General features: G+C 54.0%; 183 protein-coding genes, 4 tRNA genes, 1 other RNA gene and 6 pseudogenes (2 of these 194 running past the window's edge). 120 read left to right on the top strand and 74 right to left on the bottom strand.

The window, feature by feature from the left end; translation table 11 throughout:
* Positions 1-2,978, top strand: the 3' portion of a protein-coding gene (locus tag ETA_RS16610; RefSeq protein ID WP_012442779.1) for a two-partner secretion domain-containing protein. The gene continues 1,462 nt to the left of window position 1, outside the view; the window shows 2,978 of its 4,440 coding nt (coding positions 1,463-4,440); its start codon lies beyond the left edge, outside the window; it ends in the stop codon at positions 2,976-2,978.
* Between the two features lie 234 nt (positions 2,979-3,212).
* On the top strand, positions 3,213-3,656 hold the full coding sequence (locus ETA_RS16605; RefSeq protein WP_012442778.1) for a DUF3828 domain-containing protein: 444 nt from the start codon (positions 3,213-3,215) through the stop codon (positions 3,654-3,656).
* A gap of 6 nt (positions 3,657-3,662) precedes the next feature.
* Here ETA_RS16605 and ETA_RS16600 read toward each other — a convergent pair whose 3' ends face one another.
* The 3 genes from ETA_RS16600 to soxS all read right to left on the bottom strand — a co-directional run bounded on the left by ETA_RS16600 (position 3,663) and on the right by soxS (position 7,690).
* Positions 3,663-4,595, bottom strand: coding sequence for a VirK/YbjX family protein (locus ETA_RS16600; protein WP_012442777.1), 933 nt, complete (start codon positions 4,593-4,595; stop codon positions 3,663-3,665).
* A gap of 855 nt (positions 4,596-5,450) precedes the next feature.
* Positions 5,451-5,843, bottom strand: coding sequence for a transposase (locus tag ETA_RS16595; protein WP_042959177.1), 393 nt, complete (start codon positions 5,841-5,843; stop codon positions 5,451-5,453).
* Positions 5,844-7,264: 1,421 nt separating this feature from the next.
* Positions 7,265-7,690, bottom strand: coding sequence for a superoxide response transcriptional regulator SoxS (soxS, locus tag ETA_RS16590; protein WP_012442776.1), 426 nt, complete (start codon positions 7,688-7,690; stop codon positions 7,265-7,267).
* A 99-nt stretch (positions 7,691-7,789) separates the two neighbouring features.
* Between soxS and soxR the strand changes: the two genes are divergently transcribed.
* The 4 genes from soxR (at position 7,790) to ETA_RS16570 (ending at position 12,621) form a co-directional block, all read left to right on the top strand.
* Positions 7,790-8,257, top strand: coding sequence for a redox-sensitive transcriptional activator SoxR (soxR, locus tag ETA_RS16585; protein ID WP_012442775.1), 468 nt, complete (start codon positions 7,790-7,792; stop codon positions 8,255-8,257).
* A 43-nt stretch (positions 8,258-8,300) separates the two neighbouring features.
* Complete coding sequence (locus tag ETA_RS16580) at positions 8,301-8,963, top strand: glutathione S-transferase family protein (protein WP_012442774.1); 663 nt, start codon at positions 8,301-8,303, stop codon at positions 8,961-8,963.
* A 484-nt stretch (positions 8,964-9,447) separates the two neighbouring features.
* A complete protein-coding gene (locus tag ETA_RS16575; RefSeq protein ID WP_012442773.1) occupies positions 9,448-10,797 on the top strand; it encodes an NCS2 family permease in 1,350 nt (449 codons plus the stop codon).
* A 174-nt stretch (positions 10,798-10,971) separates the two neighbouring features.
* Positions 10,972-12,621 (top strand): Na+/H+ antiporter, encoded by a 1,650-nt coding sequence (locus ETA_RS16570; RefSeq protein WP_012442772.1) that lies wholly within the window; start codon positions 10,972-10,974, stop codon positions 12,619-12,621.
* 70 nt (positions 12,622-12,691) lie between these two features.
* Here ETA_RS16570 and ETA_RS16565 read toward each other — a convergent pair whose 3' ends face one another.
* Positions 12,692-13,594 (bottom strand): LysR family transcriptional regulator, encoded by a 903-nt coding sequence (locus tag ETA_RS16565; RefSeq protein WP_012442771.1) that lies wholly within the window; start codon positions 13,592-13,594, stop codon positions 12,692-12,694.
* 108 nt (positions 13,595-13,702) lie between these two features.
* Here ETA_RS16565 and ETA_RS16560 point away from each other — a divergent pair, with 108 nt between their 5' ends.
* The 3 genes from ETA_RS16560 (at position 13,703) to ETA_RS16550 (ending at position 15,508) form a co-directional block, all read left to right on the top strand.
* Complete coding sequence (locus ETA_RS16560) at positions 13,703-14,131, top strand: CidA/LrgA family protein (protein WP_012442770.1); 429 nt, start codon at positions 13,703-13,705, stop codon at positions 14,129-14,131.
* The gene (locus ETA_RS16555; RefSeq protein ID WP_012442769.1) at positions 14,124-14,822 is read left to right on the top strand and encodes an LrgB family protein; all 699 of its coding nucleotides are present in this window, start codon (positions 14,124-14,126) and stop codon (positions 14,820-14,822) included. The genes ETA_RS16560 and ETA_RS16555 overlap by 8 nt, the downstream gene beginning before the upstream one ends.
* A gap of 140 nt (positions 14,823-14,962) precedes the next feature.
* Positions 14,963-15,508, top strand: coding sequence for a YfaZ family outer membrane protein (locus ETA_RS16550; RefSeq protein WP_012442768.1), 546 nt, complete (start codon positions 14,963-14,965; stop codon positions 15,506-15,508).
* 60 nt (positions 15,509-15,568) lie between these two features.
* Here ETA_RS16550 and ETA_RS16545 read toward each other — a convergent pair whose 3' ends face one another.
* The 3 genes from ETA_RS16545 to acs all read right to left on the bottom strand — a co-directional run bounded on the left by ETA_RS16545 (position 15,569) and on the right by acs (position 19,675).
* Entirely contained in the window at positions 15,569-17,227 is a 1,659-nt protein-coding gene (locus ETA_RS16545; RefSeq protein ID WP_012442767.1) for a cation acetate symporter, read from the bottom strand.
* On the bottom strand, positions 17,224-17,535 hold the full coding sequence (locus tag ETA_RS16540; protein WP_012442766.1) for a DUF485 domain-containing protein: 312 nt from the start codon (positions 17,533-17,535) through the stop codon (positions 17,224-17,226). Before ETA_RS16540 ends, ETA_RS16545 begins: the two co-directional genes overlap by 4 nt.
* Positions 17,536-17,719: 184 nt before the next feature.
* Positions 17,720-19,675 carry an acetate--CoA ligase gene (gene acs, locus ETA_RS16535; protein WP_012442765.1) on the bottom strand — a complete coding sequence of 652 codons (1,956 nt, stop codon included), beginning with the start codon at positions 19,673-19,675 and terminating at the stop codon, positions 17,720-17,722.
* Between the two features lie 505 nt (positions 19,676-20,180).
* Between acs and gltP the strand changes: the two genes are divergently transcribed.
* The 3 genes from gltP (at position 20,181) to ETA_RS16520 (ending at position 28,926) form a co-directional block, all read left to right on the top strand.
* Positions 20,181-21,470 carry a glutamate/aspartate:proton symporter GltP gene (gltP, locus tag ETA_RS16530; RefSeq protein WP_012442764.1) on the top strand — a complete coding sequence of 430 codons (1,290 nt, stop codon included), beginning with the start codon at positions 20,181-20,183 and terminating at the stop codon, positions 21,468-21,470.
* Between the two features lie 365 nt (positions 21,471-21,835).
* Complete coding sequence (locus ETA_RS16525; RefSeq protein ID WP_012442763.1) at positions 21,836-23,380, top strand: methyl-accepting chemotaxis protein; 1,545 nt, start codon at positions 21,836-21,838, stop codon at positions 23,378-23,380.
* Positions 23,381-24,117: 737 nt separating this feature from the next.
* Positions 24,118-28,926, top strand: a complete 4,809-nt coding sequence (locus ETA_RS16520; RefSeq protein WP_049778767.1) for a hypothetical protein — start codon at positions 24,118-24,120, stop codon at positions 28,924-28,926.
* Between the two features lie 165 nt (positions 28,927-29,091).
* On the opposite strand, the gene ETA_RS16515 is transcribed toward ETA_RS16520, so the two are convergent.
* The 3 genes from ETA_RS16515 to sbmA all read right to left on the bottom strand — a co-directional run bounded on the left by ETA_RS16515 (position 29,092) and on the right by sbmA (position 31,256).
* Positions 29,092-29,631 carry a hypothetical protein gene (locus ETA_RS16515; protein WP_012442761.1) on the bottom strand — a complete coding sequence of 180 codons (540 nt, stop codon included), beginning with the start codon at positions 29,629-29,631 and terminating at the stop codon, positions 29,092-29,094.
* Positions 29,632-29,653: 22 nt separating this feature from the next.
* Positions 29,654-29,884 carry a hypothetical protein gene (locus ETA_RS20490; protein WP_071819197.1) on the bottom strand — a complete coding sequence of 77 codons (231 nt, stop codon included), beginning with the start codon at positions 29,882-29,884 and terminating at the stop codon, positions 29,654-29,656.
* 145 nt (positions 29,885-30,029) lie between these two features.
* The gene (sbmA, locus tag ETA_RS16510; RefSeq protein WP_012442760.1) at positions 30,030-31,256 is read right to left on the bottom strand and encodes a peptide antibiotic transporter SbmA; all 1,227 of its coding nucleotides are present in this window, start codon (positions 31,254-31,256) and stop codon (positions 30,030-30,032) included.
* Positions 31,257-31,698: 442 nt separating this feature from the next.
* On the opposite strand from sbmA, the gene ETA_RS16505 reads away from it, so the two are divergent.
* The 6 genes from ETA_RS16505 (at position 31,699) to ETA_RS16480 (ending at position 39,820) form a co-directional block, all read left to right on the top strand.
* A complete protein-coding gene (locus tag ETA_RS16505; RefSeq protein ID WP_012442759.1) occupies positions 31,699-34,161 on the top strand; it encodes a sensor domain-containing protein in 2,463 nt (820 codons plus the stop codon).
* Between the two features lie 256 nt (positions 34,162-34,417).
* Positions 34,418-35,155: a gluconate 2-dehydrogenase subunit 3 family protein gene (locus ETA_RS16500; protein ID WP_012442758.1), complete on the top strand. Its 738-nt coding sequence runs from the start codon at positions 34,418-34,420 to the stop codon at positions 35,153-35,155.
* Positions 35,156-35,157: 2 nt separating this feature from the next.
* Positions 35,158-36,942: a GMC family oxidoreductase gene (locus ETA_RS16495; protein WP_012442757.1), complete on the top strand. Its 1,785-nt coding sequence runs from the start codon at positions 35,158-35,160 to the stop codon at positions 36,940-36,942.
* A 10-nt stretch (positions 36,943-36,952) separates the two neighbouring features.
* Entirely contained in the window at positions 36,953-38,269 is a 1,317-nt protein-coding gene (locus tag ETA_RS16490; protein ID WP_012442756.1) for a c-type cytochrome, read from the top strand.
* 251 nt (positions 38,270-38,520) lie between these two features.
* Positions 38,521-39,366, top strand: a complete 846-nt coding sequence (locus ETA_RS16485; protein WP_012442755.1) for a YPO3983 family protein — start codon at positions 38,521-38,523, stop codon at positions 39,364-39,366.
* Entirely contained in the window at positions 39,356-39,820 is a 465-nt protein-coding gene (locus ETA_RS16480) for a DUF943 family protein (RefSeq protein WP_012442754.1), read from the top strand. The genes ETA_RS16485 and ETA_RS16480 overlap by 11 nt, the downstream gene beginning before the upstream one ends.
* A 114-nt stretch (positions 39,821-39,934) precedes the next feature.
* Here ETA_RS16480 and ETA_RS16475 read toward each other — a convergent pair whose 3' ends face one another.
* Positions 39,935-40,843, bottom strand: a complete 909-nt coding sequence (locus ETA_RS16475; protein ID WP_012442753.1) for a LysR family transcriptional regulator — start codon at positions 40,841-40,843, stop codon at positions 39,935-39,937.
* A 96-nt stretch (positions 40,844-40,939) separates the two neighbouring features.
* On the opposite strand from ETA_RS16475, the gene ETA_RS16470 reads away from it, so the two are divergent.
* Both ETA_RS16470 and ETA_RS16465 read left to right on the top strand, forming a co-directional pair.
* On the top strand, positions 40,940-42,010 hold the full coding sequence (locus tag ETA_RS16470) for an SDR family oxidoreductase (RefSeq protein ID WP_012442752.1): 1,071 nt from the start codon (positions 40,940-40,942) through the stop codon (positions 42,008-42,010).
* Positions 42,011-42,143: 133 nt separating this feature from the next.
* Entirely contained in the window at positions 42,144-42,923 is a 780-nt protein-coding gene (locus ETA_RS16465) for an L-threonylcarbamoyladenylate synthase (RefSeq protein ID WP_012442751.1), read from the top strand.
* Between the two features lie 83 nt (positions 42,924-43,006).
* Here the strand turns inward: ETA_RS16465 and ETA_RS16460 are convergent, their stop codons facing one another.
* On the bottom strand, positions 43,007-43,915 hold the full coding sequence (locus tag ETA_RS16460; protein ID WP_012442750.1) for a LysR family transcriptional regulator: 909 nt from the start codon (positions 43,913-43,915) through the stop codon (positions 43,007-43,009).
* Positions 43,916-44,052: 137 nt separating this feature from the next.
* Between ETA_RS16460 and ETA_RS16455 the strand changes: the two genes are divergently transcribed.
* The gene (locus tag ETA_RS16455) at positions 44,053-45,363 is read left to right on the top strand and encodes a 3-isopropylmalate dehydratase large subunit (protein ID WP_012442749.1); all 1,311 of its coding nucleotides are present in this window, start codon (positions 44,053-44,055) and stop codon (positions 45,361-45,363) included.
* A complete protein-coding gene (locus tag ETA_RS16450) occupies positions 45,360-45,908 on the top strand; it encodes a LeuD/DmdB family oxidoreductase small subunit (RefSeq protein WP_012442748.1) in 549 nt (182 codons plus the stop codon). Before ETA_RS16455 ends, ETA_RS16450 begins: the two co-directional genes overlap by 4 nt.
* On the opposite strand, the gene ETA_RS16445 is transcribed toward ETA_RS16450, so the two are convergent.
* Positions 45,909-46,535, bottom strand: a complete 627-nt coding sequence (locus ETA_RS16445; protein ID WP_012442747.1) for a LysE family translocator — start codon at positions 46,533-46,535, stop codon at positions 45,909-45,911.
* 74 nt (positions 46,536-46,609) lie between these two features.
* Between ETA_RS16445 and ETA_RS16440 the strand changes: the two genes are divergently transcribed.
* The 3 genes from ETA_RS16440 to hglS all read left to right on the top strand — a co-directional run bounded on the left by ETA_RS16440 (position 46,610) and on the right by hglS (position 50,880).
* Positions 46,610-46,834, top strand: coding sequence for a hypothetical protein (locus ETA_RS16440; protein ID WP_157861821.1), 225 nt, complete (start codon positions 46,610-46,612; stop codon positions 46,832-46,834).
* Between the two features lie 307 nt (positions 46,835-47,141).
* On the top strand, positions 47,142-48,806 hold the full coding sequence (locus tag ETA_RS16435; RefSeq protein WP_012442745.1) for an alpha,alpha-trehalase: 1,665 nt from the start codon (positions 47,142-47,144) through the stop codon (positions 48,804-48,806).
* A gap of 730 nt (positions 48,807-49,536) precedes the next feature.
* Positions 49,537-50,880 (top strand): 2-oxoadipate dioxygenase/decarboxylase HglS, encoded by a 1,344-nt coding sequence (gene hglS / locus ETA_RS16425; protein WP_012442743.1) that lies wholly within the window; start codon positions 49,537-49,539, stop codon positions 50,878-50,880.
* Here hglS and ETA_RS16420 read toward each other — a convergent pair.
* A complete protein-coding gene (locus ETA_RS16420) occupies positions 50,877-51,689 on the bottom strand; it encodes a Cof-type HAD-IIB family hydrolase (RefSeq protein ID WP_012442742.1) in 813 nt (270 codons plus the stop codon). The two genes, hglS and ETA_RS16420, sit on opposite strands and share 4 nt — an antisense overlap.
* Positions 51,690-51,904: 215 nt before the next feature.
* Between ETA_RS16420 and hchA the strand changes: the two genes are divergently transcribed.
* The 3 genes from hchA to ETA_RS16405 all read left to right on the top strand — a co-directional run bounded on the left by hchA (position 51,905) and on the right by ETA_RS16405 (position 54,478).
* Positions 51,905-52,753, top strand: coding sequence for a glyoxalase III HchA (hchA, locus tag ETA_RS16415; RefSeq protein WP_012442741.1), 849 nt, complete (start codon positions 51,905-51,907; stop codon positions 52,751-52,753).
* Positions 52,754-53,023: 270 nt separating this feature from the next.
* Positions 53,024-54,148, top strand: coding sequence for an alkene reductase (locus tag ETA_RS16410; RefSeq protein WP_012442740.1), 1,125 nt, complete (start codon positions 53,024-53,026; stop codon positions 54,146-54,148).
* A 15-nt stretch (positions 54,149-54,163) separates the two neighbouring features.
* Positions 54,164-54,478 (top strand): ArsR/SmtB family transcription factor, encoded by a 315-nt coding sequence (locus ETA_RS16405; RefSeq protein ID WP_012442739.1) that lies wholly within the window; start codon positions 54,164-54,166, stop codon positions 54,476-54,478.
* 69 nt (positions 54,479-54,547) lie between these two features.
* Here the strand turns inward: ETA_RS16405 and ETA_RS16400 are convergent, their stop codons facing one another.
* From ETA_RS16400 to fecI, 9 genes are all read right to left on the bottom strand, one after another.
* The gene (locus ETA_RS16400) at positions 54,548-55,336 is read right to left on the bottom strand and encodes a glucose 1-dehydrogenase (RefSeq protein WP_012442738.1); all 789 of its coding nucleotides are present in this window, start codon (positions 55,334-55,336) and stop codon (positions 54,548-54,550) included.
* A gap of 367 nt (positions 55,337-55,703) precedes the next feature.
* The gene (locus ETA_RS16395; RefSeq protein WP_042959174.1) at positions 55,704-56,084 is read right to left on the bottom strand and encodes a DUF4354 family protein; all 381 of its coding nucleotides are present in this window, start codon (positions 56,082-56,084) and stop codon (positions 55,704-55,706) included.
* 169 nt (positions 56,085-56,253) lie between these two features.
* A complete protein-coding gene (fecE, locus tag ETA_RS16390) occupies positions 56,254-57,021 on the bottom strand; it encodes a Fe(3+) dicitrate ABC transporter ATP-binding protein FecE (protein WP_012442736.1) in 768 nt (255 codons plus the stop codon).
* Between the two features lie 2 nt (positions 57,022-57,023).
* The gene (gene fecD / locus ETA_RS16385) at positions 57,024-57,986 is read right to left on the bottom strand and encodes a Fe(3+) dicitrate ABC transporter permease subunit FecD (protein ID WP_012442735.1); all 963 of its coding nucleotides are present in this window, start codon (positions 57,984-57,986) and stop codon (positions 57,024-57,026) included.
* On the bottom strand, positions 57,983-58,972 hold the full coding sequence (gene fecC / locus ETA_RS16380; RefSeq protein ID WP_012442734.1) for an iron-dicitrate ABC transporter permease FecC: 990 nt from the start codon (positions 58,970-58,972) through the stop codon (positions 57,983-57,985). The genes fecD and fecC overlap by 4 nt, the downstream gene beginning before the upstream one ends.
* Positions 58,972-59,874 carry a Fe(3+) dicitrate ABC transporter substrate-binding protein FecB gene (locus tag ETA_RS16375; protein WP_157861853.1) on the bottom strand — a complete coding sequence of 301 codons (903 nt, stop codon included), beginning with the start codon at positions 59,872-59,874 and terminating at the stop codon, positions 58,972-58,974. The genes fecC and ETA_RS16375 overlap by 1 nt, the downstream gene beginning before the upstream one ends.
* Before the next feature lie 68 nt (positions 59,875-59,942).
* Entirely contained in the window at positions 59,943-62,306 is a 2,364-nt protein-coding gene (fecA, locus tag ETA_RS16370) for a TonB-dependent Fe(3+) dicitrate receptor FecA (RefSeq protein ID WP_042959173.1), read from the bottom strand.
* A gap of 94 nt (positions 62,307-62,400) precedes the next feature.
* A complete protein-coding gene (gene fecR, locus ETA_RS16365) occupies positions 62,401-63,372 on the bottom strand; it encodes a ferric citrate uptake sigma factor regulator FecR (protein ID WP_012442731.1) in 972 nt (323 codons plus the stop codon).
* Positions 63,372-63,896, bottom strand: a complete 525-nt coding sequence (gene fecI / locus ETA_RS16360) for a ferric citrate uptake sigma factor FecI (protein WP_012442730.1) — start codon at positions 63,894-63,896, stop codon at positions 63,372-63,374. The genes fecR and fecI overlap by 1 nt, the downstream gene beginning before the upstream one ends.
* A 160-nt stretch (positions 63,897-64,056) precedes the next feature.
* Between fecI and ETA_RS16355 the strand changes: the two genes are divergently transcribed.
* Together ETA_RS16355 and ETA_RS16350 are read left to right on the top strand one after the other, a co-directional pair.
* Positions 64,057-64,512, top strand: a complete 456-nt coding sequence (locus tag ETA_RS16355; RefSeq protein WP_012442729.1) for a hypothetical protein — start codon at positions 64,057-64,059, stop codon at positions 64,510-64,512.
* 285 nt (positions 64,513-64,797) lie between these two features.
* Positions 64,798-66,915 (top strand): TonB-dependent siderophore receptor, encoded by a 2,118-nt coding sequence (locus ETA_RS16350; RefSeq protein ID WP_012442728.1) that lies wholly within the window; start codon positions 64,798-64,800, stop codon positions 66,913-66,915.
* Between the two features lie 75 nt (positions 66,916-66,990).
* On the opposite strand, the gene ETA_RS16345 is transcribed toward ETA_RS16350, so the two are convergent.
* Genes ETA_RS16345 through ETA_RS16335 form a run of 3 tightly spaced genes read right to left on the bottom strand, consistent with a single transcriptional unit; the run spans position 66,991 to position 72,202 of the window.
* On the bottom strand, positions 66,991-69,345 hold the full coding sequence (locus ETA_RS16345) for a GNAT family N-acetyltransferase (protein WP_012442727.1): 2,355 nt from the start codon (positions 69,343-69,345) through the stop codon (positions 66,991-66,993).
* A gap of 1 nt (position 69,346) precedes the next feature.
* The gene (locus ETA_RS16340; protein WP_012442726.1) at positions 69,347-70,639 is read right to left on the bottom strand and encodes a lysine N(6)-hydroxylase/L-ornithine N(5)-oxygenase family protein; all 1,293 of its coding nucleotides are present in this window, start codon (positions 70,637-70,639) and stop codon (positions 69,347-69,349) included.
* A 9-nt stretch (positions 70,640-70,648) separates the two neighbouring features.
* Positions 70,649-72,202, bottom strand: coding sequence for a pyridoxal phosphate-dependent decarboxylase family protein (locus ETA_RS16335; RefSeq protein ID WP_012442725.1), 1,554 nt, complete (start codon positions 72,200-72,202; stop codon positions 70,649-70,651).
* Between the two features lie 915 nt (positions 72,203-73,117).
* Here ETA_RS16335 and ETA_RS16330 point away from each other — a divergent pair.
* The 22 genes from ETA_RS16330 (at position 73,118) to ETA_RS16225 (ending at position 101,440) form a co-directional block, all read left to right on the top strand.
* Positions 73,118-74,725: a TULIP family P47-like protein gene (locus tag ETA_RS16330; RefSeq protein WP_042959172.1), complete on the top strand. Its 1,608-nt coding sequence runs from the start codon at positions 73,118-73,120 to the stop codon at positions 74,723-74,725.
* 10 nt (positions 74,726-74,735) lie between these two features.
* On the top strand, positions 74,736-75,941 hold the full coding sequence (locus tag ETA_RS16325; protein WP_012442723.1) for a TULIP family P47-like protein: 1,206 nt from the start codon (positions 74,736-74,738) through the stop codon (positions 75,939-75,941).
* Positions 75,942-75,943: 2 nt separating this feature from the next.
* The gene (locus tag ETA_RS16320; RefSeq protein WP_012442722.1) at positions 75,944-76,399 is read left to right on the top strand and encodes a hypothetical protein; all 456 of its coding nucleotides are present in this window, start codon (positions 75,944-75,946) and stop codon (positions 76,397-76,399) included.
* Positions 76,400-76,507: 108 nt separating this feature from the next.
* On the top strand, positions 76,508-77,614 hold the full coding sequence (locus ETA_RS16315) for a hypothetical protein (RefSeq protein ID WP_042959170.1): 1,107 nt from the start codon (positions 76,508-76,510) through the stop codon (positions 77,612-77,614).
* A 64-nt stretch (positions 77,615-77,678) separates the two neighbouring features.
* Entirely contained in the window at positions 77,679-82,643 is a 4,965-nt protein-coding gene (locus ETA_RS16310) for an RHS repeat domain-containing protein (protein ID WP_012442720.1), read from the top strand.
* Between the two features lie 839 nt (positions 82,644-83,482).
* A complete protein-coding gene (locus ETA_RS16305) occupies positions 83,483-84,013 on the top strand; it encodes a fimbrial protein (RefSeq protein ID WP_012442718.1) in 531 nt (176 codons plus the stop codon).
* 284 nt (positions 84,014-84,297) lie between these two features.
* Positions 84,298-86,772 carry a fimbria/pilus outer membrane usher protein gene (locus ETA_RS16300; protein WP_012442717.1) on the top strand — a complete coding sequence of 825 codons (2,475 nt, stop codon included), beginning with the start codon at positions 84,298-84,300 and terminating at the stop codon, positions 86,770-86,772.
* A 31-nt stretch (positions 86,773-86,803) separates the two neighbouring features.
* Positions 86,804-87,550 carry a fimbrial biogenesis chaperone gene (locus ETA_RS16295; protein WP_012442716.1) on the top strand — a complete coding sequence of 249 codons (747 nt, stop codon included), beginning with the start codon at positions 86,804-86,806 and terminating at the stop codon, positions 87,548-87,550.
* A gap of 15 nt (positions 87,551-87,565) precedes the next feature.
* A complete protein-coding gene (locus ETA_RS16290; RefSeq protein ID WP_012442715.1) occupies positions 87,566-88,606 on the top strand; it encodes a fimbrial protein in 1,041 nt (346 codons plus the stop codon).
* Between the two features lie 9 nt (positions 88,607-88,615).
* Positions 88,616-89,164 carry a fimbrial protein gene (locus tag ETA_RS16285; RefSeq protein ID WP_012442714.1) on the top strand — a complete coding sequence of 183 codons (549 nt, stop codon included), beginning with the start codon at positions 88,616-88,618 and terminating at the stop codon, positions 89,162-89,164.
* Positions 89,165-89,187: 23 nt separating this feature from the next.
* A complete protein-coding gene (locus tag ETA_RS16280) occupies positions 89,188-89,847 on the top strand; it encodes a transcriptional regulator (RefSeq protein ID WP_042959169.1) in 660 nt (219 codons plus the stop codon).
* Positions 89,848-89,944: 97 nt separating this feature from the next.
* A complete protein-coding gene (locus ETA_RS16275) occupies positions 89,945-90,139 on the top strand; it encodes a DUF4762 family protein (RefSeq protein WP_042959168.1) in 195 nt (64 codons plus the stop codon).
* A gap of 76 nt (positions 90,140-90,215) precedes the next feature.
* Complete coding sequence (locus ETA_RS16270) at positions 90,216-90,881, top strand: DsbA family protein (protein ID WP_042959167.1); 666 nt, start codon at positions 90,216-90,218, stop codon at positions 90,879-90,881.
* Positions 90,882-90,886: 5 nt separating this feature from the next.
* Positions 90,887-91,837, top strand: a complete 951-nt coding sequence (locus ETA_RS16265; RefSeq protein ID WP_012442710.1) for a lysophospholipid acyltransferase family protein — start codon at positions 90,887-90,889, stop codon at positions 91,835-91,837.
* 8 nt (positions 91,838-91,845) lie between these two features.
* Positions 91,846-93,954 carry a peptidase domain-containing ABC transporter gene (locus tag ETA_RS16260; RefSeq protein WP_012442709.1) on the top strand — a complete coding sequence of 703 codons (2,109 nt, stop codon included), beginning with the start codon at positions 91,846-91,848 and terminating at the stop codon, positions 93,952-93,954.
* Positions 93,951-95,105, top strand: a complete 1,155-nt coding sequence (locus ETA_RS16255; RefSeq protein WP_012442708.1) for an efflux RND transporter periplasmic adaptor subunit — start codon at positions 93,951-93,953, stop codon at positions 95,103-95,105. The genes ETA_RS16260 and ETA_RS16255 overlap by 4 nt, the downstream gene beginning before the upstream one ends.
* Positions 95,105-97,036 (top strand): ABC transporter permease, encoded by a 1,932-nt coding sequence (locus ETA_RS16250; protein WP_012442707.1) that lies wholly within the window; start codon positions 95,105-95,107, stop codon positions 97,034-97,036. The genes ETA_RS16255 and ETA_RS16250 overlap by 1 nt, the downstream gene beginning before the upstream one ends.
* Entirely contained in the window at positions 97,033-98,424 is a 1,392-nt protein-coding gene (locus ETA_RS16245; RefSeq protein ID WP_012442706.1) for a TolC family protein, read from the top strand. The genes ETA_RS16250 and ETA_RS16245 overlap by 4 nt, the downstream gene beginning before the upstream one ends.
* A complete protein-coding gene (locus ETA_RS16240; RefSeq protein ID WP_012442705.1) occupies positions 98,408-99,664 on the top strand; it encodes a beta-ketoacyl-[acyl-carrier-protein] synthase family protein in 1,257 nt (418 codons plus the stop codon). Before ETA_RS16245 ends, ETA_RS16240 begins: the two co-directional genes overlap by 17 nt.
* Entirely contained in the window at positions 99,661-100,446 is a 786-nt protein-coding gene (locus ETA_RS16235) for a hotdog family protein (protein ID WP_012442704.1), read from the top strand. The genes ETA_RS16240 and ETA_RS16235 overlap by 4 nt, the downstream gene beginning before the upstream one ends.
* A 3-nt stretch (positions 100,447-100,449) precedes the next feature.
* Positions 100,450-100,701 carry an acyl carrier protein gene (locus ETA_RS16230; protein ID WP_012442703.1) on the top strand — a complete coding sequence of 84 codons (252 nt, stop codon included), beginning with the start codon at positions 100,450-100,452 and terminating at the stop codon, positions 100,699-100,701.
* Between the two features lies 1 nt (position 100,702).
* Positions 100,703-101,440, top strand: coding sequence for an SDR family NAD(P)-dependent oxidoreductase (locus ETA_RS16225; protein ID WP_012442702.1), 738 nt, complete (start codon positions 100,703-100,705; stop codon positions 101,438-101,440).
* 7 nt (positions 101,441-101,447) lie between these two features.
* On the opposite strand, the gene ETA_RS16220 is transcribed toward ETA_RS16225, so the two are convergent.
* Together ETA_RS16220 and ETA_RS16215 are read right to left on the bottom strand one after the other, a co-directional pair.
* On the bottom strand, positions 101,448-101,942 hold the full coding sequence (locus ETA_RS16220) for a FidL-like protein (RefSeq protein WP_012442701.1): 495 nt from the start codon (positions 101,940-101,942) through the stop codon (positions 101,448-101,450).
* Entirely contained in the window at positions 101,935-102,669 is a 735-nt protein-coding gene (locus ETA_RS16215) for a winged helix-turn-helix domain-containing protein (RefSeq protein WP_012442700.1), read from the bottom strand. The genes ETA_RS16220 and ETA_RS16215 overlap by 8 nt, the downstream gene beginning before the upstream one ends.
* 173 nt (positions 102,670-102,842) lie before the next feature.
* On the opposite strand from ETA_RS16215, the gene ETA_RS19450 reads away from it, so the two are divergent.
* The 5 genes from ETA_RS19450 (at position 102,843) to ETA_RS16200 (ending at position 109,221) form a co-directional block, all read left to right on the top strand.
* Entirely contained in the window at positions 102,843-103,169 is a 327-nt protein-coding gene (locus tag ETA_RS19450) for a FaeA/PapI family transcriptional regulator (RefSeq protein WP_071819196.1), read from the top strand.
* Between the two features lie 674 nt (positions 103,170-103,843).
* On the top strand, positions 103,844-104,050 hold the full coding sequence (locus ETA_RS20080) for a hypothetical protein (protein WP_157861820.1): 207 nt from the start codon (positions 103,844-103,846) through the stop codon (positions 104,048-104,050).
* Between the two features lie 54 nt (positions 104,051-104,104).
* Positions 104,105-104,554, top strand: a complete 450-nt coding sequence (locus ETA_RS16210; protein WP_012440613.1) for a DcrB-related protein — start codon at positions 104,105-104,107, stop codon at positions 104,552-104,554.
* A gap of 12 nt (positions 104,555-104,566) precedes the next feature.
* On the top strand, positions 104,567-108,820 hold the full coding sequence (locus tag ETA_RS16205) for an RHS repeat-associated core domain-containing protein (protein WP_012442698.1): 4,254 nt from the start codon (positions 104,567-104,569) through the stop codon (positions 108,818-108,820).
* Between the two features lie 11 nt (positions 108,821-108,831).
* Entirely contained in the window at positions 108,832-109,221 is a 390-nt protein-coding gene (locus ETA_RS16200) for an Imm50 family immunity protein (protein ID WP_012442697.1), read from the top strand.
* Between the two features lie 58 nt (positions 109,222-109,279).
* On the opposite strand, the gene ETA_RS16195 is transcribed toward ETA_RS16200, so the two are convergent.
* A complete protein-coding gene (locus ETA_RS16195) occupies positions 109,280-109,525 on the bottom strand; it encodes a SymE family type I addiction module toxin (RefSeq protein ID WP_042959164.1) in 246 nt (81 codons plus the stop codon).
* A 71-nt stretch (positions 109,526-109,596) separates the two neighbouring features.
* Here ETA_RS16195 and ETA_RS18905 point away from each other — a divergent pair.
* Both ETA_RS18905 and ETA_RS16185 read left to right on the top strand, forming a co-directional pair.
* Positions 109,597-110,130 (top strand): annotated as a pseudogene (locus tag ETA_RS18905) (RHS repeat-associated core domain-containing protein); the annotation flags it as partial.
* A 320-nt stretch (positions 110,131-110,450) separates the two neighbouring features.
* Positions 110,451-110,747 carry a hypothetical protein gene (locus ETA_RS16185; protein WP_042959162.1) on the top strand — a complete coding sequence of 99 codons (297 nt, stop codon included), beginning with the start codon at positions 110,451-110,453 and terminating at the stop codon, positions 110,745-110,747.
* 55 nt (positions 110,748-110,802) lie between these two features.
* Here the strand turns inward: ETA_RS16185 and ETA_RS16180 are convergent, their stop codons facing one another.
* On the bottom strand, positions 110,803-111,072 hold the full coding sequence (locus tag ETA_RS16180; protein ID WP_231853285.1) for a SymE family type I addiction module toxin: 270 nt from the start codon (positions 111,070-111,072) through the stop codon (positions 110,803-110,805).
* A 59-nt stretch (positions 111,073-111,131) separates the two neighbouring features.
* On the opposite strand from ETA_RS16180, the pseudogene ETA_RS16175 reads away from it, so the two are divergent.
* Positions 111,132-111,482 (top strand): annotated as a pseudogene (locus ETA_RS16175) (RHS domain-containing protein); the annotation flags it as partial.
* 144 nt (positions 111,483-111,626) lie between these two features.
* Here the strand turns inward: ETA_RS16175 and ETA_RS16170 are convergent.
* The 9 genes and pseudogenes from ETA_RS16170 to aspA all read right to left on the bottom strand — a co-directional run bounded on the left by ETA_RS16170 (position 111,627) and on the right by aspA (position 123,809).
* Positions 111,627-113,615: a hypothetical protein gene (locus tag ETA_RS16170; RefSeq protein WP_012442691.1), complete on the bottom strand. Its 1,989-nt coding sequence runs from the start codon at positions 113,613-113,615 to the stop codon at positions 111,627-111,629.
* A 121-nt stretch (positions 113,616-113,736) separates the two neighbouring features.
* Complete coding sequence (locus ETA_RS16165; protein ID WP_012442690.1) at positions 113,737-116,613, bottom strand: hypothetical protein; 2,877 nt, start codon at positions 116,611-116,613, stop codon at positions 113,737-113,739.
* A 120-nt stretch (positions 116,614-116,733) separates the two neighbouring features.
* Positions 116,734-117,247: pseudogene (locus ETA_RS20485) on the bottom strand (IS66 family transposase); the annotation flags it as partial.
* Positions 117,248-117,318: 71 nt separating this feature from the next.
* Positions 117,319-117,567: pseudogene (gene tnpB, locus ETA_RS19445) on the bottom strand (IS66 family insertion sequence element accessory protein TnpB); the annotation flags it as partial.
* A gap of 550 nt (positions 117,568-118,117) precedes the next feature.
* Positions 118,118-118,193 (bottom strand) — tRNA-Phe (locus tag ETA_RS16150).
* Positions 118,194-118,303: 110 nt separating this feature from the next.
* Entirely contained in the window at positions 118,304-118,882 is a 579-nt protein-coding gene (locus ETA_RS16145; RefSeq protein WP_012442687.1) for a transcriptional regulator, read from the bottom strand.
* A gap of 38 nt (positions 118,883-118,920) precedes the next feature.
* Positions 118,921-120,636 carry a protein-disulfide reductase DsbD gene (locus ETA_RS16140; protein WP_012442686.1) on the bottom strand — a complete coding sequence of 572 codons (1,716 nt, stop codon included), beginning with the start codon at positions 120,634-120,636 and terminating at the stop codon, positions 118,921-118,923.
* 215 nt (positions 120,637-120,851) lie between these two features.
* A complete protein-coding gene (locus tag ETA_RS16135; protein ID WP_012442685.1) occupies positions 120,852-122,153 on the bottom strand; it encodes an anaerobic C4-dicarboxylate transporter in 1,302 nt (433 codons plus the stop codon).
* 219 nt (positions 122,154-122,372) lie between these two features.
* Positions 122,373-123,809, bottom strand: a complete 1,437-nt coding sequence (gene aspA / locus ETA_RS16130; protein ID WP_012442684.1) for an aspartate ammonia-lyase — start codon at positions 123,807-123,809, stop codon at positions 122,373-122,375.
* Positions 123,810-124,179: 370 nt separating this feature from the next.
* Here aspA and ETA_RS16125 point away from each other — a divergent pair, with 370 nt between their 5' ends.
* From ETA_RS16125 to ETA_RS16110, 4 genes are all read left to right on the top strand, one after another.
* On the top strand, positions 124,180-124,644 hold the full coding sequence (locus tag ETA_RS16125; RefSeq protein ID WP_012442683.1) for an FxsA family protein: 465 nt from the start codon (positions 124,180-124,182) through the stop codon (positions 124,642-124,644).
* 213 nt (positions 124,645-124,857) lie between these two features.
* Positions 124,858-125,151, top strand: a complete 294-nt coding sequence (locus ETA_RS16120; protein WP_012442682.1) for a co-chaperone GroES — start codon at positions 124,858-124,860, stop codon at positions 125,149-125,151.
* 47 nt (positions 125,152-125,198) lie between these two features.
* Positions 125,199-126,845 (top strand): chaperonin GroEL, encoded by a 1,647-nt coding sequence (gene groL, locus ETA_RS16115; protein WP_012442681.1) that lies wholly within the window; start codon positions 125,199-125,201, stop codon positions 126,843-126,845.
* A 191-nt stretch (positions 126,846-127,036) separates the two neighbouring features.
* A complete protein-coding gene (locus tag ETA_RS16110; RefSeq protein WP_042959365.1) occupies positions 127,037-127,381 on the top strand; it encodes a DUF4156 domain-containing protein in 345 nt (114 codons plus the stop codon).
* 62 nt (positions 127,382-127,443) lie between these two features.
* Here ETA_RS16110 and epmB read toward each other — a convergent pair whose 3' ends face one another.
* Complete coding sequence (gene epmB, locus ETA_RS16105) at positions 127,444-128,472, bottom strand: EF-P beta-lysylation protein EpmB (RefSeq protein ID WP_012442679.1); 1,029 nt, start codon at positions 128,470-128,472, stop codon at positions 127,444-127,446.
* 41 nt (positions 128,473-128,513) lie between these two features.
* Between epmB and efp the strand changes: the two genes are divergently transcribed.
* Together efp and ETA_RS16095 are read left to right on the top strand one after the other, a co-directional pair.
* Positions 128,514-129,080 (top strand): elongation factor P, encoded by a 567-nt coding sequence (gene efp, locus ETA_RS16100; RefSeq protein WP_012442678.1) that lies wholly within the window; start codon positions 128,514-128,516, stop codon positions 129,078-129,080.
* Positions 129,081-129,274: 194 nt separating this feature from the next.
* Positions 129,275-129,406 carry an entericidin A/B family lipoprotein gene (locus ETA_RS16095; RefSeq protein ID WP_012442677.1) on the top strand — a complete coding sequence of 44 codons (132 nt, stop codon included), beginning with the start codon at positions 129,275-129,277 and terminating at the stop codon, positions 129,404-129,406.
* A gap of 52 nt (positions 129,407-129,458) precedes the next feature.
* Here ETA_RS16095 and ETA_RS16090 read toward each other — a convergent pair whose 3' ends face one another.
* Positions 129,459-129,983: a lipocalin family protein gene (locus ETA_RS16090; RefSeq protein WP_012442676.1), complete on the bottom strand. Its 525-nt coding sequence runs from the start codon at positions 129,981-129,983 to the stop codon at positions 129,459-129,461.
* 170 nt (positions 129,984-130,153) lie between these two features.
* Here ETA_RS16090 and epmA point away from each other — a divergent pair, with 170 nt between their 5' ends.
* Complete coding sequence (epmA, locus tag ETA_RS16085) at positions 130,154-131,131, top strand: elongation factor P--(R)-beta-lysine ligase (RefSeq protein WP_012442675.1); 978 nt, start codon at positions 130,154-130,156, stop codon at positions 131,129-131,131.
* A gap of 82 nt (positions 131,132-131,213) precedes the next feature.
* Here the strand turns inward: epmA and mscM are convergent, their stop codons facing one another.
* From mscM to rsgA, 3 genes are all read right to left on the bottom strand, one after another.
* Entirely contained in the window at positions 131,214-134,549 is a 3,336-nt protein-coding gene (gene mscM / locus ETA_RS16080; RefSeq protein ID WP_012442674.1) for a miniconductance mechanosensitive channel MscM, read from the bottom strand.
* A 10-nt stretch (positions 134,550-134,559) separates the two neighbouring features.
* The gene (gene asd, locus ETA_RS16075; protein ID WP_012442673.1) at positions 134,560-135,459 is read right to left on the bottom strand and encodes an archaetidylserine decarboxylase; all 900 of its coding nucleotides are present in this window, start codon (positions 135,457-135,459) and stop codon (positions 134,560-134,562) included.
* A 95-nt stretch (positions 135,460-135,554) separates the two neighbouring features.
* The gene (rsgA, locus tag ETA_RS16070) at positions 135,555-136,616 is read right to left on the bottom strand and encodes a small ribosomal subunit biogenesis GTPase RsgA (RefSeq protein WP_012442672.1); all 1,062 of its coding nucleotides are present in this window, start codon (positions 136,614-136,616) and stop codon (positions 135,555-135,557) included.
* A 91-nt stretch (positions 136,617-136,707) separates the two neighbouring features.
* On the opposite strand from rsgA, the gene orn reads away from it, so the two are divergent.
* The 18 genes from orn (at position 136,708) to rlmB (ending at position 155,046) form a co-directional block, all read left to right on the top strand.
* Positions 136,708-137,271: an oligoribonuclease gene (gene orn, locus ETA_RS16065; protein ID WP_012442671.1), complete on the top strand. Its 564-nt coding sequence runs from the start codon at positions 136,708-136,710 to the stop codon at positions 137,269-137,271.
* Between the two features lie 179 nt (positions 137,272-137,450).
* Positions 137,451-137,526: transfer RNA gene (locus ETA_RS16060), tRNA-Gly, on the top strand.
* Positions 137,527-137,552: 26 nt separating this feature from the next.
* A tRNA-Gly gene (locus ETA_RS16055) sits at positions 137,553-137,628 on the top strand.
* Between the two features lie 404 nt (positions 137,629-138,032).
* Positions 138,033-138,108, top strand: a tRNA-Gly gene (locus ETA_RS16050).
* 576 nt (positions 138,109-138,684) lie between these two features.
* Positions 138,685-140,205: a bifunctional ADP-dependent NAD(P)H-hydrate dehydratase/NAD(P)H-hydrate epimerase gene (nnr, locus tag ETA_RS16045; protein ID WP_012442670.1), complete on the top strand. Its 1,521-nt coding sequence runs from the start codon at positions 138,685-138,687 to the stop codon at positions 140,203-140,205.
* Positions 140,202-140,678 carry a tRNA (adenosine(37)-N6)-threonylcarbamoyltransferase complex ATPase subunit type 1 TsaE gene (gene tsaE / locus ETA_RS16040; RefSeq protein ID WP_012442669.1) on the top strand — a complete coding sequence of 159 codons (477 nt, stop codon included), beginning with the start codon at positions 140,202-140,204 and terminating at the stop codon, positions 140,676-140,678. Before nnr ends, tsaE begins: the two co-directional genes overlap by 4 nt.
* Positions 140,675-142,339: an N-acetylmuramoyl-L-alanine amidase AmiB gene (gene amiB, locus ETA_RS16035; protein ID WP_012442668.1), complete on the top strand. Its 1,665-nt coding sequence runs from the start codon at positions 140,675-140,677 to the stop codon at positions 142,337-142,339. Before tsaE ends, amiB begins: the two co-directional genes overlap by 4 nt.
* A 14-nt stretch (positions 142,340-142,353) precedes the next feature.
* Positions 142,354-144,189, top strand: coding sequence for a DNA mismatch repair endonuclease MutL (gene mutL, locus ETA_RS16030; protein ID WP_012442667.1), 1,836 nt, complete (start codon positions 142,354-142,356; stop codon positions 144,187-144,189).
* Complete coding sequence (gene miaA, locus ETA_RS16025; protein WP_012442666.1) at positions 144,182-145,132, top strand: tRNA (adenosine(37)-N6)-dimethylallyltransferase MiaA; 951 nt, start codon at positions 144,182-144,184, stop codon at positions 145,130-145,132. Before mutL ends, miaA begins: the two co-directional genes overlap by 8 nt.
* A 102-nt stretch (positions 145,133-145,234) precedes the next feature.
* Positions 145,235-145,543: an RNA chaperone Hfq gene (hfq, locus tag ETA_RS16020; RefSeq protein WP_012442665.1), complete on the top strand. Its 309-nt coding sequence runs from the start codon at positions 145,235-145,237 to the stop codon at positions 145,541-145,543.
* A gap of 229 nt (positions 145,544-145,772) precedes the next feature.
* Entirely contained in the window at positions 145,773-147,053 is a 1,281-nt protein-coding gene (gene hflX / locus ETA_RS16015; RefSeq protein ID WP_012442664.1) for a ribosome rescue GTPase HflX, read from the top strand.
* Positions 147,054-147,170: 117 nt separating this feature from the next.
* Positions 147,171-148,424 (top strand): FtsH protease activity modulator HflK, encoded by a 1,254-nt coding sequence (hflK, locus tag ETA_RS16010; RefSeq protein ID WP_012442663.1) that lies wholly within the window; start codon positions 147,171-147,173, stop codon positions 148,422-148,424.
* Positions 148,425-148,427: 3 nt separating this feature from the next.
* Entirely contained in the window at positions 148,428-149,432 is a 1,005-nt protein-coding gene (hflC, locus tag ETA_RS16005) for a protease modulator HflC (RefSeq protein WP_012442662.1), read from the top strand.
* Positions 149,433-149,505: 73 nt separating this feature from the next.
* A complete protein-coding gene (locus ETA_RS16000; RefSeq protein WP_042959157.1) occupies positions 149,506-149,706 on the top strand; it encodes a DUF2065 domain-containing protein in 201 nt (66 codons plus the stop codon).
* A 127-nt stretch (positions 149,707-149,833) separates the two neighbouring features.
* Complete coding sequence (locus tag ETA_RS15995; protein ID WP_012442660.1) at positions 149,834-151,132, top strand: adenylosuccinate synthase; 1,299 nt, start codon at positions 149,834-149,836, stop codon at positions 151,130-151,132.
* Positions 151,133-151,329: 197 nt separating this feature from the next.
* Positions 151,330-151,755, top strand: coding sequence for a nitric oxide-sensing transcriptional repressor NsrR (gene nsrR / locus ETA_RS15990; RefSeq protein ID WP_012442659.1), 426 nt, complete (start codon positions 151,330-151,332; stop codon positions 151,753-151,755).
* 34 nt (positions 151,756-151,789) lie between these two features.
* Positions 151,790-154,231: a ribonuclease R gene (gene rnr / locus ETA_RS15985; RefSeq protein WP_042959153.1), complete on the top strand. Its 2,442-nt coding sequence runs from the start codon at positions 151,790-151,792 to the stop codon at positions 154,229-154,231.
* A gap of 77 nt (positions 154,232-154,308) precedes the next feature.
* Positions 154,309-155,046 (top strand): 23S rRNA (guanosine(2251)-2'-O)-methyltransferase RlmB, encoded by a 738-nt coding sequence (rlmB, locus tag ETA_RS15980; protein ID WP_012442657.1) that lies wholly within the window; start codon positions 154,309-154,311, stop codon positions 155,044-155,046.
* Positions 155,047-155,111: 65 nt separating this feature from the next.
* Here the strand turns inward: rlmB and bsmA are convergent, their stop codons facing one another.
* Both bsmA and ETA_RS15970 read right to left on the bottom strand, forming a co-directional pair.
* Positions 155,112-155,480 carry a biofilm peroxide resistance protein BsmA gene (bsmA, locus tag ETA_RS15975; RefSeq protein ID WP_012442656.1) on the bottom strand — a complete coding sequence of 123 codons (369 nt, stop codon included), beginning with the start codon at positions 155,478-155,480 and terminating at the stop codon, positions 155,112-155,114.
* Position 155,481: 1 nt separating this feature from the next.
* On the bottom strand, positions 155,482-157,416 hold the full coding sequence (locus ETA_RS15970) for a methyl-accepting chemotaxis protein (RefSeq protein ID WP_012442655.1): 1,935 nt from the start codon (positions 157,414-157,416) through the stop codon (positions 155,482-155,484).
* Between the two features lie 155 nt (positions 157,417-157,571).
* On the opposite strand from ETA_RS15970, the gene yjfP reads away from it, so the two are divergent.
* The 7 genes from yjfP to ETA_RS15935 all read left to right on the top strand — a co-directional run bounded on the left by yjfP (position 157,572) and on the right by ETA_RS15935 (position 161,532).
* Positions 157,572-158,396 (top strand): esterase, encoded by an 825-nt coding sequence (gene yjfP, locus ETA_RS15965; protein ID WP_012442654.1) that lies wholly within the window; start codon positions 157,572-157,574, stop codon positions 158,394-158,396.
* 181 nt (positions 158,397-158,577) lie between these two features.
* On the top strand, positions 158,578-158,973 hold the full coding sequence (rpsF, locus tag ETA_RS15960) for a 30S ribosomal protein S6 (protein WP_004160104.1): 396 nt from the start codon (positions 158,578-158,580) through the stop codon (positions 158,971-158,973).
* Between the two features lie 5 nt (positions 158,974-158,978).
* Complete coding sequence (gene priB, locus ETA_RS15955; protein ID WP_012442653.1) at positions 158,979-159,296, top strand: primosomal replication protein N; 318 nt, start codon at positions 158,979-158,981, stop codon at positions 159,294-159,296.
* A 4-nt stretch (positions 159,297-159,300) separates the two neighbouring features.
* Positions 159,301-159,528 (top strand): 30S ribosomal protein S18, encoded by a 228-nt coding sequence (rpsR, locus tag ETA_RS15950; RefSeq protein ID WP_000135199.1) that lies wholly within the window; start codon positions 159,301-159,303, stop codon positions 159,526-159,528.
* Between the two features lie 38 nt (positions 159,529-159,566).
* Positions 159,567-160,019 (top strand): 50S ribosomal protein L9, encoded by a 453-nt coding sequence (gene rplI / locus ETA_RS15945; RefSeq protein ID WP_012442652.1) that lies wholly within the window; start codon positions 159,567-159,569, stop codon positions 160,017-160,019.
* Between the two features lie 326 nt (positions 160,020-160,345).
* On the top strand, positions 160,346-160,759 hold the full coding sequence (locus ETA_RS15940) for a hypothetical protein (protein ID WP_071819192.1): 414 nt from the start codon (positions 160,346-160,348) through the stop codon (positions 160,757-160,759).
* A complete protein-coding gene (locus ETA_RS15935; RefSeq protein WP_012442650.1) occupies positions 160,744-161,532 on the top strand; it encodes a hypothetical protein in 789 nt (262 codons plus the stop codon). The genes ETA_RS15940 and ETA_RS15935 overlap by 16 nt, the downstream gene beginning before the upstream one ends.
* Positions 161,533-161,563: 31 nt before the next feature.
* Here the strand turns inward: ETA_RS15935 and ETA_RS15930 are convergent, their stop codons facing one another.
* Complete coding sequence (locus ETA_RS15930) at positions 161,564-162,112, bottom strand: LysM-like peptidoglycan-binding domain-containing protein (RefSeq protein WP_042959362.1); 549 nt, start codon at positions 162,110-162,112, stop codon at positions 161,564-161,566.
* Between the two features lie 304 nt (positions 162,113-162,416).
* On the opposite strand from ETA_RS15930, the gene fklB reads away from it, so the two are divergent.
* Complete coding sequence (gene fklB / locus ETA_RS15925) at positions 162,417-163,037, top strand: FKBP-type peptidyl-prolyl cis-trans isomerase (RefSeq protein WP_042959152.1); 621 nt, start codon at positions 162,417-162,419, stop codon at positions 163,035-163,037.
* 50 nt (positions 163,038-163,087) lie between these two features.
* Here fklB and ETA_RS15920 read toward each other — a convergent pair whose 3' ends face one another.
* Positions 163,088-165,022, bottom strand: a complete 1,935-nt coding sequence (locus tag ETA_RS15920; protein WP_012442647.1) for a bifunctional 2',3'-cyclic-nucleotide 2'-phosphodiesterase/3'-nucleotidase — start codon at positions 165,020-165,022, stop codon at positions 163,088-163,090.
* Between the two features lie 236 nt (positions 165,023-165,258).
* On the opposite strand from ETA_RS15920, the gene cysQ reads away from it, so the two are divergent.
* From cysQ to ETA_RS15905, 3 genes are all read left to right on the top strand, one after another.
* Positions 165,259-165,999 carry a 3'(2'),5'-bisphosphate nucleotidase CysQ gene (gene cysQ / locus ETA_RS15915; protein ID WP_012442646.1) on the top strand — a complete coding sequence of 247 codons (741 nt, stop codon included), beginning with the start codon at positions 165,259-165,261 and terminating at the stop codon, positions 165,997-165,999.
* A 338-nt stretch (positions 166,000-166,337) separates the two neighbouring features.
* The gene (locus ETA_RS18715; protein WP_012442645.1) at positions 166,338-169,388 is read left to right on the top strand and encodes a hypothetical protein; all 3,051 of its coding nucleotides are present in this window, start codon (positions 166,338-166,340) and stop codon (positions 169,386-169,388) included.
* A 440-nt stretch (positions 169,389-169,828) separates the two neighbouring features.
* Positions 169,829-170,035: a DUF1107 domain-containing protein gene (locus ETA_RS15905; RefSeq protein ID WP_012442644.1), complete on the top strand. Its 207-nt coding sequence runs from the start codon at positions 169,829-169,831 to the stop codon at positions 170,033-170,035.
* A 47-nt stretch (positions 170,036-170,082) separates the two neighbouring features.
* On the opposite strand, the gene ETA_RS15900 is transcribed toward ETA_RS15905, so the two are convergent.
* Entirely contained in the window at positions 170,083-171,411 is a 1,329-nt protein-coding gene (locus ETA_RS15900) for a hemolysin family protein (protein WP_012442643.1), read from the bottom strand.
* A 632-nt stretch (positions 171,412-172,043) separates the two neighbouring features.
* On the opposite strand from ETA_RS15900, the gene tamA reads away from it, so the two are divergent.
* The 3 genes from tamA to ETA_RS15880 are packed head-to-tail and all read left to right on the top strand — an operon-like array spanning position 172,044 to position 177,906.
* The gene (gene tamA, locus ETA_RS15890; protein WP_042959360.1) at positions 172,044-173,783 is read left to right on the top strand and encodes an autotransporter assembly complex protein TamA; all 1,740 of its coding nucleotides are present in this window, start codon (positions 172,044-172,046) and stop codon (positions 173,781-173,783) included.
* The gene (gene tamB / locus ETA_RS15885) at positions 173,780-177,553 is read left to right on the top strand and encodes an autotransporter assembly complex protein TamB (protein WP_012442641.1); all 3,774 of its coding nucleotides are present in this window, start codon (positions 173,780-173,782) and stop codon (positions 177,551-177,553) included. The genes tamA and tamB overlap by 4 nt, the downstream gene beginning before the upstream one ends.
* 2 nt (positions 177,554-177,555) lie before the next feature.
* Entirely contained in the window at positions 177,556-177,906 is a 351-nt protein-coding gene (locus ETA_RS15880) for a gamma-glutamylcyclotransferase family protein (RefSeq protein ID WP_012442640.1), read from the top strand.
* A 114-nt stretch (positions 177,907-178,020) separates the two neighbouring features.
* Here the strand turns inward: ETA_RS15880 and ppa are convergent, their stop codons facing one another.
* Positions 178,021-178,557, bottom strand: a complete 537-nt coding sequence (ppa, locus tag ETA_RS15875; protein ID WP_012442639.1) for an inorganic diphosphatase — start codon at positions 178,555-178,557, stop codon at positions 178,021-178,023.
* Between the two features lie 466 nt (positions 178,558-179,023).
* On the opposite strand from ppa, the gene ETA_RS15870 reads away from it, so the two are divergent.
* A complete protein-coding gene (locus ETA_RS15870; RefSeq protein ID WP_012442638.1) occupies positions 179,024-180,589 on the top strand; it encodes a methyl-accepting chemotaxis protein in 1,566 nt (521 codons plus the stop codon).
* A 94-nt stretch (positions 180,590-180,683) separates the two neighbouring features.
* On the opposite strand, the gene fbp is transcribed toward ETA_RS15870, so the two are convergent.
* Positions 180,684-181,682, bottom strand: coding sequence for a class 1 fructose-bisphosphatase (gene fbp / locus ETA_RS15865; protein ID WP_012442637.1), 999 nt, complete (start codon positions 181,680-181,682; stop codon positions 180,684-180,686).
* A 172-nt stretch (positions 181,683-181,854) separates the two neighbouring features.
* On the opposite strand from fbp, the gene mpl reads away from it, so the two are divergent.
* Positions 181,855-183,207, top strand: coding sequence for a UDP-N-acetylmuramate:L-alanyl-gamma-D-glutamyl-meso-diaminopimelate ligase (gene mpl / locus ETA_RS15860; protein ID WP_012442636.1), 1,353 nt, complete (start codon positions 181,855-181,857; stop codon positions 183,205-183,207).
* A gap of 101 nt (positions 183,208-183,308) precedes the next feature.
* On the opposite strand, the gene yjgA is transcribed toward mpl, so the two are convergent.
* Complete coding sequence (gene yjgA / locus ETA_RS15855) at positions 183,309-183,848, bottom strand: ribosome biogenesis factor YjgA (RefSeq protein WP_012442635.1); 540 nt, start codon at positions 183,846-183,848, stop codon at positions 183,309-183,311.
* Between the two features lie 163 nt (positions 183,849-184,011).
* On the opposite strand from yjgA, the gene pmbA reads away from it, so the two are divergent.
* Entirely contained in the window at positions 184,012-185,352 is a 1,341-nt protein-coding gene (gene pmbA / locus ETA_RS15850; protein ID WP_012442634.1) for a metalloprotease PmbA, read from the top strand.
* A 99-nt stretch (positions 185,353-185,451) separates the two neighbouring features.
* Here pmbA and ETA_RS15845 read toward each other — a convergent pair whose 3' ends face one another.
* Positions 185,452-186,177, bottom strand: coding sequence for a hypothetical protein (locus ETA_RS15845; protein ID WP_012442633.1), 726 nt, complete (start codon positions 186,175-186,177; stop codon positions 185,452-185,454).
* A gap of 394 nt (positions 186,178-186,571) precedes the next feature.
* Between ETA_RS15845 and ETA_RS20110 the strand changes: the two are divergent.
* The 9 genes and pseudogenes from ETA_RS20110 to ETA_RS15805 all read left to right on the top strand — a co-directional run.
* Positions 186,572-186,907 (top strand): annotated as a pseudogene (locus tag ETA_RS20110) (glycine dehydrogenase); the annotation flags it as partial.
* Between the two features lie 18 nt (positions 186,908-186,925).
* On the top strand, positions 186,926-187,288 hold the full coding sequence (locus tag ETA_RS20105; RefSeq protein ID WP_012442632.1) for an SFCGS family glycine-rich protein: 363 nt from the start codon (positions 186,926-186,928) through the stop codon (positions 187,286-187,288).
* Positions 187,285-187,584: a DUF4312 family protein gene (locus ETA_RS15835; RefSeq protein ID WP_012442631.1), complete on the top strand. Its 300-nt coding sequence runs from the start codon at positions 187,285-187,287 to the stop codon at positions 187,582-187,584. The genes ETA_RS20105 and ETA_RS15835 overlap by 4 nt, the downstream gene beginning before the upstream one ends.
* A 32-nt stretch (positions 187,585-187,616) precedes the next feature.
* Positions 187,617-188,394: pseudogene (locus tag ETA_RS15830) on the top strand (DUF4311 domain-containing protein).
* Positions 188,395-188,407: 13 nt separating this feature from the next.
* The gene (locus tag ETA_RS15825; protein ID WP_012442628.1) at positions 188,408-189,052 is read left to right on the top strand and encodes a DUF4310 family protein; all 645 of its coding nucleotides are present in this window, start codon (positions 188,408-188,410) and stop codon (positions 189,050-189,052) included.
* A 45-nt stretch (positions 189,053-189,097) separates the two neighbouring features.
* The gene (locus tag ETA_RS15820; RefSeq protein WP_012442627.1) at positions 189,098-190,231 is read left to right on the top strand and encodes an amidohydrolase/deacetylase family metallohydrolase; all 1,134 of its coding nucleotides are present in this window, start codon (positions 189,098-189,100) and stop codon (positions 190,229-190,231) included.
* Complete coding sequence (locus tag ETA_RS15815; RefSeq protein ID WP_012442626.1) at positions 190,215-191,336, top strand: DgaE family pyridoxal phosphate-dependent ammonia lyase; 1,122 nt, start codon at positions 190,215-190,217, stop codon at positions 191,334-191,336. Before ETA_RS15820 ends, ETA_RS15815 begins: the two co-directional genes overlap by 17 nt.
* The gene (dagF, locus tag ETA_RS15810; protein WP_012442625.1) at positions 191,333-192,073 is read left to right on the top strand and encodes a 2-dehydro-3-deoxy-phosphogluconate aldolase; all 741 of its coding nucleotides are present in this window, start codon (positions 191,333-191,335) and stop codon (positions 192,071-192,073) included. Before ETA_RS15815 ends, dagF begins: the two co-directional genes overlap by 4 nt.
* A gap of 108 nt (positions 192,074-192,181) precedes the next feature.
* On the top strand, positions 192,182-194,116 hold the full coding sequence (locus ETA_RS15805; protein WP_042959359.1) for a BglG family transcription antiterminator: 1,935 nt from the start codon (positions 192,182-192,184) through the stop codon (positions 194,114-194,116).
* Between the two features lie 38 nt (positions 194,117-194,154).
* Here the strand turns inward: ETA_RS15805 and dolP are convergent, their stop codons facing one another.
* Genes dolP through ETA_RS15785 form a run of 4 tightly spaced genes read right to left on the bottom strand, consistent with a single transcriptional unit; the run spans position 194,155 to position 197,722 of the window.
* On the bottom strand, positions 194,155-194,727 hold the full coding sequence (dolP, locus tag ETA_RS15800; RefSeq protein ID WP_012442623.1) for a division/outer membrane stress-associated lipid-binding lipoprotein: 573 nt from the start codon (positions 194,725-194,727) through the stop codon (positions 194,155-194,157).
* A gap of 11 nt (positions 194,728-194,738) precedes the next feature.
* A complete protein-coding gene (gene diaA, locus ETA_RS15795) occupies positions 194,739-195,329 on the bottom strand; it encodes a DnaA initiator-associating protein DiaA (RefSeq protein WP_012442622.1) in 591 nt (196 codons plus the stop codon).
* Between the two features lie 30 nt (positions 195,330-195,359).
* Positions 195,360-195,752: a YraN family protein gene (locus ETA_RS15790; RefSeq protein ID WP_042959146.1), complete on the bottom strand. Its 393-nt coding sequence runs from the start codon at positions 195,750-195,752 to the stop codon at positions 195,360-195,362.
* On the bottom strand, positions 195,710-197,722 hold the full coding sequence (locus ETA_RS15785) for a penicillin-binding protein activator (RefSeq protein ID WP_012442620.1): 2,013 nt from the start codon (positions 197,720-197,722) through the stop codon (positions 195,710-195,712). Before ETA_RS15785 ends, ETA_RS15790 begins: the two co-directional genes overlap by 43 nt.
* A 62-nt stretch (positions 197,723-197,784) precedes the next feature.
* Between ETA_RS15785 and rsmI the strand changes: the two genes are divergently transcribed.
* Together rsmI and rnpB are read left to right on the top strand one after the other, a co-directional pair.
* Complete coding sequence (gene rsmI, locus ETA_RS15780) at positions 197,785-198,648, top strand: 16S rRNA (cytidine(1402)-2'-O)-methyltransferase (protein ID WP_012442619.1); 864 nt, start codon at positions 197,785-197,787, stop codon at positions 198,646-198,648.
* A gap of 32 nt (positions 198,649-198,680) precedes the next feature.
* An RNA gene (gene rnpB, locus ETA_RS18735) (RNase P RNA component class A) lies at positions 198,681-199,060 on the top strand.
* A gap of 153 nt (positions 199,061-199,213) precedes the next feature.
* Here rnpB and ETA_RS15775 read toward each other — a convergent pair.
* The 4 genes from ETA_RS15775 to ETA_RS15765 all read right to left on the bottom strand — a co-directional run bounded on the left by ETA_RS15775 (position 199,214) and on the right by ETA_RS15765 (position 212,034).
* Positions 199,214-199,900: a 4'-phosphopantetheinyl transferase family protein gene (locus ETA_RS15775; RefSeq protein WP_012442618.1), complete on the bottom strand. Its 687-nt coding sequence runs from the start codon at positions 199,898-199,900 to the stop codon at positions 199,214-199,216.
* A gap of 64 nt (positions 199,901-199,964) precedes the next feature.
* The gene (locus ETA_RS15770; protein WP_012442617.1) at positions 199,965-210,020 is read right to left on the bottom strand and encodes a non-ribosomal peptide synthetase; all 10,056 of its coding nucleotides are present in this window, start codon (positions 210,018-210,020) and stop codon (positions 199,965-199,967) included.
* A 370-nt stretch (positions 210,021-210,390) separates the two neighbouring features.
* Positions 210,391-210,633 carry a hypothetical protein gene (locus tag ETA_RS20070; protein WP_157861818.1) on the bottom strand — a complete coding sequence of 81 codons (243 nt, stop codon included), beginning with the start codon at positions 210,631-210,633 and terminating at the stop codon, positions 210,391-210,393.
* 696 nt (positions 210,634-211,329) lie between these two features.
* The gene (locus ETA_RS15765; protein WP_012442615.1) at positions 211,330-212,034 is read right to left on the bottom strand and encodes a pirin family protein; all 705 of its coding nucleotides are present in this window, start codon (positions 212,032-212,034) and stop codon (positions 211,330-211,332) included.
* Between the two features lie 123 nt (positions 212,035-212,157).
* Between ETA_RS15765 and ETA_RS15760 the strand changes: the two genes are divergently transcribed.
* Positions 212,158-213,060, top strand: coding sequence for a LysR family transcriptional regulator (locus tag ETA_RS15760; protein WP_012442614.1), 903 nt, complete (start codon positions 212,158-212,160; stop codon positions 213,058-213,060).
* A gap of 18 nt (positions 213,061-213,078) precedes the next feature.
* Here the strand turns inward: ETA_RS15760 and ETA_RS20195 are convergent, their stop codons facing one another.
* From ETA_RS20195 to ETA_RS15710, 11 genes are all read right to left on the bottom strand, one after another.
* A complete protein-coding gene (locus tag ETA_RS20195; RefSeq protein WP_167310307.1) occupies positions 213,079-213,222 on the bottom strand; it encodes a hypothetical protein in 144 nt (47 codons plus the stop codon).
* A 152-nt stretch (positions 213,223-213,374) separates the two neighbouring features.
* On the bottom strand, positions 213,375-214,379 hold the full coding sequence (locus ETA_RS15755; protein ID WP_012442613.1) for a glutathione S-transferase family protein: 1,005 nt from the start codon (positions 214,377-214,379) through the stop codon (positions 213,375-213,377).
* A gap of 192 nt (positions 214,380-214,571) precedes the next feature.
* A complete protein-coding gene (locus tag ETA_RS15750) occupies positions 214,572-214,964 on the bottom strand; it encodes a DoxX family protein (protein WP_042959143.1) in 393 nt (130 codons plus the stop codon).
* Between the two features lie 209 nt (positions 214,965-215,173).
* Positions 215,174-215,455, bottom strand: a complete 282-nt coding sequence (locus ETA_RS15745) for a YqjK-like family protein (protein ID WP_012442611.1) — start codon at positions 215,453-215,455, stop codon at positions 215,174-215,176.
* Positions 215,455-215,847, bottom strand: a complete 393-nt coding sequence (locus ETA_RS15740; RefSeq protein ID WP_012442610.1) for a phage holin family protein — start codon at positions 215,845-215,847, stop codon at positions 215,455-215,457. The genes ETA_RS15745 and ETA_RS15740 overlap by 1 nt, the downstream gene beginning before the upstream one ends.
* A gap of 1 nt (position 215,848) precedes the next feature.
* Entirely contained in the window at positions 215,849-216,154 is a 306-nt protein-coding gene (locus ETA_RS15735; protein WP_012442609.1) for a DUF883 family protein, read from the bottom strand.
* Between the two features lie 45 nt (positions 216,155-216,199).
* Positions 216,200-216,574, bottom strand: coding sequence for a DUF1090 domain-containing protein (locus ETA_RS15730; RefSeq protein WP_012442608.1), 375 nt, complete (start codon positions 216,572-216,574; stop codon positions 216,200-216,202).
* Positions 216,575-216,740: 166 nt separating this feature from the next.
* On the bottom strand, positions 216,741-217,133 hold the full coding sequence (gene mzrA / locus ETA_RS15725; RefSeq protein ID WP_012442607.1) for an EnvZ/OmpR regulon moderator MzrA: 393 nt from the start codon (positions 217,131-217,133) through the stop codon (positions 216,741-216,743).
* Positions 217,130-217,804, bottom strand: coding sequence for a DedA family protein (locus tag ETA_RS15720; RefSeq protein ID WP_012442606.1), 675 nt, complete (start codon positions 217,802-217,804; stop codon positions 217,130-217,132). The genes mzrA and ETA_RS15720 overlap by 4 nt, the downstream gene beginning before the upstream one ends.
* Positions 217,805-218,385: 581 nt before the next feature.
* A complete protein-coding gene (sstT, locus tag ETA_RS15715) occupies positions 218,386-219,618 on the bottom strand; it encodes a serine/threonine transporter SstT (protein WP_012442605.1) in 1,233 nt (410 codons plus the stop codon).
* 243 nt (positions 219,619-219,861) lie between these two features.
* Positions 219,862-220,842, bottom strand: a complete 981-nt coding sequence (locus ETA_RS15710; protein WP_012442603.1) for a TerC family protein — start codon at positions 220,840-220,842, stop codon at positions 219,862-219,864.
* A gap of 411 nt (positions 220,843-221,253) precedes the next feature.
* Here ETA_RS15710 and ETA_RS15705 point away from each other — a divergent pair, with 411 nt between their 5' ends.
* From ETA_RS15705 to ETA_RS15685, 5 genes are all read left to right on the top strand, one after another.
* Positions 221,254-222,945, top strand: a complete 1,692-nt coding sequence (locus ETA_RS15705; protein ID WP_012442602.1) for a chloride channel protein — start codon at positions 221,254-221,256, stop codon at positions 222,943-222,945.
* A 997-nt stretch (positions 222,946-223,942) separates the two neighbouring features.
* A complete protein-coding gene (locus ETA_RS15700; RefSeq protein ID WP_012442601.1) occupies positions 223,943-225,187 on the top strand; it encodes a class-III pyridoxal-phosphate-dependent aminotransferase in 1,245 nt (414 codons plus the stop codon).
* The gene (locus ETA_RS15695; RefSeq protein ID WP_012442600.1) at positions 225,187-226,248 is read left to right on the top strand and encodes a zinc-dependent alcohol dehydrogenase; all 1,062 of its coding nucleotides are present in this window, start codon (positions 225,187-225,189) and stop codon (positions 226,246-226,248) included. Before ETA_RS15700 ends, ETA_RS15695 begins: the two co-directional genes overlap by 1 nt.
* 10 nt (positions 226,249-226,258) lie before the next feature.
* On the top strand, positions 226,259-226,885 hold the full coding sequence (locus ETA_RS15690) for an HAD family hydrolase (RefSeq protein ID WP_012442599.1): 627 nt from the start codon (positions 226,259-226,261) through the stop codon (positions 226,883-226,885).
* Positions 226,886-226,931: 46 nt separating this feature from the next.
* Positions 226,932-228,086 (top strand): MFS transporter, encoded by a 1,155-nt coding sequence (locus ETA_RS15685; RefSeq protein ID WP_012442598.1) that lies wholly within the window; start codon positions 226,932-226,934, stop codon positions 228,084-228,086.
* Positions 228,087-228,140: 54 nt separating this feature from the next.
* Here ETA_RS15685 and ETA_RS15680 read toward each other — a convergent pair whose 3' ends face one another.
* Positions 228,141-228,644 (bottom strand): M48 metallopeptidase family protein, encoded by a 504-nt coding sequence (locus ETA_RS15680; protein ID WP_012442597.1) that lies wholly within the window; start codon positions 228,642-228,644, stop codon positions 228,141-228,143.
* An 82-nt stretch (positions 228,645-228,726) separates the two neighbouring features.
* On the opposite strand from ETA_RS15680, the gene rlmG reads away from it, so the two are divergent.
* A complete protein-coding gene (gene rlmG, locus ETA_RS15675; protein WP_012442596.1) occupies positions 228,727-229,854 on the top strand; it encodes a 23S rRNA (guanine(1835)-N(2))-methyltransferase RlmG in 1,128 nt (375 codons plus the stop codon).
* 196 nt (positions 229,855-230,050) lie between these two features.
* On the opposite strand, the gene ETA_RS15670 is transcribed toward rlmG, so the two are convergent.
* On the bottom strand, positions 230,051-230,686 hold the 3' end of the coding sequence (locus tag ETA_RS15670) for an NADPH-dependent 2,4-dienoyl-CoA reductase (RefSeq protein ID WP_012442595.1). Its footprint extends 1,374 nt past the window's final position; 636 of the gene's 2,010 nt are visible here — the last part of the coding sequence; its start codon lies beyond the right edge, outside the window — the gene reads right to left on this strand; the stop codon is at positions 230,051-230,053.

Raw genomic sequence — 230,686 nt, 5'->3', positions numbered from 1 at the left:
ATATCAGTGCTACCAGTCTATTTAACCAGCAGGCCATCTGGTTTCATAACGGTGATGGAAAGAGCCGTTTCACCCTGAACGGCGCGTTAGATAATCGTAGCGCGGCGATCGGCAGCAACGGCGACATGGTGCTAGACGTTGGCAGTCTGAATAACCGGAATGGCAGCATTAGCGGTCGGTCAGCGCTGGATCTCACCGTTGGCGGCGATATTCATAACGCTCGCGGAGCGCTGCTGTCGGGAGATCGGTTGACAATAAACGCCGTGGGCGCCGTTGATAACGGCTCTGGCGTCATCAACGGCGGGCAGCTGCAAATCGTTACCCGGCGGCTCAATAATACGCAGGGAGAGCTGACGGGGCAGGGCGACCTGAACCTCTCCGCCCGTCAGAGGCTGGATAATACGCAAGGGCTGCTGGCTGCCGGTGAGGCCATGAGTATTCGCACCGAGGGCCAAGTCAATAATCGTGGCGGCACGATACAGGGAGGAAGGGTAGCGACGATAATCGCGCGGGCCGTAGATAATGAAGAAGGCAGGCTGCTGTCCGGCGAGCGGCTGATGCTGCAAGCCTCCGGGCCGGCAGATAATCATAGCGGCGCAATCAGTGGCGAAAGGCTGGAGCTAACCGCAAAGCGGCTGGATAATATGCTGGGCAAAATCATTGCGCTGCGAGGGCTGAATCTGTCATTGAAACAGGCGCTGGATAACACGAAGGGGCTGCTTGAGGCGGGTGAGGCGCTAGTGGTACGTACCGATGGTGACTGGGATAACCGTGGCGGAGCCGCGCAGGGCGGCAGGTGGGTCAATGCGGTTATCCGTCGCTTCAACAATGCCGGTGGCAGGCTGCAATCTGGTGGCGAACTTACCCTGAACAGTATGGGTGATGTCAGTAACCAGGGCGGGCGGATTGGCGCATTGCAGGATCTGAACTGGCAGGGCAGCACGGCCAGCAGGCTGGATAATGATGGCGGCTCGCTGCAAAGCGCAGGCGATCTCTCCTTACAGGGCGGGGGGATAAGCAACCGCCAGAGCGGCGTGGTGTTAAGCCAGCAGGCGCTTTCGCTGCGGTTGGCCGGCGACTGGGATAATCGGGGGGGAACGCTGAGCGGGAATGGACGTACCCGCGTGCGGGCCGCGGATCTGCATAACGCACAGGGCATCGTTAACGCGCTCGACAGCCTGGATATGGACTTCACCGGGAAGCTGGATAACGGCGGCGGCCGCATCTTCAGCAAACGCTCACAGAGCCTGCATGCGCAGCATATTTTTAATCCACGGGGACGCATTGGCAGTCAGGGGAGCTGGACCGCCGTCAGTGACGATTTCAACAATCGCGAGGGCCGCATCCAGAGCCAGCGCGATGCGGCGATCGCTGCAACCGTACTGGATAACGCCAACGGCGTCGTGCAGTCTGCTGGCGCTCTGCATCTTCGCATCATGTCAGACGCCGATAATCGCGGCGGAAAACTGAGCGCCACGGGACCGCTGAACCTGCAAGGCGCAACCGGGGAGAGCTTCAGCGGCAATCTCAATAACCGGGGTGGTCAGCTACTGTCCGGCGACAGGCTCACCGTGGCGGCCCAAGGGGCGGATAACCAGCAGGGCGGCCTGTTGTATAGCCAGAAGGCGATGCGGCTGGATTTTAAGCAGGAGCTGGACAATCGCCACGGCAGAGTGCAAAGCGGGGAAGGATTACAGCTTGACGCGCGGTCGTTGCACAACACCGCTGGTGTCCTGGACGGTCGACAGCAACTCAAGCTGAGCATTATTGAGTTGCTGAATAACGACGGTGGCGCGGTACGCAGCAACGGCGATCAGCAGATTGCCGCAGGGCAGGTGGCTAATCGTTTGGGCGTCTTCAGCAGCCACCGCGGGCTGAGCCTGGCGGCGGCACGGCTCGACAACGCTTTCGGCACGCTGAACAGCCAGGGTAGCGGTATTTATCGCGCCGGATGGCTAAATAATCATCAGGGTAAGGTACACAGCGGCGATACGCTGACGTTCGATGCGCCCTGGCTGAATAACCGGGCAGGCCAGCTGGTTTCTACCAGGATGCTCGCGCTCAACGCGGCACGGTTCGATAACCGCGGGCAGGGAACCCTCAGTAGTCAGGCCGGATTCGATATTCAGGCCGATCGGCTCGACAATGGTGACGGTGGCATCCTGTTTGGCACCACGCAGGGAGTCGTGACCGCGCGCGAAGTCGACAATAGCGCAGGCCGCCTGCAAAGCGCAGGTTCCCTGGCCCTCTCAGGGCTGACCACTCTCGATAACCGGCGGGGGCGCATTCTGGCCAACGATAATTTACGCATTAATACTGACACTTTGCGCGCCGTCCCAGCGCTGGTGGTGCTGAATCAGGCGGGGCTGGTGCAGAGTGGCGAAACGTTGAGCCTGAACACCCGCACGTTGGATAGCTCTGGCGGCACGTTGCACGGCCAGCACGCGTTGGATCTCGTCGTGCAGCAGGACACTCTGCACCGCGGCAGTGATAGGACGCTGGAAGCCCGCCGTCTGAAGAGACTGCCTGACGAATGGGATAGTGCCCATGACGTTGAAAAAAATAAAGATAAGTGGCAGCGCTACGACAACTATCTGCTTTCATGGGGATCGGTGGCCCGTGCCGGGATCAGTCACGGGGAGCCGACCACTCGCCAACTGACCTTGCGCGATAACGCCGCTGCGCAAAACGATCGCGATAGCACCCTGCTGGCGATCGATACCCGCGGCAGGCGTGTTCAGGTGCGGGTAAAGGATAGCAGCGGGGAGCTAAGGGATCTGTGGATCCATTATCTGGCGCTGAAGCCCGGTAAAAATGGGGATTACGCCATGACGTTCTATGAAACGCGCGGCTGGAAACAGAACGTCCCTACGCCGTATTACTCTACTTTCGGAGCGGAAACCATCGGCGTCACGCACGGTATTCAGGAAACGCGCAAGAGAGGAAAAGCGACCGGCCGCGGGCCTGAAGATGAGTAGGATTAAATCCTGTTGATTTCAGGGAGAGGCGGCGCTTTACGCGGGATGCAGGAGCGTGGCGGTGGATGCGGCCTGAACGGGTTATCGGCGCACATTACGGTAAACGGTTACGAAAAAAAGTCACAAAGTGAAGGGTGAGGGTAGATTAGCCGGCTAAATTCAATACAATCACAGGCGCACAGGAAAGCACGATTGATAAAGGAATGAAGACGTGAGTTATCCGGAGTGGTTTGCATGAAAAAGTGGTTGCTGATGCTGGTGACAGCGATCGTTGCCTTTGGGGCGACGGCGGCTGAGCATAATAACGATCCCCAGAGCACCAGCCTGGCCTTTTACAACTGGTATCTGACGGCGCTAAGTAAAGAAGAAAGTCCGATCGATGAACACGATCCGCTGTTAAATGAGTATGTCACGCAGCGGTTGCTGCAAAAAATTAACCTGCTGATTAAAAGCCCGGACGGCATGGACGACGACTACTTCCTGCAGGATCAGGACTACAGTGACGGATGGGTCAATAACGTCAGCGTCAGCCGTTTTACCTATAACGGTAAGCGGGCGGCAGGCGATGTCACGCTCGGTCGTGATCCCAGCGACAGGCAGCATCTGCTGGTTACGCTGGTTCACGAGCGCGATGGCTGGAAAATCGATGAAGTCCAGCCAGAATCCTCTGAGCGATAGCGGCCTTTAAACTAAACGCGTGAACTGCTGGCGCAAAACCTCCAGCAGTTCATAGCGGCGGCGATATTCTGCACGTTTTTTACTGGGGATCTCTTCGATTGTCTTCTGAGGGAACTCCAGCGGCAGTTGCCAAAGCTGGCGTGACACCTTTTCAGCGCTCAGCGACTGCCAGAATTCATCATAGCTGGCGAGAAATACGGCGCGCTTTTTGTAGCGGTAGCGGAGGCTGTAATAAGTGTGTCCGCAATTACTGACTGCCTGAATAGCCCCGATCCCCGACGCACGCGCCAGCAGTGAGATAACCTCCAGCAGCACTCGCTTAGGAAACAGCCCGTAGCAGGAACGGGTTGCCGTGCGGATCGTCTCGTGAGGCGTTTCGCTGTGTGCCCCCTGTATTCCACCGATAAGCAGCACCCGACGTCCGTCGCGCTCAAGAACCGAAAACGTCACGATTGCCAGCAGCGTGCCATCGCAACTGAGGGACATATTGACCTCACCTTCGCGTTCACATCGACCGTTACAGGCAAGAGTCACCTTGAAATGCTTATCGTCCTTAGCGCAAAAACTGACCAGCTCAGTTTGCTGCGGCGTCAGCATAGCCTTGCGTAGTGCGTTGCAGGAAAGCTGCTGCAAAAATGCGTAATGCTGTTGTAAAGCCTGCGCACGCTGGCGAGAGGATAACCCCAGATAAAGATAAGGCCGGTGTATTTTACCGGGCAGCGTGGCCTGAATATTCAGCGCATGACGCATTTCAGGCAGTACGGCCAGCTGATGAAGATGGCTTATGCTGGCACGAGGGAACGCCAGCGAGCGCAGCAAAAATTTGGCCCGATAAGTGGGGGAGCGCCATAGAGTGTCGGGAGTTATTCTTCCGGTAACCAGAGCTAAAAACAGCGTAAATCCGTTTTCGCCACAAGGGCTAATCAGTGTTTCTGACATGATATTTATTAAATTATTAAACTTTATAGAGGGGGAGGACTTTATTAGAACAGGGTCTTAATAAATGGTACCGCAATGTCCTTTAATCACCGCCCACCGCATGGGGTTCGTTGGCTTTTTGTTTAGTTTTGATATTTCGTGCTAGTTCTGGTGCCTGGAAATCGTTCGTTGTGCGTTGACCGTGTACTCAACCCTCGCGATCTTGTGGCGCGCAGCCTCTGCCTATGTCACCGGGCGCTATTTCCTCCCTGTTCTTTTCATCCACATGAGCTGATTTCTCATGCCACGTTGAAGGGGGGAAGATCTCTGCTTGTGCCCAACTCCCTGCGCAAATGCCATCTGTAAATCAAATTTGCGATGTAAATAGCGTCTTAAGAGATGGATACCGGTATCATCACCCCCGGCAATCAATAAGTGACATGACCATCAACATGCGCTCATGACAGGATTATCGACCTGAATAATAAGGATAGTTAATACGTATTTGGGCGCGATGGGGCTTATTGGTCACCAGGATCTTTGTGGCGTGCGGTATCAGCGGCGCATGGATTAACGGTCGAGGGGTGGCTTAATAACCATCTAGAAAAAATCCTCATGAGTGGGTGAAAACGCTCGCATTGTCATCGAACGATGGGTTGAGGCGAGGCAGCTGGCTGCACGTTTATCCCAATCAAAAAGATAAACGCGCACTGAAGCTGTTGATTTCTAGGAGGTGCAGTCAGGTCACGGAGACGGGTGATAAACCGTTCATTGGAAATTTTCCGCTACGAAGGGCGATCGTCAATGTTTAATCAGCCATAAGAATATTTTTATTTGATCCCTTTACATACCCACTTGTTGACATTGATACCACAATCAGTTTTCACCATTGTTAGGATAGTGATAAACACTGCGGCTGATATCCAGCAGGCGACAGCTGCGGCGCGTACCAATCTGATAGATATTCTGGAGAAAATTAACGGCCTGCCGTTTATCTTTAGTGGTGAAAAAGTGCCTAAGCACGCTTTGTAGCATCTCTTTGTCAGAGGAGAGAACACGTAGCTCACGTTCAATACTGTGCAGCTTCTCCTCCAGGTCCTTCATTTTTCGTCCATTTTCTGAAGAAAGTCCCGCATACTTTTTTTTCCAGCTATACAAAGTCGCCGCAGAAATTCCTAATGTGTCACAAATTTCTTTTACACTGCCGCCATTTTCCGAAGCTTTAATGGCGTTGGTGATTTGCTCTTCGGTATATCGTGACTTTCTCATAAATGTTATTACCTTTCTTAACAATGCGTGGGTAAGAATGACTATATTATTAAGTGGATCTGTTTTTTAAGATATTATCCAGACCTGAATAATCAGCTGATTAGGTCGTTACGCCTTACGTTAGGGGATTATGAGTAAAATAACATTATGGGATTCATCCTAAATTTTAAGAAATAGTTTTTAGGGGTTTTGATATTGTTGTCTTTTGCTATAACTTTCTCTCATATCCGCTCCTAAAGGAGGAATGATTAGGATAACTCCGGCAGGGGAGCTAAAAAAATGAGCTAATTTCAATGTTTGACTTACGGCTTATGTGAAAACTCTAAGTGACTATCATCACACGGGATTACCGCTGTTGATGAACATGAAATAATTATCGGTTCAAAAACAGTCTTCTTGGCGCTAAGTGGACGTTCCGTAAAATTTGTCTATCGGAATAAGAAAAGCTTTATTTAATCACTGTTCGTAAGAGCATCAGCCCCGTTAGTGATTACGTTGTTGGACCGGGAAGTTACGATGAGGCTTTAAAAAAAGACAATCTTCTTCAATAAAATACGGCACGATGCTGCATGGCGCGTGGGCGATAAGCAATTAAGTAGAACCCGATGCCGGCGCGATATTTCTAATCGATTTTTGGGTAGGCTTGTCGGCCCTGATATATTTAGGTTAGTCTCTGTTAGCGTGTTATTTTTCTCCTTCACACTGCCGCTGCCGTTATTTTAGGTGCTGACACGCTTCCCTGTAAAATAATGGGCGCGTCGTGAAAATGAGGAGCACTCTCAGTGATTGCCATCAGCTTATTGCCCTACCTGGTCCCGTGAAGGTAGGTTTATCAGATCTTCCGTCTGCTGCGCAGACCGTTACGTTCTGGCCTACCTCTGGCGATTTCCAGCATATTTTTTCTCTTTCCAGCGGAAAAGGGTACGGTTCTTTCTGACAGGGTCAGTTACGGCTTACGAACGGGAACGTCTTACCGCCGCGTGCACATTGGCTGCTTCGTAGATATTTATGACGTTGGGGGCACTGGATTGGCTATTAAAGACAAAAATGCCATAGGGTAAGGCCATACTGCATTTCAAGCGGGAAAAGATCGGGCATATCTGTGCGCGAAGATACCTTTTTTTACCTGGTTAGATCATTTATTTAAAAATGTTAGAAAATAGCCAATACGTACGCGGCTGGAAAAAGACGCCTCTCACTATTCACCTGAAATCTATTTCCGCGATAGCAAACCGCGAATGTCGGAATAACGTCATGTCGGTGGCGAGATGCCTGCCGCGGTGTCGGGAAATTTCGTTTTTTTTTCAACATATAGCGGTGTTTGGGCACGCACGACAGGTCATCTTTATAGCGATGAACAGGCGCGCAGCGGGAGTCTGAAGTCATGACAGCGCCGCGCTGCCGTACCGGTGCGCGTAGGTTCAGTTACAGGTCGGACTGGCTTTGCGATGCGGCTGCCGGGTGAGGCTGCTGACAGCGTAGTCACTACAGTCAAAATTCCAGCTGCTGCGCTGCAACCTCTGGCGACGCATGGTGTTACGGTAATCTGTTGGCGTTTGCGAAAATTGACGACGAAATACCCGTGAGAAGGTCTGCTGCGAATCGTAGCCATACTGCATGGCGATATCAAATACCGGACGGTGGCTCTGGCGCAGCGCTTCGGCGGCCAGGGTCAAACGGCGCTCGCGTATATATCCGCCCAGCGTCTGTTTTGTGACGGTGCGGAACATGCGCTGCAGATGCCATTTCGAGTAGCCCGATTTTGCCGCCACTTCATCAATCGACAGGTTTTTACCCAGATTGTTGTCGATCCAGTGGGTCAGGGTATTAATGATGTCGTCATGCATGCACTTTTCTCCCAGTCTGGTGAAAACGGACCGATCCTTCTCGCGGTCTCAATGGTCGGTGAGTATAATTCCTCAAGTTAACTTGAGGTAAAGTGCTAAATGAAAAAAAATATCCATAACCCCAATAAGCGCGAACTAACTCCGGGCGATGTAGCGCAGCGCTGTGGCGTGGCGGTTTCGGCGCTGCATTTCTATGAAAGCAAAGGACTAATTAGCAGCTATCGCAATGCGGGTAACCAGCGGCGCTACACTCGTGACGTACTGCGTCGCGTTGCGGTGATTAAAATTGCCCAGCGCATTGGCATTCCACTCGCCACCATCGGCGATAGCCTGATGCAGTATTCTCCCGGTAAACGGATGACCACCAGGGAGTGGGCGGTGCTGTCACAACAGTGGCGTGATGAGCTGGACAGGCGCATCGAAACGCTGACCCACCTTCGGGACGATCTCGACGGCTGCATCGGCTGCGGCTGCCTGTCGATGGAGGATTGCCCGCTGCGTAATCCTGACGACCGCCTGAGTGAACAGGGCACGGGGGCAATACTGCTGGATGTGAAAAGCGTCTGAACTCCTATACTGATGGTTTGATTACCGCGAGTAAGGAGTGATGATGATCACCGTGCACCATTTGAACAATTCACGTTCGCAGCGCGTGCTTTGGCTGCTGGAAGAGCTGGAAGTGCCGTATCAGATCAAGCGCTATCAGCGTGAGGCCAGCATGTTGGCCCCCGAAGCGCTAAAAAAAGTGCATCCGTTGGGAAAATCTCCCGTTATTACCGATGATCATCGCGTTGTTGCGGAGTCCGGGGCGATTCTGGAGTATCTGGAAGCACAATATGATCCTGAACATCGGCTAAAACTTTTTGACGACGAAGAGATCCTGCAATCACGTTACTGGCTGCACTATGCTGAAGGGTCATTAATGCCGCTGCTGGTGATGAAGCTGATCTTTAGCCGGATGGGCAAAGCGCCGGTACCGTGGCTGCTGCGGCCGATAGGCAGCGCCTTCGGTAAAGGGGTGCAGAAGGGCTATATCGATCCCCAGTTGGCTAACCATCGCCAGTTTATCGAGCAGCATTTGGCCAGCCATGAGTGGTTTGCCGGCAGTCGATTCAGCATTGCCGATGTGCAAATGAGCTTTCCCCTGCAGGCGTTTTCCGCCCGTGGCGGTGCCGCTGATAGCCCGGCGATCCAGGCCTGGCTGGAGAAAGTGCAGCAGCGTGCGGCCTGGCAGCGCGCGCTGGAGAAAGGGGGAGAGATTACTCTCTCGTGACAATCTTTTCCCCTGTTAACAGAGAACGTTTCACCTCCTCCCTTACCGGATAGCGGCCATAAGAAAATCCTTGCAGAGTACCGGGGCCTTTCCCGGTACTCTGTTCACGCTGACGGCAGGTATAGTGCATTTTCAGAGAATGCCATTTAAGCGCGAACAGGTGTTGAAAGTACGGCATAAAACACTGGATAATCGTTTGCCTGCAAAAAAACTGTCATCTTGAAAACCTCAGTACTGTTGGCGGCTCATCAGCCTCAGCCTCAGCCACAGTTCTGGGCGGGTGTATACCTGCGGCAACAATGATGCGTAATATCAAATACGCGTTTTTATGCGTGAATTAGAAAACGTTTGCCTTTAATCCGGTGACGCCTCGCCATGAGGCACTTTTACCGCGAATATTGCACCAGGGATGCAAACGTCGATCGCTGCGGGGCCGCCGCGATACCACGCCGCTATAACTCATAAGAAAGCTCAGAGGATTACTATGTCTACTCCTTCTCAACCCGCCAGCGGCTCTTTAGACGCCTGGTTCAAAATTTCGGCACGCGGCAGTAGCGTGCGCCAGGAAGTGATTGCTGGCCTGACGACCTTCCTGGCAATGGTTTACTCTGTGATCGTCGTACCGTCGATGTTGGGAAAAGCAGGCTTTCCGCCGGCCGCCGTCTTTGTCGCGACCTGCCTGGTGGCCGGGTTTGGCTCGTTGTTGATGGGGCTGTGGGCCAATCTGCCGATGGCCATTGGCTGTGCGCTGTCACTGACGGCGTTTACCGCCTTCAGTCTGGTTCTGGGCCAGCATATTAGTTTGCCGGTGGCGCTGGGCGCCGTGTTCCTGATGGGGGTGCTGTTTACCCTGATCTCTGCGACCGGTATTCGTGCCTGGATTTTGCGTAATTTACCGATGGGTGTCGCACACGGCACCGGCGTTGGCATCGGGCTTTTTCTCCTGCTGATCGCGGCAGACGGTGTTGGCCTGGTGATAAAAAATCCGGGACCAGGACTGCCGGTGGCGTTAGGCCACTTTCCCTCTTTCCCCATCGTGATGACGTTGCTGGGCCTGGCGGTGATTTTTGGCCTGGAAAAGCTGCGCGTTCCCGGCGGTATATTGCTGACCATTATTGCGATTTCAATCATCGGGCTGATCTTTGATCCCGCCGTGCGCTATCAGGGGCTGTTTTCGATGCCAAGTCTGAGCGACGCGCAGGGCAACTCCCTGGTGTTTAGCCTGGATATTCTCGGCGCGCTGAAGCCCGCGGTGCTGCCAAGCGTACTGGCCCTGGTGATGACGGCGGTGTTTGATGCCACCGGGACTATTCGCGCCGTGGCGGGCCAGGCCAATTTGTTGGACAAAAACAACCAAATTATTAGCGGCGGAAAGGCGCTGACCAGCGACTCACTGAGCAGTATTTTCTCCGGTCTCGTGGGGGCGGCTCCGGCGGCGGTCTATATTGAGTCGGCGGCGGGTACGGCAGCGGGCGGTAAAACCGGCCTGACGGCGGTGGTGGTCGGCGTGTTGTTCCTGCTTATTCTGTTCCTGTCACCTTTGGCCTACCTGGTGCCGGGCTATGCTACCGCACCCGCACTGATGTATGTCGGGCTGCTGATGCTCAGCAACGTGTCTAAAATTGATTTCAACGATTTTGTCGATGCGATGTCTGGCCTGCTGGCGGCGGTATTTATTGTGCTGACCTGCAATATCGTGACCGGAATTATGCTTGGCTTCGGATCGCTGATCGTTGGGCGCATTGTCGCCGGTGAGTGGCGCAAGTTGAATGGCGGCACCCTGATCATTGGTATCGCCCTGGTGGCATTTTATGCCGGTGGATGGGCTATCTGATGCAGTTTGGGGTCGCAGCTTGCGGCCCCGGCTTCAGATGCTGCTGAATTTTCCCTCTTAACGCACTTCCTGTTTTTCAATGCCCGATGAATTTGCTTTACTATCGAGTGGGCATGTTCATCGCCATGTCCGTATTGCCTGAATCCCACAGGAAGACGTATAAGAAAGGAAAACATGGAAATCTTCTTTACCATCCTCATTCTGACACTGGTTGTCTCGTTGTCAGGCGTGGCCGCACGAATCATTCCATTTCAAATTCCCCTGCCGCTGGTGCAAATTGCCATGGGGGCGCTGCTTGCCTGGCCAACGTTCGGCCTGCATGTTGACTTTGATCCGGAGCTGTTTTTAGTTCTGTTTATTCCGCCGTTGCTGTTTGCCGACGGCTGGAAAACCCCAACCAGCGAATTTTTGCACCACGGTCGCGAGATCCTCGGGCTGGCGCTGGTGCTGGTACTGATCACCGTGGTCGGAATTGGCTATCTGATTTACTGGCTGGTGCCGGGTATTCCGCTGCTGCCTGCCTTTGCCCTGGCCGCCGTGCTCTCTCCGACCGATGCCGTGGCGCTTTCCGGCATTGTGGGGGAGGGGCGCATCCCGAAAAAAATCATGGGTATTTTGCAGGGCGAAGCGCTGATGAACGACGCTTCCGGCCTGGTATCCATGAAGTTTGCCGTGGCCGTGACGATGGGAACCATGGTGTTTACCGTTTCCGGCGCTACGCTGGAATTTCTGAAGGTGGCAATCGGCGGCCTGCTGGCGGGTATCGCCATCTGCTGGCTGTATGGTAAATCACTGCGCCTGTTCAGCCGCTGGAGCGGTGACGACCCGGCCACGCAGACGGTGCTGCTGCTGCTGCTGCCTTTTGCATCCTACCTGATCGCCGAACATATTGGCGTTTCCGGTATCCTCGCGGCGGTGGCGGCAGGGATGACCATCTCGCGTTCCGGTATTATTCGCCAGGCTCCGCTGGCAATGCGGCTGCGCGCTAACAGCGTCTGGCAGATGCTGGAATTTGTCTTCAACGGCATGGTGTTCCTGATGCTGGGCCTGCAGCTGCCGGGCATTCTCGAAGTGTCGTTAAATCAGGCGAATGCCGATCCTAACGTGGAGCTGTGGGCGCTGTTCGCCTCGGTGGTGCTGATCTACGTGGCGTTAATGATTGTGCGCTTTGGCTGGCTGTGGACGATGCGCCTGATCAGCCGCAGAATGCTGAAAAAACGGCCGATGGAGTTTTCTAGCTATTCAACGCGCGAGCTGCTGATCGCCTCCTTCGCCGGCGTGCGCGGAGCCATCACGCTGGCCGGTGTGCTGTCTATCCCTCTGCTGTTGACTAATGGTAATGACTTCCCGGCACGTTATGAGCTGGTCTTCCTGGCAACGGGGGTGATCCTGTTCTCGCTGCTGGTGGGGGTGATGGTGCTACCCGTGCTGCTACGCGGCGTGGAAGGAATAGATAAATCTATGCATCGTCGCGAAGTACAAAGCGCGCGCGCGACGATGGCGGCTACCGCCATTGAGAGCCTGCATCAGATGGAAGAGCGGCTGGCTGCCGATACCGACGAGAACATCGACAGTGAGCTGTTGAAAGAGGTCAGTCTACGCGTATCGGGGAATCTGCGCCGTCGGGTTGATGGCAAAGACGATATGGAGCGTTCGCTGTATGCGGAAAATCTCGAACGCCGTTTCCGCCTCAACGCGCTGCGGGCTGAACGTGGGGAACTGTATCATCTGCGCGCCACGCAGAAAATCAGCAATGAAACCATGCGCAAACTGCAGCACGATCTTGATTTGCTGGAAGCGCTGCTGGTAGACAAAGAGGAATAGCGGCTGCGCATCATTGTGCAACGGACCGTTGCTTTTCAGCGATCGTCCGTTGCCATGATACCGCCGCCGTTTATATCGACAGGCGTGGCGTTTCACCGGGCCAGAACTCGCGGCAACAGCCGATCCACGCCTGCGCACTGCGTGACAAATAACTGCCTTCGCGCCAGATCAGCCCCAGTTTCCATACCAGGTCAGATTCCAGCGGCAGCCACAGCAGCTGGCTCCTGTCCAAACGCTGGCAGATTGGCTCCGGCAGAATGGCGATGCCCATGCCCGCTTGTACCATGGCGGCCAGAAAGTCCCACTGCCCGCTACGCACCGCAATTTGCGGCGTGAAGCCGCTGGACTGGAAGGCGCGCATCAGCTGGCGATTGAGCGAAAACTCTTCGTTATAGATCAGTATCGGATGCCCGGCCAGTTCACCGATCGGCATATGGCTGCGGCGCAACCACTCTTCGGTACGCGGTACCAGGACACAAAGGGGATGGCTCATCAGCGCCAGCGAATTTAGCGGCAAATCGTCCGCTACCGGCAGGGCGGTCATGGCAATATCCAGACTGCCGGACAGCACCGCCTGCTGTACCGTCAGGCCACCAAATTCGGCGATCTTCAGCTCCACGCCGGGGTAGCGTTGGCGAAATGCCGAGATTGACCCCGCGATCTGCATGCCAACCATCGGCGGAATGCCCAGGCGCAACTCGCCGGTCTTCAGCTGGTTAATATCACCAATCTCTGCCTCCAGCTGTTTAAACTCCTGAAGAATAGTCAGCCCGCGCTGGTACACCGCCTGGCCCGTATCGGACAGGTGCAGCTTGCGGCCTTCGCGGATCAGCAGGGTACAACCCAGCTCATCTTCCAGCTGCCGTAACATCTTGCTGATAGTGGGCTGAGTGACGTACAGCTGCTCGGCAGCCCGGGTGAAACTCTGCTGGCGAACCACTTCCACAAAATAGCGCAGGGCGCGAACGTCCATAATTATTCCCATTTGGCATAGTTTGGATAATATTAAGTCATTTTTTTCACCCTTTGTGAACGCTTTATACTCTCTGGCAGGACATCATTCCCCGAGAGTAAAGACAATATGGCATTGGCAACGCATCAGCAGACTGCGGTATGGCTACACCGCATACAAATTCCGCTTCAGGTGGCGCTGTATATTGGCATTTTTATGATTTCTGAGCGGCTGGTCGTCTGGCTGCATTTACCGCTGCCGGCCAATATCGTTGGTATGCTGCTGCTGCTGGCGATGATTATGCTGCGCGTATTGCCGCTCGGCTGGGTAAAAGCGGGAGCCAGCTGGCTGCTGGCTGAAATGCTGCTGTTTTTTATTCCGGCGGTGGTGGCCGTGGTCAACTACGCCGATCTGCTGCGGGTAGAAGGGTGGCGTATTCTGCTGGTGATTGCCGTCAGTACTCTGTTAGTGCTGGCCGCAACCTCTCTGGTGGTGGATCGTGTTTATCGTTTTGAAATCTGGCTGGCGGCGCGTAAAGAGGGGCAGCGCAATGAGTGATTTTGTTATCAGCATGCTGTGCCTGCTGGCGACGCTGGCGGTGTATTTCTGCAATAAGCGCCTGTACCGCCGCTGGCGTCGTCTGATGCTAATGCCGCTGGTCATGACGCCCATGGTGTTGGTGGCGCTGCTGCTATTTACCCATATCTCCTGGCAAAACTATATCGGCGAAAGCCGCTGGCTGCTGTGGCTGCTGGGCCCGGCAACGCTGGCATTCGCCGTACCCGTCTATGAAAATATGGCGATCGTTCGACGCCACTGGCTGTCGCTCAGCGCCGGAGTCTTCACCGCGACCGTTGTGGCCGTCTGTAGTTCCGTGTGGCTGGCGCGCCTGCTGACACTGCCGGAGGCGATTCAGCGCAGCCTTGCGGTACGTTCCATTACCACGCCGTTTGCACTGGCAGCGGCGAAGCAGATTGGAGGACAGCCCGACCTGGTGGCGCTCTTCGTCGTGGTAACCGGGGTGTTTGGTATGGCAACGGGTGACCTGCTGTTTCTGCGGTTGGCGATCAAACAAGGGGTGGCGAAAGGGGCTGGATTAGGGGCCGCGTCACACGGTGCCGGCACGGCGCGTGCCTATGAAATCGGTCAGCAGGAGGGCGTGGTGTCCAGTCTGGTGATGATGCTTTCCGGGGTGGTGACCGTGGTTATCGCCCCTGCCATTGGCCATATTATGTGGGCGATAAGTTGAAATATTTGCTTGCATGCCGTTTTGTATTGTTACTGAAAGACAATATTTTGCTCCGATTTCTCATGTTATTTCTTGTACGCCTGGTTTACTCTTCACAGCCGCCGCATCAATGCGTAAGCGAAATTAATTAGGAGAACATAATGAAAAGAGTGGCAATGACAACGGGCGCTCTGGCGCTGTTGGCGCTGGTGGGATCTGCTCAAGCTATTGAAGGTAGCGTGAACGTAGGCAAAGACTATACCGACGTGCATGCTGGCCTGGGCACCACAACGCCCGGTTTTGCACTCACCGGTGACTGGCTGCGCAGCGACCATGACGGTAATGTTTCCAGCCTCGGCCTTGGCTACAACGTGGCGATAGGTGATGTGTTCCTGTCTCCGACGGTTAAAGCCATGTCGACTAACCCGAAAGACAGCAAAGATGGCTATGCCATTGCGGTAGGCGGCGGTGTGCGCGTGCCCGTGACCAAAATGGTTAACCTGTATGGTGAGTATTTCTATTCACCGGATGCGTTCTCCAGCCACATCAACAGCTATCAGGAAGCATCGGCGGGCGTGAGCTTCCAGCCGATTTCGCTGGTTGACGTTAGCGTGGGCTACAAATATATGGCTCTGAACGGTAAAGACGGCCGCAAAGACAACGTGGTGGCCGATGGTCCATACGTAGGTGCTTCGCTGCACTTCTGATAGTGGCATGGGGCGGCCATTAATGGCCGCCCCGGCAGGCACAGATTAGCCCCGTCAGCATTAATGCCCTTTTCCGCCCTCTATCCCCACGCCGGTTTGTGAACGCACAAACTGCGCCCGGAAACGCAGCCTTTCTTCGGCTCCTTGCGTGGAGTTATCGGTGACAGAGAACAGCCATGTGCCGATAAATGCGACCAGCATGGAGAACAGCGCAGGATACTCATAGGGGAATATCGGCCGCGCATGACCCAGCACCTGTACCCATATGGTCGGCCCGAGGATCATCAGGATCACCGCCGTCAGCAGGCCCAGCCAGCCGCCCGTCATCGCGCCACGCGTGGTCAGCCTCGACCAGTACATCGACAGCAGAATAATCGGGAAGTTACAGCTTGCCGCGATGGAGAACGCCAGCCCGACCATAAAGGCGATGTTCTGCTTTTCGAACAGAATACCGAGCAGGATCGCCACCACGCCGAGCGCCACCACGGTGATTTTCGACACCCGCAGTTCCTCACGCTCGCTGGCCTGGCCCTTGCGCACCACGCTGGCATACAAATCGTGTGAAACCGCAGAAGCCCCTGCCAGCGTCAGACCGGCAACTACCGCAAGGATGGTGGCAAAGGCCACGGCGGAGATAAAGCCTAAGAACAAACTGCCGCCCACCGCATCGGCCAAATGAACCGCCGCCATATTGTTACCGCCGAGCAGCGCTCCGGTGGCATCTTTAAACGCCGGGTTGGCTCCGACCAGCAAAATGGCACCAAATCCGATGATAAAGGTGAGGAAGTAAAAATAGCCCATCAGGCCCGTAGCGTAGAACACGCTCTTACGCGCTTCACGCGCATCGCTGACGGTAAAGAAGCGCATCAGAATGTGTGGCAAGCCAGCAGTACCAAACATCAGGCCCAGGCCAAGCGAGAGCGCGGAGATCGGATCGTTGACCAGTCCGCCGGGGCGCATTATGGCAACCCCCTTCGGATGGATTTTCATCGCTTCGCTAAACAGCGTATCAAAGCTGAATCCAACGTTTTTCATGACCATAATCGCCATAAAACTGGCTCCGAACAGCAGCAGCACGGCCTTGATAATCTGTACCCAGGTTGTGGCCAGCATGCCGCCGAACAGCACGTACATCACCATCAGTATGCCAACCAGCACCACGGCAACATGGTAATCCAGGCCAAACAGCAGCTGGATCAGCTTACCCGCCCCCACCATCTGCGCAATCAGGTACAGGGCCACCACCACCAGCGAACCGCAGGCTGACAGAGTGCGGATCGGCATCTGCTTCAGGCGGTACGAGGCCACATCGGCGAAGGTGTAGCGGCCAAGATTACGCAATCGCTCGGCAATCAGAAACAGAATAATCGGCCAGCCGACCAGGAAACCGAGCGAGTAGATAAGCCCATCAAAGCCGGAGGTATACACCAGTGCGGAAATACCAAGAAACGAGGCGGCAGACATAAAATCACCGGCCATCGCCAGCCCGTTCTGAAAACCGGTGATATTGCCGCCCGCCGTGTAGTAATCGCTGCGTGAACGGGTACGCCGGGAGGCCCAGTATGTAATGCCCAGCGTCATGGCGACAAAAATCAGGAACATCACGATCGCTTCCATATTGACCGGCTGGCGTTCAACCGTACCGGCAATGGCATCGGCAGCCACTACTGGCCCCGACAGCAGCAATGCGAGTACCGCTAAGAGATAATTTTTGCTCATCCTTTTACCTCATTCAGCAGTTCGCGCGTCAGGCGGTCAAACTCGCCGTTGGCGCGCCAGACATAAATACCGGTCAGCAGGAATGAAATAACGATCAGCCCAATCCCAATGGGAATACCGCGTGTCACGCTGGTGCCGTGATAAAGCGGTGCACCAAGCCAGCCGGGCGCGAAGGCGATCAGCAGAATAAAGCCGACATAGAGGACTAACATAACGATCGATAGCAGGGTGGCAAAATGTTGTCGTTTATTTACCAGCACCTTAAAGCGTGCGCTTTTCTCAATTCTTTGGTAGAGGACATCGTTCATCACAGCATCTCCAGAGGTTATCTCCCTCACGATTGAGCTGCTGCCTGTTCCGCGGCAAGGCAATGATGGGAGAGACAGATTATTGTTATGACTTTCTAACGCTGAAAATTAAGACGTAATATAAGACGTAATTAAGACGTAATAAGGCAGGTTATTAACAGGGCCGAGAAGGCCCCTGTTGCGGTTATGGCATTTTGATCGACTGTTTCTCTTCAAGTAATTTTTCTACCACGCCCGGATCGGCCAGCGTAGAAGTATCACCGAGGTTGCTGGTATCACCCGTGGCAATTTTACGCAGAATACGACGCATAATTTTTCCCGAGCGGGTTTTCGGTAATGAGTCGGTCCAGTGCAGCACGTCCGGTGTGGCAATAGGGCCAATCTCTTTACGCACCCAGCTACGTACTTCGCTATACAGCTCCGGTGACGGTTCCTCACCGCTATTTAGCGTAATATAGGCGTAGATCGCCTGGCCTTTCAGGGCGTGTGGTATGCCCACTACCGCTGCCTCAGCAATTTTCGGATGCGAGACCAGCGCGGATTCTATCTCCGCCGTACCCAGACGATGGCCGGAAACATTCAGTACGTCATCGACGCGTCCGGTTATCCAGTAATAGCCGTCCTCATCGCGGCGAGCGCCGTCACCGCTGAAATAGCAGTTTCTGAAGGTGGAGAAGTAAGTTTGCTCAAAGCGCTGGTGATCGCCGAATAACGTGCGTGCCTGGCCTGGCCAGGAGTCAACGATGACCAGATTCCCCTCGCAGGCACCTTCTTGCAAATTGCCTTCGTTATCGACCAGCGCCGGCCGGACGCCAAAAAATGGATGGGTTGCCGAACCGGGTTTCAGCGCCGTTGCTCCGGGCAGTGGGGCGATCATAAATCCGCCCGTTTCCGTCTGCCACCAGGTATCTGAAATGGGGCATTTGCCGTTACCGATTTTTTGATGGAACCACTCCCAGGCTTCCGGATTAATCGGTTCACCCACCGAACCCAGAATGCGCAGGGTGGAGCGATCGGTGCCTTCAATCGCTTTATCCCCTTCGGCCATCAGTGCACGCACCGCCGTGGGGGCGGTATACAGGATGGTAACCCTATGTTTATCAACGACTTCACCCATACGGCTCGGCTTTGGCCAGTTTGGCACCCCTTCAAACATCAGGGTGGTGGCACCGCAGGCCAGCGGGCCATACAGCAGATAGCTGTGACCGGTGACCCAACCGACGTCGGCGGTACACCAGTAGATATCTTGTGGTTGATAATCAAAAACATATTTAAAGGTGGACGCGGCATACACCAGGTAACCGCCCGTGGTATGCAGCACGCCCTTCGGCTTACCGGTAGAGCCGGAGGTATACAGGATAAATAACGGGTCTTCCGCGTTCATCTCTTCAGGCTGATGCTGCTCGCTGGCCACGCTCACCAGTTCGTGCCACCACAGATCGCGGTCGTGGTGCCAGGCTGTCTCTGTGCCGGTACGCCTGAGAACAACCACCTTGTCCACGCTGGTCACGCCAGGATTATTGAGCGCGTCATCAACGTTTTTCTTTAACGGAATGGTGCGCCCGGCGCGCACGCCTTCGTCGGCGGTGATCACCAGGCGGGCATGACAGTCGATAATACGCCCGGCGACCGCTTCCGGTGAAAAGCCGCCAAAAATAACCGAATGTACGGCGCCGATGCGCGCGCAGGCCAGCATCGCCACGGCAGCTTCAGGCACCATGGGCATATAAATCGCCACCACATCCCCTTTATGAATGCCCAGCGTTTTTAGCGTATTGGCAAAGCGGCATACGTCGCGATGCAGTTCACGGTAGGTAAGGGTTTTGCTTTCGCTGGCATCATCACCTTCCCAGATAATCGCCGGATGGTCGCCCCGGCTTGCCAGATGCCGGTCCAGGCAGTTAGCCGCAAGGTTTAAGGTGCCGTCTTCATACCAACGAATGGAGATATTGCCGGGGGAAAAAGAGGTGTTCTTAACCGTAACGTAAGGTTTTATCCAGTCAAGTATCTTGCCTTGCTCTCCCCAAAATGCGTCGGGATCCTGTATAGACTTCTGGTACATTGACTGATACTGCTGGGGATTAATCAGCGTATTTTGCGCAATGTTGGCTGGTATCGGGTAAATATGTGACTGGCTCATGGCTGCCCTCCTTGAAGAGTGTTGATGATATGTCAACCAAAGGTTAAGGAAAGGTTTATAGGCGGCTTTGTTTTCTTTTTGCGCGGTAGATCACGGGGATGATGTGCGTAAAGGCCGTAGTTAAAAGCAGGACGCTACGACAAAATCCCGAAAATGTTCTATTTGTGTTGTCTAAAAAATAGGCGGATAAACCATTTGGTTTCTGCGGGAAAAGGGTGTGTTTTGCATAGCTATGCTATTTTCAGTGGGAATATTACTTTTCAGAACAAAGGGTTATTTTCACGTGGCGTCATTAAATCTCGGTCAGTATCCATTTTAACAAAGAAGCCACATACCGTGTAGGGTTGCATTCACATGGTCGGAAATGGTACTGATTACGCGCCTGTAAATAGGTCCACCCATCAATTACCTGTGAATTGCCGGATATCGGTCAGCCTCCTTTGAGTGTCATTCACTCCGTAGACATCACGCGGAAAGCAGGTTTTGTTAAGGAAAAAGACAAGTTATGAAAGCAGTAAAATTCAGCCTTGCCTGGCAGATACTGATTGCGTTAGTACTGGGGATTGCCGTTGGTGCCGTGCTGCATAATCAGCCGGAAAATCGTGAATGGCTAGTCACTAATATTCTGAGTCCGGCAGGTGATATCTTTATTCATCTGATTAAAATGATCGTCGTACCGATCGTGATTTCCACGCTGATTGTCGGTATTGCCGGCGTTGGTGATGCGAAAAAACTCGGTCGCATCGGCGTGAAAACCATTCTTTACTTTGAAGTGATTACCACCATTGCCATTGTGGCAGGAATTACGCTGGCGAACGTGTTCCAACCCGGCTCAGGCATTGATATGTCTACGCTGGCAACGGTGGACATCTCTAAATATGAAGCTACTACGGCACAGGTACAGGGACAGCCACATAGTCTGGTTGCCACTATCCTGTCGCTGATCCCGCAAAATATTTTTGCGGCGATAGCTAAGGGAGAAATGCTGCCTATCATCTTCTTCTCTGTGCTGTTTGGCCTCGGTCTCTCTTCGCTGCCGTCAGAACATCGCGAGCCGCTGGTGAAAGTGTTCCGCTCCACCTCGGAAACCATGTTTAAAGTCACCAATATGATCATGCGCTACGCGCCGGTAGGGGTATTCGCACTGATCTCGGTCACTGTCGCTAACTTTGGTTTTGCTTCATTGTGGCCGTTAGCGAAGCTGGTGCTGCTGGTGTACTTCGCGATCCTGCTCTTCGGGTTAGTGATATTGGGTGCCGTTGCACGCTTCTGTAAGCTGCGTATCACCACCCTGATACGTATTCTTAAAGATGAGCTGATCCTGTCCTACTCAACCGCCAGTTCAGAAACCGTTCTGCCACGCATTATGGAAAAGATGGAGGCTTACGGTGCGCCAAAGTCGATTACCAGCTTCGTGGTACCAACCGGGTACTCGTTTAACCTTGATGGCTCGACACTTTATCAAAGTATCGCGGCAATCTTTATTGCCCAACTGTATGGCATCGATCTGTCTATTGGACAGGAGATCGTACTGGTACTGACGCTGATGGTGACCTCGAAAGGCATCGCCGGTGTACCTGGCGTTTCCTTCGTGGTGTTACTGGCAACCCTCGGCAGCGTAGGAATCCCGTTGGAAGGACTGGCGTTTATCGCCGGCGTTGACCGTATCCTTGATATGGCGCGTACCGCGCTTAACGTGGTGGGTAATGCGCTGGCGGTGCTGGTTATTGCCAAATGGGAAAACCAGTTCGATGCCGAAAAGGCAGCAGCCTATGAGGCAAAACTAAAGGCCTGACCTTCGGCCTGATAAACGAATGGGCAGGGGAGCTTCCCCTGCCCATTTTGCTTTCTACAGCACGCTATGGCGACTTAGCTTTCTGCTTGTCGCCTTTATTTATGTTACCCCCCCTATTCCGCCCCGTAACGAATCGACTATAAATTACGCTGAAGGATCCTGACCTACAGGCGTACGCGCCACAGCTGCCAGCCAGACGTTTTCCTGTCTTCAAACCACCATAACGTATGATACTTCTCACTTTATCCGCTCACTAAAGTTCTACAAATCCGCTAAAGATTTCATTTTTGTTGCCGAAAACATAAAAAAAAATTACCGATAATCTTCCCCATATCTACCGTGCTGCCATTCAAAGGATGTGACTCATGCGCAACAATCTTCCCGTTACACAGCAAGAATATGCCTTTGACGATGATGCTACATTGATGTCAACAACCGACATTAACAGCGTTATCACTTACGCTAACGATGCCTTTATTGAAGCCAGTGGCTTCTCTCCTGAAGAGATAAGCGGTCAGCCACATAATCTGGTACGACATCCGGATATGCCGCCGGAGGCTTTTGCCGATATGTGGTCTACGCTGAAAAAGGGCGAGCCGTGGACCGCTCTGGTCAAAAATCGGCGTAAAAATGGCGATCATTACTGGGTGCGTGCCAATGCTATCCCGGTGGTGCGCGAGGGAAATGTGCAGGGCTATATGTCGGTACGAACTAAACCCAGTCAGCAGGAAATTCGTGTTACCGAGCGCGTGTATCAGAAATTCCGTAACGGGAAAGCCAAAGGTTTACGTTTCAACAAAGGCGTAATTGTACGCAGTGGCCTGATGAGCTGGCGTTCTGTCTTCAAAACGCTGCCGCTGCGTTGGCGCATTCGCAGTGCGCTAATCATGCTAATGCCGCTGGCAACGCTGGGCGTCTGGGGGCTGGGGTTGAGCCACGGCGCACTGGCCATATTTGCCGCGGGGATGGCACTGCTGCTGCTGCTGGTCTGCGCCTGGCTGGAAATGCAGATATCTCGGCCGATTGAGCGCATTTGCCAGCAGGCACTACGTGTTGCTACCGGGGCTGACCACAGGGTAGAGCAGATGGACAGGGTTGATGAGGTGGGGACCACGCTGCGAGCCATCGGCCAGCTTGGACTGATGTTTCGCTGGCTGGTGGATGATGTCAGCGGGCAGGCGGTTAACGTGTTGAGCGCCAGTGATGCTATCGCGCAAAGCAACAACGAACTGAGCCGCCGCACCGGTCAGACCGCCGCCAACGTCCAGCAAACGGCTGCCACCATGAATCAGATGACCGCGACGGTGAAAAGCAATACGGAAACCGCGGCCAAAGTGAACAGCCTGTCGGCCAATACCAGCAATGCAGCCAGCCAGGGCGGAAACGCTATGGTGGATATGGTCAAAATGATGGCGGAAATTACCGAGAGCTCACGGAAAATTACCAGTATTACCAGCGTGATCGACGGTATCGCTTTCCAGACCAATATTCTGGCGCTCAATGCAGCCGTAGAAGCGGCCCGTGCGGGTGAACAGGGAAAAGGTTTTGCGGTAGTCGCTGGGGAGGTGCGCAGCCTTGCCCAGCGCAGTGCTAAGGCTGCCAGCGAAATCAAAATGCTGTTGGAGAATAGCGCAGAAAAGGTGAAGTCAGGCACATTGCACGTCAATGAAACCGGTAAAACGATGGAAAATATTGTTTCCCAGGTGCAGAACGTGTCGTCATTGATTGCCCAGATCAGCGCAGCCAGTGCCGAGCAGGAGACCGCGATTAGCGAGATCGGCAAGGCGGTTGAAGAGCTGGATAACATTACGCATCAAAACGCGGTGAGGGTAGAAGAAGGGGCCCAGGCTTCGGGACGTATGACGCGCCAGGCAACGCGTCTGGTAGACGCCATCGGCGTATTCCGTTGATGAATCTTTCGGTTTAAACGGCATGCGGTTTTCCTGGCCAACGTAGTCTACTCGTTTATTTCATTCTTCAGCCACGCCAGAGTTTTCTCTGGCGCTGGCTGCTTCCTTTACTCCAATCTTAAAATTTTTTCCCGCCGCGAGGTGGACCTGTTTGCTGGCAGGAAAAATATGGCCATCGTGTACGGCATGGCAATATCGTAAGAAAAAGAGCCGAAGGCTATTTATGCTCTGGCTGCTCTGACAGCGGTATGGAATTATCCTCGTTATAAGATAAAAGTATTTACGAGGTCACAGTACGGCCGAAATTACGATGGTTTTATTTATTTCTTTTCCGATGGGTGGGGTTTTTATTGTTCGCTCGTTAAGTAAAAGTGATATAATTTCTGAATAGTCATTCATTTTAACTGACTATTTATTGTGGTTTTTTTGTTATAATGTTTTTTTATACTTCGCGATGCATTTATATAAAACGGTCTAAAATGAGCAATGATTTTTATATTCTTGCCTGTTGATTTCATATCATTATATTCTTCTTTTTTGATGAAGTGGCCGCAGGAAAATATCATCAGGATATAAATAGAGGTGTAAAAATTAATCTTGAAAAATAATGTCCGTGGATAGGTTGGGTAAGGATGTTTACGTCATAAATGCTGTGCCCTGTAGGGCGGATAGAAATCCCGTGTTGGTTTTTATGGACGTTTCTATTTGAGGCAGGCTTTAAATCAGGGAGTGACATAATGCCAGATAACATCACGGCAACCGCATATTCATATCCATTACCCGCCAGATCATTTAATCACCACAGGGCTTCAGGTGATGAAGAGCATGATGTCTGGTTCGATGCCCTCGATCGATTAGATATGGAGGACGCCTGGTTTGATGCGAACAGTGAATTTCCTGCCGAAGATATATCCGCAGAGAAATATGCAGACTCCCGGGTGCCGATCACGGAAGATCTCCTCCGCAGCATTAAACAACTTACCGTTATACTGGGCGGAGTTAAGCGGAACGAACTGTTTTCCCAGCTGTTTGCCAATATATTTCCCGGCGTTCCGGTCAATATCATGATGGCCGTGAACAGCCTCTATACCACCATTGCCGAAAAAAGAGAGGTCGACAGCGCCGTGCTGCACACCCTTTCTCTGGCATCCTGCTATCTTCCTGACGAAATTAATATTATTGCGAGGCTGGCGGCCTTCATCAGGGAGACAATAATCAGCTGGACGGGGGCTTCTTTTTTGCGCGACGGCCCCGGCGAAGGCGAGCGCTATCAGGAACATCTGTATACGGCTCTGGCCGTGGCGACCGTCGTCGCCAGCCACTTCATCACCAATGCGCCCGCCCCACAGCGCGTTTTATTCCGGGTGCCGACCTTCGCAGCCAATCTGCTGCTTCGCGCCCAATATTACTGGAGTGCGCTTGGCGGAATGGTGCAGAACGGCACGCTAACGGGCGACCCCCCCCGTCCGCCGGCTTTCGAGGTGGACAGCAGCATTGAAACGGTCTCATACATCAGGCCGTCCGCTGGTTCCGGCATCGCTGGCGACTCCTCCAGACCCGTCATCACCGCCTTTACGTCGAACTCCACGACGAACCCTGAAGCGTATACCAGGGCAACGGTGGAAAACCGCAGCACGGGAACGCGTGAAGCCACCTACAGCGCCGCGGAGACATTACACGCGCTGGTAACAGAGAGGCTGAAGAGGGAAAGCGGGCTGTCGGGCCTGCAGTACTGCGCAACCCGTCAAACGGAAACGCGGCAGTGGCAGCACGGGATGGAAACCACCCACACCCATCTCAATACGCAATGTGACGCCACGCCACACCCGGCTGCCCTGCCCGGGTCCGCCGCGGTTTCTCTGCCGCGGGCCGGTGAACCGGCGGCGCAGACCCGCTCGGCGGCAGAACGGCCCTATGTCTATACCGTCATCCCGATGACGGCCGCCGCCGCCGTGGTGCCGCATGGAAATACCTGGAACCAGGCACTGAAAAGTAACGTATTGAGGTCTGCCGGTGCCGTCACCGTACTCGGTGGCCTTGCGCTAGGCGTCAGGACGTTGTGGGACGCATGCGCTTCGCGACTGGTGGGAGAGAAGGTTGCGGTATCGGCGGAAGCGCACGCTGGCGGCCCGCATCATCAGCGAACAAAAGCGCAGGAAGTAAATATCAGACTGGCCAGGATAATGCGGTCGGCCGGCATTCTTGATGAAACGAAACGGCCCGCCGACTTGAGCAGGGAGGGCATTATTGCCGCCGTCGGCATCGCGCTGTTTGCCCCCAATCCGGATTTTACGTATGACCTCACCCAGCCTGATAAAAGGCTGGAAGCGGTGGCGAAAATGATCCTGAAAGCAGAAGAGCGTGATGAGGGCGGGGCAGACGAAAAAATCAGCGCCACGCGGGCCGGGATGGTGGTGCGCGGCTGGCTGTTTGATAACGTGCTGGGGATGCCCGTCGAGTCCTGGCTCGCCGGGAAGCTGGCCGCCCTGAAGCATCCCAAACAGTTTACCGCCTCCGTCATGGCAACCCTGCTGAAGTCAGACACGCTGCGCGCGTCCGGGACAGTCAATACGGGGGCGCTCAGCGACGGAGAAATCCTGCATTTTGACAATTTCTGGCGCTATGCGCTGGACAACACGCTGCCCTTCACGAACTTCCTTATTGATGACGGGGTGAAATCCCTGGCGGCGACGGACGAAAATTTTGTCTGGTTACATACCGGTTCGCTCTGGCTGCAAGACGCGGGGATGAAGCCGGGCGACTTCAGCGTAAAGGAGCGTCAGACGGTCGGGAGGGCGCTCTGGCGGGGGGCAGAGGCCGGCGATATGGATATCGGCTATCTGAGATACTTCACCCTGCCCGCCCTGCTGTTCGAGGCGGAGAGCCGGCCTGAAAAGGTTTCCGGCCGGAAGAAGCACGGTTTCACTCACCGCCTGAAGGCGGTTGAACGCTATGCTGAATACCGCGGAGTCGTTGCACCGGCCAGCGCCGACCTGCGCACAAAGATGGATGCGTTAAACGCAGCCACAAAAAGCTGGAAATCCCGTGGAGCAATAGCGGATAAATACGTCGAGCGGTGCCCTGAAGATAAGCTGATGCAAATGGGACACAGAGTGGGGACCGTGGGGAGGGTTCCAGTCATGAATAATCCTCGTGAGACGCCTGATAAAATTCTCATAAGGGGCAAAGATCTTGCAAAGAATAGATATCTTAATGACATAACTCCTTCAGGATGCCCCGACGTCAGCGTGACCGCGGAGTACGAGCGTGAGACCCGGGGGCTGGCGGATGCCTTTACTGCGGTGGATCATTATTCGCTGGCTGCGGCAATGGGCGGGCTTGCGGAAGAGGACATTCGCTTTATTCATTCAGACCGTGCCGTTATCAGGCAGGTTTCACCCTATCTCAGGGAGACGGAGCCCCACAGTCGGGCGAGAAAATACCTGAAAGATACGGACCTTTTTTCAGTGGTTGCCGGGGGAACGGAACGGATTTATGCCTTCGTCAGGAAGAAAGGAGGTGACTATGTCATCAGGCGCGTCGACAGAAATATCGAGAAGTATGCCAGGTTTGGCCTTTTTGACATTCTAAAATACGTGAAGTTGAAAAAAGATGATGACGGCAGCGTGATGCTGCCTGAGTACAGCGGCGGGCCCCGGGTGAAGTTCCAGCTGTTTTTTCCGGAAATTTCAGAGGGTATTGACGGCGCGGGGGAGGCAGCGGACAGAATCGTTAATCATTTTAAGGAAAAGCGCCATTCGGGGTTTTATGACGGGATGTGGTCGGCAGGCTATGATGCAACGGCTGAGCAAAAATTAACTGATTTCTTTAAGAGATTGATTCCCTTTTATGACTGTAGCAAAGGCAATATAGCTTCCTGTGTTTTTGACGTCATTTCCGTTATTCCCCTGTTTGGCAAGTCTGTCAGTCTGGCGGGGAAGTTCGGACAGAGTCTTTTTAAGGCGATGTCGGTGGGCGTAAAGTTCTTGCCTTTAGGAGCCTTAACCGTAAACGCGGTAAAAACGGCCGGAAGTCAGGCGCTGGGGCAAATCAGTTTGCCCACCATTTCAGAACTGGCCTCATTGGGTAAAACCGCCATCCTGACGCAGGATCCGGGCTTTGAGCTGTTGGCCCACACGGGTAAATACAGCTTTTCTACCCTGGAGGCGATTTTCAGCAAGTTCAGGGGGGATAAGCGTCTAAACAATGTCGCTGACCTGGATAACATCCTTGAAAAGATGAAGAGATCTGGTGTGATAAAACCGGAAACGAAGCCTGTGGGATTATCAATTAAAATGGCATGCCTTCCGGGTACAAAGATGAAGGTTCCGGTCAGGTTTATGGGTACCGTCGACAATGAGAAAGTGTATGCGATCGTTAACCCTGAAACCGGTGAAACGGCGGCGTGGGCTTATTCCATTAAGGAAGGAGAGTTGAAGTTAGTGACCAGGCACCCGGGCGAAATAACGCCCGCATCCGGGGCCAGCAAGACAGAAAGCGTCGCTTCACAGCGCGGAAAAGAGAAACTCGCTCCTGCCGAAGGCCCTTCTAAGAAAGAGGTGATGGATTCACTGTGCCCCACGGGCGGTCGCGTTAAACGCACCCTCGACGAACTGTGCCGGGCGAGACCTTTTGCAGATAAAGGTTGGAACACGGTTTTTGATATGAAACATGGTCGTGAAATTATACCGTCGGCTTATAAAGTATCCCTTTTAAGGACCGTTAATCCTGTTCGGTATGAAATACTGCAAATTTGCTTAAATAACGTATTCGACATAGGGCGCGAGGCTGAAAGAGTCATAACGGGTATGCATCCAGCGGAAATAATAAAATCGTTCAAAGGGATGACAAACATTTCACTCGAAACCTTTAAGCAAGCCGAGATTTTAAGAGTAAATGTATTAAAAACAATAAAAGCGTTTGATTTCTTTTGGGCTAATGACGCGACTCATATAGTTTTAGCCTCTTTCCCAAAAGGTTCCGCTGCATACGAAGTAAACGCTGGCGCCTATTATCTGCAAGGCACCAAAGCGATGGTTATAGGTGACGCTGCTTTTACCGACAAGAATCAAGGGGGCCTTGAAATGGTTCTCCTGCATGAAGCTTCGCACGTAGATAGAGGCTTCGATTATTTTTATTATCCTAGGTATCTATCCTCTGACACAGGTCGAAAATCAATAATACAAATCAGTCATGAGCAAAAAATAGATGTGACGAACTATAACAGTTTTTATACGTGGAACATTATGAAAAAATATGGTCTTGAAAGCCTTGATGTAGCGAATGATTTAAAAAGAAAACTGGGGTTTGACGTAAATCTACCCCTGGCAGCTTCGGATCCTCGTGTTATGGACGGAATGTATCGTCTCGGTCTTACGTACGCTGATTTGATGGTTGAAAATGCCGACTCCATAGCGCTCTTTATCCTGCATCTCGGGCATAAACCCAATACGTTTAACTGGAAGAGCGCTGACGAACTTTTCAAAAAAGCGGAAAGTGAGATTAGTTTCTCTGATTCAGTCGCCGCGAGCGGGTCGCAAGGTTAAGCGTGTTGGCACACGGTAAACAACACTATCGCAGCTTGAGTTCGTTATACCCGCCGTACGCTACGCACAGGCCTCTGTAGCGATGATTAATGCGCCACTGGATAACTAATATACGCCTATCGTGAATTCTGTGTTTGAAAGTGTTGCGATGTGCTCAGCAGCCCGCTAATCCGCATGGTCTGGGGTAAGGGCGCGGCAGAAGTGCTGAACCTGCTGGCCGTTAGCGTTGCGCAGCTGTAATGCCAGGTTGATCTCCTCCAGCGTGCGTGCATTCTCTGCCAGCGGTGCGGCAATTTTCCCGTGTCGCTGTAACCAGGCCGCCACGCTTGCCCAGCTCCACAGCGGCGAGTTGCCGTTAATACGCTGCACTGGCGAGGGGAAATCACCCGTGCCACGACTGCCGTCTTTGAGCATGGCAATGGACTGACGGGTAAGTTGACTGAGTTGGGCAATATCGCTTAGCCCGACCAGGCTGGCATCTACCGCTGTCACCGTGGCGGCAAGTGGTGAGGATTCAATTGCCCGGACGGCGCTCATGATTGCGTTGGCGAAGCTGTCGCTTTCACGGTCAAATTCCAGGTAAACCGCCTTACCGTAAAAACACACCAGCGCATCGTTACAGCCGCTGGCGTAAAGATGGTCTTCAAGTCCAGGCGTTTCTGAACTGACGTCTTTCAACAGCAGAGTAAAGTGAAAAAGTGGCATAAATATCTCCCTGTCCTTTTCTTTAGTGGATAAGAATGCTGTTTTGGCAGCTATCGACTTTACGGCGGATTTGAGCGGCATGGTGCTCCGGTACGCGCGGTGTTGACCAAACGCTCATCTGGTGCTGTTGGTGTTCTGCAGTGCCACATAAAAGCCTTCCGAAAGCGTGCCCGCTGGCCGGGCGAAAACGCCAGCCCCGGTCGATTGCATAGTCTATTGCGGCCTGGATATGTTTATTGGGATGTTCCTTCATCGTTGCTCTTAATTATTTTCACAGAATAAAATCGATGTTGACGAATGTCAACGCCATGTTCACGTTTTATCCTGTGAAATTTACCCCGCGATGACCAGAGGGTCTCATCAGCTTTTCGCGCTTCCTCGCAAAGAGATTTCATCCTCTACGTGAGGGGATGTGTATTCTCCGGCACATTATCCAATGTCTGCTCAAAGCTGCGTAGGCGCTTATAGATAGACATCAGTTCCACCAAGGTGGTCCATGAATTGATAAGGTACTGGAACGAGCTACGCACCTGGTCGAAGACGTTAGAGATCTGCGTCATCAGACCGAGGGTGATTGCCCCTGAAATAATGGAAGGGAACAGCACAAATATGCTGAATAGTGCATCCAGCTGCTGATAAAAAACACGCGCTACGTTGAAGTAGAGATAGTGGAAATAAAGCCGGAAATAGTTTTTCCGCACGTTGGCGAACAGTTCGCGTACCGTGGCTGGCGAAGCGCGCTGCATGTTATCTTCCCCATAAACCAGCTCTTTACGGTAAGCGGCTTCTACCCGCTGATTACGGAACGATAATCCAGGCAGTTTAATGCCGACAATCGCCAGCAGCGCGGTGCCGAACGCCGACCACATGACCGCCGCAATAACCAATGCGTAGGGGATCTGCCCCAGGATCGGCACGGTTTTCACATGTACAGACAGCGCTACCAGCACCGGCAAAAAGGCAATCAGCGTCATAATGGCATTAATGAAACTGACGCCCATGTCCTCCAGCGTGGAGGCAAAGCGCATCGTGTCTTCCTGAACCCGCTGTGCTGCCCCTTCAATGTGCCGCAGTTGCTGCCAGTGCGCCATATAGTAATCGTTCATCGCGGTGCGCCAGCGAAACACATAATGGCTGATAAAAAACAGGTTCGTCACGTTGATCACGACTGCTATTAGCACAATGCTGAGGATATCGTTAATCATATGATAAAACGCTTCGATCCGGATGGTGTTGGGATGCGCCATCGCCTTTTGTATCAGATCGTAAAATGGTTCATACCAGCTGTTTATCGCCACGCCAACCTGCACCGAAAACCAGGTGACGAAGATGATAAGCGCACTGCCGAGGATGGACCAGCGTTGCCAGGGGTGTGGACTGAATACAAACCAGAATGCCGCAAACAGCAGCGTAGCCAGCAGATAATAGCTGTAAAAGCCCAGAGCGGAGGGGGCGATAAAACGCAACGCGTTCTCCGGCAATGGGCCTGATGACAGCCAGGAAAACTGCATCAAGCGGGTAAATTCAGTCTCTGCACCTGCAAACCACAGGGCAATGGCCAGCAGGCTCCAGATAACTACGCTACTGAAAAACAGCGCAGGTTTGGCAAAAAAAGAGCTAAACATAGGTACTCCTTAGTCAATTTCTGAAGTTATACCGCGATTAACTGTGATTTTTCTCTCTGCTGTTGTATCGATAAATTTCCGCCACCAGACATTTTCCATTGGCAAAATTTAATTCTCAAATAAGCCAAATAAATACTGTTTAATTTCATAATTAAATGCATTTAATTTGCTTGCTCTGAATATTTCAGGCCTGAATTTAAATTTACGCTTAATTTTTGCGAAAAAAAGTCGATAACAATGGATGAGCTTCGGTGAATTAACCTGGCTTATGTGTATTAGCTCAATTTTTCAGCTAATTACCCGATATTTTAAACCCGTAGAACGAGAATAATCCCGACACCCAACGGGCGCGGATCGTAAACTTTTCGCCAATAACTGGCGCATTTGCGTTGAGCTGATTTCCCGCACCAGGGATATTGCGCCAACGCCAGGCGAATGAATAATGATTGAAAACTCAGATGTCATGTACCAGATGTCGGTACAAAACGTGGTCGGCTGCGCGGTTTACATGCTGACGCCAGATGGGAACGTTGCCAGCTGGAGCCGTGGGGCGCAGCATGCCAAAGGCTATCTGCCTGCCGAGATCGTGGGCAGGCATTTTAGCTGTTTCTACAGTCAGCAGGATCAGTCACTGGGTCAACCTCAAATCGGTTTAAAGGTTGCCCGCGAGTCCGGTCGTTATGCGACAGAAGGCTGGCGTTATCGCAAAGATGGCAGTGCTTTCTGGGCGCAGGTGGTGATTGATGCGATATATGATGATGACGGAAAACTGTTGGGCTACGCGAAAATTACCCGTGACTGTACCGAGCAGAAACGAGTGCAGCGTGACCAGCAGCGTCGTGACCAGACCTTCCGCCTGCTGGTTGAAAGCGTGAATGATTACGCTATTTATATGCTCGATTTACAGGGGCTGGTAGTGAGTTGGAATGCCGGGGCCTGCCGGGCGAAAGGCTATTCCGCCAGCGAGATTATTGGTCAACATTTCTCCTGCTTTTACAGCGCACAGGACAGGCTGAAAAACTTACCGGATACAAACCTGCATCGTGCCACCTTGACCGGCCGCTTCGAGGACGAAGGATGGCGATATCGTAAGAGTGGCAGTGCCTTCTGGGCACATGTGGTGATTGATGCTATTCGAAATGATGACGGGGAGCTGATTGGTTTTGCCAAAATTACCCGCGACTGTACTAAAGTGCGAGAGTACGAGCAGCAGATCATCCACGCCAGAGATTTGGCCGAGCGGAACAGCGAGAAAATGAAATCGCTATCGCAATTTCTTGATTCTATCGTGGCCCATATCCCCTCATGTGTGATTGTCGAGGATGCCGTATCGGGCGAGATCCTTCTGGTTAACAGCCAGGCTGAACGGCTGCTGGGCGGTAAGCCGCATGAGTTTATTGGTAAAACGTCGCTGAACTCTATGAGCGCTGAGATGAGCGCGTACTTCATGCAGCTTTCCGATGCGACGCAGCGAAAAGGAGGCGTTCAGCGCAACGAACGGCGGCTGAAAACCTCTGGCGGCGACCGCATTATCAGCTGCAGCGCGTCTATAGTGCGTGGTAAAGACGCACGCCACAGCTATATTTTGCTGATCGCCGATGATGTGACTGACCAGCGAGCCGCGGATGAACGTATCCACCATATGGCACATCACGATAACCTGACCAGCCTTCCCAACAGGGTGCTATTCAACCAGTATCTGACGCGTGCGCTGCGTGAAGATAGCGCTGCCCAACGACTCACGGCAGTATTGGGCCTTGATCTGGATAACTTTAAAAACGTGAACGATGCGCTCGGCCACCAGATCGGCGATGTTTTGCTCTGTTCAGTGGCGGTGCGCCTGCGTGGTGTCCTGCGCGATCGTGATACGCTGGCACGTAATGGCGGCGACGAGTTCTCTATCGTACTGCCCGCATTATCCCATTCTGCAGAAGCTGAAACGGTGGCCCGCACCCTGATCGAAACCATTCGCCCTCCCTTTATCGTTGAGGGGCACAGCCTTTCTATCGGGCTGAGCGTGGGAATTACCATTGCACAAGACGATACGAGTTCGCCGGACTATTTGCTGCGTTGCGCCGATATGGCCCTGTATGCGGCAAAACGTAACGGGCGCAATCGTTTTGAACACTTTACCAAAGAGATGGGCGAGATGGCGCAGAGGCGGCGCATCGTTGAGAACGATTTGCGTGAGGCGATCACCACCGGGCAGCTCAGGCTCTATTACCAGCCGATCACCAACAATCAGCACTGTGAGATCGTCGGTTACGAGGCGTTAATGCGCTGGCATCACCCGGAAAAAGGCGTGATTATGCCGTTAGACTTTATTCCCATCGCTGAGGAGACCGGGTTAATTCACAATCTGGGGGCCTATGCGTTATATGAAGCCTGCCGTGAAGCGGCAAGCTGGCCTGGTGAGCAGATGGTGGCGGTTAATCTGTCGCCGTTACAATTCAAAAGCAGCGCGCTGATAGCGGTCGTGGAGGGGGCTCTTAAAGAGTCGGGGCTGGCTCCGCATCGCCTGGAGGTGGAAATTACGGAATCGGTTCTTCTGGATAACACCATGAAAAATATCGATGTTCTTCGAGATCTCAAGGCGCTGGGCGTCCACATTGCGTTAGACGATTTTGGTACGGGATACTCGTCGCTTAGCTATCTGCGTTCATTCCCCTTTGACAAGATCAAAATCGATAAGTCGTTTATTAATGATATGCAGGACAGCCGTGAGGCGCTGGCGATTATACGGGCAATCACAGGTATGAGCCGGAGCCTGGATATCCAAATCACTGCAGAAGGTGTGGAGAGCATCGAGCAGTTTCAGCGCCTGAAAGACGAAGGCTGTACCCTGTTCCAGGGCTATTATTTTGGTCGCCCACAGCCGTCGGAAAATCGTCTTAAGACATTTTAATTTATCGGGAGTTAGCGGGCCGCTCATGACTTGAGGCTGGCCCGCCATTACACTTGTTAAAATATTTGTGCCATTTTGTTTCAATCCCTTCTCGCTTTACGCCCCTGACTGTTACAATACGTCAATCTGTTACCGGTAACAGTGATTTTGGTAAATATTTCAGGCAGTGACTATATTTCCCCTACACTTTATATTACTAAAATAATCCGCCCCCATTTTAGCCAGCGCTACGCTGCTGGTGTGAGAAGGCAATGTCATGTCAGAGCAAAAAACTGGAAGTACCCGCAGGGACTTCCTGCTGAAAACCATCACCCTTGCACCTGCAATGGCGATAGGTTCAGCAGGACTGGGAGGTCTGGCTGCGGCGGCACCTGCCGTGGCGAAAGAAGCCGCGGCAACAGGCCCAGAAACCGCGCGTGAATATCAGCCGACCTGGTTTACCCCGGAAGAATTCGCCTTTATTCAGGCAGCCGTAGCGCGGCTTATTCCCTTCGACGAGCGTGGGCCCGGCGCACTGGAAGCGGGCGTGCCGGAGTATATCGACCGCCAGATGAACACACCCTACGCCACCGGCGCGAACTGGTATATGCAGGGGCCTTTTCACCCGGATGCCGATAAGGCGCTGGGCTATCAGCTGCCGTTAACACCGCGTGATATCTACAGACTTGGCCTGGCAGACGCCGATGCGCTGGCAAAACAGCAGCATGGCAAGGTGTTTGCCCAGCTTAACGGCGAACAGCAGGACGTGCTGTTGCAGGGGCTGGAAGCGGGCAGCACAGAACTGCACCAGCTACCGGCTAAAACCTTTTTTTCCCTCCTGTTGCAGAATACCCGTGAAGGCTTTTTCAGCGACCCCATACATGGTGGTAACCAGGGGCTGGTCGGCTGGAAGCTAATCAACTTCCCCGGCGCACGCGCTGATTTTATGGACTGGGTAGAACGCGGAGAGCGCTACACGCTGCCGCCGGTATCAATTCGCGGGGAAAGGGATTAAGCATGGCAAACGTACAAAAAAAAGTAGATGCGGTGATTGTGGGGTTCGGCTGGGCCGGTGCGATTATGGCGAAAGAGCTGACCGAGGCGGGTCTGAACGTGGTGGCGCTGGAACGCGGTCCGCATCGTGATACTTATCCTGACGGCGCTTATCCGCAGGTCATCGATGAACTGACCTATAACGTGCGCAAAAAGCTTTTCCAGGATCTGTCGAAAAGCACCGTCACCATCCGTCATAACGCGGCGCAGACTGCGCAACCGTATCGCCAGCTGGCGGCGTTTCTGCCCGGCACCGGCACCGGCGGCGCGGGTCTGCACTGGTCCGGCGTTCATTTCCGTGTCGATCCTATCGAGCTGCGTATGCGCAGCCACTATGAGGAGCGCTACGGAAAAAACTTTATTCCGCAGGGCATGACTATTCAGGATTTCGGCGTCAGCTACGCCGAGCTGGAACCGTTCTTCGACCAGGCGGAGAGAGTGTTCGGCACTTCCGGGTCGGCGTGGAGCATTAAGGGCAAAGTGGTCGGCCAGGGCGGTAAAGGCAATCCGTTTGCCGCCGATCGTTCCAGCGACTTCCCGCTCCCGGCACAGAAACGCACCTATTCGGCGCAGCTGTTTGCCCAGGCAGCAGAAAGTATTGGCTATCATCCTTACGATTTGCCCTCTGCCAATACCTCCGGCCCGTATACCAATACCTACGGCGCGCAGATGGGGCCGTGTAACTTCTGCGGCTACTGCAGCGGCTATGCCTGCTACATGTATTCCAAGGCGTCGCCGAACGTCAATGTTCTGCCAGCATTGCGCCAGGAGCCGAAGTTTGAACTGCGCAATGATGCTTACGTGCTGCGCGTTAATCTCACCAATGATAAGAAACGCGCCACCGGCGTGACCTATGTTGACGCGCTGGGACGTGAAAACGAACAGCCGGCGGATCTGGTGATCCTCTCTGCTTTCCAGTTCCACAATGTGCACCTGATGCTGCTGTCCGGCATCGGCAAACCTTACGATCCGGTGACGAATGAAGGCACCGTAGGGCGTAACTTCGCCTACCAGAATATCTCCACCATCAAGGCATTTTTCGATAAGGACGTCTTCACCAATAACTTTATTGGCGCAGGCGGGGCCGGGGTGGGCGTGGACGATTTTAACGCCGATAACTTCGACCATGCCAAATATGGTTTCGTTGGCGGCTCGCCGATGTGGGTGAATCAGGCCGGCGTGAAACCGATCTCCGGCCTGCCGACCCCGCCGGGAACGCCTAACTGGGGCAGTAAATGGAAAGCGGCAGTGGCGGATCACTACACGCACCATGTGTCGATGGATGCCCACGGCGCGCACCAATCGTACCGCAATAACTACCTGGACCTCGATCCTAACTACAAGGATATCCACGGGCAGCCGCTGTTGCGCATGACCTTCGACTGGCAGGATAACGACATCAAAATGTCGCAGTTTATGCACGATCGCATGCACAAAATCGCCGAAGCGATGAACCCCAAGCTGATTAGCGGTTCACCGAAAATGCCGGGCACACACTTTGATACCACCGTCTATCAAACCACGCATATGAACGGCGGCGCGATCATGGGTGAAGACCCGAAAACCAGCGCCATCAACCGCTATTTACAAAGCTGGGATGTTTCGAACGTGTTTGTGCCCGGCGCTTCTGCCTTCCCGCAGGGACTGGGGTACAACCCGACCGGCATGGTCGCTGCGCTGACCTACTGGTCAGCGAAGGCAATCCGTGAACAGTATCTGAAAAACCCCGGCCCACTGGTGCAGGCATAAGGATCAGCAGATGAAAAAGATCACACTCTCTGCCCTGTTGCTGGGCATGATGGCGTTCAACGCTGCCGCAGACGATGCCGCAGTAGAGCAGATCAAACGCGGTGAATATCTGGCGCGCGCCGGAGACTGCGTGGCCTGCCATACCAAAGCCGGAGGGGCCGAGTTCGCCGGCGGGTTACCCATGGTGACGCCAATCGGCACCATTTACTCCACCAACATTACGCCAGATAAGCAAAACGGCATCGGCGACTACAGCTACGACGACTTCCAGAAAGCGGTGCGTCACGGCGTGGCGAAGAATGGTGATACGCTCTACCCGGCCATGCCGTACCCCTCTTACGCGGTGGTGAGCGACGAGGATATGCAGGCGCTGTACGCCTACTTTATGCACGGCGTGCAGCCGGTGGCGCAGGCTAACCAAGAAAGCGATATCCCCTGGCCGCTATCCATGCGCTGGCCGCTGGCTATCTGGCGCGGCATTTTTGCACCGGATGTAAAAGCCTTCCAGCCGATAAAAGGCCAGGATGCCGTACTGGCACGCGGTCAATATTTGGTAGAAGGCCTGGGGCACTGCGGGGCTTGCCATACGCCGCGCAGTATCACCATGCAGGAAAAAGCGCTGAATGACGGTGAAGGCAGCGATTACCTGTCAGGCAGCAGCGCGCCGATTGACGGCTGGACCGCCAGTAATCTGCGTGGTGACAGCGGCGACGGGCTTGGCCGCTGGAGCGAAGACCAGCTGGTACAGTTCCTGCGCACGGGGCGTAACGATCATACCGCCGTGTTTGGCGGGATGACTGATGTGGTACAGCACAGTCTGCAACACCTGACGCCGGAAGATGCCACCGCTATTGCCCGCTACCTGAAGTCACTCGGGGCGAAAGACCCGAATCAGGTGGGGTTCACGCCGGATGATACGGTGGCAAAAGCGCTGTGGAAAGGCGATGACAGTAAAACGGGCGCATCGGTGTATGTCGACAGCTGTGCAGCCTGTCATAAGACCGACGGCAGCGGCTATAAACGCTTCTTCCCGGAGCTGCGCGGCAATTCAGTGGTACTGGCATCCGATCCAACGTCACTCATTCATATTGTATTAAGCGGCGCTCAGCTGCCGGGTATGAAGGGTGCGCCAACGACCATCACCATGCCGGCCTTTGGTTGGCGACTGAACGACCAGCAGGTCGCAGACGTGGTGAACTTTATCCGCACCAGCTGGGGTAACAGCGCGGCCTCCACGGTCTCTGCCAGCGATGTGGCAAAAGTACGTAAAGACGAAGCGGTGGTTAATCACCAGGGCAATGTGGATGTTGAGAAATTAACGCCGTAAGGCGAAAGCACGGCTTTAAATGTTGCAGGGGCGACCGTTAAAGGTCGCCCTTTTTTTGATCGTTGGGCAGAGGGCAAACTCTGCTCAATAGCGGTTGCAGCCGCGCCGGCGGCCCGGCGGTTAAATCCATTCTTTGCCGCGAATCTGAAAAAAAACGTCCGGGGAGATGAGGCGTATACAATCTCGGCAGTCACCGCGTATTATTTCCCGCTAAAGGCGATAATAAACGTGAACACAAGGAGCGTATTACGATGGATATATTGCCGTTTCCCTGCACGATATTCAAAACCCAAAAAAGGATGGACGACTACAGCGCCAGCGATATGCGCTGCGGAGATCTGACGGAAGCACAATTAAAAACGCATTATCATTTGATGGATATCTCCACCAGAGCCAACCCTTATACTTTGACGAAAATTACCCCGTTTAACCAACCACATTCAATGTTTTATGGTTCCCGTGGCGAGGGAGAGAAAATCACCCGGCAGCAGTGCGCCAGCATCCTGTTTGATGAGTTGCGGCACCTCTCTCAGACTTTTGCTTTGTATAGCCCGTACAAGTATTTGATTGAGAAAATGATCGGCCATATGCAGAGCGGCAACGGTACCCCTTTCCGGGATATAGCGCTGGACAGGGCGTTGAGAGAGCAGATACTGCATGACAGATCGCCGGATAACAGTACGCGTCTGCGGCTGGAAAACGCTTTTACCGACAACATTGACTGGGAAAATATGTCTTTTCCGCTGCAAAACAAGGATAGATTAAAAGACGCGATGACTCGTGGCAGGCTGCCAAAATTCGACAGATTTCAGGATAAATTTAACGGTATGGGGATCGCTGTTCATGATACCTGGGCCACGCACATCACCATTAAATCGCTGCATATTGATCACGATCGCTATCGTGCAGTGGTTCATTACAAGATACAGGATCACTTCGGCCTGGACAGTGACGATATTTCAACCTTTACATACAACCAGTTTCGTTTTTTCCGTATCTGGTTTGTTCTCCAGCGATACAATCAGTTTGGTTTCAAACCCTTTATGACCAATATGGAAGCAGTCGTTGAGATTAGCGGAGGCCGCTATGCAGGCTAAGAGCAAAAAAATATTTGTCGCACTCTTACTGCTGGGATGTGCCCTGGTTGGCTATTTTGTCTGGCTGTCGCAGCGGCAGGTAGAAATTATCGCTGTTCATCAGCGAAATAACTACAGTGATATTTTAGTCAAAAACTTTCCTTCTACCGACAAAGGGAAAATTAGCTGGTGGGAAGAAAATAAAGAGATTTTAAAAGATAAATACAAAACTCCAGAGCAAGCTTCAGATGGGTTCTTCACTATCACCTTTTGGCTTTTTGGCGATGGCTATAAGGAGCAAGGCAAGTATGACAGGCTGTGTTTTGATGATATGAAAACAACCGTGAATTGCATTGACAAGGACGCCGTTTTTTCCGTCAGCAGCAGTAAAAACAGGGGCACCCGTTTCACCGTCCACGATGGGATATATCGCATAACGCAGCAGGGTGAAATCATCAACGTTGAGCGCAGATAAGCCAGCGGCTCCGTGTAATGACGGTAAGGAAAATGCCCCTACTGACTTGTGTGGGCTACAGGGGCAGTGACATTACCTTATACCCGCGTGATGAACCTATTGACCCGGCTGCGGTTATTCAATCTTCAGCTTAGCCAGGGTGTTCAGCAGGGCATCCACCTTCGGCATCAGCTGTTTACGCCGTGGCCACACCACGTACAGCGGCAGCCCCGGCACCGCCCGCTGCGGTAAAAGCGTCACCAGCTCACCCCGCGCCAGCGGTTCTTTTATCAGCCAGGTTGCCATCTGCGCCACCCCCAGCCCTGCCACGACAGCCGAGCGCTGGGCTTCTCCATCCGCCAGCGCCATGCGGTGCGCCACGGTACGCGTGGTAATAAGGCCATCCGGTGAGACCACATGCCATGGGCTGGTACTGCCATCGATACGGTCGTAAACGATCGCCTGGTGCCGTTCCAGCTGCGTCAGCGTCTGCGGCGTGCCGTGCTGCGCCAGATAGTCCGGCGCGGCGCAGAAGATCAGCCGTTCGCTGCCGAGATAACGCACGCCAAGAGAGGGGGGATAGTTGCCCCGGCCGCCGATACGCACCGCGACATCCACCCCTTCTTCAAACAGGTCAACAAAGCGGTCGGAAAAAGACAGATTCAGCTGCATCTCCGGGTGCTGTCGACAGAAGTCATTGAGCAGCGGCATTACGTGCAGGCGGCCAAAGGTATGCGGCACGGCGACGCGCAGACGCCCAGCCGGAATGCTGCGCTGTGCGGCCAGCACCGATTCCGCCTCTGCCAGTTCGCTCAGCACGCGGGCGCAGGTATCATAAAATGCCTGTCCCGCATCGGTCAGCACCAGGCTGCGCGTGGTGCGCTCAAACAGGCGTGAGCCAAGACGCGCCTCCAGCCGGGCGATGCTTTTACTGACCGCCGAGCTGGTGAGATGCAGACGCCCGGCGGCGGCGGTAAAGCTGCCGCTCTCCACGCTGGCGACGAAGGGCGCAATCCCCTTAAGACGTTCTTCCGATGTCGGCATTTATTCCTCCAGTTCACTAATGCTGTGAATTTATACCGCAGATGAGAATTTAATTCTCTATTAAGCTGATGTTATCAACAGAACAGGAGAAACATCATGCAGCAACAGGCTTTGATTGTCGGCGTCAGCGGCGTTACTGGAAGTGCACTGGCCGAGCGTCTGCTGGCACAGGGCTGGCAGGTTTATGGTTTGTCGCGCGGGCGCTCGGCGGTCACCGCGGGCGTCACCTCGCTGGCTGCCGATCTGACCGATAAGGCTTCGGTAAAAAGTGCCTTACAGGGGATAAGCGTCGATAAGGTGTTTTTCAGCGCCTGGGCGCGTCAGGAAAATGAGAAAGAGAATATCCGCGTTAATGGGGCAATGGTACGCAACGTGCTGGATGCGCTTGGCAACAGGCTAAAAGGCGGTCATGTGGCGCTGATCACCGGGCTTAAACACTATCTCGGCCCCTTTGATGCGTATGGCAAAGGGTCGGTTCCGGTCACGCCTTTTCGCGAAGAGCAGGGCCGCCAGCCGGTGGAAAACTTCTATTATGCCCAGGAAGATGAACTGTTCGCCGCCGCCGACAGGTACGGTTTCAGCTGGAGCGTGCATCGTCCACATACGGTAATCGGTTTTGCCGTGGGTAACGCGATGAATATGGGGCAGACGCTGGCGGTGTATGCCAGCCTGTGTAAGCAGAGCGGGCAGCCGTTTATTTTCCCCGGCTCCCTGGCGCAGTGGGAAGGGGTGACCGATATGACCGATGCGCACCTGCTGGCCGATCAGCTGATTTGGGCAGCCACCACGCCCTCGGCACAGGATCAGGACTACAACGTGGTTAACGGCGATGTATTTCGCTGGAAGTGGATGTGGGGCGAAATTGCCCGCTACTTTGGTATTGAGCCGCAGCCTTTCCCCGACACTATGCAGCCGCTGGAAGGGCGAATGGATGCCGCGCCGCAGCAGTGGCGAGATATCGCCCGGCGCTTTGACCTGCATCAGGACGATGTTTCGAAGCTGGCTTCCTGGTGGCACACCGACGCCGATCTCGGACGGCCAATGGAGGTGTTTACCGATATCAGCAAAAGCCGCAAGGCGGGCTTTACCGGCTACCAGGCCACCCGCGATGCTTTCTTTACGCTGTTCGACAGGCTGAAAGCAGAGAGGCTGATACCTGACGCATAGTGCAACGGTTGTTTCCTGAAGGAAACAATAGTGGGGATATCGCGTTTATTGTTGCGATAAAAACTGTCTGTGGCAGGATGATTGCAACGGGTGATAACCCACACAAATTAAAGCGAATGCGAAGGACAGGGCGATGAACGATAAAGTGGTTAACTGGAATGGTGGCTTACAGCCGGAAGCGGTTGAGATCCTCTCGGCGAACGGCGGTATGATCGTCTGCCCAACGAAAGTGGGCTATATCATCATGACCTCCGATGCCAAAGGCCTGGAGCGCAAATTTGATGCCAAGCAGCGCAACCGTAACAAGCCGGGCGTGGTGCTGTGTGGTTCTCTGGAGCAGCTGAAAGAGCTGGCGCAGCTGAATCCGGAAATCGAAGCGCTGTATCAGCAGCACTGGGACAAAGACGTGCTGCTGGGCTGCATTCTGCCGTGGAAAGAAGAAGCCGTGGCGCGCATTCCTGATGACGGCTCGAAAGAGCTGATGATGGATCGCCGCCAGACCAGCTGCTTTGTTATCAAGTTCGGCGTGCCGGGAGAAAATCTGGCGAAAGAGCTGTGGGAAAATCACGGCAAATTCTCCTTCGCCAGCTCGGCCAACCCGTCAGGCAAGGGCAACCGTGGCTTGGTGGAAGGCATCGGCGAGCGCATTGAGCAGCATGCCGATCTGATCATCGCGGCGAATGACTATGTTAAGTCTATCCAGCCGAACGAGTCGGAAAAAACCCGTTACGAGCAGGGCGTGATGGTGGCGATGGTGGATGAAAACGGCCGGCTGGTGCCTGAGCAGAAGGGTGAGCGTAACATCTCTCCTTGCCCGGTGCTGATCCGTAAAGGACTGGACGTGGATAAAATCATGTCAATCATGTCCGATGTTTTCACCACTTGGGATTATCGTCACGGTAACTACTATTAATCCCGATAAAGAGTAATCGGCCGTGAGAAAACCCCCCGCCTTTATTCAATGCGGGGGTTTTTATTTTCAAACAATGTAAAGAATTAGCCTGTAGCTGTGCCCGGCACCAGTGCACGCTGTAATTCCTCAATAAATAAACGTACGCGCGGAGAAATAAAGCTGTCGCTTTTCATCAGCACATACGATTTGTAGATATCCATTTCCCAATCCGGTAACAGCTGCACCAGTTTCCCCACTTCCACCGCCTCCCTGGCGATATAATTGGGTAAATAGGCAATACCGGTTTGTGCCACCGCTGAATTCAGCAGGGCGATACTGTTATTGGCGCGAAAACGACTGCGTACCTCAATATCTTTTTTCTGTTTCTCTTTGCGAAACGGCAATGAAATGGTATGGGCCGGGCCACGGAAAAGAATAAATTCATGGCGTGCTAAATCATCCGGGCTGGTCACCGCCGGACGGTTAAGCAGGTAGTCCGGCGCGGCATACAGCCCCCAGGCGATATCCATCAGCGGGCGATAGTGGCGGTGATCGGGAAGATCGCGGGTGATGGCAATGGCGAGATCGATATGATCGTCTGCAAAGTTCACCGGTCGATCGGTCAGATCAAGATCGACGCTGACGTGGATATTGCCGGCGACGAAGCGGTTAAGGGCGGGAACAATGCACTGGCAGCCAAAGGTAACCGGGGCGGCCACGCGCAGGCTGCCGGTCGGCTCCTCATGGAACTGGCGGATAAACAGGTCGGCGCTTTTCACCTCGTTCAGAATGCGATAGCAATAGTGATAATAGGTCATGCCGACTTCGGTAACCTGAATGCGCCGGGTGGTGCGCTGTAGCAATTTTGCCCCGAGGCGTACTTCCAGCGCCGAGATCTCTTTACTGACCGACGATTTTGCCAGTCCGAGCGTTTTCGCCGCTTCGGTATAGCTGAGCGTTTCCACCACTTTGGCAAAAATAATCATCCCGTGCAGATTTTCAAAATCGCTCATTATTATCCCGGATTGTTTTTAGAGAGAAACAATGCGCGATATTAGCATATTTGTCGTTTGCCGCGCAGTGAAAAACAGTAAGGTTATTACATTGGATTCATTCTTAACGGTCGCTTTATTACGCAGAGATAATATTAATGGGTCAGACAATCAGTCAAAAAATACTTGCCCGTGCCAGCGGGCGAAAATGTGTTACGCCGGGGGAAATCGTTTGGGCAAAAGTTGATATATTAATGTCGCACGACCCCTGTACGCCGGGCGTTGCCAGCGTGTTTAAGAAAGAGTTCGGCGCACGGGCAAAAGTCTGGGATGCTGAACGCTTTATTATGATCCCCGATCACTTTGTTTATTCCGCCGACCCACAGGCGAATCAGAATATTCGCGTGATGCGTGAATTTGCCCGCGAACAGCAGATTAAATACTTCTACGATGTCGGTACGCCGGACTATAAGGGCGTTTGTCATATTGGCCTGGCGGAAGGCGGGCACACGAGGCCGGGAGAAGTTCTGCTGGGAACGGATTCGCATACCGTCACCGCAGGGGCATTTGGCTGCTTCGCCATTGGCCTGGGGATCACCGATGCCGCCTACGCGTTAGGGAGTGGAGAGATCCCGCTGAAAGTCCCCACCACGATCCGCGTGAACTACCACGGCGTGATGCCCGCGTATTTACAGGCTAAAGATCTGATCCTCGGCCTGCTGGCCAGGCTAACGGTGGATGGGGCCACCTATGAAGCCATTGAATTTGGCGGCAGCGTCATTGATGCCATGTCGGTTGAGGAGCGCATGACGATATGCAATATGGTGGTGGAGTGCGGGGCGAAAAACGGCATCATGGTGCCGAATCAGGCCACGCTGGACTATCTTGCCACGCGCACCGATATCCCGTTTAGCGTGGTGGAACCTGACGCGGACGCCCGTTACAGCCAGGTGCTGGACATTAATGTGACGGAGATGCAGCCGCTGGTGGCTAAACCGCATTCGCCGGATAACGTGGTGGCCATCGATACGCTGAAGAACGTGGCGATTTCACAGGCGTATATCGGTTCCTGTACCGGCGGTAAGCTGGCTGATTTTATTGCCGCTGCCCGCGTAATCAAAGGGCGCAAAGTCGTGGTTCCGACCTTCGCCGTACCCGCGACAAAAGAGGTCTTTCACGGTTTAATCAGCACCGATATTGACGGTCAGTCGGTGTACCGCATCCTGTGTGATGCGGGCGTGCAGCTGTCGTCCGAATCCGGCTGCGCGGCGTGCTGCGGCGGCCCGGCCGATACTTTTGGCCGCGTCAACCAGCCGATCTCGGTGATCTCCACCACCAACCGCAACTTTGTCGGGCGTATGGGCCACAAACGGGCCAACATCTATCTTGCTTCCCCTTATGCCGTGGCCGCTGCGGCGGTAACCGGCGAGATAACCCATCCCGGCGCACTGTGCGGAGACGACAAATGAAAGCGATGATCAGCGGGGCGGTGTACGTCCTCGGCGATAATATTGATACCGACCAGATCCTGTCGGCGGAATATCTGAAGGTCAACCCCTCGACGCCGGAGGGCTATGCGCAGCTTGCGCGGCTGGCCATGTGCGGTCTGCCGGAGGGGGCGCTGCCGTTTATCGATCCACAAACCGGACGTTCGGCCTACCCGATTATCGTGGCGGGGAAAAACTTTGGCTGCGGCTCTTCGCGCGAGCATGCGGTTGTGGCGCTGGGGGCGGCCGGGGTTCAGGCGGTCATCGCGCAGTCGTATGCGCGCATCTTTTTCCGCAACTGTGTTGCCACCGGGGAGCTGCTGCCGGTCGCTGCCGCTGAACCCTTATGTCAGCGTCTGCGTACCGGCGATCGGGTCAGCATTGATATCGGCAAGCAGACGATCACGCTGCTGGAAAGCGGCGAGCGGCTGATGACCGACCCGCTGGGGGAGCTGGCGAATATGGTTGCCGCCGGCGGACTGTTCGCCTGGGCCCGCGCCAGCGGGCGTATCAACGTTAGCGCGTAACTATTTTGCCGAAACTGCCAGTGCGCCCCCGGCAAAAACGAACAGGCTGCCGGTAGAGCGGTTAAGGATGCGCAGACGGCGAGCGTCAGAAAAGACGCCCGACAGCCGACGGCCCGCGCAGGCGTAGCTGAACATAATGCCGCCATCCAGCACCGCCCAGGTCACAGCCAGCGTGGCAAACTGCGCGGCGTGCGGATGGCTGGCATCGATAAAGTTCGGGAACAGCGCGGCAAAGAACAGCAGATCTTTCGGGTTACTGATGCCCACCGTGAAACCTTTGCGGAACAGGCGCATGGCTCCCGGCGCATCTTCAAGTTCAGACGCGTTAATCTGAGCCGGTTCGCTGTTGTCGCGCCATGCGGCGATGCCCAGCCAAATCAGATAGGCGGCACCCACGATTTTCAACACCATAAAGGCGGTGGTTGAAGCGGCAAGAATAGCCCCCAGACCCAGCGCCGAGGCGGTCATCAGTATCATGGCGGCCAGCACGCCGCCGCCGACGGTTGCCAGCGCCTGCTTACGACCGTAACGCAGACCGTGCGTCATATTGATCAGCGCTGAGGGGCCGGGAATGGCGATCAGCGCGGCGATCACGCCGGTATAGGCCAGCCAAAGTTCAAGCGTCATTAATATCATCCTTTCAGGTTACGTGCCTATGCCTGGGCGTGGTAGAGGGGGTCTGTCCTGTTCACGAAGTGACCGTGGCGCGCCAGTGTATTTTCCCGGCACTGAGAAGTAAATCACAGTCAGAAAATATTCCCGCTGAAGGCGGGTTAGGGCGGGCGTACAGGAGTGATTTTACGCCATCCCCGGCCTGGCGTCGCCGCTTTTCCCTGGAAGAAGAAGCGGCAAAGATCCGCATTACCGGCCGTGACATTGCCGCTGGCACGCGCCACCACGGAAAAAGGCAGGTGTCACCGCGCTAATTCACGATTAGCCTTAAGAAATAGCGACAAGAACGCGGAAAAAGTTGTTTTCGTTATGTGCCAGCGATGCAGGGATAAATGGTGGTATTAACGCCCTTAACGAATAACGTCAGGCGAATAGATTAAATAGATTTCTTAATATGCGCGCTGATGAATAAATATTTCATTGTTGAATGTAATAGTAAAATTCAGATTTATTTCTGACGGTGTAAAATATCTTTTACTGGGAATTATCCTGGTGTCTGGTTGCATCATCTAATGACGGGACTATAATTAGTAGCATCAATTTTTTATTCACCAGACAAATTTGCCGCAGGCTGGGCATCAGGAGGTTTTTATCACTTTCAACCAAAATGAAGCGATGATTAACACTAACCCTGTTGAATTTGAAGCCTGGCATGATGATTATATCACAGGGCCTGAAGACGTGGGTGAGCCTCACCCGGAGCGGATCCACGGGCTGCCGGCTTCAGACATTCTCACCCCCTCCGAACGCTATCAGGAGCTGTTTACTGCGGTGCAGATGTCGCGCATTTTTAGCGACAGCAAAACCTTTGCCGACTGCGCGCCAAAAACGGACCCGGAACCTATTCTGTTTCGCTACTATTTGAAGCGTGAACAGGAAGATTTTAACCTGCTGGAATTCGTTCTGGAAAATTTCGATCTGCCAGACGTGCATGACAGCCGCTATGTTGCCGATCCAAATCATACCATGGCAGAACATATCGATGGCCTGTGGCCGGTGCTGACTCGCCAGCCGGAAAAACATCGTAAGTTCTCCTCACTGCTGCCGCTGCCGAAGCCTTACGTCGTGCCCGGCGGGCGTTTTAGCGAAGTCTATTATTGGGACTCTTATTTTAGCATGCTCGGCTTCGCCGCCGCGGGGCGTTGCGATCTGATGCGCAGCATGGCGGATAATTTCGCGTGGATGATCGATAAATATGGTCATATCCCGAACGGCAACCGCACCTACTACCTCAGCCGTTCGCAGCCCCCGGTATTTGCCATGATGGTAGAGCTGTTTGAAAAGAATGACGTACATGAAGCGCAACACTATCTGCCGCAGCTGAAAAGCGAATACGCTTTCTGGATGGACGGACAGGAAACCCTGGCGCCAAACCGCGCGCATCGTCATGTGGTTATGCTGAGCGATGGGTCGGTGCTAAACCGCTACTGGGACGATCGCGACACGCCGCGCGACGAGTCATATCGTGAGGATGTGGAAACGGCAGGTCAATCTTCGCGCCCGTCGAGCGAGGTCTACCGCGATCTGCGCGCCGGAGCGGCATCGGGCTGGGACTATACCTCGCGCTGGTTAAGTGAGCCTGGCCGTCTGGAAAGTATTCAAACCACCAGCATTGTGCCCGTTGACCTTAATGCGCTTCTCTACAAGCTGGAAACCACGATTGCTCGTCTTTCGGCCAGCAGGGGAGAGCAGGCAACGGCCGAACGTTTTCAGCAGCTGGCGCTGCGGCGTCGTGAGGCCGTTGATCGCTATTTGTGGGATGTGCAGGCGGGTCTGTATCGTGACTACAACTGGCGCGAAGGCGAGCAGGCAACCTTCTCCGCCGCCGCCGTCACGCCGGTGTATGTCGGCATGGCCAGTCTCGACCAGGCCAACCGTACGGCCAAAGCGGTGCGCGACCATCTGTTGGCCCCGGGCGGCATACTGTGCAGCATGAGTGTGACCGGCGAGCAGTGGGACAGTCCGAACGGTTGGGCTCCCGTGCAGTGGATGGCAATCAAAGGTTTCCACAGCTACGGCGACGAGCTGCTGGCGCAGGAGATTGCCTCCCGCTGGCTGCATACCGTCAATAGCACCTGGCAGCAGCACCACAAGATGGTAGAGAAGTATAATATCAGCGGAGAGGCTGCGCTGCTGGGCGGCGGCGGGGAATATCCGTTACAGGATGGCTTCGGCTGGACCAACGGCGTTACGCGCCGCCTGCTGGAGATGTACCCCCAGCTATAATCCCGCCGGGGCGGCCTTAGACTATTTCTGCCGTATCAACGACACACAAAAAAAGAATCTGGCGGCAAAGCCAGATTCTTTTTTTTGTTCTCGCCGTAGCGGGTAACAACCGCGAGAACGTCATCACAAGCACCTTCCAGCAGTCGTGATAGTAGTCTGTTATGTGAGCAGGGTCAAGATAAGACCGGTAATGAATTATCACGAAAGGTATTATAATGGCGCGATTGTTGGAATGGGGCGTCCTTCTCCGGGTGGGCAGGGTCAGGTTTTACTCCCGGCGGGAAACAGGTGGTGCTGTCCGGTTTGCCTCCACCTGAGGAGTGGCACAAGCACCTTCCAGCAGTCGGTGCATCGTCGCAAGGGGAAATGGAAAGGCACTTGCAGCGCTGTGCATACTCGCTCACAAGGAGCGTGCCGAGTGATAATCGCAGAAGCTGTTCTGCTGGCGCTGAATATCTTTCTCGCTTGCCTGCACATTATCGTTGCCTTACGGCAACTGACCGGTAACCGCTAAGGATGCTGGGACTCTGAACGAAGGCGAAGCAACCACTTCGCCTTTTTTCTTGCCGCTACTGCGGGATTGGTTTATTTCTTTGTCTCGCCAAACTTAAGGCCTGTAATAAGATCCCGTTTCCCTCTCTGCAATCTGTGACGAATCTAACACTTAGCCGCCACGCGCGTGGCTATTCTCCCTGTGGCAGTCTTTCGAGATCATTTCAGGAGAGCAGCAATGAGCAACGGCTTTATCAGCGCGGATCATATTCGCGACCGCTTTTCCAAAGCGATGTCGGCAATGTATCAGGCGGAAGTTCCTCAATATGGCACCTTGTTACGGCTGGTGCGTGAGGTCAACGAGCGGGTATTGCCGGAGAGCGGTAGCGGGCAGCCTGCGGCAGAACACTGGCAGCAGGAGGTTAACCGCCAGAGCGTGGAACGTCACGGCGCTATCCGGGTGGGAACGGCACGAGAGCTGGCGACATTACGTCAGCTGTTTGCGGTGATGGGCATGTCTCCGGTGGGCTATTACGATCTTTCGGCCGCCGGCGTGCCGGTACACTCAACCGCTTTTCGCCCGGTGACGGAGCGCGCTTTGCACATCAATCCGTTTCGCATCTTTACCTCATTACTGCGCCTGGAGTTGATTGACGATACCGTTCTGCGCCAGCGGGCAGGTGAGATACTGGATCAACGCGATATTTTCACGCCCCGTCTGCGGGAACTGCTGGTGATTTGGCAGCAGCAGGGGGGGCTGAAAGAGGAGGAAGCCGATGATTTTGTGCGCCAGGCGCTGGAAACTTTTCGCTGGCACCGGCAGGCTTCAGTCGATCTTGAAACCTATCACGCGCTGCTGGCACAGCATCGTCTGATTGCCGACGTGGTCTGTTTTCGCGGGCCGCACATTAACCATCTGACGCCGCGCACGCTGGACATCGACCGCGTTCAGCAGCTGATGCCTGCGTATGGCATTACGCCGAAAGAGACGATTGAAGGCCCGCCCGCCCGCCGTTGCCCGATCCTGCTGCGCCAGACCAGCTTTAAGGCGCTGAACGAGGCCATAGATTTCACTGACCGGCTTCAGGGCATGCACAGCGCCCGCTTCGGTGAAATTGAACAGCGCGGCGTGGCACTGACGCGCAAAGGGCGTGAGCTGTACGATCGCCTGCTGCGTCAGGCGTCGGAGAAAAAGTTTGCCGACAACGCCAGCTATCAGCAGCATCTGGGCAAGATATTTGCCGACTTCCCGGACGACGCGGACGAACTGCGCCGTCAGCAGCTTGCCTGGTATCGCTACCGACGCAATCCGCTGGTGGCCGCCGCGCCGGGGCAGGATCTGGAAAGTCTGATTGCCAGCGGGGCGGTAGTGGCAGAGCCAGTTATCTATGAAGATTTTCTCCCGGTCAGCGCCGCCGGCATTTTCCAGTCTAATCTTGGTGATGACCGGCGTCATGCCACCAGTGGTCATGCCAGCCAGGCCGAATTTGAACGGGCGCTGGGCGCGCCGGTGATGGACGAATTCAGCCTGTACCAGCAGTGCCAGCAGGGATCGCTTGACCGCCTGCAGCTTGACGTCTAAAGATGAAAGGGGGCGCTTTGTGTCAGCACCCGCTCGATCACATTGAGCGCTCCTTCATGATTATTACTCTCGGTATGATAGCGAGCCACCTGCTTTACCGCCGGCTGCGCATTGGCCATGGCGAATCCATAGCCTGCATGCGCCAGCATTTCGATATCGTTGCCGCTGTCGCCCGTTGCCACCACTTCATGGTTGGCAATCTGCCATTTTTTTTGCAGCAGCGACAGGCCGTGCGCCTTGTGCATACCGGGGATAATCAAATCCACAAAGCCAGATCCACTGGAAACCGGCGTCACGATGCCGTCCAGCGCGTGACCAATGTGCTCCATCAGTTCGGGGATTTTTTCATCGGCCAGATTCAGGGAGAATTTAAAGATGCAGTCATCTAAGCGCGCAAAATTCGGGTGCAGTTCCAGCCGGTGATAGTGTTTTGACATCAGCGCCAGCAGCGTATCCGGGGTATCGTTGAGCATATAGGCGCTACGCGGGCCGCAGACGACCGCATGAATATAGGGAATACGTTGCAGAACCGTCAGTACCTGGGCCAGGTGTTCATCGCTTAACCGCGCGCAAAACAGCGTGCTGCCATTATCGACGATGTTTGCCCCATTTTCGGCAACAAAGGCTATTTCTCCGCTTATTTCAGGGAAAAAGCTCAGCAGCTGATAATACTGGTTACCGCTGGCGACCACAAATTTGATATCGCGCTGTTTCATCTGCTGGTACAGCGATAAAAACCGCGCCTTGTTATAGTTCTTATTATCGTCGAGGAAGGTGCCGTCCATATCGACGGCAATCATTCTGATCATTAATGCGGCCCTGAGTCACAAGTAAAAACGATCGCTATCATCGCCCTAACCGTCGGCGCTAAAAAGGGGCTGCTTTCATCGTTGAGTTCCCCTTTTCCCGGCGTGACATGTTACGCGGGTTGCGATCACCGTCGGTGGACGTAGCGGGTTTTTCGCTAAATTCAGCATCATCGGTTACGCTTTACGTTCTGGATATCGACGCAACGGAGCCTTTCATGAGCACTGAATTAAGTAAAAAACCACAGCCCGATGCCGCAGAGCATAATGCTTTCTTCCCCTCGGCTTATTCACTGGATCAGTTCACCAGCCGCGTATCCGACCTGGCAGGGGCGGATTATCCCAACCCATACCGTGGCAACAAAAAGATTCTGGTGATAGCCGCAGACGAACGCTATCTCCCGGTCAGCGGCGACAAGCTGTTCTCAACCGGCAATCATCCGGTTGAAACGTTGCTGCCGATGTACCATCTGCATAAAGCCGGATTTCAGTTTGATATCGCCACGCTTTCCGGCGAAATGGTCAAATTTGAACACTGGGCGATGCCGGTTGATGACAAAGCGATTACCGGATTATTTGATGACTACCTGGCGAGCTTCCGTCAGCCGCTGAAACTGTCTGACGTGGTGAAAAATCTCGGCGCGGACGGTGACTATGCCGGCGTATTTATTCCGGGTGGGCATGGCGCTTTAATCGGCCTGCCGGAAAGTGAAGATGTTGCCGCCGCGATCCGCTGGACCCTGGATCAGGATAAATACCTTATTTCACTCTGTCACGGACCAGCCGCCTTCCTGTCCGTCAGCAAGGGGGAAAACCCGTTAAAAGGCTACGCCGTGTGCGCCTTCCCTGACAGCGCGGATAAGCAGACGCCGGATATCGGCTACATGCCCGGCCACCTTACCTGGTTCTTCGGTGAGCGGCTGAAAGAGATGGGCCTTACCTTGGTCAATAATGATATATCCGGTGCCGTCCATCAGGACCGCAAAGTGTTAACCGGAGACAGTCCGTTTGCCGCCAACGCGCTGGGCAAACTGGCAGCGAATGCCCTTTTGAAAGAGTTCAGCTAGCCGCTAAAGGTTTCGGCCGATCCTGAAGCCGAAAATGACCCGCGCCTGCCAGCGGAGAGACAGCCGATAAACGGGCCGTTTCCTCGCTGGCCGGGGTCGTGTTTAAGATAATGATTTGAAAAGAATTCAGAGGAGTAATTTACCTCCTTCTGCCCTGTGCGACCTATGAATATTCGCTTGGGAATACTCCACGGGCAAATAATCACATTTACATATTTAAATTTATAAATATAATGTCAGCCACATTTTGACCTTAAGAGAAGCGCTTTTATGAAACACAATACTCTTTTTAGTCCGCTGAACATTGGCGATCTGGCCTTGCGTAACCGGATTGCTCTTCCTCCCCTCACGCGTTGCCGCAGCGAACAGCCGGGCAATATTCCGGGTGAGATGATGGTCGAGTATTACCGTCAGCGTACCGGCGCGGGATTTATGGTAACCGAAGGGACCCAAATCGAACCCCGTGGCCAGGGCTATGCCTGGACGCCGGGCATTCACAGTGAGGAGCAGCTCTCCGGCTGGAATAAAGTGACCGATGCCGTACACCAGGAAGGCGGGGTGATATTCTGCCAGTTGTGGCATGTCGGGCGGGTTTCACACAGCGAGCTCCAGCCGGAGAAACGGCCGCCGGTCGCACCCTCCGCGGTAGCCGCAACCGGCGTGCGGGTCTTTATCGAAACCGGACCGGGTGAGGGCATCCTTACCGCCCCGGAAACCCCACGCGCCCTTTCCACGGCAGAAGTGAAAGAGATCGTCGGGCTTTATCGCCAGGCCGCCGTCAATGCGAAAGCAGCGGGTTTTGATGGCGTGGAGCTGCACGCGGCAAATGGCTATCTGATCAACCAGTTTATTTCTCAACATACCAATTTCCGCAGCGACGAATACGGCGGTTCGCTGGCGAACCGGCTGCGCTTTCTGCGGGAAATTGTTGCTGCGGTCAGCGCCGTTTTCGGCAGCCAGCGGGTTGGGGTGCGTTTTGCTCCGCTGTTTACCAGCACCGATGAAGAACGCGTCTATCTCGGCCTGGTGGAAGACGATCCGCATACGACCTACATCGCGGCGGCGAACATGCTCGATGAGATGGCAATCGGCTACCTTTCTATTGCTGAAGCCGACTGGGATAACAGCCCCGATCTGCCCGACGATTTTCGTCGCGAGCTGCGCGCCGCATTTCAGGCGCCGATTATGTATTCCGGCCGCTATACCCGTGAAAAAGCGGAGCATGTTTTCCTGAAGGGCTGGGGGGATTTGTTTGGCTTTGGCAGAACCTTTATCGCCAACCCGGATCTGCCGACCCGGTTACAGCAGGGATTGCCGCTCAATGCTGTTGACGCCTCGTCGCTGTATGGCGGAACGGCTAAAGGGTATACTGACTACCCGGTTTATCGTTCCTGACGTTTGTGAGGCGGCATGTCACCAGAAAACGCCATAAAAATACTGGCTAATCCAACGAGGATGGCGGTACTGAAGTGGCTTAAAAACCCGGCAGAATCCTTTGCCGGATACAGTCAGCTGTATGATTTTGAGCGTTATGGCGTGTGTGCCAGCCTGATCCAGGACAAGGCTGGGTTATCCCAGCCCGCCACGTCACTTTGTCTTAAGGTGCTTTATGAGGCGGGGCTGCTGGAAGCCAGCAAGGTCGGCAAATGGACTTATTATCGTCGCAGCGAGCCGCGCATCCGTGAGATCACCTCGACGGTCACCAGGTGCCTGGACGATCTGTGACCGCTCATGCGCCGGCATACCGTGGCTGAAGAAGTGAAGTGGCCGGTCTCTGGCCACTTCAGTCAGGAATTAGCCCTTTCCGCCCTGGAATGAGGGATACAGCGTCATTCCGCCATCAACGAAAATGGTTTGCCCGGTAATGTATGCAGACTGATCGGAGGCCAGCCAGGCGGCAACATTGGCAACGATCTCTGGTTCAGCGACATATTTCATCGGGATAAGCTCTTCCAGCTCCAGGCGCAGCGCCTCATCGCCCATTTTCTCCTGGTTCATCGGCGTATTGATAGCGCCCGGCCCGATAGCATTAACCCGGATGCCTTTTTCAGCATATTCCAGGGCAAGAGATTGAGTCAGCATGCGCACACCGCCTTTGCTGGCGGCATAGCTGACGAAAGTCGGCCAGGGAATAATCTCGTGTACGGACGAGACGTTAATAATGTTGCCCTTGATGTCGTTTTCTAAAAAGTAGTTAAGCGCGGAGCGGGCGGTGAGAAAATAGCTGGTTAGATTGACGTCAATCACCTTGCGCCAGTCATCCAGGGTTATTTTGTGCGCCGGGCTTTGAATTTCAATTCCGGCATTATTAATCAGCAAATCCAGCTTGCCGAAACGATCTATGGCAGTATGAACGAAGTTATGGGCGATGTTTTCGTCACTGATATCACCACCAAATATGATGGCTTTGCCTGATTTCAGGCCGTTCAACTTATCGGCTAATTCCTGCGCTTCTTCTTTGTTTGAATGGTAATTAATGACGACATTCATCCCTTCTTCAACTAAGCGGGTAACCAGTGCTGCGCCTATTCCTCTGGAGGAGCCCGTTACCGCTGCCACTTTTCCCTGAAGATCTGTAAACATATTTTTTCCCCGAGTGCATTTTTAACTAAAATGAAGCATCACCGTTCTAACAGCCGCTTCATTTGTTATTATCCGATAACGCAACATTCGTCACTGGCAGGCGAAAACGTACGCTTTTTGGCCACCAGAATGACGATGACGCCCGCAATTGTTGCTTCCTGCAAGACAAGGAATGCCCTTAAAAAACTAGCAACAGATCTTTGTATGCGCAAGTTCGTGGCCGCGCTGTGGTGAGATATATCTTAAAACGTATCGGCAGGAGGCTTGGCCTGGCGGGGATCTGAAAGGATGTATCGTGGTCAGGGAACGGCCCGCTAAGAGCCTGTTTCCTGACCACCAAAGCCTGACGTGACGCTGGCTGAATCTGTTATTTGCAGTCGTCCGTTAATTTAACTAGTGCAGTCTGCTGAACGGCCGCGTTATCTGAAGCGAATACAGCAATACCTTTGACCGATTGACCTTTTTTCACCTTGCCCGTGGTGAGCTTTTCATCAACCGTATCCAGCTTAAACTCCTGGTGATCCGGGGCAACCGCTTTCAGACAGAGGGTTGATAAATCGAACTCTTTATCAGCCAGGTTGGCCACCATCACTTCAAAGGTTTTTGTGTAGACATCTTTGCCGGCAATTGACATTGATCCCTTAGAGTGTTCTGTCGCATACACGGCTGCATTATCAGGCACGGCCGCATGCGCGACACTGCAGAAACCCGCTACGGTAACAGACGCCGCCATAATAAAACGCTTCATATTTATTCCCTTTTCTGGTTTGAGATTTTACTTAATGTTCCCGACAGAAACAGCCTGGCGAAATAATACTGTCTTTGCAAACTCAACCCCGATCAGTATAGCCAGTGTTTATCATTTCACAGAAAAGCGCAGCGTGGTTCAGGTGCCGGGGAAACGGCAGGCGTCGTGCCTACAGCACCACGCACATCGGGCGTCCTGAAACCGGGTCCGGGTGGATCTCTGCTCTGATTGAGAAAACCTGTTGCAGCAGCGCGGGAGTCATCACCTGCTCAGGCGTGCCGCTGGCCACCACCTGCCCTGCGGACATCAGAACCAGATAGTCGCAGTAACGGCTGGCCTGATTCAGATCGTGTAACACCGCAACCACGGTTTTTCCCTGCTGCTGTCGTATACGCAGCAGCGACATCAGCTCGATTTGATGATTGATGTCCAGCCAGGTGGTTGGCTCATCAAGCAGCAGCAGCGGCGTGTCCTGCGCCAGCGCCATGGCAAGAAAGGCCCGCTGCCGCTGGCCGCCGGAGAGTTCGCACACCCGTCGGTTAGCCAGCTGGGCGATCTGCGTTTCTTCCATCGCGGACTGAACCAGCTGGCGATCCCGCGTGCCCATGCGGCCAAACAGATTCAGCCACGGACTGCGGCCATAGCCTACCAGCTCCTGCACACTGACGCCTTCCGGTGCTAAATGCTGCTGCGGCAGTAGCGCCAGGCGCTGGCCCAGCTGGCGGGCTGACAACGCGGCCAGATCCTTATCTCCCGACATGACTTTTCCGTGCTGCGGGGTCAGCAGCCGGGCGCAGCAGCGCAGCAGCGTCGATTTACCGCAGCCGTTGGGGCCGAGCAACGCGGTGATACGCCCTGCTGGCAGCGCCAGGGAGAGAGAGTGCAGAACGGATTTATTCGCATATCCGGCGCTCAACTCTTTCAGGATCAGTGGCATCATTAGCGGGTTCTCATTAAAAGCCAGAAAAAGTAGGGCGCACCGATACAGGCCGTCAGTATCCCGGCGGGAAGCTCCAGCGGGGGATGCAGGGTACGCGCCAGCAGGTCGGCCAGCAGCAGCAGCAGGGCGCCCACCAGCATCGCGCCGGGGATCAGCCAGTGATGGCGACCGCCCACCAGGCGGCGGGTAAGATGCGGTGCCAGCAGGCCAATAAAGCTTAGCGGGCCACAGACCGCGACGCTGCCGGCCGCCAGCGCCAGCGCCAGCAGCAGGGTAAGCCGCTGGGTTCTGCGCACGTTAACGCCGAGAGTGGCGGCCTGCTCTTCTCCCAGCACCAGCAGATCCAGCCGACGGCAGAGTAACATACCGAGTGGTAACAGCAGTAACAGCCACGGCAGGGCGACATAAACAAATGCCCAGCCACGGCCCCAAAGACTGCCGGTGAGCCACATCAGCGCCTGATTGATCTCCAGCGGATGTGACAACATTAAATAATCGGTAACGCTGGCATATAACGCGGTTAAGGCCACGCCGAGTAGCGCCAGGCGCAGGGGGGTGCTGCTGCCCGCCGCCAGCCGTAGCACGGCAAACGCCAGCACCGCGCCGATAAAGGCCAGCAGCGGTAGCCACATGACCGGCAGCGCGGGGAACAGCATCAGGGTACCGATCGACATCAGCCCGGCGGCATGATTAACGCCGAGGATCTCCGGTGAAGCCAGCGGATTACGCACCACTCCCTGTACCAGCACGCCGGAGAGCGCCAGCGCGGCCCCGACCAACAGTGCCAGCAGGATGCGCGGCAGGCGGTACTCCATCAGAGCGAAATAGTGACTGTCACCAGGCCGTAACGCCCGCTGAAGGTCGGCGAAGCTCAGCGTTTCACTGCCGTAGCGTACCGAAAGCAGCATCACTATCATTACCAGCGCCAGCAGGATGGTCAGCGTCAGGGCAGGTTTCTTCACGTACGCCTCCTGACCAGCCAGATAAAGCAGGGCGCGCCGATCAGCGCCAGCAGTGCTCCGGCGGGCAGGTCGGCTGGAAAGGCGACCGCGCGCGCCAGCAGGTCGGCCAGCAGCATCAGCAGGGCACCAAACAGCATGGCGATCGGCAGCGCGAGACGCAGATCGTTACCGATCCAGGCGCGAGCCATATGCGGCACCAGCAGGCCAAGAAAGGCCACCGGCCCGGCCACGCTGACACAGCTGCCCACCAGCAGCACCACCAGCAGGTTGACCAGCAGGCGCAGCTGCCCCAGGCGAATACCGAGGGTGCGGGCGCTGTCGTCACTGAGCTGTAACAGATTCAGACGGCTGGCGAACAGCCAGGCCAGCGGGAGCAGCAGGGCGCTGAAGGGCAGCAGCTGCCAGAATTCACGCCAGCGGACATGCGAGACTCCCCCGGCCAGCCAGTGAAGTATGCCCCAGGCATGATCTTCCGCCAGCAGCAGAATGGCGCGCGTCAGCGCCGCGCACAGGGCTGACACCGCCACTCCGCCGAGAATAAGGCGGCTGCGGTCGCCGGCATCCCACCCCCTGCCGAGCAGCATCACAATACCCCAGCTCAGGCCGCCACCCAGCGCCGCCAGCAGCGCGATGCTGTACCCGGACACCCAGCTGGGGTTGAAGGCGCTGGCGATAACCATCGCCAGTGACGCTCCGGCATTGATGCCCAGCAGAGAGGGGGAAGCCAGCGGATTGCGGGTCAGCGTTTGCAGCAGACAGCCCGCTACCGCCAGGCTGGCGCCCAGCAGCATCGCCACCAGGCTACGCGGCAGGCGCAAATTGACCACCAGCGCCTGCGGCAGATCGTTCACTTTGCCCGGCAGCATGGCTGATAGTGCCTGCCAGGGCGCTATCGGCACCTGCGACCAGCTGAACAGTGACAGCCAGAATACCCCGGCCAGCAGGACCAGCGGCAAACTCCAGGCGATAAGCGGTCGGCCGGACATCATTGTGCGGGCGTCAGAGGCCGATGATGAATGATGGCCACCAGGTCTGATGCAATCTGCTCGGCGGCAAATATCCCGCGCATCCGCGCCCAGCTGTTGCTGTCAACCGCCGCCACCTGGTTATGCTGCGCCGCCGTCAGCATCTGCCAAAGTGGGTCCTGCTGCCAGTCGCGTATGATGCTTTGCTGCCGGTAGTGGGCCACGATCAGCCAGTCAGGGTTGATCGCCAGCAGCTGCTCAAGGCTGATATTGGAGAGTTCTGCCTGATTGATCGGCGCAGACACCGCCATGCCCAGCGCCGTCAGCACGCTGCCGGTATAGGATGCGCTGCTGTGCAGGTTGAACTGCTGTTCGCGCGAGGTGCCAAACACCACCTTCACCCCCTTGGGCAGCTGGCTGGAAAATTGCTCCATCCGCTGGTGGTGCAGGGCCAGGCGCTGCTGCATTTCCGTGTCTTTTCCCAGCACTTTGCCTATTATCGCCGCCGATTGCAGGTTTTCTGCGTAAGTTTCATTGCGTGATTTCAGCATCAGGGTCGGAGCAATGCTGGACAGCTGGCGATAAATGCCCTGGTGGCGTGCGCTGTCGGCAATAATCAGATCCGGTTTTAACGCGGCAATCGTTTCCAGTGAGGGCTGGGCGCGGGTGCCGACCGATTGCCACGGCTTAAGATGTTCGCGTACGGCAGGCAGAACGCGTTTCGGGTCATTGTCGTCCGCTACGCCCGTCGGACTGACGCCGACGGCGGCCAGCGCATCGACAAAGGAGAGTTCCAGCACCACAACGCGGGCCGGTGGATGTTCGAGAGTAAAGCTTCCGTTACTGTCCTGAACGGTCACCGCCTGCGCGATGGAAAGCCCCGGCAGCAGAACGCTAAGCAGGACGAGGATAAAACGTGTCAACATGATCCCTCCAGGTGATAAAAACAGCAAAGCGGGCCGCCAGAGGCAGCCCGCAAGCACGTAAGATATCAGAACTTCAGTGAGCCTTGCAGGTAAACCGTGCGCGGCTGCCCGGCATAGATCCCTTTGTTGTTGTCGTCGTAGGCGCGGGTGAAGTACTCATGGTCGAAGAGGTTTTTCACGCCAACGGCCATATTCAGGTTGGCATACTGCGGCCCGAAATCGTAGTTAGCGCGTGCGCCCCACAGCATAAAGCCCGGAATGCGGCCGGTACTGCCATCGGCGCTTTCCTTAACGGTATTGGCGTTGTCGGCGAACTGCGACGACTGGTATTCACCGTTAAGATTAAGGGTCCAGCTGCCGGTGCGATAATCCATGCCCACCGTGCCTTTGTGTTTCGGTGAGAACGGCACCTGGTTGCCGTGGTAGTCGCCCTGTTCGCGGATAACCGCATTGACGTAGGCATAGCTGGCTGAAACCGACAGGTTCTCAAGCGCTGGGGAGAAATCTCCAAGATCGTAGCGCACCTTGCTCTCCAGCCCGGTATGACGGGTTTTTCCGCGTGCCGTCACGCTGTCGGTGACCTGATTGGAGTCATACTGGTTGCTGAAGTTGATTAAGAACAGCCCGGCTTCGGCCTGAAGTACCTGATTATCAAATCGGGTACCCAGTTCCCAGGTACGTGCTTTTTCCGGCTCCACGCTGCCGCTGCTGACCGCTTTACCTATCTGGCTGTACTGCACGGTGCCGAAGGAGCCTTCGGTATTGGCATACAGATTCCATTCGTCATTCAGATGGTAGAGCACGTTGAGCGCGGGCAGCGGGGCGTTGTAGCCAATTTCCTGCTTTTCACCCTTAATAAAGTTGTTCTGGTAAGACTGAATATGCTCATAGCGCATGCCTGGCGTCAGCGTCCAGTTGCCCACGTCGATACGGTCGTCAATGTACCAGGCGTGAGCCTCGGTGCCGGACTGCGTATCACGATCGTACGGGCTGTTGCCGGTTGGCAATCTGCCGCTGCTGGCCTTACTGGTATAGCGCAGCTCGTGGGTAGACTCACTGACATAGCGGTAACCGACGCCGACCTCGTGAGCGGTTTCTCCCCAGGTGAAGCTCTGACTGTAGCGCGGTTCGACGCCACGCACCCAGTATTCGCGCGGTGAAAGGGTCAGGTTTTTGCCCTGATCCAGATACCCGCTGCGTAACGTGTTGGTGTAGAAAGTCAGAATATTGAATTTGTGCTGGGTATCAGGCTGGAACTGATAGCCAAAACTGGCCAGCTGGCGACGGCCCCAGAACTCATCATAAGGGCGGGTTGACTGGAAGCGGTCGGCATCATATTTCGCCCGCGACAGGCCACCCGGCATCTGCGCACGACCTTCATAATACTGCAGTAAGCTGCTGAAGGTGTGCACCTCGTTCGGCGCGTAGCGGGTTTTCAGCATCACATCATCGATTTTTGTCGAGCTGTGTTCGCGCCAGTCGCTGCCGCGTGTGCCGGAGTAAAGCAGCGCAGCGCCGAGACCGTTGTCAGCGGTGCCACCAATCAGCAGGTTGCCGCTGCCTTTGGGATCGTTCTGGCTGGAAGGAGGGGACAGTAACCCCTCCATCCCCGCCTCAATCGCAAAATCCTTCGGGATGGCGCGGGTGACAAAATTGACCACGCCGCCAACGCTTTGCGGCCCATAGCGTACCGCGCCGCCGCCGCGCACCACGTCTATCGCTTCCATATTGCCTAATGACACCGGGGCAAGGGACAGCTGTGGCTGGCCGTATGGCGCAAACGGCACCGGAATACCGTCCATCAGAACGGTAGAGCGGCTGGCAAGACGCGGGTTCAGGCCGCGAATACCAAAGTTCATTGCCATATCATGGCTGCCGGTACCGTTATTTTCCGGCGCGTTTACGCCGGGAATGCGGTTTAGCGCCTCACGCGCGTTAGTGGCACCGGTTTTGATAAAATCTTCCCGGCGCAGCACGTCGCGTGCACCGGCATGCTCGAAGACATCGTTTTCCCGCGCATCGGCCAGCCAGTCGCCCACTACCGTCAGCGTATCAGTATCGGTGGCGGCCGGCAGCTTCTCCAGCGTAAACGCATTGTTTCCCAGTGATTTCGCCTGTAGCCCACTGCCACTAAGCAGGGCGTTCAGTCCCTGGTCGATCGGGTAGTTACCGTTCAAGCCTGGGCTGGTTTTGCCCTGGGTGACAGAGGCATCGACCGAAAGGGCGATGCCGGAGGCGGTGGCAAACTGATTGAGCGCACTGTCCAGATCGCCGGGCGCGATCCGGTAGTTGGCCACCGCGTTCTGGCTCACCGCCGCCGCCAGGGCCGGGGTAAACAGGACGGGCAGTACAAATGTGCAGTGCATAGCCAAAGCCAAAGGTGCTGTTTTGTTAAAAACGCGCGGCAGACGTGCGCGGGAATCAGACATGACGATCTCCATTTACAGGATGTTTATGTTCTCTGTCTAAGAAGTCGAATGAGGAGGTGAAAAGGGATAATCGCAATGAGAACTTTTATCATTTTTATTTATTTTTTTTGCTGACGCGAACCCAGTAACGACTAAAGGTGTGGATTTGGATAGGTAACGTCTGGGCTAAAACCGCCAGCAGGCGGTCGGTATCCTGCAACGGCCAGGTTCCGCTAACGCGCAGGTCAGCCGCATCATCAGCACAATCCAACCGTCCGGGACGATAGCGGCCCACCTCGTCGAGTACCTCGGCCAGCCGACGGTTGCTGACGCTCAGTACCCCCTGGGTCCAGCTAAAGCTGGTGTCATTCAGCGGCTTTACCGGTTCGAAATGATGCTGGCTAAAGCGCAGCATCTGCCCCTGATCCACCCTGTATGGTTCGCTGGGGCGGTCGTTTAACGTCACTTCCACCGCGTGCTGTTGCACCGCCAGCCCGCTCATTTCTTCCCACTGACGCACGCTAAACTCGGTACCCAGCGCGCGCAGCATGCCCTGGCCGGTGGCGACCAGAAATGGCCGGGCCTGTGCATCGGGGGCGGTGGTAATGGCAATTTCGCCCTGCATTAAACGGATCAGCCGCTGGCTGTTGCTGTAACTCACCTGCACGGCGCTGGCGGTGTTGAGCATCAGCGTTGACCCGTCCTGTAGCGTCAGGCGCAGCGTTTCACCGGTCGTGGTGTGATAGTCAGCGCGCAGGCCAACCGCGGTTGGGGAACGCCACAGCTGCCAGCTGCCGCCGACGCCCAGCAGTAGCAGCATGCTTTTCAGCACACGCCGCCGGGTCTGCTGAGCGTGCAGATGCGCCTGATTCAATGCGCGGTAACCTATATCTTCCGGCATTTTTTGCAGCTGGCTTTGCAGAGATTCTACCCGCTGCCAGGCCCAGCGATGCACTTCATGCTGCTGATGCCACTGCTGCCAGCGGGCATGCTGCTGTGACGTGGCGTCACCGGCGCACAGGGTGGCAAACCAGCTGGCCGCCATTTTCAGCGCCTGACGCTGCTGTTCAGTGATCCTGGCGCTCATTATTCCAGCTCTTGCAGCAGACGGAACAGCAGGCAGTGTTCCGTCGCTTTCGCCATATATTTTTTCACCGAACTCACCGACACGCCCAGCTGCACGGCTATCTGCGCGTAGGTCAGCCCCTCCAGCTGGGAGAGTAAAAAGGCGCAGCGTACCTTGTCACCCAACCCGTTGAGCATGGCGTCAATCTGTTGCAGGGTTTCCAGCAGCAGGTGCTGTATTTCCGGTGACGGCAGCTGCTGTTCCGGCAGCTTCTCCAGAACGTCTTTCCACGCCTGCTCCAACGCATTGCGGCGCCAGAAGTCCACCATCACCCGCCGGGCCAGGGTGCAGAGAAACGATTTAGGTTCACGGATCTCCGTGGCGCTGCCGCCAAGCAGCACGCGCATAAAGGTATCCTGTGCCAGGTCTTCCGCGTCCGATGTCGAGCCGAGCTTATGCTGTAGCCATGACTTCAGCCAGCGGTGGTGCGTCTGGTAGAGTGTGGAAAAGCTGTCTACAGGGGGCTGCATCACACTGGTTGACATAGGAGGTTACACTTTATGGCGGAAAATTTACCAACCGAGGATAAATGATAATGGTTTTCATTTCAATTGGGTTGGAGAGCCACTTTCCAGCGTTGTCCGATGCCGGGCATGCCCGGTATGATTGGCTTAAAATCCTTAATCAATAATGGAATGATTTGCAATGCACGAAGCTCACTCTTGGCTTTCAAATCTGCTGGCAATCTTGATGGCCCCCCTGACGATCTGGTTTCTTTATTATTGGTGTCGCGGCGATAAGGCGTCCGATCTTGAAAATGAAGGCATGAAAAAAATATCCACCAGGCCATTTTTCTTCAGTAGCCTGGGTATTTACAGCGACGATTATTTTTTCGATGACGAATCTCTCATTCAGGTACGAAAAAAAAAGGAAATTCTTAAGGTTGCACTGTTCGATATCGTCAGAGTCAGGCCGGAAAACACCAGAATAAACAATCGAAGAGTGTGGTCAGTACGTTACCGCCTACAGGGGGCAGAAAAAGAGATAAGGCTGATTCATAACCTGACGTTTTTTAATCGTCACTTCCTTGATTTCCTTGCCGCCGTGAAAAAGGCGAGTCCGGGCGTTGAAGTCAAAGATACCGGTCTTTTCCGCTTTTGATTATGGCTAAACGGCGCATGTGTCGAGGCGTGAAAACCACCGTCCCCTTTATTTTCCCGGCTTCACGTCGGCGCTGAATGCAGAAAACCGCTGATTACCCTTGGTTTTTACATCCCTATTATTATTTAAGATAAATAATCTTATCGCTTGAAAAACGATACAAAAAAAGATAATAATTCTCATTTACATAGCGAAATTGGTTACATTCCGATTGCGCGTGCCTTTCTGCTCTGGATCCATCCGCGAAACAAGAGTAACGAGTCCAATTTTTGTAAGGGAATTGAAATGAGAATGCCTTTCAGCCTCAAGCGTTCTGTGCTGCTCTGCGGCATAGCACTTGCTACGCCGGGTATCAGCTATGCTGCAGACACGCTGGTGGTTACCGCGAAACCTGAAGAAACCTCCAGCACACCGACTGAAGGCTATACGGCGAAGGTCAGCAATGGCGCGACCAAGACGGATCGCCCGCTGATCACGACCGGGCAGTCAATTTCCGTGGTCACTCGTCAGCAGATGGAAGATCAGGGGGCGATGGACGTCAACCAGGCGCTGAACTATACCGCCGGAGCCTTCACCAATTTCGCCGGCGCGGCCACGCGTTATGATACGGTTTCGCTGCGCGGGTTCCACGGCGGTGACGTCGACAACATATTCCTCGATGGCCTGCGCCTGATGAGCGATCCGGGCAGCTACAATGTGTTGCAGGTCGATCCCTGGTTCCTCGACCGGATCGACGTGATCAAAGGCCCTTCGTCCGCTTTGTATGGTCAGACCGTACCGGGTGGGCTGGTAATGGAAACCTCTAAACGTCCGCAGTTTACCCCGGAAGGCCATTTCCGCCTCACGGGCGGCAGCAATAACACCAGCGGTGCCGCGTTTGATTATACCAATGCGATTAACGATCAATGGGCGTTTCGCCTGACGGGTATTACGCGTAACAGTGATACCCAGTACGATCATACCCGCGAAGAGAAATACGCGATTTCCCCGTCTCTGCTGTGGCAGCCGGACGAGGATACGTCACTGCTGCTGCGAGCCTACCTGCAAAAAGATCCTTCCGGCGGTTACCACAGTGCGGTGCCGGGTGAGGGCAGCATTACCGCGCACGACGGCAGAAAGCTGAGTACCGGCTTTTATGACGGCGACAGCTCGCTGGATCAATTCAAGCGCCGGGAGCAAATTTATAGCGCTCAATTCTCCCATCGCTTTAACGAGACCTGGGCGGTTCGCTCCAACGCCAGCTATTCGCACTCTAACGTCGATCTTGATCAGGTGTATCAGATTGGCTGGGACAAAAAGAACCCCGATCTGTTGAATCGTTACTATTCAGGATCGCGATCGTCGCTGGATACCTTTGCTATCGATAACCAGCTGGAGGCCGATTTCGCCACCGCTGAAGTGGGTCACAAAGTGGTGCTGGGGGCCGAATATCACCAGTACAAAAACGACCTGAGTGATGCCAGTGGTATTGCCAGCCAGCTCAATGCCCTCACCGGCCAGGCGGTTGGCAATAATGGCAATTATACCTTCGAAAGGTCGCAGCGCCGTTACTACCAGACCGGGGTTTATCTACAGGACGAAATGACGTGGGATAAATGGCACCTGGATCTCTCCGGGCGCTACGATCGCATCGTTTCCCAGACCGATAACATTGATGCAGGGACCAAATTCCGTCGTCAGGACGATCACATCGGCGGCCGCGCGGCCCTGCTGTATGCGTTTGACAACGGTATTTCCCCTTATGCCAGCTACAGCCAGGCGATTACGCCGCAGTCTCTTCCAGGACAGGATGGCAATGTGCTGAAACCGACCACCTCTGAGCAGTACGAGGCCGGGGTGAAATATCAGCCTGTCGGCACTTCAGACCTGTATTCCGTCGCCGTCTACGATCTGACGCAGAAAGATGTCGGTAACCGTGTTGTTGTCGGTTCTTATTATGATCCTGCCGGAAAAGTACATTCACAGGGTATTGAGCTGGAAGCGCATAATCAGCTGACGCCACGGCTTAGCACTATTGCGAACTACACGCTGAACCGCGTGCGCTATAAGGATGCCATTGACGGTAACGATGGCCATACGCCTTACGTGACGCCAAACTCGATGGCCTCAGTCTGGGCGAAATACCAGTTTGACTATGGCCTTAGCGTAGGGACCGGGGTGCGTTACATCGGTAAGCAGTGGGCGGATAATGCCAACACCACGCGGCTGGCGTCGGTGACGCTACTGGACGCTTCGGTGCGCGCCGATCTGGGCGCATGGAACAGCAGCCTGAAAGGGGCCTTTGTGCAGGTGAATGCCAATAACCTGACCGGCCGTGACTACGTTGCTGCCTGCTATGGCACCGGGTACTGCTACTGGGGTGCTGAACGTACGGTGATGGCTACCGTCGGTTACGATTTCTAACCCGCGCTTTCTACGCGCAAAAAAGCACGAGCGTTTAAGCGGTCGTGCTTTTTTTTATCCTGAAGAAGGAGGGCGTTAGCGCCAGCGGGCGATCGGGTTAACCAGGGTTCCTGCAAATTTCAGGTTTTCAGCCGGATCGGACAGGTTGATCATCTGCTGGTTGTTGGCCAATTGCAGGCGGTTAAGGCAGGAGCGGGTGAACTCTGGCGTGAACATATCGTAACGGGAAAACTTGCTGGCCAGATGTGGATGAGCCTGCTGATATTCCTTCACGCAGCGCGTGACCGCCTGCCAGAACTGCTCTTCAGGCAGCGTGCCGGACTGGTGCAGAATGGCGCTGATAAAGCGGAAAATGCAGTCAAAGACGTCGGTAAAGATCGACAGCAGCTTGAGGTTTTCCGGCACGTCCACCGCCAGGCGCTGCACTTTTTCCGGCAGCACCGCATCCGGGTTCATTACCGCAATTTCTTCGCCGATGTCTTTCATATAGACGCTGACCGGCACGTTGTTCTCCAGCAGCAGGATCAGGTTTTCACCGTGCGGCATAAACACCAGGTCGTGCTGATAGAAGCAGTGCAGCAGCGGGCTGAGGTAACAGGTCAGATAGCGATCCACCCACTTTTCAGCGGCAAGCCCGGAGTCGGCAATCAGCGCCGGCAGCAGGGCTTTCTGATGATGATCGACGTGCAGGAATGAGGCCATGGTCATCAGGCGCTGGCCGGACTTCAGCTCGGCAACCGGATTGTCACGCCACAGCGCGGCAAACATTTTCTTGTAAGCGGAATCACCCTTGATAGCTTTTTCATAGTGGCGGTTATGGTAACCCACCGCCGCCACCTCGCGCAGAATGCGGAAGTCGCAGCGCTGTAGCCACTCATCCCCGGCAACCAGCTCTTGCAGCCATTCGTTAATCGCCGGTGTGGTCGCCATATAGTAGGGAGAAAGACCGCGCATAAAGCCCATATTCAGCACCGACAGCGCGGTTTTAACATAGCGTTTACCGGGATGGCTGCGGTTGAAGAAGGTGCGAATAGACTGCTGTGCCTGATAGTTATCGTCACCGACGCCGAGCCAGACAATATCGTTATTAGCGATATCCGCCGCAAAGACCGTCAGCAGTTTGTTCTGCCACTGCCAGGGGTGAACCGGCATAAAAATGTAATCGCCGCTGATAAGCCCTTTCTCTGTCAGCTGCGCAGTAAACTGCTCAACCGTAGACTGCCCCAGCTCTTCACGCATCAGGCGCTCGTACTGGAGATCGCTTAGGCTGGAGAAATGCGCATTGCGCCGGTGCACGGCAACCCAGATCAGGTTAACCGGCGTGGCGGCCTCCGGCGCATAGGCCAGATAGTCACGGGCGTCGAAGCCAATACGACCATTGTTTGCCACAAAGCACGGGTGGCCCTCGGTCATTGAGGATTCAACGGTTTGAAAATCTGCGTTCACCAGCGCCTGGCTGTCCGGGTTATCCTTCTGTAGCTTAAATACGCTGCTGCACAGCGTGCTGCTGATCTCTTCCATATAGGTCGCCAGCAGCGTCTGTGGAATACCGATGACCTCATTGAATTCAGAGATAAATTGTAAGGCGTCCAGCGGCTGGGGATGACCGTTTTCATGTTTGGCCAGCGAATCCGCGTCGATCTCCCAGTGATCCAGCGCCAGGCGAGCGGCGCTAAACTGGTATTCAGTCTCCGTGCCCGGCACGGCAAGCGAGCAGCGGCCGTTGCCCAATTCAGCTGGCGTTACGATCATCTCATGCGCAAATTCGGCGATGGCTTTGCGGATCAGCAGGCGATTGGCCCGATCCCAGCGATCGCCGCTCAGATGTGCACCCGTCAGCAGCAAATTGGTCTCATTCATATTCAGCGATTCCTTCAGTAAGGCCTGTTGATAATCTTCACGCTGGCAAAAGGCCAGCCAGGCGGTTTTATGCCCCATATCGATGGTGTGCTGGTAGCGAAAGCCAGCGCGCTTGTTCAGTCGATGAATTTTTGTATTACGTTGGTCCGGTTCAACCACCACCCGCTTCACTTCCGGCCGGCTGAACATAAAGTCCATGACCACGGAGAAAACCTGCCAGCTGAACTGTTTCACCGGTTTTGTGGCCGGCGCGATCAGTAGATGCATGCCGTAGTCGTCCGGCCGTGCGGCATAGAACTTGCCGATGTCATCCTCGCTGGCCTTATAACACTCCATCAGGAACACAGGCTGGTCATTACAGCAGCCAATCAGTGCGGCGTTGGCATTATCCGCCGTCAGTTGCTGATAAAAGGTGGCGACCTGTTCAAGGCTGTCGTTCTGCATTCCCCAGAAACGGGCATACTCTTGGGTGACCCAGCGGTGAACGACTGCGGCGTCATCCTGGCGCATGGGGCGGAGAGTGAACTGGCCTGCCGGGCGGGCCGTACGGTAAAGAGATGAGTTTGGCATATCAGATTTCCGATTGTGCTGGGAAGGTCTGGAAAGCGATCTGTCGTTCGACGGGGTACACCTCTCGTCCCGTTATTTCGCGCAGTAACACAGAGTTGCGGTAGCAGGCCATGCCCAAATCGGGCGTCACAAAGCCGTGCGTATGCAGTTCGGCATTTTGCACAAAAACCTGATTATGGCGATCGATGCTGTAGTTGCGCTGCACGTCGTAACGGCCTTTTTCATCCCACTGAATTCGCTGCTGGATACCTTCAATAAACATCGGTGGACGATACTGATAGCCCGTGGCCATCACCAGTCCCTCCGTTCGACGCGTAAAGGCGTGGTCCTGTTCCTGCTGATGTAGCATCAGCTCAAATTCACCCTGCGGCAGCCAACGCATATCGGTCAGCTCCGAATGGGTAAAGAGGTTGACGTCGAGCTTTCCATCCAGCTGCTTAACGTACATCAGATCGTAAATCTCATTGATCAGGCTGCTGTTAATCCCTTTATAGAGATTTTTCTGGCTCGCGTTCAGCGCATCGCGCTTCGGCGCGGGCAGGCTGTGGAAATAGTCGATCCATTCTGGCGAGGTCATTTCCAGCGTCAGTTTGGTGTACTCAAGCGGGTAAAAACGGGGAGCGCGGGTGACCCAGTTCAGCTGATAGCCGCAGCGATCGATATCCGTCAGCAGGTCGTAATAGATTTCAGCCGCGCTCTGACCGCTGCCAAGCACGGTGATGGAGCGTTTCTGCTGCAATTGCGCTTTGTTAACCAGATATTCGCTGGAATGAACGAAATGTTTGCGATGTGGCTCGCTACAGGCGGGGCTCCAGGCGCTGGGGCCGGTGCCCAGTATCAGATGATGCGCCAGCCATTCCTGCTGCTTTCCGCTAACGGTATCCGTTGAGCGAACGCGATAACATTGCAGGCTGTCGTCGTAGCTGACGTATTCTACCCGGGTATTCCAGCGCAGGTTACCGAGTTGGGAAGCGGCCCACTGGCAATACTGGTTGTACTCTTTGCGCATCAGGAAAAAATCTTCACGGATGTAGAATGAGTACAGTTTTCCCTTCTGCTTCATATAATTGAGCAGGCTGTAGGGGCTGGTCGGGTCGGCCAGCGTGACTAAATCGGCCATAAAGGGCGTTTGTAAATGTGCGCTTTCCAGCATCATGCCGGTGTGCCAGTCGAAACCGGGGTTCTGATCGAGAAAAACGCCGTTCAGCCCTTCAACCGGTTCGCTCAGACAGGCAAGGCCCAGATTAAACGGACCAATGCCAATACCAATAAAATCATAGATGTCGTTATTCATAGCGGGTTCTCACAGATGAGCCGTTGTGACCGTCGGGCCGCACGCCTGTTCACGGCCGTAATGCACAATCAGGGCAATCACGTCTTCAATATCAGCCACGGTGGTGTTGGGGTTCAAAAGGGTGAATTTCAGATACTGACGACCGTTGACTTTGGTGCCGGCAATCACCGCATTCCCGGATCGAAACACGGCTTTACGGATATTGGCGTTGATGTCATCTATTTGCTCATCGTTCAGGCCTGGGCGGGGCACATAACGGAAAATCTGGGTGGTCAGTTCTGGCGCATGCAGTACTTCTATCGTCGGATGAGCATTCAGCAACTGATGGGTAGTTTGCGTCAGCGCCAGAATGTCATCAAAGGCATTACCCAGCGCCGTTGGCCCGGAGATGCGCAGCGTCAGCCACATTTTTAGCGCGTCAAAACGCCGCGTTGTCTGGATACTTTTATTGACCAGGTTAGGCGTCCCTTCCTGCTGCGCGCTAAGCGGGTTGAGATAATCGGCGTGATGAGTGACATGGCTCAGGTTGTGCTTGTCGCGTACAAAGAACGCCCCGCAGCTGACGGTCTGGAAGAACGACTTGTGATAATCCACGGTAACCGAATCCGCCTTTTCAATACCGGCAAGGCGCTGGCGGTGATTTTCCGACACCAGCAGCCCGCAGCCGTAGGCGGCATCCACGTGCATCCACATGCCGTGCTGGTTGCACAAATCGGAGATCGCCCCCAGCGGATCGATACTGCCAAAATCCGTGGTGCCGCTGGTGGCGACGACCGCTATCGGGATCAGACCCTGTTGATGGCAGCGCTGAATTTCCTGCTCCAGGCAGGCTGCGTCCATGCGGTAATGCTCATCGAAGTCGACCGGGATAACGGCATCGTAGCCCAGGCCCAGTATGGCCATCGACTTCTGGATGCTGAAGTGGCTGAGCTTTGAGGTAAAGACGCGCCATTTCGCCGCATCCTGAGGTAGTCCCTGATGTTTGATCATATGGCCTTGATGATGCGCCGCGCACCAGCTGTCACGGGCCAGCAGCATTGCCATCAGGTTGGACTGCGTACCACCGCTGGTAAAGATGCCATCAGCCCCGGCGGGCAAACCAATACGACCGAGCGTCCAGTCGATCACCTTCTGTTCAATCAACGTACCGCCGGCGCTCTGATCCCAGGTATCTACCGAGCTGTTGACCGTTGCCATAATCTGTTCTGCCAACAGGGAAGGGAGCACGACCGGACAGTTCAGATGCGCCACGTATTTGGGATGGTGAAACCAGACGGCATCACGCAGATAGAGCTTTTTCAGCTCCTCTAGCGCGGCTTCATTGCTCCCCAGCGGCTGGTCGAGATTGACGCCGCTGAATTCCCTGGCCAGCTCATGAGGAAGAATACCGCTAAAGGGCTTTTCAACGCCTTTCACCGTTTCCGTTATCAGCGCCAGCACCTGTTCTGACTGCTGAACCCATGCAGGCAGCTGGTGGTCATTGAAGATGAAATCATGAGGATCGCCAGCGCGATAACCCGGATGCCGTTCGGTGACCTGCGAAGTGTGTGAACCTAAGACCATAACCTGTTCCTTTATTGAAGGCGCAATGAGCCCTGCTGTCAGGTGATAGCGACAGCATCGTGCGCAGACGGCGTGACGTCAGTTTAATATTGCTAATATTCTGCTTTTACAAAATCTTCGGGGTGATGCAGGAATGCGCTTTTATCTGCCAAAATCCCAAAAATACCGACATTAACTGTGGTTCTATAACATCGTTTTTACAGAACTTAATGTAAATGAGATTCTAAATGAATTTGATTATCATTCAATGAATTTTTTTGTGACAAATTGTCATAAGCATTGCTACTGAATTGAGCCAGAGGAACGAGGCTATCGCCTCTGCATGACGGAGAGATGATATCGGGGGGGGGTAATATGGCGTTCACCCAGCATTACCGGGCCTGTTCGCAGGTTTTTCACAGATGTCAGGTGCACACGTCGTCTGTTAATGTGAGATCCGTTTCGTCAGATAGGGTCAATACACCTGTGGAAAGCAAGGTTATCTCGCCATGAAGAGCGTGACCACAAACAGTACAATTTTCACCCTAAAATCCAGAGGCGGCACGCCAGATTTTTGCAGAAAATATTTTCTGCAAAGCGCTACTTTTACGACTTAATCATACCAGGTAAAAAAAAATGGCCCTTATCTTATTGAGTAGAAATAAAAGGCATGCCACCGATTATATCAACTTATTCAACAGATTTATTCGGTGTCAATAAGGTATTGGTTGATAATAATAATCATCTAATTGAGGGGTGAAGGTAATATATTATTTTCCCGGAGGGTTTTTCGCTTTTTAACTTATTGCTCACTAAAAAAACGAAAAAAAATGACCGGGATTGACTCCCAAGACGAGACGTTAAAGAATGGAGTTTAACGGCGATAAGTATTTACACTCAGGTCTAAAACACACTATTTATAGTGAGGAGGTATCCGTGGATGATATATCTGCCGGTGGGTGGGACGTGGTCAGTATCACTGATCTTGATACCATAAATAAAATTACCAGTAATGAAAAAAATTATCCTAAAGAGTTTTCTGTAAGCGATACGATCCTGGGAGTAATCATAAATATAAATGGCAGGTGGGGGGAGTGGCGGCTGACCAAAAATGCCAGTGGCGGGAAAATGAATGTAAGATGTGAAATATCAGAAGGTGCGGTGAATTATGAGGGGCGATTTCTGGATATTAACAGCGGAGAAAATAATTCGTATGTTGAAATTGAGCTGACGCTCAAAGGAGAACACGCAGAACCCAACGACTGGACGTCAGGTAATGATATTGTTGAGGAAAATACATGCTGTTATCAATTAGTCGCAGATCCCGATAACAAGGTCATCGTTTCCGGCTGCGAGTTCACCGGCTCGGAGATTGGCAATGATAATCTTGATCTGATTTTGCCCGCATTGTTCAGCGGCTGGTTTAAAAAAAACCTGAGCACCTTTGATCGAATTTTTGCGGTTATCCTGATTGGATTGCGCGCTAAAAACGGTGATTTTCAGTGGCTTTATCCTTCCGCATATAGCTATGCCGCCAACAGTTCACTCGATAACCAGACGACGGGATTTGGCATTTTGACGCTTATCGATGGAAGAACGGATACCGGAAAGCTACAGCAGTCTGTTGATATTTCAGCGCTTAGATTGGTAAAAAAGTTTGGTGCCAACCTGGCGTTGGTGATCAGCAAAGAGATGTTTGTGAAACACATTTTATCGAAAGCCGCAGTCGGCCTGATAAAAAATTCTCAAGAAAGCGATTTCCGCATTAGCGATAGCGGATTATCACTGACCAACGCCCGCGAAATGATATGGCAGGACTTCGATGCTGGCGAGGGTAAAACGGTCTCACCTGTCCTTCCCAAACACGGATTTATTTTGACGTTGCAGTCAGATTACATTCATATCACTCTTCAGGGTGCTCATTACCGGCCGCAGGAAGGCGTCACTGTCTACATGGGACTGGAGCAGAACTTCAGGTATAAGGTGGGGAAAAACGCCAGGGGGGAACCTGTATTTGTACCCGATGAGAAGGGTTTGGGGGATGCGCAGGTATCCTGTTCTGTTAAATTTGACAGGTGGATGCAGGTGATGGAAATCACAATGGGCGTGATTGCATCGATAGCGGCCGTTATTTCATTGGGGACGGTTACCTATGGTGCGATCACTGCCAGGGCGGCGACCACGCTTATTGCAGCAGAGAGGGAAAGTGCGGTGATGTTCTCCGTTAATGCTGCTGAGGCCGAGATCGTGACCGCAGAGGCGATGGCGGTAGCACGCAGTATCGCTAACGGTGCGGTATCAAATCCGACAATTTTTAATATTGTGAAAATGGCCTCGGCGATTACAGCGGCGATTGCCGGCACGGCGGCTGGCGCTATCGCAATATCTGAAGCCATTTATAAATCAAATTATGACGACGTTCCTTCGTTTTATCACTTTGCCTCAATTATAACCGGCACCAGCGTATGGCCTCATATGGAAAATATGACGCTGAAATCGGCATCCCTTGCCGACAGCTTTGTTATAGGACTTGAATTAAAATAAGGATCGCGGCATGGATATGTATCACTGGGATGTGGTCTGCGCAATGTCATGCCGGGAGATAAATAAAAAACTTCCGTCGGCGGTATGCAATGCGCTTAGCCATTTTAGCTGGTCTGATGGGGCGGGTAATCATATTTCTGGCGAATTTTCCGGTTGGGAAATAGTGGCCGGAGGTGATGCACAGCGGCTTAATCTCATTGTGCCACTGATCGCGGGCAAGATGAAGGGCTCCATACTTGGCAAAAACATCGATGTTGCTGTTGATGGCCTTTGCCCTAAACTCCAGATCGAGTTGGCGTTGATCGGCGGAGAAGGTCGTATTGTTGTGCAGGATAGCGACATGAATAACCTTTTCTCCGGCGCAGAGGCCATTATTCCCGTGCTGTTTTGCCGATTGATGGTGAAGATGCTCGCCGCCCGGCATGAAGAAATAGCCGCTATCTTTGCGAATATCCTGGTCATTCCGGAAAAAAGCGACGTTGCGTGGATGAAGATGCAGCTTTTTCAATATGCCTACAATGAAAAATTAAACGGTAAGCTGGGCTGTCTGGCCATTTTAGGACTATTAGACAGCAATGCTTATCCTCCTCCATCGAATGAACTTCAGAGGGTCTATGACTCATCGCTGATCGGTGAACGGGGGAGTATCGGATTTATGATATCCCGGCAGGTATTTATGAAAAATGTTGTGCTTCCGGTATTACCTGAGGTGTTTAAGGGGGCAGCCGCCGGTCAGTTTTTTCTTGCAAATCATGATGTGATTAGAAACAACGGTGATATCTCATTAAATAAAATAAATGGCTACACGCCTTACTTTAATCATTTCGCACTGGAGGTGGTCGATCGCAGGATCCATATTTATAACCTCCGGGGCCGCTGTGATGTCGTATTTAACAGCAGTTACGTCAGTTTCAACCTGTCTGCCGCCTATATTCCCCAGCTGTCTTTCGTTGCCGGCAGATACAGAGTGGATTTTGTTAGCGTTACGCGGCCGGTCTTTAGCTGTCAGGGTCATGATACGTTAGCCCAGATTTTCTGGATTTTTGGTGGTTGGGTAGTCGACGCCCTGATCCAGGGGATCCGTAGCCAGATGGAACACCTTCTCTCTAAGTTCGGTAACGGTGGGATAAGTCTTGATATTTGTCCGATAAAGTTTAATACGGCCTCAAATTATACGGAGTGTGGTCTGGCAAGGAACTTCTTTATGCGCAATTAATGATGGACTATCCGGGAGATGATATGAGCTTTATTGAAACGGTAAAATATGTGCGTCAGCTAAGTGTTATCGATGAATTCGGTGGGAGAGGGAGTGCCGAAAAAATTAAGAAATTTTATATTATTTTCAGGGCGGTCGACCAAAATGGTACGGAAGTCGAAGTGAGTCGAAAGGAAATAGAAGAAGCCGTGTTAAAAAAATATCTTATTATTTCAAATTATATAGGCGATGAGGAGTATACGTTGGGGTTGCTGGAGAATAACCAAAATAGCGATCATTTTACCGTCAGTAAAGTCGATTACATGTTTAATTCAAATGTTATCACGTTAGCCGTTCGAGAGTTTAAGGGAAACTCCAGCGTCAGCGTGAAATTTAAAATAGATAGTGAGATTATTGCTTCCACCTGTTATCTGTCAGGTAATTCGTCCTGCTTTTTTCTTTCCAGAGACACGTTATAATTTAACATGTTCTTCCTTCGGGCAACATTAACGCCTGACGATTTATCCATTCTGCACTAAATTTCAACACCCGATTTATGCCCGGTGCTTAATAAAAAGGAACGTCAGATGAACAGCATATTATATGATTCACCGGAAGATATCACCAGCGTTGATCTGACTATACGGGCCGTATCCGGTAATATTGCTCCTGCTATTTATGCCAACGGTCGTAACCAGTTGCCTTTAGAGATTATTGTTAAGGCTTCAAAAGAAAATGCGGATCATACTGAGTCAGTACTGCAGTTCTCGAAGAATATATGGATCCACCTGTTGAACCTCCGCCATGCCGAGTCTGATACCCCACTCACCCGGCAGGGAACTTCCGGATGGTGTTTTAGCGCGACCGAGAATGATTACAGTCTGGAAGTGATTGCCAGAGAGTATTCCGCTGAACCCTGTCACAGGCAGCCCGGCGATACTCTGATTACACTGTATGTTTACACGGACGAGATAAGCACCATGCGCATTGCCGCCAGTATTGACACCGATGGAGGAAAACATTTTAGCACTGCAGATAATTCCAATGTGGTTGAGAGAAGCTCCGTTGCGGTACGTGCCTTTCAGCCCGTTAGCTATTCAAAAGGGGATATAATACAGGACAGAGTGACTAATCAGGGTAAAACCCAGGCCGTTATGCATTACAGCGGCGACAACGCCACCTGGTCAAAAAGTTTTGATGCGCATTATGACAATCTCTATTTCTCCATAAAGAATAAAATATGTCACTACGCCGTCTATAACTACGGTGCAGATGGTCAGAAAGATATGAATTACCCTGCAAAGATTGCCCAATACTGGGTTTTCAATAACGATCAGCATATGCTGATTGCTAATTCATCGGATCTCCCGGAGGGGGAAGGTAACAACGGTTTTTATGGCAGGGCCAGCTGGCCTGAAACGTTGTCTGCGCAACAGTCTACCGCAGTTTACGATCTTTTCCTCGATTATAAATATAACGATCGTCCTAATACACTTTGCTGGACTCATTTGTCTTTTTCTGCTTCCGCTGAGTGGATATTACCTAAAGATATGGCGCTGCACGTTAACGATACTGAACTGCACCAATATAACCTCAACCCCTGGTTTGATCTTTACGACCTGTACGGTAATTACGCAAGTTTCGCTATTCGCTATAACCCCGACAGTCATGAGATTGAAATTGATAAAAAATAGTGCTTACCGTTATGACTTACCGCATCCGATGGATGTCGATCCTATTCGCTAACGGAGCTAAATTATGAAATCACCTTCTTTTTATTCCCAGGCGAGTAACTTTATCAGTGCCGTACAGGGAGGTGTCGATCCGCGCACCGGCCTTTTTAATTTTAATTTATCGTTGGTGAACCTGCACTCTGGCAAGCTGGCCGGCCCGGCACTGTCGCTATCGCTGCAATACTCGCCGTTATCATCGGATAACGAGGGATTTGGCCAGGGTTTTTCCCTCAACCTGACACGCTATAATATCGCGACCCGTAAGCTGGTGCTTTCCACTGGCGAGGAGTACTGCATCAGCAGCAGCGGAAAGACCGTTAAACAAAAAAAACTTAAAAACTTTATTTTTGAAAATACCGATAACGAAAGCTACCGGGTCATTTACAAATCCGGACTTATCGAAAGCCTCTCCCCATTCGGCGTAATGTTTCTTCCAACCCGTATCACGGCGCCTGATGGGCGAAGCCTTAGCCTGGTGTGGCGCTCATCGCACTCCCCGCCCCGGCTGGAGCAGATAACGGATGATGATGGCACGGTGCTGTGCGCCATATCCCATGCCGATGAGAGGCTTGCCACGCTAGCGTTCAAGGTGCTTCCAGACCATGCCGAATCGGGCTATCAGACCGTATTCAAATTTACCAATGCGTATCTGACCCGCGTAACCAGCAGCGCCGATACCGTTCCGCTTATATGGACATTTCATTACGATGATATCGGTCCTGGAAATGATTATCGGGCGATCACCAGCGTGACCTCGCCGACAGGGCTGAGGGAGCAGGTGACCTATTATCCTGACAGAGCAATGGCTTTCCCTGATATTGCAGGCCGTCACGCGCTGCCCTGCGTACACGTACATAAAATATTTCCGGGCGGCGGGCAGCCACGGACGGTCACGCTGTGGGACTGGACGGAGCATAACTATCTTGGCAGAGAGGCAGGGCAGAATCAGTGGCAGCCGGATACTGACGAAATGCTGATGATATTGCTCAACGACTACCGGTATGGCTCCACGGAAAAGGTGATGGGGATGGATGGCAGCACCGTGCTGAGCACGGTGACGCGCAGCTACAACAGCTATCATCTTCAGGTGTCAGAAAGCACGTTTCGCGACGGAAAAACGTTCCTTCACGCCACGCAATACCATGCCGTTCCGGGTGCGACTTTCGACGAACAGCCCGCCCAGTATGCTCTGCCCGCGCAGCAGACCGCATCCTGGGATGATGGCAGCGGCGCAACTTCGCGTACGCTTATGACCCGCTGGCAATTTGATGAAGCGGGTAATCCGCTGCGACAGGATGAACCAAACGGCAGCGTCACCGAGTATGTCTATTACCCGGCAGAAGGTGAGGGTGAGGCCTGCCCGGCCGATCCGCATGGTTTTACCCGTTATCTGAAAAGTAAAACGCTTACCCCGCTTCGCATTAAGGGAGATGAACCCCTCTCACGAATGGTCAATACCTGGAAGCAGCAGGATGTCATCAACGGCAAAGGCTATGCCGTTGTGGACGATACAATAACGCGAACCGTGGGCAGCGCACGCCTATTTATCAGCCGTGACTACTACCGTGATGTGACTGACGACCTGACGTTTGGTCGTGAAAAGGCGCGGATTATCACCCTGACACCCTGTCTGGAGGCCAGCGAAACCTACACCCGCCGGCAGTCTTTCACCTATCGATCCACGCCGCAGGGGCTGCGTCAGTCAGAGTCTTTTACCTCGCATGATGGCCTGACGGCCTATCACACTACATTGCGCCACCCCAGCCTCGGACATCTTCTGTCTGAAACGGATGCACAAGGCGTCACGGCAGTCCGCACTTACGATAAGGTTGGTCGGGTGTTAACCCACAGCGTGATGCCGGGGATGCTACACGAAAGGAAAACGACATGGTCATATTCCATCGGGGACAAAGGCCCGGTCACCCTCGAAATGGATGCGGCAGGTAATCAGACAAAAACCTTTTTTGACGGTGCCGGCCGGGAATCAAGCTGCCGACGTCTTGATAGAGATGCCTCGCAGAAGTGGTTTGAGATCTCGTCACGGACATGGGGGCCGCTGGGGGAGATGGTTGCTGGCTCCTGCAACGACTGGTTGACCGATTCATCAGTACCGCAGCGCCTCGGCACCTTCGTTTCATATGATGGCTGGGGCTGGATCGGTGAGCAAGGTTTTACGGACGGCACGAAGCTTGTGCAGGCCAACGACCCCATGCTGCTCACGCAAACGTTATCACTGCACGGTAGCGCGGACGGTGAAGATCTCAACTCGGGGTCATTTACCACCGTACTGGAAGAACGTAGCCGCCTGCCGCTCTCGGAGGTCCGCAAAAATGCCGTCGGTCAGGCGCAGAGTGAACGATCCCATGAGTGGGATGGGCTTGGGCGCCTGCGGCTGGACACGGATGAACTTAATCATAAAACTGCCCTAAGTTACGACGCCTTCGGACGCGTGCTGACACACATCCTACCGGACAGCACTACGGTAACACGAACCTATGCCGCTCACCTGACGGGCAATCAGGTCACCACCCTTAGCGTGACAGGCAAAGACTCTGACGGCAATCCGCGCACCTGGCTGCTCGGAACGCAGGAGTTTGACGGTTTCGCCAGAGTCACTCAGCGTTCAAGCGGTGGGCGGGCCACCTTATACGCCTACGAAGCCGCCGCACCGCATCCCTCTTCAGTTACCCTGCCGTCAGGGAAAATCGTGAAGTGTACGCACGTCCCCGAGTTGGGTAACGTGCTGAGCAGTATGACGGTTGACGGAGTGGCGCAGGTGTTCGGCTATGACCCGGCGACGGGCCACCCGATCACGGCAGAGGAAGGGGATACCAGGATAGAGTATTCTCTGAACCCTTCCGGTAGCCTGAAGGCTGAACGCTTCACCCAGTGGAGCCTTTCGCGAGAAGCTGGCTATACCCGTACGCTGGCAGGAAAAATGGTGGCGTACAGGGATATAGCCGGTAAAAAAACCACCTGTGTACGGGATGCGACTGGACGATTAATCACGATGAAAGACGTGGATCTGACGGTCGACCTGGAGTATGACGCGCTGGGGCGACTGAACTGGCAGTTGGTCACGAATATTGCCACGCAGGCTACGCTCATCACCCGGCTGACATTTAACGATTTTGGTTGGGAAACTGCCCGCATCATTTCTGACAGCAGTGGTGGCGAGCTGAAGGTGACGCAGAGCTGGCTGGCAAACGGCCTGATGGCGAGTCGGACGACTCTGCGGGATAAGGGCGTGTTACGAGAGGAGCGCTTCGCGTACGATGCCCGTAATCGTCTTGTCAGCTATACGGTGAGCGGTACCAGCCTGCCGCAGGATGCATATGGACATCAGATTACTGCACAGGCCTACCGATATGATGCGCTGAATAACCTGACGATGATCACCACCCCGTTGATTTACGGCAGCATTGATGTTGCGACCTATTATTACGGAAACATCGCCGACCCCACCCAGTTGACCGCAATAATACACTCCAGTATTGGCTATCCCAGGGTCATTCAGCTTGAGTATGATGCCGGTGGGCGCTTGATTCGGGATGAGGCAGGGCGCGTGCTCTCCTATGACGCGATTGGCAGATTGACCGACATCAATGGCGAAAGCAGCTATGGCTATGATGCGCTCAACCGCATGATTAGCCAGAACATCAGGGGCAAGGATGGGCGACAGCTATACTACCGTGGTGCAGAGCTGGTGAATGAGGCTTTGGTAGAGCAGGGAGAGGTATCCCGTCTGATTAAGAATGGGCACAGCTGCCTGGGAATACGCGATGGCAGCAGTGTGACGTTGATGGCTGGCGATCGGCACGGCAGTCCGGTCTGGTCGCATGACGGCGGTCAGAAAGAAGGAAAACAGCACTTTTGGTCACCCTACGGTACAGGAGAAGCGACCGACCTGCTGCCGGGTTTCAACGGTGAGCGGGTCGACCCGGTCAGCGGGTGCTACCACTTGGGTAATGGCTGTCGTACTTACAATCCTGTGCTGATGCGGTTTAATTCTCCGGACAGTCTTAGCCCGTTTGGCGGGGGCGGCATGAATGCTTATGCCTACTGCGCGGGAGATCCGTTAAATAACACTGACCCGTCTGGACACATGAGTTGGCAGGGGATAATGGGGATCGTGACGGGAGCGCTGGGGCTGGCCTTCTCAGCGTTCACTGCCGGGGCATCGATAGCGGCTGCGGGGAGCGTGATGGCGGCTTTAGGCGCGGCATCGACAACCTCACTGGTCGCAGGAGGGTTAGGCCTGCTAGCCGATGCGACGGCCATCGCCAGCGGTGCGTCGCAAGACAATCATCCGCGCGCATCGGCCGTACTGGGCTGGGTATCAATGGCGACGGGGATTGCCGGCGTGGTGGCTGGGCTGACGCATATGGCGACGGCCCTTAGGGAAAATAAAACTAATCTGCATTTGTCACGGTTCGAAGAGATGGGGATCAGGTCACCCAAGGTGATAGGCATTCATGATTTTGGCGGTTACAACTCTGACCCCTATACACCTTCAGTGCCCGTTCATGCCACCTACACGGCCATTGAATGGGATAGCGGCCTTCCCCGCCTAAATATCGTGGCGCATGGTCTTCCAGGACGCATACTTGTCGATCGTAACATATGGCTAGATGCCGATGCGCTTTATCACCTGTTGTACGAGCATGGCGTAATCGACTATCACTATTATGAAATCAGAATGCTGGTTTGTCATAGCGCTGACCCTTCGTCTGAGGGAATAAGTGTGGCGCAACGTTTAGCGCAGTTAACGAATAAGCCGGTTGAAGGTTTCCATGGCATTATGACCATGCATGAAACGCTGAATATTACCGGTGTGCCCATTTCATCAGTAAGGATGGTTAATGACGCCTATATGAGAGGGGGGGAGTTTGCCGCGACTGAGTTTATGCACCGAAACCGCGATTTCATCACCATTGGACCACACCCCTTCGCGATAATGCCTAATATCCCGAAAACATTTTTTCCGTGAGGAAAAGGAAAACCGCGGTTGCCGCTGTCGCCTCTTGCAGGTCTTTAAGAAGGCCCGATCCTTCGGTTCGGCACTGACTGTGACGCCGTACATTATTCTGAAATGCCAGATGGGGAAAGCAGGATCGTCTAACGGTATCGCTAACCATTAACGATGATGTCACCGGCAAAAGATCCTGCATCGACCGCAAAAATGACAGATTTCCGTACGGACAGCTCAGACCTTGTCTGCATGTAGTGCGGAAAGTCTTGCCACTTCCGTCCTGTCCGGCGCGGAATCAATCAGCTCCCCAATATAGGTGCCAGCTCCCGGTAGACCGTTATCCCTGTACGGGTGGCACCGTGTCGATTTCAGTGTACCGGGCGCATTGTTTTTTGTTAGTTATCAGATATTCCACCGGATGAAACCGCACTTTTCGTTAAAATATTTTATTTATCACACCGCAAACATCGTCCTATTCAGAATTTATGTGCCATACTCAAATTATCCCATCAGATTACCTTAAGTTATATCTCCTTTTAAAATTCGTCATTGATTGTGTATTTAGGATTAATCTCACTATCTCGCGAGATATAAGGCGAGGAATTTACTGCCTGCAAACAATTATTGCGTATCTAACACAAATAAAGCGAAGCCCTTTAATAAAATTTCTTTGTTTGATAGGATTTAATCCGTTCAGGTAGAGGCTGGTTAATTAAACCGTGGTGGTTGTGGGTTTAATGATAAAAGTATTTCCTGCCTGGATTAAATTAAGGGTTTTAACATTGTGGCGTATTGTTTATTGTTCGCGAAGTTATGGCTCTTTATTCTAAGGATATAAGTACAAACAGGATATTGTGATGAAAACGAATAAAGTCGTTATTGCTGCTGCTTTCACTGCTGCTTTGGGATCTGCGTCAGTTTTGGCTGACACCACAAATGGCCAGATTGAGTTTCAGGGTGAACTGGTCAATACCGCATGTGGTCTGTCAACAAACTCCAGCCCGGTAAGCGTTGATTTTGGTCAGGTCCCTGTTTCAGCCTTGACTCAGGGCGGCCGCGCTGGCAGCACAACGAAGAACATTGAGTTACAGCACTGCGACACCACCGTTGCTACCAGCGCCGTGGTCTCTTACAACCCAACCAGCCCGAATCCGAAAGATAACACTCTGGCTGCATTCACCTCTGGATCGGCATCTGGTGCGGGTATCGGCCTGCGTGACAGCGCTAACCAGGACGTGGTATGGGGACAGGGCACCGCAGCCGTTCGTCTGGTTAATGGCACCACAACCATTCCCTTTGTCGCTTATCTTAAAGCGGATAATAAGGAAAAAACCGTCACAGCCGGTGCATTCCAGTCGACAATTAATTTCCAGATTGCTTATCAGTAATCCACGATAAGTCCAAAGTGTGGGAAGTCTTCCCGCACTTTCTTAAATACCAGGTCAGCACCAGGGTGGGGGCAAAATGCGTATCTGCAAGCCCTTTCAGGCCAGTATTAAGTCGTGATATTTACGCCTGAAATTGACGGAATCGCTAAGACTGATTCATTAATAGATTAACTCTGGCGAGTTAAAAGGACTTGTTTTTTCATGGAACACCGCGAAGAACAGATATAACCAGACGGTGGCGGAATACGGGACGTTTTCCATGAATGCATTAGGGACGATAAGCCATGTTGGTAATAATAAAAACAAAAATAAAAAGCCTTACCCTAAAGCTAATCTGTGTCTGCTACGCGGCAACGGCGTATGCAGACGATCGTATTGATTTTAATACCGACGTGCTTGATGCGGCAGATCGTACCCATATCGATCTATCGCGTTTTTCAACCGATAATTATATTCCCCCCGGATATTACCTGCTGGATATTCATGTTAATGGTCAGCCCATTGGCCAGGAGCGAATTCGTTACGTAGAAACATCTGAAGGAAAGATGTCTCAAGCGTGTATCAGTAGCGAGCTGGTGGATAAATTGGCGTTAAAAGAGGAGGCGCGGATGAAAGTGACGCAACTCCACGAAAACTGTTATTCCCTGCAAAGTTTACCCGGGGCTAAATTGAGGAACTACGCTGGCGTGCTGGAAATCAACGTGCCGCAGGCGTGGATGAAATATAACGATGCCAACTGGACCCCGCCAGAGCGCTGGGACAACGGTATCGCGGGGCTGCTTTTCGACTATAGCCTGAATGGACAGATAACCCGACAATTCGACGGAAGCCGCAACTACAGCTCGGTATCGGGCTATGGGCAGACGGGTGCCAATATTGGCTCCTGGCGTCTGCGCGGTGAATATCAGACCAGTTATTACAGTAACAATCATCAGGTAAGTTTCGACTGGAACCAGATTTACGCCTACCGGCCGCTGCCGATGATGGCAGCCAAATTAACCCTGGGAGAGATCTATCTCAACTCGCAGGTCTTCGACACGCTGCGCTTTACCGGGATCAACCTCGCCAGCGATGAACGGATGCTGCCTCCCGCACTGCAAGGCTATGCGCCGGAAGTGCACGGTATTGCGCGCAGTAATGCCAAAGTCACGGTAAGCCAGAACGGACGCGTGGTTTATGAAACCACCGTGCCTGCCGGTCCGTTCAATATTCAGGATCTGCGCAGTTCGGTGCGCGGTACGCTTGATGTGCGCGTAGAAGAGCAGGATGGTTCAACCTCTACCTTCCAGGTAAACACCGCCAATATTCCGTATCTCACTCGGCCGGGCTACGTGCGTTACAATTTTTCCGCCGGCACCCCCTCGGTCTATAACCATAAGCTGCAGGGGCCATCGTTTATCTCCGGTGATTTTTCCTGGGGGGTCAGCAACGCCTGGTCGCTTTATGGCGGTGGACAGAGCTCCGGCGAGGAATACTCCGCTGCATCGATCGGTATTGGGCGCGATTTAAGCTTGCTGGGGGCTATTTCTGTCGACGCCACTGAATCTTTGAGCCGACAGCCCGACGGTGAACGGCTTCACGGCACCTCCTACAAGCTGAGCTATGCGAAAACGTTCGACGAATATAACAGCTCAATCACCTTCGCGGGTTACCGCTTCTCGCAGGAAGATTTTCGCTCCATGGCGCAGTACCTCGAACGACGCTATCGCAATGACAGCCATCTGGGGCGCGAAAAAGAGATGTATACCATCACGGCGAACAAAACCTTCTGGGCTGACGAAGCGGCTAAGGCCACCAGCGTCTTTCTGACCTATACGCACCAGAACTACTGGAACAGGCTTAGCCGCGATCGCTACGGCATGTCCGTTAGCCGTACCTTCCGCGTGGGGGATATCAGCGGTATTAGCGCCGGCCTCTCGGCATACCGTTCCGATTACCTGGGGCGTACGGATGATTCGATCTCATTTTCTCTGTCACTGCCAATGGGTGATAGCAAATGGGCGGGGCTGGATATCCAGTCCAGTAACGGCAAAAGCAGCCCGATGGCGTCTTACACCAATAACAGTGACTACAACAACCTGTGGCGCATTCGTGCCGGTGCCAGCCAGCACGGAAATGCCAGCGCTGATGGTTACTATCAGCGCCGTTCACAGCTGGCGGAGATCAATACCAACGCCAGCTATCAGCAAAACCGCTATATGGCGCTTGGCACTACGCTGCGCGGCGGCTTTACCGCCACGCGGCATGGTGCGGCGATGCATAACAGCAGCGCAACGACGAGCACGGCACGCATGATGGTGGATACCAACGGCATCGGCGGCGTGCCGCTGAACGGCATGAAGTCGAGGACCAACCGCTTTGGCATCGCCGTGGTACCGGACGTGGTCAGCTACAACAGCTTCGATACTCGTGTTGATGTTGACGCTCTGGACAACGATATCGAGCCGTCAAAAGCCATCAGCACCACCACGCTCACCGAAGGGGCGATTGGTTACCAAATCTTCGGCATGGCGAAGGGCATGAAGATGATGGCAACGTTGCGTCTTGCGGATAACAGCGTGCCGCCATTTGGCGCAGAAGTTTATAACGCGGACGGCGTTAGCGTGGCAATGGTACTGGAAGACGGAAAAGCATGGCTCGCCGGAGTCAATCCGGACGAAACCCTGAACGTCACCTGGGGTGGCAAGCAGCGGTGCCAGGTGACGCTACCGCCAGGCTCCAGCGAACAACGCCCGGACACGTTGCTGCCGTGCCGCTGAGTACACTGAAAATCTGTAATTAAGGGAAAAAATGAGCGACAAAAAACACAAAGGATTCTGGATTGCGGCCGCCGCCCTAAGCGTATTCAGCAGCGGCGTCCAGGCCGGAATTTCACTGGACCGTACGCGGGTGGTGATCACCGAAACAGAGGCGTCATCAAGCGCCAATCTGTCTAATTCCAGTGCGGATATTCCTTTTCTTGCGCAGTCGTGGGTAGAGGATGAAAAAGGGAACAAAATCACTGCACCGCTGATCGTTTTGCCGCCATTGCAGCGTATTAACGGCGGGCAGAAGGGGATTGCCCGCGTGTCGAAAACGGCGGGCATCGAAAAGCTGCCAAAGGACAGAGAGAGCCTCTTCTATCTCAACGTGCGCGAGATACCGCCGAAACCGGATAAACCGAACACGCTACAGCTGGCGATGCAGTCGCGCATCAAGCTGTTTTATCGGCCAGCTGCGGTGATCCCGAAAAGCAAAAGCGCGATTTGGCAGGACCAGGTGATATTTAACAAAAGTGGTGGTCAGATGACGGCGCAGAACCCAACGCCGTATTACATCACCATTATTGAGCTATCGGGAAAGGAGGGGAAAAAGATGACCCGTTTCCCTGGTCTGATGATCGCGCCCAAATCCAGCCAGCAGTTTGACATTACTGAAGCGGACGTTCGCGAGTTTTCCATGATGTATGTGAACGATTACGGCGGTCATCCCCAGCTGAAATACCGCTGCGAGGGCAATACCTGTAAAGCGTTGTCGCCTGCACAGCAGAATCAATAATCAGGGAACCAGACAATGCGCAACCCATTTTCCTACATTGCACTTATGGCGTTTGGCCTGATGCTTCCCAGCCTTGTATCGGCTGAGGTAGAGGGTGAAATTGTTCCGGTCGGCGGAACTCATCAATACACGATCAAAGTGGATAACACGGACATCACCTCTAACCAGGCTGGTGCGACCATTTCTAACGTATTTGATCTGGCGGGTTCATTTCCTGGGCGGGCTTATTGCTCCCATCCCCTGACCAACCAGCCGGTCTACTTTACATCGCAGGCTGCGTTAACCAAACCGGGGTCAAGTCCTGGCTATCTTTATCTCAACGAATTTATGGATGTCAAAATTGAGATTTTTATCGGCGGTAATCTGCAACAGTACAGGACAGTCCCGTTCGACAACGTCTCTAACGGAAGAAATCAGAACCAGTGCACGCCACCCAGCTCGCAACTGGAAAATGAGTTTGCCTCTGGTGCAAAAGGGCGGGTGACTTTTATGATCACCAAGCCAATTATCAATGGGGTGGATTTAACCGGTACTGAAATTGCCCAGCTTTTTGGTCGGCTAGGGTCGGGGCCGATCGGCAGTACTCCGCTCTCACTTATCTCCATTGCTTCTGGCGTTATCACCGTTCCGGACAAATGCAGGATCAACGAGGGCAGGCCGGTCGTTGTGGATTTCGGCTCTATCCCCGGTAGCGGAAGCAAACTCGACGGCACTCGCTACAGTCAAAACGTACCGATTCGTGTCAAATGTGAAGGGGGGAGTTTTTCGCAGGGGGCATTAAACATCAAACTAAAAATACATCAGGATAATCCGGCGTTCAGCGACGGGAAATACCTGAGCACCAGCGGGCCAGGCGATCGCTCTGAACTGGCGATCTCGCTGAAGGATGCGATGGGGAATCCCGTTGTGCCAAACACCCTTTACAACGTGCCGGGCTTTACGAATAACGAAGGGAGCTGGGATCTTGTGGCGGCTCCTCTTGCTAAAACCCCTACCTCCGCGATCCCGGAAGGTGCCTTCAGCGCGTCGGCCACAATAGTGGCTGAATTCCAGTAAGGAGGAAGGATGAATTCCATCATCATCGCCGCCGCACTCCTGTTCGCAGTGTTGTCTTCTGCTCCGGCCATGGCGAAAGCGGTATTAATCGGCGGCGATCTGAGGTTTGAAGGTGAGGTTGTGGCGTATCCCTGTAGCGTTGCCCCGGAGTCTGAACGCGTACCGGTAAACTTTGGCGAGATTTCCACGAAATCCCTCTATATCAATGGGAAAAGCATACCGGTTCCGTTTTCCATCAGGCTACAGGACTGTAACCCAGGGCTGCTAAACACCGTGAGCGTGACGTTTAGCGGGGATGAAAATCCGAATCTGGCAAATCATCTGGCTATCAAGGCCACGGCAGGGGGAAATGCCAGTGGGGTGGGAATTGGTCTGCTGGAGGCCGACAATACGCCCGTCAGTCTGGGGGTGCCGACGACGCCGGTCACGATCGGCGACAGCGTCATGCAGCTTGACCTACAGGCATTTGTCGAAGCAGAACCCGATGCCTTATCTAAGGGAACGCTAACCGCCGGGCCTTTTAGCGCAACGGCGTACTATTTGCTGAATTATCAGTAACGTCATCAACAGGGATGTGAGGCATGATGTATCAGTGTTTACTTTTCGATAAAAATATCTATTTTTCGCAAGGGATAAAAACAGCACTTTTAAATTCCTTTGAAGAAGGAAAAGACGTTTTTTATTCCGCAACGGACGACTATGGCTATTTTCTCGAAAATTTAAAGAAAAAAGTGAAAGATGATTGTCGTATGTGGGTGTTTTGCGACCTTGACAGCTTGCCGCAGGAGCGTTTTCGTGCGCTGAACGTAATAAAAGACGTTTATCAGCATGAGAACAAAAAGCTGATTATCGTATTAAGTAAACATAATATGCCTCTTTTTTCTACGCTGTACACTTTGCTACCTGATGCTCATTGGTTGCTCAAAAGCGAGGAGGTTAAACATATAAAATCCTTCTTTCTTGGGCTGTTTGAAAAAAAAGGGAATGAGAGTCGATTCAGTTTTTCACTGGTTAACGACACCCGAAATAAATTACGAAGCGGTGATGTGAATTATACGATTTCATCCCATGAGTGGTGGCTAATAGAAGAGCTGCTTAAAGGTAAGTCACTTTCTGAAATTTCTGATGAAGTGGGCGTAAATATACGCCGCTTGAGCTATGTTAAGCGCCTGCTGATGAAAAGATTAAATATCAAAAACAATATTGCCTTGTTTGAAGTCGTTAAAGAAATCATTCCTTAACTTAACAATATATTTAAAAAATTATCGGTGAAATGATTTGCCGATATTTCGCCGCGTGCTATTGCACGTGGTTTTACTCAACGTATGGAGAACTGAAATGAAAAAAATGACTGCTGTCGAAGCTGCAACCGTTGTTGGTGGGACCTGTAAGACCTGTGAAATCAAATATCAGAACGTGACCTCAGGCGGCGTAACCGCGTGTAAAATGATCACCACCTGCACAGACAAACACGGTACGACGACCAGCATGAAAGATGTAAACGCAAGCAACTGCGGCGGCATTTTAAACTAAGTCGTTAATTAACTAATGCCCGGATGAAATATGCCCTCCGGGCATTTCTTTCTGCAGAGATGAGAAAATTATGTCTATGAAGTTCAAACCGATTGCTATTGTCGGCTATTCGCTATTTCTGGTCGTTACGTCTTCACTGATAACGGTGCTGTACTATCACCTTTTTGTCTTTAATACCTTTGCGGGTGACAATAGCCAAACCCAGTCATTGCGTGAGGTGAGTAGAGAACAGGTTGTCAGTAGCCCGATAAAAGAAGATCACAGCATTATCGAAGTCATGTCCTACGGCTGCCATTACTGCGCTGCTAATGAAGAAGATCTCGCCAAGTTTTCTCGCTCACTCCCTGCGGGCAGCGTATTTAAAACGATCCATATTGCCGGCGGCGGCAGCGGTCTTGCTGCCTACGCGCCGATATTTGCCACGCTCACGGAAATGGGGGTTGAGGAGCAATATCGCGACAGCGCCTACAACGCCATTATTGCACGTAATATCGATCTTAATAATGAAAATGCACTGGTGTCATGGCTGAAAAAGAATGATATCGACGTGGAAAAATATCAGTCCGTGCGCCAAAGCGATGCTGTTAAACAGCGTATTGATGATATGGCTGACATAACGCGTCATTACGCGATTAACGCTACGCCGATGTTTATTATTAATAAGCGCTATGTTGTCGCTCAGGATCGTGATTTCCCTGAGTTTGCCCAGCGTATGCAGAAGCTGCTCAAAAAGGATAACTAATCCCCGTGATCAGGTTTTTTATTGTCTGGAGCGTCTTCAGTTTTAAAAATGCTATCGGAACGCTCTACGCGCTGCGCCGCTATGTTTCGCGTGCGGCGATCGGCGTTTTGCGCAAGGTGCTGCGCTACGGGCATATTCCGGGGGTGCTCGCCGTTGCGCGCCTGCTCTGCGCAATGCGCATCACCGGGCGTGCTTTCCGTTTGCAAAATGCGGTGGCGACTGAGAATTTTCGTTGCCTGACGGGCCAGTCTGGACGGATTAATGCGGCATGGATAGCGGTGCGCCGCCGCCTGCTGGAGGAAGCCGCAACCTGGGGGCAAAACAGGGGCTTACTGCGTCAAATCCAGGCCTGTGCCACAGAACTGGATGCGGTGGTAGCGCCGCTGCATCGTGAGAAGACGCCGGTTATCCTTGCTCCTCTGCATGCCGTGTCAGATGTTCTCGCCGCGATGGTAGCAGCCAGCGTCACTCCGGGAAAAGCCAGCGTGGTGGTCTCCTCAAGCGCAGAGATCTATAACCAACGCGCCCGCGCAATGGGCGGGATCTCGCTCTCTTACTGTTCGATTCATCAGGAAAATAAAGCGCTGGCCAGTAACCTGATGTCGCTGATCGCCGATGTGGCCGCTGGCCAGCAAAACATGATTATTTTTCCCGATATCTCGCCAGACTACACCGTGCATGCGCAGGGTGCGCCGGCGGCTAAACTTCCCTGCCGCCTGTTTGGCCGCGCCGCGAAACTACACAACGGCGTAGTACGCCTTTCCGGGGTTATCTCCGCACCGGTGGTGTTTTATCACCTCTATTATGACCGTGGTCTGAAAATCCATATTTATCCCCCGGTTGCCGCGAAAACCGTTGCGAACGCCCTGCCCTGCATCATTGAACAGACTTTACGGCAACACCCGCAGGAGTGGCTGCTCTGGCACAGCCACTCCCTCTATTTTATCAATCACTGAACCTGATAATGAAAACAACGATCCCCCATCTAATCTTCCAGGAAGAGACCAACGAATGCGGTCTGGCCTGCGCGGCGATGCTGGCACACACTCAGGGACACAGCGTATCGCTCGAAACCCTGCGCGAGGTTTTTCCGGCTTCCGATCACGGCACTTCCCTCAACACGCTGATGAATATCCTGACCCGGCTGGGGATCGCTACCACGCCAGTGATGTTTGAACATCAGGAGCTGAGCGATCTGCCGCTACCCGCCATTTTGCATTACGGAGCCAGCCACTATGTTTTGCTGGCCTGGCGCAAGGGTAATCACGCCTGCGTAATGAACCCGGCGGTAGGAGAGCAATGGCTGCCTTTTGCGGCGCTCAAGCAGGAGATCAGCGGTTATGCGCTGATTGTCGAACCCGAACAGGATCTCTCGCCTGACCCTGAATTATCCCAGGTGGCAGAACACAAAAGCGCGCGGCAAGCCATGAGCCTCAAGGAAACCGCCGCCGTGCCCGGTATCTACCGGCTGATGCTGCTAACGTTTCTCGTTGCGCTCACCCTGTTTCTGATGCCCACGATGGTCAGCAACACCATTAATCAGGCTTTTTCCAACGAGGATAACGGCGCTTTCCCCTATGGTTGGTTTATCGTCGCGTTTATTGCCTCCACCCTGATGGCGCTGGGCGTCAGGGTCATCAGCGAACGGTTTATAAAGCGTTTTGTGTTAATCAACAGCGGGCTGGGGTTCTCTCGCCTGCTTAGTAACCCCCTGCGTTTCTTTGAGAAACGTGCGCCGGGGGAGATATTCAGTCGTTTCACGGCCTGGCAGAGCGGCCTGTTGCAAAAAATTGAGCTGGATAACGGGCTGCGCTGCGACTGGGTCATCTGCGCTATCGCCCTCGCCATCATGTTCTGGATTGCGCCGGTGCTGGCGGCCATTTCCGTGGCCGGGGTGACGATAATGGGGCTGATCAGCGTGTGGGCGGTGATACGCGATCGTTGGTATACCCAGCAGCTACAGCTGAAGAGTGCCGCTCTCAACGACTTTTTCATGGAAACGCTACAGGGCATTCTGACGGTGAAAACCGCCGGGATGGAAAGCCAGCGTCAGGCGCAGTTTGCCTGGTTCAGTCGCGACCTGTTCTCCAGCCTCCAGCGTCAGAAAATTTACCAGCAGGTAAAAGAGGGGCTTTATCAGCTGACGGGAAGCCTGGAGATGGTGGTGTTTATGCTGATGGTGCTGCCGATGGTGCACGGTAAACTTATCTCACTGGGTGACTTTTTCGCCTACAGCTTTTTGCGCCAGATATTTACCTCGTACGTCACGAGGATCTTTTTCTCTATTATCCAGAAATCGCAGCTGCATATCATTGATACGCGAGCGCACAGCCTGTTCCCTCAACGGGACAATGCCGGTGAACCGCTGCTGCCGGGTCAACAGCCGATCGACAGCGTTCCCGATCTTCATTTTGAAGGCATTGACTATGGCTACGACCCGGAGAAAACCATTCTGGATTCCATTTCTCTCACCCTGACCGCCGGTGAGCAGATTGCCATTGTCGGCGAATCCGGTTCAGGCAAGAGCACCTTACTGCGCCTGATGGCCGGGCTATTTTCTCCACAGGCAGGCACGTGCTATGCCGGGAACACGCCGTTACCCCGCCAGCATCTGGCACAGTTTGTCTGCCTGCAAAGTCAGGAAGATATTTTGTTCAACGCCTCGGTGCGCGAGAACATCACCCTGTTTGATGCCGGTTACCGCGACCGCGACCGTAGCCTGATTGAGGCACTGTTGGAATCGCTCGCCCTCGGCGACGTGGTGAAGGGATTACCCGGCGGTATTGATGCGCTGGTGCGTGAAAACAACGCCGCATTGTCTCTTGGTCAGCGTCAGCGTTTGCTGCTGGCGCGGGCGATGTACAGCTCACGACCGGTTTTACTGCTGGACGAGCCTACCGCGAACCTGGACGACGAAACCACCGTTATCGTGATGGACGCTATCCGTTCACATTGTCAAAAATATGGAAAATCGCTGATCGTCGTCACTCATAGCGACGCGGTTCTCTCGCAGTTCCAGCAGGTTTATCAGCTGGTTGACGGCAAACTCACCCGCACAGGAGCCTGCACATGAGGCGTAAATCTCGTTGGATGCTGGCAGTCTGCGGCGTGGCGATAGTGGCCCTGGCCGTCGCAGGAGTCACCGTCCTGCTCTCCTCTGCACCCCATGACAGTTTGCAGCTTGAGACCATTGACACCGGCAATATTGAAAAAGAGGTACTGGTTACGGGAATGCTGAAACCGGCGATGCAGGTCAACGTGGGCGCGCAGGTGAATGGCCAGCTGCGTAAGCTCTATGTCCGTCAGGGCGACAGGGTGAAAAAAGGGCAGCTTCTGGCAGAAATCGACCCGACAATCCAGGAGTCAGAACTGAATAATGCCCAGGCGCAGCTGGCCAGCGCCAAAGCACAGAAGCTCTCCGCCCGGACAACCCTACTGCGCTATCGCCAGGAGTATCAGCGGCAAAGCATGATGATGCGCGATGGTTCCGGCGTGCGCAGCGATTTTGAACAGGCCAAGGCGCAGTACGATGCGCAGATACAGCAAATTGAGGTGAGCCAGGCGCAGATCGTGCAGGCCGAAATGGCGGTAAAAACCGCTAATGCAAATCTTGGCTATACGCGGATCGTCGCACCGATCGATGGGGAAGTGCTGGGCATTGTCACCCGTGAAGGGCAAACCATTGTGTCTTCTCAAACGGCACCGACCATTCTGGTGCTCGCCGATCTGGATAATATGCTGGTGCAAACGCGTATTTCCGAAGCCGATATCCAGAAAATTCACCCCGGCCAACCGCTGCACTTTTACGTTATCGCCAACCCTGATAAAGGTTACAACAGCCACATGGGGTTTGTGCAAACCGCGCCGCAGGAGGCGCTTGAGGAGCGGGATGGCAGAGCAAACGGCGCTAATCAACAGGCGAGCGCGGTCTATTACTCCGGTACATTTTCCGTTCCCAACGCCTCTCGTGAGCTGAAAACGTCGATGACGGCACAGGTTTTTATTCGTATTGCCGAAGCGAAAGACGTACTGCGCATCCCGGTTGCTGCCCTCGGACAGTCGCTGGATAAAGATCGCTACCTTGTGACCCTTTTTAAAGGCGGAAAATTGCAGTCTCGCACCATCCGCATCGGCATAAACAACCGCCGGTACGCGCAGGTTATTGAGGGGGTGCAGGCCGGTGATACGGTGGTGGTGGCGCAGGACGGGGGCGCAGATAAATAATGGAACCGATTATCAGCCTACGCCACCTGTACCGGGAGTTTAACGCCGGAATGGAAACCGTGCCGGTACTGACCGATATTTCACTGACGATCGCGGCAGGCGAGATGGTTGCCATCGTTGGCGCATCCGGCTCCGGCAAATCCACGTTGATGAACATTATAGGCTGTCTGGATAAACCGACCTCTGGTGAGGTGTTTATTAACGGTACGCCGGTACATGAGGCCGACAGTCAGCATCTGGCCGAGCTGCGCAGCCGTCATCTCGGGTTTATTTTTCAACGCTATCATCTGATGCCATATCTGACGGCGGAAGAAAATATCGCTATTCCTGCACTGTATACCGCAATGCCGGAAAAGGAGCGCAACAGACGTACACAAATGCTGGCGCGTAAGCTGGGTCTGGAAAGCCGTCTCCATCATCGTCCGGCGCAACTCTCAGGCGGTCAGCAGCAGCGCGTTAGTATTTGCAGAGCGTTAATCAACGGCGCGCATATTATCCTGGCCGATGAGCCTACCGGCGCGCTGGACAGCGTCAGCGGGCAGGCGTTGATGGACGTGTTGCACCAGCTTCACGCTGCGGGTCATACGGTGATTATCGTGACGCACGATCGCCATATTGCCCGCCAGGCCCAGCGCACGGTGGAAATCAGCGACGGCAGGATAATAAGTGATGTCCGTCATCGCGCGCTGCGCAGTCAGCTTACGCTGCCCGAACAGGATAATGGTCGAGCCTCGCCGGGGCGCAGCGTTCACCAGTCCGTGCGTATGGCCTGGCGATCGCTGCTCGGCCACCGCATGCGCGCCTTTCTTTCCATGCTGGGGATTATCATCGGCATCTCTTCCGTGGTCTCGTCAATGGCCGTGGGTGAAGGGGCGCGTCAGGCGATCATGAGCGAGATCGGCAAGCTCGGGAACACCACGCTGGAAATTCGACCGGGAACCGGGTGGAACAGTCAGCGTCCTGACATGGAGCGGGCGCTGTCGATGGATGATGTCAGCAGCTTGCAGAAGCTGCCGTGGGTGTCTGGCGTTTCTCCCGTGGTCAGCAGCATGAGCCTTGCAGTACGAAAAGGGGGGGATTCCTCAATGATGATCTCCGGCGTGTCGCAGGATTATTTTGCCTTACAGGGGCTGCGCTTCGTGCAGGGTAATGGATTTACCGCGCGCGACGTCGATGACGGAGAGCCGGTTCTGATCCTCGACGAGACCGGGCGCGACACGCTTTTCCCCGGCGGTGAAGACCCGCTGGGAAAAATTGTGCAGATTGCCGGCGCTCCGTGGCGCGTGATTGGCGTTGCTTCGAAACCCGGACCGAAAGTGGTGGCAGGCTTTATGGCCGCGTGGATGCCCTATACCTCGTTACAGCAGCGGATCACCGGGGAAAAACCGCTGGAAGCGATCACCTTGCGCTTTTCGGCGGCGCTAACCCCCGCAGAGGCAACGCGTAAAGCCGTACGCCATCTGATACGCGAGCACGGCAAGCAGGATTTCTTTACCCAGACTGACGACAGGCTGGCAAATGCTCTACAGAAAACCTCTGACTCTATGTCACTGCTGATCACGGCGATGGCGGCGATTTCGCTGCTGGTGGGGGGCGTCGGGGTGATGAACATCATGCTGGTCTCGGTGACGGAACGCACGCATGAGATTGGGATACGCCTCTCTGTCGGCGCCCGGCCGTCGGATATCATGAATCAGTTTCTGATCGAAGCGGTCACTATCTGCACGTGCGGTGGCGTGATCGGCATACTGGGATCGTGGATTTTTGGCTCCGTTTTCTCCCTGATAAGCAATGCGTTTTCGATGGTGTTTACCCCCTTACCGCTGTTGCTGGCGTGCGGCTTTTCCGCGTTAATCGGACTGACGTTTGGCTATTTTCCGGCGCGCAGCGCAGCCCGCCTCAATCCGACGGAGGCACTGGCACGCGAATGAAAATATCCGTTTTTCTTCCCGCTCTATTACTGCTGGCTGGCTGTGGTCACCTGACTCGCAGTGAATATCAGCGTCCGCTTCTTTCATTACCCGTTCAGTGGCAACCCGAAACCTCTGGGGATACCGGCCAGCAGTACGCAAACTGGTGGGAGAAGTTTGGCGATCCCCGACTCTCACGGGTGATTTCGCAGGTGTTGACGAGTAATAACGACCTGGCGGCGGCGGCGATGACGCTCCAACAGGCGCGCCTGGCCGCCGGTTTAACGGCGACGAATTTGACGCCGGAGATATCGGCGCGAGGGGCTGCCAGCAACAGCAAAAATCTGCGTCACGGCTCCGCGCCTGAGGAACGCTACAGCAGCGATATCACCGTCGGCTACGAGCTGGATTTATGGGGGAAACTGGCGCGAACCCGTGAGCAAAGTGAATGGGAGGCGGTGGCAAGTGCCGAAGACTACAAGGCTACGGTGCTCTCGAACATCGGCACCACCGCGCAGCTTTACTGGAGCATCGCCCTGTTTAACCAGAAAATTGCCAACCAGCAGCGTGGCCTTGCTCTTTCAGAGCAAACCGTGCGGCTGGTGCAATCCTGGTTTAATGCGGGCAAGGTCGGTCGGCTTGATCTCCTGCAATCGCAGCAAAAGCTGCTCGATCGCCAGAACCAGCTGCGAACGTTTCAGCAACAGCGTGAAAACGCGCGCAACGCGCTGGCGCTGTTACTCAACCGTCCGGCGGAGCAGCATGCCGATGAGGCCACCGTTCTCGATGCGAACCAGGCTGTGCCGATCGTGCAAAAAACACCGCTGCATGTCATTGCCCAACGCCCCGATATTCAGGCGGCGGAGTCGCGTCTGCGCGCCTCGCTGGCGGGCTACGACGCGGCACGCCTGAACTTCTATCCCTCACTTTCGCTGGACGCGTCGCTCAATGCGGGCAGCCAGATTTTCAGCCAGTGGTTCAGCAATCCCATTCGTGTTGTAGGAGGCTCGCTGGCGCTACCGTTCATTCAGTGGAACGTCACGCAGCTGACCATCAGGCAGGCAGATTTACGGGTTAAGCAGGCCGCGCTGGCCTTTCGCTCGACCGCCTATACCGCCCTTGCCGAAGTGGATAACGCCATGGAAAAACGTCTGAGTGCAACGGAACAACGCAGCCGACTACAGCAATCCCTGAAGCTCAGCCAGCGCCGCTTAGCGCTCACCGACAGCCGTTACCGGGCCGGGGCAACCGACTTTACCTCTCTACTCGATGCGCAGGATGACCTGATGACGCTGGAGAACAGCCTTGCACAAACGCAATACGACTACCTCTATGCCACGCTGCAGCTCTGGCTGGCGCAAGGGGGAGGCGAAACGCAATACAGGATAACCAATGAAGAAGCTGAATAACGAACTTAAACGCGTTGTCGTGACCGGGTACGGTGCCGTGACGCCGCTGGGCGCAACGGCTGCCGAAAGCTGGCAGGCGATCATGGATAACCGGCTCGGTTACCGCTACGTTGATAAAAAGGCGCTCAATATAAACACCCATTTTCTCGGGCTAATCGATGACGAGCCGAGCCAGAAAGGGATACCTGCCGTTATCCGCCGTCGCCTGCCGCGCTTTGCGCGCTTGACGCTGGGTGCCGCGCGGCAGGCGATGACGATGGCCTTTGGCGATACGCCGCCGCAGGTGTTTTATCACTCGCTAAACTGTGGCGCGATCATGGGAACCGGCTGGGCAGGGCTTGATGAAAGCTACGGTGCGCAGGCCGAATTTGCCGCCACCGGAGTGACTTCGCCATTTAACTGTTTCTTCGCGATGCCCAGCGTAACCACTGCCGCCTGTAGCCAGTTCTGGGGGTTGAATGGCTATCAGAATACCGTTATCGCCGCCTGCGCTACCGGTACGATGGTGATCGGCGATGCTTATGAAGTGATCCGCAGCGGCAGAGCACAAATGATGTTGGCAGGTGCCGGCGAATCGCTGACCAGCCACTGTGCGGTATGGAACATTGACGTGCTGGGCGCGCTGAGCAAGGAGACATCGGATCCGCAGCGAGCCAGCTGCCCGTTCAGCGCGCATCGCAGCGGATTTGTGCTCTCTGAAGGCGCGGCGGTGCTCTGCCTGGAAGAGCGGGAAGGTGCGCTGGCGCGCGGGGCAACCATTCTTGGTGAAATCACCGGATACGCCAACTTCTCTGATGCCTGGGACTTTACCTCGCCGGCGGATAATTGCCTGGCCCGCGTTCAGACCATCACCCAGGCTTTGCGCCGGGCGGACCTGGAGCCACAGCAGCTGGACTATATCAATGCTCATGGCACCTCGACGCCGCTTAACGATCTTAACGAAACTCAGTCGCTGAAAATGGCGCTGGGCGAGGCGGCGTACGCGATCCCCGTCTCCAGCACCAAGTCGTATTCTGGTCACCTGATCTCGGCGGCAGGTGCCTTTGAAAGTATTGTCTGCCTGCAGGCGATCGGTCATGGGACGATGCCCGCCACGGCAAACTACCAGCAGCCTGACGAACGGTGCGATCTTGATTATATCGTCGAAGGGCACCGTGCCAGCGACGTCAGGCGTACGCTCAACCTGAGCTTCGGTTTCGGCGGTGCCAATGCGGCGTTGGTTCTGGAGAAGCACTCATGACCCCTCTGCACTACGAGCTAAGCGATGCCCGGCGCTGGGCCGCGTTCTCCGGAGACTACAATCCGGTACATTTTGATGAGCGTTGGGTCAGGGCGCAGGGAGGAGAAGGACTTAGCGTCCACGGTATGCGCGCATTGCTGGACGTGAAGCGTTTTATCAGTCCAGCGGAGGCCCCTTCTCCGTGGCTGAAATGCACCGTACGACTGCGTCGGCCGTTACGCTGTAATACCACCTATAGCCTGATGCGTGATGCCGGCCGCCGCGTTGCGGCAACGGTTGCCGAGCTGCCTGCCGGGCAACCCTGCATTTCCTGCCAGATTATGCCGGAAACTGTGTTTCCGACATCAGCCAATGCCAGTCAGAGCACGTTGGACAGCACTGCGTTTATGCGGCTGCAACAGGCATTTACACCGCTGCTCCCCGATGCACAACGCTGGCATTTCCTGGATGCGCTACTGTTTCGTCATTTGATTCAGGATGATGCCCTGCTACGTCAGGAGGCCATTGCGGCCCTGCTGCCACAGCGCATTAACATGGAAACGCTGTTTGTCCGTTTTCCGGTAGTACAGACTCATCAGGAGGTCGTTTTTGACCGCGGCCTGCTGGCAAACTGGAGCCCGCACGCTCCCGCTGAATCGCTGATCGTTGAAACGCTGCCCGCGCTGGTGGTGGGCGATCTGCGGCAGGGTGCGATCGTACGCATCGCCAGCCGAACCCGCTATCAAAACCACGCTATCAGCAATGCGGTGACCCTTAAAATTGGCCCAACCACCGCGCAATAACACATGGAGAATATCGTGCCTATTTACGACAAAATTAGCGAAATGATTTGTGATGCAAAAGACCTGGAGGCGGACGCGATTACGCCAGATACCACCCTGCCGGAACTTGAACTGGACAGTCTGGACTATGTCGAGCTGATGGTGCTGGCGAAGCGGCAGTATGACGTCACCCTGACGGCTGAGATGTTTGTCAATCGACCGTTTATGACGCTGCGTGAGCTCTGCCAACTTATTGACCATGAGAGGGTGCGTTGATATGGCCGAAGAATGGATACTGATCACCGGTGGAAGCCGTGGGATTGGTCAGGAACTGGTGACTCATCTGCTGCCAGAATGGAACATCGTCTTTACCGGACGTAGTGAAAAAGACATCATCCGCACGCAGAGCAGCGCGCAGAGCATGGGCACCTCAACGTGGGTCAAAGGGATTCGCTGTGATGGCAAGGATGAAGCCTGCGTAGAACGCACGGCACGGTGGCTAATCGATGAGTTTGGCGCACCTGCGGCCGTGATCCATAACGCGGGAATGACGAACGACGCGCTGCATATTCATCAAACTGCGCAGGACTGGCGCGATATTCTCGATAACAACCTCATTTCCGTGCTGAACTGGAACCGGCAGCTATTGCCGGCGATGATGACGCGCGGTAAAGGCTCCGTGGTATTGATGTCTTCAGTCACCGCGCTGAAGGGGAACAGTGGACAGACGGCTTATGCTGCCAGTAAGGCTGCGATGATGGGGCTGTCACGCTCCCTGGCGCGGGAGGTGGGGCGCTTTGGCATCCGGGTAAATTGCCTTGCGCCGGGGCTGATTGCGGGCGATATGGTGCAGGCTATTGCAGAACCAAAACTGAAAGCGCTACGAAAAAATATTCCGCTGCGTCGGCTGGGGCAGGCGAATGATGTTGCCCAGGCGACGGCGTTTCTAATTGGAGAGGGAAGCAGCTATCTTACCGGGCAGACGCTGGTACTGGATGGCGGTTTATCCGCCTGATAGCTATCTACCGCGAGAACGGGCGTTTCTCGCGGTACGCTCCGCAGGCATACTGCGGAAAGCTACCATTACCTAACAGCAGCAGGTTATCGCCCGATCTTTTAATAAAAATGATGTTTTTACCCGGTTTTTTATCAAAAAGTAAATTATTTGAAATCTCATCATCGGCATCGTCGACTGCGTCACGAAAGGTGTCGACGCTTATTATTTTATACAGGTTCGCACCTTTATTATAAACTTCATACTTCAGCATTAGTGTACGAGAGATAATGGATTTTTTATCTTTATGATTAAGCAGGCCGTCAATTCGGATAAGAATATTTTTGTCAGTCATATTGGCATAAATAATTCCGTTGGAACGAATTATGTCACTATTGATGCTCTGTAAAATAGAAAAGGGTGACTCACAGGAAAATGCTGGCTTTATAGTGAGGTGTAATATCGATGCTGCCAGAATGACTACAGAGCAGAAGGCAACGAAAAATATGGCCAGTCTAGACATTTTTAATATCTCTAATATAAACGCTGGTGCAGATATCTTTTTTTTTGTCACATTCCGTTATTAGCAGCTGGGTGATATTACCCAGCTCGCTGTCGATTTTTTTATTATAAAGATAAATGTCCTTTGGTGTTGAACAATTCAGCTGCCTGCCGATTAAATCAAAACTATTTTTGATCTCTTGCAGAGAAGATGATGAAAATCCATAAAAAACGCATTTTCCCTGAACCCGCGTTGTTACGCCAGCAGACGTATTCTTTTTATCAGGTGACGCGGTGAGAAGCGCAAGGATTATGGCCAGCATGATTGCACCAGCTAAAAAAAAATAGGCTTTTGGGTGATGAACGACGGAGGGGCCCGCTGGCAACGCCCTATCTACGACTGAGTTTACCTGATCTTCCGCATGAACGACCGTGGCCTTTTTAGATATTTTAAATCCGACGCGCGGTACGGTAACGATAATTTCTTTCTCAACACCTAAATCATTCAGCGTTCTGCGTAATATAGAAATATATTGGTTCAGATTGCTGTTTGACGCGCGCGCACCGAATTTATCGAAAACCGACTGGAAGATTTCATTCCTTGATAGTATATCCCCGTGATGATTAAGCAAAACGTTAAGCAGGCGTGACGATGTCTGGGATAGATCGACCCGATCTCCGGTAAGCCGGTTAACCAGGTACGCATTTTCGCTGTCAAAAGTAATAAATCCCTCAATATCGAACCTCATGTTCTTCTCCACGCCAGACCGTGCTCCCTGCTTTCAAACAGACTGTTTAAGTTAAAAAGTAGTAAATATTAGATAAAAAAACTAATTTTACGTTCATTATAAGCTAATGTTGCTATCAGATGTCCGAAATCCCATACTGCCGTCTTACTTTTAAGTCCATGGGATGAGGCCAAATGAAATTCTCACGGTGTTGTTACGGCTCAGGTGCGTTACACAAAAATCACACTAATTCTCTAGACAATCTGCTGGCATTAGCTGCGGGAATGGGTATAAGCAACTTCGCAACGGTTAACGCACCGGAGCAAATATCTATTCTCGAATTATTAAGAGAGCATCGTCCTGAAGGACTGTCTACAAGGGATCTTGCTAACATGTGCGGCATTTCAATCTATAAAGTCAGGCATTTACTTCTTCCATTAGAACGATATGGCCGCGTCAGCAGAGATAAGATGCAAAAACATCATCGATGGTTTTTATCTAAGGAACCGACAGGAATGTAGAGGTACGTTAACAATTTATGTTATCGTTTGCAGCAATAACCGTCAAGTCAATAACGTGGCTTCTAAATGTAAAAAAATAAGCGTGAAGTTATACAAACATTAGAGCCTTCCTAATGCTTGTTTTTGATTTATTTACAATATTTATAAAATAACGTTATTAGCTGGAGGTTTTTTTGTTTTTGGATGTATTTACTTTTCATCACATTTGCGCTTAGCATTTTTAGTTATTGATGGTCGAGATGGTTACTGTCTTATTAAATTTTTCTAACGTGTTTTAGCCTTTTATCTGAATGAGAAAGTATATTAACCCTCATCCCGTGCAGATAATCCTCTGCATGCTGACGAGTACGATTGATGTCGGGCAGAGTGGTAATCGACAATAATTGAAAACCGTATGTTTTTTTGAAAAATTTGTCACTTATCAGGTGACATCCCGTCATTGTATTGGCTCTGGCCGTTCATAAACGGCAAGTAGACGGGGGGCGATAGCGCCGGGTGTTTCTCTGGCGTTGAAGACGATTAGAAAAGTGAAAAAGTTACAGCGTGCGTCCTGATGATACGCTAATGCCCTCTGCTCGGCGCTTGTCAGGCCGTCACGATCGACCGGGGCCTCCGTTGTTTTTTTTCTTCGCAAGCTTTGTTAACTATTTGTGCGCACACATTCAGGTTAATTAATGCAAACCCATGTTGTACTGCCGATGTTGCGATTGTCGCGTGTTTTTTTCATTCTTCCATTGTTTCTTCACTGGCAACTCTTTCCCCGTGCAGGTCTTTTCAGACTGAACCTGCAAAAACCGTCCGCTGATCATTGTTCGCAACCCCTGGCCGCAGCGCTGCTGCCGTTTGAAAGATTGTATTTACAGGACAGTGAAAAGATTTAATTTCCCTTTTCCTTATGCGATGCTTAAGCCCCGTTTATCAAAAGGACTCAGGTCATGCCCGACGACTCCCGTTGTACCTTTACGGAAGGCAGCGTCACGCTGCCGGAAGGCTACAGCGACCGTACCGTTAACGTGCTGCTGGCCGGTGACGATGCGTCTCCCTCTCTGAATATCTCGCGCGACACGCTCCGGCCCGACGAAACGCCGGCGGACTACATTACCCGCCAGCTCGAAACGCTGTCCGGCAGCCTGAAGGGCTGGGTGCTGAAGGGGCGCGAGGCGGCGCAACTCGGTGAAGAACGGCTGCCCGGCGAGTGCGTGTCTGCCAGCTATCTGCGCGACGGCCGGCGTATCTGGCAGCGCCAGGCGGTGTTTACGCCGGGCGAAGGGCGCGTGCTGGTGTTTACCCTGGCGCAGCCGCATAAGCTTTCATCACGGGATGACGCCCTGCTGCAACGGGTGCTGGCAAGCTATCGCGCACCCATGGAAACCGGTCAGGAATAAAAGGAACTTATTATGAGTGAAGCCGCACGCGTCGGCGACGCCATCGGCCATTCCGCCGCGCTGGCCGGGATGATTAGCGGTACGCTGGTCGGCGGGCTGATTGCCGCCGCGGGGTCCGTGGCCGCCGGCGCGCTGTTCGTCGCCGGGCTGGCCTCGTCCTGTCTTGGTATCGGCGTGCTGCTGATTGGCGCGAGCCTGGCGCTGGGGTATCTCGCCGGGGAGGCGGGCACGGCGGCGCGCGACGGCATTGCCGCGGCCGGGGCGGGCAGCGTGTCGGCCTCGGGGCAGATACTGACCGGCTCGCCGGACGTGTTTATCAACGGCAAGCCGGCGGCCATCGCCACGGTCAGCCAGGCGGGCTGCGATAAGGACGGGCCGTCGATGCAGATGGCCCAGGGCTCCGACCGGGTGTTTATCAACGGCCGGCCCGCCGCGCGCGTCGGCGATAAAACCAACTGTGACGCCACGGTGATGGCCGGCTCGCCCAGCGTGCGCATCGGCGGCGGCACCGTCACCACGCTGGCGATAAAGCCCGAGGTGCCGGAGTGGGCCTACAAGGCCTCCGACCTGACGCTGCTGCTGACCGGGCTGCTCGGCGGCGCGGGCGGCGCGCTCAGCAAGGTGGGTAAGGTGGGCAAACTGCTGGGCAGGCTGCCCGGCATCAACAGGCTGGGGCAGATTGCCTGCCGCTTTGGCACGCTGATGACCGCCGGCGCGGCGGCGGGCATTATCGCCCGCCCGGTGGATATCATCAGCGGGCAGAAGTTTCTCTCCGGCGACGACGAGCTGGACTTCGTGCTGCCGTCGCGCCTGCCGGTCGAATGGCAGCGCTACTGGCGCAGCGGCAACCCGGCAGAGGGCGTGCTGGGGCGCGGCTGGAGCCTGTTCTGGGAAAGCAGCCTGCAGCGTCACGGCGACGGGCTGGCGTGGCGCGCGCCGTCCGGCGACCTCGTCTCATTCCCGATGGTGCCGTGCGGCCATAAAACCTACTGCGAGGCGGAAAAGTGCTGGCTGATGCACAACGCCGACGGCAGCTGGCGGCTGTACGACGTCGGCGAACAGTCCTGGCACTATCCGCTGCTGGACGGGGAGCATCCCGCCCGGCTGAACATGCTGACGGACGCCGCCGGCAACGCCACCTCGCTGTTTTATGACGAGCAGGGACGGCTGGGCGAACTGGTGGACGGCGCGGGCCAGCGCCTGGGCTGCCGCTATCTGACCACCGCGGCCGGGCGGTCACGCCTGAGCGCGGTGCTGCTGCACACCCCGGACGGGGAGCGCACGCTGGTCAGCTACGCGTATGACGACGAAGGGCAGCTTGTCACCGTGCGCAACCGCGCGGGCGAGGTCACGCGCCGCTTCACCTGGCGCGACGGGCTGATGGCCAGCCACCAGGACGCCAACGGGCTGCTGAACGAATATCAGTGGCGGGAAATTGACGGCCTGCCGCGCGTCACCGCCTGGCGACACAGCGCCGGGGAAGAGCTGGCGCTGCACTACGACTTTAACGGCGGCACGCGCCGGGCGGTGCGCGACGACGGCATGCAGGCCAGCTGGCAGCTGGACGACGACGACAGCGTGGCGCAGTTCACCGACTTCGACGGCAGCCGGCTGGCGTTCGTCTACGCGCGCGGCGAGCTGTGCGGCGTGCTGCTGCCGGGCGGCGGCCAGCGCCGGAGCGAGTGGGACCGCTACGGGCGGCTGCTGAGCGAGACCGACCCGACCGGGCGCAAAACCCTTTACCAGTACGACCGTAACGGCGACCGCCTGGTCTGCGTCACCCACCCGGACGGCGGCCGCGAGTATCAGCAGTGGGATGACCGGGGCCGCCTGGTTAAACAGACCGACGCGGCGGAAAACAGCACGCTTTATCACTATCCGGATGAAGAAGAGAGCCTGCCGACGCGCATCACCGACGCCCTCGGCGGCGTGGCCCGGCCTGAGTGGAACGGCCGGGGGCTGCTGACGCGCTATACCGACTGCTCCGGCAGCGTCACCGCGTACGGCTATGACGTTTTTGGCCAGCTCACCGACCGCACCGATGCGGAAGGCAACGTGACCCGGTATCTCTGGGACGCCGCCGGGCGTCTGCAAACCCTGCGCCACGCGGACGGCAGCGAGGAGCACTTCGCCTGGAACGAACGCGGGCAGCTGGCGCGCCATCAGGACCCGCTCGGCGGCGAGACGCGCTGGCGCTACAACCTGCTGGGCCAGCCGCTCAGCGTCACCGACCGCATCGACCGCACGCGCAGCTGGCACTACAGCCCGCGCGGCTGGCTGACGCGGCTGGAGAACGGCAACGGCGGCGAGTACCGGTTCAGCTACGACGCCGCCGGGCGCCTGACCGGCGAACGCCGCCCGGACAACACCGACCGCCTGTACCGCTACGGCCCGGACGGCCAGCTTGCCGAACGCCGGGAAACCAGCCCGCAGGACGGCCTTACGCCGCCGCCTCACCGCCTGCACCGCTTCCGCTATGACGAGGCGGGGCGGCTGGAATGGCGCGGCAACGACAGCGCCGAATGGCGGTATCACTACGACGCGGCGGGCAGGCTGAACGCGCTGGCGCGTACGCCGACCGCCGCCGGGGCGGCGCTGGGGATTGAGGCGGACCGCGTTGAGCTGAAGTACGACGGGGCGGGCAACCTGCCGTGCGAGCGCGGCGTGAACGGCGAGCTGGGCTACCGGTGGGACGCGCTGGCCAACCTGCAGGCATTGACGCTGCCGCAGGGCGACGGCCTGCAGTGGCTGCACTACGGCTCCGGCCACGTCAGCGCGGTGAAATTTAACCGGCAGCTGGTCAGCGAATTTACCCGCGACCGCCTGCACCGCGAAACCGGGCGCAGCCAGGGCGCGCTGCACCAGCAGCGCCGCTACGACGCGCTGGGCAGGCGCAGCTGGCAGAGCAGCGCCTTCAGTGACGGCAGGATAACCCGGCCGGAAGAGGGCATCCTGTGGCGGGCGTTCCGCTATACCGGGCGTGGCGAGCTGGCGGGCGTCAGCGACGCGCTGCGCGGCGAGGTGCACTACGGCTACGACGCCGAAGGCCGCCTGTTGCAGCACCGCGAGCTGAAGTCCGGCAGGGTGGGGGGCAGGCTGCTGTATGACGCCGCCGACAACCTGCTGGGCGAGCAGGCCCCGCACGACGACCCGGAACAGCACCCGCCGCCGCGGCCGCTGGGCGACAACCGCCTGGCGCACTGGCGGCGGCTGTTCTACCGCTACGACGCCTGGGGCAACCTGGTCAGCCGCCGCCACGGCGTCAGCGAGCAACATTACACCTATGACGCCGACAACCGCCTGATACGGGCCCGGGGCTTCGGCCCGCAGGGGGAGTTCAGCGCGCGGTATCACTACGACGCGCTGGGCAGGCGCACCCGCAAGGAGGTGACGTACGCAGGAAAATCCGCGCAGACCACGCGCTTCCTGTGGCAGGGCTACCGCTTATTGCAGGAGCAGCGGGCCAACGGCACGCGCCGCACCTGGAGCTACGACCCGGAAAGCCCGTGGACGCCGCTGGCGGCCATCGAACAGGCGGGAGAGGGGCCGGAGGCGGACATTTACTGGCTGAACAGCGACCTGAACGGCGCGCCGCTGGAGGTCACTGACGCCGAAGGTAATCTGCGCTGGTCGGGTCAGTACGACACCTTCGGCAGGCTGCTGGGCCAGACGGTGGCGGGTTCAGCACAACGCACGGGGCCGGTGTACGACCAGCCGCTGCGTTATGCGGGGCAGTACCAGGACAACGAGAGCGGACTGCACTATAATCTGTTCCGTTACTACGAGCCGGAGGTGGGCAGGTTTACCACCCAGGACCCGGTGGGGCTGGCGGGGGGGATGAACCTGTATGCGTATGCGCCGAATCCGCTTAGCTGGATCGATCCTCTTGGTTTAACGAAATGTTCGCCGAACAAGAAAACGACTTATGAAGGTGTCAGCCGCAGAGATGCGCTCAGGCAGGCTAAACGTGATGCTGGCATACCAAATAATCAACATCCCAAATCAATAAATCGTCCTGACTTGATGGATGGTTATGGTAAAAGATTTTTGGATGATAATGGAAAAGTAGTAAGAACAAGAGAATATGAGTTTACCAATATTGACGGCAAGGCTGTTTATATTCAGGAACATAGCTTAGGTCATGCTAAAGCAACACCTTTACATGGGGCTGAACCTCACTTTAATGTGAGGCCAATAGATGATTTAAGTGGCGAAGTATTAAATACTGGTAGTGTTCTTGGTACTCATGGTCACTATAATTTTTAAGGGTGAAATATATGTGGTTTGAACATGCTATGGGGAGTGAGAAAATTAAGTTCATGTTTAATAATGAATTTTCTCTGGAGTCTATTCAGTTGGAAAGTTTTAAATTACATTATCATTCTACTTTGCAGTTGCATTTTTTATGTAAGTTAATTCCTGGTGTTTTTCCTGCAAAATGGAAGAAAGAAAAATTTAATGCTATAAGCCTGGTTTTAAGTCTTGGAGATATATTATCTTTTGAAGTTAAAGGTAATGAAGTAGGTTTTATATGTAGTCCAGATGTTATAACAAGCAAAGAAAAATCATCGATAAATATAGTTAATAATGATTTTCATCTGCAATGTGAATCGAGGTTCTTAACAATAGAAGGTATAACCCCTTATATTGATGAAAGATGGGACTAAGCAAATAAGCCGGAAGCGATCCCTCAGATCCTTCCGGCCCTTTACCTTCAGCCGCCCTTCACACCAGCATGGCTATCATCCGCTGCTTAGCCTGCTCCAGCTCCAGCTGCTGCTCCATTGCCCGCAACCGCATCTCCTCGCGGCTGTCGGGGATCGGCAGCAGACAGCCGTCCAGCACCGTCAGACTTACGCCGGTTCCCACCGCAAAACCCGCCTCCGCCAGCCACTTGCCAGCAATACTGACCTGTGGCGTGTCGCGTTCGCCGCCCTTCGGGCGGTAGCCGACGGTAACGCGCCGCTGCATTTTGGAAATTCCCACGTTCTTACAGGGTTAATCACTCTGATGAGTATTTATGACGAGGGGGGGGCTGAACCCGCCGCAGCCGTAAAGAGGTGACGTACGCGGACAAAGCGCCGCAGACCACGCGCTTCCTGTGGCAGGGCTACCGGCTGCTGCAGGAGCAGCGGGCCAACGGCACGCGCCGCACCTGGAGCTACGACCCGGAAAGCCCGTGGACGCCGCTGGCGGCCATCGAACAGGCGGGAGAGGGGCCGGAGGCGGACATTTACTGGCTGAACAGCGACCTGAACGGCGCGCCGCTGGAGGTCACTGACGCCGACGGCCAGCTGCGCTGGTCGGGACGGTACGACACCTTCGGCAGGCTGCTGGGCCAGACGGTGGCGGGTTCAGCACAGCGCACGGGGCCGGTGTACGAGCAGCCGCTGCGCTACGCCGGGCAGTACCAGGACAACGAGAGCGGACTGCACTATAATCTGTTCCGTTACTACGAGCCGGAGGTGGGCAGGTTTACCACCCAGGACCCTGTGGGGCTGGCGGGCGGGATGAACCTGTATGCTTATGCGCCAAATCCGCTTAGCTGGATCGATCCGCTGGGGTTGAGCAAATGCCCACAAGATAAAGAGCCAAACTGGACACCCCACGGTTACAAGCATGTCGCACCTAAAAATGCTTCATGGAAAGATACTATTAATTCAACAAAATCAGGCCCGGCTAAATATAAACTAGGAACTGACATAGAATCACTGGAACGCTCTGTATATAAAAATGGCCAACCTGTAACGAATGGAAAACCTTGGAAAGTTCAGGATATGGGTGAAACAATTGGTGCCAGTGAAGGTAAAACTAGTCAATGGATGAGGGTAGAAGAGAGTGGTGGGACAATCCATGGTCACCCTATTTCTCTCAAAGAATATTTAAGGTTAACTAAATGATTGATATAAATTTTTCACTTAAGGGTGGAGTTGTAACCTTTGATGATTTTCCTATTAAAGAAGGACAGTCATTGGAAGTTTACATTGATGATTTGAAGGAGGATATGCTGCAAGTTGCATTCCCTGAAGGGTATATATTAGATGTCGGTTGGAGGCCCTCTTTTGAAATCGATGGTAAGTTCCACGTCGTATTGATTAAAGATTATGACTGGAGTTCACCAATATATTCTGGGAGTGCTGAAAATTTAGTTGAATTAAAAGAAAATATAAATAAAGCATTAGTGGTTTTATAAATAAAGCCGGAAGCGATCCCACAGATCCTTCCGGCCTTTTACCTTCAGCTGTCCTTCACGCCAGCATGGCGATCATCCGCTGCTTAGCCAGCTCCAGCTCCTGCTGCTGCGCCTTAAGCTGCTGTTCCATTGCCCGCAGCCGCATCTCTTCGCGGCTGTCGGGGATCTGCAGCAGACAGCCGTCCAGCACCGTCAGGCTTACGCCGGTTCCCACCGCAAATCCCGTCTCCGCCAGCCACTTGCCCGTGATGCTGACCTGTGGCGTGTCGCGTTCGCCGCCTTTCGGGCGGTAGCCGACGATAACGCGCCGCTGCGTTTTGGACATTCCCCGTTCTGACATGATTAATCACTTTGATGAGTATTTAGGGTCGGTGGTTCTGAACCCGCCGCAGCCGCAAGGAGGTGACATACGCGGATAAAGCGCCGCAGACCACGCGTTTTCTGTGGCAGGGCTACCGGCTGCTGCAAGAGCAGCGCGCCAACGGCACGCGCCGCACATGTAGTTACGACCCGGAAAGCCCGTGGACGCCGCTGGCGGCCATCGAACAGGCGGGAGAGGGGCCGGAGGCGGACATTTACTGGCTGAACAGCGACCTGACCGGCGCGCCGCTGGAGGTGACCGACGCGGAGGGTAATCTGCGCTGGTCGGGACAGTACGATACCTTCGGCAGGCTGCTGGGCCAGACGGTGGCGGGTTCAGCACAGCGCACGGGGCCGGTGTACGACCAGCCGCTGAACTTGTAACCTAAGGCCCGCGTGGCTGACTGCTAAATTCCGCGTTCTTCCCACTGGTTTCGCGAATAATTGCATTACTGGTAGCTGCACATCATAGTACGCCAGCAGTGATTGCCCGGAATTAATTACAGGGTGAACCCCTCCTTATTTGTACCAACTCGGCCGCTGTAATAGTGTTCCATTTGGTACGGTGAGTTGAGGATTAATATAATTCATGCTGAATGGAGATGTACTTATTCCCCTACTGAGTGGTGCCATTTTTACCAGAAGCCTTGGCTTTTCTTTCATATTCTGTTGCCACTGGTAAATCCAGCTATCTTTTGTAGTAATAATAGGACCAGAAAAACCATATTGCTCAAACTGGCCTGCCGTTAAATCGACTGAAATTTCTATCCCATACTTTTTTGCCGTCACAACATAATGATTGGTAGGAAAGGTATCTACACCACCATTTGGCCAGATGCCCAATTCAATTATTTTTACATCAGTATATCTGCTGTCCCTCAGTTCTTTAGCTACTTCGATCGCCGCGTTGGCACAGTTTTCATGCGGGTTTGATACGTATTTATTATATCTATGTCCCAGGTTTTTTTTTAAAAGTGTTGATGTTTCTTTAATTAGCCAGTTTTCTATCAAAGATAAATCTTTATAATTGTATCTTTCAAGAGTGGGTTCAATTGACCGTTCAGGACTGTTTGGAGGTAGAGGTTCCCATGTAGGTGATGAGGCACGATGTTCATTAATATCGGCCTTACTTTTAATCCAATCAATAAGCCGTCTTCCTCCTCCGGAGTTCTGTAGCCTGAATGCTAACAAGTGAAGTTTGCTCCCCTTGTTCCAGGTGGCTCCTTTATCCCTTGATATCTCGATTTCTCCATTATTGATTTTACCGAGCATTTCTGTCGAGCCAATGATGAATTTCCGTTCTGGCATTGTCGAGCTTAAAGAGGACTCTGGGATATTATTATGGATGGCATCAAGCTCCTCCAGCGCCGCACTTTCCTCCATCGTTTTTCCGAGTTTTAGCGCCGATGACATATGCTTTGCCATATCATATGCGTTCTTAACACTCATACCGCTGGCCAGCAATGCCTGATAAATAGCAAGTGGCTCACCCGTGCCTACCGCTGTTTTAATGCTTTCCGCTACGATGGACAGATCGACCGCTTTATTTCCAAGCATCATCCCGTATTTAACAGCCTTACCGCCAATGCGGGTGAACTTTCCTACTTTTGCTGCGATGCGATCGCCAGGAATGCACCCTACAACCAGACCCGCAACCGCCAAGGGGTCAGGCTCTTTTCCCTCTGTCAAATCAGCAGCAATGTCAGCGGCCGATTGCGCGGTATTGAGAACCCATCCTGCCGGCGTAAATGAGGTGATTGCCCCGATGGTGGCATCAACCCAGCTTCCTATATATTCAGCCTGATGTGCATGCAGCTCTGTTTCTTGTACCGTTTCCCCTTTAATGGAGCTGGACACTAGCTGCATTTCCCCACTGAGGGTAGAGAAGGGGCTTGTAAATGACCTCAGATATTCTGCGGGGGTCATATTATGCCAGGTGAATCCATGGTGATATTCTGCTTCCGTTGCGGTGACCCCCAGGTCAGGAATGTGTGCGCCTGCAATCGCTCTGGAAATTAATAACCGGTTTGTTATGGCATGCCCCTTAAGCTTATAATCGGCCTCCATCGTATCAGCGAGATTTGCAGAAAGACTGGCTATATCCATCGGGTCCGGATTATTAAAATTAAAGTTTTCTTCAAAACTTAACGTCCCATCTATGATATTGAAAAGTATATCAACCCCACTAGGGGTGATGTAGAATATATTGAACCATGTGAAATAGTTCATAACCCCCTCACGCTTCCGCTCATCAGCCTTGTAAGGCAGAGCCCATCTAATATTCTCTGAAAGGTCTTTCCCTTCGTCAACATAGTAATATGGGATTTCAGAATCCAGACGAATAATAACGCCAGTTTTTGAGCCGCGACTGTCAGGAAGAAATAGTGTGTTATTAAGCCTGTATCCTTTTATATCAACGGGAACGAGGAGCCTGGCACCTATTCTGGCAAGGTAGGCATTATTCCTGATTCGCTGTGGAAAACGCTCGTCATTTTGTATCTGAAGCAATACAAATTGAATGCCATTTAAGTATGTTTGCTTTTTCTGCTCAATCGAGAAGCCCTGATAACGTATGTCACGATCAAAATCAAAATGACCTGTCTGTAACGTCGCGTCAGCTGGAATGTTATTATGCCATTGAGAGGATGGAGAGGATGGGGGGGGGGGCTCTATGCGTTACTGCCCTTTTATGTCTGATGCGGGGCTGATCGGAACCCGGCTCACGATCATCAGAGAACGGCTTAATATTTTTTTGTTGCTGTAATGGCGATGAGTGACTCACCGGCACGGCTTCTCTCTCATTTGCTGCGGCATGCCCCCACGTTGGGTTATCCTTTTCGGTAATCATTTCGCTCCGCTGAGCTTGTGGGTGTCTTTCCTCATTTTTTTCAACATCATGTTCGCTAGCGAACGCATTATCGGAAATAGCGCTGTTTACACTTCTCCCTGATTGCCAGGCTCTTCGCGCCCCTTTAAAAGTAGTCATAGTGGCGGTATCGAGCACTGAATCAAAAATCATCCCCCCCACTGAGTCCATTTTTATTTTTTCACTCTGTTTCCCTTCCGCCACGTGTTGATAAACCGCGCTGAACGTTTTCTCTCCTTTCCCAGCACGTAAATTATGTAAGGTCGCGCCTGCGGTTACCGCGGCACCGGCCACAAGTTTGATCACGCCGGGTACGGGCGCAGTCAGCAAATTAAAGCCAAGTTGCTTGAGCTTTTTTCCCAGCAAGCCATAAATCGCCTTATAGGGCTTATCGTGGCCGGGCATAGTATAATTATTTACCTTATTAACATTGTAAGGTAATTTTATTGAGGTTTTCAGGACCTTATAGGGTAGCCGAAAGAGGCTCGATGCGTTGAACGATACCGTATTCAGAGCCTGCTCAAAGGACAGTTCAATAACGATACGGGCTACCTCGTGAGAGGTCCTCTTTTGGCCCCATTTCACAATATACTCAATAAGACCCTTCTCTAAGGCGGTATATTGCTCCGGACTCATCGGTATTATCAATTCATCATCATTGGCATTTTCAAGCTCACCGGCAAGCCGGGTGGCGAATAGATACCCGGCCGGATCTCCGGTTGAAAGGGTTCCCGCTAATAGCCCCTGTTCTTGCAGGGAGAAAAGCACCTGTTCTGCATCAGGCGGCGGATAATTGCCCATGTTTTGTTCTTTGGCGAGGTTGGCCCAATGTTTGGCAAGGCGGGAGCCCCGTGAATGTTCATCCAGTGACCTTCCGGTAAGCCGTGCAGACTCTGCCGAGAGACTTTCCTTAACCTTTGTCGCCAGCAATTGTGCATAGCCGGCCTGCTTTTTCACTTCGGCAAAGTCACGGGTGGGGGATTCGGCTAACAGCAGGGCTTTATCCAGGGCGGTAATGCTCTTAGTGAGATCCCTCGCTATGTCCGGCAGTAATTTACCCACCGCCCGTAGAGAGGAAGTAACCACAGGGGAGCGTTCAACACGCATTTTAAGGACAGCGAACCGCTGCCGCCTTAGCATATTCTTAGCACTTTCCTCCGTTATCCCCAGACGCTTCACCAGGTTGCGGGCAGTGGCGATATCGCACCGCAGCAACCGCTCCAGCGTCGCCACTTTTGCAGCCAGCTGGCTTTCGGGTTTTTCCTGCTCAATGCTGTCGCTCACCCATTTCCTGACCTGTGCATCCAGGTCATCTTCGCCCGGATGGTTGACCGTGGTATTGCGGCTCTCCTGTTCGCTTCCCCAGCCATCCGCCGCTGCGTAGGATGCAAGTATCCCTTCAATTTTTTTAAGCTCACCCACTTTTGACAGCAGCTTAGCGCTAGCGTGCTGAATTTTGACTGCCGGCTGCTGCTGCTGCCAAAAAATACTTCTGATGATGGAATCGGCAATGATGTGTTCTGGTTCTTTTAATGGGGTTTTAGTGAGATGACCATGCTGTGCGATGCGAGCTCCCCTGTACGCAATCCCTTTCGCTACCGCCAGTACAACTTGCCCTTGCTCTTTTTTCTTCGTGAGGTTCGCTTTTATTCTTTGCGGGAAAGTATTTGAGCGTGACAAAGGCACTGTCGGCCCATCATTATTTGCATACGCAATAATGGGGGAAGATGCGCTCTGATTCGCTTTAATCAACGCTTTTTCCCAATCGTGGGACAGGCTCTGGAGGTATGCGGCAATATCACTAAAGAATGCCTGAGAAGCCCCTCGCAGTTCTCGGGCTTTTTTATTCGCTTTTTCCGCTTCGCGCTGCGTGGTTGCGATCATCTCGCCGAAGATGGTCGGCTTATCGGCCTCGTACGCCGCTGCCCGGATCTGCATAAGGGAAGCCCAGGCGGCATGACCTGAAGCTTCCGCCGTTATTCTCTCCAGAGCCCGTATCACCGTATTACCATCACCGGAGGCGAACGAGTTGGTAAGCTCCGCGACAAGCATGTCATTCCATTTTTCTGGAGTGCTGTAGTCATCAATAGCGCGGAGGGTATGGACAACTCGTATCAGCGTCTGCAGCGTTGACTCCAGCCGTCTTACCATAGACTGAGCTGTATGCCGGCTCCCAAATGCAGCCTCCTCTGACCCCCCAATGCTTTTGCGCGGCAGTACTTGCTCAACCCAGCCCTGTATGAGGTTATCCGAAAGATGGCCGGTCAGACGCTCGATTTTGACTATCTGGTCCAGAAGCCACCGGGAGCTCAGCGGCACCATCACGTTTGCCTGGAGGCACAGGCGAGATTTGGCAGCGGCCAAGTCGTCAAGCAGCTGCGTCAGTAACCTTGCGTCAACCTCAGGTACCTGGCTGTTATACCCTTTGCACCTGAATTCCTGGGCTTCTTGCCAGCGCACTTCAGTAATAAAAGTAAACAAACGGCCATTGTCACTTCGGGTCGACAGGCCTCCCCCCTTATCATGCGGTGAGACACCAGGGCTTCCCTGGCTGACCTGTTGAAACACCGGGTCAGTGTCATCTCTTTCGATTTCTTTTAAGTATGTTTCTTTTTGCTTCGACGCATTGCAGTAAGGCATAAAATCGTCCCTGAGATTTGATCAATATCCTCCGGCATAGCCTGAGGTGTTTCATAATTCCCCAGCCTGACAGAAGAGAACGGCTAAGCATCCCCTCTGACGCGCGTAAATTTCCGATTACCGGTTCAGCGGCGAGTGCTCCGCGTACTTTGACGTCTGTACGTGAGCCGGCTTTTCTGACCCTGCGATCTCGTGCTCAATGAGACGCAACGGTGCCGGAGCCAGTATCATGCTATCGCACATTTTTTACGAGCGAGCTTTGCCCGCACGGTGCGGATAACCCGGAACGCGCTGCCCCGCAGAGGCCTTACCCTGGGTACGGCAGCGCGCAGCTGGGGGAACAGCTTTCTGCTGGTTTCAGGCGTTTTTCATCTAGCGGGGGTGATTCAGAGAACGGTTTACCGCAGTGGTCTTGGTACCGGCGGGTCGTCAACGCGGCCAGCGCGCAGCACGTTGTTGCATGGCGTTCGATTTGCGCAATGCGGCGGGTGACTTTTTTAGAGCGACTGGCGAAGTTCATACGGCGCAGCTTGTTCAGTGGTGCTTGCAGGTCGTCAACCTCGCGCTCGTGCGCGTCCAGTTTTGCCTCAAGGGTGAGGATCGGTGCATCCTGTTCAGCAAGGTGCCGTTTAAGGAAGGGGTGTTTTCTGGGAGATTATCGTGCATGGCGGATATGCTACCAGGCTGCCTGGCAGGGCGCCAGGATTACAGCATGGTCAGTGAGGTGACCAGCCGCTTTGGCTGCCGCCAGTCGATGCCTTCCAGCAGCATGGCAAACTGGGCGGGCGTGAGTAACTCTTTGCCGTCGCGGGTCGACGGCCGGGCGAAGTGGCTCTGCTCCAGCCTTTTGGTCAGCAGGCACAGGCCGTTGCCGGTAGACCAGAGCAGTTTTACCTGATTGCCACTGCGGCCGCGGAAGATGAAGGCGTGGCCGGACGTCAGGTCGTCTTTCAGCGCTCATATGAAATAATTATGTATGACATCAAAAGAAGGAAGATCGTGAAGACATATTCGGTGATTGCATTAAAGCCATACCGGAAAGGGAAAAAAAGTTTTTACCGGTAGTGGAGGGGCTCAAAAATCGGACAGAACAGGTTAGATATCCGACCGGAACCTCAAGATGGCGTAGGATCTGTTAGGGCACTCCACACCGGCCGTTACGCTGCAATATGTCGAGAGTGATAATGAAAAGGTGAGGTTGGTGCAGGAACGGCTCGATACGTCCTAAGGAAAAACTTAAGTCAGGTCTAAGCGTTTGTTTATAAGGATGGAAAAAGAGGAGGAAAGCTTTACAAAAAATAGACGTGAAAGAATGAGAGGATAAATACGTTCATGAAAGTTTTTTAATGTATGTAAAAAACCCGAATGATGCGCGAACATCATTCGGGTTCTTAATTCCCAAATCATCAGGCGAAGAACGAATCTACTTCATCCTGCACGATAACGATCCGGGTTACTGTCATGCCCGTTAGGAATACACTTCTTAACGAACAGGCTCTGAAGATGGTGCCCGGACTCGGAATCGAACCAAGGACACGGGGATTTTCAATCCCCTGCTCTACCGACTGAGCTATCCGGGCAACGGGGCGCATTAAACCGTAAAGGCCGTTCTGCGTCAACGGGTTTGTCATAAAAAATCACTAAAACCCGCTCGGTTGCCTGCTTTTTATTCGCATGGAATAAAAGCTGTTCAGCTCAGCGCACCGTTCTTACGGCACAGCGCAATGCTCAATACATCTTCAGCCAGGCTGCGCGCGGTCTCTACCTCCTGCACTTTACGTTTTACCAGCAGGCGTGACAGGCAACCTTCCAGTATCAGCTCCATCTGATGCGCAACCAGCGGTGGGTTATCGGTTTCCAGCTCGCTGAGCAGGGCGTGGGTAAATTGCCATGACGCCTGCTTTTGCAGCTCCGCTATCTCGTGAATGGGATGATCTGGCTGTGGGTAAAAGCTACAGGCGGCAATAAACAGACAGCCTGGGTAGCGCTGGTTATTGACCGCTTCCGCCAGGACCTGGTATCGAGCCAGCAGTTTCTGCTCGGCGCCCTTGCTGTCATCCAGCAGCAGCTTGCGCCGCCAGGCGTCAATTTGCTGGCCGTGATAGCGCAATGCGTCATAAAGCAGCGCATCGCGATCCGGCCAGAAACGTTGCAGTTGCTGTTCGCTGTACCCCAGTTCACCCGCCACCATAGCCAGAGAAGTGATAGCGGCGAGCCCACGTTGCTCCAGAATACTCAGAGCCTGTTCAAGTACTTGTTCGCGCTGCACACGGTTCTCCTCATTGATCGATCGAACCTTAGTGTCGTTTATCGAGCCAGTTTCTGCAAATGGATGCGGAAGTCCTGGGGGGTCATAAAACCCGTCACGCGTGATCCGGGTATTTCGTGTCCGTCGGCTGCAAAAAACAGAATGGTCGGCAGGCCCAAAACGTGCAGATGCTGGAGCAGGGCGCTGTCACTGGCGTTATTGGCGGTAACATTTGCCTGTAATAGCTGCATATTATCGAGCGCGGCGCGTACCTGGGCATCACGAAACGTGTACTTATCAAACTCTTTGCAGGCTACGCACCAGTCGGCGTAGAGGTCGAGCATGGTTATTTTGCCCGTGCTGTTTTGTAGCTGCTGGTTGAGTTCCTCAATATGCGTGATGGGTTTAAAGCTAACCGGAGCACCCGACTGTGCAGCAGGAGCATGGCCAAAAGCCCAGTCCTGTAAGGGACGGGCAGCGATTAATATGGCTCCTAACAGCAGAATTTGCAGCACGCGCAGCCAGCCGCGGCTGCTCTTCAGGCTACTGATAAAGGCCCAGCCGAAGAACGCAACGCCCAGCCCGCTCCACATCCGCAGGCCCCAGCTCTCACCGACCACGCGCTCCAACAGGAATACCGGCAGCGCGAGAATGACAAAGCCGAATCCTTCTTTAACCGTCTGCATCCAGGGGCCATTTTTCGGTAGAAGACGGTTGCCGAAAAGGGTAATGGCGATCAGCGGCAGGCCCATGCCCAGCGCATACAGATACAGGGTTCCGGCACCGGCCAGCATATTTCCACTCTGGGCGATATACAACAGGATGGCGCTAAGCGGCGCGGTGGTGCAGGGCGAGCAAATCAGACCGGCCAGCGCCCCCATGAGAAACACGCCCGGCAACGATCCGCCCTGTTGGCGGTTGCTCCACTGCGTCAGGCGGGTTTGCAGCGCGGAGGGCAGCTGCAGGTTGAACAGGCCAAACATCGACAGCGCCAGCAGGATAAACAGCACCGAGAGCACGATCAGCACGGCAGGTGCCTGCAATGCTGCCTGGAAGCGCAGCCCGGCAGCCGCAACCACCACGCCCATCAGCGTATAGGTCAGGGCCATACCCTGAACGTAAAGCATGGCGAGGGCGAACAGGCGGCCCAGACTATATTGACGATTACCGCCGAGAATAATAGCGGAAATGAGCGGGTACATCGGCAGCACGCAGGGAGTGAAAGCAACGCCAATGCCGATCAGCAGCGCCCAGAGTGCGGAAAACGGCAGAGCATGCTCATCGCCAGCCTGTTCCGGGCTAACTGGCATGGGGACGTTGTCCGGTGAAACCCGCGCGGTCACAGCGTTCAGGGGCACGTTACGCGTTTCCGGCGGATAGCAAAATCCGGCTGCGGCGCACCCCTGATAGCTCACCGTGAGCTGCGCGCCATCAGAGGCCTGAATAAGAGTGAGCGGCAGCGTCAGGTTGTCGGTGTAAACCGCCGTTTTACCATAGAATTCATCTTCATGCGGTTGACCTGCGGGCAGGTTCCATTCAGCAAGCGTCGCCCCCCGCAGGCTAATTTTGACCTGCTGACGATACAGGTAATAGCCGGGTTTAACCTGCCAGCTAAGGGTAAGACGTTCATTTTTCTGGGCGAAGTCAAATGCAAAAGCCTGGTTCACCGTCACAAACTGGCTGGTATTGTTCTGCCCGAACGGCGCTGCGCCCGCATTCAGGTTGAGCAGGACGGTTAGTAGCAGAAAAATAAAAGGCGTGATGCGCTGTGCCATGACGTTTATGTACTCTCTCCATGTGAATCGGACAATGGCGAATATCAGGATTCTGGCCATTCCTTATACTGCGAGCGCAGATAATAGCACGACAGCCTGGGGCAGAATTTTTCCAGATGTTGCCCCCAGGCCGGAGCGGGTCATACATTATCAGTTTGACGAGATACGTGAAAAAAAGGGCCGACTACCGTTTAGGGGCGGCCCGTTTTGCACCGTTATAACAGGAGTCCTCCCAGCAGGAAACCAAAGGCTACCGACAGGACGATCGCCAGCGTGCCGGGCACCAGGAATGGGTGATTAAAGACAAAGCGTCCGATACGGGTGGAGCCGGTGTCATCCATCTCCACCGCCGCCAGTAGTGTCGGGTAGGTTGGCAGCACAAACAGGGCGGAAACGGCGGCAAACGATGCCACTGCGGTCACCGGTGAAACGCCCAGCATCAGCGCCGCGGGCATCAGGGCTTTGGTGGTCGCCGCCTGTGAATAGAGCAGGGTGGAGGCAAAAAACAGAATAAGCGCCAGCATCCACGGATAATCATGCAGCAGACTGCCCGCGACCTGTTGGATATCGCCGATATGTGCTTTGACAAAAGTATCCCCCAGCCATGCCACGCCCAGCACGCAGACGCAGGCGCTCATGCCGGACTTAAAGGTGCTGGCGTTAAGGATCTCTGCGCTATCAATTTTACAGGTAAAGCAGATAAGCATCGCCACCGTCAGCATAAACACCACAATGGCTTCGTTACGCGGCAGTACCGGATTTTCGATCAGCCCCACCGTACTGCTGATAGCGGTGGCGTAAAGCACCACGGCAATAATGCCAGCCAGCAAGAGCAGGACCGAGCGTTTCGCCCCCGGCTTCGCCTCAAAGCGGTTTGCTCCACGTAAGGTCACTTCCCCTTTTGCCAGACGCGCCTGAAAAACCGCATCATCTTTCAGCTCTTTGCCGAGGAAATTAGTGATTACTGCGGCGATAAAGATGGCAGCCATCGTGGCCGGAATGGCGACCGCCAATAGCATCAGATAACTGATCCCTTTGGGTTCAAGGATCCCGGCCATAAACACCACCGCTGCTGATATCGGTGAGGCGGTGATCGCAATTTGTGACGCGATCACGGCAATTGACAGCGGACGGGAAGGGCGCACACCCTGCTCCTTCGCCACTTCGGCAATCACCGGCAGGGTGGAAAATGCCGTATGTCCGGTTCCCGCCAGCAGAGTCATCAGATACGTGACCAGTGGAGCAAGCAGGGTGATGTACCGCGGATGCCTGCGCAGCAGGCGCTCGGCCAGACTCACCAGATAGTCCATGCCGCCAGCCACCTGCATAGCGGCGATGGCGGCGATCACCGCCATAATTATTTCAATCACGTCGAATGGAATCGCTCCCGGCTTGACTTGAAACCCCAGGGTTAATACCAGCACCCCGAGACCGCCAGCGAAACCGATGCCGATCCCTCCCAGGCGGCTACCTAAATAGATAGCGGCAAAGACGACAATAAGCTCTGGTACTAACATGTTGCATTCCTCAAATTTTTGCTAACGGGCTGTTAATAATGTGTGCGCTGTAAAAAGCAAAAAGGCACGTCGTTGTGGAAACCGACGTGCCATCAATATCTGTGATATTTCAATCCGCAGATGCGCGGGCGTTGTCCGCTCATCCCAGTCCGTTCATCATTGTTGTCTGGAACTTACCAGTCTGCTGCATGAATCATGCAACACATTGTTTATGATGTTTTATTTTTCATTCTCATCGGTGTAGCGCCTGGCCTTGTACGCCGGGAACATCAGATTTTGCGTTGAGAATATATCGTCCAGTTCGCTTTCGGTCAGCAGACCGCGTTCCAGTACCACTTCGCGCACGCTCTTACCCGTTTCGGCGCAGATTTTACCGACAATATCGCCATTGTGGTGGCCAATATAGGGGTTGAGATAGGTCACAATGCCGATAGAGTTAAACACGTAGGCTTCACACACCGCTTTGTTAGCGGTAATACCGTCGACGCATTTTTCCAGCAGGTTGTAGCAGGCGTTCGTCAGAATATGAATCGATTCAAACAGCGCCTGGCCAATCACTGGCTCCATCACGTTTAGCTGAAGCTGACCGGCTTCAGACGCCATCGTGACGGTGATATCGTTGCCGATCACCTTGAAGCACACCTGATTGACCACTTCGGGCACCACCGGATTCACTTTGGCCGGCATGATCGAAGAGCCCGCCTGCAGCTCGGGCAGATTGATTTCATTCAGCCCCGCACGCGGGCCGGAGGAGAGCAGGCGCAGGTCGTTACAGATTTTCGACAGCTTGACCGCCAGACGCTTCAGCGAGCTGTGCACCATGACATAGGCGCCGCAGTCGGATGTGGCTTCGATTAAGTCTTCGGCCGGAACGCAGGCCAGCCCACTGACTTCCGCCAGTTTTTCCACCGCCAGCTGCTGATAGCCGTCCGGGGTGTTGAGGCGTGTACCGATTGCCGTTGCGCCGAGGTTGACCTCCAGCAGCAGTTCGGCGGTGCGCAAAATGCTACGGATCTCCTCGTTTAACAAAACGTTAAAGGCGTGAAATTCCTGGCCGAGCGTCATTGGCACTGCGTCCTGTAACTGGGTGCGACCCATTTTCAGGATGGTATTAAATTCCACCGCTTTACGCTGGAAACCTTCGCTTAGCTGCGCGATAGCGTCGAGGAGTTTCAGAATGGAGCTGTAAACCGCGATGCGGAAACCGGTGGGATAGGCATCATTAGTTGACTGGCATTTGTTGACGTGATCGTTCGGGTTAAGGAACTGGTACTCCCCTTTCTGGTGCCCCATGATCTCCAGGCCGATATTCGCCAACACTTCATTAGTATTCATATTGACGGAAGTGCCCGCGCCGCCCTGATAAACATCGATCGGGAACTGATCCATGCACTTACCGTTATTCAGCACTTCGTCGCAGGCGCTGATAATGGCATTTGCCACGTGACGCGGGATCGTTTGTAGCTCTTTATTCGCCAGCGCGGCCGCTTTTTTCACCATTACCATGCCGCGAACGAATTCAGGAATATCGCTAATCTTGCTGTTACTGATATAGAAGTTTTCAATCGCACGCAGAGTATGAACACCGTAGTACGCATCCGCGGGAACTTCGCGCATGCCCAGCAGGTCTTCTTCGATACGAATGTTATTAGCCATGAGAACCTTCTTTAAGGGGGATACCGGAAAAAATCACCACAATGTCATCGTCTGTTTCAGCAGGCACCATCCCGTCAACGTAAGGGCATAAAACGCCTGCTGTGATATGTTATCTGTTTGTGTCGGGGCGAGCACCATCATATTCGGATCGGGCGCAAAAGCCTGAAGCTGGATCACTCAAACCTACTGTCATATCAAACAGTTTCAATGATATGTGATACTGGTCACAAAGGAAGTTCCCAAATCAATTTCAACAGGATCGGTTGAAAAACGGGGTTAATGCTCCCACGTTATACGACATGCGTCATGACAAACGCCATTTTCTGCCGCTGTGCATGCTGCACGGTGGCCACTGATACAGGAGAACACGGTGCGCTGGTTACCGTTCTTAATTATTTTTGCCCTGGTGTGGATCGAGATCTCTCTCTTCATCCAGGTTGCCCACGTTATCGGGGTACTACTGACCATGTTGCTGGTGATTTTCACCTCCTGCATCGGCATCTCGCTGGTCAAAAACCAGGGAATGAAGAACTTTATGCTGATGCAGCAGAAGCTCAATGCGGGCGAAAGTCCGGCGGCCGAGATGATCAAAAGCGTGTCTTTGGTGCTGGCCGGTTTTCTGCTGCTGTTGCCGGGCTTCTTTACCGACTTCATTGGCCTGCTGCTGCTGTTGCCACCGGTACAGAAGCATCTGACGCTCCGGTTAATGCCGCATCTTAAAGTGTGGCGCGGCCCGGGTGCAGGCCCCGATAGCGGGTTTACCGTTGACGGGGAGTTTGAGCGTAAAGAGGTCAAACGGATCGAGCGCGACGACGGTAATCCCCCCCAGCAATAATCGCCACGGCGCGCATATCAACGGGCGCGCCGTTTTGCTATTGGCATCCACCGTCGGCTAAAAAAGCGGCAAACACCACGGTTAATAAAAAAATTCACCTCTTGCCCTTGAAAGGCGATCGCTACGGCCGCATCTCATCCGTCACGAGGTCGGTAGCCAATGCAGCCCGGCTTTCATCCCAAACTGATTGGACTTCTCAAAGGAGAGCTAACAATGAAAATTCGTCCATTGCACGATCGTGTTATCGTCAAGCGTAAAGAAGTTGAATCCAAATCTGCTGGCGGCATCGTGCTGACCGGTTCTGCGGCGGGCAAATCCACCCGTGGCGAAGTATTGGCAGTCGGCAACGGCCGTATCCTTGAAAGTGGTGATGTGAAGCCGCTGGACGTGAAAGTGGGTGACGTGGTCATCTTCAGCGAAGGCTACGGCGCGAAAACCGAAAAAATCGACAATCAAGAAGTCCTGATCATTTCAGAAAGCGACATCCTGGCGATTGTTGAAGCGTAATCAACGCGTAATTCACTGAACGTAACGAATTTAAGGAAAAAGATAAAATGGCAGCTAAAGACGTAAAATTCGGTAATGACGCGCGCGTAAAAATGCTGCGCGGTGTGAACGTACTGGCCGATGCGGTAAAAGTGACCCTGGGCCCGAAAGGCCGTAACGTGGTTCTGGATAAATCTTTTGGTGCACCGACCATTACTAAAGACGGTGTTTCCGTCGCGCGTGAAATCGAACTGGAAGACAAGTTTGAAAACATGGGCGCACAGATGGTGAAAGAAGTTGCTTCTAAAGCCAATGATGCAGCGGGTGACGGCACCACTACCGCCACCGTACTGGCTCAGTCTATCGTTAATGAAGGCCTGAAAGCCGTTGCTGCGGGCATGAACCCAATGGACCTGAAACGCGGCATCGACAAAGCGGTTATCGCTGCGGTTGAAGAGCTGAAAAAACTGTCCGTTCCTTGCTCTGACTCTAAAGCTATCGCTCAGGTTGGGACTATCTCTGCCAACTCCGATGAGACCGTGGGCGAACTGATTGCTCTGGCGATGGAAAAAGTGGGCAAAGAAGGCGTGATCACCGTTGAAGAAGGCACCGGCCTGCAGGACGAGCTGGACGTGGTTGAAGGTATGCAGTTCGATCGCGGCTACCTGTCTCCTTACTTCATCAACAAGCCAGAGACTGGTGCGGTAGAGCTGGAATCTCCGTTTATCCTGCTGGCTGATAAAAAAATCTCCAACATCCGCGAACTGCTGCCGGTGCTGGAAGCGGTTGCTAAAGCCGGTAAACCACTGCTGATCGTGGCGGAAGATGTTGAAGGCGAAGCGCTGGCGACCCTGGTTGTGAACACCATGCGTGGCATCGTGAAAGTGGCTGCGGTTAAAGCACCTGGCTTCGGCGACCGTCGTAAAGCGATGCTGCAGGATATCGCGGTGCTGACCGGTGGTACCGTGATCTCTGAAGAGATCGGTATGGAGCTGGAAAAAGCAGGTCTGGAAGATATGGGTCAGGCTAAACGTGTTGTAATCAGCAAAGACACCACTACCATCATCGACGGTACTGGCGAAGAAGTGGCTATTTCTGGCCGTGTGACCCAGATCCGTCAGCAGATCGAAGATGCGACCTCTGATTATGACCGTGAAAAACTGCAGGAGCGCGTGGCGAAACTGGCAGGCGGCGTAGCCGTACTGAAAGTGGGCGCAGCAACTGAAGTTGAAATGAAAGAGAAGAAAGCACGCGTTGAAGATGCCCTGCACGCGACCCGTGCTGCGGTTGAAGAAGGTGTGGTTGCGGGTGGTGGCGTGGCGCTGGTACGCGTTGCGGCCATGCTGACCGAGCTGCGCGGTCAGAACGAAGATCAGAACGTGGGTATCAAAGTGGCCCTGCGTGCGATGGAATCTCCACTGCGTCAGATCGTTTCTAACGCCGGTGAAGAGCCATCTGTCGTGACCAACGCCGTTAAAGCGGGTGAAGGTAACTACGGTTATAACGCACAGACCGAAGAGTACGGCAACATGATCGATTTCGGTATCCTCGACCCAACTAAGGTGACCCGTTCTGCTCTGCAGTACGCGGCCTCTGTTGCTGGCCTGATGATCACCACCGAATGTATGGTGACCGACCTGCCTAAAGGCGATGCGCCTGACTTAGGTGCTGGCGGCGGCATGGGTGGTATGGGCGGCATGGGCGGAATGATGTAATTCCCCCCGGCACCTGACCGAATAAACCCTCTGTCTTTGACAGGGGGTTTTTCTTTTTGGGGGGAAAATAGTATAAGTAGTGGCGCAAAGCTAGCCTGATAGGCGGGTTAGGGGGAAAGGAGAGATCGGAAGTCTTAATGATTTCAGCGATGCCCTGGCCTGACACTGATGATAATAATATGGGGATCAATATGCGGATTAACTTGCTGGGACTCTCTGTGGCGGCCCTGCTGCTGGCAGGCTGTAGTTCTTCTCACACGCTGAGTTCTGCGGGCGAGCGCGTCACCTTTACTGACCAACAGCCAGCCAGCGGCTGCCAGCTGTTAGGTAACGTGACCGGCGCACAAAGTAACTGGCTGTCTGGCTCCGGCGGTGAAGGCAGTTCACTGCGCGGTGCGGCTAACGATTTGCGCAACCGTGCAGCGCAGATGGGCGGCAACATTATTTATGGTGCGACCAGTCCAACCCAGAACTTCTGGTCCAGCTTTGCACCGCTGGATAGCAAAATGAGCGGCCAGGTGTATAAGTGCCCTTAACGGGGCAGATTTAACAGCCACCTGCCAGCCCTGGGCGGATTGTCGTTCCGCCCACGCGGTATCTATTCCTGACGCAGCTGGAGATCCAGCGGCGTTTTACTCGGCTCCCCGCCAATTTCACGCGCCAGTTTCGGCACCATATAGCCTGATACATTCGTCAGCAGCTCCCGCACGATGGCGCGGGCGCGTTCATCACTGACGTAGAAATGCGCCGCGCCCTGCACTTTATCCAGCACGTGCAGATAGTAGGGCAGGATGCCGGCATCAAACAGCGCGTTGCTCAGGGCGGCAAGCGTCACCGCATCGTCATTGATATCGCGCAGCAGTACGCTTTGATTGAGCAGGGTTACCCCGGCACGTTTCAGCATGCGCATGCCGTGACGCAGCTCGTCGTCGATCTCCTGGGCATGGTTGATATGGGTCACCATCAGCGTTTGCAGGCGCGACTGTGCCAGACGCTGGCACAGGGCTTCGGTTATGCGTTTGGGGATCACCACCGGCAGGCGACTGTGGATGCGCAGCCGCTTAATATGCGGGATGTGTTCGAGCTGCGCGATCAGCCAGTCCAGCTCATGATCTTTTGCCATTAAAGGATCGCCGCCGGAAAAAATAATCTCATCCAGTTCTGGCTGTTGTCGGATATACTCCAGGGCTTGCTGCCAGTTGCGCTTGTTTCCCTGATTTTCCTGGTAAGGAAAATGGCGACGAAAACAGTAGCGGCAATTGACGGCGCAGCCGCCTTTGACCAGCAACAGCGCACGATTACGATATTTATGTAACAGACCCGGCACCACGCTGCTCTGCTCATCGAGCGGATCGGCACTGTAACCCGGTGCATCGACAAACTCCTGTCGTGAGGTGATCACCTGCAGCAGCAGCGGATCTTGCGGATCGCCTTTACGCATACGCGCAGCAAACGCCCTGGGCACGCGCAGGGCGAAAAGACGCCGTGCGTCATGGCCTGAAACCAGTTCAGGATGGTGTTGCAACGCTAAAAGTTGCAGTAATTCATCAGGATCAGTGATTACATCAGCAAGTTGATGTAACCATTCTTCTCGCTCAGGGGTATTTAGGGTTACAATGTGTGCCATTTTTTTGGCTAAGTACCAGTAATAAATTGTAGAGGGCCTTTATGGCGACTTATTCTAGCAACGATTTCCGTCCCGGTCTTAAAATCATGTTCGAAGGCGAACCTTATGCCATCGAATCCAGCGAGTTTGTTAAACCGGGCAAAGGCCAGGCTTTCGCACGCGTTAAAATGCGTCGCCTGCTGACCGGCAGCCGCGTTGAAAAAACCTTCAAGTCTACCGACTCCGCCGAAGGCGCAGACGTGGTGGATACTAACCTGAACTACCTGTACAACGACGGTGATTTTTACCACTTCATGCACCCGGAAACCTTCGAACAGCATCCTGTTGAAGCGAAAACCGTGGGTGATGCGGCGAAATGGCTGCTCGACAATGCTGAATGTATTGTCACCCTGTGGAACGGAAAGCCGATCCAGGTTCTGCCGCCGAACTTCGTTGAGCTGGAAATCACCGATACCGATCCAGGCCTGAAGGGTGATACCGCAGGAACCGGCGGTAAGCCAGCGACCCTCTCTACCGGTGCGGTAGTGAAAGTGCCGCTGTTCGTGCAGATTGGCGAAGTGATTAAAGTGGACACCCGTTCCGCTGAATACGTTTCGCGCGTAAAATAAGTCTGAACGATCGAGGGCCTGTTTTTGCAGGCCCCCGTGCTTAAAGAAACAGATCCCGCTCAATTTCAGCCCGCCTCTATCCACATCCCACATTATTCTGAAAATGACTTTTTCCTGTTATCGGCAAGGCGGCCGGAGAGAACGTGGCTATGCTTATAGCGCAGCGCTTAAACTCTCAAGAAAAGGAAAAGGCTATGAAGAAAGGTATTGTTGCTCTGCTTTCTGTTCTGGTGTTCACCTCTGCACTCACGGCCTGCAATACCACGCGAGGCGTGGGCGAAGATGTTGAGGCGGGCGGTAAGGCGATTCAGAGAAGCACGCAGTAGTCTGCTGACAGGCTGGTGCTGCGCACCGGCCTGTGTCTTCTCTGCTACAGGCTTAACGTTGATCGATCCATATCAGCTCATCCACCGCGAATCCCGCCCGGCGCGCTTTTTCAATCAGATCCTGCTTAACCTGCTCATCCAGCCGCGGCGTACGCGATAACATCCACAGATAGTCGCGATTTGGCCCACAGACCAGCGCATGCTGATAATCTTTATCCAGCGCTATCACGTTGTAGCCCGCGTAAAACGGCCCGAAGAAAGAGACTTTGAGCGCGGCACGGTCGTTCCGGCCGGTAAAATAAGCTTTCCCGGTACTCTCCTGCCAGCGCTGTTTTTTCGAGTTGAAGCCGCGGTTGACCACTTTCAGTCCACCGTCATCGCGCTGGCTGTAGCTGGCGGTGACGTGATCCAACCCACGTTCAAAGGGATGATTGAAGCGGGCAATTTCATACCAGCGGCCGAGATAGCGGCTGCTGTCAAAATTATCAACCGGCGTCACGCCCCGGGGCGGGGTGGTGCTACAGGCTACGGACAGTAACGCACCGGCGATTGCTGTCACCTTTTTCCACAACTTCATAGGGACTATTCCTTTATTTATCAACTATTACAGTATAGACCTAAACCTCAACTCTGCCTCAGTCGAAAACGCTTTGCCATCGCCATGGCGGGAATTATGCTGCCGTGAATTGTGTGCAGCGGCATGGACAGGTAGACTTCTTCCCCCTGTCTGACTTTGGAGTAGAAAAGATGAGCGATACGGCCAGCTGGCAGCCGAGTGCATCGATCGCCAATTTGTTGAAGCGCGCGGCGATTATGGCTGAAATCCGGCGTTTCTTTGCCGATCGTGGTGTACTGGAAGTGGAAACTCCGGCCATGAGCCAGGCAACGGTGACCGATGTCCACCTGTTCCCCTTCCAGACGCGGTTTGTCGGCCCTGGGGCCGCCGCGGGCATCGATCTGTATCTGATGACCAGCCCGGAATACCATATGAAACGCCTGCTGGCAGCGGGCAGCGGGCCGATTTATCAGCTGTGCCGCAGCTTCCGCAATGAAGAGATGGGGCGTCATCATAATCCGGAATTCACCATGCTGGAGTGGTATCGCCCGCACTACGATATGTACCGCCTGATCAATGAGGTTGATGACCTGTTGCAGCAGGTGCTGGAGTGCGCACCGGCAGAAACCCTTTCATATCAGCAGGCGTTTCAGCGTCATCTTGAGATCGATCCCCTGTCGGCAGATAAAGCGCAGCTGCGTGAAGTGGCGCAGAAACTTGGCGCGGGCGATCTGGCCAATCGCGAGGAAGATCGCGATACGCTGTTACAGCTGCTGTTTGTGCTCGGCGTTGAGCCGGAAATTGGCAAAGAGAAACCGGCATTTGTTTATCACTTTCCGGCAACCCAGGCCGCGCTGGCGGAAATCAGCCCGGAAGATCACCGCGTGGCCGAGCGTTTCGAGGTCTACTTCAAGGGGATTGAGCTGGCGAACGGTTTCCGTGAACTCACCGACAGCCGCGAACAGCGTCAGCGTTTTGAACAGGACAATCGCAAACGCGCCGCCGCCGGGTTGCCGCAGCAGCCGATTGATACCTATCTGCTGGATGCACTTAGCGCCGGGATGCCGGAAAGCTCCGGGGTAGCGTTAGGCGTCGATCGCCTGGTGATGCTGGCGTTAAAGGCGGAACAACTGAGTGACGTTATCGCCTTTACGGTAGATCGCTGCTAGGCGCGGCGGCAGGCTGCCCACGACGCGGCACGCAGGTGCATTTGTCGTGAGCAGTGATTTCCGCATGCCGTGGCCCGTTATGCTATAGCCCGCCAGATTTATAGCTGCGTGCCGCCGGTGCGCCGTTGCTGGCGGGCGTTTTACGTCCGAGGGTTTCCATACGCACCTGGAACGGTGGGAACGGCATCTCCAGGCCGTGCTCCTGGAAGCCACGCAGGATCAGCTGGTGCAGCTCATGACGCAGCGGCATCCGGTGCCCCATCTCGGCGGCGTGAATACGCAGTTCAAATAACTGGATACCCTGCTGTAAGTCCACCAGGAAGGCCTCCGGCTGCGGCGTCTCCAGCACATAGCTACAGCGTTGCGCGGCCGTTAACAGCAGGTTGGTCACTTCGTCGCTGTTGGCTTCTGCCGGGGCCGGAATATTCAGCACTACGCGAGTCACAGAATCCGACAGCGACCAGTTAATAAACTGCTCGGTGATAAACGCCCTGTTAGGCACGATAATTTCTTTGCGATCCCAGTCAGTGATGGTGGTGGCGCGCGTATTAATCCGCGTGATGTTACCGGTCAGATCGCGGATGGTCACGGTATCGCCGATGCGGATCGGTTTTTCAAACAGAAGGATCAGGCCTGATATAAAGTTAGCGAAAATCTCCTGTAGACCAAAACCGAGCCCCAGGCTCAGACCGGCAACCAGCCACTGTAGTTTGGACCAGTCGATGCCAATCAGGGCAAAGCCCGTCAGGCTGCCGATCAGGATCAGCAGATATTTGGTCAGGGTGGTGATAGCGTAGCCAGTACCCGGCGTCAGGCTGATATGCTGTAGCAGCGCGAGTTCCAGCAAAGCGGGCATATTGCGTACCAGCTGGGTGGTGATAATCAGTACCAGGATGGCGATCATCACCGATCCGAGCGTAATGGGTTGCAGGCTTTCGACACCCTGGACGGTGGTGCTGACATCCCATAGCCGGATGTTTTCGAGGAAGCCAAAGGCGGAATGGATCTCCGACCACAGCAGGATCACCGAAACCAGAGCGATTAGCGTCAGGATAGAGCGCACCAGTCTGAGTGACCGCGCGCTGATGGCATCGAGGTCAATCACCGGTTCTTCGATTTCGATGTTGTCGGCGGCGGTCTGCTGAGCGGCCAGCTCTTCTTCACTGCGCGCGCGCTGGGCAAGGATCTCCGCCCGGCGCGTGCGCGCACGATCGAAGGCAATGCGTCGGCGCTGGATCAGCATCCATCGCCGAATAATATGGTAAATCACCAGCAGCAGGAACCAGATAACCAGCGAGGTTTCCAGCCTGGCTAATAGCGCCTGTGACGTTTCCAGGTAGCCAATACAGGAAGCCAGCGCCGCGACCAGGGGAATGGCGATCATCACATTCCACAATACGTTGTTGATAAAGTTCTCGCCGTTGCCTTCTTTATCAAGATGCAGCGGAATACCGGCACGTTTCAGGCTCACCGTCACTAAACTGAGCGCGCCGCAAATCAGGATAAAGCACAGGCGGCCGAGAGTCGGCGAGAACGCGCGTTCCGACAGGTTATCGAAGGCGATCAGCAGCATGATCAGAGGGATAACCAGCCCGATGCACAGCGAGTAGAAACGCATCGCGCGCGCCACGCGAATGCGCGGCCAGCGGAAATGTACGGTAAACAGTCCGTTATGACAGGCAAAGGCATTACAGATCATAAATGCCCATAGCAGCGGCACGCTGGCGGTCACGCCATCGCCAATAGCGACCGCAATCGGCCAGGGCCAGGCGTGCTGTAAGCCGTAGCCGAGAGCCGCCCAGAGTACCGGCAGCGGTAGCGCGACCAGGATGGACCAGAATACGGTGCGAAGCGTCAGGCTGAACTGATCCTGAGTGACCTTCCCCACTTTGCTGGAGGCTCGTTCAAGGAAAGCGCGGAAGTGGCGGCGTGAGCTGATGCTGACACCGACCAGCAAGACGGCGGCCAGCAGCGGCAGCAGGGTTTCATGGCTGGTGACCATCATGACCATGGCACCGCCTAACTGACCGAGGGTATCGAGTGACAGCAGACGCTTCAGGTCTTGTGCCAGTTCGATCGGAAAGCTGAAGTCGAGCGCGCTGACGTCGGCAGTCCAGAACAGGTAACGATGCGTGGCTTCTTTTACCTCATTCAGCGCATCGACCAGCTGGCTGTTGCCCACTTTTAACTTGGTCACCTCGAGGATCATGGCATCGCAGCCGGAAAGCAGTGAGGTCAGCATTTCGCGTTGGTTTTTTAACTGCGCGGCGAGAATGCGCTCCTGATCGCTGGTCAGGTTGCTGTTATCATCCTGGCGCAGCTGACGCAGCGAGGGCAGCTGTTCCAGCAGGTCTTCATAATGCAGGCGCTTGACGCGCAGCTCCGCCATCTCGCTATCCAGCTGCTGCGGTTTAGGCATTTCCGGCAGACGACTGACCTGCGCGCGCAGAGCTTCACCCAACACGCTCGACACCCCCAGCCACTGCGACTGTTCGCGAATGGTACTCAACGCCTGACGAACCTGGATGGTTTGATTAGTGGCGGTACGCTGCTGTGAGGCCAGCAGATCCATACGCTGCGCCTGCTGATTCAGCGCCGCTGAAAGCTCACGGTTAATACGGAACTGTTCAATAATACCTTTCGGCATATCGCCGCTGTCTTCCGCCAGCTGCTCGGTGCGTGCTAACGCCAGCTCGGCTTCGCGCTGACGCTGGCTATTCAGATGGTTGCGCAGCTCCTGCAATCTGGCATCCAGCTCTGTGGCTTTGCGCTGGTGGACTTCGGCGCGCATGCGCGCCAGCTCCTGACGATTATTGGCCGACAGCTGCGCCAGCTCCAGTTCGTCCAGCCGTGCTTTCTGTGCGGCGGATTCCGCCTGACGCTGGGCCCGCTGGGCCTGCGCTGCGCTGGTAACCGGGGATGGCTGCCCTTGCAGGCGGCGCTCAATCTCGCTCAGGGCGCGACGGACTTCGGTCTGCTGCTGCGGTAGCTGAGACAGCGAGTCGCTGATTTCCCGCGCACGATCCTGCTCCTGCTGGGCCTGGCGGCTCTCCTCCAGCAGCTGACTGCTAACTAACAGGGTTTCCTGTTCCAGCTCGGCGGCGCTCATCGTGCCGCGTAGCGGTTTTCTGCCGTCGGGCGGCGTAGCGATCTGCTGGCGTAACTCTCGCGACAGCTTGGGGAAATTATCAATAAACTGCTGATAATCCTGCGTACGGTCAAGAGACTGCTGGCGTTCTGCCAGCCAGTTAAGCGTAGACTGCAGCGCTTCGACCGTTGCCGTCTGACTCGTGCTGGTTTTGCCGGATTTTACCTCATCAAGTTCCTGCTTGATCTGCAACGGATCCGGTACGCCAGCGGCATAAACCGGCTGGAGTAAACTCCAGCCTAACAAAAGAGTCAGAATCAGACGTGACATGGCTATCCCGTTATGGGTGATGAAGGACGTCTTCGGCGCTCTCTTTCTGCAACGCAGTGGCGAGAGTTGCGCCCAGACGGGTTTGACTTCCGGCGGTCAGGCTTTCGGCCAGTTTCACTTTGCCAGGGGCAAACAGGTTAATCACCGTGGAGCCAAGTTTGAAGCGGCCCATCTCCTGACCTTTAAGCAACACCACGGCACCTTCTTCGTCGGCACCCGGCCAGCTCCAGCGCTTGATCACGCCTTCACGCGGTGGCGTAACGGTTCCCGACCACACGGTTTCGATGCTGCCGACGATGGTTGCCCCCACCAGAATTTGCACCATCGGGCCAAATTCAGTATCGAAGCGGCAGATGACGCGCTCATTGCGGGCAAACAGATTGGGGATATTTTGCGCCGTTAAGGGATTGACCGAATAGAGATCGCCCGGCACATAGATCATCTCACGCAGAATACCGTTACAAGGCATATGCACGCGGTGATAGTCGCGTGGCGCAAGGTAAGTGGTAACAAACTCGCCGTCGCGGAACATATCGGTCATGGCGGCATTGCCTGCCAGCAGCGCTTCCAGCGAGTAGGTGTGGCCCTTCGCCTGAAAAATCTGATCGCCTTCAATGGGGCCAAGCTGGCTGATCGCGCCATCCGCCGGCAGAACCAGCTGGTTAGGATCGGTTTCAATCGGGCGCGCCTCGTCGCGCAGCGGGCGCACGAAGAAGTCATTGAAGGTACGATAGCTGGCGGTATCAGGCTTCTGCGCCTCTTTCATATCAACCTTGTAGTACCAGACGAAAGCATCGATCACGGCTTTGGTTAACCGTCCGCCGCGTTTACCGGCACCCCAGCCAGCCAGTTCAGTCAGGGCTTTTTTAGGCAAGATATGGTTCAGGCCGAGTTTAATACGATCTAACACGTTAGCCTCCAGGCTCAAGCGAACTGCAAAAATTGAAGGGGCGGATTGTATCAGCGCCCGCCGTTTTAGGCTATGTCCAGCCCGATAGCTGGCCGTCACTCTTTGTCCGCAGAGAAGCTGCGGCGCGTTTTCGCCTGCACTTCTGACATACTTTCCAGAATATGGTGGTAGTTGACGAAGCGCGACGCGTCGATTTCGCCTTTATCTACCGCTTCGCGAATGGCGCAGCCCGGATCGGTATCATGTTTACAGTCGCGGAACTTACACCCCCCCAGGTAATCACGGAATTCGACAAATCCACGGGTGATTTGTTCCGGCTCAAGATGCCACAGACCAAATTCACGTACGCCGGGGGAATCTATAACGTCGCCGCCGTGCGGGAAATGGTATAGACGGGCGGCGGTGGTGGTGTGTTGCCCGAGGCCAGAAACATCGGAAACATCTTTCGTCAGGATCTCCTCATCGCCCAGCTCAAGGCCCAGCAGAGCATTCAGCAGGCTGGATTTGCCCACGCCGGACTGACCGGCGAAGATGCTGACGCGACCGATTAGCGCCTCTTCCAGTTCACGCAGGCCTTCTTTTTTATGGCTGGACACCATCAGCACGCGATAACCGATATGACGATAGATCTCCATCTGCTCATCGACAAACTCGCGGCCTTCATCATCGAGCAGGTCGGTTTTGTTCAGTACCAGCAACGGCTCAACGTTCAGGGTTTCACTGGCGACCAGATAGCGGTCGATAATATTGAGCGACAGCTCCGGCAGAATAGCCGACACGATCACGATCTGATTGATATTGGCGGCGATGGGTTTCACACCGTCGTAGAAGTCGGGGCGGGTGAGCACCGAAGTGCGCTCATGCACCGCTTCGACGATCCCTTTCACCGTCGCTCCTCCTTCCACGCCCGGTCGCCAGCGCACGCGGTCACCGGTGACCAGCGAGCGGATGGTGCGCCGAATATTACAGCGGTGTACGGAACCATCCGCATCTTCCACGTCGGCGTGCATACCAAACCGGCTGATCGCCACGCCGTCGCGCACTTCGCCGAACAGGTTGTCATCCGGTTCGGGTTTGTCAGCGCGCTGCTTCAGGCGACGATCGTGGTTGGCACTGACGCGACGCTGCTGACCTTTGGAGAGTTTGTTTTTGCTCACTGTTCCTCACACCGTTTCGGCATATTTCGCCCTGGCAGGGCAAAACGTCTATCATACACTTTAATTCACTACGATGCCGCCGAGACACACTATGACCGCAAATGCTAACAACCTGATTTGGATTGATCTTGAGATGACCGGGCTGAACCCGGAACAGGACCGCATTATTGAGATCGCCACGCTGGTGACGGATGCCGATCTGAATATTCTTGCCGAAGGCCCGGTATTTGCCGTGCATCAGTCCGACGCGCAGCTGGGACTGATGGATGAGTGGAACGTGCGTACCCACACCAACAGCGGCCTGGTCGAGCGGGTAAAAGCCAGCCAGGTCGATGACCGCGCCGCCGAGCTGGCAACCATTGAGTTCCTTAAACAGTGGGTGCCCGCTAACAGTTCGCCGATTTGCGGCAACAGCATCGGCCAGGATCGCCGCTTTCTGTTCAAATATATGCCGGAGCTGGAAGCTTACTTCCACTACCGATATCTGGATGTCAGCACGCTGAAAGAGCTGGCGCGCCGCTGGAAGCCGGAGATCCTGCCGGGCTTTAAGAAGCAGGGGACGCATCAGGCGCTGGATGATATTCGCGAGTCCGTAGCGGAGCTAGCCTACTACCGTGAACATTTTATCCAGCTGGCAGCGCCGCAGGCTGACTAATTCACGGAGAGCCTGGCGGCATAAAATCACCTTTTTTGCTGTTAAAGTCGCCACTACGCTGATTTAATCAGCGCTCAGCGCGTAAAATTAAAATTTTGTGGTTTACAGGGTTGCGGTGGAAAGAAATCCTCGTATAATGCGCAACCCGTAACGGTGATGAAATTTATCGTTACGCCTAAGCGGGAATAGCTCAGTTGGTAGAGCACGACCTTGCCAAGGTCGGGGTCGCGAGTTCGAGTCTCGTTTCCCGCTCCAAATTTTAGTATTAAAGCACCACCCAAGCGGGAATAGCTCAGTTGGTAGAGCACGACCTTGCCAAGGTCGGGGTCGCGAGTTCGAGTCTCGTTTCCCGCTCCAAAATTCAGGTTGCAAAGCGCTATAAGCGCCGTGCAAACTCACAAAAAAAGAGCCTTGCGGCTCTTTTTTTGTTTCCGTGCTGCCATCATCTAAGAGCGCACTGAACTATCCGCTCCTTTCGCCTCTTGCAGCCATGCCAGCCGCTAACGTCAGTGAAAGTGCTGCCGGTCTGTTCGGGCGCGGGTGAGGGCGTTTTGACAGATATGGGCGCACGGATAGTGGATGCACCGGATTGACTATCCGTTGCGTAATATTTGGCCAGGATAATTTTTTTTACGTACAAGTCTTGCCAGCGTAAAAAAACAGGTCCATAATGGCGACCTCTCTTGCAAAAGAGGCTGTTAAAAGTGATAGCAATCAATTAGTTAGAAACTTTTAGCGTAATAAATCAGCATCATATCTAAGCGGGAATAGCTCAGTTGGTAGAGCACGACCTTGCCAAGGTCGGGGTCGCGAGTTCGAGTCTCGTTTCCCGCTCCAAATTATATTTTCCTCAATTTTGCCAAAGATTGTCCACAGCTTCATTTGCTGTGCGAAAGCCCGGTTTTCCGCGATTTGAAATTGTTGTAAACAGAGTTATCCACAACGTCTGTTCGCAACAGCTGCCTTCACAGCGCCTGCCAATTTTTTCGCTAAATCTGTAACTTATTGTTTTTTTTTCTTATTTCGAATAACTCAATTTGTTATTTTAATCGCTTGCGTTTGCTGTGACGATTGAATGACAACGGTTTTTTATTTTTATGCACAGCGTGTGGAAAAGTTTGCGCTCTGCCGTTAACCTTCCTGTTATCACACCTCTTATCCGTCATTTTATCTCCTCGCCGTGCTCGTCACATTCTCAGATAAATTCATCCAGCCGGGCTTTTTAGGCTATTTCGACAATACTTTGTGGTGATCGCGACCAGCTCAAATGCGTATACCTTCCCCTGATGCGCGCTTTCGGTGCGCGAGCATGACGTGAGTCGCCCATGACCAGATGAGGCGAAATTCCTGATAGCGTACTTATTTAAACGGTCTAATGCGGAAGTCAGTCGATTTAAATCAATAGGATGAAAGATGAATAACATTAAACCGTCAAAAGAACGCACCGCTCTGCCTGAATCAGTCTGGCCAGCAGAGGCACTGACGCAGCTTGAACAAGAGGGGGCCGACTGTCTTGGTATCACCCTGTTCGAACTGATGCAGCGCGCCGGAGACGCGGCTTTTAAACTGCTTTGTCAGCAGTGGCCGGCAGCGCAACATTGGCTGATCCTCTGCGGACATGGTAACAACGGCGGCGATGGCTATGCCGTGGCCCGGCTGGCGAAGTCTGCCGGGCTGGCGGTCACGCTGGTTGCCGTTGACGGCAGCAAGTCCCCGCCGGAGGAAGCGCAGCAGGCGCGTGAAGCATGGCTGGCCGCGGGTGGCGTTATTCATGATGCGGCAATCGCATGGCCAGAATCGACGGACTTGATTATCGATGCTCTGCTGGGCACCGGGCTGAACCGCGCGCCGGGAAAGGCTTATGCTGCGCTGATCGACCGGGCTAATCATCATGTAGCGCCGGTTCTCTCGCTGGATATCCCCTCTGGGTTAGTGGCTGCTAACGGCACAACGCCCGGTGTAGTTATTCGCGCTGAGCATACTCTGACTTTTATTGCCCTTAAGCCTGGGCTGCTGACCGGGAAAGCGCGCGATGTTGTGGGGCAGTTGCATTACCACAGTCTGGGTTTGCAGCCGTGGCTGACCACGCGCTCCGCGCCGATGGCGCGCTACGATGCCAGCAATCTGGCGAACTGGCTGCCGCCGAGACGGCCAACATCGCATAAAGGCGATCATGGTCGCCTTCTGGTGATTGGTGGCGATCATGGCACCGCTGGTGCCATCCGTATGACGGCAGAAGCGGCGCTGCGAAGCGGGTCAGGGCTTGTGCGAGTACTCACTCACAAAGATAACGTAGGCCCGCTGCTCACCGCCCGTCCTGAGCTAATGGTACAGGAAATGAGTACTGCCTCTCTTGATGCCGGGCTGGAGTGGGCCGATGTGATTGTGATTGGTCCCGGACTTGGCCAGGGGGAATGGGGTAAAAAGGCACTTCAAAAAGTAGAAAACTCTCAGAAACCCATGCTCTGGGACGCCGATGCGCTTAACCTGCTGGCAATCAGCCCCGATAAACGTCAAAATCGAATCATTACGCCTCATCCCGGTGAAGCAGCCCGATTGCTGAATGTGAGAACTGACGAAGTTGAAAGTGACCGCTTACTTGCGGCGCGTCGTCTGGTCAAACGTTATGGTGGCGTTGTGGTGCTGAAAGGTGCCGGTACGTTGATTGCGGGCGGAGACAGGTTAGCGATGGCTGACGTAGGCAACGCCGGTATGGCCAGTGGGGGAATGGGAGATGTTTTATCTGGTATCATTGGCAGCCTGGTGGGGCAAAAGCTTCCGCTGTACGATGCCGCCTGCGCAGGATGCGTAGCGCATGGCGCGGCAGCTGATGCGGTGGCGCAACGCCGTGGTACTCGCGGTATGTTAGCCACCGATCTCTTTTCCGAGCTGCATTTATTTGTCAATCCTGAGATCTCGAATACGAAAGAATGAATACCTGTGTAATTGCACTGCCCGATGAGGCAGCAACCCTTGAATTGGGTGCCAGCCTGGCCCGCGCCTGTGAAGGTGCGGCGACCCTTTATCTGTATGGTTCCCTGGGAGCAGGTAAAACCACCTTCAGTCGCGGATTTTTGCAGGCGCTTGGCCACCAGGGCAACGTGAAAAGCCCCACTTATACTCTGGTTGAACCTTATGTGTTGCCCGACCGTCGGGTGTATCACTTTGACCTTTATCGTCTGTCCGATCCGGAAGAGCTGGAGTTTATGGGGATACGTGACTACTTTGGCCCTGACAGTTTGTGTCTGGTTGAGTGGCCCCAGCAAGGTACGGGCGTGCTGCCTGAACCCGATCTGGAGCTGCATCTTAGCTATCAGGGCCACGCGCGTGAAGCTCTGCTACGTGCCTGCTCGCCAGCCGGTGAGATTATGGTACAGCGCATCGCCGCTGAACGAGGTGAGGCATGATAAGGCGCTTCAGGTGCTGGTGCATACTGGTCCTCTTCTGCTGTTCATTTGCCGCTCTGGCCACCAACCTGTCAGATATCAACGTTTCTAACGGTAGCAATGAAGCGCAGGTCACCCTGAGCTTTGCTGGTCAGCCGGTGTATGCCTTTTTCCCGCTGCACAACCCCGAACGTGTGGTGCTGGATATTCGGCAAAGCGCCATTGTACGCGGGCTGCCGCTCGACTTCAGCGGCGACAATATCGTCAAACGTATTCGTGCCAGTAACGCAAAAGACAGCCAAAGCATTCGCCTGGTCTTTGATTTAACCCGACGTGGCAAAACCCGTGCGCTTACCCAGCGCGACGGCAGCCGTTACAACGTGGTGTTTACCATTACCGGCAACCAGACCGCACCGGCGACGAGCCGCACCGTTAACGCCAGCGGCAACGTGATATCGCGCCCGATCAATGCTCCGGCGAAAAGCCCATTTGATGCGAATCGCGTCACGAAGGTAAGCAGCGGCAATGAAGTGGCTCGTCCGCGCCGCGCGCGCAGCGTCAGCGATACGGTGATTGTCGCCATTGATGCCGGACACGGCGGGCAGGACCCCGGCGCGATTGGCGGTGGGGGGCTGAAAGAAAAAAATGTCACTATCGGCATCGCCCACAAATTAAAAGCGCTGTTAAATGCCGACCCGATGTTTAAAGGGGTGATGACCCGTGACGGCGACTATTTTATTTCCGTGATGGGCCGTTCGGACGTGGCACGTAAGCAGAATGCCAATCTGCTGGTCTCCATTCACGCCGATGCCGCGCCCAATCGTAGCGCTTCCGGCGCTTCGGTATGGGTGCTGTCAAACCGCCGCGCCAATAGCGAAATGGCGGGCTGGCTGGAGCAGCACGAGAAGCAGTCTGAGCTATTGGGCGGTGCCGGCGACCTGCTGGCCAACAGCCAGACGGACCCGTACCTGAGCCAGGCGGTGCTGGACCTGCAGTTCGGCCACTCGCAAAGGGTTGGATATGATGTGGCCGTCAAGGTTATCTCACAGCTGCAACGTGTGGGGACGCTGCATAAACGTAAGCCGGAACATGCCAGCCTGGGCGTACTGCGCTCGCCGGATATTCCTTCCTTGCTGGTGGAAACCGGCTTTATCAGCAACCCTTCGGAGGAGCGGCTGCTTGGCAGTAGCGCTTACCAGCAGAAGATTGCCGAGTCGATATACAAAGGCTTGCGCAACTACTTCCTGGCGCACCCGCTACAATCCGTCCCAAAGGAGGAAAACCGACCGTTGCAGTCCGCAGCGGCGGTTAAAACAGCGATAAACCCGTCTCCGGTGGGCACGTTGTCTGCCGCTGCCGGCCAGCGCCACGTGGTGAAACGTGGGGAGACGCTGTCCGGAATTGCCGCAGAGTATGGCGTCAGCATGGCGACCCTGCGTGCGATGAACACGTTGAAAAAAGACGTGGTGTGGGTAGGACAGCGCCTGAAAGTGCCGGCGGGGAGTCAGCCTGTGATCGCGGCAACGCGTGAAAGGCCAGTCAAGCACAAAGTGGTGCGCGGCGATTCGTTGACGCAAATTGCCGCCCATTACGGCGTCAGCCCACAGGCCGTCCGGCAGGCAAATAAACTGAAGTCGCAGAATGTGATGCTGGGACAGACGCTGATTATACCCACCCCATAACCTAAGGATATTCAATGGCCATTCAGGTTTTACCGCCGCAGCTTGCTAACCAGATCGCCGCCGGAGAGGTGGTTGAACGCCCGGCGTCTGTGGTAAAGGAGCTGGTGGAAAACAGCCTGGACGCCGGGGCCACACGCATTGATATCGACATCGAAAAGGGCGGCGCGAAGCTGATCCGCATTCGTGATAACGGCTGCGGGATTGCTAAAGATGAGCTGGCGATGGCATTAGCGCGTCATGCTACCAGCAAAATTACCAGCCTGGATGACCTTGAGGCAATCATCAGCCTTGGCTTCCGTGGTGAGGCGCTGGCCAGTATCAGTTCGGTATCGCGCCTGACGCTCACCTCGCGTACAGAGGCGCAAACCGAAGCCTGGCAGGCCTATGCGGAGGGGCGCGATCAGGCGGTGACGGTTAAGCCTGCTGCGCATCCGGTGGGCACCACGCTCGAAGTGCTCGATCTGTTTTATAATACGCCGGCGCGGCGCAAATTTATGCGCACCGAGAAAACCGAATTCACCCACATTGATGAGATTATCCGGCGTATTGCGCTGGTGCGCTTTGACGTTGCCATATCGCTCACGCATAACGGCAAGCTGGTACGCCAATACCGCGCGGTAAGCGATGACGGCCAGCGAGAGCGTCGTCTTGGCGCGATTTGCGGCACGGCCTTTCTCTCCCACGCTCTTAAGATTGACTGGCAGCATGGTGAGCTGAGTCTGCACGGCTGGGTGGCCGACCCGTCCGGTTCAAAAGCGCTAAGCGAACTGCAATACTGTTACGTCAACGGGCGTATGATGCGTGACCGCCTGATTAATCATGCCATCCGTCAGGCCTACGAGGACAAGCTAGGCGATCGGCATCAGCCTGCTTATGTACTCTATCTGGAAATCGATCCGCATCAGGTGGATGTCAACGTTCACCCGGCCAAACATGAGGTGCGCTTTCATCAGTCGCGGCTGGTGCACGACTTTATTTATCAGGGCGTGGTCAGCGTGTTACAGGAAAGCGGCGCGGAAACGCTGCCGGAAATTGCCACGGCCCAGCCCGCCGAACGCTGGCAGCCGGAAAACCGCCAGGCGGCGGGAGGTAACCACTTCGCCACCCCTGCGCCAGCCGCTGCTCCGCGTCCGGCTTCAACCGCCAGCAGCAGCTGGCAGCGCCAGGAACCGGTGTATCAAAAGCGTGAAGGTGCGGCCTATCAGCAGCTGTTGCAAACGCCCACGCGCAGTGAAGAGCCGCCGCTTTCACCTGCATCCGTAACGCAGAACGATGCGCCTGCGTTGAGCGCGCATGCGCAGAGCTTTGGTCGCGTCCTGACGATAGTTCGGGAACAGTACGCACTGCTTGAAGGCAAAAAAGGCCTGGCGCTGCTGGCGTTAACGGTGGCCGAGCGCTGGCTGAAGCAGGCGCAGCTGGAACCCGGTAGTGAGGGGCTGAGGCCTCAGCCGTTGCTGATCCCGGTGCGATTAAAGCTGGATAAGGCTGAACGTGATGCCGGGAACCGTTGCAGCGAACTGCTGAATCAGATGGGTATTGACCTGAAGTTCGATGCGCATCACGTGATGCTGCGTGCCGTGCCTTTACCGTTACGCCAACAAAATTTACAAAACTTGATTCCAGAAATGTTAGGGTATTTGGCCCAGCATCAGGATGTTACAGCATTCCAACTGGCGCAGTGGTTCGCGCGTCAGTCGGCATCTGAGCATCAGCACTGGAATCACTCGCAGGCGATTACCCTGTTGGCAGAAGTCGAAAGGCTCTGTCCAACCTTAGTGAAATCGCCACCTTCTGGATTATTGCAAAACGTCGATATTGAAATGGCGATGAACGCCCTGAAGCATGAGTGAACAAACCACGGCTGGCCTGCCTAAGGCAATATTTTTGATGGGGCCGACGGCTTCCGGCAAGACGGCATTGGCGATCGCGTTACGTCAGGCGCTGCCGGTAGAGCTGATCAGCGTTGATTCAGCGCTGATCTATCGCGGTATGGATATTGGCACCGCTAAACCCTCTGCCGAGGAGCTGGCGCTTGCACCCCATCGCCTGCTGGACATTCGCGATCCCTCGGAGGCTTATTCTGCCGCTGAGTTTCGCCGCGATGCACTGGTTGAAATGGCGGAAATTACCCGACGTGGCAATATTCCGCTGCTTGTTGGTGGCACCATGCTCTACTACAAGGCGTTACTGGAAGGATTATCGCCGTTGCCCTCGGCGGATCCAGAGGTACGTCAGCGTATAGAGCAAATGGCGGGTGAAGCAGGATGGGAGGCTTTGCACCGTCAATTATGTGATATAGATCCCGTTGCGGCCAATCGTATTCATCCGAATGATCCGCAGAGACTCTCGCGAGCACTGGAAGTTTTTTTTATTTCGGGTAAAACTTTAACCGAGCTGACAAAAATATCGGGTGAGATTCTGCCATATGATGTCTCGCAGTTTGCTATCGCACCTGCGAGCCGCGAACTGATCCATCAGCGCATTGAGCAGCGTTTTCACCAGATGCTGGCGTCAGGATTTGAAGCGGAGGCTCGGGCTCTCTTTGCACGAGGTGATTTGCATACGGAAATGCCTTCCATTCGTTGTGTCGGTTATCGCCAGATGTGGTCATATCTGGCGGGTGAAACTGACTACGATGACATGGTTTATCGAGGAATTTGTGCGACACGGCAGCTGGCTAAGCGTCAGATGACATGGCTACGCGGCTGGAAAGATGTTCACTGGCTTGACAGCGAACAACCTGATGCGGCGTATAGCAGAGTGTTACAGGTTCTTAGTGCGAAGCCTGGGTGATTGTGTACAATTGGTGCATGACTTTGCGCAAATTTTTTTCGTCATATTTCGAGCCGCATGGTTCTTAAGTTACAAACAACAAGCATATAAGGAAAAGACAGAATGGCTAAGGGGCAATCATTACAAGATCCGTTCTTGAACGCACTGCGTCGCGAACGTGTTCCAGTTTCGATTTATCTAGTAAATGGCATCAAACTGCAGGGCCAGATCGAGTCGTTTGACCAGTTTGTAATTCTTTTGAAAAACACGGTTAGTCAGATGGTGTACAAGCACGCTATTTCTACCGTTGTTCCGTCCCGTCCGGTTTCTCATCACAGCAATAATACCGGTGGCGGCAGCAACAACTATCATCACGGTAGCAGCCCGGCACCTTCATCTCAGCCTCAGCAAGATAGTGCTGACGCCGAATAATTCGCGTGGCTGTTCCTCCATGACGGGGAGTCTTTGTGTCCCGGATCCCCGTTGTGGGCGTGTCTCGAAGTGGTAATAACATATCGTCTGGTTTAGCTCATTGCGCAGCTGATATGATCTCAGGCCGTGCAAAATGTCGTTTTTACACCGGACGCTTATCCTGAGTCTGATATTGACGCAGTATGGCCAACGCACAGCAGGTTCAACAAGGTATTGAGAGGTTTTAAGTTTGTTTGACCGTTATGATGCCGGTGAGCAGGCCGTACTGGTTCACATCTATTTCTCGCAAGAAAAAAATACGGATGATTTACAGGAATTTGAAACCCTGGTGTCATCCGCTGGCGTTGAAGCGCTGCGTGTCGTCACCGGCAGCCGTAAAGCGCCTCACCCTAAATTTTTTGTTGGCGAGGGAAAAGCTGTTGAAATTGCCGATGCGGTAAAAGAGAGTGGGGCCACGGTGGTGCTATTCGATCATGCCCTGAGCCCGGCGCAGGAGCGTAATCTCGAAGCGCTGTGCGAATGCCGCGTTATCGATCGCACCGGGCTTATCCTGGATATCTTTGCGCAACGCGCCCGTACCCACGAGGGTAAATTGCAGGTTGAGCTGGCACAGCTGCGCCATCTTGCTACGCGTCTGGTGCGCGGTTGGACGCATCTTGAGCGGCAGAAAGGCGGTATTGGCCTGCGCGGCCCGGGTGAAACCCAGCTGGAAACCGACCGCCGTTTACTGCGTAACCGTATCACCCTTATTCTTTCTCGCCTTGAGCGCGTGTCAAAACAGCGTGAGCAGGGCAGACAAGCACGCAATAAAGCGGATGTGCCAACCGTGTCGCTGGTGGGTTATACCAATGCGGGTAAATCTACCTTGTTTAATCGCCTCACCTCGGCGGAGGTGTATGCTGCCGACCAGCTGTTTGCCACTCTCGACCCTACGTTACGTCGTGTCGATGTTGCTGATGTAGGCGAAGTGGTGTTGGCCGATACCGTTGGCTTTATCCGCCATTTGCCCCATGACCTGGTAGCAGCATTTAAAGCCACTTTGCAGGAGACCCGTGAAGCGGCTCTTTTACTGCATATCGTCGATGCGGCGGATCTCAGGATCGAAGAGAACATCGATGCGGTGAACGTGGTACTGGAAGAAATAGAGTCCGATGAGATCCCCAGCCTGCTGGTGATGAACAAAATTGATATGCTGGACGGCTTTGTACCGCGTATCGATCGTGATGAAGAAAATCTGCCCGTCAGGGTGTGGCTTTCCGCGCAAACCGGAGAGGGCATTCCGCTGCTATTCCAGGCGCTGACCGAGCGCTTAGCGGGTGAAATTGCGCAGTTTGAGTTATGTCTCCCGCCGGCGGCAGGACGGTTGCGTAGTCGCTTCTACCAACTGCAGGCGATAGAAAAAGAGTGGAATGAAGAGGATGGCAGCCTGGGGTTACAGGTACGTATGCCGATCATCGACTGGCGCCGACTGTGCAAGCAGGAACCGGAGCTGGTGGATTTCATTGTTTAACAAGGCTATGTTTCGGCAGCGAGGCTCGCGCGCAGTGGCGGGACGCAGCCTGATTTTGCCCGACATGCGTATCCCGTTTTGGGATACCACCGCACACACAATCAATGGAGTATAAACATGGCGTGGAATCAGCCCGGAAATAACGGACAGGACCGCGACCCGTGGGGAAGCAGCAATAATAAAGGCGGCAACTCTGGGGGAAATAAAGGGGGGCGCGATAAAGGGCCACCTGATTTAGATGATATCTTCCGTAAGCTGAGCGGTAAGCTTGGCGGTCTGGGCGGTGGTAAAAAAGGCGGTGACGGCAACGGTACTGCGCAGCGTAACGCGGGAAATGGCGGACGTCTGGTGAGTATTGTGGCCGTGGCTGCGGTCGTTATCTGGGCGGCGAGCGGTTTTTATACCATCAAAGAGGCAGAACGTGGCGTGGTGACGCGCTTCGGTAAATTTAGCCATCAGGTTGAGCCTGGTCTGAACTGGAAACCGACCTTTATCGATCGGGTGCGTGCGGTCAACGTCGAGGCGGTACGCGAGCTGTCAGCTTCAGGCACCATGCTCACCTCCGATGAAAATGTGGTACGTGTTGAAATGAACGTGCAGTACCGCGTAACGAACCCGGAACGCTATCTGTTTGCCGTGACCAGCGCTGATGACAGCCTGCGTCAGGCCACTGACAGCGCCCTGCGTGGCGTCATCGGCCGTTCGACCATGGATCGTATTCTGACCGAAGGCCGAACCGTTGTGCGTAGCGAAACCCAGCGCGAGCTGGAGGAAACGATCCGTCCGTACGACATGGGTATTACCCTGCTGGACGTCAACTTCCAGACGGCGCGTCCGCCTGAAGCGGTGAAAGCGGCTTTCGATGATGCGATTGCCGCGCGTGAAAACCGTGAGCAGGCGGTGCGTGAAGCCGAAGCCTATGCTAACGATAAGCTGCCGCGTGCGCGTGGTGATGCGCAGGGTATCCTGGAACAGGCCCGTGCTTATAAAGCGCGCGTCACCCTGGAAGCACAGGGTGAGGTGGACAGCTTTGCACGTATCCTGCCGGAATATAAGGCCGCACCGCAGATCACGCGCGAACGTCTGTATATCGAAACCATGGAGCGTGTGCTGGGCCATACGCGCAAGGTTTTGGTTAACGATAAAGGCAGCAACCTGATGGTGCTACCGCTGGACCAGCTGATGCGCGGGCAGGCTGGTGCATCCACCGGAAATGCCCAGGACGGCAGCAGCAGTCTGCTGCGCCTGCCTCCTGCGTCTGGCAGCAACGAGCGTGCGAACAGCCGTTCATCGTTCAGTCCGGGTGACATTATGGATCAGCGCCGGGTGAATGCTCAGCGTTCCGATACCCAGCGCGAAGGGAGAGAATAAGCGATGCGTAAGCCATTAATCGTTGTATTGATTGTTGTGCTGGTGGTGCTGTACGCGTCACTGTTTGTTGTGCAGGAAGGCCAGCGCGGCATCGTGATGCGCTTCGGCAAAGTTCTGCGCGATGACGAAAATAAACCGCTGGTGTATGCGCCAGGCCTGCATTTCAAAGTTCCGTTCCTGGAGTCGGTGAAGTCACTGGACGCACGTATCCAGGCCATGGACAACCAGGCCGACCGCTTTATCACCAAAGAGAAGAAAGATCTGATCGTTGATTCCTACATCAAATGGCGGATCAGCGACTTCAGCCGTTACTATTTGGCCACCGGTGGCGGTGATGTATCTCAGGCCGAAGTCCTGCTGAAACGTAAGTTCAGCGACCGTCTGCGTTCAGAGATTGGTCGTCTGGACGTCAAGGACATCGTTACCGATTCCCGTGGTCGTCTGACTACTGACGTCCGCGATGCGCTGAACGCCGGCACCGCGGGCCAGGATGATGACGTGGCAACGCCGGCGGCTGATGATGCAATTGCTTCAGTGGCTAAGCGTGTTGAAAGAGAGACCAGCGGCAACGAACCTGCTATTAACCCGAACAGCATGGCTGCGCTGGGCATTCAGGTCGTGGATGTGCGTATCAAGCAGATCAATCTGCCGACCGAAGTTTCTGACGCCATCTATGCACGTATGCGTGCCGAGCGTGAATCCGTTGCCCGTAGCCAGCGTGCTCAGGGTGCGGAAGAAGCGGCGAAAGTGCGTGCGCAGGCGGATTATGAGGTGGAGCGTACGCTGGCAGAAGCTCGACGTCAGGCGCTGATTACTCAGGGTGAAGGTGATGCGGAAGCCGCAAAACTGTTTGCTGACGCGTTCAGCAAAGATCCAGACTTCTACGCGTTCGTGCGTAGCCTGCGTGCTTACGATAACAGCTTCAAGAGCAATCAGGACGTGATGGTTCTTAGCCCTGATAGCGACTTCTTCCGCTTTATGAAGAGCCCTGCTACCGCCACGCGTTAACAGGATGATAAACAGTCAAAGGGCCGGATTTTCCGGCCCTTTTTTTATGGCAATAATGGCGGTGCGAATAACTATGAATATAACCGTGTGGATGGCGCTGGGATTAGTGCTGGTACTGGAGGGATTAGGACCGATGCTCTCACCACGCCTGTGGCGGCGCATGATTATCAGTATGGCACGCATGCCGGACGGCCTTCTTCGCCGGGTTGGAGGTGGGCTGGTCGTCGCTGGCGCAGTGATCTATTCCATGTTGAGCCGTGGTCATGCCGGGTGAACAGGTGATTGAGGGGCTGCGCAAAGCGCGTTGCAGGTAAAAAAGAGCGCAATCGTATGCTAAAACAGCTGAAAGAGGAAAATGACGATGGTAGAATCCTTTTTTAAGCAATCGGTGATTTTGAAAAATGGGTAAGAACGTCGTCGTACTGGGCACCCAATGGGGTGACGAAGGTAAAGGTAAGATTGTTGACCTTCTGACAGAGCGTGCTAAATATGTAGTACGCTACCAGGGAGGCCATAACGCTGGCCATACGCTAGTCATCAACGGTGAGAAAACCGTCCTCCACTTAATTCCATCTGGCATTCTGCGTGAAAACGTCACCAGCATCATCGGCAACGGTGTTGTGCTGTCTCCGGCCGCGCTGATGAAAGAGATGAAAGGTCTGGAAGATCGTGGTTTCCCGGTACGCGAACGTCTGTTCATTTCCGAAGCCTGCCCGCTGATCCTTGAGTATCATGTGGCGCTGGACGTGGCGCGTGAAAAAGCACGCGGTGCGAAAGCGATCGGCACAACCGGTCGCGGTATCGGGCCTGCTTATGAAGATAAAGTGGCCCGCCGCGGTCTGCGCGTAGGGGACCTGTTCAATAAAGAGACCTTCGCTGCGAAGCTGAAAGAAGTGATGGAGTATCACAATTTCCAGCTGGTGAACTATTACAAAGCTGAAGCGGTCGACTACGACAAAGTGCTGGCGGACGTCATGGCGATTGCCGATATTCTGACCGGCATGGTGGTTGACGTTTCAGAACTGCTGGACGGCGCGCGTCAGCGTGGCGACCTGATCATGTTTGAAGGCGCTCAGGGCACGCTGTTGGACATCGATCACGGTACCTATCCGTACGTGACGTCTTCCAACACCACTGCCGGTGGCGTAGCAACCGGTTCAGGTATTGGTCCGCGTTATGTCGATTACGTGCTGGGCATTGTCAAAGCCTACTCAACCCGTGTCGGCGCAGGCCCGTTCCCAACGGAACTGTTCGATGAAACCGGCGAGTTTCTGTGCAAGCAGGGTAACGAGTTTGGCGCGACCACCGGCCGCCGCCGCCGTACCGGCTGGCTGGATGCGGTTGCCGTGCGCCGTGCGGTTCAGATCAACTCCCTGTCAGGTTTTTGCATGACCAAACTGGACGTGCTGGACGGCCTGAAAGAGGTGAAGCTCTGTGTGGCTTATCGCATGCCGGATGGCAGCGAAGTGACCACGACGCCGCTGGCAGCAGAGGGCTGGGAAGGCATTGAGCCAATCTATGAAACGCTGCCAGGCTGGAGCGAAACGACCTTCGGCGTGAAAACGCTGGACGGTCTGCCACAGGCCGCACGTGACTACATCAAGCGTGTTGAAGAGGTGACCGGCGTGCCGGTGGATATTATCTCTACCGGTCCAGACCGTAGCGAAACCATGATTTTGCGCGATCCGTTTGACGCATAATTCTGTTTCAGGCCGGGCGTTGCCCGGCCAGCATTTACTGCGCACCGGTGCTCTACCGTTCCCGTCTGTTGTTGTCGCTTATTCCCGCTGCTTAAATATATTGGCCTGCTACACTGGGGCTGGTTTATTATCATTATCAACAAATACACTTATGAGCGGATCGCAACGCCAGCTGTCGTTGTATTCCTGAGGTTACCGTGCAGCTAACCAGTTTCACCGATTATGGTTTACGTGCGCTGATCTATCTTGCTTCGCTACCTGCGGGTCGGATGACCAGCATCAGCGAAGTCACAGAAATTTATGGTGTCTCACGTCATCATATGGTCAAAATTATCAATCAACTGAGCCGGGCCGGGTATGTTTCCGCGCTCCGTGGTAAAAACGGCGGTATTCTTTTGGGTAAACCCGCCGCAGAGATTGTCATTGGCCAGGTGGTGCGTACGCTGGAACCACTGCAGCTGGTGAACTGCAGCAGTGAATTTTGTCATATCACCGCAGCCTGCCGTCTGAAAACAGCTCTGCATGAAGCGGTGCAAAGTTTTCTGCGCGAGCTGGACCAATACACCCTGGCCGATCTGGTTGAAGACAACCATCCGCTCTACAAAATTTTGCTGAATGAATAACCTTTATTCGGCAGCTGACAACGGAGGAACCTCGATGTCACACGATCCCTTTCAGGAACGAGAAGCTGAAAAATACGAAAACCCTATTCCCAGCCGCGAATTCATTCTTGCCCATCTGGACAAGCGCGAAAAACCGGCCAGCCGTGAAGAGCTGGCGCAAGAATTAGACATTAGCGGAGAAGAACAAATTGAGGCGCTACGTCGCCGTCTGCGCGCGATGGAGCGTGATGGACAGCTGGTCTTTACCCGCCGCCAGTGCTATGCGCTGCCGGAACGGCTGGACCTGTTAAAAGGCAAGGTGATAGGCCATCGCGATGGCTTTGGCTTCCTACGCATTGAAGGCAGTAAGGACGATCTCTATCTCTCTGCCGAACAGATGAAAATGTGCATGCACGGCGATATGATCCTCGCACAGGCGATGGGGGCAGACCGCAAAGGTCGTCGTGAAGCGCGCGTTGTTCGCGTGGTTGAACCGCGTAAGAGCCAGATCGTTGGCCGCTACTTTACCGATGCTGGCGTAGGCTTTGTCGTACCCGATGATAGCCGTCTGAGCTTTGATATTCTGATCCCAGCCGAAGAGCTGATGAACGCGCGCATGGGCTTTGTGGTCGTGGTTGAGCTGACCCAGCGCCCAACCCGCCGCACCAAAGCCATTGGTAAAGTCGTGGAAGTTCTTGGTGATAACATGGGCACCAGCATGGCCGTTGATATGGCGTTGCGCACCCATGATATTCCGCACGTCTGGCCTGAAGCGCTGGAAAAACAGATTGCTCATCTGAGTGAAGAAGTGCCGGAAGAGGCCACTCGAGGCCGCGTCGATCTGCGCGATCTGCCGCTGGTGACCATTGACGGTGAAGACGCGCGCGACTTCGATGACGCGGTGTTCTGTGAACGCAAACGCGGCGGCGGTTGGCGGCTGTGGGTCGCTATTGCGGACGTCAGCTACTATGTCCGTCCCGGCACGCCGCTGGATGACGAGGCTATCAATCGTGGCACCTCGGTCTATTTCCCTTCGCAGGTGGTGCCAATGCTGCCGGAAGTCCTGTCTAACGGCCTGTGCTCACTGAACCCGGAAGTTGACCGTCTGTGCATGGTGTGTGAGATGACCATCTCTGCCACCGGTAAACTGACCGGCTATAAGCATTACGAAGCGGTGATGAACTCCTTTGCCCGCCTGACCTACAACAAAGTGTGGAATATTCTACAGGGTGACCAGGAGCTGCGTCAGCACTATGAGCCGCTGGTGAAAGATCTGGAAGAGCTGCACCGTATGTACCTGGCGCTGGAAAAATCTCGTGAACAGCGCGGTGGCATTTCGTTTGAAACCGAAGAGGCAAAATTCATTTTCAACGCCGATCGCCGTATTGAACGCGTTGAGCAGGTGGTGCGCAACGATGCGCACAAGCTGATCGAGGAGTGCATGATCCTTGCGAACATCGCTTCCGCACGCTTTGTTGAGAAGAACAATGAGCCTGCGCTTTTCCGCGATCACGACCGTCCAGGCGACGAGAGCATTAAAAGTTTCCGCTCCGTGCTGAACGAGCTGGGCCTGACGCTGCCAGGCGGCGACAAGCCGCAGCCGCTGGATTATGCCGAACTGCTGAACCAGATCGCCGGCCGTCCCGATCACGAGATGCTACAAACCATGTTGCTGCGCTCGATGAAGCAGGCGGTGTACGATCCGGAAAACCGTGGTCACTTTGGCCTGGCGCTGGCGTCCTATGCTCACTTTACCTCGCCGATCCGCCGTTATCCTGACCTGCTGCTGCACCGTGCCATCAAATATCTGCTGGCGAAAGAGGCGGGAACGCTACAGGGCAATACCACACCAAACGGCGGTTTCCACTACGAAATGCCGCAGATGTTGCAGTTTGGCCAGCACTGCTCAATGACCGAACGCCGCGCCGATGAAGCAACGCGTGACGTTGCCGACTGGTTGAAATGCGACTTTATGCAGGACCAGGTCGGGGAAACCTTTAGCGGCGTGATCTCCAGCGTCACCGGCTTCGGCTTCTTCGTGCGCCTGAGCGACCTGTTTATCGACGGGCTGGTGCACGTTTCGACGCTGGATAACGATTACTATCGCTTTGACGCCGTCGGTCAGCGTCTGATCGGTGAGTCCGGCGGTCGTACCTATCGTCTGGGTGATACGGTGGAAGTACGCGTTGATGCCGTACATATGGACGAGCGTAAAATTGACTTTGCGCTGATATCCAGCAGCCGTAAACCACGTGGCGAAGGTAAAACTGAGCGCGAGCGCGAAAAGCGAGGTGCCGCGAAGAACAGCGGTAGCCGCCGCCGCGCACCGCGCAAAGGGGCTAATTTTGAGCCGGATAGCGCGTTCCGTACGGCGAAAGCTGCCGATAGCGCCCCGGTTGCTGAAAAAGCGAAAAAGTCGCGTAAGCCGTCAGATAAAAGCCGTAAAATTGCGGCCGCCACGCGTGCCAGACGTGCAAAGAAAAGCAACGATGCCTGACGCATTGCGGCAGCGATGAACATCCGGCGATCGACATGTAAGATCGCCGTTATCAATGACCTTTGAGTATTTGAAACATGAGTGAAATTGTTTTTGGTATCCACGCCGTACAGGCGCTGCTCGACAGCGACCCGCAGCGTTTCCAGGAAGTCTTTATCCTGAAGGGGCGTGAGGATCGTCGCCTGCAAACGTTGGTGAAAGCGTTGGAAGCACAGGGGATCGTTATTCAGGTGGCGAACAAGCAGATGCTGGATAACACATCGGAAGGCGCGGTTCATCAGGGTATTATCGCGCGCGTGAAGCCAGGGCGTCAGTATCAGGAAGGCGATTTGCCGGATTTGCTGAACAGCCTGGATAACCCGTTTTTGTTGATCCTTGATGGCGTCACCGATCCGCATAATCTCGGGGCCTGCATGCGCAGCGCCGATGCCGCTGGCGTTCACGCGATTATCGTGCCAAAAGACCGTTCTGCGGCGCTTAACGCCACGGCGAAAAAGGTGGCCAGCGGCGCGGCAGAGCATATCCCGCTGATCCGTGTGACGAACCTGGCACGTACCATGCGCGTGTTGCAGGAAGCGAATGTCTGGATCGTCGGTACGGCTGGTGAGGCCGATCACACTCTGTATCAAAGCAAAATGACCGGGCCGATGGCGCTGGTCATGGGGGCTGAAGGCGAAGGCATGCGCCGCCTGACGCGCGAACACTGCGATGAACTCATTAGCATTCCGATGGCGGGAAGTGTCTCTTCGCTCAACGTTTCGGTGGCAACCGGCGTTTGTCTGTTTGAAGCGGTGCGCCAGCGCGGCCTGAAATAAATATACCGGGGCGCATTCTGCACCCCGGTAGTCTACTCGAGCTTTACGTTATGTCGCTGGCTGGATTAGTGAGCGCCAGAGGCCGCTTCTGCCGGACCATAGAAGATCGCAGAGGCATACCAAATGCCCGATCCCCTTTTTTCAAAGAGCGCCAAAACCTGGTAGTATCTGGCTCCCGCAGCAGTGGCTTTTGCTGCCAGCGCCTGTGTTGCGTCGTCCGGGGAACCACGGACCGTTACGCTCGCAGTACTTAGGCGCTGCAAGCCGTCACTTTGTGCGCGGCTAATTTCCTGTGCCTGGGCAGTCGGTACAGGGGGAGTGTGGGAGACATTGTCAAACAGACTACAACTACTGAGCAAAAGCGTTATCAGTACAACAGCTACTTTGCGCATGATCATCACCTCAGAGGAATGATAGTTCTTAGTATAGGTCATTTTATGACCTCACGCTGAATACCTGTACCAGCTCGTTGAGGTAATGCCCTTTACGGTTCAGCTCCTGCGCCGTCATTTCGGAATGGGTGACCCGAGTGCTGTTTTGCTGGGTTGCCTGCCCAATCTGAGCCATCGCCTGATTGACGTGACCAATGCCTGTAGACTGTTCTTGAGATGCGGTATTAATTTCACTCATCAACACCTTCACCTGTTCGATACGGGTGGTGATGTTCTCCATCGCTTCGCGGGTCTGGCCTGATAGCCGGTGCCCGTGGCCCACTTTTTCCAGCGAGTCGACGATCAGCCGATCGATCTCTTTAGCCGCCTGCGCGCTGCGCTGCGCCAGCGCACGAACCTCGGCGGCCACCACGGCAAAACCTTTCCCCTGTTCCCCGGCGCGTGCCGCTTCAACCGCCGCATTCAGCGCCAGAATGTTGGTCTGGAAGGCAATAGATTCAATCACCTGTGTAATATCAGCAATGCTCTGCGCGGCCGAATTGATATCTGACATGGTGGTAACGGAACGCCCTACGGTTTCCCCGCCCTGACTGACCGCTTCAGCAGCCTCACCGACCAGCTGCAGTGCCTGCGTGACGTTCCCTGCATTTTGTTCCACCGTGGCGCTCAGCTGCTCCATACTGGCGCTTGTTTGCTCCACGCTGCTGGCCTGGCGGGTGATCTGCTCGCTGATATCACCGCTGCTGCTGACGATAGCCTCCGTACCGCTGGCTATCTCATCGGCGGCCATACGTACCTGGGCGACTATTTGCTGCAAACCATTACCAATCCCGTTTATCGCGACAATCAGCTGGCCGACCTCATCCTGACGCCGGGTTTCCACCGTGGCCAGCAGGTTGCCAGCCGCGTACTGCTGCGCAAGATTGATCACCTGGTGTAGCGGCTGGCTAAGCCAGCGCCGGATCGCCCAAATAAACAGCCCGGCAAACAGCAGGACCAGCGTGGCTCCGATGAGCAGAAACAGATTGCGCGTATGCTGCACGGGAGCCAACAGGCTGTCTTTGCTGACGTCGCTGACCACCACCCAATTCCATTCAGGCAGATAAAGCCATGAAAGCAACTTCGTTTCGCCTTTGTCATCAACGGTTTCCGTCGTACCCCGTGGCTGATTGAGTAGTCGCTGCTGCGTCTGCGCTGCAAGGTCCGGTAGCTGCCCTTCTTTATCGTTGTGGAACAGATACTTACCGCGCTGGGGGCCAGCGGCATTATTCAGTACATAGAAAGAGCCGTTGCTACCGAGGTGTTTCGCCAGCACTTTTTCACGGATGGCGGCATATTGTTTACTGATATCCACGCCGACGAAAAGTATCGCGATGATGCGGCCTGAGCCATCCTGCACCGGCTGGTACTGGGTGATATAGCGTTTGCCAAACAGCAGCGCGACACCATGGAAAATCTCGCCCCGTTGGATAGCCTGCCATGCAGGACTGCCGTGATCCAGCGGGGTGGCGATCGCACGATTGCCGTCCTCTTTGCGCAAGGATGTGGAGATACGAATAAATTCATTGCCGCTGCGGACGAAAATGGTAGAGATAGCCCCGGTACGCTGCTGGAAATCATCGACCAGCACCTGGTCGAGGTTCAGGGTACGCAGTCCGGCACGCAGCGTTGGCGTTATCAGTTCGCCAACCTGAATGTGTTGTGATTCATCCAGCGAAAAACGTTTAGGCAGGAAACTCTTAAATAATTCGGCGTAGTTGCTGACTTCCTCGCGCAGCGTGGCATTAAACATGCCGGCCATATCGCCAATCCCGTCGACCTGGTTGGTCATATTTGCCAGGGTTTGGGTACGCACCTGCTGTGCTGCATTATGACTGAGTGCCAGCGTAAGCGTTAAAAGCAGCACGGCTACACCGAGTGAGGTCATTATCGAAAGTTTGACACCCATACTCCACGTTGTGAAAGAGAGACGCTTCATCGCTATGCCTTATATCGTTATGGTATTACACGCTTTAACGGCAGGCGGTTAATATACTTTATGAAGCATAATAAAAGCCTATAGCTGTTACCCGATCCTGTGTCGCCAGCCTAATCGCAGGCCGCCGACCGGGCGGAACATAAACAGGAGATGCCATGATTGAGCTGAATACCGACCGTTTCGCCGGGATCGAATGTTTACATGCTTACCCTGCCGGCAAGCGGCATCAGGCGTTGCCTACGGTGCTGTTTTATCATGGCTATAGCTCGTCGAAGGAAGTGTACGGCTACTTTGCGGTGGCGCTGGCGCAGGCCGGTTACCGAGCCGTACTGCCGGATGCGGATATGCACGGCGCGCGCTTTGATGGTGATGACTCGCGGCGACTGGCGCACTTCTGGGAGATACTGCGCAGTAATATTGACGAGCTGCCGCAGATTGAACGGGCGCTGCGCCAGCATAAGCTGGTAGAGGGCGATCGGCTGGCGGTGGCAGGGGCCTCAATGGGGGGGATGACCGCCCTGGGCGCGCTGGCGCGCTATCCGCAGCTCCACAGCTGCGCCTGCATGATGGGTTCCGGCTACTATAGCCAGCTGGCATCCACCTTGTTCCCACCGCTGATGTCTGGCTCTGGCGAGCATGAAAAGCCGCTGGCGCAAAGGCTGGCACCGCTAGCAGATTATGACGTGAGCCAGCGGTTGGCCAATATCGCCAACCGTCCTCTGCTGGTGTGGCACGGCGATGCCGATGAGGTCGTACCGGTTGCTGAAAGCGTGCGTTTAGAGCAGGCGCTGCGCCACAGCGGCCAGGATCGCAATCTGACATATCTGATTGAAGAGGGGACTGGTCACCGTATCACTCCCCCGGCACTGGCGGCGTTTACCGCTTTCTTTGAACGCCATTTGCCGTTATCTGACGACGAGGAAACGCGTTCTGCGCTGGCGCAGAGTTGTCACGAAGGCGGTAAAAAATGCAGGCTTTAAGGCGCTTCTTATCCGCCCGCTGATGCTTTTTCACCGCACGCGATCTTTACCTTGTGTTTCCCCCGCCTCGCCAGTATGATTACGCGTCAATTTTTCAGCCGTACACAAACAACGTTCCTTGCTTCCATGGGCCACGGCTGACCCTGACAGGAGGCTGAATAATCCGTAAGGAGCAAATTCGATGCGTCATTACGAAATCGTATTTATGGTTCATCCTGACCAAAGCGAACAGGTTCCTGGCATGATCGAGCGTTACTCTGCCACCATCACTGGTGCAGAAGGTACGATCCACCGCCTGGAAGACTGGGGCCGTCGTCAGCTGGCTTACCCGATCAATAAACTGCACAAAGCTCACTACGTTCTGCTGAACGTGGAAGCTCCACAGGAAGCGATCGATGAGCTGGAAACTAACTTCCGCTTCAACGACGCCGTTATCCGCAGCATGGTTATGCGCGTTAAGCACGCGGTAACTGAAGCATCTCCGATGGTTAAAGCGAAAGACGAGCGCCGTGAGCGTCGTGAAGATTTTGCTAACGAAACCTCTGATGATGCAGATGCTGGGGATTCTGAAGAGTAATTTCCGTGACGGCTAATCGGCTGACGCTGTCTGGCACCGTGTGCAAGGCGCCGATGCGAAAAGTCAGCCCGTCAGGAATTCCACACTGCCAGTTCGTGCTCGAGCACCGTTCACAGCAGGTGGAAGCCGGTTTTAACCGGCAGGTCTGGTGTAGGATGCCGGTGATAATCAGCGGCAAAGCCCATCAGGCCATTACTCAAAGTATAACGGTCGGCACGCAGCTTACCGTTCAGGGGTTTATTTGTAGCCATCAAGGGCGCAATGGCCTGAACAAAATGGTTCTGCATGCCGAGCAGATTGAATTGATAGATTCTGGAGACTAGCCAAATGGCACGTTATTTCCGTCGTCGCAAGTTCTGCCGTTTCACAGCGGAAGGCGTTCAAGAGATCGATTATAAAGATATCGCAACGCTGAAAAATTACATCACTGAAAGCGGTAAGATCGTACCGAGCCGTATCACCGGTACTCGCGCAAAATACCAGCGTCAGCTGGCTCGTGCTATCAAGCGCGCGCGTTACCTGTCCCTGCTGCCGTACACTGATCGTCATCAGTAACGGCAACTGTCCATTAACGACTTTAAGAGGATAAGGTAATGCAAGTTATTCTGCTTGATAAAGTAGCAAACCTGGGCAGCCTGGGTGATCAGGTTAACGTTAAAGCGGGCTACGCTCGTAACTTCCTGGTACCACAGGGCAAAGCTGTTCCTGCTACTAAGAAAAACGTTGAATTCTTCGAAACACGTCGCGCAGAACTGGAAGCCAAAGTGGCTGACGTTCTTGCCGCAGCTCATGCGCGTGCAGAGAAAATCAATGCACTGGGCACCGTTACCCTCGCGTCTAAATCAGGCGACGAAGGTAAACTGTTCGGTTCCATCGGTACCCGCGACATCGCTGATGCAGTCACTGCAGCTGGCGTTGAAGTGGCGAAAAGCGAAGTGCGTCTGCCGAACGGCGTTCTGCGTACTACCGGTGAGCACGAAGTGGACTTCCAGGTTCACAGCGAAGTCTTCGCTAAACTGACTGTAAATATCGTAGCTGAAGCTTAATCGCTAAAGTTCGATACAAAACGCCGACCTCAGGGTCGGCGTTTTTGTTATCAGTGCCAGACCCCTCCTCAGGAGGTGCCGATCGTCCCTAATACTAAAGCGTGGCGAGGAATTGTCGATATGAGCCTGGTAAAGCGTTGTTCAACCCTGTGTTTACTGGGCACCTATTCAACCTTAAATTGATTATTTTTGAATAATGGCGTAGATTTCTTAGACAGTTGACGAAGTCGTCAACTGATTATCGCTACGCATCCTCGTAGCCTCTAAATCTCCCTGAAGGGGAGGTCGCCGAACACGCTCGATGAGCATTCGGCTAAGGTGGAAACATGCATGACGCACTTATTTCTGAAAGATCAGTAACGACTATCAAAAACAGTACAAGTATGATTGCAACGCTGCCGTTGCATCACAGCTCTGACTCGCTTGAAATTCGTCACCTGAACAAAAATGGCGCGCTCAGGCATCAGCTTTTTATCATTACCATGAAGAGTGACGTTGATAAGGCTCAGTACACCGTAAAACCCTTTGCAGAGCTAATGGTATTCAACAACTGCTTGCGATTCGTTGTGCAGCCTGAAAAACAGTACCCTGAAGTTGTGAATGTCGAGGAAGAGGTTTTTTCTGAAATCGAACGCAGCCTGACTATGTTCTTGAAGAAAATTTATAGTATTGATGTTAGTCTGGTGCGCAATAATCCCTCTGCGGAAAGGCGTGTAGCTAATCAATGGCACCTTCGTTAATTCACGGCTATTCAAAAAATCTCAGTAAGTTTCCTGACTGCACCTCAAAAGAGCTGATTCGAGAGGGCTATATTATAGCCCCTCGTAGTCACTCTCTTATCCGCCTTTCCGAATATAAACTCACTGGTGCCGATACGCCATTTTGTCTGGTGGTCACAGAAGTCGGCTGTGGTACTGACGGCTGGTACGAAGAGTATGGGTTAGAACGATCTATGGACGGTCAGAGCGAACAAGAGATTATCGAGGAACTGCTTAGTTCTGGTATGGAAAATGAAGAAAATGATTGTGTGATAGCGCGGTTCACCTATCAACCCTATCATTTCCAGGCTCATAGTGGGCCGCAGCAGGGTATGCAAATTAAAGGTGCATTTGTTGACTCTCTACTTGAGCAGAAATCACTTGCCCGAACCGTCTACGGTTTCCTGTTGAATTGGTACGATCACATTGTCTGTGACAATAAGCAGACGGTGTATGGTGCCAAAATTTGGGCAAGAGGTATGCTGGCTGTTGGCAGAGTGCAGATCTATGACGCAACCCTCCCCGGCTTCGTTGATATTCTGACGGAAGGCGGAATTGGCCACGGCAAGGTTATGCCCCGGGATGGTTTAACTCTTAGCCAGGCCCAATTGTCTGATTGGGGAAATAATGAGTTGAATGTCGAATCATGCACCCAGATTGTTAACATCATTTCTGCGCAAGACAGAAGGTATTCAACAGGCATGACGACCTGGGATAAACAGGCTGAAAAGCCTAAGTGGGTTGTGGTCAGATAACAACACTGAACCCGCCTCGGCGTTTTTGTTTCTACCGTGCCTGAATAAAGGTGCCATCCGGCTGGCGGGTAAATAAGATACTGCCGTTAGCGCCGTCGAGCATCAGCCCGGTTACCACTCCCTGTGCATTCTGACGCACTTTCACCGTCTGCCCGCTGTGCAACGTGCTGAGAGGCTTGTCATTTCCCTCTACCTGCGCCATAGCAAACACATCATTAACCGGCAGATTATTGTCGCGGAACAGCTGCGCCAGCGTCTGGCCTGAAGCCACGGTATAATTCTGCCACCCGCCCTCTACATCAGGCTGCGCGGCGAGCGCCGCAGGTGAGCCGTCAGTAAGTTGTGCCTGTAAAGGAACCTCAGTGGCCGTGGAATGACTTTGCAACGCGGCGACGGGTTTTGCCGTGCGCTGCTGCGGGGAGGAAGGCCACAGAAACGCCAGCAGTACCAATAGCGCAACGGCAATAATCCCCCGGCGATGGAAGGCCGGCAGGGGGGCCATCCAGCTTATCTGCTCTGGCAGATGCCAGAGGCGGCTGAACCATGACGCTAAGCGTGAACCGGATGATGCTTCTGACACGAAGGCCTCCTGATGGCGCGGGTATCGCGCGATCCATTTTTTGATGTAGCTGGCGACATGCAGCCGGCTCTTCCTGTGCCTGCGGGCTATTTGGCCCATTTCTACCTCTGATACTTTGTAGCTTAGCAGACTACCGGTGGCCTGATGCTACGGTGGCAGCCTGGCAGCCATTGTGCGACTGAAGAATGGAAAGGTATTGTTTCCGTTTCGTCGCGAAAAGTCACCAGGGGAAGATGAGATTTTACGCCTGTTGCCCGCGCTGTTATGCTTCGTCTTCGATTTGATAATGATGAAAGGAAAATGCATGACAACCCCTTCTTTTGACAGCGTGGAAGCGCAAGCAAGTTACGGTATCGGTTTACAGGTCGGCCAGCAGCTACAGGAGTCTGGTCTGCAGGGCTTGCAGCCTGACGCTCTGCTGGCAGGCCTGCGCGATGCGCTGGAAGGGAATGCCCCGACGGTGCCCGTTGACGTGGTTCACCGCGCCCTGCGTGAAGTGCACGAGCGTGCCGAAGTTGTTCGTCAGGAGCGTCAAAAGGCTCTGGCAGTGGAAGGTCAGAAGTTCCTGGAAGAGAATGCACAGCGCGAAGGCGTCAGCAGCACGGAGAGCGGGCTGCAGTTCAGCGTGTTGACTCAGGGAGAAGGCGCCATCCCGTCTCGCCAGGATCGTGTGCGTGTGCACTATACCGGTAAACTGATCGACGGCAGCGTGTTTGACAGCTCCGTACAGCGCGGCGAGCCGGCTGAATTTCCGGTTAGCGGCGTGATCCCTGGCTGGATCGAAGCATTAACCCTGATGCCGGTGGGTTCCAAATGGCAGCTGGTGATCCCACACGGCCTCGCCTACGGCGAGCGCGGTGCCGGTGCCTCCATCCCGCCTTTCAGCACCCTGGTGTTTGAAGTCGAGCTGTTGGACATCCTGTAAGATCACGGGCATTCCGGCCGAGGTGTATCGTCGGTCGGAATGCCCTGTCGTTAAAGCTTTAGCTGATAAATCGCAAAACCCGTCGGGTCTGTTCCCTGATATTGCAGGGGATAGCGCGTATGGCTGCGTATAAACTCCGCCGCTTTTTCTCCCGGTGAGGTTTCAAAGCGGATATCCAGCGGCGTGCTGCTGTTAATGGGGGCCAGACGCCAGTTGTTATCTGCCCGAGCACGAACCGCCCCGTGGGCGCGTGTTTGTGCGCCAATATAGGCAGCCAGAATCGATCGGTTCTCATCTGGTGAAGCAAACGCAATCTGTTTTTCACCGGTACCGGCAAACTGACCGCCCCAGGCACGATAGTTATTGGTAGCAATAAGGAATGTTGCGGCCGGATCGACAGGCTGACCTTGCCAGGTCAGATCGCGGATACGTGAGGCCTTGCTATCAATCAGTCGACATTCTGCGTCATAGCGTGCGGGCTGCGTCACATCAATCTGATAATTCACCCCGTCAATCACGTCGAAGTTATAGGTACGGAAATCCCAGTTGATAAGCGATTGCGGTTTACCGCTATGGATATCGATCTGATTAAACTGCCCGGCTGAACATTCAAGCCACTGTTTGACCTGCTCGCCACTGGCTTTTACCACGACCAGCGTGTTGGGATAAAGATAGAGGTCGGCCGCATTACGCAAAGTAAGCTGCCCTTTATCCACCTCGACATAGCTCGACGGATCGTTTTTGCGCCCACCGGCCTTAAACGGTGCTGCTGCTGCCAGCACGGGGAGAGTCGCCAGGTCGGGATCGCCCTGAATAAAGCGTTCAACGTAGGCGCGCTGGGCATCGTTGACGATTTGCACCGTCGGATCGTCCTGCACCAGCGACAGGTAGCTGGCCAGCACATCCGCCGACTTACCGATCGGCTGGCTGACAAATTCGCGGGTGGCGACATGATCCTGTGACAGAATTCCTACCAGTGCGGGATCTTCCGCTGCCAGCGACTGCTTAGTCGCCTTATCATACACCGGGCGGGCTTCGGCGCGTGCATCGCTCACCCGCCAGCGCCCGGCGTCATTGTTCAGTACCAGATCGACCATCCCGAGATGGTCGCCCCACATGCCCAGCATCACCGCCGGAATACCGTTCAGCGTACCCTTTGCAATATCTGCCCCTTTGATGGCGTCAAAATCGCTGCTGGGGAAGACCGCATGCGCATGGCCAAACAGTATCGCATCGATCCCCGCCACCTGGCTGAGATAGTAAACGGAGTTCTCTGCCAGCGCATGATACGGCTCGCTGGAGAGGCCAGAATGTGGGATGGCGACAACAATATCAGCCCCCTGCTGGCGCATTTGCGGCACCCATTTCCTGGCCGTGGCGGTGATATCCTCCACCGTGACTTTACCGCTCAGGTTAGCCCGATCCCACGTCATAATCTGCGGCGGCGCAAAGCCGATATAACCGACCTTTAGCGTGTGGGTGCTGCCCTCGCGATCGCGCACCGTCACCGGCTTAATCAGCCATGGCGTGAACAGCGGTTTACCGCTTTTCACATCGATAATATTGGCGTTGATATAGGGAAAGCGTGCGCCACGGATCGCCTTTTGCAGGTAATCAAGACCATAATTGAATTCGTGATTACCGAGATTGCCCACGCTGTAGTCAAGGGAATTCATTGCTTTATAAACCGGATGGATATCCCCGTTTTTCAGCCCTTTTGACGCCATATAGTCACCCAGAGGGCTGCCCTGTATGACATCACCATTATCAACGAGCACGCTATTGGTCGCCTGCTGCCGTGCCGCGTTGATCAGTGAAGCTGTACGCACCAGACCATACTTATCGGTGGGCCTGTCCTTGTAATAATCAAAGTCCATCATATTCGCACGCAGATCAGTGGTTTCCATAATGCGAAAATCAACGGTGGCGGCATACGGCGAGTGGCTAACCAGCAGTGCGCACAGCGTGAGGCTGGATCTGAACATGTTTTCTCCCTTAATGTTCATCAATAAATATTTATAACCATCGCAGAGTATTATGAAAATTTGTGTCATGGTCGCAGCAAAATGTGATGAGGCACGAATAATTTCGCATCAAATCGTACCCATGTTTCACGTTATTCCGTTAACCTAATGATTATTCGAAAAATAGCGGTATCCCGTGCTCCGCCAGCACAGGTGCGCTATGCTGATGCAAACACCATAATATTCAGGAGGTGGCCGTGTTAGAAAAAATTTGCCAGCTGGCATATGAGGCAGGTAATGCCATTATGCAGGTGTATGACGGGCAGACTCCACTGGATGTGATGCAAAAGTCCGATGATTCCCCGGTGACTGCCGCAGACCTCGCGGCGCATGGGGTGATTGTCTCTGGATTGCAGGCATTAACCCCGACAATCCCTGTTCTGTCGGAAGAAGATCCACAGAGTTGGGAAATTCGCCAGCACTGGCAGCAATACTGGCTGGTGGACCCGCTGGACGGTACGAAAGAGTTTATCAAGCGTAATGGGGAATTTACGGTCAACATCGCGCTGATCGAAGCGGGTAAACCGGTGCTGGGCGTGGTCTATGCTCCGGTGCTGTCGGTGATGTATTACGCCGCAGAAGGTAAAGCCTGGAAGGAAGAGGACGGTCATAAAATGCGCATTCACGTACAGGATGCACGACCGCCGTTGGTGGTGATCAGCCGTTCACATGCTGACAGCGAACTGGAAGATTACCTCAAGCATCTGGGGGATCATCAAACCACCGCAATTGGCTCTTCGTTAAAGTTCTGCCTGGTGGCAGAGGGGAAAGCGCAGCTCTATCCGCGCTTTGGGCCTACCAATATCTGGGATACTGGCGCTGGCCATGCGGTGGCGCTGGCCGCGGGCGCGCACGTTAATGACTGGCAGGGAAAGCCTCTTGACTATGCGCCACGTGAGTCATTTCTGAATCCGGGTTTCCGTGTGTCGATTTATTGAACTTAGGAAATTCATTATTCCCATATTATCGCGGGCAACACAGCATGTGTATGCTGTGTTGCCAATAAACGGATGACCGCAGAAATATAGCACGCAGACAAGGCAGAATATGAAGGTTTTTTCTGCTCTCCCCCCTGTTATAACGATTCTTAGCTGAATGAATCCTGTCATTAAACTAATGGAAGTGTGGAACCACGCTTGGCAATTTCATTAGTAATAATTCCATATTCTACATTTTGAACCGACGTTTATTTTCATCCCGGGCAATCGTTTTTAAGTATTAATATGTAGCGGTATATATTATATCTCTTTCTATCCTAACTTGAAGGGGAAATATTGTGCCCATACACCTTTCGCAGCACCGAGCTGTAATCGGTAATCATAAAAATAAGAGATATGATAAAAACAGCACTCATGTTTCATCTGCCACATGCTCAAAAAAACCACCCCCCCCCCCGAATGAAATACTCCACTTTTTATCGCAGCTAGAAACCATCCCTGAAAAACTAAACAGGCAATCAGGGCAGATAAAAACCATGCGCAGGTGCCCACTCTCTACGGTCTTTCAGTTAATGCTTTTGATTCAAGTATCGAAAGTCGCAGCATTTTCATCCGATGAGCAGTTATCCTCAGCCATTGGCAATAATAGGTTCCCTGCTGGCCAAAATTACGCACCCACTATTTCCCCAGAGGGTGGAATAATCGCGGGTGGAAATTATTATCCAGCCACAGCCTATCATTCTCCATCACTGATATCCGGGGCTGTTGCCACGCAATTGCCCCGGGAAGAGGGCGGAGCCATCCTGAAAAATGATAATGAGAACTATATCATTACAGACGAGCAGAAAAAGAAAGAGCTGATTTCCTCTCTGGTAGATTATTTCGTCGCAGGTGGACAGCTGAGCGAAGAAGACGGTGATGAATATAAAATTCGACTACAGTCAGAAGCTGCCGGGGAACCGATAGTCATCGCTGATGTAGAAGATAAATACAGAAACTCTAGCCGTATCAGAAGGATGGCGGAGCGCGACAGAGAGCGTTTTATTGAAGAACATATAAAAGAACACTGTGTGGTTGAAAAAGAGGTACTGAATGACAGGGGGGAGAATACAGGGAAAGTGTTTTTATTATGGGCGCAGCGTGCCGAAAATCCGTTCCGAATAATTTATGATGGGGTTGATGGTCACCCCTCACCTGAATTACGTGGGGCTGCGGACGGGCTGAACATTATTGCCAATATTTTCACCATTGGGCTTAAATCAATCATAGGAGACCTAATAGCTAACGCACTACGCAGGGAGTATTACAAAAGAGAAATGGATGAAGAGTGCGCTGAAAGGGCCAGTCGGTTGATCATTGCAGGGCTGGGCACTTCGCTAATTCCTGATGGCCTGATATTTTCCCGACGTGGTGGGGCTGTAATTGCAAAGCCTGTCGAATTACATAATGCTTTGCCAGACCAGAAGCGCGCGGCATTTTATTCCAGTAATCCTCTGAATGGTATTAGAGAGGAAATACTTATAGAGTTAAGGCAAGGAAAGGGAAAGATAAATGATGCGGGCGAGATTATTCATCTTAAACCTAGCGACAAGCCTGGTGAGTTCGTTACCTACTATCCACATGCCGTAAACCCAGAAGTACTGGAGAGGAAAGTTATTGTCGACGAGAAGACGCTTTCATGGCGTTATGCGGATGATTTTGATTCAACCGGACTTAATGTTCAGGTTCGTTATGGCAAGAAGCTGGTAAATCTTGAGGGTGACTACTATGAGATCAATCAGAATGGTATGGGAAAATACGATGTTATAGTGCAAAAAGACGGTATTAAAGAATATGCCCATGTCTATATGGAACCTTTATCCAGAAGATGGCATTTAGGTAAAAAAAACAACATCCCTGTATTTAGTGAGAGTCAAAATGAAATTATTTTACTGATAAAACATGAACAGATGACGGGGTTCTATTATATCCCCAGAGGTAATAATAATCAGGGTTTGTATGGAGGGGGTAAAATATACCACCAGGAAAAAAAGGGTGACGCCGGACACTACTCGTGGGGAAGATTCGTTGAAATGAATGGGGAGCTGGTTCCGGTAAGAAATACGCCTCATCGAGGTCAGGGAGTATTATATGAAGCTTTCGATGTAAAAAATCCTGATAACATAGGCTCTCCGGTCGAATGGGACGGGAGCCGCTGGTTATTTGAGCAAGAAACGTCTGTTCATGTCTCCGAGGATTTTGAAAAGCAGGTCACACAGGATATGCACGCGAAGGATGTGGAGGTAAACCAGCTTTCTGCACCCGACAATATGGGATTGCGGGTCGATGTTAACGGTGATTTATATATTAAAGTGAAGAATAATTTTGTGGCGGTGGAGAAGTTAACTGATTCTATTTTTATGCTAAAATATGGAGATGTTTATCAACCTTTACAGTATATTAATGATAAATTCTTTATGCCCGGTCGCCGAAAACTCATATTCAGCAAGTCTGATAAGAGATTGCTGAAAAGCTGTGAGTTATCATTCAGGACAAAGCGTGCACCTTGCGTTAATTCTATTATCGAAAGTCACCACCTGGATCATTTATTACATAATTGTGAGCCGGCTTATTATCCTGTTTCAACAAAGATTGAAAGTAGGGAAGATGCTTTAAGACGCTTGAGGGAGACTTTTGATGAAAATACTATTTCTTCTTCAGCTGCTGGTCCGGAAGGTGACCTGGATGAATTAATAAGCTCCTACAATGAAAAAGAATTATTTGACTCTTATCATTTTTCCGAAATATTTTCAGCTTATGACTACGGCAAAGAAGGCTATGTGCATATCAATCAGGGATTGTTACATCCCCCGGCTGATGCTGCTGTTAAATCCAGGGCTGAACAACTTGAGCTAAGTATCAGATACATATCCGACAATCAGGCCGGCATTCCAGAAAAATTTGCCGAAATAGAAGATATGCTGCCCTTTTACAGAGGCGAGGTCAGAGACTTAACGGAAATAAGCGCTTTTCGGGTAGGGGATGACTACTCGACACGTGCTTTCTTTAGTACAACCGCAGAGATGGATGTCGCTGAATCATTTTTAGCGTCAGATATCTCTACACTCCCGGCGGATAAAGTGAACGTTATTTATAATATAAAGAAGATTTCGCCCTATTGCGGTGCACAGATGGATGACGTGATGAGGGATGGTGAGTCCGAGTTCATTTTTCTGCCAAACATCGAATTTGAAATAACGGGAATAAGGCACGATGTTGAGTCGAGGTTATTTGAAATTGATTTGGCGCAAAACCCCGTATCCAGAGAGGAGTTTACCTCCAGACTTACCGATTTGGTGACTGGGCCCAACGGGCAGGCTGACGTTTTCGCGTCGTTGCCACAACGTTAGCCTTTGCGGGGCGATCACAGCAGCGGGCTGGATCTGCCGTGGGGCGCAACTAAAAAGACGTGCTGCTGTAAAAATAAGAGGAGCAGCTGTATTGAACAGGCTGCAGCGCATGGCGATGCAGCGCGTTCCGGCAGAGGGCGTGCCGATCAATCTGGTCGTCATACTACTGAAATAATACGTCTTCATCATGCTGCCTGTCATATCGCTATGACAGTTTTGCACCAGGGTGCACAAATCCTTATGTATTGAAGGTTTATACTGCTAAATACAGGTCAGCTAACAGAGTCTTCTGTATTGATGTGTAAAAACGCTTAAAAAAGTCAGTTTTAAGAACACTGGAAGCGGATCATGTTCTATAGTCTTTGTACTTTGCGTTTCATCAACTCGTACCGCTTTTGGCAACGACGAGACGTAGTTAATATTTCAGGAGTAGCAAGATAATGAAAATCTTCCAGCGATATAATCCGTTACAGGTCGCTAAATACGTTAAGACGTTGTTTCGGGGAAGGTTCTACATCAAAGACGTTGGCGCATTTGAATTTGATAAAGGTAAGATTCTGATCCCACGCATCAAAGACAAACAACACTACAGCGTGATGTCAGAAGTTAACCGGCAGGTTCTGCGACTGCAGACAGAATTCAACTAAAAAGCAAAAAGGCGCAATCTGCGCCTTTTCACTGTGTGCCGCTACCGTTATGCGTTCTCTTCAACATCCTTCGGCAATATCGCTGGCAGCGGGCGCGCATCAATACGCGTCACCAGCAGCTGATCGATGCGGTAGCTGTCGATATCCACCACTTCGAACTTATAGCCGTGCAGTTTGACAAAGTCGGTTCGTTTCGGGATTTTACGCAGCATAAACATCATAAAGCCGCCAATGGTCTCGTAGTTACCCGACTGCGGAAACTCGTCGATATGCAGCACACGCATCACGTCCTCGATCGGCGTGCCGCCTTCGACCAGCCATGAGTTCTCATCACGCGCGACAATCTGCTCTTCCAGCCCCTGGCCCACCAGATCGCCCATCAGCGTGGTCATCACATCGTTGAGCGTGATAATACCCACCACCAGCGCGTATTCATTCATGATGACGGCAAAATCTTCTCCGGCGGTTTTAAAACTCTCCAGGGCTTCAGACAACGTAAGGGTATCAGGCACGATAAGCGCTGAGCGGATCTGCACGCCGCTGTTCAGCGCCATACTCTGGTTGCCCAGTACACGCAGCAGCAGCTCTTTTGAATCTACGTAGCCGACGATGTGGTCAATATCTTGATTACAGACGAGAAATTTTGAATGTGGATGGCGCGCAATCTTCTCTTTAAGGCTGGTTTCATCCTCGTGCAGGTCAAACCACACCACGTTCTCGCGTGAGGTCATCGAGGAGGGCACGGTGCGCGATTCCAGCTCGAATACGTTTTCAATCAGTTCATGCTCCTGCTTACGCAGCACGCCGGCCAGTGCGCCCGCCTCCACCACCGCATAGATATCGTCAGAGGTGATATCGTCTTTACGCACCAGCGGGATTTTAAATAAGCGGAAAATAATATTGGCTCCGCCGTTAAAAAACCACACCAGCGGGCGGAAGATAAACAGGCAAAAACGCATCGGGTTGATGATCTTCAACGCCACGCTTTCAGGCGCGATCATGCCAAGGCGCTTGGGAAACAGGTCGGCGAACAGGATAAACAGGCTGGTAACCAGGGTGAACGAACAAATAAAGCTCAGGCGTTCTGCCATTTCAGCATCAAAAAAGCGTTCAAACAGCGATTTGAACGCGGGAGAGAATGCGGCATCGCCAACGATACCGCCAAGAATCGCCACCGCGTTCAGGCCAATCTGCACCACGGTGAAGAACATGCCGGGAGTTTCCTGCATTTTCAGCACGCGCTGGGCATTGATATTGCCCTCATCGGCCAGCAGCTTGAGTTTAATTTTACGAGCGGCCGCCAGTGAGATCTCTGAAAGAGAGAAAAATGAGCTAACCGCAATCAGCAGTACAATGACAAGAAAACTGTCTAACATAAAACATCCATATGATGGCTCGTACTCTGCGGCAATCAGAACGCCAATCGCTCAGCCAGAGGGGGCCGGGTTAATCACTTGTCATTTTTGGCCTGGGCAGCGCGCAGGATCCGGAGCCTGCGCATGTCACATCAGGAAGTTCAGCGATTCAGGGCTATCCGTGCCAAAAATGTCTGCGATACGGCGCATGGCCGGGCAGAAGGGTTATCAGGTCGCGTAGCAGACCGTGCGAAGATTATAGCTGCGGCGACGAGCGCTTACAATTGCGGCAGTGAACAGAGTGATATTCAGCCGTTTTCCACGGCTTAACCGGATTGAAACTTGTGTGAAGCTGATAGCGCGATACACTGCGCTATCGCTTTCTTTCTTTTGGCGCGTGTGCTGTGGCGGTATGAACCTCACGTTGAGCAACTATGCGCTGATTTGGCGTTTATCACGCGTGATTGCAATCCAGTGTTGTAACGTGCCGTGACTTTGCACACAATAACAGCAAATTTTTTGCTATGCGCAGCGACAGTCGGCTGGTCGTATCGAGCCCATGGGTAAAAGCCCAAATGGTGTCGGTTTGCGAAATTGTTTATCAGGTTAAGCCTATTGGAATTAAGGGCTGGCAATAATAAATGGGAGTCTGCGTGCCACGAATCCATGTGTATTGCATGTCTTGTCTACTGATCGCCGCCCCTGTAGCGCAGGCGGCGAACGTCCGTCTGCAGGTCACAGGCCTGTCCGGCGATCTGGAAAAAAATGTCAGGGCGCGTTTGTCCACGATTACCGGTGATGAAGTGTCTGCCGATGGTCGCTTCCGTTCACGTGTTAGCGAGGCGGTGAAAGAGGGGCTGAAGGCACTGGGTTATTACGAACCTAAGATTGATTTCGATTTGCTTCCGCCCCCCGCCGGCGGCAAACGTCCGCTGCTGCTGGCGAAAGTCTCTCCGGGTGAGCCGGTCAAAATAGCCGGAGAAACCGTGATCCTGCGCGGCGGAGCGCGTACCGATGAGGATTACCGCCGGCTGGTCAACGACGGCAAACCTAAACTGGGAACCGTACTCAATCACAGCGACTACGAAAAATTTAAAAGCTCGTTAAGCAATATGGCGCTGCGTAAAGGCTATTTCGACGCCGATTATCGTCAAAGCCAGCTTGGGGTTTCCGTCGAGCGGCGTGAAGCATTCTGGGATATCGACTACGACAGCGGCCAGCGTTATCGCTTCGGTGACGTCAGTTTTTCTGGTTCACAAATCCGCGACGAGTATCTGGAAAACCTGGTGCCTTTCAAAAAAGGCGATGACTACAGTTCGCGCGACCTGGCTGAACTGAATCGCCGTCTGTCGGCGACCGGCTGGTTCAATTCCGTCGTGGTCGTACCGGAGTTTGATAAAGGACGCGCCAGCAAAATGCTGCCGCTGCACGGCTTTGTCTCACCGCGCACCGAGAACACCATAGAAACCGGCGTCGGTTACTCGACGGACGTCGGCCCGCGCGTCAAAGCCACGTGGAAAAAGCCCTGGGTCAACGATCGCGGGCACAGTTTCAGCACCAGCGCGAACATTTCTGCGCCGGAACAGCAGCTCGATTTCAGTTACAAGGTGCCGCTCCTTAAAAGCCCGCTTGAGCAGTATTATCTGTTACAGGGGGGCCTAAAAAGAACCGACCTTAACGATACCAAGGCCGACTCCTCTACTCTTGCCGCATCGCGTTACTGGGACAGTTCCAGTGGCTGGCAGCGTGCGATTAACCTGCGCTGGAGCCTGGATCACTTTACCCAGGGCAACGTCACCAATACCACCATGCTGCTTTACCCTGGTGTGAGCATTAACCGCACCCGCTCACGCGGCGGGCTGATGCCCACCTGGGGCGATTCGCAGCGCTATTCTCTCGATGTGTCTGATACCACCTGGGGGTCGGATATCGACTTCGCGGTTATCCAGGCGCAGAACGTGTGGATACGTACGTTGGCAGAAAAGCATCGCTTCGTAGCGCGCGCTAACCTTGGCTGGATTGAAACCAATGATTTCCAGAAAGTACCGCCGGATCTGCGCTTCTTTGCCGGGGGTGACCGCAGCATTCGTGGCTACAAATATAAAGGGATTTCTCCGCGTGATGATGACGGCAAGCTAACAGGGGCCTCGAAGCTGGCGACCGGCTCGCTTGAATATCAGTACAACGTCACGGGGAAATGGTGGAGCGCGGTGTTTATTGACTCGGGTGAGGCGGTCAACGATATCAAACAGAGCAACGTGAAGACCGGTGCCGGTGTTGGCGTGCGCTGGCAGTCGCCGGTGGGGCCGATCAAACTCGATATTGCCCGTGCGATTGGCGATGAAGATAAGCGTGATATTCAGTTCTACATTGGTTTGGGGCCTGAACTATGAAGTGGTGGAAAAAGGGTCTGATTGGCATTCTCATTTTTATCCTGCTGCTGCTTGGCGGCATTGCTTTTTTGCTTGGCACCACGACCGGCCTACACCTGGCCCTGAATTCGGCGGCACGCTGGGTTCCGGGGTTGGGCATTCAGCAGGTGGACGGCGGCTGGCGTAACCTGACCCTGAAGGGCGTCAGCTATGACATGCCGGGTGTTACGGTGAAGGCGGGCGAGTTCCATCTTGCGTTGCGCCTCGGCTGTCTGAAACAGAGCGCCTTCTGCATTAACGATTTGGCGTTGAAGGATGTGAACGTGGTGGTGGACAGCAAACGGATGCCGCCTGCTGCCGACGCGCCGGTGAAAAAGGAGGGCAGTACGGGGGAGATCAGCACGCCGTATCCGCTCACCTTGAGCAGGCTGGCGCTGCACAACATTAACGTGAAAATCGACGATACCGCCATTTCTCTCGCCGACTTCACCAGCGGCCTGCACTGGCAGGAGCGAGCGTTGACGCTCACCCCAACCCATATCCAGGGGCTGCTGGTTGCGCTGCCGAAAGCGGCAAAAGTCGCCAGCGAGCAGGTAGTAGAGCCGAAAATTGAACGGCCGGCAGCGGATGAAGCGCCGCTGGGCGAGACGCTTAAGGCGCTGTTTGCCAAACCACTGCTGCCGGATCTGCCGGAATTTATCCTGCCGCTCGATGTTAACGTGCAACAGATCCTCGGCGAGCAGCTGCGCATCACCGGCGATAGCGATATTGCCGTTAATCGACTGCTGCTCAAGGCCAAAACCGAGCATAATCAGCTCCAGCTGCAAACGCTTGACGTGGATTCTCCCCAAGGGCAGCTCAACGCGCAGGGCGGGGCGACGCTCAGCGGCAGCTGGCCAATGAGCTTTACGCTCAATGGCGCGATCAACCTCGATCCGCTCAAAGGCGAGAAGATCAAAATGACGCTGGACGGCGGACTGCGCGATACGCTTAAGCTGGCGCTCAATTTGTCTGGCCCGGTGCGCGCGCAGCTTGATGCCGATAGCCAGCTGGCCGTAGCGGGTCTGCCGATCAATATGCGCCTGCAAAGCCCACAGCTGCGCTGGCCGCTGGAGGGGGCGGCACAGTTCCAGGCAAATAACGTCAACTTCAGCTTCAACGGCAAAGCCACGGACTATGTGATGTCGCTCAAAGCGGCTTTGCAGGGGGAAGGGGTGCCGCCAGCCACACTGACGCTGGATGGCAAAGGCAATGTTGAACAGTTCTCTCTCGATAAGCTGCGTCTGGCAGCATTGCAGGGCAATACCGATCTGACGGCGCTGGTTGACTGGAGTAAGGCGATCAGCTGGCATAGTGAATTGACCCTGTCAGGGATCAATACCGCAAAACAGTATCCTGACTGGCCGGCGAAGCTGGAGGGGAAAATCACTACCCGAGGCAGTCTGTACGGCGGCAGCTGGCAGATGCGTGTGCCGGAGCTGAAGCTTAAAGGTAACGTGCGTAACAACGCCGTAAGCGCCGACGGCTCTTTGTCCGGCAACAGTTACAACCAGTGGGATATCCCCGGCATAAAACTGGTGCTGGGGCGCAATAACGTCAATGTGAAAGGTTCCCTTGGCGAGAAGCTGGCTCTGGATGCTGATATTGATGCCAGGCATCTCGATAACGCCCTGCCGGGATTGGGCGGCGTTGCGGTAGGAACGATCCGTGCGCGTGGCGACCTGAAGACGCCGCAGCTGCTGGCGGATTTGACCGCCAGCGGTTTGCGCTGGCAGGCGATGCGTATTGGGCGTATCAAGCTGGACGGCGATGTTCGCTCTGGCGAACAGGTGCAGGGTAAAGTGAATCTGCGCGTGGAGCAGCTGAAGCAGGATGCATTGGTGGTCAGGCTGCTGCAGCTTGACGCCAGCGGCACGGAAAAACAGCACCAGCTTAAGCTCAGCGTGCAGGGAGAACCGGTTTCCGGCCAGCTGGCGCTCAACGGTGCCTTTGACCGCGCGGCCGGGCGTTGGCAGGGAACGTTAAACAATACCCGTTTCGCGACTCCGGTCGGTGACTGGCGCTTAACCCGCGCCATTGCGCTTGATTATCTCAACGCGAAACAGACGGTGAGCATTGGGCCGCACTGTTGGCAGAACCCGAACGCCGAGCTGTGCGTGCCGCAGACGGTGGAAGCTGGGCCTTCCGGTCATGCCCGCGTGGTGCTCAACCGCTTCGATCTGGCCATGATCAAACCGTTTATGCCTGACACCACGCGGCTGGCGGGGGTATTTAACGGCGATGCGGATGTCAGCTGGACAGCCGACGGTGCCCTGCCTACCGGGCGTGTTGCCTTGAAGGGGCGCGGGGTTAAGGTCGATCAGGATGTGCAGGGCAATAATCTGCCCATCGCTTTTGATACGCTAAACCTCAATGCGGCGTTGAAAAATGGTCGTGCGCAGCTGGACTGGCTGCTGCGTATCGCTAATAACGGTCAGCTTGACGGTAACGTACAGATTGCCGATCCGCAGGGGCGACGTACACTGTCCGGCAATGTCAATATTACCAGTCTGTCGCTGGCGATGCTCAATCCGGCCCTGATGCAGGGAGAGAAAATCACCGGAGAGCTGAATACACGTCTGCGCCTTGGCGGCAATCTGCAAAAGCCTCAGGTATTTGGTGATTTGGGGCTGCGTAACGTCGATGTTGACGGCAGCTTTATGCCGGTCGATCTCACCGCGGCCAATTTGACGATGGTCTTTAACGGCATGAGTTCGACCCTGAAAGGGTTGGTTCAGACATCACAGGGGCAGATCGCCCTGGACGGTAACGCCGACTGGAACCAGCTGGATGCCTGGCGCGCGCGTATTGCGGCGAAAGGGGACAAGATACGCGTCACCGTGCCGCCCATGGTGCGTATGGACGTATCGCCGGATCTGGTGTTTGAAGCCACTCCACAGCTGTTCAATCTTGAAGGCCGTGTTGATATCCCCTGGGCGCGTATCACCGTGCAGGAAGTCCCGACCAGCGCGGTCGGGGTTTCTTCCGACGAAGTGTTGCTGGATAAAAACCTTAAACCGATAGCGCCTAAGTCTGCCGCTATTCCGATCAACAGCAATCTGGTTATTCATGTCGGTAACGATGTACGCCTCAGTGCCTTTGGCCTGAAGGCGAAGCTGAACGGCGACCTGAAAATGGTGCAGGATAAACGCGGGCTGGGACTTAATGGGCAGATCAATATCCCATCCGGACGCTTCCATGCGTACGGCCAGGATCTGATCGTGCGTAAAGGCGAGCTGCAATTCTCCGGCCCGGCCGATCAGCCGTATCTGAATATAGAAGCGATCCGTAACCCGGAAGCCACCGAAGACGATGTTACCGCCGGGGTGCGCGTGACCGGACTGGCGGATGAGCCGAAGGTGGAAATTTTCTCCGATCCAGCGAAGTCTCAGCAGGAAGCCCTGTCCTATCTGCTGCGCGGTCAGGGATTAGGCGCTTCCGGCAGCGATAGCGACGCAATAACCTCTGCTCTGGTAGGATTGGGGCTTGCACAAAGTGGGCAGGTTGTGGGTAAAATCGGCGAGACCTTTGGTGTCAGTAATCTGGCGCTGGATACCACCGGAGTCGGCGACAGCCAGAAGGTGCAGGTCAGCGGCTATGTGCTGCCGGGTCTACAGGTAAAATACGGTGTTGGCATTTTTGATTCACTGGCGACATTAACGCTGCGTTATCGCCTGATGCCTAAGCTCTATTTGGAAGCGGTGTCTGGGGTTGACCAGGCACTGGATTTGCTCTATCAGTTTGAGTTTTAGTCATGCGAATAATTGTCTATGGCAGCCTGCGGCGGAAGCAAGGTAACAGTCACTGGATGACCAACGCGCAGTGGCTGGGCGATCATCAGATCGCCGGCTATGCGCTGTACAGTTTGGGTCATTACCCTGGGGTAGTGATGGGAGAGGGGCAGGTTCATTGTGAGGTGTACCGAATCGATGCCTCGACCCTGGGGGAGCTGGATGCGCTCAGAACTAAAGGTGGGGAGTACCGGCGCGAGCTGGTCTCAACCCCCTATGGAAGCGCATGGCTGTATGTTTACCAGCGAACGGTGAAGGGCCGGGAGCGAATCGAAAGCGGTGACTGGCTGCAAAGAGGTATTTCCGCGACATAACCGTAAAAAAAACACCGTCTGAATAACAGACGGTGTTTTTTTATGCTCAGCGATCGGGCAAAACGGTCGTCCTGATGCTAACGCGAGGTGCGCTAACATCAGGGCTGCACACGATCACTTATCAGCTTTCGCCGCACGCTCGAAAGAAGAAACGATTTCAGCTTTTGCCGCCGCAACGCCTTCCCAGCCTTCAACTTTAACCCATTTGCCTTTTTCCAGCGCTTTATACTGCTCGAAGAAGTGGCCGATCTGGCCGCGCAGCAGTTCTGGAAGGTCGTTCACATCCTGGATGTGCTCATACTCTTTGCTCAGTTTGCTGTGCGGAACCGCAACCACTTTAGCGTCTTCACCTGACTCGTCGGTCATTTTCAGCACGCCAACCGGACGGCAGCGGATCACAGAACCTGGCTGCAGCGGATAAGGCGTTGGCACCAGCACGTCAACCGGGTCACCGTCCAGAGAGAGTGTGTTGTTGATGTAACCGTAATTGCACGGGTAGAACATTGCGGTGGCCATAAAGCGATCTACGAACAGAGCACCCGACTCTTTATCAACTTCATATTTGATCGGCGCTGCGTTAGCCGGGATCTCAATGACGACATAGATGTCATCCGGCAGGTCTTTGCCAGCAGGTACGTGGTTAAGGCTCATGGTAAATTCCTTCAATCATCTTAGGTTGAGTGCCCGGTATTATAGCCATCTCATCGTCAAAGTACTCCCCTTTTTCAGGCTTTAAGAATGCTCCGGCCTGGCGGCGAGATCGCTGTGGATAGGGAATGATCGGAAAAAGAATGCTTATGTCTCATATTGCTGATTTCGCAGATTTGCCATGGTGGGAGGAGAGGAGAAAAATTTGCGTTAAGCAATAAGTTTAAGATTTTTGCTTCATCTACCGTTAATACGGTTTGCCCACAGCATCATTGTTGCCGGATGTGGCTTGCTGACTGTCTGAAAGAGCTGTTCTGCCGTGCCGTGGTACGCAGACCGGTTCATCAACGCGTACTGGTAAAAGACCGAAATAATCTATTTTCGGTAAAGTTACCTGGAGTTACTGCCGATAACTTGGTCGATTTTAAATACCGGGAATTTACAGACTCAACACCATCGGGAAAAGACAATGCTAAAAAGAATCTCAATACGTTCGGGCTTATTGGCCCTACTCGGCCTGATGACGCTGCTGCTACTGGTAGTCAGCGTAATGGGAATTACCGCCATACAGAAGGGGAATCGTTCACTGGATGCCGTCAACCGCATCCAGGGCATTGAGTTAAATGCGCTCTACATCAGCAACGGCAGCTTGCTGCGCGCCCGTGCCGTTGCGGCGCTGGCGATGCGTCAGCTGGAGATTGGTCAGCCCGATAAGGCGGCCAAAGCGGCCGATCGTGCGCTTAGCTATGTGGTCACTTCAGAAAACGAGCTGAAAAAATTTATTGAAGCTGGAACCGTGACTGAGCATGGCCGCATTCTGGCGGAGAAGGTTGTCGCAACCTTCCGGGATTACGTTGCTAACGGCATCACGCCGCTGATGAGCGCAATGCAGAAGCAGAACGCCAATGACTATTATCAGGTCCTCGAAGGCAACCTCTCCGCACTGGCGGGTAAGTACAGTGATGCGGTTGACGACTTTGGTCAGTATGCAAACGAAGTGACGGCATCGCGTCTGGAGCAGGCGGATTATAATCAGTCGATGATGACCATTCTGATTCTGGTCAGCGGCGCGTTGACGTTACTGCTGGTGGCACTGGCATGGATGATCCTGCGCGAACTGTTGCTGAAGCCGTTGGACAATGCGATCAAACATCTGGAGTACATTGCGGCCGGCGACCTGACCCAGCGTGTGCCGGAAAGCGGCAAAAATGAAATTGGCCGCCTGAATGCTGCGCTCGGCAGCATGCAGCAGTCGTTGCAGCACTCGGTCGGTCAGGTGCGTGATGCCAGTATGCAGATTGATATCGGCAGCCGTGAACTGACATCGGGCAACCTGAATCTCTCGCAGCGCACCGAAGAGTCGGCGGCATCGCTGGAGCAGACGGCGGCGAGCATGGAACAGCTGACGGCCACGGTGAAGCAGAACGCGGACAATGCGCAGCAGGCGCATTTACTGGCGCAGTCGGTTTCAGATACCGCCGAACGCGGTGCGGAAGTGGTCAGTTACGTGATGGGGAAAATGTCGGAGATCTCCAACAGCTCGCAGCGTGTAGGCGATATTCTCGGCGTGATTGACGGCATTGCTTTCCAGACCAATATCCTGGCGCTGAATGCTTCTGTCGAAGCGGCGCGTGCCGGGGAGCAGGGACGCGGTTTCGCCGTGGTTGCCAGCGAAGTGCGTAATCTTGCCCAGCGTAGCGCCACGGCAGCGAAGGAGATCCGCACGCTGATTGCCGAGTCTCAAACCCGCGTCAACGAGGGTTCAGATATGGCAAATAAAGCGGGTGAAACTATGGATGAGATCTCAACCGAAGTGATGCGCGTGACGACGCTGATGAAGGAGATCTCCAGCGCGTCACAGGAGCAAAGTCACGGTATCGAACAGGTAAACGTGGCCGTTACACAAATGGATGAAGTGGCGCAGCAGAATGCCGCGTTGGTCGAACAGGCCGCCGCCGCTACCCAGTCGCTTGAGGAGCAATCCCGTCAGCTAATGCAGACGATGGCGGTATTTAAGGTGGCGCAAGGGGCCTGATATCCCGGCTGCTTACCGGGCAGATTTTTAGAGTCTGCCCGGTTTCTGTCAGAGAGCGTTGCCAAACGGTAAGCCCTGTTCAGGCGCCCGGCGTTTAGTTATCCGGATACTCACGCAGGAAACGTTCGGTATCATTCACCATATGATCATTACCGACGAAGAACGGCGAGCGCTGGTGGAGAGTTTCGGGCACCAGGTCGAGAATACGATTTTTGCCGTCAGAGGCTTTACCACCGGCCTGCTCTGCAAGGAAGGCCATCGGATTACATTCATACAGTAGACGCAGCTTGCCCTGTGGATGACTTGCCGTACTTGGATAGAGATAGATACCGCCTTTCAGCAAATTGCGGTGGAAGTCTGCCACCAGCGAGCCAATATAGCGTGAGGTATAGGGGCGGCGGGTGGCTTTATCCTCTTCTTGGCAGAATTTAAGGTATTTTTTCACCCCCTGCGGGAAGCGAATATAGTTACCTTCGTTAATCGAGTAGGTATAGCCATTTTCCGGGAAAGTCATGCGCTCCGCGCTCAGGCAGAACACGCCTAGCGACGGGTCATAGGTAAAGGCGTGTACGCCATAACCGGTGGTATAAACCAGCATGGTTGACGAGCCGTAAACCACGTAACCCGCAGCGACCTGCTGACTGCCCGGCTGTAAGAAGTCCTCTTCGGTGACCGGCGTACCCGCCGGGGTAATACGGCGGTAAATTGAGAAAATGGTGCCTACCGATACGTTAACATCGATGTTAGAAGAGCCGTCGAGGGGGTCCATCAGCACGACATATTTGCCGTTTTCCACACCTTCGAAAATAACGATTTCGTCTTCTTCTTCAGACGCGATACCGGCGACGATACCGCGCGCCTTCAGTGCGGCTTTGAGTTTTTCATTCGCATACAGGTCAAGTTTCATCTGCTGCTCGCCCTGAATATTTTCAACGCCGCTTGCCCCGAGAATGTCGACCAGACCGGCTTTATTGATATCCCGGTGAATGATCTTCGCACCCAGTTTGATGGCGGAGATGAGCGCCGTCAGTTCACCGGTTGCGTGCGGAAAGTCATGTTGCTTTTCGACGATAAATTCGCCTAACGTTTTCATAACACAATTCCTGAATCTGCGATTGAAGAGCAGCTTGATTCACAAACTGCCAATGTATGCATATGCGACAGCAGTTTAGCTGATTGAATAGTAAAGAACATAGGGCAAATCCGTTTCTTCCGCACGATGAGGGCGGTACACTAGGCCAGAACTTTCACCAAACGGACCTTTTATGCGTATCCATATTCTTGGTATCTGTGGCACTTTCATGGGCGGTCTGGCGATGTTAGCTCGCGCACTCGGTCATGACGTTACCGGCTCCGATGTTAACGTCTATCCGCCGATGAGCACGCTGCTGGAAAAGCAGGGCATTGATTTAATACAGGGTTATGATGCTTCGCAGCTCGATCCTGCTCCAGACCTGGTGATTATCGGTAATGCCATGACCCGTGGAAATCCCTGTGTGGAAGCGGTACTGGAACGGAATATTCCCTACCTCTCCGGCCCACAGTGGTTACATGATTTCGTGTTGCGTGACCACTGGGTGATCGCGGTAGCGGGAACCCACGGCAAAACCACCACGGCGGGCATGGTGGCGTGGATTTTACAGGCCTGTGGCTATGAGCCGGGCTTTGTCATCGGTGGCGTACCGGGAAACTTCGACGTTTCGGCTAAATTAGGGAAAAGCCCATTCTTTGTGATTGAAGCGGATGAGTACGACTGTGCATTTTTCGACAAACGCGCTAAGTTTGTGCATTACTGCCCGCGCACTCTGATCCTGAATAATCTGGAATTCGATCATGCGGATATCTACGAGGATTTACGCGCCATTCAGAAACAGTTCCATCATCTGGTGCGTATCGTGCCGGGACAGGGAAAAATTATCCTGCCGGAGCATGATGCCAATCTGAAGCAGGTGATGGCGATGGGTTGCTGGAGCGAGCAAGAAGCGGTAGGTGAAAACGGCTGCTGGCAGGTGAAGAAACTGTCCCCAGACGCTTCTCATTGGGAAGTCTGGCTTGACGGTGAGCGCGTGGCGGAGGTGAACTGGTCACTGGTTGGCGAGCACAATATGCGTAACGGTATGATGGCGATTGCCGCAGCCCGTCATGTGGGCGTGAAGCCGGAGGATGCCGGCCGCGCGTTGAATGATTTTATCAACGCCCGCCGTCGGCTGGAGCTGCGTGGCGAGAGCAACGGTATCAAAGTTTATGATGATTTTGCCCATCATCCTACGGCCATTAACGCCACGCTGGCGGCGCTGCGCGGCAAGGTGGGCGGCACGGCACGTATTCTGGCGGTGCTGGAGCCTCGCTCCAACACCATGAAGATGGGCATCAGCAAGAACGACCTCGCTCCGTCATTAGGTCGTGCCGACGAGGTGTTTCTCTATCAGCCACACCATATTCCGTGGCAGGTGTCAGAAGTGGCGGATGCCTGCATTCAGCCGGCGCACTGGAGTGCCGATATCGACACGCTGGTCGAGGCGATCGCCAAGATTGCCCATCCGGGAGACACGATTCTGGTGATGAGTAACGGCGGCTTTGGCGGGATCCATCAGAAGCTGTTAGACCGGCTGGCATAACGTGCCCTCCGCGTGCGGAGAGCCGCTTTCCATCGGCGGTGAATGCTGACCTGAACTTTGCCAGCGGCGGACCCTGTTGAGGTCCGCACGCCGTTGGCGGATCAGGCTTCGGCCAGCTCGCGCAGATACTGGAAGATCTGGCGATAGGCTTTCGGCGGCTTGTTGCCCGCTTTCTCTTTTTGCGCGTTACGGATCATCGCACGCAGCTGCTGACGATCGGCGTTCGGATAGAGGGCCAGCACTTCGGCGACCGCCTCGTCCCCCTGTTCCACCAGGCGATCGCGCATCATCTCCAGTTTATGGAAAAGGGCGACCTGCTGGTTGTGGCGGTTTTTCAGCTTATCCAGCGCGGTGCGGATCGGCTCCTCGTCGCGCGAGCGCAGCATCTTACCGATGAGCTGCATCTGGCGGCGGCGGCCCTCTTTCTTGATTTTCTGCGCCAGCTCAATGGCGCTGCGCAGATCTTCATCCAGCGGGATCCTGTCAAGGGAGTTACTCCCCAGCTCCATCAGCTCTGCCCCGAGGCGCTTTAACTCCTCGGCATCGCGTTTAATTTCACTCTTACTGACCCAGATAATCTCTTCATCTTCTTCATCGTTATCGGGTACGTCATCGAGCCACTCATCAGGCTGCTTGGTCATGGTCAGGCTCCAAAAAAAGAGGCTAATGTTATCAGGTTACGCGGCTACTGCGAAATTGTTCTCTTACTCTGTTAGACTCAAAATAACGTAATCACCATAGCGCGATTTTCCCGCAGGCTAAGCCGCCGAAAAAACCGCCCTTTTTTAATTATATGGTAGGTCAATGAAATTACTCTCCCAAGTTGCAGAACAGCGTAAAATCCTGGAACAGGCGGTAGCGACAGCACTCGAACTGGCAAGCACCAGCAGCGACGGGGCGGAGGTTGCGGTCACGAAAACGACCGGCATCGGCGTCAGCACCCGTTACGGTGCCGTGGAAAATGTTGAGTTCAACAGTGATGGCGCGCTGGGCATTACCGTTTATTACCAGAATCGTAAAGGTAGCGCCTCTTCAACCGACCTGAGTCAGGACGCTATCCAGCGTACCGTGCAGGCCGCGCTGGACATTGCGCGTTACACCTCGCCGGACCCTTACGCCGGCGTGGCGGACCCTGAACTACTGGCGTTTGAAGCGCCCGATCTTGATCTGTTCCATCCGAGCGAGATCGATGCCGATCGCGCCATCGAACTGGCGGCACGCGCAGAGCAGGCGGCGTTAAAAGCAGATAAGCGTATCACCAATACCGAAGGCGGCAGCTTTAACAGCCACGTTGGCATTAAGGTGTTTGGCAACAGCCACGGGATGATCCAGGGGTATTGCTCCAGCCGTCACTCGCTTTCCAGCTGCGTTATCGCGGAAGAAAACGGCGATATGGAGCGGGACTACGCTTACACCATCGGCCGTGCGATGGAAGACCTTCAGTCGCCGGAATACGTGGGTGAAGAGTGCGCGCGCCGCACGCTGTCGCGCCTGTCTCCGCGCAAACTGTCAACGATGAAAGCGCCGGTGATGTTTGCCGCTGAAGTTGCCACCGGGCTGTTTGGCCATCTTGTCGGGGCGATCAGCGGCGGAAGCGTGTACCGCAAATCCACCTTCCTGCTCGACTCGCTCGGCCAGCAGATCCTACCTGAATGGCTGACCATTGAAGAACATCCACACCTGCTGAAAGGGCTGGCCTCAACGCCGTTCGACGGTGAAGGCGTGCGTACCCATCGGCGCGACATCGTAAAAGAGGGCGTGTTGCAGAACTGGCTACTGACCAGCTATTCGGCGCGTAAGCTGGGCTTGCAGAGCACGGGTCATGCGGGCGGTATCCATAACTGGCGTATCGCCGGGCAGGGGCACAGCTTCGATGGCATGCTGAAGCAGCTTGGAACCGGGCTGCTGGTAACCGAACTGATGGGGCAGGGCGTCAGTGGGATCACCGGCGATTATTCGCGTGGCGCTTCCGGCTTCTGGGTAGAAAATGGCGTTATCCAGTATCCGGTGAGTGAGATAACGATCGCGGGTAACCTGAAAGATATGTGGCGTAATATGGTATCGGTGGGGAGTGATATTGAAACGCGCAGCAATATTCAGTGTGGTTCCGTTCTGTTACCCGAAATGAAAATCGCCGGGCAGTAATTCCCCCTCTTTCTGTAGGCTAAAAGGGCGGCGGTGAAAACCGTTGCCCCTGTTCTTTCCGCTAACCTGCACCTGAAAAGACACTCAGGTGCTATCAACTTATTCCGATGTACGCAAAGTTGAATAGCCCTCCGGGTTCTTCTTAGCGGCTAATTCAATATCGTCATATAACTCTAAATGCCACATGATTTCCTTCATGAGGGTTTTGGGCGCTGCTGCGATAGTGCTTTCTGTATTATCGGCATTAAACCGCGGTTTGTCAGAAGCAAAATTTCTAATTTCCGGAAGTGGCGGCGCCTGACGATGTGGTTTCAGGCATCGTTCCTCTGAAGGCAGCGTGACCGGGTATTTAAAGGTAGGATGATTCGGCGGCGCGGTTACATTCACCACAGAGGCGGATGTGCTGTTTCCGGGTATATTTTTGTTCCGATTACTTTCAAATTCCTTCAGCGCGGCTTTTAACATCGTCGCTAAGCCGGGTTTCTGAACCGAAGTATTGTCTCTTTTTTTATCGGTATATAGACATACGGGTGCACTAATATCAGGATTGGCAACGTTGTTTCTCCGTATTATATTTTGAGGACCCACGCTGAAAGCAATCTGCCGATCCTTTAGTGCGACTAAGTTTTCGGGTGCTGCGGTAGCATTCACCCCCTCGAAAGCTTTCGGTAAACTGGCAGGCTTGAGCCGTTGGTTAAGCTGGTTTACAGAGTTTTTAACGCCCACGATCCTTGAAAAAAACGAATGACCAGGCGTTTGCGTTGCGATCGGCCGTGAACCAGATATTCCAAAAACCCGTAAAAAGCCCGTTGTAATATTTACCATTTATCATACCCCGAATTATTTATTTGGCACGTAAGTATTATCTTTAAGGACCAATAACTCTTCCAGAAAACGCTTAGTTACTACCGATGAGGTTAGGGATGTCGTCATTGGTATAAAGGCTTAAACTAAACTAAACGAAGCGAAGTAAAAAATGCGAGCTCTCTTTCCCGTTATATAATCAGTCGATAAGCACGCCTGGTTTTACCGTTACAGTTATGCACTGGAGCTTATTAACCGCTTACATCAGCCCCCCTCTCTTTTTCGGCCATAACGCTTTTGCGATACGGCCCGGTCATCACCCACTTATTTCCACTTCGTGGTGGAAAAAGTCGTTCTACACAGTCAGCCGCTGCCGGGCTAGTTTATTTGCATTGCGGATGAGGGGGGAATGTCAGTGAGTAAAGGAACGTTGCCGATGAGTGGGGTGACAGAAAGGGACGCCGATATTCAACGGCTGACTGCACGGGTAATGACGCAAATTACCGGGCTGATTGCCGCAGGGAATATTCGACCCAATCCGGTACAGCAACATATGTTGGCTTCCCATGTACGGGCAATGGCGCTGCGCTCACTCACCGGAGAAGCGCTTCCCGACGTTGAAGCCGACCTGTTTGAAGAGATTTCACCACGGTCGATGGCGCTGGCTCAGCAGGTGGTAGACCTGTTTGGTAATTTGTCTGTTGAAGAGTCATGGCTGCTGTCGGTGCATTTTGAAGTCGCTCAAGCAAACGAAAATGAGGGGGGCACGATGTCTAAAATCACCGTTGTTATCGGCGATCGTCTGGGGAAGGGGCAGAAAGTGGCCGCAGGCATTGAGAAAGCGGGGGGCCATGCTGTCGTGGTGCCGGGGGTGGCGGCAGATATGAAGCTGGGTGACGTCATGAAGGCAGAAAACGCCGATTTTGGCATCTCCTTCTGCGGCAGCGGCGGTGCCGGGGCTATCACGGCCCAGAACAAGTATGGCTATAAGGCGAAACACGGCATGCGCTCCATCGAAGAAGGCGTTACCGCCATTAACGACGGCGCTACCGTGCTGGGTTTCGGCTTTATGGACAAAGAGGAGCTGGGTGAGCGCCTGTTACAGGCGTGGAAGAAGAAGCAAGCAGGATGAAAGAACAATTCACTACCACGGTGAAAGTCAGCGGGAAAGACGACAGCAAAGCGAAGGCGTTTGCCGCCGCGTTGAGCCAGGTACAAAACACGGTGTTGAAATCCAGTCAAAACGTCCTGCTGCGTATTGAGCCCGTTGAGGTTCGGGTGTTGAGCGCGTGGCAACGCGTTAGTAAAGAAAAGTTCTTTTTTTTCTTTCTGGCGCGCGAAAAGCGGATCTACGGCGTTGAGCTGGAGATCGTCGTCAATGTGGTGGCGATAGCGGCCGACAGGGTGGAATTCAGCACCGTGAAATAAAAACGTTTGGCGATAACAAAAAGGAAAAGCGGATGTTTTTAATCATATTATTTAAGTCGTTAATGATTGGCGGCCTGGTCGGCGTGGGGGTGGGAGCCGGGGCAGCGCGTATGTTTCATGCCCCCACCACGCAGGGCATGGGTGCATTTCGTACACTCGGTGAGTTGAACTCCTGTGAGGGCGATCCGGCCTCTCACTTCTCTTTCGGTCTCGGATTCTTTTTCAACGCCTGGGCCTCTTCCGTGGCGGCCGGCTCTTTCACCCAGGATGTTGACCACCGCATCATCCCCAACTGGGGGGCGGCGGCGCTGATGATGAAAAACCGTGACCTGGCGCAAACCCTGCATAACCCGAAGAAAATGGCGATAGCCTGCGGCATCGTGGGCACGATCGTCGTGGCTTTTCTTAACTCCACCGCGTTGGCGGTGCCGGCAGCGTTGCAGGTTAGCCGCGGTAAAAGTACTGGTTCCCGCGGCTAACCTGCTGGTGAATACCGTGATGCCGGTACTGTTCTGGCTGGCGGCGATCGATGCCGGTAAAAGGTCGGGTTTCTGGGCCACCATTTTTGGCGGGCTGGCGCAGCTGATGATGGGTAATGCCGTACCGGGGCTGGTGCTGGGCATTCTGATCGGTAAAGGGGTGGAAGAGAGCGGCTGGAACCGCGTCACGAAAGTGATGATGGCAGCCATCATCCTGCTGTTTGTACTCAGCGGTTTCTTCCGTGGATTCGATATGAAGGTGCTGCAATCCTTCCAGCTGGTTATACCGAACTGGCTGGATATTCTCCACAACACCCTTAGCGGTAAATAAAAGGACGAAGGCAATGGATGAGTCAAAAAGCGGTTTCTGGTATGCGGACTGGTCATTTCCGATCTTCGTCGGCCTGCTATCCGCCGGGGTATTTGCCGGTACGCATATGTATTACGTCTACGGGCTGGGGGCATTTAACGAGGTCGCTTTTGTCTCGATGTTACGCTCCGGTATGGATACGGGCGTCTACGGTGCGGTCGCCGCCTTTGGTGCCAGCTTTCTGTTTGCGCGCATTATTGAAGGTTCGCTGGTCGGCATCCTTGATATTGGTGGCGCCATCCAGACCGGTATAGGCCTGGGCGTGCCGGCGCTGTTGCTGGGGGCCGGGGTTATTTTTCCGATAGCTCACTTTGCTGCCGCACTGGCTACCGGGCTGATACTCGGCCTGGCGGTCGGCTATCTGATCATTCTTGCGCGCAAATTTACCATTAATAACAGCGACTCCACCTATGGCGCTGACGTGATGATGGGGGCGGGCAATGCCGCAGGCCGTTTTCTCGGGCCACTGATCGTTTTGTCTGCCATCAGCGCGTCAATTCCTATCGGCCTGGGTTCGCTGGTCGGCTCACTGTTGTTTTACCTGTGGAATAAGCCGATCGTCGGTGGGGCTATCCTCGGGGCGATGCTGCTGGGGGCGATCTTCCCTATCGGACTGTAATTAACCCGCGTGGCGGCAGGAAGCGGCCGCGCTCAGGAGTTCGCCATGTTTGACCTGATTATCCGGCAGGCCCGCCTTAGCAACGGTGCACTCACTGATATTGCGATAGATAAGGGCAAAATTGCTGCCGTTGGCATGCTGTCTGGCAGCGCGGTGCGCGAGTGGGATCTGGCCGGTCGCTACTGGCTTAGCGCGGGGTGGATTGATTCGCATGTCCACTGTTATGCCAAATCACCGATTTATCATGATGAAGCCGATCGCATTGGGGTAGAGAGCGGGGTGACCACGGTGGTGGATGCGGGCAGCGCCGGAGCCGACGAGATTGATGATTTTTTTCAGCTGACTCGTGGTGCCAGCACCAGGGTCTACGCGCTGTTGAATATTGCCCGTGGCGGTATTGTCACCCAGAACGAGCTGGCCGATATGGCAAACCTCGACGAGCAGGCGGTGAAAGCCGCATTGCAGCGGCATCCGGGGTTTATTGTTGGCCTCAAGGCCCGTATCAGCAGCAGCGTGGTAGAACAAAACGGTATTCAACCGCTGCGGCGCGCCAAAACGATGCAGCAGGATAACGGGCAGCTGCCGCTGATGGTGCATATCGGCAACGATCCGCCGGATCTTGATGAGATCGCCGATCTGCTGACCGCGGGCGACACGATCACCCACTGTTATCATGGCAAGGCGAACCGCATCCTGGCCCCATCCGGCATTTTGCGCGCCTCCATCACTCGCGCATTGCAGCGCGGCGTGCGGCTGGATGTGGGCCACGGTAGCGCCAGCTTCAGCTTTGCGGTGGCGCGGGCGGCGATCGCCCAGGGCATTTTGCCGCATACCATCAGTTCGGATATCTACTGCCGTAACCGTCTTAACGGCCCGGTTTATAGCCTGGCGCAGGTGATGTCGAAGTTTCTGCATCTCGGCATGACGCTGTCACAGGTGATCGACTGCGTGACCACGCAGGCTGCTGACGGACTGCGTCTGGCCGAGGTTGGTCGGCTCGAACCGGGTTATGCCGCCGATCTGACGATTTTCGACCTGCAGCGGGCCGTCTGCCTGTTCGGTGATTCTGACGGGCAGACGCTGCCCGGTGAAAGACAGCTGGTGCCGCTGGTCGCCGTGGTCGGCGGGCAGGGATCCATGACCGATGAAGGGAAAAAACGTAATGACCTCAGTTTATGAAAAATATGGCTTAAAGCAGGTGATCAACGCCTCCGGCCGCATGACGATCCTCGGGGTGTCTACGCCGAGTGCCGACGTGGTGGAAACGGTTAAATTTGGCCTGAATCACTATTTTGAAATTAACGATTTGATAAATAAAAGCGGTAGGTATATCGCCGGGCTTCTGGGGTGTGAGGCGGCGCTGGTGGTTTCCTGTGCATCGGCGGGACTTGCCCAGTCGATAGCGGCGGTGATTACCAAGGATAACCCCTGGCTGCTGGATCATCTCCATGCTGCCCCGTTGGACGTTGCGCATGACATCGTGCTGCCGAAAGGTCATAACGTGAACTATGGCGCTCCGGTTGGCACGATGGTGGCACTGGGCGGGGGGCGGCTGGTGGAAGCGGGCTATGCCAACGAATGCTCAGCAGAACAGCTTTCAGCGGCTATCACCGCGCAAACCGCCGCCGTTCTGTATATCAAGTCGCATCATTGTGTGCAGAAAAGTCACCTTAGCGTGGAGCAGGCGGCAGTGGTGGCGCATAAGCACGGTGTACCGCTGATTGTTGACGCTGCCGCCGAAGAAGATTTACAGGATGACTATAAGGCTGGTGCCGATCTGGTTGTCTACAGCGGTGCCAAAGCGATCGAGGGGCCGACCAGCGGGCTGGTTATTGGCAAGACGCAGTATGTCGAGTGGGTGAAAAGGCAGTCGCAGGGCATTGGCCGTGCGATGAAGGTGGGTAAAGAGGGTATTCTCGGTTTGACCCTGGCGATTGAAAACTATCTGCTGCGCACCAGGGTGACCGGCAGGCAGATGGTGGAAAAAATGACGCCATTTATCGCCAGCCTTAATCAACTGTCGGGCATCAAGGCGCGAGTGGTATGGGATGCTGCCGGACGGGATATTGCCCGTACGGAAATGCATTTTGATAAGGCGGCGCTGGGGCGTACCGCCGGAGAGATCGTCCAGGCGCTGAAAACCGGCGATATTGCCATCTATTTTCGAGATTACAAGGCCAATGAAGGGATTGTCGAAGTAGACGTGCGCAGCGTGACCGTTGATCAGCTGCGCACCATTTTTTCTTGTATTAATGCCTTTATTGCCGGATATCAATGCTTATGACGCTAACCCCCAATTTCTATCGTGACCGGGTATGTCTCAACGTACTGGCCGGTTCAAAACAGAACGCGCGTGATATCTGGCAGGCGGCAGAAGGCCATGTGCTTGTCGGCGTATTGTCGAAAGATTATGACAGCGTGGACAGTGCGGTGACCGATATGCGCGAATATGCGGCATTAATCGATAATGCGCTGTCGGTGGGTCTGGGTGGCGGCGATCCGCAGCAGTCAACAAAGGTGAGCGCAATCGCAGCCCGCATTCAGCCGCAGCACGTTAACCAGGTATTTACCGGCGTGGCGACCTCGCGGGTGCTGCTCGGGCAGTCGCAGACGGTGGTAAACGGGCTTATCTCACCGACCGGCCAGCCTGGGATGGTGAAGATTTCTACCGGCCCGCTCAGTTGCAGAAAGGCAGACGGCGTGGTTCCGGTGGCCACCGCGGTGGCGCTCCTGAAGGACATGGGCGGCAGCTCGGTAAAATATTTTCCGATGAATGGGCTGCACACCATTGACGAGTTTAAGGCGGTGGCCGCCGCCTGCGCGGCACAGGATTTCTGGCTGGAGCCCACCGGAGGTATCGATTTAAATAACTTTGCTGCGATCCTACAGTTCGCACTGGATGCCGGCGTCAGTAAAATTATCCCGCATATCTACAGCTCGATAATGGATAAATCCACAGGCCTGACGCGACCTGAAGAGGTGGCAAGGCTGATGGCGATCACCCGGCAGCTGGTGGATTGATATTCATTCTGCCCCTTGTTTTAACAGGGGCTATTTTTCATCGTGAAAAAGTCAGGCAGGGGGAAGATGTGGATCCCCCCCTGCCGCCAACGGGAAAAGTGGCAACTCGTGAGATTCCCCAACCAACGGCTGGCCCAGCTGTTTGCGGTTTTGCAAAATGAAACGCTGCCGCAGGACGAGCTGGCGCGGCGTCTTAACGTCTCTACGCGCACGGTGCGCAGCGATATTAACGTGCTCAATGAGCTGCTGACGGATTATGCCGCCCGTTTTGTGCTCTGTCGTGGCGTGGGCTATCGCCTGAAAATTGCGGACGCGGAGCGCTATCAGCGGCTTTTACAACAGCCGACTTCTCCTCTGCGCGTGCCGCGTACCTCCGTTGAACGCATAAACTACCTGTTAACCCGCTTCCTCACCTCGGCTTTTTCACTCAAGCTGGAAGACCTGGCCGACGAATGGTTTGTCAGTCGCAGCACGCTGCAAAGCGATATGGCCGAGGTCAGGGAGTGGCTGGCGCGTTATCAGTTGACCATTGAATCCAAGCCGCGCTATGGCATGAAGCTGTTCGGCAGCGAGATGGCGATACGCACCTGCCTGACCGACCTGTTTTATCAGATAGCCATTGAGGATAGCGACAGTCCCCTGCTCAAGATTGAGGGGCTAAACAGCGGCATGCTCGAACGGTTGCAGCCGCTGCTTCAGCAGAGCCTGTCACGTTTTCATATTCGCCTGGCGGATGACGGCGAGTTTTATCTGCGCCTGTATTGTGCGGTGTCCGTGCGGCGCATAAGTGAAGGATACCCACTGACGGATTTTAGCGCCGAAGACGTGGACGATGAGGTTCGCGCCGCTGCCCGCCATATTATCAATCGGCTGCGTCCTGTCGTCGGTAAGGCGATCTCGTCAGCCGAGGAGGCGTATCTGCGGGTTAATATCGCCGCGCGGCGGGTTGGGGGGCGGGAAGCCAGCGCGATCAATGCGGATGATGGCGACTCGCTGGTGGAATATATCCTTGGCTATATCAACAGCCATTACAACTTTAACCTGCTAAACGACCCGCAGCTGCACGCCGACCTGCTGATGCACATCAAAACGATGATCACTCGCGTGCGCTATCAGATCCACATCCCCAACCCTCTGCTGACCAATATCAAACAGCACTATCCTCTGGCATGGGACGTGACGCTGGCGGCGGTATCCAACTGGAGTAAATATACGCCCTGGACCATCAGCGAGAATGAAATGGGTTTTCTGGTACTGCATATCGGCGTTGGGCTGGAGCGCCATTACAACGTTGGCTATCAGCGTCACCCGCAAATATTGCTGGTGTGTGATACCGGTAATTCTACCGTGCGTATGATCCAGGCCATGCTGTGGCGCAGGTATCCGCAGATTGTCGTGAAAAGGATTATTTCTCTGCGTGAGTATGAGCTGCAGGGAAGCGTGGAGGAGGATTTCGTTATCTCCACCGTACGCCTTAGCGATAAAAGTAAGCCGGTGGTCGTGATGTCACCGTTTCCCACCGAATACCAGCTGGAACGGCTTGGTAAGCTGGTGCTTTTGGATCGTACCCGACCCTATATGCTGGAGAAATTTTTTGATGCCGGCCACTTTATGATCCTCGACAGGCCAACGGATCGTTCAGCCCTGTTTCGCCAACTGTGTGGCCAGCTGAAGCAGGAAGGAAGGGTAGATAAGACCTTCTACCCCTCGGTGGAAGAGCGCGAAGCCATCGTCACCACGATGCTGGGAGAAGGGATTGCCCTGCCGCACTCACTTGGGCTGCTGGCAAAAAAAACCTGTGTTTACACCGTGCTGGCACCAGAGGGGATTGTCTGGGGAGATGAAACGGCGTACGTGATTTTTTTGCTGGCTATCGGCAAGACGGAGTATGAAGAAGCGATGGCGATTTACGATCTGTTCGTGACGTTTGTGCGCGAAAGAGCCATGGTAAGGCTAAGAGACAGCCAGAATTTCGCCGGTTTTAAAGCGGTAGCGATGGAGTGTTTAAGCCGCTCGCAGGGTGGAACGAGCGGCGCGGGATGAAAGAGCGACCGGCTGACTTCGACCGCTCAGAGCCACCGCTATTTAAGGAGGGTAAACGCGGTAGTGACGTGCTTCACGCCGCTCACCCGGCTGGCGATATCCGCTGCCGCTTTGGCCTCTTCACCGGTGACCAGGCCCAGCAGGAACACTTCCCCATTTTCGGTCGTGACCTTCACGCTTGACGATTTCACTTGGTCGCTACCCAGCAGCTGCGAGCGCACTTTGGTGGTTATCCAAGTGTCGGACGAGGCGGTGCCGAAGCTCACCTTGTTGCCGGTACGGATCTCGTTATACACCTCGGTGGCACCATCAACGCCAACAGCAATCTGTTTTGCGCGTAATGCCAGCTCATTACCCGGTGCCTGGCCTGTCAGCAGCACCTTGCCCTGATAGGCGGTGGCGACGATATGGGTGGTTTGCTTAATCTGTTCATCTTTAGACAGGGCGTTAGTGACGCGCAGCTCTAACGTTCCGTCATCGACCTGAGTGCCAACGGTGCGTGGATCGGTGGCGGTTTTAGTGGCCACCGCCGCACTGCCGACCACGGCGGCCACACAGCCCTGTAACATCAACGCGGTAAGGATCACTGCACATGCAGATAGTGCCTTCATACTGAACTCCTTCAGACTTCCTGATGGGGAAATAACGTATTGTCTATTAAATCGCATAAACAGTTCACGGTTAACATATGCATTTCCTGGATCCTTGCGCTGCGATGCGAAGGGATACGGATTTCAACATCCTGCGGCCCCAGTAGGCCGGCAAGCTCTCCGCCATCGTGGCCGGTCAGTGCGACAATCGTCATATCACGCGTGACCGCGGCCTCTACGGCTTTGACAATATCACGGCTGTTGCCGCGTGTTGAAATCGCCAGCAGGATATCGCCGGTATGGCCCAAAGCCCGTACCTGCTTGGCATAAATCTCTTCATGCAGCCTGTCATTACCAATTGCCGTTAGCAGGACGTTATCAGCGCTGAGGGCGATGGCCGGCAGGCTTGGGCGCTCCGTTTCAAAGCGGTTAATCATACTGGCGGCAAAGTGCTGGGCATTGGCGCTGGAGGTGCCGTTGCCGCAGCTGAGAATTTTATTGCCATTGAGCAGCGACTGCACCACGGTCAGCGCGGCACGAGAAATGGCGTCCGGCAGGGCCTCTGCCGCTGCGATCTGCGTCTGAATACTTTCGGTAAAGCAAACTTTTATTCTTTCCAGCACGTCATTCACCTGGTTGTTTTGCGCGGTGAGTTAATCCGCTGTAAACGCATTAGGCAGCCATTCCACCTGTTCGCCGGTTATCGCTACCACATCAAAACGACAGTCGGTCGTATCGAAACTCTGCTTGCGGCGATGTAGCCAGGCTGCGGCCGCCTGTAACAGCTTCAGCTGTTTGCTGCGGGTTACGCTAATCGCGGCACCACCAAAAAGGGCGTTGCGGCGATAGCGTACTTCGACGAAAACCCACACCTGCCTGTCCCGCATAATGAGGTCGATCTCACCGACACGGTAGCGCACGTTGGCGGCGACAAAATGCAGCCCTGAACTTTCCAGCAGGCGTCGAGCCTGATTTTCACGGCTCGCCCCCTGCTGCTGTCTGCTCAGGTGCCCGGAACGATCTGTCCCTGATGATACTGGCTCCATACTAACTTCCTGTTGATGATGCAGTCCTGATTAGCGCTTAACATACCGGTGTCGCCCTTAATCTGGAAGCCCGGCTGATTACGCATCTCGTTGAAATGGTTGGCCAGAGTCCAGGCATCAACGCCCATAGCGTAAAGACGAACCAGTGAGTAATCATTGTTAAAAGCTTTGGCCGCCTGCTGCATCAGCGCCGGGTTAGCCCCGGACAGCAGCGGCGCATCGCTAAACTGTAAGCCTTCAAGCTCCAGACGATAGTCCGGGCCAGCACCGGCCTGATAGCTGCGCGAGCTGGCGTAGAGGCCCACGTTATCACGGCTGCTGATGCGCATCGCGATCATCGGCTTAATCAGGATCATTTCATCCTGGGTGGCGACAATATACACCGAATCGACCCGGCCGTTGCTGCTGGTTGCACCTGGCTGAGCATCGGTTGGCGGTGCCGGGATAGTCAGGCCCGCAATCGTGACGCCCGCCTGCTGCTGCGGCTGCACGTTCACCGGGGTGCCGCTCAGGCGAATACCCGCGCCGCTGTTGATCCCCTGTTTCAGCTCGGCTGTTGAGCCAAACTGCTGCTGTAACACCGTCGCGCCGCCAAGCTTTTGCCATTCAGCGGCAAAGGCCTTGTTAACGCGATCGCCGAGTGAAGTGCGCGGCACCAGCAGCAGCGGAGCGCGTTTCCCCTGTTCCCACATATGATGCGCAGCATCACGGGCTTCGTCTTCAGGAGAAAGCGCAAAATAGCAAATATTCGGACGGTTCTGGACGCTCTCCGGTTCGTTCAGTGCCAGCACGTTAAGCGCCGTCTGGCTGTTGAGCATTTTATCAACATCGCTTTTCAACAGGGGGCCGATCGCCAGGGTGGCTCCGTCATTTTGTGCCTGGGTCAAAAGCTGCTCGACAGGCTGCGAGCTGGTGTCGTAAACCTGAATCTGCGTACTGGCCGAAGGCGCGGCGGTTGTGACATTGATTGCCGGGGCGGGCTGTTCCGCTACCGCCTTATCTGACGTTGTCGCCGAAGGGCTGACGGCGACGGCTGCATCGCCAGGGGTTGCCGCAGGCACCTGTACCGGGCCGGCAGGTGAGGGCGCAACGGTGCTCTGGGCCAGCACGCCGTTCTTGGCGTCGTTGAAACCTTTCTGGATAGCATTGGCAAACACCTGAGCCTGTCCACTTAATGGCAGCAGCAGCGCGATTTTACCCATCGAGGCGGGATGTAAGTTTTGCGCCTGGGTTAAGGACGTGGGCAGCATTTTTGCCGCTGGGTTGTACGGATAGCGCGTTTGCCAGTCCTGAATAGCCGATTTCAACATATCCGGGGCCGTAACGTTGTTCTTATATACGCCCAGCAGGTCTAACCAACCTTGCAGCACGTTTTCATTGGCGTTAATTGTCAGCGTGTTGATTTGCTGCTGGGGGATTTGCAGCAAAGCCTGCCAGGTTTCATCGATATTTTTTTGTTTATCTGCTGGGCTTGTTTGCAGCGGCTCCAGGGCTACCCAGGCACGTACCACGTCAAGTGACGGCTGGCCCTGGCCGACGGCGATCTGCAACTGATAGTAACGAACCTGCTGCTGTTGAGAAAGTGCGCTGATATCTATCTGCTTTAACGGGTCGGTAGCGCCCGATAAATTTTGACGGGCAACATTGAGCCGAGCCAGCAGCAGCAGCCGTTCCTGACGCTGGATGTTGTTCAGATCCGCTGGCAGCTGCGTCAGCGCATCGCCGGCCTGAGGGAGCTTACCTTCGTTTAATAGCGCTCTGATTGCGAGTAATTGCCAGTCAACCTTGTTATCATCTGCGCTTTGCTGCACCTGCTGCAGATAATAATCAGAAGTGCCGTCGGCCGCGCCCTGCACATTTGCCGGGGGCGTGTGGGGGGCCTGACCGGTACAACCGGCAAAAATCAGGGCGGCCAGCAGAAGCGGCACGGTGCGTACCGCTTTGCGGTGAACTACTTTCGAAGGAAGCATACTGTATCCAGTGATGTTTTTTTCAAGATGCTCAATACTAAATCGGCTATGCGGATCAAACAATGAAACAACACGATCGGGCAGATATTTCTGCCAGCACGCTCTATATCGTTCCCACACCGATTGGCAACCTGGGCGATATCACCCAGCGGGCACTGGCGGTGCTTGCGAGCGTCGATCTGATCGCTGCGGAAGATACACGTCATACCGGGCTGTTGCTACAACATTTCGCGATCAATGCGCGGCTGTTCGCATTACACGACCATAATGAACAGCAGAAAGCCGACGTCTTACTGACGCGTCTGCGCGAGGGGCAAAGCATTGCCCTGGTGTCTGATGCCGGTACGCCGCTGATTAACGATCCGGGCTACCATCTGGTGCGCCTGTGCCGGGAAGCGGGCATCCGCGTGGTGCCGCTACCCGGTGCCTGCGCCGCAGTGACCGCATTAAGCGCCGCCGGATTGCCTTCCGACCGCTTCTGCTACGAAGGGTTTCTCCCGGCCAAAAGTAAAGGTCGCTGCGATACCCTGAAAGCGCTGGAGCAGGAGCCTCGCACCCTGATTTTCTACGAATCCACCCACCGTCTGCTCGACAGCTTACAGGATATGGTCACGGTGCTGGGGCCACAGCGCTACGTGGTGCTGGCGCGGGAAATCACCAAAACCTGGGAATCCATTTTTGGTGCGCCGGTCGGCGAGCTGCTGAGCTGGGTGCGGGAAGATGAAAACCGCCGTAAGGGCGAGATGGTACTGATTGTGGAAGGCTATCACGCGGAAGAACAGGCCCTGCCGCCTGAAGCGCTGCGCACCCTGGCCCTGTTGCAAACTGAGCTACCGCTGAAAAAAGCGGCCCAGCTGACCGCTGAAATTCACGGCGTGAAGAAAAATGCCCTATATAAGTACGCGCTTGAGCAGCAGGGCGAGTGACAAAGGGATGAAAACCCTATACACTTCGCGCCGAAGCTGACCAGACAGTCGCCGCTTTGTTGCCGTCCTCCTTCGGGGGAGACAGACAGAGGGGAGGAAAGTCCGGGCTCCATAGGGCAGGGTGCCAGGTAACGCCTGGGGGGCGCAAGCCCACGACCAGTGCAACAGAGAGCAAACCGCCGATGGCCTACGCAAGTAGGATCAGGTAAGGGTGAAAGGGTGCGGTAAGAGCGCACCGCGCGGCTGGCAACAGTTCGTGGCACGGTAAACTCCACCCGGAGCAAGGCCAAATAGGGGTTCACCAGGTACGGCCCGTACTGAACCCGGGTAGGCTGCTTGAGCCAGTGAGCGATTGCTGGCCTAGATGAATGACTGTCCACGACAGAACCCGGCTTACCGGTCAGCTTCACACTATTTAAAACACAACCCCGCTTCGGCGGGGTTTTGTTTTTGTGCCATCAAAGCGCGGAAAACGATCGTCCACGACGCTCTTGGTGCGGAGAGCTTTGGCTTACACGAGCCGCTCAAATAGGTTTTCCGGGCATTCATTAATGTGAAAGAACGTTTACATCGCGACTAAGGTAATAACGTATTCACCCTCATAATGGTATATACCACGCACCTTTTTCCCTTTTTTTCCAAAGCCCTCTATATCTCTATTTGTTTGAAGAATAAAACTATTTTCGTGAACTGATAGCAAAAATATATCCGTGAAATCCATCTGGGTAAGCGTTAGCGGATAGATAAACTTATAAAAGGCCTCTTTGGCAGAAAACAGCAGCGTTGCGATTTGGCATGGCGGCAGATTCGATGTTTCCACCAGTCTCTTATCCTGCTCGGTAAAAACCAGATGCTGCAGCGAAGCCAGTATTTCAGGCTGTACCGTTTTTTCAATATCAATACCCATCCCACGAAAATCAGCCCGCCAGCCCGTGCAGGCAATCACCCGATCGTCGGTATGAGATAAGCTGCCGCACGTTTCAACAGGCCAGCTCGGCGAGCGGTCGGCATGACGCCCGACCCAGGGAGCGGCCACGCCTAAATGAAGGAGTGCCTGGACAGCACAATAGCGCCCGGCAAGATATTCGATTCTGCGGGATTCGATACTAAGCTGTATTTCTATCGGCAATTCAGGGCAATACGCTACCAATCGCCGCATATTAACAAGCCCTTTATCCAACTTAAAATAGCTGATGCTGCCCGTGCCTGATAAAAAATGCGCAGGCAGTTCGAGTGAAGAGAATCCATTCATGGTGAAATTCAATCTGTAATAAAAAAGAAAGGGTGGCGAAATTATTCCGCCGCCCTTGGTGACATTAATCTTGTGAAGAGCAGATCACACCACGGATATCACCACCACATTCCAGAATATTATGATGATGGCAGGCCAGCGGGATCACCGTCAGATGTTCGCAGACCGTTTTCAAACCGTTGTCAGGTATACTCATTAGCGGCCTCATTACATCATCCGGTAAATCGGGATTTGCCAGCATCGCTTTAAACAGCGTAACCCGAGTCGTGTTCAGTTTGCTGCTGAGTACCGCCTGCGAAAGCTGGTCCTCGACACTTGCCGCCGCCAGTGCGCGTTCGGCGGCTTTTCCGGTTATTCCCAGAGCGGGCAACAGGGTGGCAAGCGAGACCTCTTTCACCGACTGCTGATAAAAACTATCCAGCAGGTAAAGCGACACGTCATTGATACCGCGAGCTTCCAGCCTCGCCGCAATTTCCAGAGCGATTAGTCCTCCCAGCGACCATCCCAGTATTTTTATCGGACCCGTCAGCAGGCCGTTTTCGATCATCTCTTCCAGGTAACGATCGGCTAATGCGGACAGAGAGGCAATCGCCGGGCGGTGATAAAGATGATAATTATCAACGCCGAAGCTATTCATCCGATTCTTCAAATCTTGGGCGAAGGGATGGAATACTTCCGCGCCTGCCAGGGCCGGGTGGATCATCCATAACGTTGGGAGGCTGCTAACCACGGGCGTCAGGGGGATCACCAGGCTCGCTTTGTGAGCAGCAAGCAGATTTTTCAGCGTGCGGCACTGGAACAGTTTGACGACGGGTACAGTCGTTTTCAGCAGTTCAGACAGTTTTATGCACGCCGAGATCGCCATAATCGACGTTCCTCCCAGGCTGAAGAAATCATCCGTCATGCCTACCCGATCGCGTTTTAGCGTTTCCTGCCACAACGAGCAAAGCTGCTGTTCGAGTGTGCTACTGGGAGCAACATAGCGACTCTGCTCATTTTTTTGCGGGGCAGGCAGTGCTTTGCGATCCAGCTTGCCGCTGGAGTTATAGGGTAATGCCTCCAGAGCGATTAACGCCGTTGGGATCATATAAAGCGGCAGGCGCTGGCTGAGGAACTCAAGGAGTTCAGCTTCAATCAACGGTTCACTACAAACGTAGTAGAGGGCTAAACGCTCCTGCTCATGATCTTTCCAGACGATGGCACAACACGATTTTATAAGGCCAAACGCCAGAGCGCTGTTCTCAACCTCCCCCAGCTCTACGCGATAGCCATTAATCTTGACTTGAAAATCCATTCGCCCCATAAATTCAAGATTGCCATCCGGCAGGTAACGTCCGGCATCGCCAGTGCGATACAGCTTTTCTCCCAGTTCTGGATGGTAGATAAATCTTTCCTGGGTTATCGATTTATTGCGGAAATAGCCCCGCGCCACTCCGGCGCCGCCAATATATTGTTCTCCCGGCAAACACGGTGGAAGCACACGCATGTGACGATCCAGTACGTAAAAACGCTGATGCGCCATCGCTTTACCATAGGGGATACTCGGGCCGAGTATAGGGGTATCCGGAATATCATAAATGATTGACCAGATAGAGCTTTCCGTTGCACCACCAGTACTCACTACACGGCAGCCATGACTCCATTGGCGGATGCGCGGCGGTAGCTGCTTGGGAATAATTTCCCCCACTAATATCGCCGTACGCAGCGTTGGCCACCCTTCTCCCGTGGCCTGCACCGACTCAAGGTATTCAACCAGTAATGTCATTACTGATGGTGCAGAGTTCCAGAATGTCACCCCGTGGTCCAGGATCAGCTGGTGCCAGGCATCGGGGCGATAACGTTCTGATTCTGAAGGCATCACCATAGTGCCGCCTATCGACAGGATGCCAAAAATATCAAATGCCGAGATATCAAAACTCAGCGCGCTGAGCGCTAAACCCCGATCGCCCCGATCGAGATCAAGTTGGTGCACGGTATCAACGATGCTGTTGACCGCCCCACGATGTTCAACGGCTACCCCTTTGGGCGTACCGGTCGAGCCTGAAGTAAAGATGACATATGCCAGTTCGCCAGGAGCCGGTAATACCGGTTCCCCTGGCTGTGCCGCAGGCAATGTTGCCACCACGCCGCAGGGATCGATCAGCAGTAAACTTGCCTTATCGCTTTCTTGCCAGGGCTGGCTGCTGATAATCACCCGGGTTTGTGATTGCGCGATAACATCCAGCCGTCTGCGCTCTGGCCAGGAAACATCCAGCGGCAGGTAAGCCTTACCTGACATGACGATTGCCAGTACCGCGATAATCTGCGCCCGGCCCTTGTCCACCATCACCGCAATGGTTTCACCGCTCATATCCATGTTCTGACGCAGCTGTAACGACAGGTTCAGCGCGGCATGGTAAAGCTCGCCGTAACTTAGCGTGCCCAGGCTGTCGATAATCGCCACGGCCTGCGGCTGCTGCTGCGCCTGCCGGATAAAATCATGATGGATTGCACGCTCATAATCATAGGCTGGCGGGCTGCTCTGCCAGGCTTTCCGCTGGTCGGCGATCTCTACCGCCGAAACCAGCCTGAGCTGATTAATTCGCAGGTCGCTCTGCCCAACGATCTGTTCAAGGATCGTTAAGTAATACTGTGACAGGCAGTCGATAGTTTCCGGGGCAAAGAGTGCGGTGGCATAGTTGAACACGGCCTGGGTGCATTCGCCTTCTTTTTGAATGCTCAGCGTCAGATCAAACTTGGCGGCCTGATAGTGTTCCATCAAGCTTTGTGTAATCAGCCAGTCTGGCTGCGCCGAATTTTGCGTGACGTCCTCCAGCACAAACAGCACCTGGAATAGCGGATGTCGCGAGAGATCGCGTGGCACCTTGAGTAGATCAATCAGCCGCTCCAGCGGCAGGCTTTGATATTTTTGCGCTTCAAGTGAAACGTTAAACGTTTCTCGCACATAGTCAGACAGCAGCAGATTGTCATCGATGCGTGTGCGTAACGGTAGCGTGTTGACAAAGAAGCCGATCGCCGAGCGCGTGTCCCCCGTGGGGCGATTGGCGACCGGTGTTCCTACCAGAATATCCTGCTGACCGCTGAAGCAGCTTAGCAACAGATTGAATGCCGAAAGGAAAAGAGCAAAAGGGGTCACGCCTTCATGCTGTACAAAACGCTCCGCCTGTTCTGCAAGGGCCTTGGGCAACCTGATGTGGTGGTTAGCCCCATGATGATCAAACAGGGTCGGCCGCACGTAATCAAGCGGCATCTCCAGCATTTGCCAATCATGAAGCTGCTGTTGCCAGAAAGCTTTCAACGCCCCGGCCTTTTCAGAATCCAGATACGTCTGCTGCCAGCTGGCATAATCACCATACTGTAAGGGCAGAGCGGGTAACGACGGCTGCTCTCCGCGGCGATACGCCTTGTATAAGGTCGCCAACTCTTGCTGGAACAGGTTTTGTGACCAGCCGTCGAAAGCCAGATGGTGTACCACGATCAGGCTGTAACGCTCCGTGGTGTCATCCGGTTGGCGAACTTGATACAGGCTGGCCCTGAGAGGAATTTCTACGTCAAGTCTGAATGGCCGATCGATATCTTGCAGCAGCTGCCTTTGCCAGTCGTCGGTATCTAGCGTCAACGAAGCGACGCGGAGGTCGGCATCCGACAGGCGAGAGGTGGCCGTCAGATCCTGCTGCTGGCAAATAGTGCTGCGTAGTACGTGATGACGGGCCACGATAGTTTGCAGACTTTGGCAGTATGCAATCGCGTCGACCTCTTCGCTCAGGCGGAACAACATCGGCACATGGTAAAGATGGCTCCCGCCGTTCAGATTTTCGATAAACCAGAGCTGCATCTGAGAGGACGATAGCGGGTAGCTATCAAGGTGCAACGCAGGGATGGCCTGCATTTCTGCATCTTCGCATGTGTTATTCAGGTAGTGGCAAAGCTCACGAATGGTCGGATGCTGACCCAGTTCACTCAGGGTGACATCCCGCCGCAGTCGCCGGCTAATTTGATAACAGGCCTGGATCGCCAGGATCGAGTTCCCCCCCAGCGAGAAAAAGTTATCCTCCACACTGACGCTCTGGCGTTTTAGCAATGCGCACCATACTTCACAGCACTCACTTTCCTGAACGCTTGCCGCCGCGACGAAATCGCGCTGCTCGTACTGCGGTTCGGGTAGCGCCTTCCTGTCAATTTTACCGTTCTCCGTCAGTGGTATACTGTCGAGCTGGACAAATGCTCTGGGCATCATGTATTGGGGTAACTGACTGCGAAGATGCGCGCTCAATGCCGAAATATCCAACGGCTCGCTGGACACCAGATAAGCCGCAAGATAGGGATGAGGCTGTTTAATCAGTATCACGCTGCAGGCCGTCAGGGTGGGGTAGGCCAACACAATATTTTCAATTTCACCCAATTCGATGCGGTAACCGTTAATTTTGACCTGTTGGTCGATCCGCCCCATGAATTCAATATTTCCGTCACTGAGGAAGCGGCCAGAGTCACCGGTACGATAAACCCGCTCCTGCAATGGCTCGTGCCAGAAGAAACTGTTTGCGGTTCGTTCTTTATCACCGTAATAGCCGCGTGCCAACCCTTCACCCGCGATGTAAATTTCCCCTTTCACCCCGTCAGGAACCGGACGTAGCCAGCTATCCATAATATAGAAACGCTGATGTGGCAGTGGTTTACCATAAGGGATACTGACAGAAAGTACCGGTTCATTTGGCACTTCATAAATGATCGAGAACACGGCGGCTTCGGTGGCTCCGCCCGCACTGCAGACGCGGCTTTCCGGCGCCCATTGGCGGCAACGTTCCGGCAGTGAGGTTGCAATCCAGTCTCCTCCAACCATCACCGCACGCAACGCTGGCGCGGGTCCAGAAAGCAGGCCGGCACTGTTCACGTAGTCCAGCAACAGCTCTAGCAATGCCGGAGCGCTAAGCCATAGGGTCACGCGATGAGCTATCATCAGTTGATACCAGGCTTCTGGATTCGCCCGATCGCACTCAGCGGGCATAACGACCGCGCCACCCGTTGAAAGCACGCTAAAAATGTCATAAATGGCGAGGTCAAAACTCAGCGCACTGAGTGCGATACTGCGATCGCTTCCGTTAACGGCAAAATAGCGATTCGTGCCTTCAATCATGTTGACGACGCTACGATGCTCGATAGCTACCCCCTTCGGGGTGCCGGTAGATCCAGAGGTAAAGATAATATATGCCAGGCTATCCGCATCGGTTCCAACCGGAGATAGAAGCCGTTCAGGCTCTGGCAGACTGCTCGTCCGGCCAACGCCGTCGAGCGTGACAACGTTAATTTCTGCCGTTTCCCAGACTTCGGTGCTCAGCAGGGTATTGATGCCCGCCTGCGCCATAACGTCCAGACGTCGTTGCGGTGGCCAGCCTTTGTCCATCGGTAAAAAGGCTCGGCCACACATCAGAGCCGCAAGAATAGCAATCGGCTGCTGCCGACCTTTCTCCGCCAGCACGGCGATGGCTTCTCCCTGTATTTCCCCTTGCAGACGCAACTGGCTCGCCAGTGTTAACGCCGCCTGGTACAGCTCGCCGTAGGTCATTTCCCCCCATCGGTCGATGACGGCAACGGCCTGCGGGCGCTGCCGGGCATTGAGCATAAAGTCATGATGCAATGTGCGCTCGAATGAATACTCAAATGGCTGTTGCCGACGGAAAGAGATAAGCTGCTGCATATCTTCACTTGATGAAATACTGATGTTTTTCAATGTATTATGATGGTTGGTCACCATGTTTTGCAGAATGGATACGAAGTAGCTGGCGAGTTGACTGATGGACGACTTCTTAAACAGGGCGGTGGCGAAGTTGAAACGCGCGCGCATCCGATCTTTCTCTGGGGTTATTGTCAGCGTTAAATCAAATTTAGCCGTTTGCTCATAGCCACTCAGATCCATAACGGTGAAGCAGGATGGGTTATCGGCGCGATTGATGCTCTCTTCCAGCGCAAACATTACCTGAAACAGCGGATGGCGCGAAAAATCACGCTGCAGCGCCAGGCTGTCGACCAGCTGCTCAAGCGACAGGCTCTGGTGCTGCTGTGCCTGCAGCGTGTTAGTGGCCACCTGCCGGATGAACGCAGAAGTGGAAAGCTCATCATCCACACGATTACGTAATGGCAGCGTGTTAACAAAGAACCCGATCAGGTTTTCCAGTTCAGGCTGGCCACGGTTCGCCAGCGGCGTTCCTACCATGACATCATTCTGTCCTGTGAAACGCGCCAGGAGTAATGTGAATGCGCTCAACATCACGGCATGCAGGCTCACTCCTTCTTCACGGGCTAACAGGGCGAGAGAAGTCACCAGCGGTGCTGGCAGCATGACATTGCAGTTATCTCCTCGGGTATCAAACGCGGCGGGGCGAACATAGTCAGGTGCAATGTCCAGCTGCTGACAATCCGCTAACGCCTTGTGCCAAAATGCCATATCGTCTGCTTTGCCTGCTTCCTCCCCTTGCTGGTGCTGCCAAAGGGCATAATCGAGGTACTGTAGGCCAAGTTCTGACGGCTGCCGCGCTGTTTCCAGCACGAAGTGATGGTAGTGCTCCGCAAGCTCCTTCATCAGCACATTCATCGACCAGCCATCAAAGGCAATGTGATGGAATACCAACAGACTTACGGTGAGGGAGCTGCCTGTTTCATCCTGATATTGATACAGCGCGGCGCGCAGTGGAATGTCGTGAGTTAAGTCGATGGGTTGCCGCAACTCATTTTGTAGGCAGGAAGTGAATTCATCAGCCGTTACCCCGTGAACCGGCACGGAGAGGACCTGGTCTGTGACAATCTGGCAGGCCTCCCCCTTCTGATCCTGCTTTATCAGACTGCGCAGGACCTGATGACGTGCCACGACCGCCTGCAGACTTTTGATAAAGGCCGTACGATCTACATCGGCAGGCAGCCGTAGCAGAACTGGCGACAGATAATGCGCAGCGCCCGTTGACAGCTGCTCCATAAACCACAGGCGTGATTGCTGGAAAGACAGCGGCGCGGTTTGGCATTTAGTCGCCGGGATGACGTTTTTGCCTGCGTCCTGCTCCTGCAGAGCAATATAATGACTAAGTTCTGCGATCGTCGGGTATTGGTTGAGCGTGAGTGCCGAGATTTTGACGCCAAGCTGCTTGTTGATTTCATGGCAGAGCCTGATCGCCAAAATAGAATTACCGCCCAGGTGGTAAAAGTGGTCATCTATGCCCGCGTTGCTATTTAGTAGTTGATTCAGAATGATTAATAACTGGTTTTCCAGCGGGTTTGTCGGCGCACGGAAAGACGTAGTCTGTTCAATGAGCGTAGGTTCGGGCAGGGCGCGGTAATCCACTTTCTGACTTACCGTAAGCGGGATCGCTGGGATCGCCGCCATTGCGTCAGGTACCATATAATGTGGCAGCTGTGCGCTCAGCTGCTGGACGATCTCTCTTGGTATCAGGTTGCTGCCCGCAGCCAGCACATACCAGGCCTGGAGCTGCGGTGAGGGATCTTTACGCGCGACGACGACCGCTTCTGCTATGCCCGGAAGGCTGCGCATAACCGATTCTATTTCCCCCAGCTCAATACGGTACCCGTGGATTTTCACCTGCTGATCCTTGCGGCCACAGTACTCCAGGCTGCCACAGGCTAAACGGCGCACCCGATCGCCGGTGCGATAAACGCGGCCGTACTCTGCCGAATGATTGAACGGGCTGACGGTGAACGTGCTGGCAGTCAGTTCAGGCTGCCCAAGATAACCGCGAGCCAGGCCAATACCCGAAAGATAAAGTTCTCCCTCCACGCCCAATGGTAACGGGTTGAAATGTTCATCCACCACGTAGCACTGCATATGAGCGATCGGCCGGCCAATATTGCGCGCACCGTTGTGACGATACAGGTTAATGCTGACGCTGACCGATCCCTCTGTCGGGCCATACAGATTAGAAACCCGCAAACCGTTTGCCAGGTAGTGATCAAGTACGTCCTGAGTCGCAGCTTCACCGCCTACGCCCAGATAGCGCACCGAGTCTGGCAGTTCCGGCCTGGTAGTGAGCAGCGCGGGCGGGAGGAAACAGAAGTTGATCTGCCATGAGGCCATTTGCTCGGTGAGCAATGTCAGATCCAGGCGCTGGCTTTCATTGGTGATACACAGGCAGTGCCCGTTTTCCAGCGCGGTAAAGACCTCGTACACGTGGGCGTCAAAGGCTAAAGAGGCAAATTGCATACAGTTCAGTACGCCATCTTCACCGGCCAATATGCGTCGAGTATGGCTTTGGATCATGTTGGCGGCACCGCGATGTTCGCACAGTACGCCCTTTGGCCGCCCTGTCGTGCCGGAGGTATAAATCACATAAGCCAGCTGGCGGCTATCAATCACCGGCAACGCAATATTTTCAGCAAACGGGGGGGACTCTGGTCTGTCAATCAGCAAACAGGCGCTGTCAGGCGCATTGTGCACAATATTTTCCAGCAGCGCGCTTTCCGTCAGCACTAACGGGCTGCCCACATCCTGTAGAATGTAGGCTAACCGCTGCACGGGGGCGGCAGGATCCAACGGAACGTAGGCCGCTCCTGCTTTCATTATCGCCAAAAGGGCCACTATCGCATCTAAACCCCGATGCAGATAGAGGGGTATTAACGTATCGGCTGGCATCGGCTGACCACAGATAAGCTGGTATTGCCAACGCAACCGTTGTGCCAATCGTGTCGTGCGATGCTCAAGTTCTCCGTAACCTATCTCCTCCTTGTCATTTTTCAACGCAATGCGTTCTGGATGAAGACGAGCGTATTTTTCGAATCCGCATAGCAATGTATTATTCTGCGCTGACGGCTGAACGTCACCACTATTGAAGCGGTCCCACAGGCTTAACTCCTGCTGTTGAGTCAGGTACGGGAAGGTAGAAATGACTCGTCGCGGTTCATGCAGGAGCGATCGCAGCAGATAGATATACTGTTCCGCCATTTCCTGCATTTGAGTCTCGTCGAACAAATCTGCTCTGTATCTGAGACGAAAATCAAATGCTTCCCCTGACTGCTGATATTCCAGCAGTAACTCAGAGCCAGCGAGGTCAATATTAAAACGGTGGTTGATACTCATCCGACACCCTTCAAAGGTGAGCGGCGAGTCCTTGAGGAAAGCCTGGGTCAAATTAACGTTGAGCTGTTTAATTTGACTCTGACTTATTATCTCATCGACAGGTAACCTGGTGTGTCGCAGTTTCCCAGCAGCTTTAAGTGCTTTGGTGTAATCAAGCGTTGCCTGATACAGGCTGGCAAAGGTGTCCTGTGCCGAGAGTCGTAGAGGGAAAACCGCGGTGTTAACCTGCGCACCAAAATAGAGAGGCTCCCCCCCTTCAGCCGCAACGGGGTAACCAACATAAACCGTCTGCTGTCCGGTATGGCGGGCCATTAATAGCGCCCACAAAGTCTTAAATATCAAAAAAGGGTTCGCATATTTCACGCTGGATTTCAGATGATGCCATTCTGACAGGGCTAAGCTGAACCTGACTTCTCCCGACCGACAGGTAGGGTTTGACTGGCAGTGGATATAGGGAAGGTCGATACGCGGAGGGCAGTCAGACAATATTTCATGCCAAAGAGATGCAGAATCAAACTCATTTTTTAGTCGTTCGACATCATTGGCATATTGTTTATAGAGCTGTTGCTGCTGTGCGGGAGAGTACGCCGGAGGCAATACCTGCGCCCCCTGGTTGTAGTAGCGTGACAGGGTATCGTAAAACTCTTGCCCGGATAATCCATCTAGCAGGACATGGTGTATCACAATGATGAAGTCATGCCGCTGATAGCCAAGTTCAGTTAAGTAAAAACGGCAGAGAGGGCCTTGCGTAAGGTCAAAAGGGGTGCTGACAAGCCCGGCAATATCACAATTTTTATCAATAATTTCAAGCGTTATTTCTTTCTCAGACTTCACCCAGTGAAGCTGCTCATTATTATCACTTAAAACATGATGAAACAGAGGGTAGTCGCTAACAAATTTTTTTATAGCAATATTTAACCGCTCAACATCCAATGGCCCGATTATAGTCTGGTCTACTATCAGGTTATACTCGGATGATTCCGGGTTGAGAATATTCTCATTCCAGAACATCATGGTATAAGGTGATACTGAAAGCAATTCCATTTCTTCTTCCCTTTTTAAAATGTTGCTCTACTAAGTTCCAAAAATGCAGGAAACAGCCGCCCCTGCCTCTGGTGTAGGCATATAAAAGATCCCATGCAATATATTAACTGGCGTAGTTCAATAACGAGCGTCTACCTTTCACCATCCTGCTAGCGTTGATATAAAACTTTATCCGAATGACAAACGTCAAGAAAAGAGCCAACGATCCCACCCATAGCCTTTATTGACAAAAGAATACTTTGATTTGATCCCCAGACTCCCGTCGCTGATGTTGATTTTCAGTTCGGATTTATCCCTTAAGGCGCGTTGGCTTTATCCAAAGCGCTTTTATCACCATGTTGTGCATATAAGATGCTCATGGGCGATAAAATCAATTCATTATCAAGCTGCTGGAGATTGCTCCAGAAGAGGGCAATCTATTATATGCGGTCAGATATATCCGAAGCGAATGATGAGGATGGCGGTTATCTGGCGTGAAATTGACGGCTTGAGTCGCTTCACACTTCCTGAGCAGGGAAGGATGGGCTTTGATGCCGGAAAGCAGGAAGGCTTTTCGGAGCAGGCGGATTTTTTCTTTGGACTCCGAGGTAACGGATGTTAATTGATAATTCATATTGAACTTCATCCTTGATGTCATGAGGTAGTGGGTTCCAAATCCGGTAGTTACGCGTACCTTACCAAACAGCATTTCATATTAGCGGAAGGGTCAGGTCTCTCTGATTGGTGTTAACCCGCAGATCGTCTTCCTTACAATCCTTAAATCCCAAGGAGAAATATACCGCTATTGAACGGCCTGGTTGAGTTAAAATAATTAATTTTCCTGTCTAACTCGTTTTTCACATTCTTTTTAGCTAACGGGATTTTATCTGTAGTTATTTTTCCCGATGTTTTTTAATAACAAATACAGCTTATATGTGTAACAATAAAAAGTAAATGGCACCTGTTGCTTTATAAAGTAATTTGCATTTATGCTTATGATTTTATTGATTAAAAAATAGAACTAGAGTATTTATTTCCATCAAGAACTTTCTTATAAAAAATTTAAAATACAGCTGATTTTTCAAAACAACTTAACCGAGCTAATTGTTGTTATTGTTTATTAGTTCACTTTTGAGGTATTTTATTGGAGTGTTTTTGGATTTTAATGGTTATTTTTACCAGAAATATAAGAGCGATATGTTGACCGCCCCCAATAGAACACTAACGTTATTTTTCTTTACCTGCACTGCTCCTTTTGATTATAAGGAGCCTGCCGCTAAGAGGGGGGTCGACATTCATATGCTTACTGTCGTATCTCCGTTCGTCCTGTCTACACCGGTAAGTCAATCATCAATGCTCTTACGGGCGATGTCGCCGTCAGGGTGATACGCTGCTCATCGCGCAGAAACGCGCCATCGCCGCAGCTCAGAATGGCCTGCTGCTGCGACGGCGTGGTCGCGGTCAGGGAGCCATGAATGGATTGCAGATAGGCGCGCGATCCGTTGAGCGGCAGACTGTAATCCTCACCCGGCTGCAAAATCACCTGATGTATCCACACCTGCTGGCGCAGTTGCAGGCTGTCGTCACTGCCGTCAGGCGAGGCAATCAGACGGTAGCGCTGGCAGTCTGCTAACTTCAGCCGCTGTACCGGCGCATTCTCCTGCTGCGGGCAGGCGTCCAGCCACAGCTGCATGCGTGTCAGGGCGTGTTCCTGGCTGAGGTTATGTTCTGAATAGCTTACGCCGGGCTGCGTGGCCAGCAGTATGGCTTCGCCAGCCTGCGCCTGCACATAGCGACCTTCGCTATCGCGATACTCTGCCGCCCCCTGCAAAATCAGGTTGAGCACGTCGACCTTAGGGTAAGTTCGCGGTTGCAAAGCGCCGCCCGGTGCAAAGACCTCCTGATTCAGTACGCGTAAGGACGCATAACCCAGCAGCTCAGGATCAAAATAGTGACCGAAGGAGAAGGTATAGCGCGCCTGTAGCCAGCCGTAGTCGGCTTTGCCACACTGTTGAGCGGTTCGACGGTCAATCATCCACTTCTCCTTACATACCGGAATGCCAATTGATTATGATCCTGACATGGTAAGTTTCTGGACGCCGGATTGTTAGCCAGTTAATCTGCTGGCTATATTCAAATTTCCTGACAGAGAATGACTATGGCTAAAGATCGTGCTCTGACGCTGGAAGCGCTGCGCGTCATGGATGCTATCGATCGTCGCGGCAGCTTTGCGGCGGCGGCAGATGAACTCGGCAGGGTGCCCTCCGCGCTCAGTTATACTATGCAGAAGCTGGAGGAGGAGTTGGACGTCGTACTGTTCGACCGCTCCGGTCACCGCACCAAATTTACTAACGTCGGGCGCATGCTGCTGGAACGTGGCCGCGTCTTGCTGGAAGCGGCGGATAAGCTTACCACTGACGCCGAAGCGCTGGCACGCGGTTGGGAAACCCATCTGACTATCGCCACTGAAGCGCTGGTGTCAACCGAACGGCTGTATCCGCTGGTAGAAAAACTGGCCGGTAAGGCGAATACCCAACTCTCGCTGGTGAAAGAGGTGCTGGCCGGCGCGTGGGAGCGGCTTGAGCAGGGGCGTGCCGATATCGTTATCGCCCCGGATTTGCACTTCCGTGCTTCGTCGGAAATCAATACCCGTAAGCTTTTTAGCCAGATAAGCGTCTATGTTGCCAGCCCGGATCACCCCATTCATCAGGAGCCTGAACCGCTTTCTGAAACGACGCGCGTTAAATATCGTGGTATTGCCGTTGCGGATACCGCGCGCGAGCGGCCGGTATTGACGGTGACGCTGCTCGATAAGCAACAGCGCCTGACGGTCAGCACAATCGAAGATAAACACCGCGCTTTACTGGCCGGGCTAGGTGTGGGAACCATGCCCTATACGATGGTGGAGAAAGATGTTGCCGAAGGGCGTCTTCGCGTAGTCAGCCCCGAATACAAGCTTGAAGTGGATATTATTATGGCGTGGCGGCGCGACAGTATGGGAGAGGCTAAGGCCTGGTGCCTGCGAGAGATCCCTAAACTGCTTGCCCAACGCCAGAATTAATCCGCAGCAGGCCATAGACTACGGAGCGATATTTTCAGCGGCGACCTGTTGAGACTGTCCGATGTTCGAGAAGGTTGAAAAGGTCTGATAGTAGTAATGGCCGACAAACGCGATATAGCACAACATCACGGCGGCGAGACAAACGGTAATAGCTTTGGTCATGGCTTTACTCCCCGGAAGGTTATTCGTATTGGCTGTCTACATCGGTAAAGATACGTAAGCGCGCCGGGGAGGAGTTTGTGCCAGATCAATAAAGGGTGTGGATATCCTGGGGCAGGGTAAAAATAGCCCCGGATGCTTAAAGACGCCCGCCTTCAGAAAGGGCGAGAGGAGTGGGCAAACTGCCTGTCGCGTCCGTGAGGTTCATCCCAGCGGCAGGAAGGGCCGAGTGATATGACTCCGCTGGGGTTGATCGTCTTATGGCTGCAATAATAGTGGTGGCGGATGTGGTCGATATTCACCGTTGCGGCCAGATCTGCGGTCTGATAAAGGTCGCGCAGGTAAGCACTCAGGTTCAGGTAGTCGCCAATACGCTGGCGATCGCACTTGAAGTGAGTGACGTACACCGGATCGAACCGCACCAGCGTGGTCCACAGGCGGATATCCGCTTCGCTAAGTCGGTCACCCGCCAGATAGCGTTGCTGGCCCAGCAAGGTTTCCAGCCGGTCAAGAGAGGCGAATAACGCGGTGACCGCCTCATTATAAGCCTCCTGGCTGGTGGCGAAGCCCGATTTGTATACCCCGTTATTCACGCTGTCGTAGAGCCAGGCGTTCAGCTCATCAATTTCCGCACGCAGTCCGACCGGGTAATAATCCCCAGCGCGAGCGCCCACGCCGTCGAAGGCGTTGTTAAACATGCGGATAATATCGGCAGATTCATTACTGACAATGGTGTGCTGCTGTTTATCCCACAGTACCGGAACGGTGACGCGGCCAGTATATTGCGGGTCTGCATGCAGATAAAGTTGGTAAAGATAGTCGTTCTGATACAGGCTGTCGCCGGTGGCACCTGGGAAATCTTCAGCAAAAGTCCAGCCGTTTTCCAGCATTAGCGGATGCACCACCGAAACGCTGACCAGGTTCTCCAGCCCTTTCAGCCGACGCACGATCAACGTGCGGTGCGCCCAAGGGCAGGCAAGGGAAACGTACAAATGATAACGCCCCGGTTCGGCACGGAATCCCGCGTTGCCACTTGGCCCCGCTTCACCATCGGCGGTAATCCAGTGGCGAAAGGCGGATTGCGTACGCTTAAAGCGCCCACCTGTCGATTCAGTGTCATACCAGTTATTGTGCCAGACGCCGTCAATCAGTTGTCCCATCATTCCCCCAAACTCTTTAGCCTATTTTAAACGTCGGATATTTTCGCCGGGCCTGCAATCGGCCTCTGCTGGCCGGACCGTTTTGGCAAAAAGGTAACTTATCGCGGTCCTTCCCCATGCCAGTGCCCGGTGCGAATAGCAAAAAGGCGAGGATATGATGCTCCTCGCCTTTTTACAGTCAGTGTAACGAGCTTACCATTTTTTACCCAGCAGACGGTCGATACTAAACGCGCCAGCACCGGTGATACCGAGGAGCAGGAAGCCACCTGCGATCGACAGGTTCTTCATGAACATTAACGAGTTAACGCCCTGTGCGAAGTCGGTATGAAAGATAAATGCCGTCAGCAGGGTGAATGCCGCGATGAATAGCGCGGTAAAGCGCGTCAGGAAGCCGAACAGAATGGCCAGTCCACCGCCGAACTCCAGTAGAATGGTCAATGGCAGGAAGAAGCCCGGTACGCCCATCGCGACCATATATTGCTGTGTTCCTGCGTAATCACTGATTTTTCCCCAACCTGCGTAGATAAACAGAACGGGCATCAGGATACGCGCCACTAATAAGCCGAAATCTTCTAATTTTTTCATGATAATCCCCAAACAAGAAATGGATGTTTATGCGACTGGCGCAACCGAACCCGGACGCGGCCTGAAGCAGATTAAGCGTGCAGTGCCGTTCGTTGTTGGGAATAATAGTTTGCTTATGAGAACATTGTTAGCGAGATAATCTGTCAATGTTGTTCAATAAAATTGCAGGGGATGCAGCCGCACGGTCAGCACGGCTGCAAGGGGAAGGATTAACGGCGCGGCAGATAATTGCGCACCATGCGCCAGGTGCTCCATGCGCCAAATCCTCGTCTGGCCCAGCGTGTGATAAAGCGGGGATTACGGATCGACCAGATAGCCATCACTCCGCCTCCCAGCGTCAGCCAGCGTTTGGCGCTGAGTAGCGCCGTCCAGCCGTTATCATAGCGTGCCGTACTGTCCAGCCAGGCATTACGCCCGGCGCTCAGATCCAGCCGCTGCTGCTGAATGTGTCGCAACAGTTCTGCTTTACGCGCTTCACGCTTACGGCTCATTAATCGCCCTCCAGCAGCTTGCGGTCTTCCGACAGCTCCTTACGGGTGGCACCTAACAGAGTCGAACGGCGTGATTTTGCCAGCGTCCACAGGCCGAGGATGAGCGCCAGGCTGAAAAGTGCCCCAGTCGTGATGGCAACCGCCATCAGACGGTACTCGACGTCTACAGCCCAGATAATCAGCACCATAAGGCTCATCAGACCAAATGCGGTAAACAGCATGGTCAGGCCCACCATCAGCAGCATCTGAAGCAGGTTAGCTTTTTCCGCCTCCAGCTCTACCACCGCCAGTCTGACACGGGTTTCCACCATGCCTACCAGAGTGGTAATGATGCGCTGCCCGATGTTAATGACCCCTTTGCCGGGGCCGTGGCTTTGCGGTTGATCGGCCATATTAACGACGCGTCAGCAGCACGCCCAGCACCACCCCGATAGCCGTACCGACACCGACGCTGGTCCAGGGATTATCACGCACGTAAACGTCAGCACGACCGGCCGCTTCACGGGTGGTCTGCGCGATGCGTTCACCGGAATCACCCAAGCGAGAACGGGTATCATTCAGTGCGCTCTGCGCCTTGCTGCGCAGCTTGTCCAGCTCGGATTTGGATTTCTCACCGGAAGAGCTCAGCACTTCTTCCAGGGTATCTGCAAGGCTTTTCAGCTCAGCGCGCAGGTTTTCTGACGTGATATCTTTAGACATTGAAAAACTCCTCAAATTTTATTTTAGTGATGTCGGGCAGAGACCTTAATATGGCGCAGCCTGCACTTCCTTCAGTTCGTTTCGGGCTTCTTCAAGTTTCTTTTCGCGCTTCTTGATTTTATTACCGTTGCCGCCTTTTGCCTTTTCCTGCTGCAACTCACGTTCCCGTTCGGATACTTTTTGCTCATGCTGCCTGATTTTTTCCTGATGCGTTTTAATCAGGTTAGCATCGTTACAGTTAGCCCGGATCTCGCTCAATGCCTGCTGTAGACCGCTGACCCGGTGCTTATTGTCATGTTTTTGGGCTATCTCAATCTCATTTTGTACATTCTGCTCTTTCTGCTGGCAAAGCGTGCCAGCGTGCGCAAATGTTCCCAGAGAAAGCAGGCTGGCGCCGAAAATAACCTGTAGTAGTTTCATTGAAATCTTGACCTTCCTTTGCGTGATATCGGTGGGTGATGATATCGGGTCCCTCTAAACAGGGTATCGCTTTTCATGCCCATAAAGCATAGACAGAAAATAGCGAAAGCTCAAAAACAGGGAGTCATTTTTAGTCGCACCCATGTGAATAGGTGGGTCGTGAGGGTTAGCCGATAGACTGTGGTTTAAAGCTGATGCGGTTTATCCAGCCGGTAGCACTCTGATTATGATGATGTGCGATATCAAAATCCTGTGCAAGCAGCTCGCGCAATACCCTTTCCGCCGCGTAACTCTGTTCCTGTGAGTCAAAACGTATCACCAGTGAGTTTTGCTCCGGCGTAATGCTCTTGATGTGAATACCCTGTGCGCTTAATGTCTGGTAAACATAAAAGCCGTCTGGTAAAGACGCTCCCTGACGCGATGCGCGGATTTGCAATGCGCTGTCGTGACGAAACAGGGCAGGCATCATCACCAGCGCCAGTAAGGCGACGACAGGCAGAGCCAGCCATAGAGACAAACGCCGCTGGGGAGCATGCCTTTTAATAAAAGCAGCGATCATGAGTTTCCTTTCTCATTGTCGGTCTGCCTTTTACGCCACAATACGTACAGTGAGCCAAACAGTCCGAGTACCAGAAGCACCAGCGGTAACAGCATCAGGCAGAACATAAGCTGGTCTTCATATTGACGAAAAATGGGCGTCTTGCCGAGCGCGAAGCCGAGGACGGTCAGGATCAGTACCCAGAGAAATGCGCTCGCCCAATTGAAAAACTGAAAACGCGCATTGCTCAGGCCGGAAAGCCCGGCGATAGTCGGCAGTAGGGTGCGAACAAAGGCGATAAAACGGCCCACCAGCAGCGCAGAAAGGCCGTGGCGGTGAAACATCTGATGAGCCCGCTGATGATAATGTTCCGGCAGGTGTGACAGCCATTTTTGCACCGTGACCGTATTCCCCAGCCATCGCCCCTGAATATAACTGACCCAACAGCCAAGACTGGCGGCTGTCGTCAGGATAAATAACGTCAGGGTAAAGTTCATCGTGCCTTTTGCAATCAGCACGCCGACCAGAATGAGCAGGCTGTCGCCCGGCAGAAAAGCGGCGGGCAGCAAACCATTTTCCAGGAACAAAATCATAAATAAAACGAAATAGATCGCCCACACCAGGGAAGGATCTGCAAGGGCGGCATAATCTTGTTGCCACAGGGCGTGCACGAGAGATTTAAAAATATCCATTAGTCGTCCTGAACATCATCATTGACCCGTTTAATGACAATTTACGTGCGTAATTGATCGTCTTTCCGGTGCAGTTTGCAAGTTTTAGGGCGGATAAAGGTCAGGTGCGTCGGCACCACCCGTTTCTTCCACGGCAAATGGGTAAAAAATAGCGAACTCACTGTAACAAAATAATGCGCAGCCAGACAGTAGGAAACACCTTAGCAACGATGTTTTACCGTTGAAAAAGACTGTCTGAAAGGAGCTTTACACAGGCTGACACTAAGAGCCGCATTTTGACCGGTCTGAAATATCACATCCCGTAAAGATAGCCGATTTTAGCCATTTTTTTTAAAATTGATGATGAAGCTCGTATTTTAGCGAAAATATCCGCCTTCACCTTCGATTTTTTTGTCATGGGTCATGGTCGTCAAACCTGTTAGCGGGGTCCTTAAGGTCCTCATTGTGTCGTAGCGAGGCGGCACCCGTTTTTCTGCTTGCAGAGAGTTCGGCAAGGCTACCCGCGTTTTGGTGAAGCGCCTCCCGCTAGCCGGGAGGCGCTTTTACCCTGAAGGGCATCCAGCGCGGGAAAGAGTGAACAATCAGGCGTTCTGTTCCAGCCTGCGGTCTTCCGCCATACAGGCCGCGGCGGTAAACAAAATATCCGCCGAAGAGTTAAGCGCGGTTTCGGCCGAATCCTGCAATACGCCAATAATAAAGCCGACTGCCACCACCTGCATCGCTATTTCATTCGGGATCCCGAACATGTTGCAGGCTACCGGGATCAGCAGGAGTGAGCCGCCCGCTACGCCGGATGCCCCGCAGGCACAGACGGACGCCACCAGACTCAGCAGGATGGCACTCCCTACGTCAATCTGTATCCCCAGGGTATGGACCGCCGCCAGCGTCAGCACGGTAATAGTAATCGATGCACCGGCCATACTGATATTGGCCCCGATAGGTATGGACACCGTGTAGGTATCTTCATCCAGCCCCAACTTTTTCGCCAGCGCCATATTCACCGGGATATTTGCTGCGGAGCTGCGGGTAAAGAAGGCCGTGACCCCGCTTTCACGCAGGCAGGTAAACACCAGCGGATAGGGGTTACGACGGATCTGCCACCATACCAGCAGCGGGTTAAATACTAGCGCCATCAGTAGCATACAGCCAAGCAGCAGGCCGAGCAGGCTGGCATATTGCCCTAACGCGTCAAAGCCGGTTGACGCAAGAATGGAGGCCACCAGGCCAAAAATACCGACCGGTGCAAAGCGGATGACGATACGCACCAGGCGCGTGACCGCATCAGAGGCATCATTAAGGAAGGTTCGCGTACCTTCACTGCTGTGGCGAAAAGCGAAGCCCAGACCAATAGCCCAAACCAGAATACCGATATAATTGGCTTTCATTACCGCTTCAATCGGATTCGTCACCATGCTCATCAGCAGGCCGTGCAGCACTTCGAGGATGCCGGATGGGGGCACGATCTGGCTGCTGGCGTTTTGCAACGTCAGGTTCTGCGGCAGCAAATGGCTGGCCACCACCGCCACCACGGCGGCAAAAAAGGTGCTCAACAGATAGAGCATCACAATGGGGCGAATATTGGTTTTCTGCCCCTGCTGATGATTGGCAATCGATGAGATAACCAGCACCAATACCAACAGTGGCGCAACCGCTTTCAGCGCGTTGACGAACAGTTCACCCAGCAGGCCCACCGCCAGCGCATGACTCTTTGACAGCCAGGCGAGAGCGATCCCGGCTACCAGCCCAACCATAATTTGTGTTACAAGACTGCCCTGCATCAGGCGCTGCACCAGCCCGCTTTTTTCTTCACTCATAATTTCAAATCACTATTGTTATCGATGTTCAGCCGTCTGTAGAGATCGGCGGCATGAGATGTTTGCGCAGGGAAGTATAAGGAAATGCTTTGACAGGGAAAGGGAAACTTGCGTGATTTTATCTGATGCGGCAAAAGGATCGACAGAAAAAGCCCATTGAAAGTCATGGTATGGATCGCTGGGGACATAGGGGGGCGGGATCGTACTTCGCCCGCCCCTAACGTTGCGTTGAACCCGCGGTGATTATCGCGCCGTATCGTTTTGGGTGGCCTTACGATCGTGGCGGTAGTTTACCCAGGCATTGATCAGCAGCGTCAATGCCAGAATACCGCCGACGATGCCGAGCGATACCGCGATGGGAATATGGTAAAAATCGACAATCAGCATTTTTACGCCGATAAACACCAGGATCACCGACAGGCCATATTTCAGCATTGAGAAGCGCTCGGCCACGTTTGCCAGCAGGAAGTACATGGCACGCAGGCCAAGAATAGCGAACAGGTTAGAGGTCAGCACGATAAACGGGTCGGTCGTCACGGCAAAGATCGCCGGAATACTGTCCACCGCGAAGATCACATCGCTCAGTTCAACCATAATCAGTACCAGCAGCAGCGGGGTGGCATACAGCAGGCCGTTTTGCCGCACGAAGAAATGCTCGCCTTCGATTTTATCGGTCATACGCATCTTGCCGCGTAGCCAGCGCACCAGCGGTTTATCGCCGATGGCGCTATCATCCTCTTTCGACAGCGCCATTTTGATCCCGGTAAACAGCAGGAATGCGCCGAACAGATACAGCAGCCAGCTGAACTGGGTAACCAGCCAGCTTCCGGCAAAGATCATAATGGTACGCAGCACAATCGCACCCAGTACGCCGTAGATCAATACCCGGCGCTGCAAGGCGGCCGGGACGGCAAAGTAACCAAACAGCATTAGCCAGACGAATACGTTATCGACCGCCAACGCTTTTTCGATCAGGTAACCGGTGAGGAAAGCCAGCGCCTGGGTATCGGCCACCTCGCGCCCGACGGTGTCGGTGAGATACCACCAGAAGGCAGCGTTGAATAACAAAGAGAGCGTCACCCATACCAGTGACCAGGCCGCAGCCTGCTTCATGCTCATCGTGTGTGCGCCGCGCCGACCCTGTAACAGCAGGTCAATCGCCAGCATGATAACGACAACGACAGCGAAGCTGCCCCACAGTAACGGTGTACCGACAGTATTCATAAAATATCCCGCGCAAAATAAAAAAGTGGCTAACGTCGGAAGACGGCAGCCACCTTATTATCGCTGCTATAAGCAAACCCCGCCTCCCGGCAAGGTCTCACTTACAACCTGTTATCGGTTGCCCAGTAACCGGACATCATGTGGATGTCGTATTGACGATTAACTGACGAAGAAGTTACTCCCCTTTGCTAAGACCAAAGATAGGGTGCTACAGGGTGAAGGTCAATATTCTTAAGTAATATTTGGACATATTTTCATATTGTGTCCGGTGGGCGTGGGAACTGACCCGCGTTTCGCGTGATGGAGAAGAGGCTTATCGCAGGCATAGCCAGTCGCCGCGGGCACAGGCGTGTGATTTGATTTTTCCGCTGTCCTCTCGCACGATAGGGTAAACCATTCCGAGAGAATCTAATGAACTCACGCAGCAGACACGCATTGAACTGGACCCGTATTTTAGTGGCTATCCCGGTTGGGCTGGTCGCCTCGCTGGTGACGCTAGCCTTCCGGGAGGCGATAGTCTGGATTGACGGTCTGCTATTCAATGGACAGACCGACATCACCCAGGCGATGCGGATTTATCCCTGGTACTGCTGGCCGCTGATTGTCGGTTGCGGCGGCCTGATTGCGGGCTACTTCCTGCGCTACGCCACCGCAATTGAGCAAAAGCAGGCGTCGCGCAGCGATTATCTCGAAGTGATTAACGCCCGGCTGGATGCGGTGCCAACCCGCACGTCGCTGTTTCGCGGGCTATCTTCCCTTGCCAGTATCAGCAGCGGAGCATCAATCGGTCGGGAAGGGCCGATGGTGCAGCTATCGGCGCTAAGCGGCAGTCTGATGGGGCGCTGGCTGTTTAAAAACCTGGCGTTGAAAAACAGTGACGTGGTGGCGATGGCCGCCGCCGCCGGTCTCTCTTCGGTTTATCATGCGCCGCTGGCATCCGCGATATTCGTCGCGGAGATTGCCTTTGGTATTTCCGCCATGCAGCGACTGATCCCGCTGATTATCTCTTCCGGCACGGCGGTGCTGACCATGTGGTCGCTTGGGTATCATTCGGCTATCTACCCGTTTTCGCACGGTCAGTTTGAACTGGCACCGGAGAGCATTACGCTGACTATCGCGATTGGTCTACTGGCGGGTCTGCTTGGCTGGGTAATGATCGCGATGATAAATCACAGTAAGCGCCTGTTTGCTCCTTTGCGCAGCCTGCCGTTGCGCCTGGGCCTTGGTGGCCTGCTGGTGGGAGGGCTGGCTATCGGCAGCAGCCAGATACTGGGTAATGGCTATGAGGTAATTGTGCGTATCATGGCGGGCGATTTCCTGCTGCCGATGCTGCTGGCGTTGCTGTTGCTGAAAATGCTGGCAACGGCCATTTCCGTGGGCTCCAGCGCCGTGGGCGGATTGTTTACACCGGCGTTATTAATCGGCGCACTGATGGGCAGCATGATGGCACTGCTGGCCGTAAAAGCCGGATTTCCGCCGGGTAACGTTGCCGTATTTGCGGCGATAGGCATGGGCGCGCTGCTGGCCTCTGTCAGTCAGGCTCCGCTGATGGCCATGCTGATGGTGCTGGAGATGACGTTGAATAGCAGCCTGCTGTTTCCAGCGATGATCGCCAGCGTACTGGCCTCAATGGTGGCCTATCGTCTGCACTCCAACAGCACTTATGCGGTGGTTGGCGAGCATTTCAGCCGTTCGGACGCCAAGTTCGATTTTGATAACGGCGTCATATCCCAGTTTATTGTTGCCGGCGCGTCGCTGACGCCCCAGGACTCGGTAGGCAAAGCGCTGGCGGTCAGTTCGCTCAAGCGCGAGCGCTTTGTTTACGTGACGGACGACCGCGGACAGTTTCTCGGTGCCGTTTCAATTCACGATATTTCACACAAGATACTGGATAAAGAGATCACCCTGACCTCTCCGATCGGTTGCGTCATAGATAGCGATTTCCCCACCGTTTACGCCCATCAGACAATCAGAGAAGGATGGGAGGCGTTCGCCCAGGTGACGCTGGAACGCCTGCCGGTGCTGAATAATGCCGAAGAAAAAAAATATCTCGGCGCGCTGACCAAAACCAGTTTGATCCAGCAGGCGCAGGACTTTATCTGATGGTGTATTGATTATCCCACACATCCCTCCGGCGGCTGTACCACCAGCTTTTGGGATATGTGGAAGTGATATCGTAGGCCGCCGCTACGCCGCTTCAGAGACTCTTTTTCGTCATATTGGCCCGCTTAGCATTGATGCTATTACCCTTTTCATCGCCGGGCTTTACCGCGAAAAAATCGGGTTTCTTCTACCCACTCAAACTCAAGCCCCGCATATTCTTTTTGCCAAAACAGACGTATTTATCCATTACTGAATTATTATCATTCGTATTATAAGAAAATAAATGACGCTCGATCTTAGTTTTTTTCATAAAAAATTTAATCAAATGACGTTCTGATACGATTTGGAATGTAGATTGTCGTCGTCAGAATTATTTATCGACGTTGTTATTTTATTCTGTGAAAACAGTAGGCTGCGGCTGCATAGAATATCTCATTAGTCATATTAAAAAATAATTAGTTAAGTAGTAGTTCAGTCTGTAATTAAGCAGGGTTTATTATCAGTATTGACGGTGATTTTAAATTGGTGATAGTATTATTTGAGTCGAATTTATCAATATATATTCTAAATAATAAAGAAAGCTCTAATTCTTTCGTGCAATATTCTTGTTTATTGAAATTATTCTTCATAAGGAGGTGAAAAGTTTATTTTTTATTCAGAGTGGTTTGATTTTTCTTTTATCTCTTGTTCGGGTCTGAAGGTTGGCGTATGCACTAATCGCTTCTTGTGAAAATTAAAAAATCCAGAGTTAACGCTGATTTCACCTTGGGAAGGGTAATCCCTTTCAAGGGCAAATATGATTTTTTTATTTTATGATTTAGGTCATGTCCGTGGCCTGTGCAATATGATAAGGGATTTCTTTCTCTCACTCTTAAAGGTAACCAGTAAGAGAGGTCAGGGTGTTTGGTGGGATTACCATTTTCATCCCGGCCATCTATCGAAAATAAGTTTACCTCTGGGGATTTACTGATAAGGTAAAATATAGAAAGGGAATGCTATGACTGATAATTTTGAACGACTTATGTCTCGCTATACCGGCGATGGTGTTTATTTAAATATTGATGGCGTCAGGTATATTGATGCGGCTTCAGGCACATTCAACCTGCAGCTTGGTTATACCAACGACAGGATAGCCAGCAAGCTCAAAGCACAAATCGATCGCTGTGCTCATTTAAGCTCTGCCCATACGGGCGCAATGTCACAGTGCATACTCGAGAAACTCATAAAGCATACGCCAGAGAATATTGACCGTATCTGGATGCGTGATGTGACCGGCTCTGGAGCCGTTGAATGTGCAATCCGTATGGCGCAGAAGTACACTAAACGCTCAGGAGTCATGTCGCTTTTTCTGGCTCATCACGGGCAGTCTTTGGCGACAGCCCAGATTTCTGGTAATGCGTTTCGTCTTAAAAACTTTCACGTCAACATTGAGGGATCGTTGAAAATCCCCGTTCCGGCCAGCGTTATGTCCGATCCTGAAGATTCACCTCCGCAAGAAAATTATTATGATATAGAAGATATTTATCAATGTGGATCAAATGAAAATATTGCCTGCCTGATTGTTGAACCGATACTGGGTAACGGCGGGAATATTGTTCTTCCTGATGTGTTTTATCGTAATTTACGCGATTTCTGTAGTAAAAAAGGTATCGTGCTTATTGCTGACGAAGTGCAGACCGGCTTTGGAAGAACCGGTACCTTCTTTGCGTCCAGTGGTTATGCCAAAACACTGAAGCCCGATATTATCGTCTTTGCCAAGGGCGCTGGCGGAATAGGCATTCCGACCGGAGGGGTACTGATGAGCAAGGAATTGGATGTGCTTGAGCCGTTCGAACATTCAAGTACCTCTGGAGCGAATCCACTGTCACTGATAGCCATTAATGAAACGATCAAGATCATCGAAGAAGAAGGCATTCTTGATAATGTCGTTAATTGCGAGGCGTTTTTACGTGATGGATTGTTATCTCTGCAAAAGAAATATCCAGACATTAGCGGCGTTCGCGGCGTAGGTTATATGTATGGCTTCGATACTCCCAACATGGAATATGCAGCGGAAGCCATTCATATTGCAGAAAAACATGGGTTGATTATTCGTGGCGCTCGTTACGGAAAAAGTAGAGCGCTAAAAGTTCGCCCTCCTCTGATTTGCACCAAGGTCCATTTGCAAGAAATTCTCACTAAGCTGGATGCTACATTCAACGAAATGCAGCAATCACCTTTCTCCCAATCGGAGGTCGCATAATGCAGGCACTCAAATATATCGAACCCTGGAAGGTGGAGATTGCCGAAATCCCTGAACTGACGTGTTGTGCGCCTGACGACGTGATTATACAGATCGCCGTATGTGGAATTTGTGGAACAGACGTCGGCATTATTAGCGGTCACTATCCCGTGGCGCTGCCGGGAACGACACTCGGACATGAAACCAGCGGGGTGGTGGCCAGCGTGGGCGAAAGCGTCACCCGGTTTAAACCGGGTGACAGGGTGGTGGTGAATCCGACCTACTCTTGTCAGCAATGTCGCATGTGCCAGACGGGTAACCCCAACCATTGTGAAATGAAAATGGGCACTGAAGCCGGAGTTTCTTATGACGGGGCCTTCGCCGGTCAGTATCGCGCTAAGGAAGCCTTTTTACGCCGGCTGGATGATCATGTCAGCATGCAGGCGGCAACGCTGACCGAACCGCTAAGCTGCACGATTACCGGCGTGGATAAGCTGGCCATCACCCACACCAATATTCGGGCGGCCGTCACCGGTGCCGGGCCAATGGGGATGCTCTATTTGTGGGTCCTGCACCAGCGCGGCGTTGAGGCATTTATGGTGGAAAAGAACCCACATCGCTATCAGTTCGCCCGCGACAATCTGCCGCCTGCGGCACGCATCTATGACGATTTCGAGCAGGCTCTCGAACAGGAATACGGCTCTCGCGACGGCCAAATTGATCTTGTGGTGGACACCACGGGCCAGCTGACCGAACTGATTTTTGCGCACCTTGCTCCCGGCGGCAAACTGCTGAACGTGGCGTTAAAGGATAAGCACGCCACCCTGGACGTATTGAAGATTGCCGATAAAAGCCTGTCAGTGATCGGTTCGATCGACTCTCTCAACAATAGTTTTGAACGTGCCTATGCCATGATCCGTGACGGGCTGATCCCGGCCGATCGTCTGATAAGCCATGAAATCGACTTTGCCGATTACCAGGACGCATTCCGCCTGGTTGGCTGCGACATGGCTAACAGGACGATGGCACCGCTGGAGGCAGCAAACTGTAAAGTGTTGATACGCCTCGGTAACATGGATTAATGGAGTTAACATGACCGATCTGACCGTAATTTTTGATATCGACGGTGTGATTGTCGATAGCGAAAAGCTGCACTTTGACGTGCTGCAAACGCTGATCCCTGAACAGGTGCAGCACTATACGCCGCAGCAGCTTATAGGGCTCAGCCTTGAGGAAACGCTCAGCTTTATCGGCATAGCCGCCTCCTCCCAGCCTGATATTATTTCTCGGGTGGTCGATACCTATAAAGCGCTGCTCACCCCTGACGTATTACGCCCTGGTGTGAGCGATCTTATTGATAAGCTGCAACGGCAGGGCGTTGCTTTTGGCTTTGTTTCAACGGCACCACGACATATATGTCTGGCTAACCTTGCGCTTGTTAAGCTGGACAGGCCAGCACAGCTAATAGGAGGAGATGATATTGCGCGCACCAAGCCATTCCCCGATCCTTATAGGGAGATGCTGATCAGGCTCAATGCCGACGCGAAGACGACGGTGGTGGTTGAAGACACTGACCTGGGGATATCTGCTGCTTATCAGGCGGGTATTGCGAAGATTTACGCATGGCCCCATGCGCTCTCTGACCAGCAGCAATATTTGCATGCTACGGCGGTGATTGACACGCTGGACGACATTGCTGAACTCGCACAACTAAACTGATTAACCCGACCGCATTCCCCCGCTTAACCGTGGGGGATATAAGGAAATGTTTGTGACTGAAAAAAATGCCGTTTCCCCTATCAATAAACCCATTGCCGCCACGCGCAAAGCGTTTTTCATAGCCGGTTTCAGCCTTGCCAGCTGGGCTCCGCTGATCCCGCTGACGAAAGAGCGCCTGCAGGTGGATAACGGCATGATGGGCATTATCATGCTCGCTTTTGGCCTCGGATCGCTATTAATGATGCCCTTATCCGGCATGCTGGCCGCCCGCTTCGGCTGCCGCCGCATTTTTACGCTGGCGCTGCTGCTAGTGTTAGCGACGCTGCCAGCGTTAGTGACACTGGATACGGTGGTTCCGCTGGCGCTGGCGCTCTTTATCTTTGGTGCAGGTATCGGTGCTATGGATGTGGTGGTCAGTATCCATGCCGTGATCGTCGAAAAGTATGCCCAAAAACCGATCATGTCCGGATTTCATGCCCTTTTCAGCCTGGGCGGCATAGCCGGTGCGGCTGCCGTCAGCCTGCTGCTGTCCTGGGGGGTTCCACCGTTCAAAGTGGTCATGATGGTCATCGCGCTATTGGGATCGATCATGCTGCTGGCCTGGTCCGGCCTGATGGATGAAAAGCAGCGCCGCGACACGCCTTTTTTTGTCTTGCCAAAGGGAAGCGTGCTGTTGCTGGGGCTGCTGTGCTGCGTAGCCTATGTGATGGAGGGGTCGATGCTGGACTGGAGCGGGATCCTTCTCATCAGCCAGCATAACGTTGATGTGCGTCAGGCCGGGCTGGGCTATACGCTTTTTGCCATTACCATGACGGTGGGGCGGCTGCTGGGTGACCGGGTGATTAAAACATTTGGCGCTAAAAGGATCTTTATCGGCAGTGCGCTGCTGGCCACATCAGGATTTATCGTGCTGATCGTGAGCAACGCGTTGTTTATCACCGCCCTGGCATTTCTGCTGATTGGCCTGGGCGTGGCCAATATCGCGCCGATGCTGTTCACCGCATCAGGACAGCAAAAAGATATGCCCGACGCGTTAGCGGTTGCCGCGGTTTCTTCTCTCGGCTATTCAGGGATATTAATGGGCCCTGCCGTTATTGGGTTTGTTGCTCATCTGTCCTCACTGATTGGCGCATTTATTTTTGTGACTCTTCTCTCAATTATTCTGCTGATGGTTTCACGCCGGGTCAGACTCACGTCGTAGTGATGAGAAGTGCAACGGTAGCCTGCATCAGGCGGGCTGCCGACCAATAAGTGATTAGCCTGCATGCCCCTCCAGCGCCTGGGCCGTCAGCCACAGGCGGGTATCAAACTCCAGCTGGTGATATTGCGGTTCCATATGACAGCACAGCTGGTAGAACGCCTTGTTGTGATCCTTCTCCTTAATATGCGCCAGCTCATGGACCACGATCATGCGCAGAAATGCCTCCGGGGCCTGCCTGAAGATCGTGGCAACGCGGATCTCTGCTTTGGCTTTTAGCTTGCCCCCCTGCACGCGTGATATCGCGGTATGCAGACCCAGGGCGTGCTTCATCACCTTAATCTTGCTGTCGTAGATGACTTTATTCAGCGGTGGCGCATTGCGCAGCGCCTGATTTTTTATGTCCAGCGCGTAGTCGTACAGCGCTTTGTCGCTGGTAATACCGTGCGCGCTGGGGTAACGCTGGTGGATCACCTCCGCCAGCCGCTGCTGCTCAATCAGCGTGCGCACCTGTGACAGTAGCGATTCGGGATAACCTTGCAGGTAAATAAGCGACGACATGCTGACTCCGGTGAAGAAAAACGTTTACTGTACGCCCGTTTTAGGGGATAAAACGCGGGAATTTTACCACTAAGGTGATCCCATGAGCCAACTTGAACTGAGCAACCGTATGCTGACGCTGCATCGCTTTCCCCAAATGCGCGAAGAAAGCCCGTTGCAGGCGTGGGATGCGGCCGATGAATACCTGCTTAACCACCTGGACAATCTTCCGGTCAACGGCCCAACGCTGATTTTTAATGACACGTTCGGCGCGCTGGCCTGCGCGCTGGCGGGAGAGGGCGTCTGGAGCATCAGCGACTCCTGGCTGAATCAGCAGGCAACCCGGCAGAACCTGGCGCTCAATCAGCTTGACGAGGGCGACGTGCGGCTGCTTGACAGCCTGGCTCCGCTGCCTGGAGCGCCGGCGCGGGTGTTGATAAAAGTGCCAAAAACCCTCGCGCTGCTTGAAAAGCAGCTGCGCGCGCTGCGTGCCGTCGTCACGCCTGAAACGCAGATCGTTGCCGCCGGTAAGGCGAAAGAGATCCATACCTCGACCCTACAGCTGTTTGAAAAAATACTCGGCCCGACCACCACATCGCTGGCGTGGAAAAAGGCGCGTCTGATTTACGCCACCTTTACCCAGCCCGAGCTGGCGGAAAGTGAAGTGATCAGCCGCTGGCCGCTGGACGGTACCCCCTGGCAGATCCACAATCACGCTAACGTGTTTGCCCGCGGTGGGTTGGATATCGGCGCACGCTTCTTTATGCAGCATCTGCCGGATGATATTGACGGTGAAATCGTCGATCTCGGCTGCGGGAACGGCGTGATTGGACTGATGGCCCTGCGGCAGAATCCGCTGGCGCAGGTTCATTTCCTTGATGAGTCTTATATGGCGGTCGCATCCAGCCGCATGAACGTGGAGCTGAATTGCCCGGACGACCTGGCACGCTGCGAGTTTCGGGTGAACAATGCGCTGGCCGGTTATCCATCGGATCGTCTGCACGCCGTGCTGTGTAACCCCCCGTTCCATCAGCAGAATGCCGTCACCGATCATATTGCCTGGCAGATGTTCCGCGATGCCCGCCGTTGCTTACAGTATGGTGGCGAGCTGCGTATCGTCGGCAATCGCCATCTCGACTACTACCATAAAATGAAGAAGCTGTTCGGCAACTGTACCACCGTAGCGACGCACCAGAAATTTGTGATACTGCGTTCGGTGAAAATGCCCTGATCGGCCTGCAGGGGAGCTGACGCGCTTTCTCATCCACGTTCTTCGCTGCCGATCGCCGTGATGGACGTGGCCGTGACGACGATAGCTCGCCTGTTCTTCTGCCATACGGTAAATGCAGAAATGCGCCTGCTCGATTTGCGCCAGCGGTACGATCGCCTGCTGGCCCGGCTCATAGCAGCAGGGGCCAATCTACAAGTCAGATCGCCAACCCCAGCCGGGTGCCCTGTGCAATCGCCCGCCGTGCATCCAGTTCGGCGGCGAAGTCTGCCCCGCCGATGATATGAAGCGGAAGCCCATAAGCCCGCAGATCCTTCTCCAGCTCCCGCTGCGCATCCTGCCCGGCGCAGATCACCACGTTATCCACCGCCAGCCGCCGTGCTTCACCGTTGTACACAATATGCAGGCCATCATCGTCAATACGTTGGTACTGTACGCCACCCCACATCTGCACGCCGTGCATTTGCAGGCTGGCGCGGTGGATCCAGCCGGTGGTTTTTGCCAGTCCGGCACCGGGTTTGCCCGCTTTGCGCTGTAACAGCCAGATCTGCCGGCTGCGCTGCGGCGGCTGCGCGGGCAGCAGCCCCCCCGGCTGCTTCAGCGTGCGATCGATGCCCCATTCCTGACAAAAGCGGCTAATATCCAGGCTGGGCGACGCGCCGCTGACGGCCAGATATTCCGCCGTATCAAAGCCAATGCCGCCTGCGCCGATAATCGCCACGCGCTTTCCCACCGGCTTTTTATCGCGGATAACATCCAGATAACTGAGCACCGAGGGATGATCGATGCCGGGAATGATCGGCATGCGTGGCACGATCCCGGTCGCCAACACCAC

The sequence above is a fragment of the Erwinia tasmaniensis Et1/99 genome (genome assembly GCF_000026185.1).
GTDB lineage: Bacteria > Pseudomonadota > Gammaproteobacteria > Enterobacterales > Enterobacteriaceae > Erwinia > Erwinia tasmaniensis.
The sequence above is the reverse complement of the archived record's forward strand: the minus strand, read 5'-3'. Positions and strand labels throughout refer to the sequence as shown.

What these genes read in the sequence shown, in the direction of transcription:
- ETA_RS16605 (WP_012442778.1), top strand. Translation starts at nt 3,213, where the DNA reads ATGAAAAAGTGGTTGCTGATGCTGGTGACAGCGATCGTTGCCTTTGGG.
- ETA_RS16600 (WP_012442777.1), bottom strand. Translation starts at nt 4,595, where the DNA reads ATGTCAGAAACACTGATTAGCCCTTGTGGCGAAAACGGATTTACGCTG.
- ETA_RS16595 (WP_042959177.1), bottom strand. Translation starts at nt 5,843, where the DNA reads ATGAGAAAGTCACGATATACCGAAGAGCAAATCACCAACGCCATTAAA.
- soxS (WP_012442776.1), bottom strand. Translation starts at nt 7,690, where the DNA reads ATGCATGACGACATCATTAATACCCTGACCCACTGGATCGACAACAAT.
- soxR (WP_012442775.1), top strand. Translation starts at nt 7,790, where the DNA reads ATGAAAAAAAATATCCATAACCCCAATAAGCGCGAACTAACTCCGGGC.
- ETA_RS16580 (WP_012442774.1), top strand. Translation starts at nt 8,301, where the DNA reads ATGATCACCGTGCACCATTTGAACAATTCACGTTCGCAGCGCGTGCTT.
- ETA_RS16575 (WP_012442773.1), top strand. Translation starts at nt 9,448, where the DNA reads ATGTCTACTCCTTCTCAACCCGCCAGCGGCTCTTTAGACGCCTGGTTC.
- ETA_RS16570 (WP_012442772.1), top strand. Translation starts at nt 10,972, where the DNA reads ATGGAAATCTTCTTTACCATCCTCATTCTGACACTGGTTGTCTCGTTG.
- ETA_RS16565 (WP_012442771.1), bottom strand. Translation starts at nt 13,594, where the DNA reads ATGGACGTTCGCGCCCTGCGCTATTTTGTGGAAGTGGTTCGCCAGCAG.
- ETA_RS16560 (WP_012442770.1), top strand. Translation starts at nt 13,703, where the DNA reads ATGGCATTGGCAACGCATCAGCAGACTGCGGTATGGCTACACCGCATA.
- ETA_RS16555 (WP_012442769.1), top strand. Translation starts at nt 14,124, where the DNA reads ATGAGTGATTTTGTTATCAGCATGCTGTGCCTGCTGGCGACGCTGGCG.
- ETA_RS16550 (WP_012442768.1), top strand. Translation starts at nt 14,963, where the DNA reads ATGAAAAGAGTGGCAATGACAACGGGCGCTCTGGCGCTGTTGGCGCTG.
- ETA_RS16545 (WP_012442767.1), bottom strand. Translation starts at nt 17,227, where the DNA reads ATGAGCAAAAATTATCTCTTAGCGGTACTCGCATTGCTGCTGTCGGGG.
- ETA_RS16540 (WP_012442766.1), bottom strand. Translation starts at nt 17,535, where the DNA reads ATGAACGATGTCCTCTACCAAAGAATTGAGAAAAGCGCACGCTTTAAG.
- acs (WP_012442765.1), bottom strand. Translation starts at nt 19,675, where the DNA reads ATGAGCCAGTCACATATTTACCCGATACCAGCCAACATTGCGCAAAAT.
- gltP (WP_012442764.1), top strand. Translation starts at nt 20,181, where the DNA reads ATGAAAGCAGTAAAATTCAGCCTTGCCTGGCAGATACTGATTGCGTTA.
- ETA_RS16525 (WP_012442763.1), top strand. Translation starts at nt 21,836, where the DNA reads ATGCGCAACAATCTTCCCGTTACACAGCAAGAATATGCCTTTGACGAT.
- ETA_RS16520 (WP_049778767.1), top strand. Translation starts at nt 24,118, where the DNA reads ATGCCAGATAACATCACGGCAACCGCATATTCATATCCATTACCCGCC.
- ETA_RS16515 (WP_012442761.1), bottom strand. Translation starts at nt 29,631, where the DNA reads ATGCCACTTTTTCACTTTACTCTGCTGTTGAAAGACGTCAGTTCAGAA.
- ETA_RS20490 (WP_071819197.1), bottom strand. Translation starts at nt 29,884, where the DNA reads ATGAAGGAACATCCCAATAAACATATCCAGGCCGCAATAGACTATGCA.
- sbmA (WP_012442760.1), bottom strand. Translation starts at nt 31,256, where the DNA reads ATGTTTAGCTCTTTTTTTGCCAAACCTGCGCTGTTTTTCAGTAGCGTA.
- ETA_RS16505 (WP_012442759.1), top strand. Translation starts at nt 31,699, where the DNA reads ATGATTGAAAACTCAGATGTCATGTACCAGATGTCGGTACAAAACGTG.
- ETA_RS16500 (WP_012442758.1), top strand. Translation starts at nt 34,418, where the DNA reads ATGTCAGAGCAAAAAACTGGAAGTACCCGCAGGGACTTCCTGCTGAAA.
- ETA_RS16495 (WP_012442757.1), top strand. Translation starts at nt 35,158, where the DNA reads ATGGCAAACGTACAAAAAAAAGTAGATGCGGTGATTGTGGGGTTCGGC.
- ETA_RS16490 (WP_012442756.1), top strand. Translation starts at nt 36,953, where the DNA reads ATGAAAAAGATCACACTCTCTGCCCTGTTGCTGGGCATGATGGCGTTC.
- ETA_RS16485 (WP_012442755.1), top strand. Translation starts at nt 38,521, where the DNA reads ATGGATATATTGCCGTTTCCCTGCACGATATTCAAAACCCAAAAAAGG.
- ETA_RS16480 (WP_012442754.1), top strand. Translation starts at nt 39,356, where the DNA reads ATGCAGGCTAAGAGCAAAAAAATATTTGTCGCACTCTTACTGCTGGGA.
- ETA_RS16475 (WP_012442753.1), bottom strand. Translation starts at nt 40,843, where the DNA reads ATGCCGACATCGGAAGAACGTCTTAAGGGGATTGCGCCCTTCGTCGCC.
- ETA_RS16470 (WP_012442752.1), top strand. Translation starts at nt 40,940, where the DNA reads ATGCAGCAACAGGCTTTGATTGTCGGCGTCAGCGGCGTTACTGGAAGT.
- ETA_RS16465 (WP_012442751.1), top strand. Translation starts at nt 42,144, where the DNA reads ATGAACGATAAAGTGGTTAACTGGAATGGTGGCTTACAGCCGGAAGCG.
- ETA_RS16460 (WP_012442750.1), bottom strand. Translation starts at nt 43,915, where the DNA reads ATGAGCGATTTTGAAAATCTGCACGGGATGATTATTTTTGCCAAAGTG.
- ETA_RS16455 (WP_012442749.1), top strand. Translation starts at nt 44,053, where the DNA reads ATGGGTCAGACAATCAGTCAAAAAATACTTGCCCGTGCCAGCGGGCGA.
- ETA_RS16450 (WP_012442748.1), top strand. Translation starts at nt 45,360, where the DNA reads ATGAAAGCGATGATCAGCGGGGCGGTGTACGTCCTCGGCGATAATATT.
- ETA_RS16445 (WP_012442747.1), bottom strand. Translation starts at nt 46,535, where the DNA reads ATGACGCTTGAACTTTGGCTGGCCTATACCGGCGTGATCGCCGCGCTG.
- hglS (WP_012442743.1), top strand. Translation starts at nt 49,537, where the DNA reads ATGAGCAACGGCTTTATCAGCGCGGATCATATTCGCGACCGCTTTTCC.
- ETA_RS16420 (WP_012442742.1), bottom strand. Translation starts at nt 51,689, where the DNA reads ATGATCAGAATGATTGCCGTCGATATGGACGGCACCTTCCTCGACGAT.
- hchA (WP_012442741.1), top strand. Translation starts at nt 51,905, where the DNA reads ATGAGCACTGAATTAAGTAAAAAACCACAGCCCGATGCCGCAGAGCAT.
- ETA_RS16410 (WP_012442740.1), top strand. Translation starts at nt 53,024, where the DNA reads ATGAAACACAATACTCTTTTTAGTCCGCTGAACATTGGCGATCTGGCC.
- ETA_RS16405 (WP_012442739.1), top strand. Translation starts at nt 54,164, where the DNA reads ATGTCACCAGAAAACGCCATAAAAATACTGGCTAATCCAACGAGGATG.
- ETA_RS16400 (WP_012442738.1), bottom strand. Translation starts at nt 55,336, where the DNA reads ATGTTTACAGATCTTCAGGGAAAAGTGGCAGCGGTAACGGGCTCCTCC.
- ETA_RS16395 (WP_042959174.1), bottom strand. Translation starts at nt 56,084, where the DNA reads ATGAAGCGTTTTATTATGGCGGCGTCTGTTACCGTAGCGGGTTTCTGC.
- fecE (WP_012442736.1), bottom strand. Translation starts at nt 57,021, where the DNA reads ATGCCACTGATCCTGAAAGAGTTGAGCGCCGGATATGCGAATAAATCC.
- fecC (WP_012442734.1), bottom strand. Translation starts at nt 58,972, where the DNA reads ATGTCCGGCCGACCGCTTATCGCCTGGAGTTTGCCGCTGGTCCTGCTG.
- fecA (WP_042959173.1), bottom strand. Translation starts at nt 62,306, where the DNA reads ATGTCTGATTCCCGCGCACGTCTGCCGCGCGTTTTTAACAAAACAGCA.
- fecR (WP_012442731.1), bottom strand. Translation starts at nt 63,372, where the DNA reads ATGAGCGCCAGGATCACTGAACAGCAGCGTCAGGCGCTGAAAATGGCG.
- fecI (WP_012442730.1), bottom strand. Translation starts at nt 63,896, where the DNA reads ATGTCAACCAGTGTGATGCAGCCCCCTGTAGACAGCTTTTCCACACTC.
- ETA_RS16355 (WP_012442729.1), top strand. Translation starts at nt 64,057, where the DNA reads ATGCACGAAGCTCACTCTTGGCTTTCAAATCTGCTGGCAATCTTGATG.
- ETA_RS16350 (WP_012442728.1), top strand. Translation starts at nt 64,798, where the DNA reads ATGAGAATGCCTTTCAGCCTCAAGCGTTCTGTGCTGCTCTGCGGCATA.
- ETA_RS16345 (WP_012442727.1), bottom strand. Translation starts at nt 69,345, where the DNA reads ATGCCAAACTCATCTCTTTACCGTACGGCCCGCCCGGCAGGCCAGTTC.
- ETA_RS16340 (WP_012442726.1), bottom strand. Translation starts at nt 70,639, where the DNA reads ATGAATAACGACATCTATGATTTTATTGGTATTGGCATTGGTCCGTTT.
- ETA_RS16335 (WP_012442725.1), bottom strand. Translation starts at nt 72,202, where the DNA reads ATGGTCTTAGGTTCACACACTTCGCAGGTCACCGAACGGCATCCGGGT.
- ETA_RS16325 (WP_012442723.1), top strand. Translation starts at nt 74,736, where the DNA reads ATGGATATGTATCACTGGGATGTGGTCTGCGCAATGTCATGCCGGGAG.
- ETA_RS16320 (WP_012442722.1), top strand. Translation starts at nt 75,944, where the DNA reads ATGGACTATCCGGGAGATGATATGAGCTTTATTGAAACGGTAAAATAT.
- ETA_RS16315 (WP_042959170.1), top strand. Translation starts at nt 76,508, where the DNA reads ATGAACAGCATATTATATGATTCACCGGAAGATATCACCAGCGTTGAT.
- ETA_RS16310 (WP_012442720.1), top strand. Translation starts at nt 77,679, where the DNA reads ATGAAATCACCTTCTTTTTATTCCCAGGCGAGTAACTTTATCAGTGCC.
- ETA_RS16305 (WP_012442718.1), top strand. Translation starts at nt 83,483, where the DNA reads ATGAAAACGAATAAAGTCGTTATTGCTGCTGCTTTCACTGCTGCTTTG.
- ETA_RS16300 (WP_012442717.1), top strand. Translation starts at nt 84,298, where the DNA reads ATGTTGGTAATAATAAAAACAAAAATAAAAAGCCTTACCCTAAAGCTA.
- ETA_RS16295 (WP_012442716.1), top strand. Translation starts at nt 86,804, where the DNA reads ATGAGCGACAAAAAACACAAAGGATTCTGGATTGCGGCCGCCGCCCTA.
- ETA_RS16290 (WP_012442715.1), top strand. Translation starts at nt 87,566, where the DNA reads ATGCGCAACCCATTTTCCTACATTGCACTTATGGCGTTTGGCCTGATG.
- ETA_RS16285 (WP_012442714.1), top strand. Translation starts at nt 88,616, where the DNA reads ATGAATTCCATCATCATCGCCGCCGCACTCCTGTTCGCAGTGTTGTCT.
- ETA_RS16280 (WP_042959169.1), top strand. Translation starts at nt 89,188, where the DNA reads ATGATGTATCAGTGTTTACTTTTCGATAAAAATATCTATTTTTCGCAA.
- ETA_RS16275 (WP_042959168.1), top strand. Translation starts at nt 89,945, where the DNA reads ATGAAAAAAATGACTGCTGTCGAAGCTGCAACCGTTGTTGGTGGGACC.
- ETA_RS16270 (WP_042959167.1), top strand. Translation starts at nt 90,216, where the DNA reads ATGAAGTTCAAACCGATTGCTATTGTCGGCTATTCGCTATTTCTGGTC.
- ETA_RS16260 (WP_012442709.1), top strand. Translation starts at nt 91,846, where the DNA reads ATGAAAACAACGATCCCCCATCTAATCTTCCAGGAAGAGACCAACGAA.
- ETA_RS16255 (WP_012442708.1), top strand. Translation starts at nt 93,951, where the DNA reads ATGAGGCGTAAATCTCGTTGGATGCTGGCAGTCTGCGGCGTGGCGATA.
- ETA_RS16250 (WP_012442707.1), top strand. Translation starts at nt 95,105, where the DNA reads ATGGAACCGATTATCAGCCTACGCCACCTGTACCGGGAGTTTAACGCC.
- ETA_RS16245 (WP_012442706.1), top strand. Translation starts at nt 97,033, where the DNA reads ATGAAAATATCCGTTTTTCTTCCCGCTCTATTACTGCTGGCTGGCTGT.
- ETA_RS16240 (WP_012442705.1), top strand. Translation starts at nt 98,408, where the DNA reads ATGAAGAAGCTGAATAACGAACTTAAACGCGTTGTCGTGACCGGGTAC.
- ETA_RS16235 (WP_012442704.1), top strand. Translation starts at nt 99,661, where the DNA reads ATGACCCCTCTGCACTACGAGCTAAGCGATGCCCGGCGCTGGGCCGCG.
- ETA_RS16230 (WP_012442703.1), top strand. Translation starts at nt 100,450, where the DNA reads ATGGAGAATATCGTGCCTATTTACGACAAAATTAGCGAAATGATTTGT.
- ETA_RS16225 (WP_012442702.1), top strand. Translation starts at nt 100,703, where the DNA reads ATGGCCGAAGAATGGATACTGATCACCGGTGGAAGCCGTGGGATTGGT.
- ETA_RS16220 (WP_012442701.1), bottom strand. Translation starts at nt 101,942, where the DNA reads ATGTCTAGACTGGCCATATTTTTCGTTGCCTTCTGCTCTGTAGTCATT.
- ETA_RS16215 (WP_012442700.1), bottom strand. Translation starts at nt 102,669, where the DNA reads ATGAGGTTCGATATTGAGGGATTTATTACTTTTGACAGCGAAAATGCG.
- ETA_RS19450 (WP_071819196.1), top strand. Translation starts at nt 102,843, where the DNA reads ATGAAATTCTCACGGTGTTGTTACGGCTCAGGTGCGTTACACAAAAAT.
- ETA_RS20080 (WP_157861820.1), top strand. Translation starts at nt 103,844, where the DNA reads ATGCAAACCCATGTTGTACTGCCGATGTTGCGATTGTCGCGTGTTTTT.
- ETA_RS16210 (WP_012440613.1), top strand. Translation starts at nt 104,105, where the DNA reads ATGCCCGACGACTCCCGTTGTACCTTTACGGAAGGCAGCGTCACGCTG.
- ETA_RS16205 (WP_012442698.1), top strand. Translation starts at nt 104,567, where the DNA reads ATGAGTGAAGCCGCACGCGTCGGCGACGCCATCGGCCATTCCGCCGCG.
- ETA_RS16200 (WP_012442697.1), top strand. Translation starts at nt 108,832, where the DNA reads ATGTGGTTTGAACATGCTATGGGGAGTGAGAAAATTAAGTTCATGTTT.
- ETA_RS16195 (WP_042959164.1), bottom strand. Translation starts at nt 109,525, where the DNA reads ATGCAGCGGCGCGTTACCGTCGGCTACCGCCCGAAGGGCGGCGAACGC.
- ETA_RS16185 (WP_042959162.1), top strand. Translation starts at nt 110,451, where the DNA reads ATGATTGATATAAATTTTTCACTTAAGGGTGGAGTTGTAACCTTTGAT.
- ETA_RS16180 (WP_231853285.1), bottom strand. Translation starts at nt 111,072, where the DNA reads ATGTCCAAAACGCAGCGGCGCGTTATCGTCGGCTACCGCCCGAAAGGC.
- ETA_RS16165 (WP_012442690.1), bottom strand. Translation starts at nt 116,613, where the DNA reads ATGCCTTACTGCAATGCGTCGAAGCAAAAAGAAACATACTTAAAAGAA.
- ETA_RS16140 (WP_012442686.1), bottom strand. Translation starts at nt 120,636, where the DNA reads ATGGCACAGCGCATCACGCCTTTTATTTTTCTGCTACTAACCGTCCTG.
- ETA_RS16135 (WP_012442685.1), bottom strand. Translation starts at nt 122,153, where the DNA reads ATGTTAGTACCAGAGCTTATTGTCGTCTTTGCCGCTATCTATTTAGGT.
- aspA (WP_012442684.1), bottom strand. Translation starts at nt 123,809, where the DNA reads ATGGCTAATAACATTCGTATCGAAGAAGACCTGCTGGGCATGCGCGAA.
- ETA_RS16120 (WP_012442682.1), top strand. Translation starts at nt 124,858, where the DNA reads ATGAAAATTCGTCCATTGCACGATCGTGTTATCGTCAAGCGTAAAGAA.
- groL (WP_012442681.1), top strand. Translation starts at nt 125,199, where the DNA reads ATGGCAGCTAAAGACGTAAAATTCGGTAATGACGCGCGCGTAAAAATG.
- ETA_RS16110 (WP_042959365.1), top strand. Translation starts at nt 127,037, where the DNA reads ATGCGGATTAACTTGCTGGGACTCTCTGTGGCGGCCCTGCTGCTGGCA.
- epmB (WP_012442679.1), bottom strand. Translation starts at nt 128,472, where the DNA reads ATGGCACACATTGTAACCCTAAATACCCCTGAGCGAGAAGAATGGTTA.
- efp (WP_012442678.1), top strand. Translation starts at nt 128,514, where the DNA reads ATGGCGACTTATTCTAGCAACGATTTCCGTCCCGGTCTTAAAATCATG.
- ETA_RS16095 (WP_012442677.1), top strand. Translation starts at nt 129,275, where the DNA reads ATGAAGAAAGGTATTGTTGCTCTGCTTTCTGTTCTGGTGTTCACCTCT.
- ETA_RS16090 (WP_012442676.1), bottom strand. Translation starts at nt 129,983, where the DNA reads ATGAAGTTGTGGAAAAAGGTGACAGCAATCGCCGGTGCGTTACTGTCC.
- epmA (WP_012442675.1), top strand. Translation starts at nt 130,154, where the DNA reads ATGAGCGATACGGCCAGCTGGCAGCCGAGTGCATCGATCGCCAATTTG.
- mscM (WP_012442674.1), bottom strand. Translation starts at nt 134,549, where the DNA reads ATGTCACGTCTGATTCTGACTCTTTTGTTAGGCTGGAGTTTACTCCAG.
- orn (WP_012442671.1), top strand. Translation starts at nt 136,708, where the DNA reads ATGACCGCAAATGCTAACAACCTGATTTGGATTGATCTTGAGATGACC.
- nnr (WP_012442670.1), top strand. Translation starts at nt 138,685, where the DNA reads ATGAATAACATTAAACCGTCAAAAGAACGCACCGCTCTGCCTGAATCA.
- tsaE (WP_012442669.1), top strand. Translation starts at nt 140,202, where the DNA reads ATGAATACCTGTGTAATTGCACTGCCCGATGAGGCAGCAACCCTTGAA.
- amiB (WP_012442668.1), top strand. Translation starts at nt 140,675, where the DNA reads ATGATAAGGCGCTTCAGGTGCTGGTGCATACTGGTCCTCTTCTGCTGT.
- mutL (WP_012442667.1), top strand. Translation starts at nt 142,354, where the DNA reads ATGGCCATTCAGGTTTTACCGCCGCAGCTTGCTAACCAGATCGCCGCC.
- miaA (WP_012442666.1), top strand. Translation starts at nt 144,182, where the DNA reads ATGAGTGAACAAACCACGGCTGGCCTGCCTAAGGCAATATTTTTGATG.
- hfq (WP_012442665.1), top strand. Translation starts at nt 145,235, where the DNA reads ATGGCTAAGGGGCAATCATTACAAGATCCGTTCTTGAACGCACTGCGT.
- hflK (WP_012442663.1), top strand. Translation starts at nt 147,171, where the DNA reads ATGGCGTGGAATCAGCCCGGAAATAACGGACAGGACCGCGACCCGTGG.
- hflC (WP_012442662.1), top strand. Translation starts at nt 148,428, where the DNA reads ATGCGTAAGCCATTAATCGTTGTATTGATTGTTGTGCTGGTGGTGCTG.
- ETA_RS16000 (WP_042959157.1), top strand. Translation starts at nt 149,506, where the DNA reads ATGAATATAACCGTGTGGATGGCGCTGGGATTAGTGCTGGTACTGGAG.
- ETA_RS15995 (WP_012442660.1), top strand. Translation starts at nt 149,834, where the DNA reads ATGGGTAAGAACGTCGTCGTACTGGGCACCCAATGGGGTGACGAAGGT.
- rnr (WP_042959153.1), top strand. Translation starts at nt 151,790, where the DNA reads ATGTCACACGATCCCTTTCAGGAACGAGAAGCTGAAAAATACGAAAAC.
- rlmB (WP_012442657.1), top strand. Translation starts at nt 154,309, where the DNA reads ATGAGTGAAATTGTTTTTGGTATCCACGCCGTACAGGCGCTGCTCGAC.
- bsmA (WP_012442656.1), bottom strand. Translation starts at nt 155,480, where the DNA reads ATGACCTATACTAAGAACTATCATTCCTCTGAGGTGATGATCATGCGC.
- ETA_RS15970 (WP_012442655.1), bottom strand. Translation starts at nt 157,416, where the DNA reads ATGAAGCGTCTCTCTTTCACAACGTGGAGTATGGGTGTCAAACTTTCG.
- yjfP (WP_012442654.1), top strand. Translation starts at nt 157,572, where the DNA reads ATGATTGAGCTGAATACCGACCGTTTCGCCGGGATCGAATGTTTACAT.
- rpsF (WP_004160104.1), top strand. Translation starts at nt 158,578, where the DNA reads ATGCGTCATTACGAAATCGTATTTATGGTTCATCCTGACCAAAGCGAA.
- rpsR (WP_000135199.1), top strand. Translation starts at nt 159,301, where the DNA reads ATGGCACGTTATTTCCGTCGTCGCAAGTTCTGCCGTTTCACAGCGGAA.
- rplI (WP_012442652.1), top strand. Translation starts at nt 159,567, where the DNA reads ATGCAAGTTATTCTGCTTGATAAAGTAGCAAACCTGGGCAGCCTGGGT.
- ETA_RS15940 (WP_071819192.1), top strand. Translation starts at nt 160,346, where the DNA reads ATGCATGACGCACTTATTTCTGAAAGATCAGTAACGACTATCAAAAAC.
- ETA_RS15935 (WP_012442650.1), top strand. Translation starts at nt 160,744, where the DNA reads ATGGCACCTTCGTTAATTCACGGCTATTCAAAAAATCTCAGTAAGTTT.
- fklB (WP_042959152.1), top strand. Translation starts at nt 162,417, where the DNA reads ATGACAACCCCTTCTTTTGACAGCGTGGAAGCGCAAGCAAGTTACGGT.
- ETA_RS15920 (WP_012442647.1), bottom strand. Translation starts at nt 165,022, where the DNA reads ATGTTCAGATCCAGCCTCACGCTGTGCGCACTGCTGGTTAGCCACTCG.
- ETA_RS15905 (WP_012442644.1), top strand. Translation starts at nt 169,829, where the DNA reads ATGAAAATCTTCCAGCGATATAATCCGTTACAGGTCGCTAAATACGTT.
- ETA_RS15900 (WP_012442643.1), bottom strand. Translation starts at nt 171,411, where the DNA reads ATGTTAGACAGTTTTCTTGTCATTGTACTGCTGATTGCGGTTAGCTCA.
- tamB (WP_012442641.1), top strand. Translation starts at nt 173,780, where the DNA reads ATGAAGTGGTGGAAAAAGGGTCTGATTGGCATTCTCATTTTTATCCTG.
- ETA_RS15880 (WP_012442640.1), top strand. Translation starts at nt 177,556, where the DNA reads ATGCGAATAATTGTCTATGGCAGCCTGCGGCGGAAGCAAGGTAACAGT.
- ppa (WP_012442639.1), bottom strand. Translation starts at nt 178,557, where the DNA reads ATGAGCCTTAACCACGTACCTGCTGGCAAAGACCTGCCGGATGACATC.
- ETA_RS15870 (WP_012442638.1), top strand. Translation starts at nt 179,024, where the DNA reads ATGCTAAAAAGAATCTCAATACGTTCGGGCTTATTGGCCCTACTCGGC.
- fbp (WP_012442637.1), bottom strand. Translation starts at nt 181,682, where the DNA reads ATGAAAACGTTAGGCGAATTTATCGTCGAAAAGCAACATGACTTTCCG.
- mpl (WP_012442636.1), top strand. Translation starts at nt 181,855, where the DNA reads ATGCGTATCCATATTCTTGGTATCTGTGGCACTTTCATGGGCGGTCTG.
- yjgA (WP_012442635.1), bottom strand. Translation starts at nt 183,848, where the DNA reads ATGACCAAGCAGCCTGATGAGTGGCTCGATGACGTACCCGATAACGAT.
- pmbA (WP_012442634.1), top strand. Translation starts at nt 184,012, where the DNA reads ATGAAATTACTCTCCCAAGTTGCAGAACAGCGTAAAATCCTGGAACAG.
- ETA_RS15845 (WP_012442633.1), bottom strand. Translation starts at nt 186,177, where the DNA reads ATGGTAAATATTACAACGGGCTTTTTACGGGTTTTTGGAATATCTGGT.
- ETA_RS20105 (WP_012442632.1), top strand. Translation starts at nt 186,926, where the DNA reads ATGTCTAAAATCACCGTTGTTATCGGCGATCGTCTGGGGAAGGGGCAG.
- ETA_RS15835 (WP_012442631.1), top strand. Translation starts at nt 187,285, where the DNA reads ATGAAAGAACAATTCACTACCACGGTGAAAGTCAGCGGGAAAGACGAC.
- ETA_RS15825 (WP_012442628.1), top strand. Translation starts at nt 188,408, where the DNA reads ATGGATGAGTCAAAAAGCGGTTTCTGGTATGCGGACTGGTCATTTCCG.
- ETA_RS15820 (WP_012442627.1), top strand. Translation starts at nt 189,098, where the DNA reads ATGTTTGACCTGATTATCCGGCAGGCCCGCCTTAGCAACGGTGCACTC.
- ETA_RS15815 (WP_012442626.1), top strand. Translation starts at nt 190,215, where the DNA reads ATGACCTCAGTTTATGAAAAATATGGCTTAAAGCAGGTGATCAACGCC.
- dagF (WP_012442625.1), top strand. Translation starts at nt 191,333, where the DNA reads ATGACGCTAACCCCCAATTTCTATCGTGACCGGGTATGTCTCAACGTA.
- dolP (WP_012442623.1), bottom strand. Translation starts at nt 194,727, where the DNA reads ATGAAGGCACTATCTGCATGTGCAGTGATCCTTACCGCGTTGATGTTA.
- ETA_RS15790 (WP_042959146.1), bottom strand. Translation starts at nt 195,752, where the DNA reads ATGGAGCCAGTATCATCAGGGACAGATCGTTCCGGGCACCTGAGCAGA.
- ETA_RS15785 (WP_012442620.1), bottom strand. Translation starts at nt 197,722, where the DNA reads ATGCTTCCTTCGAAAGTAGTTCACCGCAAAGCGGTACGCACCGTGCCG.
- rsmI (WP_012442619.1), top strand. Translation starts at nt 197,785, where the DNA reads ATGAAACAACACGATCGGGCAGATATTTCTGCCAGCACGCTCTATATC.
- ETA_RS15775 (WP_012442618.1), bottom strand. Translation starts at nt 199,900, where the DNA reads ATGAATGGATTCTCTTCACTCGAACTGCCTGCGCATTTTTTATCAGGC.
- ETA_RS15770 (WP_012442617.1), bottom strand. Translation starts at nt 210,020, where the DNA reads ATGGAATTGCTTTCAGTATCACCTTATACCATGATGTTCTGGAATGAG.
- ETA_RS20070 (WP_157861818.1), bottom strand. Translation starts at nt 210,633, where the DNA reads ATGAATTATCAATTAACATCCGTTACCTCGGAGTCCAAAGAAAAAATC.
- ETA_RS15765 (WP_012442615.1), bottom strand. Translation starts at nt 212,034, where the DNA reads ATGATTGACCGTCGAACCGCTCAACAGTGTGGCAAAGCCGACTACGGC.
- ETA_RS15760 (WP_012442614.1), top strand. Translation starts at nt 212,158, where the DNA reads ATGGCTAAAGATCGTGCTCTGACGCTGGAAGCGCTGCGCGTCATGGAT.
- ETA_RS20195 (WP_167310307.1), bottom strand. Translation starts at nt 213,222, where the DNA reads ATGACCAAAGCTATTACCGTTTGTCTCGCCGCCGTGATGTTGTGCTAT.
- ETA_RS15755 (WP_012442613.1), bottom strand. Translation starts at nt 214,379, where the DNA reads ATGGGACAACTGATTGACGGCGTCTGGCACAATAACTGGTATGACACT.
- ETA_RS15750 (WP_042959143.1), bottom strand. Translation starts at nt 214,964, where the DNA reads ATGAAAAAATTAGAAGATTTCGGCTTATTAGTGGCGCGTATCCTGATG.
- ETA_RS15745 (WP_012442611.1), bottom strand. Translation starts at nt 215,455, where the DNA reads ATGAGCCGTAAGCGTGAAGCGCGTAAAGCAGAACTGTTGCGACACATT.
- ETA_RS15740 (WP_012442610.1), bottom strand. Translation starts at nt 215,847, where the DNA reads ATGGCCGATCAACCGCAAAGCCACGGCCCCGGCAAAGGGGTCATTAAC.
- ETA_RS15735 (WP_012442609.1), bottom strand. Translation starts at nt 216,154, where the DNA reads ATGTCTAAAGATATCACGTCAGAAAACCTGCGCGCTGAGCTGAAAAGC.
- ETA_RS15730 (WP_012442608.1), bottom strand. Translation starts at nt 216,574, where the DNA reads ATGAAACTACTACAGGTTATTTTCGGCGCCAGCCTGCTTTCTCTGGGA.
- mzrA (WP_012442607.1), bottom strand. Translation starts at nt 217,133, where the DNA reads ATGATCGCTGCTTTTATTAAAAGGCATGCTCCCCAGCGGCGTTTGTCT.
- ETA_RS15720 (WP_012442606.1), bottom strand. Translation starts at nt 217,804, where the DNA reads ATGGATATTTTTAAATCTCTCGTGCACGCCCTGTGGCAACAAGATTAT.
- sstT (WP_012442605.1), bottom strand. Translation starts at nt 219,618, where the DNA reads ATGAGTGAAGAAAAAAGCGGGCTGGTGCAGCGCCTGATGCAGGGCAGT.
- ETA_RS15710 (WP_012442603.1), bottom strand. Translation starts at nt 220,842, where the DNA reads ATGAATACTGTCGGTACACCGTTACTGTGGGGCAGCTTCGCTGTCGTT.
- ETA_RS15705 (WP_012442602.1), top strand. Translation starts at nt 221,254, where the DNA reads ATGAACTCACGCAGCAGACACGCATTGAACTGGACCCGTATTTTAGTG.
- ETA_RS15700 (WP_012442601.1), top strand. Translation starts at nt 223,943, where the DNA reads ATGACTGATAATTTTGAACGACTTATGTCTCGCTATACCGGCGATGGT.
- ETA_RS15695 (WP_012442600.1), top strand. Translation starts at nt 225,187, where the DNA reads ATGCAGGCACTCAAATATATCGAACCCTGGAAGGTGGAGATTGCCGAA.
- ETA_RS15690 (WP_012442599.1), top strand. Translation starts at nt 226,259, where the DNA reads ATGACCGATCTGACCGTAATTTTTGATATCGACGGTGTGATTGTCGAT.
- ETA_RS15685 (WP_012442598.1), top strand. Translation starts at nt 226,932, where the DNA reads ATGTTTGTGACTGAAAAAAATGCCGTTTCCCCTATCAATAAACCCATT.
- ETA_RS15680 (WP_012442597.1), bottom strand. Translation starts at nt 228,644, where the DNA reads ATGTCGTCGCTTATTTACCTGCAAGGTTATCCCGAATCGCTACTGTCA.
- rlmG (WP_012442596.1), top strand. Translation starts at nt 228,727, where the DNA reads ATGAGCCAACTTGAACTGAGCAACCGTATGCTGACGCTGCATCGCTTT.